The organism is Paenibacillus sp. OAS669 (assembly GCF_014873645.1).
GTDB classification, from domain to species: Bacteria; Bacillota; Bacilli; order Paenibacillales; family NBRC-103111; genus Paenibacillus_S; species Paenibacillus_S vulneris.
Genome location: NZ_JADBDR010000002.1, coordinates 57,672 through 288,357, shown reverse-complemented (window position 1 = coordinate 288,357; position 230,686 = coordinate 57,672). Strand labels below are relative to the sequence as shown.

The window sequence follows — 230,686 nt, the reverse complement described above, 5'->3', positions numbered from 1 at the left end:
AAGGAGTTGGAATCGGTGAACTTAATGTACCCCGCCGCTCCTTGTTCGTTTGTCCTCCATCTATCATCCAGCGCATGCGTCTTCAACTCTATCATCTGTTCGGCTGAAAGCGGCATTTCACCGATCGGATCGAATAGCTGTAATCCTGTATGCACCATTTTGCGGAAAGCCCTCCCGGGACGGTCGACCTCTCCCCAATCCAGCGCGTACTCTTTTTCCAGAATAAAGCCCGGCGCAAAATCCAGATACCCGCCGTCGTACGGCTTTGTTTTGTTTTTGCCTACATAGACGATATCCTTATCCCCATTGAACATGAGTACACCGGACATGGCTGCTATCACGAGCCGCAGATCCTCCTGAATCACTCCGAGAGAACCGTAGTGTACGGTGCCGTCGGACGCCTCCACATACGCCGGCATTGAATAGAGGGATAAGTATCTCTGCTTACCGTATTCGTTGCCCCATTCCACATTCACGCTAGGAATCGGCAGCCGATGCTCCTCGCAAATGAAGCCTTTGCCAGGCCCTACACCGAGCCTGGGAACTACGCGGTCCGGATCTGACAAAGGATTGTTATTATAAATCATGTGAGGAATCGTAACTATTTCCTTGCTTCTTCTTTCCATGGGAAGCAGCAGACCTACGGCAGCCTCCTGCAGCGCCTGTTCAGTAAGATTAGCCCACTGAACCTTCAAGGTCAGAACTTGATGCCCATTGAAAGCCAATACAAGCGTAACCCCAAGCGCTTCAAGCCTACCTTGAATACGGATCGATTCATTGTCTGCTGCAATGTACAGGTCCGCTAGCCGGGTACAATTCGTATGCCATGGTCTTCCGACCGAATAGCTCAGCATTTCATCCAGATCTCCGGTAAAATGAGGAGATTGCTCCCACGCGCTTTTTAACTTTAGTTTGATGACATTTTGATCCTCCACAATTTCCGCTTGCTTACTTTGATCCGAGCTGACTATGACATACCGTTTCATGCACCCGTTCCCCCTCCTTCAGTTCCTTCCAATATCGATAGCAGTAGCTGGTCCAAGGTCGGATTGAATCCCACTCGCCCCGCCAAAGGCAGGCAGACGAAGTAGATCTGACCCTTGCCTACTTTCTTCACCCCCACAAGGGGCAGCTTCCGCTTGCCGGTCGGGTCCCCATTGGCATGATAGGCAAACACGAGGGGCTCCAATTCATCTCCTAACAGATGACAATTGGCTATAAAGTCAATTTGGTCGTTTTTCAGATGATAGAAATAGGAGAAATCGTCCGGTTTGGCCGATCGCAAGCAAGGCGCTTCACTTTGAATAGCCAGAGTATACGTTTCCTTCAGCTTGGCGGTTTTCACTTCCATGCCGTCCATTTCCCATACAGGGCTATCCGTGCTGGATGCCGGTCTTCCCAGAATGAACATGGCCGTAGCCCCTTGCTTCACTTTATCCTGGATGGAGGACCGATTTCGTAAAAAGGCATCCCTGTTTGATACGATAATGGAATTCAAACTTGTATCAGCCGGGTTATAGGCAATTCCGTCAATCTCCAGCAGCGAGCATAAAAGCTCCGACTCCGCATCGGTGAACGCGGCTTTCACCAGCTTCTCCTGATGCTTTGGAAAACGCTTCCTCTTGGCAAAAGCCTCAAACGCGAACCGCTCCGAATTCAGCTCGCTGCCCTCCCTATCCAGCAGGCAAGCATCCAGGTAAAGGGTCTGTCTGTCTTCAACGGCAGGTACCGAGAATCGGATCGTACCCGCATACCGGGAGGATGTCTCCTGAAGAGAACCGTTCATTTCGAAGCTTCCGTAATCCCTTGTCTCGTCCCTCAGTGTCGCGATAATGCGTACGTTATCGTATGTTTTGGCCTTGTCGTTCAGCAGCCATGCCTCTACCTCCATTGTTTCTCCCTCGTACACCTTCCAACGGTCGGAGCGCAAGTGGACACGAACCGGTTCCAAACACTGTTTGTAGGTAAAATAGGCAGGCTTAGGTATCCTATCCACACCGACCAGCGCTTTCATCCACCCGGCGGGCCACGCGTCGATCAATAAATGAATGGCGGTTGAAACAACAAGATCGGTCCTTCTTCGCCAGGCATCCGTCATCAGCTTGGTTGCCAGGCATTGGTGCTGCTGGCTGGCTTGAATCCAACCCTCCAGGTTTTGCTGCTCCGCATACCAATCTCCATGCATGTTGAAGGTTTGGGCCCCTTTGATAGCGCTCGGCATCCATCGTTCATTAACGTCCTTTGGAACCCACTCCTTCGGATAATGGGACATCATCAGCTGGGCATTGTCCAGCCCTTCGGTTCCATACTCGCCGCAGCCCGCTTTCCAGCCCTCCCGGATCGGAGGCAGGAATCCTTTATGCAGCTTGCCTAAGGAAATGCCATTGTTTGTGTACCACATCGTGTAGCAATGAAAATCCGGAAGTCCCTCTCGAGTAGGAGGATTATAATCGCCGTCAGCGTTTTTAACGACCCGGTCCGGATTTTCGACATAGATTGCTTGCCTTGCGGCGACGAAAAAGGCTTCCAGCTCATTTCGATGCAAATGACGGTGCCCCTTGCGTCTTTTTTCCGTACGGGAAGGCTCATTGATCAAAGACACCATTACGGATGAAGGATGACTGCGGATCAACCGTTCCATTTCCGCGGCTTGCCGGACTCCCTCAACAAATTGATTGCGGCGGATAAAGCCGAATGTCGGCAGATCACATTGATGCATCATGCCCAGCATGTCGAAGTAATCGTAGATTTCTTCCTGAACCGGTCTTTGGGTGATGCGGTAAAAATTCATATTCGCGGCTTTGGCAATCAGAATATCGTCAATCAGCTGCTCAAAGTTATTCTGCATCACACATTGCTGCAAATGTCCCATTTCGTTAGCGCCACGCAGTACCACCGGCTGATTATTCAGATACAGTGTTCCTTTCGGAGTCTGCTGTTCATCCATATGGAACTTCCGCATGCCGAATGTGCGATCCTTGCTATCGACGCAGGCGGATTCTTTTTTTACTTCCACACGAGCTATGTATAAGAACGGAGTATCCGGCTCCCAAAGACGAAATGAAGGAAAGTCCACCTTGTAGCGGAAATAGTTCATTCCGGGTCCCGCATAAGCCACTTGGAATGGGATCGTACCAATCCCTTGAGCTGCGAAATTTTTCGGGATTATCTCCAGCTGCAATTCAAAGTTTTCCATAAGCTGATTCGTCGTATTATTAGCATCAATCCACACTTCAATGTACGCTTCATCGATGTTGGGACGGACAAATATATCTTGTATAAAAAGGTCGTTGCGCTGCTCAAAGTAAACTGCATTATAGATACCTGCGCCAGGCGGACAATGATTCCAGCCGGTATACGGATCGTCCCAGCCGGGACCCGTAGCCGCATACATTTTGTCGCCGTCAAGCCTCGTGCCGCCTACGCCCATCATGGGATAGTCGTTATGTACCTCCACTACGAGAACGTTGTTGTCCTGCAAAGCATCCGTCACATCAAACTCAAATGGAGCGAAAAAACCTTCATGACTGCCAAGGCATTTGCGGTTGAGATAAACCGTCGCTTTGTAATCGACTCCTTTAAACACGAGATAAACTCTTTTCCCGTCACGTGCCGGAGTATAGGTAAATTCATGGCGGTAAAAACCGGTCCACCTGCCGTTCTCTCCTGTAGGTCCGCGGAAATCGGGCACCGTTACCGTCTCCCATTCGCCAAGTCCTTCCAGCACGCGCGAAAAATCCGCATCCTCTGCCGTCTGATATCGGAATTGAAACCGGCTGCAGGACTGTATAGGACGGTTCAAGCTGGGGGCCGGGGCCAAATTTCGCATATAAGGCCGATATTTCATTCGAAGCAGCTGCAGCTCATGCTGAAATACGGAAACGAGCGTATCGTAGGACAGGACAGTGACTTCCTTGGCCGTATCCGTACTTTGGGCAAAATAAGTTTTCTCGTAGGCAACAGGAGGAATTTCTCGCAGCTCATCTTTATTACCGGGATGTTCGCGGAAGGCGATTTCCGCAAACGGATCCAGATGCTTGGTCTGATCCAAATGACTTTCCTCCTTAAAGTTTTGCGGTAGCAAAACTAACTTCGTAAGCCTTTGCTTTGAGTTTTGCGAAGCAAAACTAACTTCGTAAGCTGAATTCACAGAGAACCCTGGAAGGGTGAAAAATGCCTTGGTACCCGGTGGGGTACCTCCTTCCGGCCGCTGTTGTTATCAGGAAATTATTTTCCTACTCGTATGTCAAACTCAAGAGTCGTCCCTTGACTATTTCCAGGGTACATTCTCACCTCTGTCGAACCAAACCGCTGCATCCAGCAGCCGGCTTCTCCCAGGAAAGGCTCGACCGTCTCCCGGACGCTGTCCCCCAGAAAATCATTCGTTACAATCCACTGGCCGAAGCCTCTAGGACCGCTACTTCTCAAGTTGTTCGGACAGTTCTCAGGCAGCAGCCATTCGGCAATGACGACGACGCTTCCTTCCTCGGCCCGTTTGACAACCGCCTGTAACGTATCATTAGATAAGCTGGAGCCGCCGACCAAAACCAGCTTCGGTTGTCCTAACTGTTCTATCTTCACTTGATCGTCATAGACCAGAACGTTGGACACTGGATAAAAAAGAGGATGCACCGGCTGTCTGCCGCTGCCGGTATAGCCTTCCTCCAAAGGAAACCGGTCCAGAGACACGTTTCGCTTTAATTCATGCCGCGGAAAATCATACCCCGGAATGTGCATGCAGCTGCCATGTGCCGGTATCGCCCCTCTGCTAAGCAGATGCCAGATGTGAAACACACTTTCACTATGGGGAAAGCTTTGCTTGCCAAGAGCACGATTGCCGAACATCCTCTCGTTTTGCCCATAATTGCTGTCATCGGAATGAATGACTACGATATCTGCATCCGCTTGCAAATGATGCCAGGCTAACGGATTTTCCGGGACGTATTGGCGAACGAATTGCTTCCAAACCTCGCCGAAGGCCGTCGTTCGAAAACCGCTTGATGTATGCTGCATGAGAACATCTATATTTTCCGTAAACAGATGGGATGGCCCCATCCAATAGCTCATTTTTAAAGCAGAGTCGAATTCCTCCGGAGAATGACCCGGGAATCCGGGAAACCGGGTGAACCATGCTCCAGTATCAGGGCCCCACAGGTCGGCACAGATCCACATCGATCGGTTGTATTGCTTGGCTGCTCCCAATGCCGTTGAAAGCTGAAGTGACTGGAAGGATTCCTTCATGACCTTCGGGCAAAGATCCATCCCCGCCCTCGCGTAGGTATGAAAGCTGGTAGGGAATACATGCTCGGAAATCAGCGGCATGGAGGTTCGGGCGTACCCTGAACGCTCCATCAGGTTGCTGACGTGCTGAACTCTGTCGATAACTGCCTGCTCGACCTTGATTCGCGATTCGTGCAGCTCCAGGCCATCAGTATCCCCCCAATGCGGATACCAGCCATCCTTCCGATATTGAGCGGCATTGATCTGCAAATGCTCCGGTTCGTCATACAGCAAACCGATGCATCGGCCCGATCGGCCCGCCTCTAGTATGGCATCATCCGGGAGGTCATACCGATTTGTTCCTTCGACCCATGGCCCGTTAATGTTGCCGTATTCATTACCGATGCAGATATCCATCCCGGCTTCAACCATGTCTTGCAGCAGCTCGGTGTAACCTTCTCCTTGCGGAAACGTATGATGAACATAAAAATCCGCCTCGAGCTCCTGCAGCATGCTGATAAAGGTTTCGGGATCCGGCCTGTTATCCTGCGAAGGACAAATGCTGCCGGTTCCCGTCCGCATAATAAGGTCCGACGCTTCCCCGGCCCAGCTATCCTGCCATGCGACGACAGGACCTTGTATGCCTAATCTGGGTTTATGTACCATAGGATGGACCCGCTTCTCCGGCATCTTCCGCTTGCCCGAATGCTTCATGAATAAGCCTCAAGCATTCCCCGACCTCTTCCGGCTTGGCATGCTCCAGTATTAAAGGAACCTCCGGCAATTGAGCGTTAAGCAACTCCGCGTATATTCTCCAATCCGCTTGACCGGCTCCCACACGAGGGGTTGTAAAGCCCTCCTCATCATACAAGCTGTCCTTCGCATGAGCTATTGGGGAATAGCCGGCAATATTGCGGAATATTCCTGCCATCGCTTCCTGCTGCCGCGTCAAATCTTCCTCTGTCAAATAATTGAACGGGTCCATGATCATTCCCAGTCCATCGGTGCCGAGACGCCCTATCATTCGAGACGCTTGCTCTGCCGAAGCCAGCACATTGAGAGCAAAGCCTTCCAGCAGCAGGACAGCTCCGTTAGCTACCGCCCGATTTCTCAACCGGTCTACAATGCTCACAAGCTGTTCCCAGGCTTCCTCGGACCGGTTTCCCTCATAATCCCGCCAAGCGTTCGTCGGGTGAAGGCTTCCCGTTTCCGTTGCGATATACCGCGTGCCGTAGGCGGAGCACAGATCTATCATTCGCTCCAGCTGACTTAGTTTCTCTTCTCTTTTCTGCAGATTCGGATTCATCAAATTGGTATATCCGGACAACCCGACGACAGATATGCCATTGTCTTCAAAAATTTTGCGGATTTTTTCGACACGCACCAGCGAAAACGGCTCGTCATCCATCACCTGCAACTTCTGCTTGGGATCAAGCTGCACGTACTTTAATCCATGCTTGCGCGCATCTTCCGCCATCGCTTCCACCGACCAACCCATATAGACATAACTCATAAAACCGAGTTTATTCATTAAAGATCGCTCCCTTTAAGCAAGTCGGTTCTCTCAACTACGCAGCCCTCCTGGCTGGACATAACCATCCCCGTCGTCATGGCAATCGTCTGCAGGTTATCCTCCGCTGTAACCGGCGGGCGTTCTCCTTGCTCCAAAGCCGTGATGAACGCGAGCATGGAGCCTGCGAACGCATCCGGAAACCAGGTTCCTTTTAGCTTGATCTCGTGTATCACGTTCTTATGCTTATTAATGGCCATATACAGCGTATCCTGTGTGCACCAGAGACTTCCCTCAGTACCGTCTACCCACCACGTATTGCTGTGGGAACGGCTTGCTTTGGCGATATTGTTAAAATGCAGCGAAGCCATAAAGGGGTTTCTTCCGCCTTTTGATCCGAATTCCACGTTGGCCGAGTAGATTAGCGGGTCTATGGCATTTTGTTGATTGAGCTGCGCCGTCGTACAATGTACGCGAGACCATTCCTGTGGATAAGGGTTAAAATATCGGCATAAATCTACATAATGAACGCCATGGTCGACAATATTGAAGTTTTTCATCTTCGTCCACCACCAGCCGGCCTGATCCTGGAAGGAACGCATATAATGATGAATGCTGTAGATTTCTCCGATAAGATCTTGATCGATCACGTGCTTCAAAGCTTTATGCGCCGGTGCCCAACGCGCCTGCTGATTCACTCCGAGAGTGATCCCGAGCCGGTTCGCCTCGTTGCAGAGCAGCATGGCATGGTCCAGATCCAGCGCCAACGGCTTCTGACATAATACGGGTCTAGGTGCCTTGCTGATTTGCTTCAGGACCTCCAGACGGGGTGCCGGATGGATGGCCAAGTCAATAACGGCGACCTCATCCATTTCCAGCAGCTCATTCACGTCGGTCGTCCAACGCGGGATGCCGAATTTCTCCGCTGTCGTACGGGCAGCCTCCTCGCTGACATCGCAGCATGCTGCTACATGGAGCCCGAATTTGCTGTAGGCGGGCAGATGAGCCGTATTGGCAATACTGCCGCATCCGATAATGCCGATTCCATATTTCTTCAAATCTGATATATGCGATTTTTTTGGCGTGTAATCTTCTGGTCTAATAAATTCCATGGTTTTCACCTCTCGATTTTTACTTTACACCAGTTCAAAAAAACATATATAGGTTGTTTCTGCTTACTTTTGGGGCGGATTGAAGCAAAGAGGCCATCTGGATGGATAGCCACTAATTTGTTGGGAAAATAAAAAAATACGAATAACGCTCTGGTCCCCCGGTGGGGTATCCCCCTCCGGCCGCTGTTGTTCTTGGGAAATTATTGATTATATTCTTTTAGCGGATATTTCCCAATAACAAAGGCGGTCGCTAACGCTCCTACAGGAGATACCCCACCTATTACCTTTCGCGTTTTTTGGTACAGAAAGTTTCCCAACAAACAAAAAGACCACCGAAAAAGATGGCCTCTTTGCTATAGTTAAATGACTAAGCTTGCTTAGTTTGGGATAATTCCGGCAGCTTCTGGGCTTTAACCACATAGGTTGAACCTTCAAGCACATCGAACTCGGTCACGTATCCTGAGATACGGGTATCCACGATCTTGCCGTTCGTCTCTACCGAGAAGGAGGAATTGGCTTGCTGGCTGACGATCCGGCAGACGTTATTTCTCGTTGCTTTAATGACGCAATGAGTCAGCACGCCATCCTCCCATTCCATGCCGATCTCGAAGCCGCCCCGCGCGCGAAAACCGGAAACCTTGCCGCTGCTCCACGCTTCGGGTAATGCAGGCAGCAGCGTGATTTCTCCACGGTGCGATTGCAGCAGCATTTCGGCTATCCCCGCCGTTCCTCCAAAATTACCGTCGATCTGGAATGGCGGATGATTATCGAATAAATTAGGCAATGTCGATTGCGAGAGCAGCATTCTCAGATGCTCGTAAGCCTGCTCCGCATCCTCCAATCTGGCATAAAAATTCAGTATCCATGCGCGGCTCCATCCCGTATGGCCGCCTCCGTTCTCCAGCCTGCGCTCCAGCGTGCGCCTAGCTGCCTGCGCCCATTCCGGCGTATGGCGAACATGGATAAGCTCTCCCGGATGAAGCGCGAACAAATGCGAGATATGACGATGACCCGGATGAACCTCTTCCCAATCCTCTACCCACTCCTGCAGCTGCCCGTACTTGCCGATCTGCGGCTTTGGCAGCTTGCTCAGCGCGACTTCCCACTGCGTGCGGATCGCTTCGTCCATATGTAATATTTGCGATGCATCCACGCAGGCCTGGAACAGGGTATATACAATCTGAGTATCCATAGACGGGCCTATGCTTAGGCAGCCGACACTGCCATCGGACCCGATATATTTATTTTCAGGTGAAGTGGACGGCCCTGTAACCAATCTCCCTTGTTTATCCTCAAACATATAATCAAGGAAAAACTCCGCCGCCTCCCGCATGACTGGGTAAGCGCGTTCACGCAAAAACGTTTCATCCAGCCCATAGCGGAAATGCTCCCACAAATGCAGAGACAGCCAAGCCGCTCCCATCGGCCATATAGAGCCTGGCATAAAATTGCCCTCGATTTGGGTCGCGCCCCACATATCGGTATTATGGTGCGCCACAATGCCTTTGCAGCCATATACCTTTTGAGCAGTTATCCGCCCATTAGGCCGCATACGATCAATCAAATCGAACAGCGGCTCGTGACATTCGGCCAAATTGCACACCTCGGCAGGCCAGTAATTCATCTCGGTGTTAATGTTAATGGTGTATTTGCTTTCCCATGGCGGCGTAAAGCTCTCATTCCATATGCCCTGCAAATTGGCAGGGTTTGACCCCGGACGAGAGCTTGCCATCAACAGGTAACGGCCAAACTGAAAATATAGGGAAATGAGCGCCGGGTCATCCCCGCCGTCTTTAAAACGCTGAAGACGGGCATCCGTAGGAAGGGAAGCGGTTTCAACAGAAGTGCCCTGACGGCTCAATTCGAGGCTGACCCTCCTCATTTTGGAAATATGGTCCTCCAGATGATCCTGCTTTACCTTCTCATAGCCTTTCGCAGCGGCCTTCTCCAGCTGCTGAATGCATTCTCCAAGCGGATCTTCACAGCGGAATGTCGTCCCCGCCGCCAAGTATATCGTTACGGCATTGGCCTTGTTAACCGAGAGGAAATCGCCGATGATGCTGACGGTCCCGCCTTCGGCTACAGCTTTGACCGCTGCGCACAGCGTCACTCCGTCCCTGCCGCATTCCCCGCGCATAACGAGCGTATCCTTGCCGAAGCGGTGCGAGCCCTCGTCGAACGGTCTGCGGCTCAAATTCATCCTTAAATTCAGGGTAGACGGGCGATCGCAGGATACACGAATCACGATGACTTGGTCAACCGCACTGCTGAACAGCTCCCTCACGTGGCGGACATCATTCAAGCTGTAGCATACATGCGCAATTCCTTCTTCAATGTCCAGATCTCGGTAATAATTGGAGATCATCTTTTTCTCGCCGTCATGGTACAGATGAAGCTCTCCCAACGGCTGGTAAGGGTGAAGCGATTTGGGAATCGACATCATTCCCATTTGCGCCAATTCCTCCGCTTCCACATGCTTCCCCTGCATTAACAAGCGGCGGACCTCAGGCAAATATTTGCGTCCGTCCGGATTATTGCCGTTGACCGGTCCGCCATACCAGACAGAATCCTCGTTCAGCTGAAGCCGTTCCGTATTCACTTTGCCGAATATCATCGCCCCAAGCCTGCCATTGCCGATTGGAAGCGCATCGGTCCAGGCTCTGGCCGGCTTTTCATACCACAATTTCATATTCGAGTTCGATTTGTTCATGGATACCATGTCATCGCTCCTTCTGGGTTCGCCTGTTTCAGGCCTATCCCCATTAGCTATTAGTTCGATTTTTTTCTAATACGTAACGCGTAATAAAGCTTGGAGGGCAGATCGATCCGGAATCGGCCTTGGAACGTCTCTTGCAGCGTCGTTGTCGTCATGTTCCAGGTATCAATCACATCCACCTCATACTCACCCTCGGGCAGCTCGAATTCGCGGTAAGAGAACCGATGGGGCCCGAAGTACTGCAAATAATATTCCCCTCTTACCTCCAGCGTAGCGGCGTCCATTCTGTCACTGCTGTATGTGATATGTGCTGGCGCTTCCTCAAGAAGGCTCCGTAAGAAGGCGATCCTCGGGACACTTTCTCCACGAAGCCGTCCGCCATGAGACCACCAGAGGACTTCGTCCTCATTCCCATCATCGTTCACATAGGATTCCCCATGTGTCACGTAGCCGCCGCGAAAGTTTCCTTCCCATATTCGCAGTACCATTTCCTCGGCAGTCAAGCTGCCCCAGCGGGCATCGAGGTTCCCTTCATACTCACAATCATCGATGATAACGGGCTTGCCGTATTGCCTGGTGTAATCCGATGCTACTCTGATATCCGGGTTCTGTAAGCTAACATGAGTGACCCAGGGGGCCCCGAAATCATGCCAGTTACGACATGATCGCAGATGTCCGCCGGAATCGTATTCCTGAAGCATTGTAAAGTATCGGTTCCAAACCTCCGGCCGCTTCTGCTTCATCAGGTCATATTCGTTGGCAAGAGACCACCATACGTTGGGATAAGCACCAAGCCGGGCGATCACATAACGCAGATAACGCTCGTCCTGTTCAGAGTTCAAACGGTCAAAGCCCCAGCGCCCTTCGTCATACGGATGAAACAAGATCAGTTCGGCTTCGATGCCGAGCTTGCCCAAATCCACTATTCTGCGTTCCAGATGAGCAAAATAGCCGGGATTGAATCTGTCATAATCGAAGCCTTGTTCTACAGAGCCCTCGAAAGGATATTCGATCGGCTCTCCCCTAGTAAACTCGCAGTTTATCGGGAATACACACATTCGCACTTTGTTAAAGGGGGCATGCATCAACGTACGCAGCGTCTCTTCCTGCAGCTCTTCCGATTGCAAATGCCACACGTAGCAGGTTGTAGCCACCTGGATATAACGGGTACCATCGGCATATTGAAAATGTACGTTCCCTTTAATCCTGACAGGTCCATGATGACCCGGCTCCGGAGCTGTACAAATAAACTGTCCCGTCATGCCGTTGAAGCCCGGATCATTGCTGGAGACCGTAAAAGTCCATTCGCCTTGCTCCTGCGGCATAAATCGGATACAGTATGTTCCGCCTCCGTCATAGAAGCCTTCCGACACCGCTTCATATCGCCCGTTCCTGAAGCTCGCGCTTAAGGAGATATCAGTAAACGGGTTCCCCGTCGAAGTACCGTTCAGCTTCAGCTCAAACATTCCCCATTGAGCAACTGTATCCATGGCAGTGCCAATCCTCCCTTCTAGATCCTATGGTTACACTCTCGTTAGACGCAGAGCCATATAGGGCCTGCCGGGAAGCTTCACCTTGGTTATTCCGCGGTATATCCCTTCTACCGGAGTTATGGTCATATTCCAGCAATCGATAATCTCGATCTGGAACTCCGTATCCTTTCCGAGCTCTACCTTTGTATAAGCGTGCTGATGGCGGCCGAAATACATTAATTTATACTGGCCTTCCCCGGCAGAAGCAATCCAGTCTTCCGGTGCTTCCTCGATAATCCGGCGCAGAAAGGCAATTCGTTCCATGCACTCGCCGTAGATTTTGCCTCCGAACGAAATCCATGCACGGGTCTCACGGTCTATGAACGACTCTCCATGGGCAACAAATCCTCCTCTGGAGAAGCCCTCCCAGAACCGGTGAGTCATTTCTTCCCCGGAAATATTGCCCCATCTCCTCGAGCTATTCCCTTCATAAGAGATCTCATCAATCACGATGGGCTTTGGAGCCGTCTCCCGCCATACGCTTGTGAGCTCCGCATCCCAGTGCTGGATGCTTTGATGAGTTATCCAGGGTTTGGTGTAATCATACAGCGTCGATGTTTTGTACATCTTCGTGCCGTTATGAATCGACCGCAGGTGCTGGTACGGATCGTATCGCTGCACATATTGAATGAGCTGATCCCACTCAGCTACCGTTTTGAATTTATTGAAATCGTACTCGTTAGACAAAGACCACCATACATTTCTGTAGGCGGCAAGCCGGGCGATAACATAACGAAGATAAAAGTGGTCTGTTTCCTCGTCCATGTTATCAAAGCCCCAATGACCCTTATCATAAGGGTGGTACAATATCAAATCCGCTTCGATGCCAAGCTGCTGCAAATCCTCGATTCTACGCTCCAAATGCGCAAAGAAATCGGGATTAAATCTTGTTTTATCGGTATCCTCCGGACACGTACCTGCAAAAGCAAGTGCAGGCGGCTTCATATCTCTTGTCGGCAGCAGGCACATTCTAACTTTATTGAACGGGGAGTTCGCCAGCGTCTGCAGCGTATGCTCCTCCAATTCCTCGTTGCCCAGATGGGTCCAATGATAGCAGGTAGTGCCGAAGGGCAAATAGCGAGTGCCGTCTTCATATGCAAAATAGTATTGGTTTTTGACTCTAACCGGCCCGTGATTGCCGCTGGATGGCTCTACGCAATCGAACTCGCCGGTGATCCCGTCAAGCTCCGGGCGGTTGCTTCGGGTCTCGTACCGCCATCTTCCTATCTGATCAGGCATAAAGCGAATCCGGTATCGTCCCTCGCCATCGTAGAAGCCGTCAGGCTCTACCACCTTATTTTTATATTGAAATTTGGCGCTTAGCTGCACCTCTTGAAACGGGTTGCCCGTGGACGGTCCGTGTAGAACAAGCTCAAACCGCCCCCAACGCTCCACACTCTGCAGTTGATCGTTCATACTTGCATTGTCCGCTCCTTCCATGGAAATGGTGACAGGCTATTTGATGCCGGAATGAGCCATAGTCGCAATGACCTTGCTTTGGAACAATAGAAAAATAATCAGGTTCGGCAAAAACATAAGCAGCGCAGCGGCCGCCGCCGCCCCTTGCCTGGCTACATTGTTCGCCATCCCGCTCGTCAGCGTAGAGATGTAGAAAGGAAACGTCTTCATCTCTTCCTGCTGCATGAACAAGGTCGATGTTTCCGTATTGCCCCAAGCTGCGTTAAAAGCAATAATACCAATGGTCGCTACCGCCGGCATAATGACGGGCAGCACGATCTTCATGAAGATCGTATACTCCCTCGCTCCGTCCATTTTGGCTGAATCCAGAAGCTCGTTAGGGAGCTGATCGATAAACTGCTTCATCAGGAAGACGCCCGTCGGCACGGCTACCATCGGCATAATGTGGCCGAAGTACGTGTTCATGATGCCCAGCTTGCTGACCACCAGATAGCGGGGAATAGCTACGGTCTCAGGGGCAAAGAGCAGCGTCAGCAGGATCATGCCGAACACTATTTTGTGCCCCGGGAACTTATGCTTCGATATCGGGTAAGCGCACATCGCACTCACTATAGTTACAATAATAACGCACAATATGGCTACGACAACACTATTAAAAATATAACGGGTTATCGGAATCGCAGTCCCTTTGGTAATGGCCAGCAGCTCTACGAAATTTTGAAAGGAGGGATTCCGGACAAAGATGTTGGGCGGGTAAATAAACAGCTCCTGATACGGCTTCAGCGCATGGTTCAATATATAAACCAACGGCATCAGCATAAAAATACTTAGAGCAATCAGCAAAAACACGGCAAACTTCTCCGTCGGGCCCAACCGATGCAGCTTTGACCTATTCCGCCACGGAAAAAGCTTCCCGAGCGTTTCTGAGCCCATGACTTTCATCTATTCGTCCTCCTTCGTACCGAACAATCTCCAGCAGAGCTTATTGGCAACGTAAATAAGAATAAGAAGAAATACAGATAAGGCGCTTGCATACCCCAGCTCGAAACGGGTAAACCCGTAATCGTCGATTTGGCTGATGATCAAATGTCCGGAATATTGAGGCGTCGGATTCATACCGGCCAGCTGGGTACCTATGCCTCCGGCCTTGAACGCCCCGACAATGGCCATCACCGCACCGAACAGCATCTGCGGCTTGGTTGATGGGATCGTAATGTACCAGATCTCCTCCAGCTTGCTTTTGATCCCGTCGAGTCTGCCTGCTTCATAGAGCTCGTTATTGACATTCAATATCCCGGCCAGCATCGCCAGAAAGCCGATCCCCATACTGGACCACAGCGTAACAACGATCATGGAGGACATCAGATATTCCTTACTTGTTACCCATAGGATCGGTTGATTAATAAGACCCAGCTTAATAAGAAAGCTGTTCAAATAGCCGATGCGGTCGCCGGATAAGAGCGGCAGCCAAATGATGCTCATCGCTACTCCGCCCGCTAGGGACGGAGTATACAGCGCGAGTGTAAACCATTTGCGGTAAACTCCCGGCAGGATGGAGATGAGCCAAGCCAGCAGGAAGGAGGCGATATAGCCTCCCGGGCCTACAATGGTTGCGAACTTGAAGGTGTTCGGAATCGCATATTTGATCAGAATCAAATCCTGCGACAGCATATACCGGAAATTTTCCCACCCTACGAATCTGGGGGGCTCCAAGGAATTGTAATAAGTAAAGCTAAGCCCGAAGGCGGCGATAACAGGAATCATGATAAAGATAATGAAACATACCATAAACGGCGCAATAAATACATAAGAAGCACGGTACTCCCACATCATCTGAATCGGTGAAACCCATTTCGGCTTCAGACGGCTCGTGGAGGTATGCACGTTCGGCAGCGTCCTGGATTCACTTTTTAACATACTTATCCACTCCTTCCCACGGCTGGGTTATTTTCGGCAGATTCAGGGACCGTACAACTTCACCGTTTTCATTAATAAAATGGAACTCCTGCATCTTCCGCTGAATTTCCCTGTCAATATCAACAATCGCGGTTTCAAGTGAAGTGCGATAGTTCATTCCGTCTACGACAGTCCGGTTCCAAGCATTTTGCAGCTCACGCTCCATGAAATAGCTGCCCGGTACATTAGGAATTTCCCTAAACCATCTCCACTGCTCCATGATGGCTTTAAGATCGTCTTCTTTCCACGGTAGCTTTGCAAAAGCATCAATATTGGAGGTATTCCACCGGAAGCTAACCCCGTTCAATGTCTCCAGATCAGTGCCGTACTTCTCCTGCACCTCGGCGGAAGTCCACCATTTCAGGAACTCCCAGCTTTCATTCGGTTTCTTCGTTTGCTTAAAGATCGCGGAGGACTGCATCCCCCCGCCAATCCAGCGGGCAACCGTGCCGTTATCCTGCTTGACACCGGGAACCGGAGCAACGCCCCACCAACCATTCAGCTCAGGTGCTGCGACCGTCAATTCGATGTACATGCTTAGATCCGCGATCCCCATCGGGATCGTCCCGTCACGGAAGTGCTGATAGAAGCTGGATAAGGAGCGGTCGACGGCGTACTTGTTGTACAAATCCGTCCATTTCTTAAACGCGTCGAAGCCTTTCTCCGACCCGATTGCCGTCCTGCTGCCATCTTCAGCGAAGTAGTCTGCGCCGTTCTGCATAAAGAAAGGAATATGGCCCACCGGCGTAATATTCATTCCGTTCTGCTGGATGACAGGGAGCATCTTATACAGCTCATCCCAAGTGTCAGGAACCTTCAGGCCCAAATTTTGCAGGATGTCTTTGCGATAGTACATCATTTGGAAGGTTTGTGTTTCCGGGACCCCATAATACCCGTCATTATAATAGAAGGGCGTCCATGATCCGGGAGCAAACCGTTTATAGATCGTATCGAAATCAGGGAACTGCTTCAGATCATAGATCCCGTTACGCAATGCGTATTCGAACGGCAAATCCTGCCCCAACCCTAAAGCTACATCCGGGGCTATACCGGCGGCATTCATTAATACTAACAGCCCTGCGTCCGGCAGCAGATTCACCTTGACCTTGATCCCCGTCTTAGGGGTAAACGATTCATTCGCCATATCCTGGAGCAGATTCACATAGTCTCTGCCTCGCAGCACCCAGACATTGAGAACATCATCCTGAACCTTGTTCAAATTTTCTTTCGGCATAAAGGAGTAGAAGAAATTGATGAACGCCCCCTGAATTTTTTGGGTCAGCGTCGCTTCCATCCTCGGAAAGCTTTGCTGCACCGGCACCACCATGATCCGATCCAATTGAAGCGGCTGGGAGCTGAGCTGTTGAATCAGATCACCGATCTTCCCCTGCATCGTTACGAGTCGGCTTGCTTCATAAGGGATCTCGTTCGCATCTTTCAAGAGCGATCGGATATCCTGATTAATCGTTACAATCCCTTGTGAGACGGCGTCCGGGCGTCCGTTAACAGTTTCCAGACGGGATCTCACCCCATCGAGATTATCACTCAAGCCTTTCAGCTCGTCGATGAAGCCCGGCAGATCCTTTTCAATGTCCCAGGTCCGGTTCTTGTCATCCACTCCGCCTGTTAATGCCTTTAAATCGGCGGCCAGCTTTTTCAATCCCGCAATGCCCTTCTCCAATTCTACGATCGTTGGCTTGAGCGGTGCTTGCGTGACGCGCATGGACAGCGTGTTGGTTCCTTTTTTCAAATAAAACTCGTACGGATGCCCCTGATCGTCCTCCAGTGTTATCCCTTTCCAGCCCGTCGCATATAAAAACCGGTACGCCTTTAGCTCGGAAAATGGGGTTTTGCCGTTAATGGCAATAGAGCGAAACGAGGAGCGGTTGGACAAAAATGACTGCTGGGCGCGCATTCCTATTTTATAGTAGCCGTCTTCAGGAACCTCGAAGCTCCAGCTGACCTCCTGATTCCCCTTGGACCAGCGCTGCCCGTCGATCGTATTGTAAGTAATTTTTCCTCGAACATAAGGTACGGAAGCAATATCATTGTCATAGGTCAAAGGAATAGAGGAGTCATTCTTCCATTGCACCTGCTCCGCTTCGATGACGATAGGTGCTGCATTAGTTGAAGCCGCTCCGGAAGGCTGGGAGCTTCTGTAGGTCTTGTAATCCTCCACTTTGGCAGGAGCCCGAAAGGTGATGCTTTCGATCGCCACCGGATCGCTGCCGGACAAGCGAAGCTTATGCCTGCCTGGTGTCAAGTTCCACAGCAGAGGATCTTCATAAGCTCCGCCGGAATCCCGGAAGGCATCGTTCAGCCAGCCGGAAATGTCGGTCGCCATCGGACGAATTTCATCTCCGTTATCATCAATGCGGGCGGGAAGCTGATCCTTCCATTGCCGGAACAGCTGCACCGATTTGGATTCAAGAAACGGATTCTTATCATCCAGAGTAACATTCCATGAGATCGGCTTGCGGTGTGAAGCGTCAACAAAAGGATGATACGACAACGCTATATTGTATAATCCTCCTTGATCGACATTGAACTCGTACTCAATCCATTCATCACCCTGGGCGCTCCATACCATAACGTCACTTTTTCCATCATAAGGCGCGACCGTCACATTGGCTTTATCGGACTTGCCGCTCAGCCTGGAGCCGGGTAGGGTAAAGCTGGCGTTATGAGAGGTCCCCGCTCCGTTTTTGATCCAACCGTCCAACACTTCAAAATAGTAAGGGTCTTGGGGCTTGGCTTCCCCTGTTTCCCAATTGCTATTATGTAACTTTGCACCGTTATCGCCCGTTCCCGGCGTACCGGTCTGATCTGCCCCTGCTGCTGCAGGACTCAGTGTCAGGACGAGCGCCAGCATGGCCGCTATCCACGCTCGAGTTCGTAACAACGCTTTCAACTCCATTCCTCTGCTGTATCTTCAGCTTTAATACGCCAGATTGTCCATCGAATCCTTATCGAAAAATAAAGCCTTACGCATGTTTAGCGTCAATGTGACCTTCTCATTTTCCGCAAATGGATGGTCAGGCCGGGCACGTGCAATGAACAGATTTGGAGCTCCAATATCCAGATACAGATACATATCGGCACCCATCAGCTCGTTGATTTTTTGCGCCCCCACAATCTGGCAGCCCGGATTGGCCTCTCGGAAATCCGCTTCCAAATGAACATTTTCGCAGCGGATGCCCAGGATGACATTCCGGTTGATTTTGTTTTTACTTCTTAACACGTTCGATTGCTCTTCGGGTATCCGCAGATAATAGCGGTTCGTATGGAATTCCAGCTGTCCGTTAGAGCTTTCAAGAATCTGACCTTCGAGCAGATTGATCGGCGGTGTTCCAATGAAGCCGGCTACGAATAGATTGCGCGGATGATTATAGATTCTTTGCGGCGTATCCACCTGCTGGATAACGCCGTTATTCATCACTACGATCCGATGCCCCATCGTCATAGCCTCTACCTGATCATGCGTCACATATACCATCGTCACTCCAAGCTGCTTATGAAGACGGATAATCTCCGTCCTCATCTGCACTCTCAGCTTGGCATCGAGGTTAGATAAAGGCTCATCCATCAAAAACACTTGAGGGTTGCGGACGATAGCCCTTCCCAAGGCTACGCGCTGACGCTGACCGCCGGACAATTGCCTCGGCTTCCTGTTCAGGAACTGCTCGATTTCCAATATTCTCGAGGTCTTCTTGACCGCCAGATCAATCTCATGCTTAGGCATTTTTCTAAGCCGCAAGCCGAACGCGATGTTCTCATATACGCTCATATTCGGGTACAGCGCATAGTTCTGAAATACCATGGCAATATCCCGATCCTTGGGAGGCAAATGGTTAACCAGCTTTTCCCCTATGTACAGCTCGCCGGAAGAGATCTCCTCCAAGCCTGCGATCATACGAAGCGTCGTTGATTTGCCGCAGCCGGAAGGACCGACCATAACCAGAAATTCGCCGTCCGGTATTTCCAGATGAAAATCCTTTACCGCATAGCCTTTATCCTTGCCATATTGTTTTTCGATGTGGTTTAAAAGAATGCGCCCCATTGAAGCACCTCCGATACTCTTATTCATCTCCAAAGTGAGAACGGTTTCATTTATAGCCCGTTACGGGCTCGCCGGTACCTGCTAACTCCCCGTATCTGATCGACGCTTTGCGCCATGTATCAACAACCGCTATGGGCAGAGCCTTGTTCTCCTTCATTTTCCCTCATTATACCTCTGCTCATTTACGGGATTATAGGTGATGATAACTTACTCTATAGGGTAATCATGCTCTAAGCCTTTGAGCGAGCCAATCGTACGATTTTCTGCCCGAAATCTCATGTTTCCCCGGGAATATATCGGCAGTCAGCCGATCCATAGCCACCTCTTCCCGGTAGATCCGCTCAAGCTGCAGTAAGGCATCCTGCACGGAAACGGCGGGAAACAATGTGTCCTCTAAGCCCGATTCCACAAATAACGGCCGAGGGGCAATAAGCCCGATCAGCTCCGGCAGGTCCGCGCGCTCCAGAATGGAGGGCAAATAATTGTCGATGCAATGATTCATGGCGAGGAGGCTTCCTCTGAAGGTGCTGGTAAATGCGCATAGCACCACAGCCTTGACCCGATCATCCAATGCAGCTGACAATGAAGCGATCAAGCCGCCGCCGGAAAAGCCCATACAGCCGATCCGCTCCGGGTCCACTTCTTCTCTGCTAATAAGGTAATCTACTACACGGGCTGCCTCAAAGATTCGAAGCCCGGCCAAGGTTTGTCCGTATAGCAAGAGGCGGGAAGAAAGCGCAAAGCAGGAGCTTGCTTTCCTCGGATCCTTGGCCCGATCCGCTGCCAGCCTGCGGTCACCGAAGCCTATAATCTCCGGTGCTATGACGATCATTCCTCTCCGCACCAGCTCTAGGGCAAAATGCTTATGAATGCCCGGCTCCCCGACATCCTCCGTACCGTCCGGCTGCAAGCCGACGATTTCCTTGCTTCCGTACCCATGCCCGTGCCAGGCCACAACAGCCGGAGCTCTATCCTGCAGCTGTTTGGGAATCAGAACATAAGCCGGAAGCCTCAGATGTTCGGCGGTAGCAAATGCAATGCGCTCCACATAGCAATCCTCTCTTTCTGTTCTTTCGAGCAGCACCGGACTCAAGCTGGTACTCCCTTCAGGCAACCGACCTAAAGCGTCGAACAGGCTTCTCTTTACGTTCTCCTTGCGTTCTCTCCAGCACTGTCCCCCTGCTGTCTCTTCCCTTAATAGGTCGTTTGTTTCGTATAGCTGCGTTAAATATTCATCTGGTGACCACACGGGTCATTCCTCCCATCTTTTGTTTCCCTTAGTAAAAAGCACAATCCCCAAAATGAATAAAAAAAGAGCTGATCCATCATGATGGCCAGCCCCGGCAAGTTAAAATGATATGGCTTTGTCCTCAAATTCTTGAAAGTTCTGCCTGTATTGGCGCGGGGTCACCCCTGTTTTTTTACGGAATAAGGCGTGGAAAAACTTCATGTCCAAGTAACCGACCTGATTGGCGATCTGGTATATCGGAATATCGGTTGACTTTAAGAGCTCGCAGCATTTTTGTATACGTACATTTTGCAAATATTGCGTAAAGGTGAGTCCTGTCGTTTTTTTGAACAGCCGTTGAAAATGGCTTGCACTCAAATAGAAATAATCGGCTACATCCTGAACGGTAATGTTCTGGGTGTAATTATTTTTAATGAAATGCACCACTTCCTCCAGCTTGCTGAACGATGCAGGCTCCGTTTCATTCTTCAGCTCAAAGCGCTTCAGCATCACCAGCATCTGAATCAGCATAGCAGTCAGTACGGTCTCATAACCCGTGCTTCTTTTTAAATACTCCGAGTACATGGTCTGAACCATATTAAAAAACGTATCATGCTTATCCTGAAAATGCAGCCACCGTTCCGTGCATTCATGCGGATAATAAAAGATATTGTAGGTGTAGGAATCCTTCTGAATAAGATGCCTCCAGCCTTCCAGCAGCTCTGTCCTAAAAATGCAGTTGTAAATAACGAGCGTTTTGTCCTGCTTGGGCGAGGACGGGCGGAACACATGCGACGTTCCAATCGGTATGACGAACAAGTCTCCCTGCTTGATCGGTATGACTTGATCCTCAATGTAATGGTATCCGCTTCCTTCGCCCACATAGCTGATTTCCGTAAAATCGTGAGTATGCTGTACGGTTGTAAACGATTCCAATTCTCGATTTATGAAAATATCCATATTCTCATCGAAAAAGCGATCGCCGGTTAAATGATCGATTCTCCCGTTCATGACCATCACCCCAGGTACATGATTTTTACTTCCAAACCTTATTCAGAGGTTGTTCAAAAAGCCCCCTCTTACGACGAAGCTTTTTGAACAAACGCTTAAGCACGGATGCTGCCTGCCGTTCATTAACAGCTAACCTTTATGCACCCAGTCTTCATCGATACAGACATATTTGATTCCCTTGCGCAAATAGGAAAAAGCGATATGTATTTTACCATCTCGGGTCGACGTAATGCTCGGATAAGAATAGCCGATCTCCGACTCCTTGTATTCCAAATCGGCCATTTGTACATTGCGGTAACGCGGCCATGTTTGTCCATTATCCTCCGAAATCGCTAGAGTTAACGGAGTCCGTAGCGGCTTTCTACGGAACGTCCCCTTGCTGCTGACCCAGCGGAACTGATCCCGCTCCATCGTCGAATCGTTGAAGATCAGAGCCAGATGGCCGTTCTGCAGCTTGGTCAATTGAATTGATGAATTGTTATTGGCCAATGCGCTCCTTACCGGAGGCGTCCAGGTCTTCCCATAATCGTCCGACCGGCTTGTATAAATCCGGTCGGCCTGACGGCTGCGGAATACAGCATACAGACTGCCTTCCTTCAATTCGACTACACTCATTTGAACTCTGTGGATACTGTCGGCAACCGGATATTCGGTCCATGTTTTCCCCTGATCCGAGCTGATTTGGACAACGCTGTAATGTCCGTCCAGCCTGCAATAATAGGCCGGAAGCAGCCAGTCGCCGTTTGACAGCACGACCATTGCCTGTCTCAGGAAGATGCCCATGCCATCGAACAAGACCTCGCTTGGCCCCCACGTATAGCCCTGGTCTTCCGATATCCGGCAGAGGACTCTCGACGTTTTTTGGTTATGCGGCTCGTTCGAGGTATGGAACAGCCATATGTTGCCGTCCGGTGCCTGAAAGAGGACCGGGTTTTGCTCCGAACGCTCAGGATCGTTGGATAATTGCATCGGTTCGCTCCAAATGGCAGAGCCCTCAGCAAGCCTGGACATGACAATGTTCGTATCCGGATTGCCCTCCCCGCTGCCGTTAAACCAGACGCAGAGCAGGTCGCCATTGTCCAGCTCCAATAAATTGGCGGCATGACTGTCGTTAGGATGCAATATGGGGAGAAATGCCTCCAACACAGCAGGATCCGTCTCCGAGCGGGAGACCACACCATTAAATCGGGTCATTAGCAAACATCCCTCCTAGATTCTTGTTTTCGGTACGGTAGAGTTACTGATATTCCCGGATATCCAGCTCAGCCCTCGCTAACGTCGGACTGTTGAACAACAGCCTGCCGTTAACATACACACGATATCCTTCCTCGATATCCTCCAGCCCTTCTTGCGATAAATGCGGCTTTCTGTATGTGATTCGGATATCCATCCCTGCGGCCTTGATCCGGTCCAGACAAAAATAGTCCAGTCCGACGTCCAGCGGATCCAGTATGATCCGGTCTTGTTCTACCACCAATCCGGCCACATGCGAGATCAGCAGATCGATGTAATAAGAATGATTGTATTCCTGTTCATCGCTTAAAGGCTCGCCTGTCTCGCTATTGTAATGCTCTACAAGACCAGGCTGGTTCAAGTCTCTTTGCATAAAATGAAGAAACGAATATTCCCGGAAGTAATAAGCAAACTGGCTGTCAAACTGATGATTTCTTCTCTTACTCTCCTTTGCAAGCGCATCCAAAGCAATGGAGTTGGTATACGGCCACGTCGGCCCATCCCATACGCAGCCGTTGCGTCCCTTCACAAAATGCCCCATCCATCCGCCTTCTTTGGAGTATGCCGGGCAATCCATCGCTACGGAAGGAAACGGACAGCGGGTATGAAACTCCTGGTCATTCAACAGATGCTCGATCATGCCATTAAAGCTATCGTCGATCATTTCGGCCCAGCCGGGATAAATGCCGACAATATTTTTTACCAGCGCCTTCTCATCGGTTTGGTAATGTAGATCATAAAAGTACTGTGAAGCTTCATCCCACATTTTATCAATAATATCCCGTTTAATATCCTCTGCCAGCTTGTAGTACGAAGCAGCCTCATCATCACCTAATAGTTCGCATAATTTAGCTACTCCCAATGTATTCAAATAGTGATATACCGCACGATCCACTCTTTTCAAATGGGTATAGGTCGCTTTATCCTTCGGATTTTTCGGATATTGATGGAAATACCAGTAGCTTGGCTGATATTCCTTTCCCGTCCGGGTATGCTTATGCTCGATCATTAATTCATCGCTCTCACTGCCATGTATACGTTTCCATGAGTCGATTTGCATTTTGAGCGCCGGAAGCAGCTGCGTCATAAATGGCCGGTCCGGATGAATCAGATACAGCTTATAGGCAGCCCAGCAGGAGAAGTTGGCAAACGAATGCATGATCGTATCCACCGTCATGCAGCAGAACATACCATCCTCAATCATCCCCTCCTTCATATTCTGCAATACGCCCTCGCAATAAACCGGATCATGATACCATCTGGCATCCATTAGATGGAGCGGTACGGACAGGTTGATCAGCTTGCTGAACTCCCATCCCCCTTTGCCGAACGGCTTCTTGCTTTTTTTATGCGATCTGCCTTCATAAAATAAGGGGTGAGACAAATGTCCATACTGCGGATCAGCCAAATTATGCCGCAGCAAGAACCAGCGGTACTTCCATGTACGATTCAGCAGCGGATCACTGCTATAAAAGGTCGGAGCTTTATCGAACCAGGTCTGATAGTCTCTTCTTTGATCTTCTACCACTTGATCGACCGTATGGCCCGACTCCGCATAACCTGCTGCCCGCTCTCTCAGCAGCTCCGGTGGATCTTGTCCTTTTATCCCGAACGCCGCAGCGATGACGAACTGCCTAGACTCCCCTGGCTTCAAACGTACTTCCTCCAGCAGGGCCGGTTCGCTTACGGCGACCACTCCTGCAATATCGAAGCTGTAATGCTCCGTGAGGAACTCACCATACAACGTATTGTCTTCCTGTTTTGAGAAGCAATCATTGTACGTTTGCAGTCTCAAGACCAGATCTTCTCCGCTCCGATTGGTCCAGGTTTGGCAGGAAACCGCACAATCGTTCCAGGAAATGAATTTCCTATCCGTAAATGCGATCCGGTTTCCGTTATATTCCACGGACAAATAACTTGGAAACCACTCGGTGCGGCATGGTTCAAAGCTGACCCCTTGATTGTTGGTTACTGTGAATAGTAACGGAAGGTTCACCTTGTGAATAAAGTCGAATCTTCCCGAGAATCCGGGCATGGAATCCACATAATCGGCCCATAACCGTGCTCCGGTGGAACCTAACAAAAGTGCACCCGGGAGCGTACGGAGCGCTTTCTTCCCCGCCCGCAATTCCTCATCCCAGAGGCTTCCTGTTGGCATGGACTTTCCTCCGTTCCTTACGAATAATGGCAACACGTGAAAGCTCTATTCCATAATTTAGTATATTAAATTTCCATGATAGATGAGTGGTGTTTATCTGCTCAAACTATAGGGCGATTACACTTAATATTTCACCGTAAGATGATAAAACGCAATCCGTTCTCTCCTCCATGTGTAGGTAATCATTAGGTCATTCCCGCTGGCAATAATGGCAGGGTAGGAGTATTGACTGATTCCCTCATCCAGCAGCAGCTCATCCCCCCACGTCTTCCCATTGTCTTCCGATAATCGGAGCACCAGCGGTGTCCTCGGCCCTTTCTTCTTTCCTTCCTCCGTACGGACCGGATTATATACGAGGGCAAGAATGCCTCGATCCATCAGGACCAAATCGATACCGCTGTTATTGTTGGGCAATTCCGTAGGATAGGCCTCGCACCATGTTATACCGCCGTCCTGCGAGTCACTGCGGTAAATAGCTCCTTCCGTGCTGCGCGTGTACATATGGACATTCCCTGGAGACGATTCCCACAGTGCAGGCTGAATGATGCCTTTCCCCCGCAAAGCGGCGTGATCCAGGGGAACCGTTGCGCTGCGTTTCCAGGTTTCTCCTCCATCATAAGAGAGATCCACGAAGCAGTCCCAGTCAGGCTCCAGGGAGGCGGGGGCCGCAATCACCCCATCATACAGGACAATAGGCTTATTTTTGACGGGGCCTCTTCCGCCTTTATCTCCTTCAACAAGAGTTACCGGAGCGCTCCAGGTAAGACCGTTATCCAGAGATCGGATCACCCGGGTCTCCCATTCCGCAATACTGTATCCCGCTTTGTAGTAAAGGAACAATACCCCGTCGGCTCTCCGGAATAAGACCGGGTTCCAATGAGGAACGTCTTCCTCGTCCGCTACCTTCACCGGGGGCATCCACTGGCCATTCCGGCGGTGTGAGATCCATATCGCTACATCCCCGGCCTTCTCCTTCGTTCCTCCGAACCAGGCAGCTATGATGTCCCCTCCGGGCAGCAGCTCCAACGTCGATGCATGACAGCTGAGAAAAGGCCGATCGTCCTCAAAAATGAATTGTTTCGTTATGTTAACATACTTCATGCTCAATCCCCTCCTAATCTAGTACAATTCTATTTCCCCATCATGAAGGCAGGGTATGACTTCGTAACTGCCCCCGACAGAGGTATCAAAGATAACGTGGCAAGGATGCTCCCGATGAACCGGAACATTTCTCCCGTCCCTCATAACTTGAACCGGCTGTCGTGTTGCCAAACGACACGGTTTGCCTGCAGTGGACCGGATGACGGCGCTTTGCAGCTTGCCGTTCTCCCATTCCATGTCGATTTCAAATCCTCCGCGCGCCCGGATTCCCTTGACGCCGCCTTTCTTCCATGAGGACGGAAGCGCCGGAAGGAGTCGAACCAGCCCGCCCTGACTTTGAAGCAGCAGTTCCATAATACCGGTCATTCCAGCCATATTGCCGTCAATTTGAAATATGTTCAGCTTCACCTTCGGATGCCGGTGAGCGTTCATCAGGTTGGGATGCAATCCCGCCAGCAAATCATTCAGGAACCGGTTCGCTTGCTCTGCTTCTCCAAGTCTTGCCCAGAAGCTAACCGTCCAGGCACAGCTCCAGCCCGTATGTGCGCCTCCATGCTCCAGGCGTCGTTCCAGGGATACCCTGCACGCCTGGGCCAGCTCAGGCTGCCCTTCACGTGTAATCAGATCCAGCGGGTGCAAGGCGACCAAATGGGCTGTATGCCGATGCCCCGGCTCAAGTTCTTCATAATCCTCGTTCCACTCCTGCAGCTGTCCGTATTTTCCTATTCGGAACGGCGGCAGCCTTCGCATGGCTTGTTCCAATTGTTCGCGTAGTGCGGCATCAAGCCCCAACAAACGGCTTGCTTCAATAGTCCGCGAGAACAAATTACGAATCAAAGCTATATCCATCGTTGAAGCATGAGTGACGCTGCTTTTTTGTCCATCTTCTGTAACGAACATGTTTTCCGGTGAAGTGGACGGGCAGGTAACCAGGGAGCCATCCGGCGCTTCGGTCAGCCAATCCAGGCAAAAGAGTGCCGCTTCTTTCATTGCGGGATACGCCTGCTTCAAGAAGCTTTCATCCTGACTAAAGGCGTAATGCTCCCACAAATGCTCGCATAGCCATGCCCCTGCCATGGGCCAAAACGCCCAGCTGGGCGACCCGTCTACCGGCGTAGCCGTGCGCCATAAATCGATGTTATGATGCGCAGTCCATCCCCTGCATCCATAATGGATGCTGGCCACCTTACGCCCCGTAACCCTTAAGCCTTCGATCAGCTCAAATAATGGCTCGTGGCATTCGGCCAGGTTGCTTGCTTCCGCAGGCCAATAATTCATCTGGAGATTGATGTTCGCCGTCCAGCTGCTGCACCAGGGCGGCTGCGTCTTATCGTTCCAGATCCCCTGCAAATTGGCGGGCTGGGTACCGGGCCGTGAGCTGGATATCAGCAAATATTTGCCGTATTGAAACAACAGCGCCGCAAGGCCGGGGTCCTCCGCTCCGTTCTTGACCGCCTGAATCCGTTCGTCTGTGGGCAATGCGTCCTGCTCCCCACAGCCTTCAAGCACTAGCGAGGTTCTGCCGAAAAGCGACGAGTAATCAACCAGATGCCGTTCCTTCAGCCGGTCGTAACCCAGTTTTTCCGCCTCCGCAAGCCATGCCTCGCACCTTCGTATCGGATCTTTGCCCTGCAGGGCAGGGTCCCGGTCGAAGCCGTTGTAGCTCGTCGCTGCTGACAGCAGCAGGACGACGGTTCCTGTGGCGCTAATATGAATTCGGCCTCCGCTTACCTCCACCTTGCCCTTCTCTACAATAGCCTCCAGCTGGAGCTCGAAGCCGATGCACCTGCCTTCTTCATAGTGAACAGGGTCCGCCGTCTTTACAGTATTAGGCCTTACATGATAAGGGCATCGGCCGGATAGCCTGATCCTGTTGGGAGCTGCTTTGTGAACGGTATACTGCAAGGGGCTGTGCAGAACCGCGGTACATACGGTTTTGCTTTCACAATGCAAACGAATCGCCATGACTTGGTCGACCGCCGAGACGAAGACCTCACGAGTATGAAGCATTCCGTTCTTCCTGTACCGAACTTTCACCATCCCTTGGTCCAAGTCCAGCTCACGCCGATAATCGGTTACATGAGATGAATCCTCAAAAATCAGCTCCAAATCGGCCAAGGGCAAGTAGGAGGCAATCTCCTGCCCTTCCATGTACTGCTCTATCGTTTCCTCGGCCTCCTCGTACCGGTTGGAAAAAATCATCTCCCTCACCGGGTTCAAATGACGCAGCGCGTCGTAACGAACCGTATCCTTCGGCTCTCCCGACCAAAGCGTATCCTCGTTCAACGCGATGCGCTCCCGTTCGGCCCCGCCGAATACCATGCCTCCGAATCTTCCGTTTCCAACCGGAAGCGCCTCGAACCAATTGCGTGCTTCCTGCTTATACCATAATAGGGAGCCGGACCCGTTCATATGTTCCCTCCTTCAGGACTTTGTTCCAGCAAAAAAGAGAGCAGGGGAAGCCAGACCGGAACGACTCTCCCGGACGACGCCCGCTCCCTTCACTCGTTACTCGTATAACCAATCCAGAGTATCCACACCGTCATTCTTATGCTCGACATCCCGTTGACGGATTTCTTGTTCCCATGGCACAACACCCAGGATCAAATAGGCACCCTTTCCAAAATCAATCGTATGCCGGCCGGCCTCATATTGAAAGGCATGGACATTGACCGACGGATAGGCATACAGCCGAAGACCCTTTCGCAGCAGCGGAGTGTAGCCCCCTCTATCGTCGGCATGTGTATTTTCTTCGAGGCTAGGCACCTGCAGCCACTGCTGATCCTTGGAATTGAAGTATCCGATAAGCACCTTGGACGGTTGATGCAGCTCCATATCTACCGTTATACCGTGCAATCCAGCCTCCATTTGGCTGAAGCGGATTCCTGTTAATCCGTTCAATTCCTCCGCGCAGCCGACGATATGAATATCCCCGTCTGTGAATACCTGCGCTCCCTTCTCCACACGGAATGTTTCTGCATGGGCAGAGTGCAGTGTGAACGGTACTTCCTTGCAGGGAGCTATCGGCTGCTTGCTGTTCCTTACGGCTTCCGGTGTTATCCCGGACTTCAATTCATTCAAGTGGTATTGGAAGCGTTCCAGCTCCAGCTCATATATCGGTAAGCAATCCTTCCAGTGCTTGAATTCAAGCCCGTTGCGGATCGGAACCTTCCGTTGAGGCGTTTGCATACTGTTAGCGAACAAATAGGTTTGCTCCGTCAATGCCGTCAGCTTCCGGTAATGCTCCAGGCTTGCTTCGAGGAAGGCTGCCGCTTCTTCCAGCAAATCCAGGCGTTGAAAATAATCCTTAGCGACAAGCTGCTTATAGGTTAACACCTTCATGGCCGCGCGCACTTTATCGGCATAAACGCCCACCATCTCATGAATCGCATGGATATCGTTACGCAGCCTTTCGAACTCGCCTCTATTTTGCACCACCAGAGACTGCGCCCGCTCTATCGCCTGCAGCGCATCGTTCGAATGCCGCTCCGCATCGGCGATAATGTCAACCGGCGTCTCCCCGACATGCGGCTCACCTTGAAGCTCTCTGCCGATATATTCTTCTAACCGCTCGCCCTGAGGCGACTGGGATTCCCATAAATCCGGCCATGGCATATGGCGTTCGGGGTTTGTCAGCTGGCTCATCGTCATCCCGAGACTCATCGTCTGGCGATTGCCTTCCGTGATGCCGAAGCGCCGAAGCAGCTTAGGCGCACATTCACCCGATGACTCGTAGGCCTCCAGGATCGCAAGTCCCGCTTCCCGGCTGCCGTACCTCTCGCCAAGCAGCTCGGACCAGTACTGTTTTTCCGCGTCCGGGTCGCGATCCGGATTCCATGCATAGCGGAACCAGGCGGCGTACCAGATCCAATCGCGGTCGATTTGTCTGAGACGCGGCTGCCCTGCTTCCGGAGCATCCGGCGAATAGGGCCAATCCCAAAAAAATAACGGATACAAGTGAAGCCCATTGGATTTCAACCGATACTTCGCCGCCTGCATGCATTTTTGAATGAAGGAAGGGGCGCCGTAACGAAACGGCTCCAGATTCGCCAATATATGGACATTGACGATATGAACAGTTTGGAGAGAGCCCAACCTGTTATGAATCTCCTGCCATTTTCCTCTCGGCGTATAGGTCGTCAAGGATTCGCCGTTGTACTTCGCTTCCGTATACAAATTCGGATACAACGGAAGCGCCGCTTCAATCACCTTTTGCGGCTCGATCGCATGGGAACGCAGAATGATCGGCGGCTTTTCCTTGACTTTGGAATCCTTCAGCCCTTCCAAAAGCCCTGCAAGAATGGTCTCGTTAAACCACTCTACTCCGTAGATCTGCCCTTGCAGCGCCTCCCCAAGGCAAACCATCAACCCTACATTAGGGAAAGATCGAACGAAGGCGGCGATCGATTTTTTATAGTAATCGCTCGTTATAGGCAAAGGCTTTGGCTGGTGAAGCTTTAACCCATGCTTTTCCGCGAAAGGCAGAGGAATATGGATATTGTAAAACTTCAGAACAAGCCAGATCCCTCTCCGGTCTGCCTCTTCCGCTACCCAGCGGAATGTGTCTACGTTAAGGCGGAATTCGTCCTCCGTTACCTCAACTGCTTCCGGATAATCATTCAGCTTGACCAGTGACGAGAACGGGTGGCCGCTCCATAAATATATGATGTTACAGCGCTGCTCAAGCAGCATATCCAGAAAGTCGAGCCACAGCTCCCGATCATAAAACCATGGAAACCGAACCGGGGTTATCGGATATTCATAGGTTTGACGCGGCGGTTCTACGGTCGTCTTTTGAAGCCCGATGGCCGGTCCGCGGAGCGAAAAGCTTGGAGCGTCACCGAATGCGAGATCCTCCGGCAGCTTGCCGACGGACTGAACACGCCGCGCCAGCTCCAGGCAGCCGTACAATACGCCGGAATCGCTTCCGCCGGCGATCATCACAATGCTTCCCGGGCAGGAGGAGATATAGAAGCCTTCCCCCTCCGGTGCTTTCGTATGATACAGCAGCACGTCCCGCTCTTCCAACTGCTGAATAAATCCTGATTCGGAGCGGTTGCCTATGTAGATCTTATTCCCTTCCATCGTGCGGTACTGATCCCAGCTCCAGTGCGCCTTCTCGTGCCGTACTTCATATCCGTGACGCCTCAATGCCTCTTCCAGCTTACGGATTCCGTAAGCCACCCGCGGTGCGGGATTCGTTTCATAACCAAGAATGACAGTTTTCAAAGCTGTCTAACCTCCCATCCTACCCAGACACTATGCTCTTATTTCAAAAACAATTCAATTACCGGAACCGTAACGTTCGGCTGCTTAACCGGAAGCGACAAGGTAAGGGTACTGTCGTCTCTTCCTTCACGATAGGCTCCCTCTTCGATCCCGCTTTGGACGAAGCCTTCTTTAAACCGGATTTCCGAAGCATCATTCAGCAATTGGGCATATTCTACCCGGCCCGCGAAACCGCGGAGATGAATATTTTTAAACGGCCAGCTGTATACATGCAGGTACATCCGGTTCGTTTGAGGATTATAGGTCAAGCGGCAGTCCTGAGGACATTCGAACATGTCCGGCGCTTGAGTGCACCCGTAGATTGATTTGCTGTGACGCTTCATCCATTCCCCGATTCCTTTCAGCCGGTCTACAGCGCGTTCATCGAACTCGCCGCGTCCGGTCGGGCCTACGTTCAGGAGCAGGTTGCCTCCTTTGCTGACAACATCTATCAGCATCTTGATCAGCACCTCAACGCTCTTCCACGTCTCCTCCTCCCGATGGTATCCCCACGAACCGCTGAACGTATGGCAGGTCTCCCATACCACCCGCTTGCCCCCAACCTGAACCCATTTCGTAGGTATATACTGCTCCGGCGTCGTAATATCACCGCCGACCTGAAGGCGATCATTTAATAAGATTTGCGGCTGCAAACTGCGAATCATCTTGACCAGCTCTTCACTGCCCCAATCGGATTTGCCTTTGCCAGCCAATCCGTTTTCTTCCGGAAAGGAAAAATCATAGAACATCAAATCCACCTGGCCGAAGTCGGTCAGCAGCTCTCTTGTCTGCTCGAATAAATAGTTTCGGTATATAGAGAAATCACGTTTAGCGCTTTCCTCAATGAAATTCGGATCAAAGCGGAGAGGGTGCTTCGGATCGACCGTATAATGCGGATGATGCCAGTCGATCAAGGAATGATAGAAGCCGACCTTCATATTCCGCTGACGGAACGCATCCACCATCGGACGCAGCACGTCGCGTCCTGCCGGAGTGTTCGTTGCCTGATAATCGGTAAGCTTGCTGTCCCATAAGCAAAAGCCTTCATGATGCTTCGTCGTTACAACGAAATATTTCATCCCTGCATCGGACGCCAGCTTGGCCCACAGCTCCGGATCGTACAGATCCGGATCAAACCTTTTGAAATATTTGCTGTAGGCTTCCGGGCTCAATCTTTCTCTGGATTGCAGCCATTCGTGGCGGGCTCCTAAGGAATATAAGCCCCAGTGTATAAACAAACCGAAACGGTCCTGGGTAAACCATGTGCTGTCGCCGATTGTCTCTTCGATTTCCATTGTCATGCTGTTTCCCCCTTACTAGAATCGTTATGAACCTGCTTGGTACGATACGCTAAGACCTGAATCCGCATTCGTTTTTATCCTTCTCGAGATAAACGTATAGCTTCCCGAGCCAGCTTCATATATGGTCTCATGATTGTTGGTCTTCACAAGACGAAGCACCCCTTGACTTTCCCGTTGGCCATCGATCAGGATGGTGCCGGGAACATGAATCGTCGCCGTAGTGTTCACTGGAATGCGTACCTTTAATAGGAAATAAGACATTTCCTGCTTCCACTCAACCCGGATGGTACCGTATACGGACTTGAACTCCCCTTTGGCAGATTGCAGTCCCCCGCCCGGACGCGGATGAATCAAAATATGTTTGTACCCCGGCTGCTCTTCTACCGCGTTGATTCCAAGGATCGTCTGATACATCCATTCACCCACCGAGCCTAATGAATAATGATTGAAGGAGTTCATGCCGGGATTCTGAAAACCATCGGTTTCCGTCCAGGCATCCCACCGCTCCCAAATCGTCGTAGCTCCGTGCTTCACCGAATACAACCAGGAAGGAAACGTATCCTGGGTCAGCAGCGAGTAGGCAATATCCTCTCTTCCCATTTCCGTTAAGGCAGGAAGCAGATATCCGACGCCGAGAAAGCCTGTTGTCAAATGAAGATCATGCTCGCGAATATTAGACACCAAATGCTCGATGGCCAGCTTGCGCTGGGACTCGGTGAGCAGATTCATTTTCAAGGCCAGCACGTACACCGTCTGCGTATCTCCCTTAATGCGGCCGTCCTCCTTCACGAAGGCAGCTCCGAAGGCCCTTTTGATCGCTTCAAACAATTCGTTGTATTTCCGTTCATCCTCGTCATTTCCCAACGCCTTCGCCGCTTTAGCAAGCAAGGAGGTACTATAGGCAAAATATGCGGTATCAAGCACATCCTTAGGTGTATCTGCATTAACGGAGAGCCAGTCGCCATAGTTCGAATAGCCTTCCCGGATCAAGCCGCTGCTCTTTTCTTTCAGATACTCTACCCACTTGACCATCGCGGGATAGCATCGCTCCAATATTCTCAAGTCGCCATACACTTGGTAGACAGTCCATGGAATGATAACGCCAGCATCCCCCCAGCCGCCGTTATCCGGCGCATGCCAGTTGAGCTCCTTGTTGTTATGCTTAAATTCCTCCCAGCCGCCGTCCGGGGCTACATCCGGGAAAGCGCCCGAAGGATGCTGTGCATCGATGACGTCAATCATATACTTATTAAAAAACCGGCCCACATCCATGTTATAGCTGGCCGTCCGGGCGAATATTTGCGCATCCCCCGTCCAACCGAGCCTCTCATCGCGCTGTGGGCAATCCGTAGGCACACTGATAAAGTTGCCCCGCTGTCCCCATTCAATGTTGCTGAGAAGCTTGTTCAGCATCACGTTCGACGTTTGAAGCCAGCCTGTTTGCGGCGTTGCCGAGTGAACAACTCTTCCGATAACCGTATTCAGCGTTGCGTGGGTTAGACCCGATACTTCAACATAGCGGAAGCCGTGGAACGTAAAATGCGGCTCCAGAACCACCTCCTCCTGCCCATCCAGGATGTAGTTCTCCTGCTGCACCGCTTCGCGAAGATTGATGCTATAGAGCGTATTATCGCTATTGAGCATTTCCGCGCAAGCGACCGTAACTTGCTGCCCCTCCTGTCCGTCTTCGATCCGAAGCCGGACCCAGCCGACCATATTTTGACCCATGTCGAACAAGTAAGTGCCTCGATCCGTCTTTTTCATACTAACGGGCAGCAGCTCCTTCATGACTTGCACAGGCGGATCAACTTGAGCGTTCAAGACCCCGCTGTAGGCGGTAAGCACGACCGGGGCCTCCCAGCCGGAATCGTCGAATCCCGGGAGCTTCCATCCTTTGGGCTCCAGTCGGGCATCATACGTTTCGCCTTTGAGCAGATCGGAATAAACAATCGGACTGGCGAACGTTTTCCATGCTTCATCCGTAACAATCCGCTGCGAGGTGCCGTCCTCATACTCTACATGCAGCTCAATCAGCACGTGCGGGTTATCCCCGTAGCGATTAGGACCGAACATTCCTACATGGCCGCAATACCAGCCCGTACCTGCAATGGCCGCCAATACGGATTCGCCCTTCTGCAAGTAAGCAGTCACATCATAGGTCTGATACTGGACTCTTATGCGGTAATCCGTCCACCCTGGAGCAAAGTAATCGCCGCTCACTCTCTCCCCATTGACATACAGTTCATACAGTCCCAAGGCGCTGGCATATACGAGAGCCTGCCGCACCGGTTTGTCCAGCCGGAACGTCCTTCTGAAATACGGTGACGGGAGAAGCTCATAAGTCTGCGGCTTGGATCGGCCGATCCACTTGGCCTGCCATTCATCCCCCCGAAGAACTCCCATAGACCAACGAGCGATTTCGCTCCACGGGGAGACGTTACCGTCCCTGTCCCATACTCTGACCTTCCAATAATAAACCTGCTGCGAGGCTAGCGTTTTCCCTTGGTAAACCACGTTCACGGATTGGTCGGATACCACCTTACCGCTATCCCAAACATCGCTTTTATCTTCTTCCAGCTGGTCTATGCTGGTAGCAACCAGCACTTGGTACGCTGTTTGAAGCTGGCCATAGGCTTCGGACTCCATCACCCAGCTTAGCCTTGGCTCCATTGTATCGAGACCCAACGGATTTTCCGTATATTCCGTCTTTAGCCCGCAAATTCTCATCCTCTTCTCTCCTTTTTCGTCAGGTCATTTATAGTCCTTGCAGCTCCTGCAATAAAATAACTTGATATAAAAAAGTTTACAGGAATGCCGGTGACCCAATATAGGGCGAATGGCTCCTGTTTATAGGCGCCGACAGGCACCATCATGATTGTTCCCGATGCTTTTGAATCAAGTAACCCCACTCGGCAAGGCGAGTCTGATTCAGCTGCTTTGCGGGGAGCCCCGAATGTTGATAATAAAAAAGCCTGAAGGTGCATGACCTCCAGGCAAATATCGTGAAACATATGAGGATGGAAGTTTCAAAAGGATTCGTATCTACCTCTTATAGCTTCTAACGGCTTTCAGCCACGTTGTTGCCATCAGAGTATCTCCCAGGCTGTTCATATGGACTCCGTCCGTAGTAAGGTCCTGTCCTGTGTTGCACTGCAAAAAGTGTAAAAAGGCTTGATGCGTAGGAACGAGAATCGCCCTGTATTCTTCCGCCAGCCGGTTAACGATCTCCACATAAGGCTTTAGCAAACCATTTCCGGTAGATTCCGGGTATTCCTTAATAATCGTCGGCTCCATCAGAATAAGCCGGCAATCCGGCAGGGACCGGGTCTGGTCCAGCAGTCCCCTGTACACCGATTCATAGCGTTCCGGATGCACCTGCTCGATATCCGGCGAGTCCAGCTGTCTCCACACATCGTTAATCCCGATGGATATCGAAAGCCATTGCGGCCGATGATCCATCACATCCAGCGTCCAGCGCTTGGCCAAGTCGATGACCCTGTTGCCGGACACTCCTTCATTGATGACCTTCAGGGATAGCTCCGGGTAAAGTGACATAAGCGAATCGTGCAGCATTCGCACATAGCCCGAGCCCAGCTTCACAGGATCCTTCTTCCTGCCTTTATCCGTTATACTATCGCCGATAAATACAATTCTATCCTTCGCCTGAAAAGGCATATGACGACCTCCCTATATCTGTTCGTTACAAAGGCTCTATGCAATCTGGCAATGATACAGCGGGCTACCGTCCGAGTTCGGACACGGAACCCTCACTTCCCTTAGCCATTTGTTCCTTGAATAGCTTATACAAGCTATCCAGCTGTCGTACCTCCAAGCGATGATTTTCTCTGAATGCTGTGACGTCTTTGGAACGGCAGTGTATCTTGATGGGGAGTCCCCTTTGCTGCAAGTGGTATTTCGCGTTGGCAGGATACATTTGCAGCTCGATTAAAGAAGCCGGTCCAATAAAGGACTGAAGCTTCTCCGCCTGGTCCGGATCGTTCTTCCAAAGCTCGGTAAGCGTCACATATAAGTCGGGATGGAAGTTCGCCATCACACCGCTGAACCCCGCAGCCCCAAGCCTCAGAGATGCCAGTAATGTCGCCGAGTTGGCGTTAAAAATTTGCAATGAACTCCCTTTGACGGCATCCAGCTTGTTGGCAATCCCCGACAAATCGCAGCAGGTATCCTTCAGAAATAAAAATCTGCCTGTGCTTGCACACCATTCGAGCATCGCCGGGGACAGCAATCTTTTGTATGGATACGGGCATTCATAAATACCGAACGGCACATCCGGTATCCGGTCAAGCAGCTTCCGGGTACGTTGCACCCAGAGTTCATCCGACTCTTCCGGGGCCGCCAGCCTGTTGCTGACCAATACGATCGCATCGACGCCGGTATCCGCCATTCGTTTCAGCTCTTCCACCTGATCCTCGAATCGTTCCGATACATGACCGGAAGCAATGACCGGTACGCGCCCGGCGGCTCTTTGTTTCACGAACCGGGCAACCTGCACTCTTTCCTCCAGAGAGAGAAAGAACATTTCGCTGGACTGGCATACGGCGAACAATCCGTGAACACCCTGCCCGATATACCATTCGATCAGCTGCTCCAATGCGAAGTAATCCACCTCATCGGAATCCGTGAACGGAGTAATCATCGTAGGCCAGACTCCATTTGGAATGCTATGTTTCAAAGGCTTCAGCTCCTTGGCCTGATCGTTGTAGTATCACCTTGCTTCGACCGGCAATGGTTTCTTTTTCTCTACTATAAGGGCAAACAGACGTGCCGCAAATGGGGGATTCAAACCTTTCACACGGCGAAGAAGGGCCGGAAAGTCCAATCAACCTATAGTTCAGATACTATAACCCCCTCAGCGCCCGAAGCTCCTGTAGTAATCTTCAGATAGATATGCATAGCAAGAGGTTTGGCAGTAACGACAAAAGGAAAAGGTGTGTTAATCATGGATATTCAAGCCTATGTAACTCCTTACAAATACGGCAAACCCGTCCTGACGGGTTCCGGGCTTGCGGGTCATTTCGACTACAATGCCGTCGATTGCCCCTTCGTATTCCGGCATAACGAGCAATTTTATATGATGTACGTCGGGTTCGACGGCATCGGATACCAGACCGCCTTGGCGACAAGCCGGGATCTGCTGAATTGGGAGCATCTGGCTGTCATCTTGCGGCGCGATGAAGGCTCTGGATGGGATTCCGTCAATATCGCAGGCACTTGGATTCTGAAGGAGAACCGGATCGACGCCCCCCCTGTTCTCAAGAAATGGAACAACAAATATTGGCTGGTCTATCATGCCTATCCAAATACGGGCTACGAAGAAGGCTCCGCCAAAATCGGCATCGCCTGGACGGAGGATGAGGACTTGCTGACCTGGCATCGCTGCCCGGACCCTATTCTTACACCGGAGGAAGGCGCCGATTGGGAAAAAGGCGGCTTGTACAAAGAATGCCTTGTGGAGCACGACAACAAATTCTACTTGTTTTATAATGCCAAGAACAAGAACAAAGGCAGATGGATCGAGCAGACAGGAGTCGCCTTCTCCACCGATCTGGTTCATTGGGAACGATATGAGCACAATCCGGTGCTGCAGGTATCTCCGGAGCGCTGGGACTCCGGCTTTGTAAGCGATCCCTGCGTACTCCGTAACGGGGACCAGTGGGTGATGTATTACTTTGGCTTCAATTATAAGCAAGCCCAGGAAGGCCTTGCCCTGTCTCGGGACCTTCTTCACTGGGACAAATATCCGGAGCCGATTATTACCGTCGGAGAAGAAGGAAGCATCGACTCCATCTTTGCTCACAAGCCTTCGGTCATCACACATGACGGGGTACTGTATCATTTTTACTGCTCCTGCAGGCTGTTTAAGGAAGGGGATCCCACCTGCAATTATGGCAAAGAATTCCGTACGATTACGGTCGCTGCATCTCATCCTGTATTTAATGGTGAATGACCAAACAAAATGGTTTAAAGGAGAATGAAAACGACGATGCAGCTTGGAGATATGTTCGTTAATAGTAAAATAACACCGTTAGGAATCGATACCCCTGCCCCTGCTTTCAGCTGGAGCTATCGGAATGATTCAGCCTGGGCGAAGCGGCAAACCGCGTACCGCATCATCGTGTCCGATTCAGAATCAGAATTGCGGGATGCGAATGGAAATATATGGGACACAGGCGAGGTAGCAAGCAGACAAAACGTTCATCTGCCTTACCAAGGTTCTCCGCTCCAATCTCGTCAGCGTTATTATTGGAAGATACAGGTATGGGATCAGGACGGCAGCATGGTCGAGAGTCCTGCTTCGTGGTGGGAAATGGGACTTTTAAACGCCGAGGATTGGACCGCAAGCTGGATTGCCGAGCCGGAGCTCTCCTCCGGTCAAGGGGCCTCCCTGCCGCTGTTCCGGCATGAATTCGACCTGCATAAGCCGATAGCCAGAGCCAGAGCTTATTTATGCGGATTGGGGCACTTCGAGCTGCGGCTGAACGGGAATAAAGTCAGCGACAACGTGCTGGAGCCGGGCTGGACGAATTATCATAAGACTTGTCTTTATTGCGTATACGACGTAACAAATTATCTTCAAGCAGGAGCCAATGCGGCAGGCGTTATGCTTGGCAATGGATTTTACAACGTGACCGGCGGCCGTTACCGCAAGTATAAGGGCTCGTTCGGCAGGCCCAAATGCCTGGTTCAACTGGAGGTCACCTATGACGACGGCTCAGTGGATACAATCGCAAGTCATCCGGACTGGAGAACTTCTTCGGGGCCGATCACCTTTACGTGCATTTACGGCGGCGAGGACTTCGATGCCCGTCTGCTGCCAAAGGGTTGGGATCAAGCCGGTTTCCGGGAAGATCATTCTTGGAGGAATGCCATTGGTGCAGAGGTCCCCACGGGAAAGCTGAAATCGCAAGAAACGGCACCATTAAAGGTGATGAAGACGTTTCAGCCCGTAAGCTTCACGGAGCCCTCTCCTAACCTGTATGTCGCTGATCTTGGACAAAACTTCTCCGGGTGGGTTGAGCTTACGGTAAAAGGTCCTGCCGGTGCGCAAGTCACTCTGACTCCAGCAGAATTATTGAAGGAAGACGGAACCGTCAATCAAAAATGGACCGGTTCCCCCACCAAACTGCATTTTACTCTCGCCGGAAGCGGTGAGGAAGTTTGGAAACCGCGCTTCACCTATACCGGCTTCCGTTATGTGCAGATCGAAGGAGCCGCTCCGTCCGCCATCGCAGCCGGAGATCACGGGCTCCCTTCTACCCCACTGCTGCTTCGGCTGGAAGGCCAAATGATCTATCCCGACACGCCGGTTACAGGCAGCTTCGAATGCTCGGATACACTGCTGAACCGCACGCACGAATTGATTAACTGGGCTATAGCAAGCAATATGAAAAGTATTTTTACCGACTGCCCTCATCGTGAAAAGCTCGGCTGGCTCGAGCAGGTCCATCTGATGGGGCCTTCCGTTATCTATAATTATCAGATCGAATCCTTACTGATCAAAACGATGGAGGACATTCGCGACACCCAGCTTCCTAACGGAATGGTGCCGACCACGGCGCCGGAATATGTCGTCTTCCTGGAGCCATGGCATCGCTTCCGCGATTCCGTATCCTGGGGTGCCGCCTATGTGCTGACCGCATGGAACCTGTACCGCTTCTATGGGAACATGCGACCCATGGCGGAGCATTATTCTGGAATGAAAGCCTATATCGATTATGTCACGCAATGCTCGGATTCCTATATTGTTCAAGACGGCCTGGGTGATTGGTACGATGTCGGTGAAGGAGATCCCGGCTTTGCGAAGAATACGCCAGTCCCTCATACGGAAACCGCCATGTTTTACCACATGGTGGATATCTTTGCCCAAATGGCGGAGCTGCTGCAACATGCCGAGGATGCGGTTCAATATAAGACCCTGGGGGAAAATATTAAGACAGCGTTCAACCGCACGTTCTTTGACCCAAAGACATCCAACTACGCGACAGGCAGTCAAACATCCAACGCTATGCCGATAGTCCTGGGGCTTGTGGAAGAACATCATAGAGATGCGGTCCTCCACCATCTCATTGAGGACATTCGCCGGAGAGGATATCATACTAACGCCGGTGATATAGGCCACCGCTATGTGCTGCTCGCTCTTGCCATGAACGGCCGATCGGACGTCTTGTACCAAATGACGCGCTCAACCGAGCATCCAAGCTATGGGTATCAGATCGCCCATGGAGCCACCACATTGACGGAAGCCTGGGACGGCCCGACGGTAGGCAAATCCCAGAACCATTTTATGCTGGGGCACCTGGAAGAATGGCTCTATTGGGGTTTGGCAGGCATTCGTTACCATTATGATGCTTCGCATGGCTCCTATCACCTCACAATTAAGCCGTTTGTGCCTGATGACATGGAATACGTTAGAGCAGAGCATCAGCTGCCTGTGGGGCGGGTTCATGTTGAATGGCAGCAGAGTTTTCATGAGAATGAAGGGAAGTCTCTGACTCTAAAAGTGACCATCCCCGTAAATTGCACAGCAGAAGTGCACATCCCTTCGAGTTCCGGTTCCGCAGTGACAGAAAATGGTATACCCGTAGAGGAATCCTCCTCTATTTCTGTCGTAAGGAAGGAATCAGACTATAAAGTCGTCCGATTGTCATCCGGTCCCTATGAGTTTATCAGCGCTTTATAAGTTCTCCTTGATCTGCGCGGCTTGCAGCTTAGCCAGGTTCCGTCGGAGCCGCGCCTCTCCTCTTCCCTTTTTTCCCAACAGTAACATAGGTTCGGCTACCGGCAATGCGCAAAAAACCGCCGAAGCCATTATAGGCTGCAGCGGCTCTATCCCAAGCTATACAATTACTGCGGATTCGTTTCCTTAGGGATTTCATTTAAGCTTGGAGGTACATCGGCCGCATTTTTGGCCTGCATGACTGCTTCCTCCGTAAACTTGTTTTCCTTGAAGTTCGGATTATTCTTCGTATTTTCTTTGGCATTATCCATTCACAGCTCACCCCCTCTGTCCATAGCGTTTAGTATTTCCATTTTCTAGACGGAAATGTATTTTGTAATAAAAATTTAACAAAACCCTCGACAGCGTTTTACATATTTTACATTCCGTTCGTATTATAATAACTCGATGTGAGGAAAAAAATGTAACTGATTGGGGACTAAGGGAAAAATGGATGATGTATTGCTGAAAAGTAATATGGAGAAGATGCAAAACCGGCTGTATCAATTGGTTGAAAAATCCGGCAGCTTGGTGGATCCCCGGGTGGTTGAATTAAGCCAGCAAATCGACCATTTGGTTGTCACCTTGCAGCAAAGAAGACTTAAATATCACCGGACAAGCCTCCTTAAAAATAAAGCCTCTTTTTAGAAGTCGCCCTTGATAAACATTACATGATGTGTTATATTGAAATCAAGCAAAATCAAGGTTTTTTGCTGACATGGCACTCTCATTGCAGCTGGAATCCCCTATCTTGATACAGCATAACGATCATGTAAAGGAGCGATTTGATATGGCTTACCAAGCTCAAAACCAGCAGGACAAACAGACCATTTCCGTTGAGTTGACTTTAAATGAGGCATTGGCTTTAACAGGTGTACGTTTTCCTCAGAATCATCAATTGGAAGTGGACGCCATGAGTAAAATTAAACGTTCATTAGAGGATCAAATTTTGCTTGATCCCAAGAGGAAAACGGTTCAATAGCTTAATCGTGCATATGAATACAGATCTCCTCCCCCATTGGGCAGAGGGGATCTTTTTGTATATAATGAACTTATACAAAAAGCTTCACCAAAGGAGTTTGAGAAACCATGAAAACAACCATTGCAGCAACTATCGATCAACATGCGGATACATTTATTGAAATCTCGCGCTATATCGGAGAGCATCCCGAGCTTGGGCATGAAGAATGGTTAGCCTCACGCCGGCTGATGGATGAGCTGAAGCGCCATGGATTTGAAATTCAAAATCCGGTGCTGGATTTGCCTACCGCTTTTATCGGTACGTTTTCCAGCGGAAAGCCCGGCCCTGTCGTTGCTTTTCTATGCGAGTATGATGCGCTGGCCGATCTGGGGCATGCTTGCGGCCATCATATCATTGGAACGATGGGCATTGCGGCGGCGATCGGACTGCAATCGGTCATTCGTGAAACCGGCGGTACCATTCGTGTCTATGGCACACCGGCCGAAGAAACCAAAGGCGCCAAAGTCCCCATGTCGGCCGAAGGCTTGTTCGACGATGTTGATTTTGCCCTGATGGCTCACCCCTATCATACGTACGAGAAATCCGGAGAATCGTTGGCCATGGATGCCATTCAATTCGAATATTTCGGCAAAGCCGCACATGCCGCGGCAAGCCCTTATGAAGGCGTTAATGCATTGGATGCCGTATTGCTGCTCTTCCAGTCGATCAATGCGCTCAGGCAGCAGCTCCAAAGCCACGTTCGGATTCACGGGATCATTCCGGAGGGCGGGAAAGCGGCTAACATCATTCCGGATTATGCCTCCGCGCAATTTTATGTGCGGTCATCCAACCGGCCTTACACTGATGAGGTCGTGCAAAAGGTCATGCGTTGTGCCGAAGGGGCCGCTCTCCAAACCGGTTGTACGCTCAAGACCTCCAATTACGAGTTCTCCTATGATGAGCTCATTACCAACCAGACCCTATCCGACCTGTTTACCAAAAATTTGATCGCTATGGGCGTCAAGGAGGAAGAAATCCAGTACGGTAAGGATCACGGCTCCGTCGATCTCGGAAATGTATCGAGACATTGTCCGACCATCCATCCTTATATTAAGGTTATCGATGAAGTCCATCTTCTTCATACCAAGGAATTCCGTGATCTCGCGATGAAGGATCGCGCCTTCGAAGGAATGCTTCTTGGAGCCAAAGTGTTGGCGAACACCGCATATGATGCGATTGCCAATCCCGACATTTTGAAGGCCATCCGTGATGAATTCAAGAAAAGCTTGAATAGAGCCTAAGCAAGCAATCGCAGTAAAAAAAGGATTGAAATGCCAATTAGCTTCTGCTATGCTTCTCTTAATGGTGATCTTAGGAAGGAGACGATAGGATGAATTCAATTCTGAAGTCTTGCAAGCAGCACGGACCGCTCTTTCCTATTCAGCTTATAACGGCAATGAAGAACTAAGGCCTTGTGCTTTAGTTCTTTTTTTTGCCCCAAGACTTGTTCTTTGTTCTTAAAAGTCACTTTTATGGAGGTGCAGCAAATGTCCAGGTACAATCGCATTCTGATCAAGCTAAGCGGCGGCGCCGTTGCAGGAGCCAATGATTTCGGCTTTGATCCTGACCGTCTGGAGCATATCGCCCGGGAAATCGAAAGTGTGATAGCGATGGGAATCGAGGTTTCCATTGTTATTGGAGGCGGCAATATATTCCGGGGAAATATGGCCGAGTATTGGGGTATTGAACGTGTGGAGGCAGATAATATCGGCACATTGGCCACGGTGATTAACAGCTTGATGCTGAGGGGGGTACTGAAGCTAAAGACGGGCAAAGAGGTCCGGGTGATGTCTTCGTTCCCCGTAAATTCGGTTGCCGAGCCTTACATTCGGCTGCGCGCCATCCATCATCTTGAAAAAGGCTATATTGTGATTTTTGCCGGCGGCAATGGCCAGCCTTATGTAACAACGGACTATCCGTCGGTCCAGCGTGCACTTGAAGTAAACTGTGACGCAATTCTTGTTGCGAAGCAAGGGGTTGATGGCGTTCTGGACAGTGACCCTAGGTTGAACCCATCGGCCAGACCGTACGCTTCCTTGCCGTATGACGAAGTGCTGAACCAAAACCTGACAGTCATGGATCAATCGGCCTTTATTCTCGCTAGAGATTACAAGCTGCCGGTGTTCGTGTTTAACTTCGATAATGCCGGCTCCATGAAAGCAATTTGCGAAGGAGAGCCGGTCGGAACCGCAATCTATCACGGCGCCCCTATCGCATATAGAGAGTAGGCAGGGCTTAAGCTTACAGCACCTTGCTCAAAAACTCCTTCGTTCTTGCTTGCTGGGGATTCGCGAATACCTCCGCCGGATTCCCCTGCTCGATAATTTTGCCGCCGTCCATAAAGACGAGGCGGCTGCCCACTTCCCGGGCAAAGCCCATCTCATGGGTGACTACCACCATGGTCATGCCGTCCTTGGCCAGCTGCTTCATGACATCGAGCACTTCCCCAACCATTTCCGGATCCAGTGCACTCGTGGGCTCGTCGAATAACAGCATATCCGGCGACATGGCCAGCGCACGTGCGATGGCGATTCTTTGCTTTTGTCCGCCGGAGAGCTGACCCGGGTACCGGTCCGCTTTATCCAGGAGCCCGATTTTGCGAAGCAGCTCATGAGCGATTTTATTCGCCTCTTCCGTACTCATGCCTTTCAGCTTGCGGGGAGCTAACGTAATATTTTCCAGAACCGTCATATGCGGGAACAGGTTGAACTGCTGAAACACCATGCCCATTTTTTGACGCAGCTTATTAATATCCGTCTTCCCATTCAGCAGCGAGATCCCTTCGAATACGACATCGCCTCCCGTCGGCTGTTCCAGCAGGTTCAAGCAGCGCAGGAACGTACTTTTTCCGGAACCGCTGGGTCCAATAACTACGACGACTTCTCCCTTGGCGATATCGATATCAATCCCGGTCAATACATGGTGGTTACCAAAAGATTTGTGCAAATCCGTTACTTTAATCAGAGGTCCTCATCCTCCTTTCGGCAATACCGAGAATCTTGGATAACGTGAAGGTGATGACAAAGTAAATAAGCGCGGCGATAATGAGCGGTTCGAACGGACGGAAAGAATTACCGCGAACCGTATCCGCGTTGTACATCAACTCGCTGATTCCGATGACGGACACGATGGACGATTCTTTGATAATGACGATGAACTCGTTGCCTAGAGCAGGCAGCACGTTGCGAATCGCCTGCGGCAGAATAATGAAGCGCATAGCCATGCTGTGAGGCATACCAAGCGATCTCGCCGCCTCCATCTGTCCTTTATCGATGGCTTGAATCCCTGCACGGAATGTCTCGGCCACATAAGCCGCGCTGTTAACCGATAATGCAACGACCCCGGCCATAAATTCAGGGAATGCAGTCCCCAAGGCGGGAACCTCCGGGAATTGGATTCCAAGCTTCGGCAAGCCGTAGTAAAACAAAAACAGCTGTACAAGAAGCGGAGTTCCTCTAATAAACTCGATGTACGCAGTGGCGATCATCTTCAATGGAGCTATCCGGGATAGGCGCATCAGAGCCAGGATTACCCCGAGAATAACACCGATAATGACGGTAAACAAAGACAACAGCAAGGTTACCTTGGCGCCATTCAAGAAAAACATGTAGTACTTAGGCAAAAAAGAAAAATCCACCGGATCGGCTCCTTCTTCTAGTTGTAATAAACCAAACAAAAACCCGACGGATCTCCGCACAGGTTTTTGTTATCGTGCTTGGTCTTATTATTCCACCAAATCGTTCGCTTCCATTACAAATTTATCCACGGTTTTGTCCTTCATCAGCTTGTCCAGCGAAGCATTCATTGCATCCACCAGATCGGAGCTTCCTTTCTTCACTGCGATAGCAGAACCGCTGTCTTCCGTAGACAATTTGATATCCGAAATGATCAGATCCGGATTTTTGGACAAGTAAGCAGTTGCTACAGGCTGCTCAACTACTAAAGCTTCTGTCTTCTTGCTCTTCAAATCCAGCATCAGGTCGGAGATTTTGCCAAGAGCCTTCATCTCGGAGCCCGGCATTTGCTTAGTCACGATTTGTTCCTGCGTAGCACCTTTTTGTGCGCCGACTCTCTTGCCTTCCAAATCTTTGATAGATTTGTATTTATCCTTGTCCTCCGCACGAATAACCACCGTTTGCACCGCTGTATAGTAGATTTTGGTGAAATCTACGCTTTGCTGACGTTCCGGCGTCGGCGTCATTCCGGAGATGATGAAGTCGATATTGCCCGCTTCCAATGCTGGCAGCAAGCCTTCATATTTCAAATCTTTAATTTCAAGCGTGACACCCAGATCTTTGGCTAGAGTTTTGGCAATCTCAATATCAAAGCCTACGATCGTATCCTTGCCGTTGACTTCTTTATGAAACTCATAAGGAGGATAGTCGGCGCTAGTACCTACGACAATTTTGCCCGATTTTTTAATTTGCTCCAGCTTGGTCGCCTTAGCCTCTTCCGGTTTACCTGCGCCAGCCGAGGAAGAATCTGCTGCCGGTTTTTGTCCGCATGCCGATAGAAGCAGAACCAGGCTTAAAAGCATAAGAATGATAACTTTCGATTTAAACATTGGTCAATTCTCCTTTCTAAATAACTTCCACATTATATCCCACATGCCCCGCTTTGACAATAACGTAATCTTTACGACAGAGGGTTAGAAAATCTATGATTCGCTCTAGCATTACTCCCCCATAGTTTAGTATAATAAAAAGGTTTTGAAGCAGCTACCATCGGAGGAATAGCAATGATTACCAATAAAAGAAGCCCTTTCCCATTGTGGATAGTTTTTACCGCAGGGATCATAGCCATCTCGTTCTCATCTATCTTCGTCAAGCTGTCATCAGCACCGGTCTCGGTATCCGGGATGTACAGACTCTTCATTACAAACCTGCTGATGCTGCCTATGATGTGGAAATATATACCAGAAATTAAGAAGCTATCCAGAAAGGATTGGCTCTTGCTTATCGGCTCCGGTGCAGCTCTCGGCCTTCACTTCCTGCTATGGATGGCTTCCTTGAAATACACGTCGGTAGCAAGCTCCACCGTGCTTCTTACTTTAGAGCCAATCTTTGTTCTGGCCGGAGCCTTCATCGTTTATCGGGAACGGACAACCACAGCCGCTGTGGCCGGAATCTGCCTTGCGGTCTTAGCCGCTATGATGATTGGGTTTAAAGACTTTACCGTTTCGGGGAGCGCATTGCTAGGGGATCTGCTCTCACTTCTGGGGACTGCTGCCGTGGCGGTACATATGCTTCTGGGTCAAAAACTGAGCAAGCATATCCCCTCTCTGCTGTACAGCTTTGTCGTATTCTTAGTGGCCGGGATATGCTTTGCCATCTACAACGGCTTTAACGGATATTCGTTCATTGATTACTCGATTAACGAATATGTCTTATTTCTGCTCTTAGCTATTGTGCCTACAGTATTCGGCCATGTTCTGTTCAATTGGGCGCTCAAGTATGTTAACGCAGCCTCCGTGTCCAGCGCCGTCTTGGGGGAGCCGATAGGAGCCACCCTTTTAGCCTGGATAATCTTGGGGGAATCCATTAATGCGATTCAGGTTGCTGCAGGTCTTTTGCTTATATTCGGCGTATGGATATTCATTAGAAACAATCATGTCCGGTATGAGCCGCAAAAAGCTCAGTAGCAGATTCATGATAGGGTAGAGAAAAATGAAAAACGGCGCTCCGCGTACGGAGGCCGTTTTGGTGCGTTACAGCATATTAAAGGAGCGGAGTCTTCGCCCACCAGATTTCATAGTGGATGCCTGAAGGAAATCATTTATTCAGATCATTAATTCTGATTCAGAAACACCGGGACGGGGAGATGGATAAAATCATACAGCTGCTTGGTCACGCCGCCTTTGCCAAAACGAAGGATGCTGCCGTTAGTGCGCTCCGCTCCGTTCTTTTCCTTAACGAGGTTCAAAAAGGATACGGTAGCGCTCCGCCGCTGAAGCACATTCTTATATCCGAAATTGTATAACCATTGGTCTATCGTATTATAGATCCCACGATTCAAACCGAACGTTTGAAAGCAATACGTGACAAACTGGATATCCGGCAAATGCAATACTTCCGATTCACTCAATTCGGACCATGATTCCACATTGGCTATCATCGAACTTCACTCCCCCAGATTTAAGGTAATAGAGTCATCCTGCTATAGAAACCAAAAAGACCGCCCGATTATCCGCAATTCCTAAAGGGAATTCGCGAATTTTCGAACAGTCTCCGGTATACCGGTCGACAGCTATATAGTTCAGCCTTTGCGGCGGTTTCCTTGTTGTCTGGCATCTACAGCATGCTGATCCCGTAAAGCGGCTTCAGACTCGAATCTTTTACGTTCGGTCCTCTCAATTTGTACGATTCTGCCGTCATGCACCACAATCTGCACCGTGCCGTACTCCAATCCATTAACAGAGTTCACAATTCTGCTGCTCCACAGTTCATCTACTTGTAACGGTTTTGCCATTTGCCATCCCTCCATTAATATTATTCCTATGTTTTTTGTCGGAATATAGACTAAAAAAATAATGTCAGATTGTCCAGTCGTACCAGTCGTTTCTTCGTTTCTCTAAGGATAACAGCCAGTTTTTCGTAGCCGAAATCAGTTGAATATAGGCTTGACCGGAGGAATACGTATGATCCGCTTGGAAAATAACCTCTTTGTCGCATTGTCCCTGCGATCTTAACCAGAACAGCTTTTGATACAGGAAGCAGTAATCAACGGGAATCACATCATCATTCGTTCCATGCACGACGAACACATCTCCGGTAAACTTTCGGGTTTGCTCCAGAGGCTGATGACCTGCTAGCGATTCGAAATAGGCAGGCTTGAAGGAATAGCCCAAGTAATCGGAGGAACCCAATTGAACGGCTTCCTCATATGTTTTTTTGCCAATAATCTTTATGATATCGTTAAAAGGATGAGCCACGGCGGACCAAAGCACCAGCGACTTAATTCTTTTATCTCTAGCAGCGGTAAGTACAGCTACTGCACCCCCCAGGCTGTGGCCGAGAAGAATGACACGGGCAGGATCTACGCAATCGATCTTCAAGGCATAATCAATGACAGAACGGGTTTGGTCGATCATCGCATCCAGCCCGCCGGACCCGTAATCCCCGGAGCTCTCTCCGCATCCTGCAAAATCAAACCGCAGCACCATGTAGCCTTGTTCGCTAAACTCCCTTGCCGCTTTGACAAACAGCCGGTCGACGCCGATCCGGTTGCCGATAAATCCGTGGGCGATAATAATAATTGGATTTTTGGACCCGGTCGACGCAGGATAATGAAGAGTTGCCGCCAGCTCCGCATATTCGCTTTGTATTGTGATGTGATGTTCCATTGACAACTCTTCCTTTCGATTAAATGTGTACCGGCAGCGGATCGATTTTCAAACCGTTCTCCACCGTTAGATTTTCCCTATCATTGAACAAATAAACCCGATGAATAAGAACCTGTACCGGATCACCCGGTTTTAACGTCTCAAGCTCCAAGGATCTGTATGCGAATAAGATCTGGTCATGCACCTCTACCTCCACCTGCCAGTTGGTGCCGCGGAAATAAATGTTTTTGACCGTGCCCATCTCTGTAGCGGAAGGAAACGAGATTTCGCTGGAGAACCCGATTTCGACAAATTCAGGCCGGATAATGGCTTTGGCGTCCTGCAGCTCGGCTTTCTCAAAGCCTTTGAACGTATTGATGCGTTCCAGACTGTTCGATTCCCCGATAAATCCGGCGACGAACGGTGTTTCCGGATTTTGATAAATATCGATCGGCGTCCCCTTTTGCTCCAAGGCTCCTTGATTGATGATCATGATCTGATCGGCTACCTCGACCGCCTCCTCCTGATCGTGGGTGACGAAGATGGTCGTAATTCCGACCCGATTGATCATATCCTTAAGCCAAGTGCGCAGCTCCTTGCGGACCTTCGCATCAATGGCGGCAAAAGGCTCATCGAGCAGCAGCAGCTGAGGCTCAGGGGCAATGGCCCGGGCAAAAGCAACCCGCTGCCGTTGTCCCCCCGATAGCTGGTGAGGCAGCCTCTTTTCCAGACCCTTCAGTCCAGTAAGCTCCACCAGCTCGCTGACCCGGGCTTTGATCTCCGACTTCGGCCGCTTCTGAACCGACAAGCCGAAGGCGATATTTTCAAATACACTCATATGGCGAAACAGCGCGTAATTCTGAAATACAAATCCGATGCCCCGCTCCTGGGGAGGAAGATGATTCACCTTTTGTCCGTGAAACAAAATCTCCCCGGAGTCCGGCTCCTCCAGGCCTGCCAGCATACGCAGGATGGTCGTTTTACCGCCGCCGCTCGGTCCGAGCAGGCCGATCAGCTTTCCTTTTTCAATCTCAAAACTGACGTCTTTGGTGGCTTGAAAGCGGCCAAAGCTTTTCATCAAGTGTTTGGCTACGATATGCATGCTCTCTTACTCCCCTTCCTGCTGCTTCAAACCGTTAAACTTCCATTCAATGACCGACTTTACCACAAGCGTGATAATTGCAAGCAGCACCAGCAAGGATGCCATGGCAAAAGCGCCTGCGAAGTTGTACTCGTTATACAAGATTTGAATATGGAGCGGAACCGTGTTCGTTGAACCGCGGATGTGTCCCGAGACGACGGAAACAGCGCCGAACTCTCCCATCGCTCTTGCGTTACACAAGATGATCCCGTACAAGAGCCCCCATTTAATGTTGGGCAGCGTTATCTTCCAGAAGATGCGCCAGCCTTTGGCGCCTAGCGTTACGGCGGCTTCCTCTTCTTGAACGCCCTGCGCCTGCATCAGAGGGATTAGCTCGCGCGCTACAAAGGGGAATGTAACGAATACCGTTGCGAGCACAATGCCCGGCAGCGCGAATATGATTTTGATATCATGCTCTCCCAGCCAGGGCCCGAACCACCCTCTGGCTCCGAATAATAACACATAGATCAAACCGGAGATGACGGGCGATACGGCGAAAGGAAGATCTATTAGAGTAATGAGTATATTTTTCCCTTTAAATTTGAACTTGGTAATCGCCCATGCTGCCGCGACGCCGAACACTAGATTGAGCGGAACGGCAATGGCCGCCGTCATTAGAGTCAGTCTTATGGCTGCTGCGGCATCCGGATCGGAAAATGCCTTGAAGTACACTTCGCTGCCCTTTCGGAATGCCTCGACAAACACTGAAATGAGCGGAAGCACAAGCAGAAAGCCCAGGAATGCTATTGCAATGGCGATTAAAATCCATTTCACGACCGCCGGTTCGGTAATGTGCTTGGGCCTATCCTTAACTCCCGAACCTATTTTTACGGTTGCCACGTATCCGGCCATGGGGGTCCCTCCTCAGAGTTTTGCTGTGCAAAACTTACATCGTAAGCGTTGCTGAGTTTTGCTGTACAAAACTTACATCGTAAGCGTTAATTCGATACATTCAAGCGGTTCGCCCGCCATTGGATGAAGTTGATGACTAGCAGCATCAGGAATGAAATGACCAGCATGACAAGCGCGATAGCGGTTGCTCCTGCATAATCGTACTGCTCCAGTTTGGTCATGATAAGCAGCGGGGCAATTTCGGTCTTCATCGGCATGTTCCCCGAGATGAAAACGACGGAGCCGTACTCTCCCACCGCTCTGGCGAAAGCTAGCGTAAATCCGGTCAACAAGGCCGGCAGCAGCTCGGGAAAAATAATTTTCCTGAACGTTCTCCATCTGCGCGCACCAAGACTAACCGCTGCCTCCTCAATATCCTTCTCCAGCTCCTCGATAACCGGCTGCAGTGTGCGTACAACAAAGGGAATGCCGATAAACGTAAGGGCAAGCGCGATGCCGATAGGGGTAAAGGCAACCTTGATGCCAAGGGGCTCGAGAATACTGCCGATCCAGCCATTTTGCGAATAGATCGTGGTCAAGGCAATCCCCGCTACGGCTGTAGGCAGAGCGAACGGAAGATCAACCAGCGCGTCTATGAACCGTTTGCCCGGAAAAGAATATCGTACAAGGACCCAGGCAACGATAAATCCGAATACCGTGTTAACCAATGCAGCCCCGATAGCCGTCCCGAAGCTGATTTTGTAGGATGCGAGGACACGCGGATCCGTGACCACGTGCCAAAACTGCACCCATGACAACCCTGACGTTTTTATGAAGATGGCAGATAACGGAAAGAGGACGATTAAACTGAGATATAACACCGTGAAGCCCATCGACAATCCAAAACCAGGTAATATACTGCGCTCTTTCCAACCTTTTGCCATGGATTTCTCTCCTCTGACTTTCATACTCTTTCATTCCTACTCTATCTCTTAAAGTTATGGCTTATAGATTTGGTCAAACACACCGCCATCGTTAAAATGCGTCTTCTGCGTCTTCGTCCATCCGCCGAACGGTTCATCGTCTATGGTGAACAGGTTGATTTTACTGAATTGGGATTCATATTTCTTGGCTACCGCTTCCAGACGAGGACGGTAGTAATTTTTAGCTGCAATATTTTGGCCTTCCTCGGAGTACAAGTATTCCAGGTACGCTTGTGCTACTTCACGGGTTCCTTTTTTATCGGCGACTTTATCGACAACTGCAACCGGAGGCTCAGCCAGCACGCTGATAGAAGGCGTTACAATCTCGTATTTATCTTTGCCAAACTCGTTAATAGACAAGTAAGCTTCATTTTCCCAGGCAATCAAGACATCACCAATGCCGCGCTGTACGAAGGTCGTTGTAGAATCACGGGCCCCGGAATCCAGCACCGGCACGTTTTTGAACAGCTGTTGGACGAAATCCTTCGCTTTGGCCTCATCCTTTCCATACTTCTGATATGCATAGCCCCAAGCGGCTACGTAATTCCAGCGGGCGCCGCCCGATGTCTTCGGATTCGGGGTAATAACCTGAACACCCGGTTTGATCAAATCGTCCCAGTCCTTGATCCCTTTGGGATTCCCTTTTTTAACCAGGAAAACTATCGTTGAAGTGTAAGGAGAGCTGTTGTTGGCCAGCTTCTTCTGCCAATCCTTCTGAATCAAGCCCGCCTCCTGGATCGCATCAATATCATAAGCGAGTGCCAATGTTACGACATCCGCCTCCAGACCGTCAATCACCGATCGCCCTTGTTTGCCGGAGCCGCCGTGGGATTGCTTGAAGGTAACGGATTGGCCTGTTTTATTTTTCCAATAGGTTGCAAATGCTTTGTTATAATCCTGGTACAGTTCGCGTGTAGGGTCATAGGATACGTTGAGAAGCTCTACGGGCTTTGCCGCTGCCGTCTTATTGTCCGGCGAGCCTGTCGGAGCCGTTCCCGCCGCAGGGGCTCCTGCTCCTCCGCCGCATGCGGTAAGACCCAGCAAGGATAAACTGACTAAACTGACAACGGACCACTTTTTCCAATTCAACAGGCGTACATTCGACATATTTATTTTCTCCCCTCATTTATATAGGACCAAGTCGAACCATATGTAATCTGTTGTTCAATAAGAAGCTTTCGTCTCCTTATCTCGGCTTGAAATCTCCGGTGGTCCGGTTGATTAACTTTTATTCCGATCTGATTACTATGATTTATAGTCAGTATATTAGCACCGCTGGTGAAATGTGTCAATCGTTTTTTAGCATTTTATCAAAAGCAAAATAACCCCGTAAGGCAGCTCTTGGCGTCAAAGCCGATTCAAGTGCTTGCGGGGACTCTATATAGCAAAAAAACCTTCGGATCACCCAGGATCCAAAGGCTCTTTGGTTATACATTATTGGTTCGTTGCTTTAGCCGCACAGTCATCACAATAGCCAAAAATTTCAAATCGGTGGTTCATAATTTGAAAGCCTCCCGGCAAATTGGGAACATGCTTCATCGGACAAAATTCGAAGGTAACGGTTTTCTCGCATTGCAGACAGATCATATGGTGATGATGATGCGATTGGCAGCGCGCACGAAATTTCACGCCCTCATTCAAATAAAACTGCTCCAGCACGCCCATTTCACTTAACAGACGAAGGTTCCGATATACCGTATCAAAGCTGACGCCAGGATACTTTTGCCTCATGGACTCATAGACATCCTTGGGGGACAAATACCCTTCGGCCTCCGCAAATAAAGCAGCCAAGCTCTTGCGTTGATCCGTAATTCGCCATCCTTTATTGGCCATCGCCCGGACCATTTCCTGAATGGTTTCTTGCGTATGTTGTTCATGCTCATGATTTGACATAGTTATCCCTCAATTTATGCATACTTAGGTTAATAATGCCCGATTTTGCCAACGGAGTCAATCCTCTCGCTCCAGTGCCGCCAGTTCCGCCGCGAGCCTTTCCTTCGAAAAATGCTCCCCGATAAATACGGCTACATTAGGCAAATCTTCCTTGGGAGTTATTTTTACAAAATCCATTTCATGGTAAGCGTATTGGAATAAAAACAAGCTGGCCGTATCCGAAAAACGAAGAATGCCTTTGGCGCGATATACCTCTTGTGGCAGTCTGCCGACCAGCGCCTCAAATTCCTCACTATCAATAGGTTTGCTAAAATAATGGGTGTACACCATGACATGATCATGGGAGTGATGCATCTCGTGTCCATGTCCGGTATGGTGATCGTGATGATGAGACGGGTCTGTGCACACGCCATCTTCCACGTGACAATGAGCATGATCCGCTTCACTATGCGCGTGCTCCGATGCCGTAACCGTCCCTTCAGCTTCTGTTAACCGATCAAACAAGCTCATATCGACTTGACAGCGAACCGTCGCCGTCATGGGAGCAATCGGGTTCAGCTCGCGAAGGCCTTGTTCAATAGCTGCAATCGCATCGATTGGAACCAAATCGATCTTGTTTAAAATCAGCTGCGTCGCGCAGCGAATTTGATCCTGCATAAGACGGAAGGTTTTGCTCTTCCCTCCTTCATGCTGCTTTTGAAATTGAGCGGCGTCGATGACCGTAATAACGGATTTTAATTCAAGCTCCGTTAACAGCGAAGCATCGGTCACACCATCCAATATTTCAATCGGGTTCGCTGCACCCGTACATTCAACGAATATCACATCGGGGTCATTATCCCGGATCAAGTCCCTCAGCTCTAGCCCCAGATCCCCACGGATCGTGCAGCATATACAACCGCTCAGCATCTCGGTCATCGGAACATCGTCTTCCACCAGCATGCCGTCCAAATTGACATCGCCCAGCTCATTCATGAGCACTGCGGGCTTTTTGCCGCTTTGCTTATAATATTCAATGGCCTGCGATAGTAGCGTCGTCTTACCGCTCCCCAGAAATCCGGATAAAATGTGTACGGGTACGGCCTTTGTCATGATCGCTTTCTCTCCTCGCCTATCTGCAAATAAAATCATCGTATAAGAAAATTGTAGCTCTTACCGATGGCAATGTCAATTATGAGTAATTATTACTATTAACAAATCACCATTACCATCCTTTGTACGAATCCTTTTGATACATAAGCCGAGACCGGACATCAGAGATCAAATATAAAGTTCCTGAAACGACAGCCAGCTCTCTTTTCTCCGATTCATGCAGCAGCTTCCCTTTCACCTCATAATAACAAACGTTTTTATGCATCGTCTATCTAGTAATAGCCATAAAATGTATTCATCTATTATAAACCAAACGGACTAAGGGTTTTGAAACTGTCCTATCGGGCCGACTAATTTGGTATTCTTAAACATATGCAGCTGTAAGAGCTTATATCGTTTGTCAAAGAACGTCAGCTTCGCAGGAAAGGTGGTTCCATAATGAAAAACATGCTGGGTCCTTCCATCCAGGTTGATCCGACCTTCCCCTATTACCGGAATCGGTCGCCGCAAAGCGTTGCCGATGAGCTATGGATCGCAGGTTACAGGGTTGTCCGTTATTTCGTGACCGACGAGACCCAAGTGAATGATCAGCTGCTCAAGAAGCTGCGCGACCGAGGCTTTGCCGTATGGGCAACGGTTCTGGGCAACGGAACCTATACGACGGCGCATTTGCCCGACGATTGGCCGGAATGGCAGATGACCTTATTAAAGCCGGTCAACGACGGGTATTACCGTCTCTCTCCCTTCAGCTACCGCTATGTGGCCTGGAAAAAACAAGCGCTGGCCCGGCTGGTCCGTACCTATCCCTTTGACGGCTTGGAGATAGCGGAGCCTTATTTTCCCGAATGGAACGGGTTGTCCAGCAGCGTATACGGCGATGTCGGCCCTTATGCGCGCGCCGCTTTCAAGCAGCAGTACGGCTCGGATATTCCGGATTTTAAATACGCCTCCTCACCCCTTTACTATAAAAAAAATCCGATTCTGTACCGCCAATGGGTCGAGTTCCGAGTCCATGCGGTGAACCACTTTTTATTCGAGCTCATCAACGGAACGCATGGAGTTAGAGAGGCGAGACCCGATATCCGGATCGCCACCTGGTCACTCGGGATCGATGCGGGGCCAGATTCAGTGCAAAAGCTCAGGGAATATCAAGGGATCGATGCTAACTCGATGATTGCTTACGTAAGGCCTGATGTCCACTTCATTCAGACGCATTGGCCTGATTGGATGCGATGGATGCTGCCGGCGGACTACATTCAACGTTATGAGCCCTTCACCTCCCGAATACGAGCCCAATTTCCGAGTTTACCACTAGGTATTCAAACCGACATCGGTTCGTTGAAAAATATGAGGCGCAGCCGGGAATGGCTGTGGAAGTTTGCCGAAACGGCTGCCAAGCTCGGCTACGCTTCATGGACCGCCTATGAATACCATTTGGGCAAGTACATGTACGATGAGCCACCTAAGGCCGTCAGCGCCGGGAGGATCGGGCAGGAACAGGTTCTGGTCCGATTTACCAAACGAATCGACGAGAAGTCTGCAGCGTCAGCCGGTCCCTATGTAGTTTATGTCCACGGCCAGCCTGCGAACGATATTCAGGTATCTGTGAAGGAGGTCGACGGCAATCATTTATGGCTGCACAGCTCCAATTTCCCGAAAGGCCTGTTTCAGCTGTCCATCCCTGCTATTCAGGATACGCCCCAGCTGTGGCTGTTCCCGGCCAAAAAAGGAAACCTTTCCCCTGTTCCTTGTTTAGTTACGGTGGGAGGAGCGGCTCAGGAAAATGATTGATATTTGCATTCCGGCAGCTTAAAATTTAGCATTCCTGGGAACGATAGGATAGGCTGAATGCAGCCTATTTTTGAGAAGCAACGGGAGTGGTAACCGGAATGGAAGCAACGTCATGGAAAGAAGAAAAGGCAAACGCCATCAGCCACGGGTTGGCCGCTATTTTGAGTTCGGCGGCATTTGTCTTGCTGCTGGTGCAATCGCTAAAAAGCGGGAGCATGGTTCATTTACTTGGAAGCGCGGTGTTCGGGGCATCGCTTGTCATATTGTACGTTTGCTCCACTCTGCTGCACAGCGCCACTCAGGAGCAAGAAATCGCAAAATATGAAACGCTCGATCATGCCGCAATCTATTTGCTTATTGCAGGGACCTACACACCGTTCCTTCTTGTATTGCGCCATGGCCCTTTGGGACTGTGTATGCTTATCCTCATATGGGGCTTGACCTGTCTCGGGATCACCTTGAAGCTGGTGTATCCGGGCCGTTATATGACCTTCTCCATAGGCCAGTATCTGGTCATGGCTTGGCTCATCGTGTTCATCTTACGCCCTCTTCAGCAGGTGCTGTCTCAAGAAGGAATGCTATGGCTTATCGGGGGGATTCTGCTGTACAGCATAGGCAGCATCTTTTATTTTTGGCGGGGGATCCGGTACCATCACGCCATCTGGCATATCTTCGTATCCAGCGGAAGCCTATGTCACTTCGTAGCCGTTTATGCTTATGTCCTGCCTTTGCTGGCAGACTAATGCAAATAAAAAAAACGGCCCCTCCGACGGTTTGGTTGAGGGCCGTTCGATATGATTATGAATAAGTTCAAAGTGACAGATTGGATTATCCGGTGACGGGCTCTACGGAGAGCTTGCCTGTGCTTCTGTCCGTCAGCACCAACCGCCCTTCCACGGGATTCCCTGACTCGTCTGTCCAGGTCATTCGGGCGGTACGTCCTTTTTCCACCAGGAAACGGACGGCCGTCTCCGTTAATTCGGCGCCGAAGCTGTTCTTCCAGATCACAAATCCGCATCCAGATTTGTACTCGCTGCAGCCGTAGCCGCGCTTGCCCATGATGATGCGCCCGCGGCAGCCGGGTCTCGGGCATGCGGCTATGCCCGGCAAGGCCGTCGCAGCCGCTGCGGCAAGCATCGGCTCCGCCGCGGCAGACTCCGCGCTGCGGCGCGAGCGCGTGCCGCCGGCGGGCGCCTTGCCCGCGGCATCACCGCTGCGCTTGGCGCGGGTGCGCTTCGCCGCCGGCGCTGCAGCAGCGCTGCCGCCTGTGGCCTCGCCCGCGGCTGCGCGCTTACGCGTCCGCTTGGCTGCGCCTGCGGACGGGGCATCGCCCTCGAAGGCCTGCTTCGCTGCCTTCGACTGGACGCGAACCTTATCGACGATCAGGTTCGTGAATTTCTTGACATTGGCCATGAACGCTTCGTCCGAGGCCAATCCGCGGGCGATCTCATTGAGGCGGCGCTCCCAATGGCCTGTCATTTCGGGCGAGGTCAGAAGATCGACGCCCGCTCCGCGGACGAGCTCGATCGCTGTGCGCCCTTTCTGCGTAATGACGATGCGCTTGCCCTGCATGACGATATATCCTACTTGCTTGAGCCGCTCGATGACGGATGCCCGGGTGGCAGGAGTCCCCAGTCCCGAGTCCTTCATGGCATCGCGGAGCTCCTCGTCCTCAATCTGCTTGCCCGCTCCCTCCATCGCTTTGAGCAGCGTTCCTTCCGTGTAGGCCTTCGGAGGCTGGGTTTCTTTTTCCTTAGCCGCTATTTTCGCGCATTTGACCGGAAGCTCCGGCTGAAGCGAGAAAGGCGTACTGATCTCCTCCTCCGGCTCCTCCTCTTCGGATTTATCGGCTTTTCCTCGCGATTTGGGCTTGTCCTTCTTCTGATCCGCATAGATCACCTTCCAGCCTTCGGCAAGAAGCTGCTTGATGGTGCTCTTGAACATCTCCTGCTCGACTTCCGTCATGACCGTATGCATCTTGTACTCGGCAGGCGGGTAAAAATGCGATAAAAACCGGCGGACAACCAAATCATACACATTCTGCTCATCGCTGGATAATCCGCTGGCTTTTTTATGCGTAGGCAGAATCGCATGGTGATCCTCCACCTTCGCCGGATTGCACACCGCCTTATTGTTTTTATGCACTCTGCTTTTATCCGCATTCGCAACCAAGTGGCCATATCCGGTTCCCCTCAGCTGCTCCAGCGACCGGTGCATCTCGCCGATATTTTGCTCCGTCACATAGTTGGAATTTGTCCTGGGGTAGCTGATGACCTTATGCTTCTCATACAGCGCTTGAGCCAAATCCAGCGTCTTCTTCGCGGAATAGCCGTATTTCGCATTCGCTTCACGCTGCAGCAGAGTCAAATCATACAGCTTGAAAGGATACTCCTTCGTATCCTTTACCTCGTAGCTTGCGATCCTTCCCGGCTTGCCTTTAAGCTTCGCAACCAGGGCATTGGCTTTCTCTGGGTCGGTTATACGATCCCCTTGCCACAAGCCTTTATACTCGGTATCCTCTTGCTTGAACTGCGCCTCCACCTCATAAAACTTGCTGGACTGGAACGCCTCGATTTCTTTTTGCCGGTCATACAAAATAGCGAGCACCGGTGTCTGCACCCGCCCGACGGACAGCAGCTCGTTATGCTTGGTCGTAAAAGCGCGCGAGCCGTTCATTCCGATCAGCCAGTCCGCCTCGCTTCTTGCTCTTGCCGCCTTCGTCAAGTTCTCATATTCCGAGCCGTCCCTCAGCTCCACAAAGCCTTTGCGAATCGTTTCCGGAGTCAAATCCGAAATCCACAGCCGCTTGACCGGGTGCTTCAGCTTCAAATGCCGTTGAATTAAGGAGAAGATATGCTGCCCCTCTCGCCCGGCATCACAGGCGTTTACCAGATGGCTGCATCGCTTCGCGAGCTCTGCAATCACCTTCAGCTGGTCCTTCGTCTTATAATTGGGAACGAGCTTGAACTGATCCGGTATGATCGGCAAGTCATTGAAGTTCCATTTCTTGTACCTGTCGTCATAGGCGTCAGGCTCCGCCAGCCCGATCAGATGGCCTATCGCCCATGTAATAATATATTGCTCACCTTCAATGTAAGTACGGTGATTTTTTGCTTTGGAATCTATTGCGGCGGCAATATTCCGGCCCATGTCCGGCTTCTCCGCAATGACAAGAGTCTTCAAACCTGGAATCGCTCCTTGAGAATAATAGAAGTTATTCACTCATCGTAACGAAAAATGAGTCTGTTGTAAACCTTGAAACAACAAACGCTCATGACGGGGTGGTCCTCATTCCCAGCCCGCCTGAGCGCTTTTTGGCCTACTTCACATTCGAAATAGGCATTCGCATAATGATTTTGGTTCCTTCTTTGATTTTGCTTTCTATACGAAGACCATATTCCTCACCGAACACCATCTGAATCCGCCGATGCACATTCATCATGCCGATTCCGTTCGTGATCTTCTCGCTTTTGCCTACCGTGTCCGTCAACCGGTACGTCTCGAGCTTATTGTTAAGCTCCGCCAGCTTATCCTCCGGGATTCCCGCGCCATTGTCTTCTACGCTGACCCAGAAGATGTCTGACTCAATACCTGCATCAATTCGTATATAATGATGAGGCTCTACCCCATCCGGGAACGCGTGCTGAAATACATTCTCTACAAGCGGCTGGAGCGTCAGGCGCACCATTTTGTGAAGCAGTAAATTCGGCGGGACCGCCGCTTCGATTTCAAATTCGTCATCTACCCTATGCTTCAAGATCGTCATATAGGTCAATACATGCTTCAGCTCATTAGCAACCGTAATTTCCTCCAGATTGGTTTGTACGGAATACCTTAGCATGTAAGCCATGGCCTTGACGATCTCGGATATTTCGTCCGAATCCTTTAACGCTGCATAACAAGCTATCGTCTCCAAAGTATTGTACAGGAAATGAGGATTAATCTGCATCTGCAGCGATTGGAACTCCGCCTTCTGGCGTTCCAGCTGCGTTTCGCGATTTTGCAGCTCAGCCTCGTAGACCTGCTTGACCAGCTCGGAGAGCCGCTTGACCATCATATTATAGCTGAAGGTCAGCTCCTCGATTTCATCCTTAGGTTCATTCGATCGAACCGGAATCGTCATCCAGTTCCCTTTCTCTGTCTGTCTCATCCCATTTTTCAAAATGCGTATCGGACGTGTAATGGAACGGCCGAACCGGTTCGACAGCCAGATAGACACAACAAGTGTAATCAGACCCACCAGAATCGTTGTCGTTCGGATGCCGGCGATCGGCTTCTTCAGCTCGTCAAGCGGCATAGTGGCGACCAAGGTCCAACCTGAATATTCGGAGTTGCGGCTTACATACATCCTCTTCTTGCTTCCATCCGAGCTTTCGAACATTTGAGCATCCGATTGGTCAAGCTGCTGCTTCAGCATGGGTGATACCTGCGTCCCGATCATCTCACGCTGCGGGTGATAGACGATCTCGCCCGATTCATCCAGAATGAAGAAATATCCGTCCTCACCGAGATCAATTCCTCCCCAAAGGGCCGCCAAATCCCTTATTTGAACCTCAAAGGCAAGGATACCGTTATAGGCCGGAGAGCTTAACCCTCTAATTTTCCGCGCCAGCGTAATGACGCTATTTTTTCTTTCCGGCTGTATCGTCGTATTCAATGCGCTTAATTGGCCGTTATCCTTCGTCCTTTCCTTCAACATGGCCAAGCGTTTGGCGGCATCCGCCGAGCTGAGCGGCTGATCCGACCCTCCGCCGTTAAAGCTGAAGATGGAATTGCCGTTGTAGCTCATAATATACATATTCACGATCTCCGGGCTTCTAATAAAGATCGGTTTTATTCCATATTCTTTAATCGATGAATAAAAGCTGTAGTAATCGTAACCGTTCAGCGGCGGCTTGTCCAGAAACTGCTTCACATCCTGGTTGGAAAGCAGCGATGACATAGAACGGTCATAACTTTGCAAATAGAGATCCGTCTGATACATCGCATTGTTGACGATCTGAGACATATGCCGGCTGCTGAGCTGATCTAGCTCGTTCGACGAACGAGTATAAGTAAACACCCCTACCGAGGTCAACGAAACCACAATGACGACAAGAAAGTAAGTGAACAGCTTGCGAGATAAATTCCCTTTCATTATTTAATCCCCAGAATACTTCGGTATTCAGATGGCGAATAGCCTGTCATTTTTTTGAACATTTTTGTAAAATGAGGATAATCCTCGTAGCCTACTTCCGCCGCTATGTCGCTCATCTTCATATGAGGAACCGCCATCAGCTTCTGAGCAAGCTCGATCCGCTTTTTAATACGGTATTGCACGAAGGTTTCATTCGTCATTTTCTTAAATAGGGAACTGAAATACGTCGGCGTAAGCCCAACCATCTCCGCCACTTCCTCCAATGTAATCTCCTGAGACAAGTGGTTGTCGATATAAGCCTTCGCTTCCTTCATCGGATCTTTAAAATTGCCGCTTCGTTTGACCATCAGATCGCTTGTCAATTGCTTGAGCTGACTCTCGAAGGCTATCAGGGCATCCTCTCTCGTAAGGGGGCGTGAATCGCTCTTCTCAACGGTCAGTACCATAGACTTGCGGGCCATCCGTTTGACAATCATATTGATGCACTCCTCCAGCAGTTCCTTCAGCTGGATAACGTTCAGCTCCGATTCCAGACAGTACTGCTTCCACTGCTCGGTCAATTGCTTAACCTCGGTCAGGTTCAGCATCCAGATGGCTTGTTCAACCTCTTCGATCCACTCTTCATATTTGGTCAAGGATACGAAGCTTTTGGCCTTCGACTTGATCAGCGCATCCAGCACTTCGATGACATCCGATTTGGTTACGGGCTTCAGCAAATAATGCTTCACCCCGTAGGACATGCATTTTTGCGCATATTCAAAATCCGAGTAGCCCGAGATGACCACTACGGGGATATGGCTGTACTGCTCGTGAAGATGTTTGCATAGCTCCAGCCCATCCATCTTCGGCATGCGGATGTCTGTAAAAATGATGTCGGGTACCTGAGTCTTGATGATTTCAAGCGCTTGCTGGCCGTTCGCCGCCGTATGAATATGGGAAGCGGGCAGCGGGTACTGCTCTGCCATACGGGCTAATCCTTTACGATTGATGGGTTCGTCATCTACAATGAGTAACTGCATGCTGTTAACCCCCTCCTTGTAAAACGGGAAAAGCATCCACCCTATCGCTAGGGCAGATGCTTGATAACTATTTTTTATTGGTGAAGATGGAAACGCCGTCTTTCTTATTGTATCTCTCTGTCGCTTCTTTAATAATATCGTTTCCGCCTTTTTGCTTATACTCTTCGATGACCTTAGGCCAATCGGAGATAGGCTCTTTACCGTAAACCATTTTCACCATATGATCAATGATCAATTTAGGACCTGTATCGCCAAGCGGAGTCAAGTCAGGATATTTGGAGAAGGCTTTCAAGTCCGGATAGAAGCCGATACCGCCAAGACCTTCCTTGGACAAGATGGTTTCAAACGCTTTCAAAGTATCTTGACCGTCCTTGTTCTGCTCCAATTGCAGCTTGTTGTAAGTGGAATCTTGTCCAACCCACAACGTTGTACGCCAGCCCTCTTCGTCCTTCTCATCCTTGTTTGCCGGAGCTTTGTACGAGATTTTGCCGTCTTTAACCGTGTAATTCTCTCCTTCAACACCAAGGCTGAAGAATTTGGCTGCTTCTTCGGTTTGCATCCACTCGAAGTATTTCATGATGCCGATAGCTTTCTCTTTATCTACATTCTTATTGATGTAGAACGTACGAACCATCGGGGAGTACAAGAAGTATCCGCCTTTGCCCTCCGGACCTGTCGGAGAAGGAATGACGTCGATTTTCGCATTAGGATCCACAGCGGTAATATTCGTTCTGAAGCCGGACAATCCGCCGCTTAAGTTAGCAGACCACATCCCCGCTTTACCCGCGTTGATGTTTTTGCTGTAGTCCGTAGAGGAAATCGTTGCAAAGTCTTTCGGAATCAAGCCTTCATCATACATGGTTTTCAAGGTTTGAAGAGCTTTTTGCATATTTTCTACATCAAAGAACTTCGGAACGACTTGATCACCTTGCTGTTCAAACTGATCCTTGTATGGAAGCACGTCGAACGCTCCGAAGACGACATCCGCGTACTTGAAGTTTTCACGCATTTGGTAAGGGTTTTCAACTCCGAGTTTCTTAAAGGCACGCATGACGTTCAAGAAATCATCGATTGTCTTAGGAGCCGGCAATCCTGTCTTCTCCAGCAAGTCTGTCCGAATATAAGTCGCGCGGCGGGATGGATTCGTCAAGTAATCCGGAATCCCGTAGATCTTGCCATTGTAAGTAACGGAATCCCAGGCTGCTTTGGGAACGTTTTTATAAAGGGTCGGTGCGTATTGCTTGATCAAGTCATCCAAGGGCTGGAATACGCCTGCTTCAACGGAGCCCGCCATGTCTTTACCTGTAGGCAAATCCAAGCTTCCGAGCACATCCGGAATATCGTTGCCCGCGAACAAGACGCTCATCTTTTCCCTTTGAATTAACCTAACATCCAATTCGGTATTCGTCAACTTGTTTAAACGCTGAACCCATTTCTCTTTACTTAAATCGGGCTGCTTTTGGCCGTAACCGTCCCCTACAGTCGTAGGAAATGAGATCGAAAATTTCAAAGGACCTTTAGAAGCTGCCGGAGCGCCTCCTTTGTCTCCATCCTTCGTCCCTGCCCCGCTGGAGCAGCCGGCTATGGAGCCGACTGCCAATACGGAAGCCATGACAAGACCAACTGTTTTTTTCATTGTACCCCTTCTCCCTTTAATGTACTTACTAACAGATTGATTTTTGATTGCGTTTACATCGTTATTATAACTTGCTAAAGCAATTATCAATATTGTTAAAATTACGGGAGGTTGTGTTTTTTTATGATTTGATAGAGCCTACCAGCATCCCTTTAATAAAGTGCTTTTGCAGGAACGGATATACCAGCATAATAGGCACCGTTGCGATAACGATAACAGCCATTTTCAAGCCTTCTGGCGACAAGTTAATTGCCTGATCCAATGCAGACGAATCGGATGCTCCGAACTGGTCCGTAATGATCATCTCACGAAGTCTCACTTGAAGCGGGATTAACGACCGGCTGTTGATGTAGTAAATAGCCGCTGAATAGGTGTTCCAGTTGGATACGGCGTACATGATTCCCATAGTAGCCATGGCAGGCTTGGACAATGGAAGGACGATTCTCCACAGCATCCCCATCTCGCCGCAGCCGTCGATCCGCGCGGAATCGAAAAGCTCATTCGGCAAGTTCATGAAGAACGATCTCATAACGAACAAGTTATATGCGCTGATGGCGGTAGGAATCATAAGAACCCACAACGTGTTCAACAGCTTGATGTTTTTGAGCAGCAGGTAGTTCGGAATTAGTGGAGCATGGAAGATCAATGTGATAAGCACCATGATCAGTATGACTTTGCGACCCAAATATTCCTGTCTGGACAACGGGTACGCCAGAGATGCTGTCGCCGCCAGGTTAATCAATGTACCTCCGACGGTTATGATGACACTGTTTCTAAATGCAATCCAGATCGTCTTGTCCTGCAAAATGCTGGTATAGTTGGCGCCTGTGAAATTCACCGGCCAGAAATAAACGAGACCTTTGTTGATGGCTACGCTGTTACTGAAAGATTGTGCGATAACGTGCAGTAATGGCAGCACCATCGTTAAACCGAGTACTGTCAAAAAGATAATATTGATGACATTAAACGTACGTACACCCTTGCTTATGACCATTCTGTTTTCACCTCCGTAGTACTTTCCTGGTATTAATACAGACCGTCGCCGGTAGCTTTTTTACTAAACGTGTTACCCACCATAATAAGCAGCAGACCTACCAGGGATTTGAACAATCCGATAGCCGTTGTATAGCTGTATTGTCGGTCGACCAAACCGGCTCTGTACACATACGTATCTAGAATTTCCCCGTTCTCGCTATTGAGCGGATTCAAGAAGATGTATACGCGCTCGAACCCGAAGTCCAGGAAGTTTCCCATGTGAAGAAGGAGCAGGATCGTGATCGTCGGCAGGATGGTTGGAATCGTAATGGAAAAGGTTTGACGCCATCTGCTGGCACCGTCGATTTGAGCTGCTTCGTATAAATCCGGGTTAATTCCCGCGATAGCCGCCAAATAAATGATCGTTCCCCAGCCGCTGTCTTTCCAGATCCCCGATCCGATGAGAATCGTACGAATATAAGAGTTATCACCCAGGAAGTAGATAGAATCAATACCGAAGTTGGCCAGTATTTGATTAACGAAGCCAGTCGTCGGAGAAAGCAGCCCCACCACGATACCGCCTACGATAACCCAGGACAAGAAGTGCGGCATATAGATAACTGTTTGTACAATTCGTTTATACGTTTGAATGCGCAATTCGTTTAGAAGCAATGCAAGAATGATAGGAACCGGAAAAGCAAACACAAGATCGTATAAACCAATTAACAAAGTGTTCTTAAGAATAACCAGAAACTCGGTGTATTCGAACATTCTCTTGAAGTGAGCCAACCCTACCCATTCACTGCCGCTAATCCCCTTAAAAATGTTGTAGTCTTGAAAGGCAATGATCGAGCCGAGCAAAGGCACATATTTAAATACTAAAAAGAAAATAATACCCGGAATTGAAAGAAGATACAGCGAGAAATATTTTTTAAAAAACATCATTTTGTGGCTTTTAGATTTGAACTGGACCTGAACGCGGTCAGACGCTTGAATTTTACTTGCCATTCGACACCCCTCCTCTAGTCAATGTTTGATTTTGTACTTTGATTGTACTTGGGGCCCGCTTGTCCCACAATGGACTCGTTTGTAGTCAGTTGTGTTTTTTTACGTTTTCAAATGGTTGCATTTCCCAAACTTACTGTGATATAGTATATACCCTGTCTTTAAAATCATGGTTTGAACCGAATGGAGGTTTATCGTTTTGGAATCCAGTGTGCATAGTGCGTATCAAGAGGAATTACAGCAATTGGAAGAGACTCTGGGGGAAATCGACCGGCAGCTGGAGGAGCTGCGCAAGATTCCTCCCTATACCGGAGAGGACCACACGGAGCAAGTGCTGGAATCGATTCGTGAATCCAGACGCCGCAATCTGGCAGTTGCCCGGAATGAGCCTTACTTTGGCAGGCTGGATTTTCAAGAGCAAGGCCAGAACGAGCCCTCTCCATTATATATAGGTAAGGTCGGCGTCGAGAAGGAATCCTCCTTGGATCTGATGGTTATTGACTGGCGTGCGCCTGTCGCTAGTTTATTTTATTCCTTCACAGGCGGTACGGACGCGGTTGCTTACGACTCTCCGGAGGGCACGGTAGAAGGTCTTGTTTATTTAAAAAGGAATCTTGTCATTCGCAAGCAAATCCTTCAGCGGGTCGTCGACACGTACGATCGAAGCGGCGATCAAATGGCGGTAACCGACGAATTCCTGCTCTATCGGCTGGGAGAGAACAAGGACAACAAGCTGCGTGACATTGTATCGACTATCCAGGCGGAGCAAGACGCCATTATCCGCGCAGTTAAGAACAGCGCATTAATTATTCAAGGGGTTGCCGGGAGCGGGAAAACCACCGTTGCCCTGCATCGGCTCGCCTTTCTTTTATATCAATACCGGGATCAGGTGCGCGCGGAACGAATGATCATCCTGGCGCCTAACCGGATGTTTCTCGATTATATTTCCGGCGTACTTCCTGAGCTGGGTGTCGGGCACATTCAGCAGACCACCTTCACCGACTGGGCGCTTGAGCTTCTGGAGCATGAAGTGAAGCTTGCGGATCAAGCCGAACGGTTGACCTACTGGTTCCAGGTCGGAGACCACCGCCCTCCAATGGACGATACGGCTCCCGGACGAATCAAAGGCTCCCTTTCATTCATGAAGTGGCTGGACCGAGTCCTGCAGCAGTATGAAGCTCATGCGGTTCCCCGAACCGATTTTGTGCCTTGGGACGGAGCGCGGCTGCCTCATTCCGCCATTCTCAAATGGTATGATGTGGAAAATAAGCATGAGCCGCTGATGAAGCGTCGTGAGCGTGTATTGGCAAGAATGAAGCGCTGGCTTGAGATGGAGCTCGAAAAGGTGTGGGAGGTTCATCTGAAAAAGGATTATAAAAAGAAAGGCTCGCAAAGGCTTCGCGAGTATTCGAAGCATTGGACCGCTTATACTCCTTTCTCCTTCTATAAGGAACTGTTTCAGACGGACGGCAAATCCGGCTTTATGACGAAGGAGCTGCAGTCGGAGCTTACAGAGGAATTAAGAGCGGATACGGAAGCTTATCTTAAGAAAAAACGCGTTCAACCGGAGGATCTTGCCCCCCTCTTATATATTCGCGCCAAGTTTGCCGGCATCCATGGTGACCTTACATTTGACCACACGGTTATTGATGAAGCGCAAGACTTCTCTCCCTTTCAGGTCGCCCTGCTTCAGCTGCATACGCGTAACCAGTCCTTCACTATCCTCGGGGATTTGTCCCAAGGAATTCACGCCTATCAAGGCATAACCGATTGGAACGAATTCAGCTCCTTGTTCGAGGAAAGCAAAACCTCCTACTTCCAATTAAACAGAAGCTACCGCTCCACCATGGAAATCATCTACTTTGCCAACGAAGTGCTGACTCGCGGCTGGAAGCAGACGCCAGCTCTTGCGGTTCCTGTGTTCCGCAGCGGCGACACCGTCCGTATAGTGCATAGAGACGGGCCGAGGCTCGTTCCCGAGCTGATCCGCGAGATTCAGCGGCTGCAAACCGGAGACGTGTCCACCGTAGCGGTCTTGGGACGAACCGAAGCACGCTGCAAGGAGCTGCATAAGCAGCTGAGCGCTGCAGGAATGGAAGCGAATTTCATCTCCGCAGGCCAGCAGCGTTATGCAGGGGGGATCTCGGTTGTACCTTCCTTTATGGCAAAAGGACTTGAATTCGATGCCGTTATTATTGTAGACGCGGATTCAGAGAATTACCAAGCCACACCTCAGGACGCTAAGCTGCTGTATGTCGGTTGCACACGTGCCCTTCACTCCCTTCAGCTATGGTACAGCGGCGAGCCTTCCCCGCTTATCGCCGATATTCAGGGCGAGTTCGTCGTTCAGGGTTAATTCATGCAGAAGTAAGCGGCTATCTTTGCATAAAAAATACAGGATACCTGAATTCCGGTATCCTGTATTTTTTACGTTATATTATAAATGAGCTCATCGTAAAGCATCTGAATCAATTCGAATCCGAGGCCCTGCTTTGCAGGATTCATTTGTTATGCTTTCAGCAAGCTTTGAAGCTCCGGAACCACGTGGGCTTTACCACCGGTAAGAGCTCCCACCAGATTCCGGGAAGCGACCATGGCCATATCGTTCCGCGTTTTAGCGGTTGCCGATCCGATATGCGGTACCGTGACGACATTATCCAGCTGCAGCAGCGGATTGTCCGGCGAGGTCGGCTCTTGGGCAAACACATCGAGTCCCGCGCCGCGAATGATTCCGTTCCGAAGAGCGTCGATCAGTGCCTCTTCATCTACCGTCTGGCCACGGGATGCGTTGATAAAGAATGCGCTAGGCTTCATCAGCTCAAAATGCTCTTTACGGATAAAGTGAACGGTCTCCGGTGTTAACGGAGTCATCAGAACAACAAAATCAGACTCCTTGAGCAGCTGCTCAAGCGAGCAATATTGCGCGCCGAACCGTTCCTCCACCTCCGGCTTGCGGCTGCGGTTATAGTACAGCAGATTCATATCAAAGCCGTGTACGGCTCTCTTGGCTATAGCTTCCCCGATTCTGCCCATGCCGATGATCCCGAGCGTGGCATGATGAACATCCATCCCGAAAAGGTCCTCCTCGCGAACCTGGCCCCTTCTCCACTTGCCCTGCTTGACGAAGGCATCGAGCTCCGCGATTCTTCTTGCCGAAGCCAGCATCAAAGCGAGCACCAAATCGGCTACCGTATCGTCCAGCACATAAGGGGTATGAGTTCCGATGACCCCTCTGGCCTTCATTTCCTCAATGTTGAAATGGTTATAGCCTACGCTGATGGAGCTTACCGCCTTCAACCGCGGCGCGCGTTCCAGCAGCTCGGCATTGACGGGTGTACCGCTTAAAAGAAGCCCGTCGTAGTCTTTAATCTTGTCAAGAAGCTGTTCTCTTGGCATCGATCCTTGACCGTCCCACTGAGTACAGTCACAATGCTCTTGTAAATAGGCTAAGCATTCAACAGGAATTTTACGGGTAATGAGTATTTTCGGTCTAGCTGCCATGATCTTGCCTCCTCTTGCTGATATTAGGATGCTGATCCCGCCTGCACGGCTTGCTGGTCCGGACTCAGCACCTCATTCAAGCTTCCGGAACGGTATCCTTTTAAGTCCAGTGTCACGTATGCATAGCCGATTTCCTTCAGCTTGGCATGGACTGTGTCTGACACGGCGAGCACTTCAGCCAGATCGGAAGCGGGCACTTCGATCCTGGCCAAATTGTCATGCTGACGGACCCGTACTTGACGGAAGCCAAGCTGGATCAAGAAATCCTCCGCTTGATCAATCATCGACAGCTTCAATGCGGTTATAGCTTCCCCATACGGAATACGGGAAGACAGACAAGCAAAGGACGGCTTATCCCATGTGCGCAATCCGAATTGGCGGGACATATGGCGAATCTCAGCTTTTTTAATTCCTGCCTCGAGGAGCGGAGCAAGAACTCCCTTCTCATGCGCAGCCTGCAAGCCTGGGCGGTGCTCGCCCAAATCATCGGCAATAGCGCCGAAGATCACATGCTCGAAGCCGCGTTCCTTGGCAATAGGAATCAAGTGGTCAAACAGCGAATTTTTGCAGAAATAACAGCGGTTCGTCGGATTCTCCGCATAGCCCGGAATATCCAGCTCGCTCGTATGAATCACCTCATGCACTGCTCCTAGCTCCTTCGCCAGTGCTACAGCTTCTTCCTTCTCCCTTACCGGATAGGTCTCGGAATCAGCGGTAATCGCCAAGACGTTGTCTCGTCCCAGAAACTCCATTGCCGCCTTCAACAAGAATGCGCTGTCTACGCCGCCGGAAAATGCGACCACTACTTTCTCCATGGATCGCAGTATTTGGCCAAGCTTCTCGTATTTTTGTTCCATGGTCTCCATATTTATTCCTCCTGAAGGCTTCCGAGGGAAGCCGTATCTTTTAATCGTCCCGGTATCGCCTCTAATCATTTTGCAATCGTGTGCATAGAAATCATAATTAGTACCTGGATTTATTCATTATAGTCTTTTTTCACTTTTTGAAAAAGAGGGGAGCTCACAGGAGCGCATTATTTTATCTATAAGAAGAAGACACCTGGCACAAAAGACCTTCAAACTCCACAGACGACAGCGGTTTGCTGAAATAATAGCCCTGCGCCTGACCGCAATTTTGCTCCAGCAAAAACTGCAGGTCCTCCAACGTTTCCACGCCTTCCGCTACAACATCCAGCTTCAAGTGATTCGCCATGGCTATAATGGTCGTGACGATAGCCGCATTATCAGGGTCCATCGTAATATCGCGAATGAACGATTGATCAATTTTCAATTTATGAATAGGAATCTTTTTCAAGTAATGGAGCGAGCTATAACCCGTACCGAAATCATCCATGGAAATCCGGATTCCTTCCTGCTTGAGCATGTTCAGCTTCTGGATCACTTGTTCGACATTATCCATGGCCATGCTTTCTGTTATTTCCAGCTCAAGCCACTGCGCTTCGAGCCCGCTCTCTTCCATCGCGCTCAATATATCATCGACAAGATCGGTTTTCTGAAACTGACGCGTCGACAGATTGACGGATACCGTAATCTTCGGCAAGCCGGCATCCTGCCAGCGTTTGTTTTGCATGCAAGCCGTACGGATAACCCAGTCTCCTACCGGAATAATAAGTCCGGTTTCCTCAGCTAACGGGATGAACAATGCAGGCGAGATCAATCCATGCTTGGGATGCCTCCAACGAATGAGCGCTTCCATGCCGATCAGCTTATTGCCTCGAATGTCGTACTGCGGCTGGTAATACAGCTCGAATTCGTCCCGCTCAAGCGCCTTGCGCAGATCATATTCAAGCTCAAGCCGGCGAAGAGGGTTGGATGCAAGCTCTTCATCGTGAATTCGATACCCTGCATAACCTTGTTCCCTTTGCTCCTTCGATATTAAAGAAGCATGCCGCAGCAGGCCGTTCATGTCAGTTCCATCCTGCGGGTACCGGGCGATACCCACCGTTCCGGGAATGACGAACTCGTGGTCAAATACAGCGAAAGGGGCCATCAGCTGGTGCTGAATGATTCTGGCCTGCTCCGCTAAATCAATCGATCCGTCCAGATTCTTGTATAAAATCACGAATTCATAATTGCCCAGCCGGCTGATCAAATCCGCACGGGTCATGCAGCGCTGCAGCCGCTCGCTAACCTGCTTTAGCAGCATGTCCCCCCAATTGATGCCTAACGATTCGTTAATAATCTGAAACCGTTCCAGATTGATCAGCATGATGGCAAAAGGAGCGTGAGGCAGCTCGCTTCCGGCCGAAGCGATCATCTGGGTCAGCTGAATTTGAAATAAGGTTCTGTTGGGAAGACCGGTCAGAGTGTCATGGTACGCCATATGCTCTATCAATTGAACGGTAAGCCTCTGTTCCGTAATATCCTTCATGACAAGAAACAAATAGCTATACCGGCCGCTGCGGGCGGGAATAAACCGGAAATGCAGGGTCAGCACATGCCCGGATCGGTGGCGGAAATCACATTCAATCGAGCGGATCTCTCCTGCAAGCGCCCGTTTATACTGCTCCATGAAAGACGCAGAGCCCCCGGGTTCAAGAAAAATATAAAATAACTGCTTCATAATCGTCAGGGAATCGTAGCCGGTCAGCTTAATAAACTCGGGATTGGCTTGCCGGATACAGCCGCAATGATCCAGCAGGATAATAGCATCTCCACTTAATTCAAATAAAGGATGCGATGTGATGGCACTTATCGATTCCGAGACACTCATGATGTATCACTCCCACCCTGCCGTTCATGATTTTGGTTTATTATACCATAAGGACGTCGACAGGATTGCAAATTTTGCAGAATGATGTAGAATTTTATTTCATTTAAAGTTAAAAAAGGACCGCGAGGCAGCCCCCGTGATCCTTTGCCATACAGCACATGTTATAATAATTTCTCGATAGCTTCTTGCAGCTCTTGGTCCTCCGGGGCAACACGGCTGGAAAACCGCCCTTGAATATGGCCCTCCCGGTCGATAAGGAATTTCTCAAAATTCCATTTGACCTCGCCGCTCGGATCTGCCTGTTCCGTCAGCAGCTGATATAAAGGATGCTTGTCTTCGCCCAAAATTTGGATTTTGTCCAATACTTCAAAGCTGACACCATAATTGGTGCTGCAAAATTGCTGGATTTCTTCCATCGTTCCCGGTTCTTGTCCGCCAAAATCGTTGCAGGGAAAACCGAGAATAACCAGTCCCCGCTCCTTCCACTGCTGATTCAGCTTCTCCAGGCCGGCATATTGTGGTGTAAAGCCGCATTTAGAGGCAACATTGACGATTAACAGCACTTTGCCTTTATACTCGCTCATGGATTTGATGCTTCCGTCTGCCGCTTGAACCGATACCGAATAGATCGATGCCATGATCCATACCTCCTTCTTCTACTTACTCTTCATCATATCATGAATAAGAATGGAATAAAAATCCTCCTCCCATTCGTATATCGGGGACGATTTTGATACAATAAATAGGTTATAACTGCCATGCCGCCCGAAGGAGGAAATTCCCCAATGAATGAGATTGAGAACATACAGAATAAGCTGGAGCAGGCTATCCGGTTGCTGGAGAGCAGATTCCTCGAGCGGGAGGAATTGATCCGTTTGCTCCTGCTTGGATTAATGAGCAATGAGAATGTTCTGCTGATCGGGCCGCCGGGAACGGCGAAATCCCAGCTAGCGAGAGCGGTCTCCCAGCTGTTCGGCAGCGGCCGTTGGTTCGACTATCTGCTGACCCGGTTTACGACGCCGGACGAAATGTTCGGTCCCGTTTCCCTTCAGCAATTAAAGCAGGACGTATACATCCGTCAAACGGAAGGCTATTTACCGTCCGCCCATTTTGCTTTTCTTGATGAGATTTTTAAAGCGAACAGCGCCATCTTGAACGCGCTATTGTCTATCTTGAACGAACGCATATTTTTCAACGGACGGGAAAAGGAGCAGTCGCCTCTCGTTTTCTTGATGGCCGCCTCGAACGAGCTGCCGGAGGATAATGATCAGCTGACTGCGCTGTACGACCGTTTTCTGATACGTTATGAGGTTGGATTTATTAAGCAAATGTCCAGCTATGAACGTATGTTTCAGCTGCCGACGGAGCCTCTCCCTTCGCTGCTTTCGCTTCAGGACGTTGAGACTGTTCGCTTCAAAGCGGGCCAGGTAACGATTCCGGAGTCGCTCGTCTATATGCTGTTCCGGTTAAAGACGGAAATGGAGGCCAAGGAATACTCTCTCTCCGACCGCAGATGGAGAAAGATCGGACAAGTGTGGAAGACCTCGGCGGCATTGAATGGACGCGATACCGTCAACGTCTGGGATACCGTCTATACCCCACATATGCTGTGGGATTATCCGGAGGACTTGACCGTTCTGCAAGAGCTGTTTCAAAAGGAGTTCCAAGAAGCGTTAAAGCAGGAATCGGAAAGAGAACTGCCGCTGCGCACCTATGATCAAACCGCCAAGCACTGGTTGGGCCTTGAAGATGAGCTCCACGCCTTTCAATTCAAGAAGGAAGTCGGCGGCAGCATGAATAAGGACGCCCAGGAGCAGATGAAGCAGAAGCTGGAAAATTGCCGGGTCGAACTGGAGGATACGGCGAGAGCGCTGAGAGGCAAGCTGGTTCAGTGGCAGCAGCGGGAGAAGGATTTGCCCGGCTATATCCGCAACCAAAACTTTCTGCTTACGCAAACAGACCGTTTTGCGGTGAAGTATACCCATCTGCGAATTCAAGGCGAACGTATTCTGCAGACCATTCAAGGACTGTACCGGACCTTGTTTGACCGTGAGATTCCCGGCGTCCAGTACGATTATACTTTGTAGCAAGACCATCACAGTGACCGGCGGTGAACCTCAATGATCATCCAATGCGCGCGTATCGATCGCTTCGTCTTTGACGGTTACGTGCATTCCTCACGAACGGCGCAGGAATGGATACGTGAAGCCAAGGCAACAACGGAATGGTTTTCCGTAGAGCTGTTTGCCGATTTTTTCATGTGCTTTTATTTGCCTCAGCCGCAGTATGATTCAACGCTGGAGGAACCCCCATTTCACCGGTGGCTCGTTCAACAGCTTCGGGGACAATTTTTCTACAGGACGATTCACCCCAGGACGATTGGCGAGGTCAACGCCTCCTTCAAGACCGCTTTAAAAAGCTTAATGTGGTTAACCAGCAGTTATGCCGAGGAGGTCAAACGGAGGAAAAAGGACGAGCAGCAGCTCTCCATCGGGTTCAATGAACGCATGCAGCAGCAAGGGCAGGACGACTCGCTCCTTCAAGAGCGGCTATCCGAGAAGCAGATTGAGCAGCTTAAGCTGGTTGGTTATACGCTGCAGCAGGGCAAAAAAAATGTAGAGGACAAGCAGACCGCTCTGGATACCCGTCCGCTGGTTGAAGCAGAAATTGTTCAGCTAAAACAGCGCATTGAGGAGCTTCAGGAGCAGATGCGGACCGACTTTACCAAGCGGGACAAAGCTAGGCAGAAGCTGAAGAAGACCGAGGCTGAGCTGGAGCAGCGCGAGAAGCAGCTGGAGCGATTCACGAAACGAGACAAGGAAATGTTTCAACAGCTGGAGGAACAGCTAGGCCAATGGCTGAACCGGTCGTTGAAGGAATCTCTCTCCACGGAGGATCAGGAGAGCTTGAACGTGCATGAGCTGCTGCAAGCCAGTCAACGCATTGCCAACCGACGGTGGGGAAGCGATCTCGGACGGCTTCACCGTCAGGAGTTCGCCAATTACATGGCATGGGTCGACAAGCTGAAAAGACATCCTGAGCTTATCGCCTTTCTCCAGGAGGTCGGGCACAACCTTCAGCATCTTAAAGTGCTGCGCAAACAGATGAAATCGCCCCATATTCCGGAAGCATACGATGATCTGCGGCAATCCGGCCAAATCGCGCACATGCTGCCCAGTGAAGCCAGTCTGTTGGCCGATGAAGATTATGAGCTGTATTTTACCGTAAAATGGCTGGATCGGAAGCTGCTCACCTATAACATCACCGGATGGACAGACGAGCCGCAAAGAGGCCCCGTGATCTGTATGCTGGATACATCCCATTCCATGCGGGGCAGCAAGCTTCGTCTTGCCCAAATCTTCACCGCCACCTTCGCCGCCTTCAGTCTTCTGGAGCGCCGCGACTTCATTCTGCTTCTATTCGGAACAAGAGGCGAGCTGGTCGAGCAGCCGCTCTATTGGCGCAAGCCGGATTGGCCCTCCTTCTATTCCATATCCCAGCTCGCATTTGGGGGCGGAACGCATTTTGACGCTCCGATCAAACGCGGAATCGAGCTGGTCGAGCATCATCCCCGCTTTCCGGATGCGGATTTCGTTATGGTGACAGACGGTATCGGAACCATAGGAGCCGAGGTGCGGCAGCAGCTCTTCGAGCTCGGCAGGAAAAAGCAGGTACGCCTCCACACGCTCATCATTGGCAATGCCAGACAGCACTTGGTGAACGCCTACGATATTCTCGGCGTTTCCCATCAGGTTCGTTTCGCCGCTACATGGGAAACCCAGGATCCCGTAAAGGACGAGCTGCTTCTCGATGTGTTCCGCAAGCGGTAGATAGCACTAAGTATCCCATAAATCCATCCATTGCCGCCAACGCGGTATTCGCAGGGAAATGGACCCAAGTGTCTATTTAATAAGATCAAAGAAAAACCCGCTAATCGCATCAAGCATTAGCGGGTTTTGGTTATGAAATCAATATAAGCGCAGTCTGTAGCTTTCATCGAGGGAACGGGTAATCTGCTCCTCCGTCGACCCCGTATGCTTCGCAAGAATCCGTGCCGGTACCGGAAGCTCGTCTTTATCGAGCCAGGATTCGGGATTCCACAGCATCGAGCGCTTGAAGGCTTTGGCGCAGTGCATATAGCATTCCTCTACTTCGACGCCGATTCCGAGCAAGGGAGCCTTGCCGTGGGCCTGCATCTGATTCAACAACGCCTCATCCTTGATAACATAGGCTTTGCCGTTGACCCGCAGCGTCTCTTCCAGACCGGGAATGAGGAATATCAAGCCGATATTCGGATTCGAAACGATGTTCCGCAAGGAATCCATCCTGCGGTTGCCCGGCCTTTCTGGGATCACCAGACGTTGCTCGTCAAGAACCAGGACAAAGCCTGGGGCATCCCCTCTCGGCGATACGTCGCATTTTCCTTCTCCGTCTGCCGTAGCTATAAGAACAAACGGCGATCTGGCAATATAATCCTTGCAATGAGAATCTATCGCCGAAACGACTTTACGATTCACAACCTCGCTCGGATAACCTAGAATATCTCTTAGCTCCTGCTCCGAGGAGATAACCTGCTGAAACCCGGAAGCTCCTTGAGTCATACTCTTACTATCCCACCTCTCTAATGCATGCTATTTACGCCCAGCGTCCTGCTCTGCAGGTGATTTCAAATGCTCTTCGATCCGTTGTAAGGACTTTTCGATATTGCCCAGGCTCTTGGTGCTTCTATTGGAATTACGGATAAGAGTATAGATGACATAAAGTACGAGTAATATCAAGATGAGATTAATCAACTGAACTATTGCAGTTCCCCAATGAAACATCCATCATTCCCTCCTTAATACTCCGCCTCTTCCTCCGCTTGCTAAACATAAGCATCCTACGAGTCGGCCGGTCGCAAGCGGGCAAACTGATTATAATTCGGATTGCTGTGCAAGTCATAGCCGGGCTCCACTGTAAACCGGCCGATCTTGGTCGGTACCTGCTCCGCTTTCGGATTGCACTCCGCGATTCGCTTGGCAATCTTGGTGAAGAAATCTATTCTACTTCAAACTTCATCCTATATAAATCTACCCCGTAGCAAGTAAAAAACCCACCCCATTGACTGATTGCTCAGCCATTAAGGCGGGTGCTTAAATATCGTATCACAGGTTCACTCAAGCGGCAATGCTTACCGCCCAAAAAATGTCATTACTTGATAACGCCGCATGCTACGCGGTTACCGGAATTGCCCGAAGGATCCGTCTTATAGTCGTCTTCCTTCTCATGAATAACAAGCGCGGTGCCCCCGGTCTTGAACAGCGAATTCGCTTTATCCTTGGCGAGGGTCAATTTCGGAGCTACAACCTCCGCTCTTCCTCTGCCGTCAGAGCCAACCTCCAGGTTCGGTAGATCTCCTGCGTGGTAGCCTTGCGGATTATCAAAGCCATGGTGCTTATGCTCAGGATTGAAGTGCTCCCCTGCCGATTTGAAATCCGGAGGAGTGCATACTCCTGTCTCATGAATGTGCATACCGTGTTTGCCAGGCGTCATGCCGGCTACGTCGACTTGGAATTTTACTCCTTCAGGCACCTGAGTGAGTGTGGCTGTTCCAATTTTGGACCCTTTGCTGTTGATGATGTCGATCGTCTTCGGAGCAGGCACCGGCTCATTAGCCTGGGTCGCCATAGAATTGGATCCAGCACTTTCTTCCACAGCAGATCCGTCATGATGTCCAGGATGCTCAAGGTCCGTCGATGCCGAAGTAGACACTGATTTCCATTCACAACCTGAAGTAAGCACCAGCGCGAAGCTAAGCATCAGAGCTCCGCGGTTAACCCATTTTCTCATGCTCTTATCCTCCATTGGTTCAAAAATGTTCCTCTATCATTGTTTACCTAATGGAGAATAAATAAACATAAATTTCAGACAGTTAAGAACCCTGGAAGCTTGAACAACAGCTAATATACTCCGATGGGATAACCGCTCCAGCCACTATGGAAACCCGCAAAATATGGATTTACTTTCATCACGATCGGAGAAACGGATTCTTCCATTCCATCAGCATGGCACAATTGTGAGAATCCTCATCCTCCAAGTAACCGTGGATCAGTTTCACCGGAGTTCTTCCGCAGCGCATAAGAAAAGTAAGCACCGGGTCCTTCAGCCTACCTGCAAGAACCGAGTCGACATATTGTTCGGGCGTCATGGAAGCGGCATGAAGATGGTAGCCGGGGATACGGCCGCCCCCAAGCAGTCTCCGGAGCTTCATTTCAATAACGACTTCATACATCGATTGCATCAGCAGCTTGCCTAGACCAAGCTTCCGGTAGGCAGGGAGCGCACAGATGTCGACGATGTACAGCGTGTTCCCGTTCGGATTGTGATTGCGAATGTAGCCGCCATCCGTTATCTCTTCCCATGTATGTTCCGCATGATTAGGGTCAAAGTCGATCATCAATCCGGTGATAGACGCTGCTATCTTGCCTTCCAGCTCTACACAGAGTGCGCCTTGCGGAAACAGGGTCACATGTTGGTTCAGCTGTTCTTCATTCCACCACAGCTCCGATGGAAATGGAGGCGGAAAGCTCTGCTCTTGAATATGGATGAGATCGGCAAAATCTGCCTTGGTATAAGAACGGACAAGCGCCGGTATAGGGCGGTCCTGATCAAAAACAAACAGTTCTTTATGATACAAGAGTCCCTACTCCTCTCTAGCTCCAATCCGTGTACAGATCCGTTCTGCGGTCGCGCCAGGTCGTTACGGACCCCTTCTCCCGCACTTGATGCAGCAGGCTCAAATCCAAATCCGCTGTGATCACCATATCATGGTTAATTTCGCCTACAGCGAGCAAGCCGCCGGGAGGAAAAGGCACGTCATTAGGCGTAATAACGGCCGCTTGTCCGTAGTTCCCTCTCATAAAGTCTACGGTAGGGAGAGAACCAATGGTTCCTGTGGTCACGACATAAATTTGATTCTCAATGGTTCTGGCGTGGCAGGTATAGCGGACCCGATGGAAGCCATGCCGGTCATCCGTGCAAGAAGGACAGAAGATGACGTCAGCCCCGCGTGCTCGGGCCATTCTTACGATTTCAGGAAATTCGATATCATAGCAGATCAGGATAGCGATCTTCCCTTTGTCCGTATCAAATATATGCAGCGCATCGCCGGCTTGCATGTTCCACTCTTTCACTTCTGTCGGCGTAATATGAAGCTTGCGCTGTTCGCCGATGCGTCCGTCTGGATAAAATAGATAGGCGGTGTTATACAAGCGGCCTTTTTCTTCAATAATATGGGTTCCGCCAATAATATGCATTCCGGTTTGCCGGGCTAACGAAACGAACAGCTCCTTATACGAATCCGTAAAGGCAGGCAGCTCCTCAATCGTCAACGCTTCCGGATGCTTCTTGCCTCCGCCGATGGACATTAGCTGGGTCGTAAACAATTCGGGGAAAAGGACGAAGTCCGCTTCGAATTCCTCCGCGGTTTTTACGTAGTGCGTAACTTGCGCGGCAAATTCTTCAAAGCTGCCAATCGTATGTAAATGGTATTGCACCGCTGATACTCTCAATTTCATTGTTTTAACTCCTTTACTTCGGCTAAGCCGGGGATTCTTTCTCTATACCGCTTTCTTCAATAGGATCAAAAAATAAAATATGAGGCTTTTTCAGGCACCATGTTGTCATACATCGCTGATTTGCCACATTGACGGTTTTTATTGGCTCCAGTAGGATACCTTGAAGCTTCTCCGTCATTTTGACCAACCGCTGCTCGTCTACAAGATAACGGATCGTCCCATCCGGAAGCTTATACTGTTCATTCTCCATACGGATCACGCGGTCCTCGATGCCAATACTTGAAGCCAGCCTCGCGAACAGGAGTCCTCCCGGTCGAAGCACTCTCCAGAGCTCCTGAAGCATTTGTTGGAAGTGCAGGTCATTCAGGGCAAAATGAAGAACGGCGCAGCTGATCACGACGTCAAAGCTATCATTGGCAAAGCTCATTTTTTCAATAGCCTCTACCCGTGCCTGCTCATCCTCCCATTCAGGGGCAAGCGTCCGACCCAGCTTCCTGACCTGCTGTATTGCATCCTCCGACCTGTCCACGGCGAAAATAGAGTATCCGCTGCGCAAGAAATAAGTAAGGTTTCGTCCTGTGCCGCACCCGGCATCCAGAATTTTCATTTCTTCCGTTATTCGGCCTTTTAATAACTGATCCAATAAGTATATATCCATTTCGCCGAAAAGCTCGCGAGGGTCCATTCGCTGTATCAGCTCGCTTCCAGATCATAACTTTTGTTCAGACATTATATCATCAATAATACAAGAAAACCACGGTTCAAGGGCATACTACGAAACGATGAAAGGAGGGGAACTTATCCATGAAGAATAACTTGACCGGAGATACAGAGAGCTGGATCGAGAAGGTTCACGATACGCAAGCCAAGGACGAAAAAAACCGCAAGCACCAAGGGGACGGACATCCGGATAAGTCTTTGCCTAACAAGCAGCATCGTAATGGGAATTAGATGAAAAAAGCACCCGCATTCGGGTGCTTTTTTAAGTGTTTAATATAAGGTAACCTTAAGCCTCAACGGTATCCACATGCTCCAGCCAGTTCATTTCCTCCGCGGTCAGCCGGATTCTTGCCCCGTCACGGCAGGAGGTCAATTCCGCCATATCCCTAGCCCCGATAAGAGCGGCTGTAGGAAAAGCCTGATTCAGGACATACGCGAGAGCGATCTGAATCATTGTGACTCCCTTTTGGGCAGCCAGCTCCTGTGCCCTGCGCAAGCGCTCCCAATTCGCATCGCTGTAGTAAATGCGGACGATTTCTTTATCATCCAGCTTATCGGGAGCATACCGCCCGGTAAAGAAGCCTCTTGCCTGCGATGACCAGGACAGCAGCGGCAGCTGCGTCTTCTCATGCCATTGGCAGGTCTCTGCATCCGCCGACACACAGCCCTTCCAATGAGGCTCGTTCGGCTTGGCCAGGCTCAAGTTCGGGCTGCTGAAGGTAAATCCCTTAAGCCCGTTGGCACGCGCATAATCATTGGCTTCCTGCAGCCTCTGATAAGTCCAATTGGAAGCCCCTATCGCATGAATGCGACCAGCTTGAATATGCTCGTTCAAGGCATCTATAATGACGCTGACCGGAACCGTCTCGTCATCCCGATGCAAGCCGTACAGGTCGATATAATCCGTTTCCAGACGCTCGAGGCTTTTCTCCAGATCACTGCGGATAGCCTCTGGATTCACTCTCGGACCATCGGCATTGTGGTGCGCTCCTTTGGTCAGAATGACCACATCCTGACGGTTGCCGCGCTCCTTCATCCATTTGCCGATCGTTTCTTCGCTCTGACCCCCGCAGTAAATGTGAGCCGTATCGATCGTATTGCCGCCAATAGCGAAGTAATTGTCTAGTACGTCACATACTTTATCGTAAACAGCATGAGTGAAAAAGTCCGAGCCCTGAATCAAATTGGATACCGGCTTTTGCAAGCCTTCAATACGGATGGTTTCCATATCCTTCAGCTCCTTATCCCAAAGTAACGCGAACGCGTTCTTGTGCAGATTTCAAACAAGCATCAATGACACGCATATTGAGTAAAGCATCGGAAGGGTCAAACTTCTGAGGCTTGCCTTCGAGAACGCTTCGTCCCAGGTCGTCGGCTTGAAGCGCATATTGGTTCACGTAGGGAACCGATACTTCCCTGCGCTCTCCTTTGACCGTGACGAAGAAATGATCATCCGCGTTCTGCCGAACGACATATGCGCTTGGCACCTCGATGCGGCCTTCTGTTCCCAGAATCTCCAGCACATTGCGTCCGGCGGCCCACATGCCGCAGTCGAAGGTCAAGGCAACGCCGTCCGCGAATTCAAGCAAGCCCGATGCCATCATATCGACGTTATCGTGCTCCGGCGAGAAGAATGCGTGCACCGTGGCAGCCTGCGGTTCTTGCTCGAGAATGAACCGCGCCGCGCTGATAGGATATACACCCACATCATATAAGGAGCCGCCGCCCATGAATTGCTTATAGCGCACATTGTTGGCATCCTTGGCGTTGTTGAAGGTAAACGCTCCGTGTATGCCTCGGATCGTGCCGATTTCACCCGACTGTATGACATCCTTGATCATTGCATAACGGGGATGATGACGGTACATAAAGGCTTCGGCGAATTTGACTCCGGCTTTCGCGCAAGCCGCTATCATCTCTTCCGCTTCCGCGGCATTCAGGGCAAAAGGCTTTTCACACAGCACATGTTTACCGGCTTCAGCAGCCCGAATGGTCCATTCCTTATGAAGGTGATTGGGAAGCGGTATGTAAACGGCATCAATTTGGTCATCCTCCAACAAGGCTTCGTAGCTTCCGTAATGCACAGGGATATTTAATTGGGCCGCTGTTTCCTTGGCCTTCTCTTCTCCGCGGCTTGCAATTGCGGAAACTACTCCCGTCTGTGACTGCTGAATGCCCGGTATGACCGCACGCTTGGCAATCCCCGCGCAGCCCAGAATTCCCCAGCGCAGCTTTGTTTGACTCATTGCATTCCCAGCTCCTTTGCTTTGGCTAAGTTATAATGTAGTACTATATTGCCATTATATTGAACAATATTTAAAATGAAAATAACAACTTATTGCACTTCTATACAATAATATTGTCCTCAAGGAGAAGATGTCCATGCGTCGCCAGCGCTCACTTCCCACTTTATTGGAGCACGGTTATTTTTGTTTGCCGGAGTCAGTCGGATGGTACCAGAACGATGCGGGGCATACGGTCGAGCGGCAGGAAGGTGCTTTGAATAATTTCAGTATTCACCTGGTCACCAGCGGCAAAGGCTATGTATATGCCGACAATGAGCTTCACACGCTGCAGGCGGGCGACTCCTTCCTGTACTTCCCGCTTCAACAGCAGCGGTATTATTCCAGCCCCGACGACCCGTGGGATGTGCGATGGCTTCATTTCTACGGCTCTAAAGTCAAGGACTATTTGATAGAAACAGGACTTCACCGGTCGCATATTTGGTCCATACGCCAGCCTAAGCCGCTGGAGCAAGCTATGCATGACCTGCTGGTCGAAGCCGAAGAAAATGCATTCTTCCACCTCACGAAGCTGTCCACCTTGACCTATGCCGTCATCGCTGAATTTGTCAATCAAGCCGTGCCTCTCAGCACCAGCAAAAATGAGGAGACGACCAACCGGATCGTCCAGTTGCTGCCCAGACTGCAGCAGGAGGCTTGCAAACCGTTTGATTTGGATTACTGGGCACGCGAAGCCGGTGTGAGCACCTATTATTTCTGTAAGCTGTTTAAAAAGACAACCCAGATGACTCCCATGACGTTCGTAACGCTGAGCCGTCTGCAAATGAGCAAGCAATGGCTGCTTGAGAAGAGCGAGCTAACCGTCCGGCAAATTGCATTGGAGGCAGGGTACCCAAGCACCAGCTATTTCAATAAAAAGTTTCTCGAGCAGGAAGGCATGACACCGACAGAGTATAGAGAGCTTTACTGGAATAAGTAGCCTCCTCCCTCCAGCTGCGTAAATGGACAACCGGCGTATTTTACAGTAATGTAGTTTACAGGAGCTTTACTAAAGGAAAGAAACCATTTTTTTACCGCATAAGGAGAAGGTATGAAATCACTTGTATTAGCCGAAAAGCCGAGTGTAGCCAAAGAATTGGCGCGCGTGCTAGGCTGTAATCAGAAGCACAAGCATTACATGGAAGGACCCCAACACGTCGTTACCTGGGCGCTGGGCCACTTGGTCACATTGGCGGAGCCTGAAGATTACGACGCCAAGTATAAAGCCTGGAACCTTGAGGATCTGCCGCTGCTTCCCGAACGGATGAAGCTGAAGCTGATCAAAGAAACGACGCCTCAATTCCGCGCTATTTCACAGCTGGCGCAGCGAGGCGATTTGGACCAGCTTATTATCGCAACTGACGCAGGAAGAGAAGGCGAGCTCGTAGCCCGCTGGATTATGGAGCTCGTTAAGTGGCGCAAGCCGTTCCGCCGTCTCTGGATATCGTCGCAGACCGACAAGGCTATCAAAGAAGGCTTTGCCAAGCTCAGACCCGGACGCGATTACGACCCGCTCTACCAATCGGCAGTATGCCGTGCAGAGGCGGACTGGCTTATAGGGCTTAACGTAACGCGTGCCCTCACCTGCAAATACAATGCACAGCTGGCAGCCGGTCGGGTGCAGACCCCTACGCTTGCCATATTGATGGACCGGGAGCGTGAAATCCGCAGCTTTCAATCCAAAGATTATTGGATGCTGAAGGCTTATTTCGGGGGTTTTCATGGATTATGGCGCGGTAAAAACCAGCCGGACGGACGGCTATTTGATAAAGCCGCCGCTGATGCTTTGCTGGCGCGGCTGCAAAACGGCCAAGCCAAGGTAACACAACTTAAGGTGGTTGAAAAGAATGAACCCCAGCCGCTCGCATATGACCTGACCGAGCTGCAGCGGGATGCCAACCGGAAATTCGGATTTTCGGCCAAGCAAACCTCCAATGTTCTGCAAAAACTGTACGAACAGCACAAGCTGGTTACTTATCCAAGAACCGATTCACGGCATCTGACAAGCGATATGGTCTCGACTCTGCAAGGCCGTCTCGAAAGCTTAAGCGTTCAGCCTTACGCTCCGCTGGTAAAGCCGCTGCTTCGCAAGCCGCTGCCTATAACCAAACGAATCGTAGATGATAGCAAGGTTTCCGATCACCATGCCATCATTCCTACGGAGCAAGCGCCATTGCTCCATACCCTGTCAGCAGATGAGCGCAGGCTGTACGATTTGATCGTCCGGCGGTTTATTTCCTTGTTCTATCCGGTATTCCGATACGATGAAACCGCGGTCACTGTGGAGCTTGCCGGGGAAAGCTTTTTTGCCAAGGGCCGGGTTACCAAAGACGCAGGCTGGAAGGCCGTATATGGGCAAGACACAGCCTCTACATCGGGTGACAATGATGAAAATGAGGACGACGAGCAAGGCACGCAGCAGCAATCGTTACCACAACTGCAAATCGGAGATGTACTAAAGGAGGCTCGCTGCAGTCTGGAGAAGCATGCAACCAAGCCTCCCGGCCGTTATACGGAGGCCTCCTTGCTATCGATAATGGAAAAGCATAACCTGGGAACGCCTGCCACCAGAGCGGATATCATCGAGAAGCTGCTTCAGACCGATACGATCGAGCGTAAAATGAATATTTTACAGCCTACAGGCAAGGGAGCCCAGCTAATCGAGCTTGTATCCCCTGCCCTGCGGTCGCCGGATTTAACGGCACGCTGGGAGCAAGAGCTGGAGCAGATTGCCAAAGGGAAAGGCAATATGAAAGCCTTTCTTCAAGGGATCCGCGAACAAACCATGTCCATGGTCCGTGAGGTCAAGAACAGCACTACGGAGTATAAGCCCCATAATCTGACGACGTCGAAATGCCCGGATTGCGGCAAGTCACTGCAGGAAATCAAAGGCAAACGCGGCAAAATGCTCGTCTGCGTCGACCGTGAATGCAGCTATAAAAGAGCGGCGGAGCCTATGCTTTCGAATAAGCGCTGTCCTCAGTGCCATAAGAAAATGGAGATTCATACGGGTAAGGCGGGGAAATATGCCCAATGCCGCCAATGTAACGTGATTGAAATGCTCAATAACGACAATCGCGTAAGCGGCAAGGCGGCCAAACGCAACACTGCCAAGCTGATCAATCAATACAGCGATAATGCCAGCCTGGGCTCTAGCTTAGGCGACGCATTGAAGGCTGCACTGCAACAACAAAAAGAAGATTGAGGCGAATTCGCCCAATCTTCTTTTTGTTTCTATGGCCTACTGAACGCCGGTCTTGCTGAGAAGCAACGGCTTCACTTCATACTCATAATACAACCGCAGCTGTTCCTTTTCCGATTCCGTAAACTGAAACTCGCAGTCACGTCCCTCATCCTGCGGAACGACTTGAGCGATTCCTCCTGAATAGGTGCAAATCAGCAGCGCGCTTAAGTCCGATAGCTCCTCCGGCAATTCGCTGCCCGCATCCAGGTCAAAGCACACCTCGACATCGACCCACTGCTCATCCCGCAGCTCGATCGTCGACCTCATATTCATAAATTTCAATTCCCTAACATCGACTGAACCGTATTGTATCATAGATTAACCTCGTCCATTCATCCGGTCTTTTATTTCAATTGAGCCTTTGCTCCGACCAAGTCCTGCAGTGCCATATCCAAAGTAGGATATTTAAACTCGAATTCATACTCGGTAGCAAGATACGGGAATACCCTTTGACCCTTGAGCAGGAGCTCCGATAACTCTCCGAACATGATTTTCATTACGAAAGCAGGCACAGGGAAACGGTGCGAGGTTCTCATAACCCGTGCGAGCGTACGGCCGAACTCGTCATTGGTCACAGGCTGAGGAGCCGTAGCATTCAGCTGCTCGATAATGTCTTCATTTTCGATACTAAATTCGATCAAGCGGCACAAATCCTCAATATGAATCCACGAGATCACTTGCTTTCCGCTGCCGATTCTGCCCCCAACCCCCAGCTTATATGGAAGCATCATCTTGGGGAAGGCGCCCCCGTCTTTTCCTAGAACGATACCGAGACGCAGCTTAACAAGGCGTGTGTCCTGGATTTGATCCATCGCCTTCTCCCATTTCTCCACTACTCCGGAGAGGAAGTCCTTCACATTAGGTTCGCTATGCTCAACGAACGATTCCGTCTCCGACGTTCCGTATATAGATATCCCCGAAGCGTTGACGACAACGGCCGGCTTGTTCTCCAATCGGGAGACGATATCGGCAATTCGGTTCACCGTATCCAATCGGGAATGTAATATTCTTTCTTTAGCTGCATTTGTCCAGCGCTGGTTGATGGATTCACCTGCCAAGTTGACGATGGCATCAACCCCCTCCAGCACCTTGACATCTTTCTCCAGATCCGACCAGGTTACGTTCCTTATGAGTACGTGATTAGGAGTTTGGCGCTGCCGCGAGATAAGGATGATCGAACATTTTTGCTTGAGGAAATACTCCGTCAAATGCCGGCCGATAAAGCCTGAACCACCTGCAATGGCAATTTTCATTGATGACTTCTCACTTTCAATAAAAAAATAATGAATACATAAAAACATTATATAACATAAATTCCGATAAATAAAAAGCACAAACCGCAAAAATTCGGCTTGTGCTTAACATTTGGCAATAGATGCAGCTTTATCTAATTAAGGCTTGTCGTTAGGATCCGTAGGCGAGCTTTTCATTTGTTTAAACATTTTTACCGTTTTGCCTACCAAATCACTTCCAGCTGGTACCATATCGGCTGTGATGACTACATCCTCCGGCTGACCCATTTCCTCACCGTCTGTGAAGCCATCTCCATCCGTATCCTTCCCGTTTACCGGATCGATGCTTGTTTTTATCAGCATGCCGTTTTCGAGCAGCATACCGGTTACCTCATAGTAATCGTCCAGCCCGTCTTGGTCCGCGTCAACGAATTCATTATGACGGGTCGTCTCCACTACCGTTCGGAAGGATGCCTCCAGTTCCTCGGCGGTAAGCACCTGGAAGTATTGGCCGCCTCCCAGCAGAGCCATCTTTTCAAGATACAATCGGTCCACTTCTCTGCTCAATCCCATGGTTACGAGCGTTACACCCTTACCGTAAGCGGATTGAATCATGTTCCAATCCTTCGTTCCCTTTGGATCCTGGTCTTGCCCATCCGTCAAAAGCACTGCGACAAAACGATGATTCGGATCGCCGTGCTGTTCAAATTGTTCATAAGCTAATTTCAATCCGGCAAAAATATTCGTTCCGCCGGAGCTATCGATTTGGTAAACCGCACCGGCTACTGTAGCCCCGTCTGCAGAGAACGTGGAGTATACCTGCGCCCAGCTGTCAAAATCGATAATCGCCGCGCGGTCCGACTCGGAATGAACCGTATTCGTGTACACGCTGCCGAGCACTGTTACCGTTTCCGTTACGAAAGACGAATTCGGATTGTAGTTCAGCGAATATACAAGATCCGTGACCGCTTTTTTGCGGAGATCGTTAGGATCGGTCCAGCTCATGCTGCCGGAGCTGTCGATAATAAACGCATAGTCCACATAAGGCTTGTATACGCCCGATGTTACGGACAAGTTGTTCTTCCAGGCCTGCTCCCAAGCCAGCTTGTCAATCAGAACGTACTTACTGTTATGGTTGGTTACAAAGCTGAGGGTTCCGTCGCCGGCATTCGTCGTATTCAGAAACTCAAATTTGTTAGCCGTTTCATTGTAATACGCAGCGACCAGATTTTGACTGCTTCCGGTGGATTGAATCTGGAAGCTTAAGGTAGCGCTGTTGAACGGAATTCCGTTCGTGCTGAATTCGATGACAGGCCCTACAATACCAGGAACAACTGTGTTCGCATTCTTGAACACATTGGCTTGCGGCAATGCCTCCACACTAATGCTGCCGGCGCTTCCTCTAAAGCCGGACAGACTAAGTCCTGTCAGCTCAACGGAATTGCCCTGGCCGTCCGTCCCGGCAATGGGGTTGCCTTTGCCGATTGTCGCTACCAAATCCGCTCCGCTAAAAGAAAGATTCACTCCGCTGCCGCTGCTTGGACGCGAGCCTCCCCCGCCCGATCCGGAACCGGAGCTTGAGCCTGTAGAACCGGAGGTTCCTGGTGTCGTCGTATCCGGAGTCGTAACCGGATCCTTCTTCTCATCCGTTTCTTTGGCTGCAGAAGCCTCCAGCTGCTTCATGTACCTTGCAATGACCGTCATCGATTCTGCGCGGGTTGCCGCCGCAGCAGGCTTAAACCACGTTTTGCCGTTTTCTACCGTGCCTTCAAACAGCTTGTTCGATGCTACGGCTAGAATAACGCTGTATGCCCAATTGCTTGTGCTTACATCCTCAAACACGACGGTTTGATCCGGCTTTTCCTTCAACTGATATGCCCGGACTAGCAGTGCAGCCAGCTCGGCTCGGGTTATTTCGGCATCCGGCTTAAACGCTCCATCCTCATAACCGTCTACAAGTCCTTCCTTCTTGGCCGTCTCCACATACTTGAACGCCCAGTGATCAGCGCTCACATCACGGAAGGAGGCCGTTTGGGGGTCAGCACTCTTCTTGTTCAGAGCCCCCACCAAGATTTTGACGTACTCGGCGCGGGTAATCGTTTTGTCTGGAAGGATCCAGAGCTTTCCGTCCTTCTCCACCCCGTCAATAATCCCTTTGCCGGACAAGTACTCAATTTCCGCCTTGGACCAGTGACCATCCACATCGGCGAAGGTGCGCCCCGTCCCTTCTGCGCCCGCTGCTGTCCATCCGGAACCTACAGTAAGACAGCAAATTAGTGCAGAAGCCAACATTTTCTTTAACTGCATGTTCACCCATCCCTTAATCCTATGTATTTCGCTCGCGCATCGACATTATATTACAGGGTTTTCACATGCTACAATCGCTTTCTATCATTTTGTGGTAAAGTTAACATTTTTGATAGAAACCATCCCTCGAACCTACGCGAAAAAAGTCGATTTACAAAGTGCGTTTTCCTCCTTATAATCTGTACTTGTAGCTTACTAACTCAGGAGATTGGGTCCCATGAAATTGCTATCGGTTAAAGTTTTATTTCTATTACTTATCGGTGTTTCTATTCTACCATTCATCAGCTCCAGCTCGCCTAATGATATGTATGAGGATCAGGTTGCCGTCATCATGTACCATCATTTAAGCGACACCGCCAAAAGCAGCGTCACCATAACGCCCAAGCTATTCAGGGAGCAGCTCGAATATTTGGCGGATAAACATTATAATTTCATCACGCTCGAGCAGTTTAAGCATTACATGGCCGGCGGCGAGGTCCCTGATAATGCTGTGCTCGTCACGTTCGATGATGGCTATCGCAGCTTTTACGACATTGCCTATCCGATCTTGAAGGAAATGCATATCCCGGCCGTTAACTTCATCATTACGCGCTATTTGGACAATCCCGATGGAAGCAACATCCCTTTCATGACCGGGCAGCAGCTCAGCGAAATCCTGAGTCATCCTGAAGATAATATCGAGTTTGAATGCCACTCCGATAGCCTTCATGAGCAAATCAACGGGCAACCGATGCTGACAAGCAGGCAAAATGCTAATGGTACGCTGGAAAACAGTACGGATTACGCCAGTAAAGTCATTTCCGATACGAATACCTGCAAAAACAAGCTCTCGCAGGTCAATGGCGGACCTGTTAGTACATACGCTTACCCCTTCGGAGGCGTGGACCCTAACGCGGCAGCTCTCGTGCATCAAGCGGGTATAGAGTACGGCTTTACAACCGTTAGCGAAATGGCGACACGAAACGATGATCCTATGCAGATCCCCCGGATTACAGGCGGGAACCCAAGCATTACCCCGGAAGAGCTGCACAGAACGATTATGCGTAAGGTCGTCAGTCTGGATCCAGCCTTCGGCTATATCCCGTTTCGCGAAAGCGTAGGACAAATCGGCGGTACGATGATTCAGGATCATGACGGAACCATTAACTTCTACTATAACGGCAACCACTGGACAACTCGCAAAGGCAGCAGCGTCGTTATGCTTGGGGATCAGCCAATTGATCTGGATTCACCTATTACCTTGAAACGCCGCCATGCGCAAATTCAGTTTAATGATCTGCAGAAAGCCATGGGCATCCCAATCGCTTTCAATCCTATCAGCAAGACTTTTTCCGAACGGCTTACGCCTGTCAAACAACAATAATCGGCATATCTTACAGGAGGCAATCTTTCATTGCCTCCTTTTTGCTGTTGTCAGCATATTTAGTAAAACTATATAATACTACTAAATGGAGGCTGTTCTATGAATAATAATGAAGCACTAGAGCAATTTATCACGCATATGCAAACCATTAACCGGCATCTCCGCTCCAAGGTTTTTGACCAGCAGCCGGATTCGTTGACACGGGTACAGTGGCTGCTGCTGCGGCATCTGCATCGTAACGGAACTCGCACCATCGGACAGCTGGCTGTACATCTGGATGTCAGGCCCAGCACCATGTCACAAATGATCGATCGTCTGGAGAAGTCCAGGCTCGTTTTTCGTGAGAGCAGCCAGCCGGACGCACGGGTGAAGAATGTAGCTCTAACCGAGCAAGGCAAAGACCTGATCCGCCGGACGGAAGCTCTGTGGATAGAAGCGCTCAATGATTCCTTCAATCAGTTTACGAAGCAAGAGCAGTCCGAATTGATCGGCTACATGGAACGGCTTACGGAGCGGTTGAATAAAAATATGCGGAATTCATGAAGGGTAAGCTTAAGTTTGAAGATATTTGCCTCTTTTTCGCGAAGCAAGTCGGTTTTTGAGTGCAATTGTCTGTTTTAGCATTTTCCTGTTGCTTCCTATTAGGGGAAAAAGTAAAATAATAATAATTGGAAGTAATCGGAGGTTACCCGCTTGTCATTGACCATAAACGAATTTCAAATGGAAAAATGGTACGATCACGAGCCGTTCACCTTATACCGCGGCTTCAATCCTTCCACCCAGGAAAAATATTGGATGAAGATGCTTCAATCGGAATTCCCGACCAAGCAGGAGCTCCAATGGATTACAAACGAATATGAAAACGGACAGCATATCCAGCTGGACGTGCTAATGAAGCCGATCCGGTTGGAATCTTATAACAATACGACCATCCTATTAATGGAGCATTCAGATGGTCATCCGCTTTTTCAGCTAGCAGCTTCGGGTCCTATGGAATTGAAGCTCTTTTTGCGTTTGGCCGCAGATATTACCGACACTGTTCGCAGGCTGCATCAGGCCAAGTATGCTCACCTGAGTCTATCCAAGCATGCGATTATTATAGAAGCGGATCGAACGATCCGGTTAACGGACCTATATTCAGCTGCACCTTACTCCGCCTCTGTTAGCATGTATGAGCCCGACGAAGGGTATATGGCCTGCAGGCTTCCCTATATGGCTCCCGAACAGTTCGGGCGCATGGAACGTAACGCAGAGTACAGGAGCGATATTTACGCATTAGGCGTTATTTTTTATGAGCTTTTAACCGGTATGCTTCCTTTTGCCGGCAGCGATACGAGCGAGCTGATTCATCAGCATATGGCGGTACAGCCCCTCCCGCCTGCCGATATACTGCCTGCCGTTCCGAAGCCGGTGTCCGATATCATTATGAAATGTCTGGCCAAGCATCCGGAACAAAGATACCAGAGCGCATATGCTTTACGACGGGATTTGGAAATATGTCTGGAACAGCTACTACATGACGGAACCATCGGTCCCATCGAGATTGGATATGGAACGCCTACGGATATTTTTAAAATACCCGACTATATCTACGGCAGGGATAACGAGCTGCAGGACATCCGCAATGCCTACCATAGGGTCATTCTGGGAAGTAAAGAAATCGTGTTCGTTTCCGGCTTGTCCGGTGTCGGCAAGTCGTTCCTGATTCAGGAATTTCAGAAATCGATCCAGAAGGAAGACGGTCTCTTTGTTCTAGGCAAGTTCGAGCAGTTTAAAAGGGACCTGCCTTTTCAAGCGATCCATCAGGCAGGACTCCAGATCATTCAATTCCTGCTGACCCTAAGTGATGCGTCATTCCAGCTATGGAAAAAGAAAATTCTTGATGCGGTCGGCCCGAACGGACAAGTATTAATAGACATGATACCGGAGATGGAAAAAATCCTGGGCAGTCAGCCTCCTTTATCCAAGCTGCCTCCTGCCGAGACGAACAATCGGTTTTTGATGACCATCAACCAGTTCCTGGCCGTGTTTGCTACCAGGGAGCACCCGCTCGTCATCTTTATTGATGATATGCAGTGGGCCGATCCGGCTTCCTTGCAATTGGTTCAAGAATTGGCTGCGCAGCCTGCTTTCAATCATTGTCTCTTTATCGGCACTTATCGAAGCAATGAGGTAAATGATGACCATCCCCTCCAAGGGATGCTCGATAAGCTGGAGCGAATGCAGCATATTCGAGTGACCTGCATGGAGCTGGAGGCTCTCAGCCATAAAGCGGTCCAAAGTCTTATTCAGGATACGCTGCAGGTCGTGTCCGAGGATGAGCTGGATGGGCTGGCCCGGATGGTTATGAACAAAACGAAGGGCAATCCGTTTTTTACCAAGCAATTTATAAGGTCACTTTATGACCTGCAGCTTCTCCGCTTCAATTATGAGCTTAGCCGCTGGCAATGGGATCTGGAGCAAATAAATGAGCTTCACATAACAGATAATGTCGTGGATTTCATGATCGGCAAAATTCGCCGGCTGCCGGAATCCGTACAGCAGTTATTAATGAAGGCCGCTTGTATAGGCCATGTATTCCGGCCGGAGCTGCTCTCGCTGGCTGCATCTCAGGATGTGGCCCTTATTAATCAGGAGCTTCGGCGCGCTATAGACGAGGGGCTAATCGTAGCATTAAGGCGCGACGCGTATCCCCATACGTCGATAAAATATTCCTTCCTGCATGACCGGGTGCATCAAGCCGTCTACTCGCTCGTGCCGAAGGAACAGAAAAAGGAGCTTCATTACCAAATTGGCCAGATGATGTTTCAGGGGTTATCATCTGAGGATTTGGAGGAGCAGCTGTTTGAAGTCGCCAACCATTTGAATTTGGGCAAGCCTTTATTATCTTCTATTGAAGAAAAAGAACAATTGGCCCGCTTCAACATGCAGGCCAGCGGCAAAGCCAAATCCAACACGGCATATGAAACCGCATTAAAATATGTAACACAAGCCGTTCAGCTTCTGGAGCCCAACCACTGGACGAATCAGTATGAACTGTCGTTTGCGATTTATCTGGAGCTTGCGGAGCTCGAATATTTATGCGGACATTTCGAGTCCGCGAAGCGTTCCTTCAAGATCATTCTGAATCATGCGCGTACAAGACTGGAAAAAGCGGATGCATACAACCTGATGATGGTGCTCTATACCAATCTTGGGCTCCATGAAGAAGCGATGGCCATGGGGCTTGAAGGACTGCGGCTGTTCCATATTCCATTGCAGTCCAACGTGAAGCGAAGCTCGATTCTCATCGAACTGGTTAGAACCAAATGGCATATGATGGCCAAGCATCCTTCAGATTTATTCGATCTGCCGCAGATGGTCGATGAGGACCATAAGGCCGTCATGAAGCTGATGGTGAACCTGATTGCACCGACGTATTACCTGAATTCCGAGCTGTATATTTATCTCATGCTGAAGATGTTTAACTACTCACTAAGGAACGGGAATTCGGAAGGTTCAGCTTTGGCCTACTCTACTTACGGGGTGATTATCAGCTCTATCTTCGGCGATTTGAAGAATGGCAGCAAGTTCGGCAAGGCTGGACTGATGCTGTGTGACGCTTTGGATCATCTGCCCATCAAATGTAAAGTGTACTTCGGCTTCGGGGCGTTTACGAACAATATGACTCAGCATATAGAAAACAACATTTATTATTTAAAGAAAGCCTACCAATTCGGCGTCGAATCAGGCGACCTGGTATATGCGGGCTACTCTATCACCTTCAGCTTTTTCCTTCGTCTGTTTAAGGGGGATCCCTTGAATGACGTATTCAATGAAACCGAGCTGTATCACCCATTTATTCAACGGGCTCAGGATCAGGATACGATCTATATCTTTATGGTGCTGCAGCGCTTCATGCTGTTCATGAGCGACGAACCCAAGCTCCAGCCGAGTACCAGCATTCCTGATATCATGGAACCATTCATGACCCCAGAGGAATGCGCGCAGCTGCAGAGCTTCACGAACAAGGCAACGGTTCATACGTTCTACGCTTTGCAGCTTCAAGCCTACTACATTCTGGACCGATTGGATGAAGCCAAGCAAACGATGAAGATGATGGAGGAAAGCCTCCAATCCGTCTTTGGCCTCATTCATGTACAAATGTACTACTTTATGAGCTCGCTCGTGATTTGCGCGCTGTATCCCAAAGCTGCGGCCGCCGATCAGAAGCGTTACTGGCACAAGCTGAAAAAGCATCTGGCTGCCATAAAAAAATGGAGCGTGCACTCACCGGATAATTTCGTCCCTCAGAAGCTCCTTCTCGAGGCGGAGATGAATCGAATCTCCGGGAACTCCGTCATTGCGGCAGAGCTGTATGAGCAGGCAATCTTTCATGCCAACAAGCATAGATTTCTTCAGCTCGAGGCTATCGCCAACGAGTGCGCCGCCAAATTCTACACCCAGAGCGGGAAGCTTAAAATTGCCCGCGCCTATTGGACGGAAGCGAAAGCGCTGTACAGTAAATGGGGTGCCGTTCGCAAGGTGGCTCAGCTGGAGGACCAGCATCCGTACCTGGTTAACCGGACGCCTGTCTCTCAATCGGCAATTGATGTATCCACAGTAGCAAAGGCTTCCCATGTGTTGTCCAACGAAGCGGTCTTTCATAAGCTGCTGGAAAGCTTCATGCATATAGTTATAGAAAACGCGGGCGCCGAAAAAGGGCTGCTCATTCTCGAACGGGACCATCAGCTGTATGTCGAAGTGGAAAAAATGCCGGATCGTCCGTTCATTGCGCTACATTCCGTACCGATCGAAGAGTACGAGCATGCGGCGATTTCCGCCATTCAATTTGCGGTTCGCAAGGAAGAGCCGCTGCTGCTTCATAATGCAGCATCTTCCGATATGTTCCCGAAGGACGCTTATATTCGGGCTCATCAGCCTATGTCAATCCTCATTATGCCTATTATCAAACTGGGTAAAATGATCGGCGTGCTGTATTTGGAAAACAATTTGGCAAGCCATGTGTTTCAAGAGCAGCGGTTGGATACATTGAAGCTCCTCGCATCCGAGATAGCCGGTACTATTGAAAATGCCAAGCTGTATACCAATCTGGAGCACAAGGATTATAAGCTGCAGCTGCTCGAGGAACGGGAAAAGAACGTTCGCCTGCAGTTGGATGAAAAGGAACGCTGGGTCCAATCCTCCGAGGCTACGATGCTGAACATTCGCAAAGCTCAGCACGAGTTAATTAATAACGTACAGACGGTTCATGCGTTACTTATGATGAACAAGTATGATATGGCCAAGGACTATATTTCCGTATGGTGCAAGGAAATCGTTCAGCAATCGGTGGTCAACTCCGTTAAATTCCCTGTATTGGGAGTCGTACTAAACAATATCAGCATTCCCTGCATCTCGCAGAAAATCGAGTTGCAGGTCAGCGGCCAGCTGGATTGTACGTTTGACGGATTGACTCTGCCTATCAGCTACTTCTCCAGCATAGTTCACAATCTATTAAAAAATGCTATTGAAGCCATCCCGGAGGATGATCCGCTGCGAACCCTCCGCCTCACGATTGAGGAGCAGGAAGAACGGTATAAATTGATGATCTTTAACAGCGGCTCCTTCATACCTGAACGGAACCGTACCAAAATATTCGAAAAGGGCTTCTCTACGAAATCCGAATCGACGAATTCCGGTCTCGGGCTTCATATCGTTCACAATTACCTGCAGCACTACGAAGGCTCTATCGAGTGCTTTTCTGAGGAAGGCGTCGGTACCACCTTCACTGTCTATTTGAAGAAGAAGTCGCCTGTCACCACAGCCAAAACCCCTTAGGACCATATGTCCTAAGGGGTTTTGGCATAGATAGAATGTCTCCATTTACTTATCAGTCATTTGCTGAAACGATGCTTCCAGGAATCGCAAAGCATCCGGCAGATGCTTCGACCAGTAATCCCAGTTATGTTCACCGGGAAATTCTTGATAGATATGCTGGTATCCGATCCGTTCCAGCTGCTCGTGATAAGCCGCGTTCATCGAATACAAATAATCCTCAGTCCCGCAGTTAAAGTACAATGCCGGTCGTTGACTATTTGTCAATTGAGCATCAGCCAGCTTTTGCAAATCATAGCTCTGAGCATAAGGTCCGTGAAGAGGCCCGATCATCCGCGAAATGTCGCTGCGTGAATATTGGTTTGTGATCATCGCCGTGGAAGTAACGGCACCGGACAAGCTTGCCGCGGCACCGAAGAGCTCAGGATGGCGAAGAGCTAAAGAAAATGCGCCGAAGCCCCCCATGGATAAGCCGCAGAGAACACGATGTGCCCTGTCCGGAATGGTTCTGAAGCTCTTGTCGATCTCCGTCACCAAATCGTAAATAAAATAATCCTCGAAGTTTCCGGTACCGTCGTACCAGTTCATATAAAAGGTACCTAACCCGTAGCCTCCGTCATTAGGGAAAACAACAATACTTTTGCGGAGTGACCCCTCCTGCATCATCCGGTTCAGCGTCGTCTCCGCATTCCCCTTAAGAAGCCAATGGGACTCACTCCCATACATACCATGGAGCAAATAGATGACGGGATACGGATCTTCGCTCGTCTCATAGTCATCCGGCAAATAGACAAAGCACGATTTACGCGCAAAAAGCGCTCCGGAGAAAAAAGGATGCGGTCTTATGCTCATACTCGTTCTTCCTAATCAAGAACAGCAGTCATATGTTCTTCGGTAATGGCCCAATGCGAGGTGTTCCAAATGGTTTCTTTATTTTTGATGTACAGGATTTGCGGTGAAGCATGCTTTACACCGGTATCCTCGGCAATTTGATTGGAGACTGGACGGGATTCAATGACCTTGACAAGCACATAGTCCACATCAGAATTCGGTTTATTTTGCAAGTAAGCTTCGTATTCCTTCAGCGCATTAAAGCTTACCGGACAAGCTGTGCTATGCTTCAAGACAACGATCGGCTTATTGGCAGATCCTTCGAAATGTTCATTCCATTCCTCTTGGGTTGTGATTTCTTTCCATTGTGTCATATTGATTCCCTCCACTTATTGTTAAATAGCTGCTTACAAATTAATCATAATAATATAAGGTAGCTTGTATCGTTGAGCCTAGCTCCATGATGCCGTAAGAGTATTGCGGCTGGCGTCTTTTATCGGTGGGAGAACCGGGATTGAGCAGCAGCGTCCCGTCATGCATACCCTGGTAAGGAATGTGAGAATGGCCGAATAGGATAACATCTACTCTCATATCACGGAAAGCGTCAATAGCCTGCTCCAGCGTTGATTTGCGCCCGCCGTCTCCATGAACAAGCCCGATCCTCCATCCGGATAGGTTCAACACCTTTTGGCGTCCAAAGCGCTCAATGATATCCGCTCCATCGTTATTACCCGCAACGCCGTCCGTCGGGGCTATCGCCTCGAAAAGCCGGACTACCCCCGGATCCACCCAATCGCCGGCGTGAAGGATCAAATCAACCCCGTGCAAACCTTCCAGCAAGGCCTGTGGCAGCTGCTTGGCACGACGGAACATATGCATATCGGATATGACGCCAATGCGCATCCCGATCCCCTCCTCTCCTATGTCGCTCATTCCTTCATTCTACCATAACTTGCATACAAGAAAAAAGCACCGCATAGGGTGCTTAAGGTTGATGGCAAGCCCGCTCTAATCCGTAATAGCGAACCAATCCATCGTCTGAGATGCCAACAGCTTGCGCATCCCCTGGAACTCATGAATGATCGATAGCTTATACTGCTTGAGCGATCCAATCTTGCCTAATAGATCGCTGTCCTTAATAATCATTTTGTAATTATGCTCACCCAGCTCGAGTCGAACATCGTCCTTATCCGGGGCCGATTCCAAGTAATACTTCTGCTCATAAGTCATGTTGCCGTTCATATCGGCAAATTGAATAATAAGCTTGCTGCCGTCGTTGTTCGTCTCAAAGAAGCTGTCTTTTTTCAAATCATACTGGAAATTGACCCGCAACTGCGTGCTATCCAGCCAGGTGCTCATCTTGCTTAAAGAAATGCTATACTGGTCGAATGCAACATCCTTCAAGCCAGTATTGACAATCGGCTTTTCAACCGGGAGTTCCATCTCCACGGCATTGATATAAGCATCTGCCTTGTCCTCCGTAAGACTTAGCCTCTGCTCCGTAACGGATTCACCTACAACCAGCCGCAGCCCCTTCGTATCGAATCCCTTCGGCAGCTTCGACGAGAAGGAAACTAGCGCCTTCCCCTGCGGATTTAATTTCTGCTTTACCTCGCGGACTTTGGTCGGATATAACGCGTCATCCGGCGTTTTCAAGAAGGCGGTCAGCTTCGGTACGGCATTGGAACGCTTCTCCATATTGGATACTTCCAGCTGAACCTCCAGCATATCGCTCTTTCCGTCTGTGTAGGTATTGATTTCGCGGGGAGCGTACAACGTATTTCTTCCCGTTCCTGTAATGGACTGCTCTTGGCCGAAGGCGACAACCGGAAGCTTGATCTCGGATGGAGGCAGCATAAATTGAGCCATATCCTCCACTTCATTCTCGCTTAGTTTATTCTGCAGAACCAGCTTCGTTGCCGCGAAAGGATAGGTATAAGGAATTTTGCCAACAATCTGGAAATGTACAGGTTGACCCGGAGGAACGCCGACGGCTCTATCGGTTTTTACCGCTTTGGCCTCCACCTTCACCCCTCCGTCCAGCTCATAGTACGCCTTGATGTCCGGAAAGGGAAGCGCGTCCGATTGATGATGAGTCATCGACAAATCCGCACTTAGTACATCCTGATCATCCCACGGCATACGATCGAGCTTCTCCACCTGCAGCAGATATACCCCGTCTTTATTAGCAAACTCGACACTGGAGCCGATACTCGGCGGCGCTTGCTGTTCAGTGGAAACCTTAAGCGTCGTTACGGGCAGGTTCAGCTTCAAATCGCTGGTTACTGTCACCGATTGCGTAATGACCAGGTCCCAATGATCCCCGATCGCCGAAGCCGGAAGCTGCGAAGCCTTGAGCTGAAGGTCCAGCGGCACATCGGGCTGAAGCTGCTGCTTATCCCCATTCATCGTAATTTCCAGCGGGTACATCGCCCCATTGGACGCTCTAAGTGAATATTGGTAGCCGGTAAGCTTGGCGGCGGCCTGGCCTTTATTCGTCGCTCTTAATGTCAGCTTAGGCGTAAGGTAAGCATCGTTTTGCAGTGCGCTCCATTTGGTTACCTCCAATGCAACCGGCACATTGCCCAGCATGACGGTTTTGCTGACGGCTTCGGGAGCAAGCACAGCTGCCGACTGATCGGGAAAGCGGATATCGCCGATCGCTTTCTCCAATTCCGTGCTGTTATAATCCCACCGGGTAAGCCGGAACCATAGATCCTGCAGTGCCGTGGCATCATTCACCGGCGCATAGAAGGTGAAGTCGACCTGCTGCCCCGCGGGAATATCCTTCTTCAGCTTGTCCTGGGGGATCAGGTCCGGAGTAAACTCCGCACCCGATGTATTGTATACCTTGACCCAATAGTCAAGAAAGGAAATGGAGCTGTTCTCTCCGTTCGTTACGCTCAATGTAAAAAATAACATATTGCCGTTGTCGGATGGCATGACCGCGGCGTTTTTCAATTCAACTTTGCTGTGAGGCGCTATGGAGACGGAGGACAGGCGCATCGTTTCATCGATCTCATCCCTCTGGTAGCTCTCCCCCTGCGCCATGGTGACGGGAATCGGGATGACCCCTGCCGATGCCGTCATGGCTGCTATAAGAAGCAGCAGGATTTTATTTTTTGCCGATAATTTCATGTTCCTTTTCCCCTTTCTCCTCCTCCGGAGGGAGTAAAACGATGCGGCCCTCCTCCACCTGAACCCTTACCTTATTCGATGATTGAACGCCTATGGACTGCAGCATATCGCCCGGTATTTGAAGCCGTCCGGCTTTATCGAGAACCGCGTATTCCACGTGCGAATCTTCCTCATCCGACTGCAAGCCTTGCTCGAGCTCTGCCAGCTCATCGGCATACGATTTGCGCCGGATAATTTCGGATGAGGTTTTGCCGTCACGAATCGCAACGACACGGTCGACCTTCTTGGCTAACAGCGGATCATGGGTGACAATAACGACCGTTAACCCCATTCTCCGGTTCAAGTCCCGGAACAAATCCAGGATTTGATTCGCCATCTTCGTGTCTACGGAGCCTGTAGGCTCGTCAGCCAGCAGCATCTTAGGATTGTTGGCAAGGGCTATGGCAATCGCCACCCGCTGCTGCTCCCCGCCGGAGAGCTGATTCAGCTTATTTTTGATACGATGGCTTAAGCCTACGGCCTCAAGCAGCTCCAGAGCTCTCTCCCGCTTGCGCTTTCCCTGGAGCAGAATGGGCAGCTCTACATTTTCCAACGCGGTTAAATAGGGAATCAAGTTTCTGGCATTGTTCTGCCATACGAAGCCTACCGTCTCCCTCTTGTATTTCACAAGGTCCTTCTCTGTAAATTTCAGCAAATCTTTCCCGTCGACCAACAGCTGTCCGGCAGAGGGACGGTCCAATCCCCCCAGCATGTTCAGCAGTGTCGATTTGCCGCTGCCGCTGTTGCCTATGATGGCCATCAGCTCTCCAGGCTCCACATGAAGATCCAGGCCTTGCAAAGCAACGACTTCCAGATCGGCTACTTTATATATTTTGACGAGGTTATCGCAGTGAATCATGGTTAGTCCTCCCCTAGCTTCACAGCTTGATGAATTTTGATTCTTGACAGCATCGTACCAAGAATAATCAGACCAACGACCAGCATAGTGCTCACGATAATGTACAACTGAAACTGATCTCGCGGATCAAATGTCACCTGGAACGGGGGCACTTGACTCGTTGATTGCAAGGAAAGCTGAAACATGGGAACGAAGAGTCTGCTTGTCAGGCCGCCTGTAATAAGCCCGATTCCTATAGCTGCTCCGGAGGTAAGAAGCTGCTCACCAATTAGCATAAAGATGAGCTGGCGGAACGATATCCCCATCGCTCTTAATATCCCGAGCTGCAGCACACGGCTGGAAAGAGACAATATCCAGTACAACAAAAATCCGCAGAAGCTGATCACTATGGAAATGATAAAGCCCAAGGTCATCACGCCGTTTATCGCAAGCTGGAACGGATCGTTCTTGGATCGGATAAGCTCCTGCTTGGCGTCGCTAAGCTTCGTGACGGGAATGTTCCTCTGCTCCACCGCATCGTACAGCTCCTGACTGGAAGCGTTAGGCTTTAGCTTCAGCCATACGTCATAGGGCTCCAGAGCCATATTGTTCTGAATGTAAGACAGGTGGCCTACGATCAGCATGGGAGCCAATACTTTTTTGGCTTTGGCATTTGCGCCTGTGCCGGTGCTTGTTGAAGTATTTTTATCGGCATATTTGGGATTCGGATTCCAGGACGGCCAGTAGTCCACAATGCCAAACACGTTAAACATCGTATTTTCGACTCCGTTCCACCCTACATAAATATGGTCTCCGACCTTCAAATTAAACTGGTCCGCAAGCGTTTTCGAGATTAGGACAGCAGAAGGGCTTGAGGCCAGCAGGTTCAGGTACTCATAGAAGGAATGGTCGAGAAGCCCCCCGCGAAACCATGCCGTTCGCCCGAAATCATCGGTATCAATCCCCATCAAGGTCGCATTCGCTTTTTCCTTGCCTACGGTAAGGCTCGCATCCTTCTTCGTAAACACTTTGGCGGCCTGCTCCACACCCGGAAGCTGCGTCATAGGCATGAACGGCGGTTCGGAATACTGTATCTTCTTCTTTACCGCCGGAACCACAGGTGCCGTTACCGCAGGGGTCTCCGAGTCATCCGAGCTAGCCGATTCATCTTCCATCTCCATCCCGGGCGGCGGTGCATCGTCTTCCCACTTGATCTGCATGGAGATATCCGCGCCATTGCTGTACATGATCTTCTCACCCGTATTCTTGTTGATGGTTCGGGCAGCGCTTGCGCTGAACAGCCCCGTTGCCAATGTAACGCTCAAGAATACCATGATGGCTTGATACTGCGTAATGGATCTGCCGACCTGCAGCAGGGTCGAATATAAGGATGGTGACCACCAGCGCCGGCCTGCCTGATAAATAAACCGGATAATCCATGGATAAATCCGAAGTAGCACAAAGCTCATGCCTAGTATGAACAACGCAGGAACCAGGAACAGCAGCGGATCCATCTGCAAATCGCTTGCTTCCAATCCAAGGGACTGCATATCCGCCATGCGTCTCTTGAAATTTTGCAATCCATAGAGCGAAACGCCCAATAGGACTACATCTACGAAATATTTATGCCAAAAGGAAAGCTTGGTTTGACGCGCCATTTGCTGTTTGTGACCGACAATGCTGGTGCGGGTTGCAAAGAGCACAGGAAGCAGAGTCATGACCAGGGAGCATAGGACCGCTATCATTCCGTACTGATACGCTTCGTTATTCAACCGCACGTCCAGCGCCGCACGCTGAACGAATTCCAAAAATCCGTTCGAGGCGCCGAGCATCCGGGTCAGCGTCAAGCCGCAGAATGGACCCGCCAGGATCGCAATTCCGCCCAAAAGCAAGCCTTCCACGACATAGCTCATAATGATCTGAAGCCTGCTGGCTCCCCTGCTTCGCAATACGGCGATTTCCGTCTTCTGCCGGTCTGTGATGAGATTGGAAACCATAAACAAATAATAGGCGAGCATGATCATGACAGGCACGTTCAAGGACCAGAGCATGGTGCGCAGCTTCTCTTCCTTGACGAAATACGTGCTCATCGTCTGCAAGGCCGGTGCCTTCATCGAGTAATTCGGGAACTTTCCGCTAAGAAAATCTTCCGTATTCGAGTAGGTCGCGATGAACCGGTTAATGGAATCCAGTTTCATCTGGCTGTAGTCCACCGCAGTGTACCAAATACTGGAGCGCAGCATGAGCTTTCGTTCCTGGGTCACATTCTTTTCGAACCATGGATAAGCGGCCAGCAAGCTTGAGTTATAGCTCGATAAAGCATTGTACCAATACACGTCGTCATACGATTTGCGGTCGATCACACCGACTATTTTAAAAGTGAACTTGTCGTTTATCGACTCATCCTCTATCGTGTACTCCTGACCGACCACCATCTTCAGATTCGTCAGCGTCTGATCCACGACGGCTACCTCGATAATACCGTTCACCGGTTCCGCAGAAGGGAACTTCCCGTCAATCATCCTTACATGGTCTTCCAGTCCGCTTAGCGTTGTGATGTCGGCCATCCGTTTGACGGAAGCATCGATCTTGTCCGCATTAACCGGTACCATGTTATATTTGTCCGTGGCCCTCTCGGTCACATAGGATTTGATCGGCAGCTTAAACCGCGGCTGTGCGGTCTTCACCATATACTCATCCGTTTCCTGAATCGCCTGCCTGGATTGCTCCGGCGTCATCTCGCTGTTCAAAAACACCGACGTCCAAAAGATTCCCGGGTACTGCTGGCTGCTATCCTGCAGAAGCTCCAGATCCTTAATCAACAGACGCTGTAAAATTGCGTTCGTATAAATAGGCATACTGCTCACAAGCCCGACCGAGATGATCAAGCCCAGCAGCAGGCTGAGTTCGAGCCATTTGTTTTTGATCATCTTTCGCATGATCATCACAAGGATTGCCACCAAGCGTCACCTCAATTGTTTAAAATCACCTTTTGTCCTTCTTTGAGCCCTTTGCGGATTTCAACCTCCGTTGCCGATACGATTCCCTTTTCCACATCGACTTCCTTGCGGCTTTCGCCTTCAAGCACCTGCACATAATCGCGCCCCATGTAAGAACGCAGTCCCACTTTTGGAATAATCAGCACATTTTCCCTGCTCTCCGTCACGATGGTGATATCCGCATTCGTCCCGATCGTAACATCTGCAGGAAGCTCATCGGGCACAATGATGATCGACTTGGCGTTTTTATCTGCAATCGCTTTCACATCGGACTGCGGTGCGGTCGCTGGAATTTGGACGACCTTGCCCTTGTATGGCTTGTTTTTAATTTTCAAATCGGCGGTCATTCCGACTTGGATTCCAGTCAGATCGGCTGAGTTCGACGATTCGTAAGCCAGCTTCATCGATTTGGGATCCGATACGGTCATGATCGTCTTATAAGCCGTCACCGCATCGCCCTGCTTGATGGTATCGATGAACGTCACAATTCCGTCCACATCGGATACCAGCTTCGTCCGGCCCAGCTGCTGCCTGAGCATGTCCAGCTGAATCTGCTCCTTCTGTACATCAAGAACCTTGGAACGGATGGTCAACGCGTCACCGCGCTTCTCCTCCTTCGCTTGCTCCAGAGCAATTTGCGCCTTCTCTACCACCAGCTCCTGCTGCTTGATCTTTCCTTCTATTTCCCCTTTCTCCAGCTGCGCTACGACATCGCCTTTTGCAACCTTGGACCCTAATGAGACATTAATGGCATTAAGACGCCCGCCGGATTCCGGATAATACAGATACTGCAATTTATCTGAAGCGAAGGTTCCGACACCGCTGACCTGCTTCGTTATATTGCCTCTCTTGACCTCATACAGCTCGAAATTCTCTTTGACCGGCTTCACCAGCGGGGGTTGAAGCGCCTGCTCTTCCTTAGGCAGCAGGCTGCACCCCGGCAATGCGGCCAGCACGGATGCCGCCAATAGGGCGGTGAAAAGGGAGCTGCGGCTGCGGCGGTTAGCTTTCTTCGACAATATGTCCATCCTCCAATGCGTACACTTGATCGACAATTTCCATAATCGCCGGATCATGCGTAGTTAAAATAATCGTCATGCCTTCCATCTGAACCAAATCCTTGAAGACCTTCATCACCTGCAGTCCCATCCGGCTATCCAGTTCCGCCGTCGGCTCATCGGCCAGCAGCAGCTTCGGTCGATGGGCGATCGCTCTTGCAATGGCGACGCGCTGCTGCTCTCCGCCTGACATCTCATAGGGACGATGCTTCATTCTTGCCTTCAAGCCGACGAAATCCAACGCCTGCTCAGAGTATTCCCGGTGCTTGGAGGAAGGAACACCGGCTATACGTAAGCCGAATTCCACATTCTCATAGGCAGACATGTAAGGTACAAGCGCAAAGGATTGAAAAATCAGCCCGAGCTGGGTGCGTCTCAGCTCATTGCGTTTTTTGTCCGACATGACGGTGACATCCTGCCCCATAAAATAAATCGCGCCTTCCGTCGGACGATCCAAAGCGCCCAGCATATTCAAGAGCGTTGTCTTCCCCGAGCCGGAGCGTCCTCTTAGCGCGACAAGCCGGCCTGGCGGGATGCTCAGATTGGCTCCGCGAAGCGCATGAACGGCTGCCGAGCCCTTGCCGAACGATCGGGTCACGCTAACGGCCTGTATGATCGGCTCGCCCGGGTCATGCTTGATTAACGGATAATTCATGGCAATTACGTCACTCCTTTAATGAAAGCGTTCTCTATATTAAATGTAAACTTTTCCAGACCATAAAAATAGACACCAATTTGTTAGGAATTGGTGTCTATTTGTTCTGTTCCTCATACTCCTTCGGCGAACATCCGACAATCTTCTTGAACGTTTTGGCGAATGTCTTGGGATCGATGAAACCGACAGCCTCCGCCACCTCATATACTTTTCGCTCCTTATTGCGCAGCAGGCGCTTAGCCTCCTGAAGACGAATATTCGTTAACGTCTCGATCAACGACTCACCCGTTTCCTTGCTGTACAAATCGCTTAAGTAGCTCCTGCTTAACTTGACATGGTCCGCAATATCCGAGGTGCTGATCTGCAAATGATAGTGCTCTCGCATAAAGCTCATTGCCTTGCGGACAAAAGGGTTCCGCGAAGCCAATTGAACGTTGGATTGCAGTATTGCAGTCAGATTGGACACTGCCTCCAAAAACCATGCAGCCAGCGATTCCATCGTCAAATGGGACTGCACCGCCGCAGAGGAAACATATTGGCGTTCAAACGGCTCCATATCTGTGTCCGTCTCTTGTCGGGCGAATGCGACCGCCAGTCCCAGCAGCTCAAATACAAAGCTGTAGACCGTATCTGCAGGCGGGTGATTTTGTTCCAGGTGGGCCATCATTTGCTGAGCCCAATAATGCATAGCCTCTTCATTATGACCTGCAATCGCCCGTAACAGGTTTTGTTTTTCCTCCACAGGGAGGGAGCCGTTCCATTCCACAGGGGCTGCTGCAGCAAAGCGCGCATCGTCGAAATCGGCATGCTTCCCTCCATAAAACATCCGGTTTCTGTCCGCTTCATGCAGAGCGACCAGATTCTGAAGCTGCTCCCAGCCGCTAATTCCTTGAACCTCCGTCAGGCAATAACGATCCTGACTTAACCCGAACTGTTCCGTTAACGTTACCTCCACGTCCTTTAGTCTGCGGCTCCCGTTATCCTCATATAGCAACAGGGTCCTATGCTCCGTCAAACTGATAAAAGCAAGTGCATCAGGCCAGTGCCAGCCAAGAACGGACAGCTGCGAATCCGGCGTAAATTGAATCATACAGCTGCATAACGCTACGCCAGTAGAAAACCACTCCTCCTCCAGCCCGGCATCCCTCTGCCCGCTAAGCCAGCATTTCTGAAGTCTCATTCCCCATTGCGCCTGCCGGGACAGCTGAAGCTGGCGCTGCACCTGCTCCCGTGCTTCATTCTCCTTCCGCTGCCTGATCAGCGCTTCCTTTGCTTCGACCAGGATATCTGCCAGCTGCTCCGGCTCCATCGTAGGCTTCAGAATATAATCGTGAGCCCCCTGCTTCATGGCTTCCTTCACGTAGGTGAAATCGTCCAGACAGCTCAGCACGACTACCGCAGCATCCGTATTAGCCTGACGGAGATGCTTGACCAATTCCAAACCGTCCATTCTTGGCATCAGAATATCAGTCACTACCAGGTCGGCCGGCTCACTCTGCAACCGCTCCCAAGCATCCAAACCGTCGAACGCCTCTCCGCCCCATTGCAGTCCGTAATCCTCCCAGCGAATCATCGTTTTAAGAACTTTGCGGACAATCGGTTCATCGTCCACGATAAGCACTTTCATCACTTTATCCTACCTCGCTTTGATGTACAGGCATGGTCAGACGTATGGTCGTCCCCTGTCTTGGCTTGCTGTTAATATGCATACTATAGCCATCGCCATAGTAGAGCTTGATCTTCTCCCGGATATGACGAAGGCCGATCCCACTCATCCGTTCTCTCATTGCCGCAGACGCGTGATCAACGGTTCCCCCCGCTTGCGTCATGCCGACTCCGTTATCCTCGACTTGACAGTAGAGGAGATCCCGAGGCACGTCGAGCCATACTCGAATTGTAATAAGCCCCTCCCGTTTCGCGGGCTCAATACCGTGTATGATCGCGTTCTCAATAAGCGGCTGAAGAATCATTCTCGGAACGAGACAGCCATGGGCTAGCGGATCCACTTCACATTGAAGTTTTACCTGCTCCCCGTAACGAAAGGATTGAATCTCCATATAATCATGAATCAATCCGACTTCTTCACGGATGGTGATGAAATCCCCTTTTTTCCCAAGGCTGGCTTGTAATAGACGCACCAAGGAGGTCACCACTTCCGCAATTTGAGGAGTCCTGTGCATTTTGGCAACCCATTTAATCGTATTAAGTGTATTATACAGGAAATGAGGATTTAATTGGTATTGCAGCGCTTCCATTTCCGCTTCTTTTTTTAGCGCTTCCTCCTTCTTGACCTGCTTGATCAGCTCTTCGAGCCTGTTGAGCATCTGGTTATAGCTTTCTCCAAGCTCGCCCCATTCGCGGCTGCTCTTTCGAACCCAATAGGCTTTGAAATCCCCGAGTTCCGCACGATTCATCAAAGCGCGCAAATGCTGCATCGGGCGCGTGAAATAATAGCGGAACAGGAACGCGCTCAGCACCACGGCTGCCAATAGCATCAGGACAACGAAGAACAGCGTTTGCCGCATGGCTTGTCCCTCTGCTTTATCGACGCTCTGCTGCACTTCGATCCTTGAGACCCATATCGTTCCCGGCAAATCCACACTAAGCTGCGACCATATGGAATCGTCCTTCCACTGCATTTGGGCGGGCTCGGTTAGCTTCCAATCCGGTTCCTTGGTTTGGGTGGAGGCTTTCCGGCTGTACATCAACGTGCCTTCCGAGTCGATGAGCTCATTATGCAGAAGCGGCCATTTCACATAAATGTCCTTCATGATCGAATCCAGCGCCACTACCATTTGGATAGAGCCCTTAACGACATTGGACCTGCGGTCCACCAAAGGGGCCATGAAAATAATTTGATCGGAAGCATCTATCACATCATCGTCGATTTCCCTCTTGACAATCATCCGGTCCTGCTTTTGAAGCGGCAGCTTCTGGGCATCCAGCATCGGTGACGCAGCTTCCGAATTGGTACACAGAATAAACCGGTTATCGTTGACCGTTATACACATATCCGTAATATAAGGAAGCTGGGAGGTTTGCTGTTTAATGAGCTGATCCGCGTACTCCCTAAGGGCTCTTTCTTCCGTCGAGTCTCTGACTACCGTTCCTTCGGTCATCCGCTGCAGCACATTATCATTGGCTACATTCCGTGCCATTGCATCCACTTGGCTGAAGGTTTGCTTCAGCCTTTGCAGCGTTTGCTCGTGCAGCTGTCCTACCTGACTCGACATTTCCATTCTTTGATTGGACGAGAAAAAGTGCGAATACAGCATAACCGTACCTGCCACGAACAAGCAGCAGGTGATCGTTATATAGATTAAAATCCGAAGCATACTCCATCCTCACCCGATAGCGCTCAAATTTTGAAAAAAACCCATGAGCGTATAGCCCACGGGTTTATTCGGCATTAAGGAGTTCCAACTAGCTGCAGCGCTTGTGAAGAGATCTCATCCTTATAGCTGGTCATGCAATTGCACAAATAGTCTTTGCGGCAAATAGGGCAAGGCTCTTTTTGCAATCGGTTGACATGCGTCACAATAGCTTCGCCTGTAGCAGGATCCTTTTCAAAAATAAGTCGGCAGGATGTACGATCCTTCAAATTGACCACAATTTCAAACAATCCGTTTTTCGGGTTGTTGCTGACAATTTTGGCATCGACGACTTGTGGTTGATATGCCATTCTTTTCAGCACCTCTCTTATGTAATGTATATTGAATAATAGCCTGTTTTACTTATCCCCGTCAAGTAGATTACCCAGACCGCCGAGAATACTGCCTTCTTCTTTACGTCCGCCTGCTCGGGATGCCGATACGATTCGGTCTGCCAATCGGCTGAACGGAAGGGATTGAATCCATACCCGGCCAGGTCCCTTGAGCGTAGCGAAGAATAACCCTTCCCCGCCGAAGACCGCAGTTTTGATCCCTTTAACGAATTCGATATCGTAATCCACGTCCTGGGTCATCGCGACCAAGCAGCCTGTATCGACCCGTATCATCTCGCCGGGCGACAGCACCTTCTCACAAATCGCCCCGCCGGCATGAACGAAGGCCATTCCGTCCCCTTCGATCTTCTGCATAATAAAGCCTTCCCCGCCGAAAAAGCCGGCTCCCAGCTTTCTCTGCAGCTCGATTCCGATAGAGACTCCCTTAGCCGCGCATAGAAACGAATCCTTCTGGCAAATCAGCTTGCCGCCAAGCTGCGACAAATCCATCGGCAAGATATGGCCCGGGTATGGCGAGGCAAAGGACACCCTTTCCTTCTGGTATCCGTGATTGGTGAAGACGGTCATAAAGAGGCTCTCCCCTGTTAACAACCGTTTACCGGCCCCGAACAGCTTGCCTACAAAGCCTTTGTTCTCCTCACTGCCATCGCCGAAGATGGTTTGCATTCGAATGCCGGCGTCCATCATCATCAAGCTGCCTGCTTCAGCTACGACACTCTCGTTCGGATCGAGCTCAATCTCGACGTACTGCATCTCCGATCCCATAATCCGGTAATCTATTTCATGAGCATTCATTGTGGTAATCCCTCCCATTTTACTATACCATACCTCAACGAACGGCGCATCGGGATCGTTTAATGGGAGTTATTATCCCTCTCCGCCTTGCGTTTTTTTCTTGCCTGATAGCGCTCTTCCGCACTATCGAACAAACGCCGCTCTTCATCGGTTTCCGGGATAACCGCGGGCACCGGCGTCGGTTTCCCTTGGTCATCAAGGGCGACAAACGTTAGGAAGGACGTCGCCGTCGTCTTGCGTTCCCCTGTAAACAAGTTTTCGGATTCCACCTTCACGAAGACCTCCATAGAGCTTCGATGGGTCCAGGATACGTAAGCTTCCAGCATAATAGCCTCTCCGACCTTGACAGGCGCCAGAAAATCCAGACTATCGCTTGAAGCCGTCACGACTCCCCTTCTTGAATGGCGCATACTGGCAATGGTGGCTATCTTGTCGATATAGCGCATGACAATACCGCCGAACATGGTGCCATGGTAATTCGTATCGGATGGGAAAATAATGTCCGTCATCGTCGTACGTGACATCCTTGCCGGTTTTGCTTCACTCATTGCTGTTCCTCCAGACGGTGGCAAGTGGTGTTCTGTTCTGTATCTTAGTTGTAAATCAGCTTCAGCTTGCCCGCGGCTTCGGCGGCCACACGGCGGGCCTCTTCTGTATCTTCGGCCGAACTCAACGCCACAGCCATTCTTCTGCCAACCTTCGTCTCCGGCTTGCCGAATACGCGCACCTGGGTATTCGGAAGCTTCAACGCTTCTTCTATCCCTTCAATTTTAAAGGTCTGATGCTCCACAGCCGCTTTTAACGTATGCGATGCGCCAGGCGTCAGCAAGCGGATTGTAGGGATCGGAAAACCGAGGATTGCCCGGACATGCAGGGCAAATTCGGACAAATCCTGAGTAACCATAGTAACCATGCCCGTATCATGAGGTCTTGGGGAAACCTCGCTGAAATAGACCTGATCCTTAGCCAAAAACAGCTCGACACCATAGATCCCTGCGCCTCCGAGAGCATCTGTAATCGTCTTGGCTATGTGCTGTGCCTCAGCAATTTGCTCTTCGCTCATTGGATGCGGCTGCCAGGATTCGATATAGTCGCCGTCCTTTTGGACGTGACCGATCGGCGCGCAATAAGCGGTTCCTGAGACGGAACGAACCGTCAGCAGTGTGATTTCGGATTCAAAATGGATAAACTGCTCTACGATCACCCTTGTTTTCTTGGCGCGCCCGCCCTCCATGGCGTAATTCCAGGAAGACTCCACCTCATCGAGCGAACGGCAGATGCTCTGTCCTTTACCCGACGAGCTCATAATCGGTTTGATGACGCAAGGCGTTCCGATTTTGGCTACAGCTGCCTTCAGCTCCTCCAGACTATCAGCGAACTCGAATTGCGCCGTAGGAAGCTTTAACGTTTCCGCCGCCAGTCTGCGGATACCTTCACGATCCATGGTCAACCGGGCTGCCGTAGCTGTAGGAACGACCCGGAAGCCTTCCTTCTCCAGCTCTACCAGCACATCCGTCGCAATAGCTTCGATCTCAGGGACAATAAGATCGGGTCTTTCCTTCAAAATCAAATCGCGCAGCTGTTCCCCGTCCAACATGTTGATAACATAAGAACGGTGGGCTGCCTGCATGGCCGGCGCATTGGCATAGCGGTCGACGGCTATGGTCTCGACACCCAGTCTCTGCGCCTCAATGACAACTTCTTTGCCCAGCTCGCCAGAGCCTAGGAGCATCATTTTGCGAGCTTGTCCTGATAATGGTGATCCGTACATTGTTATCCTTCCTCTCAACCCTCGAATACTTGCATCCGACTTCAATTTTTTTTCTAAATTAGAGCTGGTTCATGAGCAGCTTGCGGAGCAGCGGTCCCAGCTGGTCGGTAATCCCCGATACATCCGGCACTAGAACGCTGAATCTGCCATAGATGTTTCGCATCGTTTCCCGTTCGGTATCCTTCACAGCACCGCTGCCCAAAAAGACGCTGACCACCTCGACCCCCGTTCTTCTCGCTTGCAGAACGGCTTCACACGTATCGATGATCCCGTCCTCGTGATAATCCGAAGCTGAAGGTTCTCCATCTGAGAACACAAGCAGCACCTTCTGCTTCTCGGAACGCTTCATCAGCCGTTCGACGGCAATCCGAATCGAATACCCGTCTCTATTATCCTGCTCCGCTTGCAGCTGAAGCAGCTTGGGACCTGCCGACGAGTCATGCAGACTGCGGGCAAAGTCCGTTATGATATGAAAGACATTCGGACTCTCCTTGTCCGTGACCTTATCTGCGTCTTCCCAGAAGCCGATGATTTCATGGGGAACGCGCAAGGAACGAAGCGACTCATGAAACAATGCGATGCCCCGATGCGTCTGTTCCATTTTATCATACATGGAGGCCGAGCAGTCGATAAGAAGGCAAAAAACGGCATCGACCTCCATCGAAGGACTGTTTTTTTTATAAAATAATCTGGGAAGAGGCTCCCACGCGGCGCGGACCAGCTTTTTGCCCAATCTGCCTGTCAGAAGCTCGTTGCGCGGCGCTATTCTTTTCTGCTCCATGGTCATTCGGATCGTCTTCTTCAGCTTGTTCACCATCGGCGTTACTTCCCGAAGCACTTCATCGTATTGGAGACGCGATTTCGTATCTGGACTCTCAGCGTCCCTGTACACAGGGACTGCCTTGCGATTCAATCTCCCGTAGGAGTCACCCTTGCCGGCAAATCCGGTATCCAGACGATCCAGTGCCTGAGGCTTGGGCGGCTCAGGCTCATTGCGGCTCGACGCCTGAGAGGAGCCCTGTACAATCCCCAAGGCCTGATCCCCGCTATCCGCTTCGCGTACGTGATCGCTGATTAGGCCGGATTTGGAGCCCTGCTCGATATCGAAACGAAGCAGACTCTCATCCTGTTTCTCGGTTTCGCGGTGCCAGTTTGGCAGTCTTTCCCCTTGCTCCGGCTTATCCTCTCTCGAATCCTTGGGAAGCTCGGTATGACTTTTCAGCTTTTTCTTACGCTTCAATTCTCCTATGTATTCCCAGGATAACGGCTGATCGGTGCCGCTGTGCAGCTGCAATGAGAAGTATTGAGCCCTTGAGTCGCCTTCTAAGGCATTGTCCCTCTCCGGATGGTCCATGAGTCTACGGCAGCTTTGTGCGGCTTGCTTGGTGCTTTCCATCGTGCTGACGGCGTACAGCAGCTCCTCCATGAACACCCGGTCCTCTGTTCTGAACCCGTCCGGGATATAGAGCTCTTTCGAATCGTTATTATTGAGAGCGGAGGCAAAGCCGCAAAGCAATGCATCCGCCTCCTCCCGGCGATCCCGGTGCATATCCCGCTTCGCAGAGTAATGCTTGCCCAGAATCCGGGTACGCAGGTCAAACACCGCCGCAGTCCCCGGCCTATGCTTCCTGCATAAGGTCATCAGCCTGGCCTCCTCACACATGGCAAGCCACTGCTTGGCCAATTGCGGGAGCTTCGCAGTCCGGGTCCAATCTATATAACCTGCAATAACATTAGCATCCGTAAACCACGCGCTTCCTATGGCCCGCAAATATACATCCGTCTTCATCCCCGTCAGCTTCGTCTGCTCGGGATAATAGCTCCAGAACTGGCTGACCGCAATAAGCTTGTCCTTATCGTTGTACGAAGAAAGATAAGATAATTCCAGCTGCAGCTCTTCCCACCCGGACAAGGCTCTAGCCAAGTCCAACAGCTGCATGCGAAGGAAAGCGTCCACTTCATTTTCCAAAAAACGCATTCAGGCTCTCCTCTTCCGGCTTGATGTCTGATGATGGATGTCTATCCGCTTCAACCAAAATAGGTCTCCGCCAAATTCATGACCAGTACCTGTTCCCTCTCATCGTCGAGCTTGTCCGCTATGGCCCGTTGTACAGCCCTAAGAGGAGGAATATAGGCTGCCAAATCGCAGGTATCGATAAGAGCACGGACCGAAGCCGCTTCATCCGACAGCTGACCCGAGCGAATTTGCTCCTGCAAGTCCGCTGATAATCGTACGAAGCGCTGCAGAAGATCTGTATCTGCTAAACGGGAACGCTCCCTTAGAAGCTCCAGCAGTTTGTCTCCTTGCAGATAAGGAACATCGATTACTACAAATCGGTTTTTGAGCGCTTCATTCATAGGTACTGTGCCCACATACCCGATATTGACGGCGGCAATGACGCCGAAGCCCTCCTTGGCTCGAACTACTTCGCCGGTGAACGGATTGGTGATCGTCCTTCTATGATCGAGAACGCCGTTTATTAGAGGCAGTGTTTCCGGCTTTGCCATATTCACTTCATCAATATAAAGCCAATGTCCCTGAGTCATCGCTTTAATAATAGGACCCGGAACGAATTTGACCACAGATTGCCCCTGCTCGGCTTCCAGCGTCTTGAATCCGATCAAGCCCTCCGCATCCAGATCTACGGAGCAGTTTACTGCATGGACAGGCTGTCCGAACAAATACGATAAGGTTTCGGCCAGTCTTGTCTTTCCCGAACCGGTTGGCCCTTTTAACAATACATTTTTTCCTAGTGCCATGGAAACAAGAGCATCCTGGAGAATCTGCTCATTCGGCGGCTTGTACCCGTCTTCGCCCACGAGGCTCAAAGACTCCGCATCCAGAGAATGCCGGAGAAACTCGCGGCGCTCCAAAATTTGCTTCAACAATGGAGCGGGCAGCTTGGACGTTGCCCACGGATCTGCTACGATCATGATATCTATCCTCTCATGAATTCATTAATTACCTACGGTTGTTATACTTCACCCTGTGAAAATTTTCAACACCCTGAGCGAAAAAACATTCATAACAATAAGGTTTTTTCCCGAATTATCGCCCTGACTCCCTTCCGAGCTATGCTAATTTCGGCTTAAAAATGTATAATAACAGTAAGATAGCTGCATGGACTGCTTATAGACAGGTCCAAACTATGTTTTTATTGTGGCATTTTGGAGAAAAGGGCTTACTTTTATCAAGTAACTTATGTTAAACTATAGATATGAAGGAGATGATAGTTATGGCCGACCATAATCATCAGCTTTGTCCCAAATTTGAAGCCGCTTTTGAATTGTTAGGAAAGCGCTGGACAGGCTTAATTATTCAGTCGCTCTTGAGCGGCCCCCGACGCTTCAAGGACATCTCGGAAATGATTCCCGGAATGAGCGACAGGATGCTTGCGGAACGGTTCAAGGAGCTGGAAGCCGCCGGTATTATTTATCGCCATGTATATCCTGAGACTCCCGTTCGCATCGAATACGAGTTGACGGAGAAAGGCAAAGCATTGGAACCAGTAATGGCCGCTGTACACCTGTGGGGTGAAAGCTGGTTAAACATATAATATGCTCTTGACAGCCGCTGCAGGGCATATGTCGATAATGAATGGTATCCTACCTTACTATGGATAAACAGCTGCTAGTCAGGACTTTGGCCGCATGCCGGAAGACGCGTCTTCTGCTGCAATGCGCTCTTGATTGGCAGCTGATTTATTTATGTTCATAAATTTGACACGTTTGGCAGGAGAAATGAAGCTTGTTCCTGCAAGCAGTTTCCGTTAAAGTAAGTAACGACCTACCATTGAAGTAAACCGTTTTCATCTGCATTATTAAGGGAATCCGATTCATTATTTATCATTCACATATATAGGAGGAATTCATGGCAACCGTATTGCTGATTGAAGATGATCATAGTATTGCGGATATGATTTCCATTTATTTATCAGAGGAAGATTATGTAGTGCATATTGCAAGAGACGGTCAGCAAGGAGCTGAGCTGTTTCGCACGGTCCAACCTGATGTGATCATTCTGGATGTGATGCTGCCCGATTTGAACGGGATGGAGCTCTGCAGGGAATTTCGCGCCCAATCCCCTGTCCCCATCATGATGGTATCTGCCAAGAGCGAGGTTTCCGAGCGGGTGAAGGCTCTGGTCATCGGGGCGGATGACTATCTGTGCAAGCCCTTCAGCATGAGGGAGCTGGCCGCAAGAACCGGCGCTTTGCTGCGAAGATCGACCATGAATAAAGCAGCCGCTGATGCCAAACCAAGTGCAGATACACAAGCTATTCGTGTAGATATGGAAAAGCGCTGCGTATATTTGCATAACACTGTAGTGGAAACAACGTACTCCGAATTTGAGATGATGAAGCATTTCTGGCTGCACCCGGGCAAAGTATTTTCCAGGGAAGAGCTTCTGAATAAAATCCGCGGCATGGATGCTTTCGTTACCGAGCGGTCGGTTGACGTACATATTACGAATCTTCGCAAAAAAATAGAAAAAGACCCCAAGGACCCTAAGCACATCAAAACGGTCTGGGGTGTCGGCTATAAATTTGAGCCCTAATAAAAAACTCCTGAAAACCCGTGCCGTTACCTTGTAACAGCGAGCATGGTTCAGGAGTTTATTTTGTTATCTTCTCGTGTTGGTATCATTCGGGAATACACGCTGAATCATTGTGTTAAATTCATTCATATAGACCGATAAATCCACGCCTTTTTGATATTCCTTCACATAAAAACGTATTCTCTGCACAAAATTGGGATTTGCGGACACAAACACCCGCTGCAGCCTAGGCTCCATTGCCAGCACCTGTCCTTTAATGCGCGAAGCCATGGAATGAGTTAAGCCTGCCGGATCCCCCCAGTTCATCATTCCATTCCCTTTATTCGTGCCGAATAACCCGACCCCGCCTTTGGGGGAAATAGGATTTGCCATCATCTCCGGATGAGCTTCCGTATCAATGTTATGTCCATCCAGAATGATTGCAACGTAAGCGTTTGTCTCTGTCAGCAAAATGGTTGCCTGGTGAACGCCCGGCATTTTTTCAATTTGATTCGAGAGCTCCGGCGCAAACCGGAAGGTTTTGGATAAATGATAATTCGTCATATCCAGCTGCTGGAACGCTCCGGGATTATCCGCTTGAGGCCTTGAAGGCTGGGCATTCTCCCACTTCGGCTTAACCCCCAAGGTACTGTTCTCATTATTAAAAGTGCCCCTGTCATAAAGAGCATGATGATCTTTAGACTCAAGACCTGCCCCCAGCTCCTTGTTGCGATTCTGATCATGACCGCAGCCGGCTGCAAGAAGCAGCATACTCCCTATCAATCCGGCCCGCCATACGGTTGAACGCCATTTCAAATGCTTTCCCTCCTCATCTCTTGGATGTTCTACATCGTTAGGATGAGTTATGAGCAGGAAAATATGCGGGCACGGAATAAGAAAACCTCTATCGAGGCGTAAAAAAAGAGACGCCTCTTTGGAAGCGTCTCCCCACTGAATGCATTATCCGTTCTCGTCCTTGCCGAGCGTCCGGTCCAATTCCTCCAAAAGCTTGCGGACCGCTTCCTCCGATCTCTCGGGAGACTGCTTGAATCTCATAAGCTGCTCCTGCAGACTGGCGCCGATTTCTTCGCTCTCCGCTTCCTGGTCCGTGTAGGAAGGATCAAACCATACATAATCTCCATCCGGGCCGTTGCGTAAAAACATTTTTGTCCAGTTATCCGGATAAGTGTAGGACTGTTCTCCAAATACCAGTCCCAGTACATCATCGCTGTCAATTGGCATCAGATGATGAAATATTTCATCCCCGCTGCTTTCGGGGCCGATTGCTGCAACTTGTTTATGAAGATAAGCATAATGCAGATAATGCTCGCCGGTCAGCTTATCCTTGGCCACCTCGTACATTTCAAGGTTATCGTCCTTCAAGGCTTTGACCGTCTCAAGACGTTCCTGAAGCCATTCCGAAGGGACTCGTCTCAAATCGGTGAATGACATGACCATCGTATTCTCACTCCCTATCGAATTGCCGATGACTAAAAGTTCCAATCCAAATTGACGACTTGACCTGTACGCGACGATTCGTAGATAGCTTCCAATATCAGATTGTTCGTGAGCCCGGATAATCCGGAGGTTAAAGGTTCTTTGCCCTCGCGGATGCACTCCAGGAAGTGCCGGCTTAACCGTATTCGCGAGCCCTCATCCTGATTCGGTGCGATTAATTCTACATCCGCCGTGCGGTCATAAATTTCGGCAAACAGCTTGCCTTTGCCGCCCCGAAGCGATGCTCCGCCCTCTGTGCCCATAACATAAATATACGGTTGGTTGTCCAGCATATCCGTATGGGCCGCCCAGCTAACATCGAGCGACAAGGTGCTGCCGTTATCCATCTTGATCAATGCCGTCGCCAGGTCTTCAACATCATAATGCCCGTTCCAATCAGGCGTTCCCCAAGTACCTATCCCGCGGCGTTTAGGACCGAATTCGGAATACGTCGTTCCAAATACCGATACAGGCTTTGCATTGCCCATGAAATGGAGAGACAAATCCAGCATATGAACCCCGATATCAATCAAAGGGCCGCCTCCGGATTTGGACATTTGGGTAAACCAGGTTCCCCATCCCGGAATGCCTTTTCGTCTCATCCAGCCTGTCTTGATATTATATATATGCCCAAGCGCTCCTTTTTCGATCTGTTCTTTTAACTGCATGTTAATAGATTCCCATCTCATCTGGTGGGCAATCATTAAGGTCTTGTTGGATGCGCGGTGAGCCTTGACAATTTCTTTGGCCGAAGCGGCATTAATCGCCATTGGCTTCTCCAGAAGCACATGCTTCCCAGCCTGCAATGCGGCAATCGCTATCGCGGCGTGCATTTCGTTAGGAACGGCAATGATCACAGCATCGACATTCGGATCTTCAAGAAGCTGCTCATAGCTGCTGTAGACGTGAGGAATTCCGTGCTCTTTTGCACGCGCTTCCGCCAAAGGCAAGTAAACATCCGTAACGGCCGTAATCGCCGCTTCAGGCATTTGTTTGATCCCGTTCATATGGACGTTGCCGATATTTCCGGCCCCGATAATACCGATTTGAATTTTGCTGTTCAAACTCATTGCAGTGGTTCCTCCCATCATCTATATCAAACTGAATTTAACTATAACACATGCCGGACGATTTACGCTATTGAAAATCGCACCCCTTCGAAGCACCTTTTTCCTGTTAAAAAACGGCTTATAACCGCCTTTAAGAGCAGTAATAAGCCGCTTTATAATATTCCCATATCCTTGGCCTTCTGTGCTGCCTCCTTGCTGCTCTTGCCGCCCAGCTTGCGCAAAATGTTGCCTACATGCACTTTGATCGTACGTATCGAAACGACGAACTTGTCAGCGATTTGAGTCTGCGTATGCCCTTTTTCTATCAAGTCCAGCACTTGAATTTCAGTAGGCGTCAACAGATTCCGCAGCTCTTTAACTCTCACCTCGTGCTCCAGCTTTTTCAGACGCCGGAACTCCTCGCGCATTTGAGCTGCCGCACTTGGATGAATCGCGCTCCGGTTGGCGTAAGCGTTCCGGATGGCTTGAGGTATTTCCGTAAAATTGGATTTCACCATGTAGTCGACGGCTCCTGCTTTGAACGCTTCGAATATGAATTCCTTTTCCTCCATCGAAGTAAGCATGATGACTCTGGAGCTGGTGCATTGAACGATCTCCGCAGCGGCCCAAATACCGTCGGGGTTATCCGACATCATAATATCCATAAGCACGACATCCGCTTCTATTTGCTCCAGCAGCTCTACAGCCTCCTGGCCGGAGGATGCCGTTCCTATGACCTCTATATCCGATTCCTTCTTCAAGTAACTGGTCAAGCCGCGCAGCCAGTCCTGGTCGTCTTCCACAATAACCAATCGTATCCGACTCATGTAGGTCTGACTCCTTTCTTTTTAGGAAAATGAATAAATACCGAAGTCCCTACTCCCTGCTTGCTGTGCATATCCATTGTCCCTTTATGCTTCTGAATCACATGGTAGCAATAGGAAAGGCCAAGTCCAAAATTCAGCTTCTTCCCGGCTTTCGTTGTGAAAAACGGGTCAAACACCTGTTTTAACAGCTTTTTGTCCATGCCTATCCCGGTATCTTTGACTTCTACGGTAATATTGCGTTTGGTTTCAGTCAGCCTAAGGACCAGCTTACCGCCTTGAGGCATAGCATCAATGGCATTGGAGATGACATTCGTGAACACCTCGTTCAGCTGCGCTTTATCTCCCCATAGCTTGCCTGTGCAGCGAAAATCCTTTTCGACCTCTATACGACTCATTGCAGGGTCCAGCATGCCGGCACATGCCTCGAGCATTTGATCCAATCGAAGCTCCTCCGGCTTTATGACTACGTCCTGCGTTTGGCCCTGGATACGATATATCATATCATAAATGTGCTGCGAAGCGTTCATAATGACTTCGATATCGTTAACGAGCTGTTCCGGGTCGGACTCATAGGCTTCCGATTTGATTTTCTCGCTGAACAAGCGAATTTTCCCTACATCGTTCTTAATGGCATGGTTCAAGATTGCGGTCCCTGATGTAATGGCTCTTAATGTGTAATCGAGCTTCTGGTTTTGAATCGAAATTTGCAGTCCCATGAACCCGTAACGAAAGCTTGAAATGAGGATAACCGCAAGCGTGAAGCCGATCACCCAGGCATTATAGCGCCACCATTCATATAACCCGAAAAACGTCGGTAAAATGTATAAAGTGAATAAGGCAAAGAACAAGGCGGGCGCAGCAGCCAATGTAGTTAGCATACGATGCTTCCGTAAAAAGGTATTCCGTTCCTTTACTGTCGCATGAATCAAGATAGCAATCCCTGCCAAAATATAAGGTGTGGTCCACCAGGTTACATAATGGTAGGGTATCGGATCGATTGCGCTTGCAGGCTCAAAAGCAAAGGACAAAAGAACAGGCACAATCAAAATCCAGGAAAAACGCTTATTGCGGACTGGCCATACGGAATAATTGGGATGGTAGACGATCGTAAACATAAGGAACGTATAAGGCAGTCCGTAATAGCATACCAGGGAGCTGATACTCTCGGCGCGAAGCATCAGATCGGCAACGGGCTCGGTCAGCCAGCCCCTGTCGTAAAAGCTAGGAATCCAATAATCATGGATGACAGCCGATAAGCCGCCTGAACCGCCGGTAAAAGCAATACTTGCGATCCACCGGGTCGTTAACCGCCTCGGATCTGTTACGATCAATAACAGGCCGATCGTCCATAAGCCTATAAGCACAAACAGCATTCCGTCCGACACTCCAGTATTTCAATTTGTAAGGCTACAGTGAGTATTCCTTTTTCAATTGCTCAAGCTCTTCCACACAGCGCTGTGCCCATTTGACGGTTTGCTGCAGCGTTTGAAGCTCGGATTGCAGAGCTCTTCTTAGAGAATCCGCATAATCCGGAACGGTACCGCGGTAAGGCTTTATAGTATACAGCGGCATCAAAGCGATCTCCTGATACGCCAGCGCCCTCCGTTGATGAAAGAAAGCCACATCGGGTTTCATTGGATTGTGCAAGTTCCCTTGCGTCGGATGCTTTACTACAGCCAATATTTTTACAGCCGCTTTGGAGGCAGACGATATCTCAACAATTTCTCCGATGTACTCACCGGTTTTGTATTCGGCAGAAACGATACTTCCCATTTCGAGCGGTTCATTCATAGTATATTCCTCCTTTAGTTCAATTGCGTTATGTACCTTCAAACATAGGCCGAAGGGTTATGCAGATTCCTGGAACCACTGCAAAAGATCCGCTACACCCTGCATGCGGTATCGCTTTCGGGTTAGGCTTCTGCGTTCGATGCTTGCAATACAAGGTACGCTTTCCACCTTCCAGCTTTGGGTCAAGCCGGGACAATAGTTAGCGTTGCATTTGACCAAAGGTAAATTCGGTTCCATGGCCAATACGACTTGAAGCATTCTTTCCGTTACTTTGCATGTACCGCACATCGGAGTATAAAAGTAAATAAAAAGACGTTCGTCTGATGCCTCTAACCGCTGCTTAATCTGCTGCTCAGACCATTCCTCCACCCTCGGGACCTCCCCTTCATTGATGTCAAAGATGCCTTACAGAATCCTATCAGGATTTATGAAAATGCTGCTGGTCCAGCCGTTCCATGCTTAATACGAGATGATCCATCAGGCTCGGAATGTCATCAATTTGTCTCTCATCCAGTTTACGGATAAATTGAAGAGTGAGTTCATTCCGCATCAAGCTCTGATCTTCCCCGTAGACCCAATAAACCTTCTGTTGGATAGATGGGCCCTCTCCCCAAATGGATCTCATCAGATTCTCCGCGACAGCGCAATCCTGCTGCATCTCTCGTACGGGGAATGAGAACCTGAGCTCCAGGCTGCAGCCGGGCTGTTTTCCTTGCTCTGACAAGAGCTCCGCTGACAAGTCCGCCAGCGATGCCTTCAATACGAAGCTGCCTTTAACGAAGCCGTGGGGACGTCGAATCGCTTCCATCCCGAAGCTTCTAGACATTGTCGACAGCTCCACGCGATCGGTACGATTCAAAATTTGAACATCTCCTGTCAAATCCATATCGTACATAGCACCTTCGAATACAACCTTCAGATTATCAAATATGGTAGGGTCGAACATATTGCTCTCTAACCTCTTTGTCATGTTTTATATATTTTTCACTTGCTTCCTTCAGGACAAATCAGTACAATGATATCATCCAATTCAAGGAAGGTGTGCACCATGTCGGACGTGAATCAAAATAACGAATCCGGACAAGAACCGAAAAAAGTCAGTCTGGCGGACGCTATTAAAAACAAGCTTGCCCAGAAAAAGCAAGCCCAAAACGATGGAAAAGCAGGCGCGCCTCTTCGCGGCGGCAACAGCGCTGTTATGAGAAGCCAAAACAACAAGAAGCCTAACAATCAACGCCGTCGTACCGGCGGAAGCTAATCCTCTTCAACAACCCGAGGAATCTGCCGTATTTGGGCGTCACGTTTTCACTTGTAAACCAGCAATATGGCTAAAAAAGGATGAGCATGGGTATTCCGGCTCATCCTTTTTTTACGTTCTTAAGCGTAAAGCTGTTCGCGCTGCTTCTTGATTTCGTCGCTCTCGAGGTATTCATCATAGGTGATCATTTTATCAATCAAGCCATTCGGTGTAATTTCAATGATCCGGTTAGCTACGGTTTGGATGAACTGATGGTCATGCGATACGAAGAGCATCGTACCATCGAATTCTACCATGGCGTTGTTCAATGCAGTGATGGATTCCAGGTCCAAGTGGTTCGTAGGTTCGTCCAGAAGCAGGACATTGGCGCCGCTCATCATCATCTTGGACAGCATGCAGCGAACCTTTTCTCCCCCGGAGAGTACGCTGGCTTTCTTCAAAGCTTCCTCGCCGGAGAACAGCATTCTTCCCAAGAAGCCGCGGATATACGATTCGTCCTGATCCTTGGAATATTGACGCAGCCAGTCTACCAAATTCAAATCGGCGTTAAAGTACTCGGAGTTGTCTTTTGGAAAATAGGCTTGTGTTGTCGTAACGCCCCAAGTGTATTCGCCCGAATCGGCCTCCAGCTCACCCATCAAAATTTGGAACAGGGTGGTTTTGGCGTGGCCATTAGGACCAACCAGCGCTACCTTATCGCCTTTATTCAAGGTGAAGCTGATGTTGTTCAAAATCTTCTCGCCGTCTATCGTCTTCGATAGCTTTTCGACCGACAACAGCTGCTTGCCCGCTTCCCGCTCCGGTTGGAATTTAATGAAAGGATATTTCCGCGTCGAAGGCCTGATATCCTCCAACGTCAGCTTTTCGAGCTGCTTTTTACGGGAGGTCGCTTGCTTGGATTTGGATGCATTCGCACTAAAGCGCTGAATAAACGCTTCCAGCTCTTTTCGCTTCTCTTCTACCTTCTTGTTCGATTCGCGGGTCAGCTTCAGAGCCAATTGACTGGATTCATACCAGAAGTCATAGTTACCGACGTAAAGCTGAATTTTGCCGAAATCGATATCCGCAATATGCGTACATACCTGATTCAAGAAGTGACGATCGTGAGATACAACGATAACTGTACCTTCATATTTAGCAAGGAAATTTTCCAGCCAGTTGATCGACTCGATATCCAAGTGGTTCGTAGGCTCGTCAAGCAGCAAAATATTCGGGGTGCCGAACAAGGCTTGCGCCAAAAGGACGCGGACCTTCTCGTTACCGCCCAAATCTTTCATTTTCATGTCGTGCAATTCCTTGGAAATACCAAGCCCGATCAGAAGCTCAGCGGCATCCGATTCCGCCTGCCAGCCGTCCAGCTCCTGAAATTCGCCTTCCAGCTCGGCGGCACGCATTCCGTCCTCTTCCGAGAAATCGGCCTTAGAGTAAAGCGCATTTTTCTCTTCCATAATCTCGAACAAGCGTGCATGCCCCATAATAACGGTCTTCAAGACTTCCATTTCGTCGTATTCGAAGTGGTTCTGCTTCAGCACAGCCATACGCTCGCCCGGAGTAATGCTTACTTCCCCTTTGTTCGGCTCCAGCTCTCCGGACAAAATTTTGAGAAATGTCGATTTGCCCGCGCCGTTGGCACCGATCAAACCGTAACAGTTACCCGGGGTAAATTTGATGTTAACATCCTCAAACAAGGCTCTTTTACCGTATCGTAAGGTGACATTATTAACTGTAATCATACTTAATACCTACTCTCTTTGATTATTGCCCTTAGCCCTTAAGCTTCCAATCACAGATTATACCACAAAATGGCCGTTCTTTCCCAATATTATTGCGAAAATACAGAAATTATCGAACATAAGCTATTGCCTGCCGTCCCATCTGCTCCCATGCAGATATAAAATCGGCTTTGTCAACTTCTCCCGTCTCTCCAAGCGGGTCGTTAATATAAACCGTATCTTCATCATAGCCCGTAATCAGAACGGAATGTTCTTTATACGTAATATCGATGCCGCCGTCCTCTGTTTCCCAGGTTTCGAAGGCGTCCTCATCTAACGTGGTATACTCCATGTTGGTAACTACCCATACCGGTGATCCTGCCTCCAGCAGCCTTAATACATCATCGAAGCTGCTGCCTGTAGCATCTACCGCCCGGCCGGGCAAATATTGCTTTGCAAGCTCCATAATAGGACCATGGTACACTCCGTATCCCGGGTGATCGAACGAAGCGATATCGCCTACGAAGCCTTCGTTCGGATTGCCGAAATGAATTTCGTGACCGATGATTTCAAACGGATTCGGGTCTTTTCGGATTTCATCAGCCAGGGTCATTTTATCGACATTAACGCCCGCTGATTGTAACAGCATAGCCAAGCTCGTGACTTCGCATCCTCGGTCCAGTTCGGGCATCTGATAGATTAACGGAGCTTCGGTCTGAGCAGAGGAAGCAAGAGGTTTATCGGATGACCAGAGGAGCTTGTCCTTTGATTTAAAGTATACGCCGGTATTGGATAGTCCTTTAGCCGCGTTAACGGCATCCGGATAACTGGTATATGCCTGGAGAAACCGGTCCTGTTGATACAGCCGGAAAGGGTACTGTTCCACATCCGGCTCAGTAATGCGTGTCCCTTCTGCAATACTCCCAGGCAAGCCCCTGCTTTGAAATTGAAGCTGCATCGTATGAAGAACGGCCGGCGGATCGGCAGATCCTGTCGGCTGTTGAATGGTTGGCTCATCCCTCGGTACCAAGTAACCAAAGGATATCGCCACGACCGCACATGCTGAGGCCGCCAATGTCCATACGATCCGATTCCTGCCTTTCTTCATCGCTCTGCACTCCCTTCTTTATTTGTTCGAAGCGATTTGTTCCACCAGCTCCGATAGCTCGGCCCAACGATCCATAGCCTGCTCCAGCTGTTCATTCAGCTGCTGCTCCTCGGAGTAGAGCTCCTGAACCTTGCCATAATCGCTTCCCGCCAGATGAATCTCTTTTTTAACGGCTTCCAACCTATCCTCCAGCGCTGCAATTTTCCCTTCAATTTCATCCCATTCCTTTTGCTCCTTGAAGGACAGCTTGCGTGGCCTTTGTGATTCTCTTTTATCTCCTGCGCCTGCAGCAGCTGTGACCGTATTAGCCGGCTTCTGGTTTTTGCGGTCGTTCGCTTCCGCCTGCTCCTCTTGCCGCACTGCTTCCATGTATTCGGTATAATTGCCGTAAAAATGGCGAATTTGTCCGCCGCCTTCAAACGCAAACAAATGATCCGCGGTCCGATCAAGAAAATATCTATCGTGAGAAACCGTGATAACGGCGCCAGGGAAGTCTTCCAAATACTCTTCCAATATCGTCAGCGTTTGAATATCCAAATCGTTGGTCGGCTCATCGAGCAGTAGCACGTTCGGCTCTCCCATCAGGGTGCGGAGTAAATACAGCCTGCGTTTCTCGCCGCCAGACAGCTTGCCGATAGGCGTCCATTGTAATGAGGATGAAAACAGGAATCTCTCAAGCATTTGAGATGCTGTTATGGATTCTCCGTTAGCCAGCCGGATCACCTCAGCCGCTTCCTTGATATATTCAATGACACGCTGCTTGGGATCCATTTCAACATTTTCTTGCGTATAATAGGCCAATTTTACAGTCGTTCCTACCTCTATCGATCCCTCGTCCGGCTGCAAACGCCCCGCCAGCATGTTAAGCAAAGTCGACTTTCCGCTTCCGTTAGGCCCTATAATACCGATTCGATCGTCCGGGAGAACAATATAGCTGAAGTTATCGATCATTTTCCGGCCATCGAATGACTTAGCGATTCCATCAAGCTCGATGACTTTTTTCCCCAGCCGACTGGCGCCAAGCGCCATATCCAGCTTCTCCGCCGGTCCGTCCACCTTCCGGTCCCGCAATTCTATTACGCGCTCGATTCTCGCCTTTTGCTTCGTCGTCCTTGCCTTAGCCCCTCTGTGCAGCCAAGCCAGCTCGCGCCGCAGCATATTTTGGCGCTTATCCTCTTCCGACGCCTCGCGCTCGAGACGCTCCGCCTTTTTCTCAAGAAACGCGGCATAATTGCCCTCATAACTGTGCAGCTTGCCCCGGTCCAATTCGATAATCCGATTCGTTACACGGTCAAGGAAGTACCGGTCATGCGTGACTAGAAGCAAAGCGCCCTTCCATTTGGCAAGAAATTCTTCCAGCCACTCCACCGTATCATGATCTATATGGTTCGTAGGCTCATCCAGTATTAGCAGATCTGCAGGCTGAATCAGCACCCGCGCCATCGCAACCCGCTTTCGCTGTCCTCCTGACAGAACGCCGACCTTCTGTGAGAAATCGGTAATCCCAAGCTTGGTTAATACCGTTTTGGCTGTCGTGCTGGCTTCCCATGCATTCAAGGTATCCATTCGCTGCTGCACGGCGAACAGGCGCGATTGTCTCTTTTCATCATCAGGAGCCTCCTGCAAGGAGGAAAGGGCCTCTTCATAGTCCCTTAGCGTCTGCATTAACGGGCTGTCACCGTAAAACACCTGCTCCAGCACGGTGGATTCAGGGTCGAATTCCGGATTTTGCGGCAAATATTCTACCCGAAAGTGATTCGAATGGATCAGCTTGCCGGAATCCACCGGCTCCAAGCCCGCCATCGCCTTAAGCAGCGACGATTTGCCGGTTCCATTCACGCCGACAAGGCCGATTCTTTGCTTTTCATTAATTTGAAAGGAAATATCATCGAACAGTACTTTTTCGCCATAGCTTTTATTCCAATGCTCTACAGTCAATATATTCATGACAAACAGCCCCTTTTATCTTCCGTTGGTTGCGCAACACCTATGACTTCTTCATTCCCGGGAATGCTTCTTCTAAGCTTCCGTCACGTACGCCGTCAACAGAGCAATCGTATTCCATATCGCCTCGCTATGAGTCCTCTCCATGCTGTGGGAGGCGTGAACCCCGGGGCCAATCAAGGCAGCCCGGATGTTGCTGCCGCCGCGAAGCGCCGCTGAAGCGTCAGAACCATACTGCGGGTAAATGTCTACGGCATACTGCAGACCTTCCCGTTTCGCCAGGGCAATCAGTTTGGAAGTCATATTGTAGTCGTATGGACCGGAAGAATCCTTGGCGCAGATCGAGACATCATGCTCGGTACAGGATAAATCGTCGCCCATAGCTCCCATATCGACGGCAAGCAGCTCATCGATCTCCGGCGGCAAGTACGCTGCGCCATGGCCCACTTCTTCATAAGTGCTGATAAAAAGCTGAAGCGGATATGCCGGAGCAAGCTGCTCTCTCTTCATTAGCTCCAGCATGCCGAATAACGCGGCAACACCGGCCTTATCGTCCAGATGCCGTGATTTGATATATCCGTTATCAAGAAAACGGGGCCGCGGGTCAAACGACACGAAATCTCCAACGCTGATGCCCAGCTTCTTGACGTCCTCTTCGGATCGCACGTTTTCATCCAGACGAATCTCCATGGAAGCTTCTTCGCGCTTGAACTCTCTTGCGTCCGGGTATACATGGACCGATGGCTTTGTGGTCAGGATCGTCCCTTCGTAAGTCGCGCCACTGCGAGTATGGACTTGGCAGTATTCATTTTCCACCGAGCCCATCATATAGCCTCCGACCGACGTAAAACGCAGGGAGCCGTCTTTTTTAATAGAGCGGACCATGGCTCCCAATGTATCCACGTGAGCGGACAAGCCGATGACCTTTCCCTCCCGACGGCCGGGTACTGTAATTATGCCTCCACCTTTGTTCGTATAGGATATCGAAAAACCGAGCTTTCCCGCTTCTTCCGCGACAAGCTTCATGACATCTTGGCAGAATCCGCTTGGGCTAGGCGTAAGAAGCAAACGCTTTAGCAGATCAAGAACATAAGTTTGATTGATTTTGGATTTCATACAGCCCATCTCCTTGGTTGGTATCAAATTTCGACCTTTATTTGCTATCGGTAAAATTTTCATGTAAGCTAACAAATGAATAAAATCAGGGAGGAATTACCGTATGTCTGAAACATTGCCACCAAAAACCTGTTCCATCGAACGTCTAGTTACAGTTGAAGACGATGTGGAGAAAGTGATCCGCGGCGAAAAAACATCGACGCGCCGTAATGGACGCTACGCCGATCCAGGCGAAATTATGGAGCTTAAAGGCCATAAATTCGAAGTACATAAAGTATATCAGCAATCCCTCGGTGAGCTTACAGATGAAGCGGTACAAACCGAAGGCTTCAAAAATGTGGAAGAATACAAAAATTATATTTTATCCATGCATACCGGAATGCCTTGGCTTCCTCAAATGAAAGTCTGGGTTCACGAGTTCCGCCGGGTTCAATAAACCGCTGCGGCAGCAGGAATGCAAAAAACAGTGTAGACATCAATAAAATGAATGCTACACTGTTTTATTCACCTTTTCAAGTTTGGAGGCTCATTCTTTGTATCCTTGGCTAGTCTTTATTCATGCAGTAAGCGCAATGATTTCCATTGGTCCTTTTTTCGTCCTCATCCCGATGCTCGGCAAACTTCGCAAAGCGGAAGAACCCGTTCTCTCCTCGTATCTGGACTCGTTTCAATTTGTCGTCCGATTATCGAAGCACTCCGGTCATGTTCTGGTAGTCTCCGGACTTTTACTGCTGTGGCTTGGCGGATGGCCTTGGACCACACCGTTTATCTTAGGCACATGGATCGTATTAATTGCTTCGCTTATATTTATGGCCCGCGCCTTTTCCCCGACCATACGCCGCTTGCGTCAGCCGGATCATGATAGAGTCAGACTGGTCAACAAGCTGGCCCGTTCCTTGTATATTTATATGTTTGTCTTGTTCGTCATGCTGTGGTTAATGATAATGAAACCGGCTCTGTGGTGATGGTCATTCACCTGAACCGGTTTTTTTGTTTTAACTGTGCCATTAAGATTGGAAATCGACACAAATGCTTGTCCCATCCAGCACTTGCTTCATATGGGCTTTTACTTCCACATGGACAGGATGATTGTCGTATACGCTTAAATCTTCCAGCGAATTAAATTTAGTGATCAGCGCAATATCATAGGATCTTTCGGAATGCAGCACATCCGTCCCTACTTCTATGTATTTTAGTACAGGGATTTTACCCTCCATGTTCTTCAACACATTTACGGTCGTTTGAACAGATTCCGGACTGCGGTCCTTCAGCTTAAAAAAGACAACATGAGTAAGCATAATCATCTTCTTCCTTTCTCAATTAAGAAATGGTATTCGACATCAAGGGTCAGCTTTCGGCTTTTCCTCATCATGATCGTTTATTATACCACTTCCTCCAATCCGCAGGGAATAGATAATCACAGTGTTTCAGTCTGTCACGTATTCGCTGAAGAAGAGTCAGCGGCCTGTTTAATGGCGAAAGCAGAAGCACGCTGATATTGTCATTTGCACGCTGATCCAGCGCCTTATCGACCAGCAGGTCGCTGACCTGTTGGAGATTCAGCTCCGATGATTCATTGTCCTTCAAAAAATACTCGATTTTGGAGTGGGACATCCGATCGTACAGCCCATCTGTACACAGAAGAAAAAGACTGTTCGGGCTATAAAAACCGCTCCGATACTGTATGTTGAGCTCCTTTTGAACGCCAAGGCACTGCAGTAGCACATGACGATGAGGATGTTTGCGGGCCTGCTTAGGAGTCATTTTCCTCTTGCGTACCTGCTCGGCAACCCAGGAATGGTCCTTGGTAAGCTGCTTCAACCGCTGCCGATGAAAATAATAGACTCTGCAATCACCTATATGGCATAGTATATAAGTTTCATTCAGCAGAAAAAGCAGGGTCAGTGTCGTGCTCATCTGACTTCCTGCATGGTTTCCCATCTCAAGCAACGATACATTGATTTCGTGAAGCAGCTTTTTGGTGGATTGAATGAACGCTCCTCTCAGCCTCGCTGTCTTCAGCAGCTTGGGCAGCTGATTGTCCAGCCAATGTCTTACGTGATCCATCGCCGCATCGCTTGCCCGGCTTCCGTCACCAATTCCCCCGACACCATCGGCAATCACCGCAACGGCATACGGATCCCCTTGCTCCGTAGTGCCGATTCGAAGCAGAGACCGATCGTCATTCATCATCCGAAACCAGCCGGAATGTGTGGCTATCCCATAGTGCCAATGGACGGCAAAAGTTGTTCTCAACCGCTACAACCCCATTTTAAAAATAAATTCGGTATTAATAATCCGGACTATATCCCCATCGTTCAAGGAATATACCCGGTAAGGTGCAAGCAATTCATTGTTGACATAAGTGCCATTACGTGAGCCGAGATCTTTCACTCCATATTGGCCGTTTTCCCTAACAAACTCGGCATGAAGTCTGGATACGCCGGTTTCTTTATGCTCATAGTCGACTCCATCCCCTGCCCTTCCTATGACAAAGCATGGCTTCATAAGACTTATTCTGGACGCATGACCCGATTGATTCGTTTCCAGATACGGATAAGCAGAGGCTGCTGGACTTATCGGGCTATTCAGCAAAACGGTGGCATCCGATCTGGGAAGCAGGGTCGTGCGATGCTCCAACCCTTGGTAGTAATGGTCCGATTCCTTACCCGGACTTTTCATGGAGCTGGTTTCATTTGGTGTAAAGCTTTTTTGAACATCTGAAAGCTTCTTCCAGGCCGATTCTTTGGCGTCCGGTTCCTTGGGCAGCCCCTTCAAAAATGCGGCTAATTCCGAGCCTTGGTCTTTATTGGTCTTGGAACCAAGCTTGGATAAGATCGCTTCAGGAATCGCTTGTTCCGCCATCAGTGCCGGTTCTTGCGCTGCAGCATTCCCATTGACTTCAGAGCTTCGTACAGCAGGCTTCCATATCCATAAGGCGACGAATACCAGATCTGCAATGAACATCGTCGACCCTATGCAGATATAAAGCCAAGGCTCTCCAGGATGCTCCAAATACAGCTTCCATACCAAGCAGCATAGTAAGATCCCGATCAGCATCACCGGAAGCTTCAGCTTGTCAGGAGATGGTACCAGGGACGATTCTCCCTTGCTCAATGATAAGGCATCCGAGAGTGGCATCCGGATCTCCCCTTGGTCAGTTCCTTTATCAGGAGCGGCGCCCTGTGCAGATGCAAAAGGGATCAGAGGAGTCCATTTAGGCAGATCTTCATCCTGATGCTTCGGCATCGTTCCTGAGGCTTGCCGAACTCTTGCATCTTCAAGCTCCGGAGCTTGCATTGCTAACGGCCGATGCAAGGCAGCCTGTTGCATAATCATCTCATCTTGTCTCTCTTGACCGGCCTGATTCATATGTTTAAGGAGAAGCTGTCTTAATGCAGGCAGATGAAACGATTCATCCATAAGATAATTCATCAGCTCCTGGTACCCGCTGCCGCTCAATTCAGTGACCTTATGCACCAGCCTGGAGGCTAAATGCTGCAAATCGACGGAGACCGTTTGTTTATCTACCAGGGTTTCCATAGGCAGGTACGTAATATATATATCGGTTAAATCATTCCCACAATAAATATAATCTTCTTTAAGAATATATTTGCCTTCTTCAAGCATATAAACGCCGCTTTCCGTTAGCGTATCGACGATCGTATATAGCAAGGTAAAAAACTGCTTAATGGAAAGACTCCCCAGGCGAAGCCAATGGGACAGCATTTTTTTGTCAGTAATCTTATAATAAAGCTTGGTATTATGATTTACTTCTTCCACATGAAGCTCCAGCAGCCGGGGAATGCGGTTCATCAGAAGCATGTTCATTTGAAAAGCGGAAAGCTCGTCTTTACGGAGGCCGTTTTCTTTATAGAGCACCATATAATGGCCATTCTGATTCTGGTAATCGACCTGTAGGCCGTAAATCGACTGATTCACACTCGGACCTCCTTTCATCGAAAAGTTTAAAATAATTGAAAATACACACTGATCACAGCAGGGAGTACGGCCCACATGAACGGAAACCGTAGATGATGGGAGGAATAAAGGTAAGGCTTCCATTGTGATGTATCCTTCAAAGCAATCAAATGGAACAGCATAGCTGCAAGGCGCTGCCACGTCTGCTTCCAAAGCCGCCGCCATATCAAAATAATGCATCCCACCAACGCGGCATAAAATATCGAATATATCATGCTCTGGAGAACCATCTCTCCTCCGGCCAGTGCGCCGATAGCCCCAAACAGCTTTACGTCCCCCGCTCCTACCGCCTTAATAAGATAAAGGATCAGCATCGGTATGAACCCGAGAGCCGTGCCCAAAAGGGCATATAGAACGCCTGATCCTCCGGAAATCGCCGTATGAAGCCCCATCCCTGTAATCCAACCCGATAGGGTAAGCCAATTAGGAATCTTACGCCGCCATATATCCGTCGTAAAAGCGGTGATAATCATACCAAAAGTTAGCACTGTAAAGATCATCCGGTTCCTCCAACCCATGCGCGCTCGAACGCCTGCTTGCGAACAATGACTGTCTTCTTGAAAAATGGAATCGATAACGGTACTTCGTATTGAGCCTCAATGCCGACAAATGCATTTTCTTTATGCTCGAGATCCGGTAGGATCACCTTCGTCACCTTCAGCCTGTCTTTTTTTATCCGTGCCGGATTCGCATAATGAGCGACCAGCGGTGTTACGGCTTTGCTCAACAAGGGTTTGTATGCCTCCTCCAGCTGCTTCTTGGCCTCCTCGGTCTTCGCATTTCCCAGGTTTTCCAAATGCTCCCGATAGGTTTTCTCCCATTCCACCAGCTGAACGACAGGGTCCGGAATCCAACGTTCATAATCCTCGATGAACTGTTCCGTATCCACTGCCTTTTGCTTAGCGGATTCGATTTGGCCAACGACTTTATCAATCCACCCGCTCGCTGCGCTCTGGTTCCATTTGCTTCTGGCTTGCTGATACAACAGATCCACCGGGTACATATTGGCTGCCACGACTTTCGTCGTGTCGGTCACGGCGGATTGCAGCGCCATTTCTGCAAGCGATATTTGAATAAAAGCAATCAGAACTAAAATAAAGGACAGGAATAATGGAAGGACGAGCGCAGCCTCCAGCACGATGCCGCCCTCCTGGTCATCCCTCCAGGTCGCCTTGTTTGGTACCCGTTCAATCCAAGGCTTGCCGCCGGCTTTCAATACGCCATCACCCCCGTCTTGGTAATCTGGCATCTGCCGAGCTTAACCTGACAGGAAGTAAGTCCGGCTTTTCCCAGCTGCCGCATCAGTCCAGGTAAAAACCACAAGCGGATGGAGGTCGATGCAGTGCCGGAAATATACGTGGTGCTCTGAAGCAAGTCGATATCAGTATTTAATTGAATTAAGGATTGCATCCGAGATAACAGAACTTTATCCCGGCTGTGCAGTAAAAAGAACACTCTTAAATAATCCTTGTAGCCCATGGTGAAAAAGCTGCCCAGCTTCTTCGATAAAGGAACCATCTCCCCTTGGGTCAGCTTCGCCATATCCTGTTGAGCGTGAATAGCTCCTTCAGCTACGGCTGCCAGAAATACGAGCAACGGCGAGCCGAGATTCAAGACTTCGTTTTTAGGCTCCAGTAATGCCTCTGCCGTATCAACTGCAAGCCGGAAGGCGAACATCTCGGCATATGCCATCGAGTAGTTGCTTGCGCAGGAATTGCCGCCGTACAATAAATATTCGAGCTCCTGATTCGCCAGCTTGTGCTTCCCTGGTTCCGATGGCTCCAAAGCCCCCTTCACATTGCCATTGCTGTCCTTCTCCAGACCGAAGGTCCGGTAATTGAATTTACTAACAGCAAACTCATCCACATAAAACTCATCCCTAACATCCGTAAGCAGATTGGTGAAATCCGAAATCAATTTCATCGCGCTAAAACCGGCTTTGTCCGCGTTATCCAATTCTATGGATGGAACAGGCTGAGATAAGTTGGCTTCCTGATTGGTCTCCATATATGCTTGATAGTATCCGTTTGTTCCTTTGCCAGGGTCCCCCTGAAGCGTTATGTAATGCTGTTTGAATGCATCGGTTGACCCAAGAATGCTGCAGCCTCCAAGAGCTGCCTTTACCTGATCGAGATAAGCCTGCGCTTTCTTCCTCTGCTCCTGCTTGCTTGTATTTACCGCTTGCTTCTTGCTATTTCTCTGCGACTCCTTTGCACTTTGGGCCGAGTGCAGCTCCTGAGCTTGCTTCCAGAACGATTGGATCGCCTGGTCTGCATTGCGGTAATTTTGCGCATCAAACAGAATGACGCTGGATAACTGAGATTCCAATCCCGAGAAAAGAGCAACGGTAGAAGCCGCTTTGCTGCCGTAATCATCAAGCTCGGAGCGGGAAATCATATGGATGGCTTGAAATACTTGGTTGGCATCATAAGAGCCTGAAGCCGTATTTTGGGATTGGACAAGACCTAGCTCTGCATTCAACTGATCATTCGCTTTTTTGGCTTTATTCAAAGAAGCTTCAAATGCTTTAAGCAAATCCTTTAATTCATTCAAATCGCCGGTTGATTTCACCTTCAAAAAGGCCAGCAGCTTCGCATATTCCAGTAAGTCATCCAGCAGCTGCTCCAAATCCTTAATTCGATCATTCACAGCTTTGATTTCATCCTGAAGACGGTCCTTAAGATCATAAAGAGAATCTATCGCGGATGCGGCTGATGAGCCCGCTTGCATTAGAGAGCGAATATCTCCATCAATACGCTTCACATCGTCCCGCAAATCAACCAGCTGCTTTTTGGAATCTTGAATGGATTGCCTGACCTCTTCAATAGTATGCAGCCCGATTTTGTCGCTTAATTTATTCAAGGCTTCAAGCTGGGTCTTATAGAAGGGATGCATCGCCACCGCTTTTTGGTATATCGCCGACCATTCCTTCCACGCCCTGTCCAGCTCATCGTCCCGTTCCTCCATCAGCTTCTCGATTTTCGCGGCATTTTGGGAAAACTGGGAGGCTTGACCCATCGTAGATGCAAGTCCCGTTTTCTTGAATTTATCCGCCATTTCCAAGGAGTAAATCATCGGCGCCCGGTATTTCATTTCTTCTACTATTTGTTTTTTGAATACCATATGATTGCCGAGAGAATACATCGATGTCAGATTTGAGCTGTCGGCTTCTACCTTCTGATCAATAAACTGAAAGGAGTTCGATGCAACCGCTTGAGATACATTTCCTTCAACTACTTTCAAAAAAAGCGCCTTGGATTCCTCCGGCTTTTGATTCAAGGCATACAGCCCATAGGACTGCAGCTTCGGCGAAAAGGAGGACAGCGTAGAGCGAACCCCTGTTTTCACTGCATTTTCTGCTTCCTTATCAGCAACCTGAATACGGGCAAAATCAATTAACAGCGCACAAAATAAAAATACCGGAACAAGAATCAATAGTAGATATAAGGACACCGCTCCCCCCTGTTCTTTCCATAACCGCCGCAACCGAAACAGCATTCATCCCTCCTTCCTGCTTGCATGTTTGGCAAGATTGCCTGGTATCGTTCTGTCATTCGTGAATGACCACAACGATACCCTGACGCTCCAGCTCCTGCCGAAGACCGTTAGACAGCTTGACCTTGTCCTGTTTGGACAGCTTGAAGAAATGCCAGACAACTCCGGTTACTTGACCCCCATCTCTCAGCAGCGCCGCATCCTTGGGCATTTGTTCCTTCCTGAGCTGGTTCTCGTTAAAGGTGTAGTAGGCTTGATGGGCGACTTTATTCGCATCCAATGCATCGACTACCCTTTTGGTCGAGCCATTGACAACCATGGTCTGCTCCTTTCCGTTCACCAACGTGCGCAAATAGCTGGCCGCACTCTCGTGATTGTTTATGACAGCGGCAGGATCGGGTACTGATTTGGGCTCAACCATGGCCTTTAATGCGGCGTCAGGCTTGATTTTGCCCTGGACTTCTTGAATAAAGGTCCGTGTTAAGTCAATGAGCCGGATCCCCTCAACCGGATCGACCACTTGAGCCGACGCAGTCGAGCTTACCTGCTGCTGCAGCTTCCGAATCATAAATTGCGGCGAACGAAACGGCTTTTCCAGATTCACGGTCACTTCCCTAGAGATACCGCTATTCAAGTAACTCATCGTGCCGCTCCAGTCTGGTGATAAACTGCGGCCCACTTTCGTCAATTTTCCTTCAGGTCCGGTATCGCTGCCCTTGGTCGCAGCAGGAAGCGTTATTTGCGCCGCTGGATTCGGGATAAGAAACCGGAAAAGATCCGACATGCTGTCGCTGTGAAGTCTCCAATATAATCCATCATTCTGATCTACGGGGTAGTCCCCTGTAATGACATCCTTCTTACTGTTATCCCAGATGAAAGCGGCGCGATCGGCAGCCACGCCTGCATTCTGAAATGCAGACGAGGTTTGATAAACATAGAGAGCGAGAAACAGCAGAGACAGCGTGCTTAGTAATATCACTGGAAGCACAAAGCTCGCCTCTATCGTAAAGCTTCCTTTCGTATCATTGACAAACCTGTACGCGTTTGCCTGTCCTGGTTTAGGAAGAATTCGTGCACCATCCTGCCTTGACTGTAATTTAAGGGCTGATTTTATCCGCATCATTCTTGATCGTGCCGGATTGGTCGGTAATTTCCGCATTAGCCGAGTCAAACAGTCCCTTCACCCATTGCATGATCCATTTACGGAAAGCTATTGCTATGATGACTAGTACTGCCAATATGAGCAATATTTCGAGTGTACCCAGCCCCTCCTCCTCGTTCCAAAATTTTCGAATTCCTTGACCTAACCCATTCATTCGCTTTACTCCTCTCCAGTTGTACGAACTCAATCTAATTCATAAGCAATATAGCCGGTGCGGCAACAACAACCATGACGACCAGAAAAATCAATACCATGGGAAATACCATCTTCGAGGATGCCTCTTCACCCAAGGTTTTGGCTAACGATTTCCTTTTCTCCCACAGTGTTGAAGACAGCTCCTTCAATGACATGACGAGCTCGTCGCCGCCTCGTTTATAATTCAATAACAATGTCGTAGTGAACAATGAAACCTCTTGAACGCCGCATCTTTTATTAAAATCCTCCATCGCTTTGCTGAAGGAGACATTCATACGGATTTCATATGCAGCAATAGCAAGCTCTGCCAGAAGAGGATTTTTGTCGATGTCCGGTTTGTTCTCTATGCAGCGCTGAAGCGCCTTCTGCACGGTTTCTCCCGCATTCACCAATAGAACGAGCTGATTCAACACCTCAGGCAGCTCCAGCAGCATCTGGCGTCTTTTTTTACGAAGCTGATTCGCTAACTCTTTGTACAGAACAAAAGGAAGAAACAGTATCAAGATAGCTCCATAACCAAGCATCTCGTTATTTTCGGCTACTATCCCAACGAGCGTACAACCGATCAACAGGAACATACTGACCGACAGGACATCGGCCGCAAAGCATTTGGTCCGGATCAGAGCCTGCTTGCTACCATATAGTCCGATCATCTGCTGATGTACGCGTGAGATTGCATCTCCGAATCGGTCTGTCAGCCGGAGGCGATCCATCAAAGCTAAAGCAAGGGGTGCTAGCCAATAAAGCTTCAATACTTTACGATGCTCCTTCACAAAGCCGCTATATCGGGGATACGCCGTCCAGAAAATCAGCAAACCTACAACTAGCTCGATACTCAAAGCTATAAGCATCGCCATCCGGCATCACACCTTAACATCCATAATCCATTTCGTAATGGCATAGCAGCCGATCAGGATCAGTAACGCTGTAGTCATTATCAGTAGTCCTGTTCCTTGATATAACGGCTCCATATAATCCGGTGAACTAAAATTCAATAAAGCTATAACGACTAAAGGGGCGAATGTCAGCACTTTGGATTCAAATCGCTTTTGCGCCATCATGACTTGAATATCTTGTTGAATATCCAGCTTCTCTTGAATGATGGCAGCGGTTCGTCGGATCACCTGCACCAGGTTGCCGCCGGTTCTCTTACAGGTTACGAATACGTCGGCAAACTGCTGAATATCCTCCACCTTCGCCCGATCGCTCCAATCCTTTAATGCTGCTTCAACCGTTTCTCCGTTTTCAATCCGCCGGTTTACCGTCTCCAGCTCTTTAACAATAAACGCGTTGGAATCGGGGTAGAGAAGACGCAGATCCGTCAATGCCTCCTTGAAGGCCGATTCTACCGATTTTCCCGCGCCAAGAGCAGAAGATAGAGAGGAGAGCGCCTGCTTGAACTGCAGCTGAAGCTGAGCTTGACGCTTGCGGATCATTTGCTTACGCCATATAATCGGGGAATACAATCCCCCGCAGCCCAGCACCATTGCGGCGATTGCATTTTTATAAAAAATATATCCTATGATACCCAGCACCAAGCTGCCGATAACTATGCAAATGCACCTTTCCGTAAGGCTTAATGAATACTCATCGTACCGGATTAACGACGAAGCAGCTGTATCGTCTCCTTTAGTCTTTCTATAGGCCAATGATGGCTTCCATTTCAGCTTGTGGCCATCCTTGTCCGGTAACGGATCTGTTTTCTTCTTGGCCAAGTTTTGAAAGAGTGTCAAAGCCACCCAACATAATGCCCCCGCAGCAGCGGTAAGAATGATATAACTCAAGCTCTGTCTCCTTTAATCAATTAACGTTTTCATTTATACGGCGATACCTGCCATAGCCAGTTTATCCGTATGCATTAAAGCGCTGCCTGTAGGTCTAAGCTCTCCAATGACCTTCCCGCTGGCATCCTCTCCCTGTTCTACAAATTCAAACAACCGGTTCAGCTTGACTTCCCCTCCCTCCATACCGACGATCTCGCTAATCTCCGTCACACGGCGTGAACGGTCCCGCAGTCTTTGAAGGTGAATCATGACATCGATCGCAGAACAAATCTGTTTGCGAATCACCTCAACAGGAAGAGCTGCGCCGCTAAGCACCATCGTTTCGAGTCTGCTTAGCATGTCTTCCGTTGAGTTGGCATGTCCTGTGGACAAGCTGCCGTCGTGCCCCGTGTTCATTGCCTGCAGCATATCTAACGCCTCTGCCCCCCTGACCTCACCGACAATGATGCGATTAGGCCTCATCCGTAAGGAAGAGCGAATCAAGTCACGGATCGTGATTTCTCCCTTGCCTTCGGTATTGGCGTTTCGAGTCTCCAGACGAACCAGATTAGGTACCGTTCGGATCTGCAGCTCGGCGGAGTCCTCGATCGTAATCAGCCGCTCGTCATCAGGAATGTATTGTGATAATGCATTGAGAAAGGTGGTCTTTCCCGACCCGGTTCCGCCGCCAATGAAGAGGTTATATTTTGCCCGGACGAGTCGGATCAAGAAAGAAGCTGCAGTATCAGTCAAGGATCCTTTGGCTACTAGCATGTCCAAGGTCAGCGGCGATTCCGGAAACTTTCGTATGGTCATCGCCGCTCCTTCCAACGCAATAGGTGACAATACAACATTCACCCTAGACCCATCCAGCAATCGGGCATCTACTATGGGATTGGCCTCGTTGACAGCCCGGTTCACGCGCGCCACGATAGCCTGAATAACGTCCTCCAGCTTCTCCTTGCTTTCGAATTTCATTTCCGTTAAGCTGATTCGGCCATCCTGTTCGATAAAAATTTGATCATACCGGTTAATCATGATCTCCGATACGGTCGGGTCATCGACCAGCGGCTGCAAAATATCCAATCCGCGAAAGGAATGAAATAACCGCATAATAAGCTGATGCTTCTGGCCTGCCGTAAAATATTGATCAAAGGAATAGGAAAACACTTCCTGTTCAATCAGGTCCATCAGCTGTTCATCAGATAGCGAGACCGATAAATCCAGCTTTTCTTTAACTCTATGCTTCATTTCTATAACGATCTCGTCAGCCCACATCTGCCTTCCCTCCCAATGCCGATGATCGGAACCAATCCAGTGAGGTCAGGCTTTCGCTGAACGTCCCCCGTTTATGAACGATGTCTAATCGGGCGTAGGACTTCCATTCGGGTATGTACGGCAAATAACCGGAAATCGGAAGAGGCAGCTTCCTCTCGCTGCTGCTCAATGCCCCGTTGAATTTATTAACAATCAGACTGCATTTATGCGACCACGCCGGCTCTTCCTGCCTATCCATCCACTGCCGCATTCTTACTGAGCATTTATCCCATTGAATGCAGTCATCCTGAATCAGCCACAAGATATGATCGCTGATCTTCAACGCAGCCTCGACACGCGGGAACAAGGTTGAGTCCAAATCAAGCAGCACACAATCGTATGCGCCAGAGGCAAGGACTGCCCTGACCATCATCTCCGTATCTTTTGCGGACATTTCCGCCAGCTCGAGCGGCTCGCAGTTGCCGGGAAAATAGTCGAAGCCCCAGATGCTATGCCTTTTCTTATATCGCTCCACTTTGGCAATTTGCAGCTTGCTGTCCGACTTGCCGTAGTAAAGCATCCGGGAAAAGGAAGAATCCTCCTCTCCCCCTGTATCGGACTCAACCCAAATGGACGATGGCAGCTGTTCCAAGCTGAGATAAAACACCCTTCTTCCCGCCAACGATAATTCTCTTGCAAGATGCAGGGCGGTTAATGTTTTCCCGCTCCCGCCTACAGCGGAATAGATGGAGACCACTTGCGTCTCCTTGTCCCCCTTCAGCATTTGACTCGAGGTGAACTCATTATAATGAGAAATCACATGAGCCAACAGCTGATTTAAGGGTTGAAACTTGCACAGAACCGGGTACTCCACGATATCCCCGGAAGCAGGAAAGTCACTCAGGATGAGCATGCAGCCGCTCTGTCTTTGAAAAACCCTCTCAGGCAGAGGCATGAAGCTCTCATGGACAAGCAGAATATACTGCTCGCTTGCCTGTTCGATATAGGCAAAGCCTTGTTCTTTATTCGTGAAAGCAGAGACAGTAAACGTCGAAGCAAAATCCGAGGTACGGATGTATGCTGTGATGCGTTCTATAAAATAGGAATCTGTATCCAATACGACCAGCTTCATTTTGGACATTTCTGTTGTGCCCCTCCCCCTTTGTTGATCAAGTCCCTTGTCCGCTGAGAATTACATCGCCCCCTTGAGCTGTAATATTCCGCTTACCACCAAAACTGCCGAAATGATGGCAACGACAATGGCTGCTTTGACTTTATTCGTTATTTCCATATCGCCTCCTAAAAACGAACGCACAAAAAAAGCACCAACTGAACAAGAAAAAGTTCTTGAACAGCGGTGCTTCCGCTTGCGGTAATGTATTTGTATATATAATAACATAAAATATGGTTTTTTCAACTATTTTAGTCATTTTTATTTCATGAATGGACTTATGGTCTTATTTGGTTAAATTAACGGCTCATGGATATACTAACCTCATAATACGATGAAGGAGCTTAAGTGATGATCAGCAATCGTGAACTGAAGGGGCAAATCGAGCAAATTACGGAACAGCAGCAATCCTTAACCGACGAACTTCAGCAAATTAAAGAATTGCTCCAGAGTCAATCGGACGATTCCAGCGGCCAAGGGGGCCAACAATCAAGCGGAGGCCAATCGCAGCAGCAGCAAAACAGCGGCAGTTCCAATTCGGGCTCCAATTCCATAAGCGACATCGCCAAAGACTTCGCCAAACTGAAGGATTTGACCAGTCAATTAGAAACCAAGATGCAAGAGTACATCTCGAATAATACCAAAAGCCAGCCCCTTAGCGATGAAGATGCTATTAACCTCGTTCTCAGCATGATGAACGGGATGATAGATTGGAGTATGGATCTGATGTCCCGGCAAGCCGGTTCTAACAGTCAATCTGGACAATTGCAATGAGGCACCGTAGACCATCGTTATTATAACGGCAGCAGATCTTGTTTTTCAGCCTTGGATCTGCACTCTTTACAAACCCCAACAGCGGATCCGTGAACACCGGCATAAAAGGTTAATCGGTCCGTTTTCTTTTTGCAATAGGAGCATTTCTGCAGATGGGCAGATGAGCGTTTATCCTGTCTTTTGAACTCCGTCATTCGAATAACATTCGTTTTCGGCTTTGCTTTTGCAGCGGTTTGCTTACGTGAGACAATGAACAAGACTCCGAGTACAATCATGAGACCAATGACGATGACAGCAATCCAACCGCCGCTCATATAAGGTCACCTCTTTCCTCTTTCTACCGTCTCTAGTCTACTCTCTTAGTGCATCCCTCAGCCTGCTGGACATACTGCCTTCCTTCAGGACCGATGCGGTCCTCCATCTTTTTACCTGCTCCTTCAATCGAAGGTTCTCTTGGGTCAGCAGCTGCAGCTTTTGTTGGTATTCCTGCTCCCGTTCCAGCGCATCGATACAGCGTAATAAATCTATATTTTCATATCCCGCATCCTTGAACAAGCGATACATGGCTGCACGCAGCTCATCATATTGATGTTGATGCTCTTCACTCATAATGGTCCTCCTTACACAATCTCGAAATTCAAGCCGCACTTGGCTAAGAAAATTTCTCCGTCATACTGCTGCGATACTTCATCTACAAGCTGCTCTCTATTTCCAAAATGCGGAAGATGAGTCAGTATGACTTTACCCGGCCGGGCCATTTTGGCTAAGTAGCCTACTTCCGTTGTATTCATATGACCATACTGCCTGGCATTTTGAAATTCCGCATAGAATGAAGTTTCGGCTATAAGCAAATCGGCCCCCTGACAGAAGCTGATCAAGGATTCGTCAAAGCAGCTATCCGCAGTGTAGACAATCGTTTTGCCGCCGGCTTTTATTTTAATACCTAAACAATAAACCTCGTGAAATGTTTTGAAAAAGGAGCACTCCATCCCATGAAGATGCAGCACGTCATGCTCCGATACTGACCGGATTTCGGAACCTTTCATAGATCGGTAGGGCTCATTCGTGCTCAAACCATCACTTGCAATGTAAATGGGTAAGGGTACCTCCCTGCGACGTAGATCCGAATCAATCAGACAAGCATACTGCAAACATCCTAAATCTGCAATATGATCATGATGCCGATGGCTGATGATGGCAGCGGATAAATCCTGCAGACGCGTATGCTTTTGGACAACAGACAGGACTCCGCTGCCGCAATCGAGCAGAAGCTGATGTCCCTGATGCTCCACTAAATACCCTGCACTTGCCTCTCCGGCAGCAGGATACGCTCCCCATGGCCCCAATACAGTCAAACGCATAGCCAATCCCCCCACAATTTCACTTTTGATAGCAAGCTATGGAAAAAGCACTCACTGACAAGACCAAGTCTTGGGAAGTGGTGCTTCATGCGGTAAGTCATAAAGTAAGAATCAATAATGGCTTAAATAGATATTGCCGTGTAACGGCGGGCTCCGGCAAATTCTTGAGCATAGGACGGTGTATGAATAGAAATGATTTCAATGCTTCGTTCCGTTCTCGGGGAATGAATCATCTTGCCGTCACCGATATACATAGCCACATGGTGAACCTTGCCTTTTCCTTTATCATAAGCATAGAACAACAAATCACCAGGCTCTACATCAGCCAAAGCCACGGCCGTTCCTTGTCTAGCTTGATCCTTGGCATCCCTCGGGATGTCAATCCCGTGAAACCGATGTATGGCATAAGTAAACCCGGAACAATCGAAGCCGAAGCCTGACGTTCCAGACCAAAGATACGGGAGATCCAGGAAGCCTTTAGCGGTGTTCACCAGTTCTCCCCCTGTGACTTGCAGGGTTAATTGATCAGCCGGCATAGATGGCTCCATGATCTTGACATCCGCCTTTTCGACCCACCGAATTTCTCCTTCTCTAACTACTGCACCAACCCTGGAGCCCTCTGCCGTAAGAACCGGCAGCTTCGTGTTAAAGCTGATTTCCTCTGTAGGCCGGTCACTTACAGCATCTTCATAGAGCCATGCGGTCGGCTTGGATACAACAGCCACGGGGCAAGCATCATAGGCAATAGTCCGTTCTGCAATTTGTACCTTGGGAACCCACCCGGGATATCCATTCTCATTTTTAGGTGTAGCTTGATCCGGTACCGTCACCTGCACCCAATCCCCCTGCTCCCCAAGCACTGCCACCTCCGTACCTAAAAGCACTTGGGTTTCAAGCTTCCCCACGAGCCACAGCTTATCGGGAATGCTCATCGTTCGGAGCCAGGACTTTATTGGGGCCGGGTTTTGTAGCGCAGGGTGATCCATGGCTCTAGCCTGGTTCGGTTGACTCCACAGGGTGGCAACAGGCACGTCAACGACCTGCCGGGGCGTACTTAATGAACTACCTTCACATAAGGGCGGCGCCTTTGAATCTGTCTCAAGCTCCGGATCGTCCGGTATGGCGTAGGCATTCCCTTCCCAGTGAGTCGTTATCAACGCAGCAGCCTGCGCATTGACTTGATTCTCCATCTGCATCATGGATGAACCGCGTTGGGTCACACGCTGCGGATTGTACGTGTCCCGCGGCAGAAAAAGCAATCCCAAAGCAGCAATGACGAGAAACAAGCCGACTGGAACAAGGAGCCTTCTCACTGCTAATTCCCCCCCATACATCCAGCTATTCTATTTTGGCTTAGCGGCAGCAAATTCCCATAACTTCTTAGGTTTATGGTAACGATTCATAGTAGCTTCCTGTATAAATTCCAGCTGCCAATTGCTCAGCAAACGAATCAGATCATCCCGGTTAAAAAAACGCTTGAATTGGCCATTCTGCTCGTAAAAGCGAGGTTCTATTTCGTTGCCTTCGCCTGCGCCGAAATGTACATCCTGAATAGAATTGACTCTGCAGAGCAAGTGACCGCCCGGGACAAGTACTCGCTGAAGCTCGTTAAAAATGGCTTCTGTCTTTTCCCAAGAAAAATAGTGAAGACTCAAATCAGCAACTATAACTTGAGCGCTATTCTTCTCGAAGGGCAGAGGCTCCGCCAAATTCACTTTACAGACCTCTGCAGAAGGAATATGCATTTTGACGCGGCTCAATGCCACTTCGGAGAAATCGCAGGCAATAACCCGATAGCCAAGCTCGGTTAAACATAATGTATCGCCGCCGGCTCCACAGCCTAAGTCGAGTATTGGGATCTCGTGGGAAGCCTCTAACAATCCTTTATGCTTTAGGAGCCAATCATCATAGTCCGGCTTGCTGTCTTGCGGTTCTGCAAAAATATGATCCCAATACGGTTGCCCCGCCTGCATTAGAGCTACCCTCCCCTTTCTCCGAAAAACTAAGCTTTAATAAAGAATACCGTCAATTCTTCCCTATTATGGAATAGCTGCTTCCCTTTTTGAAGAGCCAGCTCGGGAGAAAGATCCTCCACCATCTCGCGAACGGTTTGGAACGGCTTCTTATGCATCAACTTAACCGTAATGATAGCCGTGCCGCCTGTTTGAAGAGCATACAGCAACCCCTTGACCAATTTGGCCATTTGACGCGGACTCCAGCTCATGTCGCATACGAGAAGATCAAACGATTGCGGCTGGAAGGTCACGTCGGCTGCATTTTTCTGAAGAAAAGTAAGCTTGGGATTGCGCAGTAAGCTCGGGTCGAGCTTCGCAGGGTCGACAGCCGTCACCTTCATCCCTCGTTCCAGCAGCAATGAGGTCCATCCTCCGGGTGCCGCTCCGATATCCAGCGCTGACCGGTACTGCCCAAATTCAAGGCCGAATGCTCTTTCTGCCTCCAGCAGCTTGAACTTGGCTCTGGACACTTGACCTTCTTCCTTTCGGAAGCGGATTGCTCCTCCGGACCAATCGCTCAGGTTATGCTCGGGCTTGGACACACCCAAGTAGGCTTTGTCCGCAGTCAAAAAGACCGATACGATCACATCCGCGTCTTTAACAACCGGAATAATGGAATATTCCTTCTCCAAAACCTCGTCTATAGCCCGCTTATAATCCCCGAGGGATATCTCCGAGCTCACCTGCTCTGTTTTCCGCACTTGTACGGCCGTTTTTAAGTCTTCCTCCAGCTTAAGAGATCCAGCTATAGGTTGAAGCAGCGCCTCCATCGAGCCGTCCCATTCCAGCTCGGCATCAACCGGCTGCATATGTCTCAAAAACATAGGCTCATGATGGATCAGTTTCTCGATGACGGACGCTTTGTCTTCCTGAATCGTAAATGTAAAGACCTCAGCAGGTATAATATGACGAAACTGGACTTGCGTTTCAAATAATCGTCTGATTTCTTCTTGCGCGTGCTGGCCGAAGCCATGATTTGACGTTCCTATAAACATACTTCTTGAATGGGTTTGTTCTGTCATTATAGCACCTTAATCCAAGGACGTCCTTGAAACCATTCCATCGCTACGGGAACCTGGAAGGTCTTTAGAAGATTCTCCTCGTTAAGAACCTCCTCCTTCGGACCCGACGCGATTATTTTCCCTTGATCAATCAAAGCTACATGAGAAAACATAGGCATAATTTCTTCGATATGATGCGTCACGTATACTACTGTAATTTGCTGCTTGCCGAGACGGTTAATGGTCTCCAGCAGCCGCTCCCGTTCGTACAAGTCGAGTCCGGAGCAAGGCTCGTCCATAATAAGAATCTTAGGACTGGTCATTAAGGCGCGGGCCAGCATTATCTTCTTCCGCTCGCCTTGGGATAGAGTGCCCAGGGGCTGATCCGCAAGATGCCTCAAGCCTACCTCCTCCAGCATTTCCAACGCTTTCCCGCGTACTTCCGCAGGAATCTCTTCATAAAAACGCAAAAACCCGTATTCACCGGTAGCGATAACTTCCCAGACCGGATCGCCGGGATTCAGCTTTTCGTACAATGATTGGCTGATATAGCCGATTTGCTTGCGCACCTCACGAACGTCGCATTGGCCGTAAATATGATCCAACACGCGAACCTGCCCGCTGCTCGGGAACTGATATCCGTTGATCAGCTCCAGGATGGTCGTCTTGCCTGATCCGTTTTTCCCAAGAATGACCCAGTGCTGTCCTTGTTCAATCTGAATACCGACTTCAGATAATATCGCCCGTTCTTCACGGATAAAATGAATGTTTTCCAAAGAAATGATTTGCATAACAATCACAACCTATTCTTGTCTAGTTTTAGCGATGTGGAGCAGCATTTCGTACGGTACGGGACCGCTAGCCAATTTTACGTTTTCCGGCTTGTTCTGGTATAACAGCTCGTACATCTGTTTTCTGCCCACGATGCTGGAGCTGTGAAGATAGATCTCCCGGGGATAACGATTCGCCGAGATCATATACAGAACCACATCCATTCCTGTCGGCTGATCCCACCCCAAATCAAAATCCAGCGAAAGCACGTTAATGTCACACTCATCCAGAAGAAGTCTGCACTCCTCTGAGTTACGAGCCAGTACAAATCCTTCGGGACAAGCCCTCAGATCATCCATAAATACATTAATAATAATTGATCATCTCCTTAGAAAGGAAAGCACAGATCCCTTGACGAGAACAACAACTATGTATTGACAAATAGAATATGTAGTAAGGGAAGCCACTCTCTTGCGAAACCGTGCTAGTTTGAGGCCAGCTGGCGTACCAGACGAATCTCCCCGGCATGGGTATGCCCTCGAAGAACAGGCGTTTCCAATATAGCCGGAAGGTCAAACCCGTCTATCGTTTGCAGAAACTCACGAAACCGCTGTTCTCCAATGTACCCTTTGCCGATCATAGCGTGCCTGTCCCTGAACTGCCCGCCTTCATACACGGAATCATTTAGATGAACAGCCAGCAAATGATCAAAATATCCCAAACGGACGGCCTGGTCCTTCAGCTGACTCCATCCCTCATGGCCTATAGGCCATAATCCGCTTGCAAATGCGTGGCACGTATCAAAACAAAAGCCGATATGCTCCTTAAAGGCGCTCAATGAGCGAACTTGCACAAGCTCCTCCAGTGTCGTTCCCATCAAGGATCCGTCGCCTGCCTGATTCTCGATTAGCAGCTTGGCTCGTCCTTCCCAGTCGAAAAGCACATCATGTAGACATTGTATAATATTTTTGTAGCCTTGTAACGGGTCCGTTCCCTTATATTTGCCAAAATGGACAACGACTCCAACGGATCCGCACGCTTCGGCTATTTGCAAATCGTTGCGCAGCGACTGCACCGTAGCCGTATGCAGACCCGGATCATCTACAGCAAGATTCGTCGGATAAGGGGAATGCGCGATGGAATAAATCCCGTTCTCCCGGCAAAAACGCGCACAGGCTTCCGCATCCTTAGCGTTCCATTGCTTCACCGTCAGGCTTCGCGGATTTTTCGGAAAATATTGATAAGCTGTCGCCTCCAGCTTTAAGGCCGTTTTGGCTGCTTCCAAAAAACCGTTTCTTATGCTGATATGGCATCCTATGTTCATTCCGTACCCCCTAATGCTGACAATGCAGGCAGCAAAACGATTTTTTCGAGGAAACATCCTGACGCACCAAAGGACTGCCGCATCGAGCACAAGGCTCTCCTTCCCGGTCATACACTTTACACTGCTTATCATGCCCGCCGGTCAACCGGTCCTCCGCAAACAACGGCATTTCCATATAACCGCCGTTGCGCGTCGCTTCAGCAAGGACTCCCCTCATGGAGTGGTATAATCGGTCCATCTCGTTATCCAAGAGCTGCTGGCTCCGTCTGGAGGGGAGAAGTCCCGCTTCAAAACAAATTTCGTCCGAATAACAATTGCCGATACCCGCTATAACTCCTTGGTCTACCAGTACGGATTTTAAAGTCCCTCTCTGCTTCCGCATCAGCTGAGCGAATCGTTCCTGCGTAAATTCGGCGTTTAGAGGCTCCGGTCCGAGCTTCTGGAGAAGCCGGTCCGCCTCCTCCAATGAATGGTAATGTAAATACCCTAATCGCAGGCCAATGAAGTACAGATGCATAGCACCGAAGCTTAACGTCACTTGCACGGTCCGGTCCGGCTTCTCCTCTTCCGTACCGTAAAACATCATTCCTCCAAGCATTAGATGAAGAACAAGCACATTAGAAGTGCTTAGGTGGAACAGCAAATGCTTCGCTCTGCGCTCGATCTCTCTGATCGAAGCTCCGATCAGTGCGCGTTGAAATACGGGAACGGGAACATTGATAGATTTCTCTCGTTCCACTTGAACATCCGTAATGATCCTGCCAATTAATCTTTGATTTAACAGCAGCCTGTAATTTTCCATTTCCGGCAGCTCGGGCATCGTATAACCTCCATGTTCTTAATGGAACCGTCAGTGCAGTTGCTTTCAAATATTTCCATTAAGAGGACGATTTATGCTCTTACTGCCGCTCTTTCTTAGGTTTATTGCCGATTTCCAGCTTTGTTTTTTAGATCAAGCTGTCCATAGTCCATTCCTGATTCCCGACGGCGGCCTTTCCGCGCCTTTTGGCGGAGGCAGCGTTGGATATAGCTCCAGTTCCGTCCGAGCCCTTCATCCTTACCGCTTTGCTGCGAAGTCTTGCAATTCGTTTTTCCAGTTCGGCTATTTCGGACTGCTGCTTGCGTTCTTCAGTGGATAGCCCCCTGCTTCCCCGCCGCGGGCTACTGACTGTACGCTGTGGCCTTCTTAACGAATCACGCTGCCAAGCTTTATCCAGGGCTTGTTCCGCATACATAAGAGCCCGCGGCAGGTGCTTTTCCCTATGCTCATAGTGCATAGATAACTCAATGTACGGCTCCAGGGATGCCAGGCTGCGATGCCCTTTACGATCAATATACGCCGCCCACAGCCGGCAAGCGGCTTCGTAGCGGTGCTGCTGCTTAAATACCTGGGCGAGCGGCAGCAAATAATCATCCTGTGTCCCTTCCGTATCCGCCTGGAACAGCCGTTCACTTAAGTGGTCGAAGATCTGCTCCGCACGCCATTCCAGACCCAGCTTATGAAGCCATAAACCTAACCTGTATTGTTCCTCAAGACCCATAAGGGTCCAATCGATCTTGCCCTGTATAACCCGGGAAAAATGTACCGAGAGCCCGGCTAACGATAAAATATCGAGCTCATTGTGAACGAAAACCCCTTTTACAATAGAAACATCGTTCTCTGATAAATACTGAAAATATAACGCTGGAGCCAGTGAACCGGGAACATCCTCATGGCGTATTACCTGCAGCCGCTCCTCCTCTACCTTCCCTAGCCGGCAGGACGGAAGCGTGTGCTTCCAGAGACTTCGCGACGGGTAGAGAAAATCCAAATGGCCCGCAATATCCGGCTCTGAAGGCATCCTGTTCATAATATATCTGTTCTTAATAAGCGGCCAATCGAAGGATTTGCCGTTGTATGAAACCAGATACGGGTAGGCCACGAGCTTCTCCTGCAGATGATGAAGCATGGCCAATTCTTCCGCGGGATTCCGAATGAACATTTGCTCCACGACAAATTGATCGCCTTCATAGAATCCGATACCGATCATGAAGGGAATGTTCCCCGCCCCAATTCCAAGTCCCGTGGTCTCCGTATCCAAATACAACAGCTTGTTATACGGCAGGCTGCTCTCCTGAGCATCGAGGTCGCCCTTTAACAGGATGGTCATTAGCGAATCCGATTGCCCGACCAAATCCCCCAAGGCGTAACACCCGTGCTTGAAGGAGCTCTCATACACGCGGCGGCGCAGTACGAACGATCCCCATTCATTATGAGCCATCCGTGCCTCCACGATACCCCACTCACTACTCGCGGTCGAATCCGCAGCCTCATCTGGAACGGCTGCCTGCTTCACTGTACCCGCTTCCTGCTTCTTGTGCCTTAGAAGACGTTCGCGCAAGCTGCTCATTGCTGCACCTCCCGTTGTTCAAGCAGTTTCAACAACAGCTGTTTTCCTGTTAATCCCGCCGTCATATGTACAAGGCCGTTAGATATCATACACCCTCGATGCTTCATATTTGCTCCAATAGCCGAATGCTCATATGTTTTGCGTTCATCCCTTCTACTTCCGTACCGATGCAGGAAGGGCAGCCGTCAGTACAAGGGCATTTTCGAATCAAGTTTCTTGCGGCGCCTTTGATCTCGTCTATCCGCTTATAAACGTCCTCGGCCAATCCGATTCCGCCCGGATAATGGTCATAAATGAAAATCGTAGGCAGCTGCGTATGCGCGGCCCGAATCTGTGAAATGACGTGTATGTCGCTTCGGTCGCACATGACATGGATGGGAACGATATGTCTCAACACATTCGATATTCCCAAAAGCAGCTGCTCCAGCGTTTTCGTTCCTATGCTCTCATCTACTTTGTTCAATTCTATCCAAGTAGCACTGGTATGCAGCTCTTCTTCGGGCAAGTTAATGGGGCCGTACCCGATATTTTCGAACGTGGTTAATTTGATTTTCTTAAAAATCGTCGGCATGGCGTTCACGACAACATCACCGAAGTTAACCGCCGCAGCTCCCCTGTTCTCCGTTCTGTCGATCTCCAATACTTTGAGCTGCACTGCCAGGTTTGCATCCGTGTAATACTCCACATCAACTTCCCTTACGTAAGCCTTTTTATGGTCCCAGTCCAGCTTTTCGACCTGATACTGTACACCTTCATGCAAATAAATAGCCTCATCATGCAAAAGAGTCATGGCGCTAAAGCGATCCATTTCCCCGATGATTTTCACGTTCGCCGTGTCAGATTGGTCCACTATTACGACGTTCTCCTGTGCAGCCGAACGCAGACTTACCTCACTTGCGGGAAACGACTGATTCGCCCAGTAAAACGTATCTCCCGAATAATGCAGCACTCTTTCATCAACCAGATATTCCAAAAGCTCTTCGATTTCTAAAGGCCCGAATTCTTCGCCTTTCTTAAATGGAAGCTCATACGCCGCACATCTCAGATGATCTACCAAAATAATGAGATTTTCCGGGTTAATCCTCGCAGATTCCGGGGACCGGTCGAAGAAATATTCCGGATTTTTCACAATGTACTGATCAATTGGCGTATTACTCGCTACCATGATGACTAGCGACTCCCCATGCCGTCTTCCGGCACGGCCTGCTTGCTGCCATGTACTTGCGACGCTTCCGGGATAGCCCGTCATAATGCAAACCTGCAGCTGCCCAATGTCTACACCCAGCTCTAACGCGTTGGTGCTTACCACGCCGAGGATTTCCCCGTTCCTTAATCCCTTCTCGATTTCCCTCCGCTGCTTAGGCAAATAACCGCCCCGGTATCCTCTTATGGATTTTGCGCTGATCTCGTTTTTTACCAGCTCCTGCAAATGGCTTAATATAATCTCCACCCGCACCCGGCTTCGGGCGAAAACAATCGTCTGTATTTTATTCGCTAAAAACTCCCTGGCCAAATGGTTGACCTCTACCGTTGCACTTTTTCGAAGGTTAAGTGCTTTATTGGTGACTGGCGGGTTATAAAATACAAAATGTCTTTTTCCCTTGGGAGCACCGTTATCGTCAATAAGCCGCATAGGGTTCCCCGTCAGCTGCTCTGCTAATTCCTTCGGGTTCGCGATGGTCGCGGACGTGCAAATAAATAAGGGATTGCTGCCGTAAAATTTGCAGATTCGTTTTAGCCTGCGAATCACATTCGCTACATGGCTGCCGAAGACGCCCCGGTATGTATGCAGTTCATCTATGACAATGTATTTCAGGTTGCTGAACAAGCTTACCCATTTGGTATGGTGCGGAAGAATTGCTGCATGCAGCATGTCCGGGTTCGTAATGACGATATGACCGACTTGCTTCACAATTTGCCGGACAGCCGGGGAAGTGTCGCCGTCGTAGGTAAAGCTTTTTATGTCGGTTCCCATTTCATCAATAATCTCGTTCAATTCGCTTTTCTGATCTTGCGCCAGAGCCTTCGTCGGGAACAAATACAGGGCACGGCTGCCATCGTCTTCGGCAATTGCCTGTAATACCGGAAGGTTGTAGCATAAGGTCTTTCCCGAAGCGGTCGGGGTTACAGCTACGATATTTTCGCCCCTACGAATCGTTTCATAGGCTGTGTATTGGTGAGTATATAATTGGCCAATGCCTCTCTTACTCAGCGCCGCTTTTAATCTCGGATCTACGCTTTCGGGAATAGGTCTCGTCTTTGCTTCTTGCGGTTCAAATGTATGCCAGTTCACTATATTTTCACTAGCTTTGAATACTTGAATTAAGTCTGACAGCGACTTCTTTCGAATCATGCTTTCATCACACCTCATCAGAACGACTGTTCCCCTTATTATAACGCCCGTAGGCAAAATAAAAAAGCCCCTAGTTCGGGGCCTTATAAACGTCAGGGTCAATGTTTCGGATAGGCTCTTATTTTTGCTGCTTCATCAGGTCAGCGATTTTTTTGTCGGCCGCTTCCTGCGTTTCTCTAAGCACTGTGTTGATATCCTTTTTCTCAAGAGCAATGGGTTGACGCATATCACGAATTAACGTTTGAACTTCTTTGTCGTATTTATTCGGTGTCGGCGTAAGAGCCGGCGGATATTTAAATATGGCCGCCGTATTTTTCGTTTTGAGCGACGGGTTCTCCGTGCCAAAGGCTTTGATGATTTCCGGGTCATTCAGAACGGTTATCCGCGAATACTTGCTAACCAGCATCTGTATCTCCGAAGAAGTAAGCAGGTCGATGACCTGCATCGCTTGCTCCTTATGCTTGCTGCCTTTCGTAATAACGAGCATATCCGTCAGCGCATGACGTCCCTTGCCTACTTGATCCTCGAAGGTGGGATTCGTCACCATATCCCAATTCGGAGCCTGACTCTCTTCCTCGGCTTGAAGAAGGTCACTGATGATTTTCGAAGCCCACTCCGGCATCATGGCCAACCTTTTCTCTTTGATAAACGTACCGGTCGCATAGGCATACGATTTCCCGTCGACAACGCCGGGCAGCTCATAATTCGCGCGGAACACTTCAAGAATCTTATGGTACAGAGGGATATCAATCAGCGCCTTATTCGTTTTGGGGTCAACAAACGGCTGCGAGTACGGGCTGATCATATGATCGGGAAAACGCGGATCGAAGCCGATATATTGAACCCCTTCATCCTTTCTCGTTAACTTGCGGGACAGCTCCAGCACATCACTCCAGAGCATGCCGTCCTTCGGATAAGGAACACCGAACTTATCAAAAATATCTTTGTTGTAAAATAATACTCCCGTATTCCGGCTGAAAGGAATTCCCTGCAGCTCCTTCCCGTTGGGGTCCAGGTTCCGGATAGCCTGAACCGTTTCCGGGACAAACTTGCCGAGGTCCAGCTTGGATTTTTTGACCAAATCCGTTAAATCTGCCGGCAGATCCAAGGCAACGAGCGGCATATGCCAGTCATTATCGGACAAAATAAGGTCCGGTGTCTCACCGGCAAGAATTAGCTTTTCCAGATCCCCTTCCAGCTTCTCCAGCGTAATGTGCGGATACTTCTTTTGGAGCGGCTCTACAAAGAACTTGTTGTACTCAGGCGGCGATAACCGGGTTACATTGACATAGAACTTTAGTGTAACGGGCTCTGTCGACACTTTAAATTCGGCTTCCTCCGGCTTCGATTCCGCCGCAGGCTTGCTGTCCGATGTACAGCCGGTTAATGCCGTCATAGCGATAAGACTTAACAAAGTGACTTTTTTCAGCGATTTGATCATACAATTCTCCCCCTTGAGCATAGATGTTTACGCTTACATTCTTTATCAAAGCCTTATACCAAAGATGATACTAGTTGCTAAACTTACGGTTCGACAGTCGCTTTCCAGTCCTCCCGGCAGTATCAAAAGATAAAAAAACCTTATCATAGTAAACAACGCCACCAACCATGATGGGCATGTTTACGGATAAGGTTTTCTCCGAGACTCAATCCTTCGCCGTACTTATTCAACTTATTTTTAATAACTATAGTTCCTCGCTAATTAATTGTCAAGGCTTTTCTCCCGTTGATTTCTTGGACGATTCTTTTTCCCGCAAATGCTTCAAGGACTGAATCCTGGTTCTGTGTTCCAATAAAATAACCCTCACAGTAAGTACCGTCAGGGTTCATGATTTCGACAGATCATCGTTATACCGTACCAATTTGATGTTATTTGAAGCCGTAACTCCCGGAAAGCAGTCGAAGTATGGTGTAAGTAAAGTTTAAATTTTCTGAATATTATGTCGTTTCCTGCGCTTTCCCGGGAAAAGTTTTAGAGTAGATCCGACGAATCGTCGTAGTCATACCTCAAACCGTCATGCTCCATCGTTTGCTTGCCTGGCATGCTCATGGCGGCTTCCGCCTTGTTTTGCAGCTTGCTTAACACTTCCCGGTAGTGATTGACCTTCGAGCCTTTTGGTTCCGAGCTAATCGCCCGTTGCAACGCTTGTTCGATAATGGCTATATCGTGACTTGTAAAATCCATAGCGTCCACCCTCTCGACTATCATTTTTCACTTCCTCTATTGTTCCCCAATAAGAGGATCTTCATTCCATTTTTAGCAGAAGAATTCGAATCCATGCTCTTCAAGCTCTATACCATTTTGCCGCGAGCCGCCTCTCTATCATGACCCGGGAAATGCAGATCTCACACTATCAATTACCAACATGCTTAGCCGCGAAAAAAGGCCTTCTCAGGCCTTCTCACACGTATGGCGGATCCCATACCCTTTTCCTCCAGCCCAGGGTGTGGTTCACCACATTAAGGTTGCGGTCCAGCTGCACGTCGACTCCAAACGGAAGCTTGTGATTGTACCAGAACCGGACATCCCGCCATTCGACGAGATAGCCGTCGTTTTCCTCTTTGCAGCGGACAAGAACCCTTTGAGCAAAATATAGAAACGCTTGAACCCCGTCAGCCGCAAGTGTTGCTTGCACGATAGTGTCCGAGGGTCTTTTCTCATAAATGTCATGAATGTCAAGAACCCCTCGCTCCAATACTCCCGTGAAAAAATGCTTCTCCGTTTCCGTAACGATTTGCCACCGGCTCCATCTCCAGGTAGGAAGAACCTGACAAGCCCCTCTTTCCCCCAGAATCTGTTCGGCTTGCCGGACGGCCCTGCCATGCTGATAAGCCCGCATCAAGATATACATGAAAGTGATGATATATATCCCGAGAAATAGCCATCCCGTTTCGCCTGTCGTTCCAGTGATGGACCACATGATCACCCCCGCACTATGGATCACAAAGAGAAAGGGCTCAAACAAGGATAGGACATCCAAATGTTTCCATTTATTCGACAACGGCCGGAAGCACTGGACCCCATATACATTGAACCAATCTAAAAGAACGTGAAATACTACGGCTGCCATCGCCCAACTAAATAGTAAAGGAACATAAGTCCAGACATGAAAATAGCTTGCTATAGGTACAGACAAAAGCAGAGGCCAAATAAAAAGAGCGGGCAGGGAATGCGTAATGCCGCGATGCGTTCGAATGTAGGCCGTATAGCTTTTAAGCCTTGCAATCGAATCGAAATCCGGGGCATGCGACCCTATTAGCGTGACCGTCATAATAGCATGAGCAAGAACAGGCTGCTGTACAACGACAGGATCCAGGAGCGCCAGCCCTCCTAACGTTGCCCCGAACAATAGATGACTCGCTGTGTCCATGCGCACCTCCTGCAGGAATGCCTGAAGCTCAACCTTCTTTCTTTGATTATTGCCTATCGGCGAAGCATGATGGCTCTTGGCTCATGGTACTTGCCGGCCTCAAGCAGAATAGGATGTGTGGCTATTCTTCTCATCAGAAGTATCCATAGATAGGGAGTTGTGCTCCGCTGCATGATGACTTCCCTCTTCCCACCGTTCCTCGGCGTTGAACCAGTAAAACCAATGCTCCGGAGCCTCGCGGATGACCCGTTCCATATAGCGATTCAGCACCTTCGTTGCCTCCGCTCTTTGCGTTCGCTGATAACTGGCATACAGATGGAGCGGCTGTTCAAAGGTCAGCTTATGAACAAATCGGCGGATTCGTCTACCATGAAACGGAATGATAGGCACCTGATAATCGATCCCGAGCGACGCGGCCCCTTCGGGGGTTCTTGTGCTTTTGCCAAAAAAGCGCGATAGCGGGAAGGTCGGCCGGTAAAAATCGCCCAATAGGAACACGACCCCATTAGCAGCCAAATGATGGCGAAGCTTGCGAATCAGCTCTAACGGCGGGGTAGCGTCATAATCGAGTCCGGCACACCCCATATCGCGGAAACGATGGTACATCGGCTGAAGCTCCTCGCTGCCGCTCGTGACGATAGTAAGACAAGGGTACTTTTGGCATAGATACCAATAGTAATAAAAGAAGTTGCCTACATGAGGCGTATACACAATAGCTCCACGGCCTAATAATAAGGCTTCTTCCAGATGCTCTTCCCCTTCCGCCTGAAATCGTTGACCCGCCATTTTTTCCAATCGGTACGACTCTATCCAAAGCTCAAACATCGTGATGACAAGATTATGAAAATAAGACCTGCAGTACCCCCGCAATCTCTTTCCGGAACGTTCGTTCAGCAAATCTTGCATATTGCTTTGCACCCGGACTGCAAGACCCTTACGGGATAGCGCATACCATACGTCTCCAAGACATTTGCACAAAAGCAGCAGTATAGTGTTCGGGAACAAAGAGCATCCCCAAGCTACTTTTGCCCACAATCGGCGATGTTTCGTTATGATTCCGATCCACTCGTACAATGATCTCCCTCCAAATCGTTCCCTGAATGAAGGTGTTGTGGGCGCTTACTCCCCCGATGTATTTCCGTCCAGCGAGAAATGCTTCCGGTACTTGCGAGTCACGCGGTCTTTTTCCAGCACTATGAAAAAATCGACTGTGTCAAACAGCTCATCATACGCCGGATCCCCGCCGATTTCCGCACCCAGCCACTGATATCCCTTCATCAAAGGCGGCAGCCTGCGAAACAATTCCTTGTCGGTCAGTTCATATTCCGAGCATTCCAGGCCCTGAATCCGGTGTGTTGGCAAGGGCCGGATGCCGAATCGGTCTGTGATCACTTGTTTATTTCTTAGCATGCTGTAGATCAAGTTAAGCTCCTCCAAGGAATGCAGGTGAACGCTGGCGCACCCGATTAAATATTGAATATCACGGTCTGCAATATATCGTGCGATGCCCTCCCACAGCATTTGGATCGCTTTGCCGCCGCGGTAAGCCGGATCAATGCAGCTGCGCCCAAGCTCCAATGAGCGGGCCTTATGCTCCTGAAATAAGGACAAATCGAATTCTGTTTCCGAGTAAAAGCCATTGGCGGTCAGTGCGCGTTCTCCCGGAAGCAGCCGGTACGTTCCGACAACCTGATCCAAATCCATATCTTTAACAATCAAATGATCGCAATACGTGTCGTATTCATCCTGTTCCAAGCCGGTGTCGTTCAACAACCGCATGTTCTTTTCCTCTTCAACAAAAACTTGATACCTTAAACGCAGAGCCTGCTCCAATTCATCAGAATGGGTAGCCAGCTTGACGGACAAGTTTGAAGACTGAGGGCTGATTTGAGCAGCCGTTTGTACCATGGACAACACGCCTTTCTCAGGAAAGTGGAATGGACTACGTAGTAAGCGTAACAAACGATTATTAAACGGGCGTTTGCGTGTTGTTAATGTTTTGTAAGAATGGCGCCTTTCTCCAAACAAAAAAACAGAGCGCTGGAAAGCACTCTGTTTACCTTTAACGAAGCCAGGAATATAGCGGAATAAAAAGGATGGACGTAATAATAGCGGCAATCCCCATAGCAAAACCGCTGATGCTGCCCTGAAGCTCCGAGTCTCTGATAATCCTCGCCGTACCAATCCCGTGAGCAGCCGTGCCCATAGCGGTTCCTAGAGAAATATCATCACGGACCCCACATTTCCTTAACAGGTATGGACCGAACATACTTCCTATTAATCCGGTCAAGACAGTCAGAACCGCCGTAAGCTCCGGGATTCCCCCGGCTTGCCTTGATATTTCCAATGCAATCGGGGAGGTTACCGATTTGGGCATCATGGTCACCATAAGCTCCTTTGAGCCGCCAAGGCTCCAAACGAATCCGGCTGCCAGAACAAGTGCACTGATCGCTCCTGCGGTGATGCCTCCCATAATCGCCCGAAGATGCTCGCGGATGCGCAGCGCATTTTTGTACAGCGGGATGCCGAGTGCTACTGTCGCCGGACCCAGGAAAAAGACCAGCATGTCGCCCCCCTTCTGATAGGCTTCATAAGGAATTTGCGTTACCAATAAAAAAGCAATAATCAAGCCCGAGCTCAAAAATAGAGGATGAAGCCATGCATACCTGCGGTTCAAGCATAACGAAACGGTATAACAGATCAAAGACAGCGCTATCCCGAACAAAGGCTGCCAGGCAAATTCATCGAGACTCATGCTGCTTCTCCCCCTTACGGTTCATCCATTTAACGGTCCATCCCGTTACGAGAAGTACTCCCGCTGTGCTCGCGAATAAACTGACCAACAGTTGAACCGCATAAATCCCTATGTATTGAAAAAAGACCATCGTCCCCACCACAAAAGGAACGAAGAACAGCAGCATATGCTTGATTAAAAATTGACCGGCATCCTCTACCCACTCCAATTTAACGACCTTAAGAAACAGGCACAGTGTGAATAGAATAAGTCCAATCACATTAGCTGGCAGAGGAATATGCGCGGCCCCATGCAAAACATACCCCAGGAAATAAAATCCGACCAGAATGGTAATCCCTAGCATAGCTGTCTCCTTTCGTATCCGAAGCATGATGAATAATTTTTGCCCTAACGTGGAATCGTATTTTTGGTATGCAATCCCGTATACCCATATGAATATGATAAGGGAGCTGAATGTACTCATGGCAAAACCTGATAATCGTGCTGACAATGCGGCACATTTGCAAAAAAGCATCAACAACACTATTGAAAATATGGAGCAAACCGAAGAATATTTAGCGGAACATGCCGAGGAAATCAGTCCTCAAGAGAAAGAAACCCTGCAAGCTAAAAATGAGCGCAGAGAACAAAGTCTCGACGCATTCCGCGAAGAAATGAGAGACGAAACCGCTCATCAAGAGTCGCAATAACTCAATATGCCGGATTCACAAATAGCCCCATCTTCGATGGGGCCATTCTGTTGAAAAACCTATAGGGCTTGAACCTACTGCCAATATACTCCGATGGGATATACCCCTCCAGCCGATATTGAAACCCGTGAAAAGGGATTATAGTTAGCGGTATTTTCACGGGTTTCAAAGGCGGACGTAAACTCCTCCGTGGCATACCCCATCTACATATCTAACATAGTTCCACGCAGAATGGTTTTTTCAACATCCTGTGCCCCATCCTTGATGGGGCATTTCCATCTTTAGGGTTCATTCTCGGGCTCTCTTTTGTTTTTGCGCAACACTTCATAGGATGCGTGGTCTCTCGCCAAATGCGTATTGGGATGGATCTGGCGCGCTTCCTCTGTAAGCACCTCAGCCTCATCCTTTTGATACCGTGAGCTGATGTGGGTTAATATGAGCATGCCCGCCCCTGCTTCTTTTGCCGTTCTTGCCGCGTCCATGGCAGTGGAATGATCATAAGCAACGGCCAGGTCCTTCTTCTGCTCCGCAAAGGTTGCCTCATGCACCAGGACATCCGCTCCTCTGGCCAGCTTCAAGGAGTACTCGCAGGGCTGTGTATCTCCCAGAATAGTTACGACCCGTCCGGGATAAGAAGGGCCGATGAAATCCGCTGCCTTCAACTGCTTACCGTCTTCAAGCACGACATCCATGCCTTTCTTGATTTGCCCAAACAATGGACCGGACGTAAGGCCCAGCTCCTTTAATTTCTCAACCAGCAGCCGGCCTTTCTGTAATTTCTCAACGATACGGTAGCCATAGCTGTCAATTCTATGTACGAGGGGCCCAGCACTGACGATGAACTGCTCGTCTTCAAACAGCACGGTCTCCTCAGATACGGTGAATTCCTTAATCTCCAGCTCATAGCCCAAATGCGCTTGGCTAACGTCCAGGGCCGTTCGTACAAATGCTTCCGTTCCCTTCGGACCGTAAATAGTGAATGGGGTGCCCGAATCTCCCCCTTGGTATGATCGGCTCGTCAATAACCCCGGCAATCCGTATAAATGGTCTCCGTGCAAATGAGTGATAAACAGCTTCTCTACCTTTCCGATCCGGACCGGGGAATGAAGCACCTGATGCTGTGTACCTTCACCGCAATCAAACATCCAGTAAGCATTGCGTTCCGCAAGCAAATTCAGGATGATGGAAGTCACATTTCTTTCTTTGGAAGGCATTCCGGCCCCTGTGCCCAAAAAATAAATTTCCACGTAAGCTGCCCCGTTTCATTATGTTGGATTATAGGGAAAGAGCGGAGTCCACTTTAGCGAACCCCACTCCATTTATCATGCCTAAACTTTCTCTACATTAAAATAACGGGCCTGAGGATGTGCAAAAACAATCGCCGAAACCGAAGCTTCCGGCTCCATCATACTGCCCTCGGTTAAATGGACTCCAATGTCCTCCGGCTTCAAAAGCGCAAACAACTGCTGCTGGTCGTCCAGGTTCGGACACGCCGGATAGCCAAAGGAGAAGCGTTGTCCGCGGTACTTGGCGCCGAATCGCTCCTGCATCGTCATCTCAGCCGGATCCGGGAAGCCCCAGGTGTCTCTTATCATTTCATGTACCCGTTCCGCCAAGGCTTCCGCTATTTCCAGCGCGGTCGATTGCAGAGCGTGGGAGCGCAAATAATCTCCCTTCTCACGCCATTCAGCGGCTTTTTCGTTAATGCCATGACCCGCTGTAACCACGAGGAAACCGATGTAATCCATTTCTCCGCTGTCCGTAGATTTCAAATAATCCGCCAGGCAGAGATACGGCTCCGTCTCCTGCCGCGGGAAGCTGAACTTCTGCAGCACCTTCGTGAAATCGTTAGGGTCGTAAACCAAAATATCGTTCCCGGACGATTGAGCAGGGAAGAATTGATACATCCCATGCGCACGGATAATATTTTCTTTCTGTGCCTCGGCTAAAATCCCATCTACCGTTTCCTTCAGCTGCATAGCTTTCGGATCTTTTTCTGCCAGCAGCTTATCAACTTTGCCTTTCAGACCCAGATGATGCCCCAACAGCATCTGCATATTGATGTAAGGCATGATATGGCTGATCGGGTAATCCCGCAAGACGCGGCGCTCCAGATCCGGCGGTACTTGAACGGGCAAGGTACGGTCTACGCTCGATGTTCTGACCCGGGTTAGTTCCGGCATGGCATCCGGCTTTTTACCCGCTTCCTTCACATCGGATTCCATGCTTTCTCTAAGTTCTCGGACCAATTCTTCTCTCTGCTTAGGATCGCTTAGTTTATTGGCGATATCCAGTCCATCCATCGCGTCCTTCGCATACAGGACCATGCCTTCATATTCTGGAGCAATTCGGGTTTTGGTAAACTTCCTGGTTAATGCAGCGCCGCCGACCAGAATCGGTACGTCAATCCCTGCATTCTTCAAATCCTGCGCGGTAATGACCATTTGCTGCGCTGATTTTACCAACAGACCAGACAGACCGATCGCATCCGGCCTTTCCTTACGGTAAGCTTCGATCAGCTGCTCCGGCGGTACTTTGATTCCCAAGTTAATAATCTGGTATCCATTATTGGACAAAATAATCTCTACAAGGTTTTTCCCGATGTCATGGACATCGCCTTTTACCGTAGCCAGCAAAATTTTACCTTTCACGGCACTTTCCGTTTTCTCCATGAACGGTTCCAAGTGGGCAACCGAAGCTTTCATAACTTCTGCGCTTTGAAGCACTTCCGCAACAATCAGCTCGTTGTTATTGAACAGGCGGCCAACCTCTTCCATCCCTTTCATCAAAGGTCCGTTAATGATTTCAAGAGGTGTATATTTCGTCATTGCCTCATTCAAATCTTGAATTAAGCCTTCCTTGGTTCCTTCCACAACGTAAGAACCAAGACGTTCTTCCAGCGTCAGATTCGAGATCTTTTCCTTCTTCTCGACTTTCTTCTCACGGAAATGCGCAACGAATTCAGCCAATGTTTCGTCATTCGTATCAAAAATCAACCGCTCCGCCAGTTCTCTCTCATGCTCCGGAATCGAAGCATAGCGTTCCAGGTTCTGCGTATTTACAATGGCGTAGTCCAATCCGACCTTTGTACAATGGTACAAATAGACGGAGTTCAACACCTCGCGGCCAGCTGGCGGCAGCCCAAAGGAAATATTACTCAACCCGAGAATCGTTTTGCATTCAGGATACTTTTCCTTGATCATCCGAATACCTTCGATAGTCTCCACGGCGGAGCCGATATATTGAGGATCTCCGGAACCGATAGGGAACATGTTCGGGTCAAAGATGATATCGGACGGGTTCAAGCCGTATTTTTTGGTCAGAAGCTCGTAAGCCCGATCCGCAACTTCCATCTTAGCTTGACGGGATACGGCTTGACCGCGTTCATCAATAAGAATCATAACAACCGCAGCGCCATATTTATGAATGAGCGGAACGATATTTTGGAACTTGGTTTCGCCATCCTCAAGGTTAATGGAGTTAATAATCGCTTTCCCCTGCGAATATTTCAAGCCCAATTCAATGATATGGTCATATGTCGAGTCAATCATCAAAGGAACCTTTACCTTTTTGACGACTTCCTTCAAGAAGTTTTCCATGGTATAAGCTTCGTCGATATCGGTATCCTGTACGTTAATGTCGATGACCTGCGCACCATTCTTCACCTGTGCACGCGCGATTTCCGCGCCTTCCTCGAATTTGCCTTCTTTCATGAGGCGTTTAAACATACGGGATCCGGAAATGTTCGTGCGCTCTCCAACCATGTAAGGGCGGTTTGCATCCTCAAGATAAACGGTCTCAATCCCGGACACAGCGGGGAGATGCCCTTTGGCACTCTCTCTTGGTTTATATTGGGACAGAAGCTCAGCCATGGCACGGATGTGATCCGGCGTAGTACCGCAGCATCCGCCTGCAATATTAAGCCATCCCTGCTCGGCAAAGCCGGCCAGCTTCTTCGCAAGCGATTCCGGAGATTCGTGATACTTCCCGTTCTCATCCGGCAAGCCGGCATTCGGATAACAGCTGACAGCGGTCGTTGCCAAATCGGACAGAGTCCGAATATGGTCTCTCATGAATTCAGGTCCTGTAGCACAGTTAAGTCCGATAGAGACCGGCTTCAGATGCTCCAGGGAAATATAGAAGGATTCGATATTCTGACCGGCCAACGTAGTCCCCATCGGCTCGATCGTCCCGGAAATCATAATCGGCAATTCAATCCCCGTCGTCTCCATGGCTTTGCGAACGCCGATACTTCCTGCTTTTACATTCAATGTATCTTGGGATGTCTCAAGCAAAAGGGCGTCGACGCCTGATTCGATTAATGCCAAGGCTTGCTCATAGTAGCTGTCTACCAGCTCATCAAAAGTAACGCCGCCCGTTACCGACAGGGTCTTGGTCGTTGGTCCAAGCGCTCCGGCAACATAGCGCGGCCATTCCGGCGTGCTGAACTTCCGTGCTGCCTCCACTGCCAACTCAGCGGCCCGCAGGTTAAGCTCACGTGCACGGTCCTGCAAATTATATTCAGCCAGTACTACGCTGGTAGCACCGAAAGTATTGGTTTCAATAATATCCGCACCAGCGGCCAAATAAGCTTCATGAATTTTGGAAATGACGTCCGGACGGGTAACGACCAAGTACTCATTACAGCCATCTAAGTCCTCCCCGCCAAAATCAGCCTCGGTCAGATTTTCCTGCTGAATCATCGTGCCCATCGCGCCGTCCAGAATCATAATTTTCTTTTGGAGCTGCTCTTTCAAGGATGTTTTATTCATTGCTCTCTTCCTTTCACCTGCGTCCTTCCGACAACTTCTACCTTGCATGTCTATTCTATATCCATCATGTATATCACAAAAAGGCGAATAATGTAACCCTAAGTTTAACAGAAACGTTCGTCAATGAAAAGGTATTCCGAACAGGTGTCCATCTATATTTCTTATAATCCCTATTGGAATTATCGCAAATATCCAATCGACATATATCAAAAATTGCACTATAATAAGTAAAGAACTAATTTATGATTTGAAAGAGGGATGAGCATGGCAGAAATTCGCATTCGCAGCACTAATGAACGCATCTCCGGCGAAGAAAATGTTAAAGCATTTTTGGATAAGCAAGAAGTATTGTATGAGCATTGGAATCCAGGCAAGCTTCCGGCCCACCTGCAGGAAAAATTTATTCTTAGCGATGAAGAAAAGGCAGAGATCTTATCTACTTTTGAGCCTGAGATCAAAGACCTTGCAAGCCGCCGCGGCTACTTGACTTGGGACATCATCGCACTCTCCGATGCGACTCCGAATCTGGACGAATTGCTGAAAAAGTTCGAGCAGGTTCACACGCACACAGAAGATGAAGTTCGCGCCATTACGGCAGGTAAAGGGATCTTCATTATCAAAGGCACTGATGATGTAGGCTACTTCGACGTAGAGCTGGAAGCCGGTGATGTAATCTCCGTTCCTGAGCACAAGCCTCATTTCTTCACCTTGATGGACAATCGCCAAATCGTAGCCGTTCGTTTATTTATTGAAACTGAGGGCTGGATTGCTCATCCGTTCGACGATCCTACCTTCCAAAAGGCCTAACCAAATAACCCCACTCAGTGGGGTATTGGTTCGAAGCCGATTCAGATACTTTGCGGGGAACCCCGATATTATAAAATGGCTGTAATGATTAGAAAAGACCCTCGAGCTGAGGGTCTTTATTGTTTATAACAATTAACCAATAGATTGAATAATGCCCTGAATTTCACGCAAGCTTTTGATTTCGTAAGCAGGAATGATTTCATCCGTACGGCTAATTCCATGGCGGTTAATCCACATGTTACGCATGCCTACACGTCCGGAGCCCAAAATATCTGTCGTCAATTTATCCCCAATCATAACTCCTTGATCTGCTGTAATCCCAAGAAGCTCCATTGCATGGTTAAATATAGAGACAGCAGGCTTTCCTTCACCAAAATTCCCGGAAATAATGATATGGTCAAAATATGGGGCCAGATCCGGTACTCCTGCCAGCTTTTCATTTTGCAAATCCGGCGAGCCGTTAGTGAGCAGCAGCAGCTTGTACTTCTCTTTTAACTGCTTCAGCACTTCAAAGGTTTCTTCATAGACAATCGGCCGGTTACGACGCTCAGCTGGAAACAGCTCGCCCAAGCGGTAGCCCAGCTCAGGGTCATCGATGCCCAATGCTTTAAGTCCGCGTGTCCAGGATTCCGTCCGGTAGGTCGGAGCGAGCTTCTGCAGCTTGCGGAAGTTCTCGTTCTCGCCTTCGGTGAAATTAGCCCAGAGTCCCTCAAACGGATTAATTCCGATCATTTTCGTAAATGGGAATGTTTCGTAAGATTCATATAAAGCACGCGCTTCCTTACGAACCGCTTCCTCCAAAGCCGCAGGGTCCAGAGAATAATGCTTGGCCGCTTCCTCACAAGTCGCCTGGAAAGCTTCCTTTACGCTCCGGTCATCCCACAACAGCGTATCGTCCAAATCAAATAAAACCGCTTGAATGCTCATCCTAGTCTTCCATCCTTTTCCCCATAAAATCTGTAGTGGTTCCCTTCGGAGCCATTGATTATTCGTTCTTCAGCTCTACATGATTCCGAGCCGCAAATTGCTTAAGCTGCTCCGACAACTCTTCCATATTAAATTGGTGGAACAATTTCGTAAATACCCATTTGTTTTTGCCCGTAGTCAAAGCTATCGCTACAGCGTCTTTTTGAATAACGATTTCCTGGATCTGCGCAGGCTCTACCCGCCGATCGCCTCCAAAACGCCGCGAAACGAGGTAGTCCTTACCGATCTTGAGGAAGGGCCGGCGTACCAGGAAAATAAATAAACCTAAGACCATATAGCTCCCGCCGGTCACCCAATACAAACTATCGTTCTGGTAGTTATTGCGAAAAGCGATAAAGCAGAAAATGCCGACGCAAACCAGCAGTAAAGGCATGAACCAGCTTCTCCCGCGTAACGTAACCGCTCCGTCCGAGGAGGATTCGCTCAATAATGGCTTGCCCTGCTTGGCCCGGGCCTTATTGACCTTCTTAGAGTTCTTAAGAACCATCCGTTCCCATTTACGAGACATATCTCAATCTCCTTATAAAAGTACTGTATGAATACGCCAAAAAGTTGGAGTACCCGGAGCATCTAGAAGGCAGATACTACCAAATCATCCAACATAGGAATCATCTATTCAGTTAGCGAAACATGAGCAAGTGCGATATATCCCGGTGTATAAACCGGATCTTGTATTATCGTCATACCCAAGACTTGCTTGGAAAATGCCATATTGCTCTGCTCCACTGCCCCAAACTGCATGAAATGAAGTCCCCCTAATTATTGCTTGTTGTCATCATCAACGAATTTGATGTTCTCCAGCTGGTTGCGCAAATTGCTCTTAAATGCGTTAATATAACGCTTTCTAAGTTCGTTGCGTTCTTCGAGCTCTTCGTCTGTCAGCCCCACTGATTTCGCTTTGCGTGCCAACTCATTAATCCGTTTAATGTACTGATCGTGTTCCATTTCGTTCATTGTAATCCTCCTGGTCATGTCAGGCTTGATTCAGGCGCATTCCGGCTCTTTCTCAAGCACAGCTAAAAATGCATCAAATTATACTTTGACATTACAGGATTCGATTGTCAAGTGCAGTCGAAACAGAAGTGAGAACAACAAGGCTTAAGGCAGAACCAGGACTTGACCTACTTGAAGTACATTAGACTTCAAATCATTCACTTTCTTCACTTCGTACATATAGTCACGGACATTGCGTCCCTTTCCTGCGTACTTGCTCGCAATTCCCCATAGCGTATCTCCTTTGACGACTTCGACGGTTTGCTCCAGATGGCTTCCGGTGTCAGCCGCAAATGCGTCCGAATTCCCGCCAATAAAGGAAAGGCAAATGCTGGCTATCAGGATCACTATCGCAACGACAAACAGCCCTCTCATTCTCCTCTTGGTACCGTTGGGATTTTCCCCTCTCCGTCTGTTTCCTTGCACCGAGACTACCGAGTTTGTAAGTAATTGTTCATTCATATACATGATCACGACCCCCAAACATTTGTTCTGTTTTTCATAATAACGCGAACATTTGTTTGTGTCAATGCTTTTTTTCGAACTTATGTTTGTACGAACTCCGGTTCTGTGATATAATTTGGTTAATTATTACCAATACTGGAGTGATACTTGATGAGCAAACTATCCAATCGGCAGCTGGCGATATTGGAATTTATTAAGAACGAAGTGAAAGATAAAGGCTATCCTCCATCCGTACGTGAAATTGGAGAAGCCGTTGGACTAGCCTCCAGTTCGACTGTTCACGGACATTTGGAGCGTTTGGAGAAGAAGGGTCTGATCCGCAGAGACCCTACCAAGCCTCGTGCTATTGAAATTACGGACGGCTCATCGACGGAAGGAAGCCAATTCGCTCTTTCCGTTTCCAGGGTACCTTTGATCGGACGCGTAACAGCTGGTGTACCTATTACGGCTACGGAGAACATTGAAGACTACTTCCCTCTGCCTTCGCATTATGTCGGAGATCATAACGTGTTTATGCTCAGTGTAATTGGCGACAGTATGATCGAGGCAGGGATTCATAACGGGGACTACGTCATTGTTCGCCAGCAGCAATCGGCTAATAATGGAGATATCGTCGTTGCCATGACGGAGGATGACGAAGCCACGGTCAAGCGCTTCTTCAAGGAGAAGGATCATATCCGCCTTCAGCCGGAGAATTCCACCATGGAGCCCCTTCGACTCAAGCATGTGACCATTCTTGGCCGTGTTGTAGGCGTATTTCGCGACATTCACTAAGACGATTCCCAAGTATAACGGAAGGAAGCCAAGATGCAGGCGGCACCTGTACCTTGGCTTCTTTTATATTCCTTCTATTTATGCAAACGGCCTGTAACGAACCCGCCGATATGCCGTATAGCCTCCTCTCCTTCCGGCAAGATGCCTGCCAATTGCTGAAAAACGCACCACATCTGATCCCAAACCTCCAACGTGACATCAACCCCGGAAGCCCTTGCTTTGTCTGCCAATCGGGTACATTCGTCGAGCAGCACCTCTTGATCCCCTACTTGAATAAGTAAGGGAGGCAGCCCTTGAAGATTCTGGTTTAGTGGCGACATTAACAGTGGCTTTGGCGATAAGGAGCCCAAGTAATATTCCGCACATAACCTGGAGCTTTCCAGGCTACCTAGCGGGTCCGAGCTCGCATGGCTGATATAGGATTCACTATCAAAGTATAAGAAGTCCGTATGGGGCGATAGCAGGAAAGCTCCAGCCGGCAGCGGGTCCCCTGCATCACGTAAAGTCAATAATGTCATCAATGCCAGGCAGCCGCCGACAGAGTCTCCCCCAAGCATGATTTGCTCGCTGGGTATTCCCTGCTGCATCAGCCAACGGTAGGCTGCTAAACAATCTTCATTAGCCGCAGGATAACGATGCTCAGGAGCAAGACGGTACTCAATGACAAGCACTCGGGTACGGCTCTGTTCGGAAATTCGGGCCGCCAGATCCCTATGGGTATCGCATGAGCCCGAGATAAACGCGCCTCCATGAAAGTACAAAATGGCGTCATTACCATCTTCGGCCGCCTCTCCGGCCAAAACCCATTCCCCTTGGATATGGCCGACCATAACTCGTTCCGTCTTCACACCAGATAGCTTGGGCAGCGCTTGAACTGCCTCCCTTTCCTCCGAGCGAATTTGTTCTACGGTTTTTCGGGTAAAGGTAAACGATTGCCTGAGATGCTGCTTAATGGCCGCCAGAGTTTCCTTGCTGGATGATTTCATGTCATTTCCTCCCACATTTTAGTACTGAATATTCAGTATTAATAAATTAAAAAAATTACTGATGATCCTTATGGTAAGCTCCATGTGAAGACATGAAAATGGAAAGGAATAATTCATCAAACCGCTTCTTCTCAATATCAAAATAACGAATCCACGATTCCGAATAGCATAAATACGCGAACAGAGGGATAATCCCCGTAAAAAATTCCGCGATCCGTCTTTCGTCAGGATCATACGCTTGATCTGTCTCGGCAAGACCCATCCGGGATTGCTCAGCCTGGATCATCGTTTCCACTACTTTATAGATGACCGGCTGTTCGTTGGATTTCTTGAGCGAATCGATAAACATGATACGGATCACATCGGAATTTTGTACCGCAAACTCCCTATAAATCGTCTGCAGCCTGCTTTGCATAGTGTTTGCTTTAGAATCATGAGTATCGGTCTTCGCTATCTGAAGCAGCTCACGATATTCCCGGATGAAATCCTCGTACAACACTTCCAGTATTTGGTCTTTGCTATTAAAATGGTAGTAAATCAAGGATTTGGGAACATGCGCTTCCTCCGCTATTTGATCGATCCTGGCTCCTTCAAAGCTTTTCTCTGCAAATACCCGGGTGGCGGCTTGTAAAATCCGTTTCCTCGCATCGGGTGTATTCGTTCGTGTCATTTGCTCACCCTCATTTAGTACTGATTGTTCAGTACTAGTATATAACTTTATTTTCCATTTGTAAATATATGGTTTGAAATCATGTTGCTGCGAATCGCCTCTGCCCGCCAGCACACCATAAAAGCCCGGAACCAGAAGGTCCCGGGCCATAGCGAATACTCAGCGAGATTTATCTTAGCTTAGTATAGCGTCAAATACTGCTCCCGCTCCCAAGCATGCACTTGAGTACGATAAATATCCCATTCAATCTCTTTCAATTCTACAAAATGGGCCAGTGCGTGATCGCCTAGGGCATCACAGATGACATCATCCCGAAGCAGCTCATCCAGAGCCTGCTTCAAATCAACCGGAAGGCTAGGAATGCCCTGCTCCTCGCGTTCCTCTTCGGACATGACATAAATGTTGCGATCTGTCGGAGGAGGAAGCTGCATTTTGTTCTTAATGCCGTCCAAGCCGGCTCTAAGCATGACAGCTAGCGCCAAATACGGGTTGGCAGCAGGGTCCGGGTTACGAACCTCCACGCGAGTGCTTAAGCCGCGGGAAGCCGGAATACGGATCATCGGGCTGCGGTTGCTTGCGGACCATGCTACATAGCAAGGAGCTTCATAGCCGGGCACAAGACGCTTATAAGAGTTCACCGTAGGATTCGTGATGGCCGCAAAGGCGCGAGCGTGATGCAAAATGCCTGCCATGTAATGTCGGGCTTCAGCACTTAAACCCAGTCTATCGCTCTCATCGTAGAACACATTTCTTTTGCCGTTAAACAGCGATTGATGGCAGTGCATACCCGAGCCATTGACGCCGAACAGCGGCTTCGGCATAAAGCTGGCGTGCAAACCATGCTGTCTTGCTACCGTCTTAACAACCAGCTTGAAGGTTTGAATCTGATCCGCCGCTTTAATAGCATCAGCATATTTAAAGTCGATTTCGTGCTGTCCTGGAGCCACTTCATGGTGAGAGGCTTCAATTTCAAAGCCCATTTCCTCCAAGGTCAATACGATCTCGCGGCGGCAGTTTTCACCCAGGTCCATTGGAGCCAAGTCAAAATATCCGCCTTGATCGTTCAATTCCATGGTCGGATTGCCGTTATCGTCGGTTTTGAACAGGAAAAATTCCGGCTCAGGTCCTACATTCATAGCAGTGTAGCCCATTTCCTCGGCTTCCTTCAGCGCAGCCTTTAGAATACCGCGAGGGTCTCCAGGGAATGGCCGGCCATCCGGCAAATAAATATCGCAAATCAAGCGAGCGACCCGATCTTCCGTTACCCATGGGAAAATGACCCATGTGCTTAGATCCGGATACAAGTACATGTCGGATTCCTCGATACGAACATAGCCTTCGATAGAGGAGCCGTCGAACATCATTTTATTGTCCAATGCCTTCTCAAGCTGGCTTACCGGAATCTCCACGTTCTTGATCGTCCCCAGCAAATCGGTAAATTGCAAGCGGATAAACCGAACGTTTTCTTCCTTTGCTATGCGCAAAATATCCTCTTTTGTGTATGTTTTCTCAGTCACGGTCCATTTCTCCTCCTTGAGATTATGTAAACTAACAGAGCATGTTCGTAAGACGAACTCTTACACAATCAGAACATGCTCTAGAGAAGCTTTTATTTCTTGAAGAAGCGCGATAGCTCGCCTTGGATCAAGGATACTTGACCCGGCCGCTTGCCGCCGCCTAACAGCTGCTGCTTCAGCATACGGTGCAGCTGAGTATCCGTTAATTCTCTTCGCTTCACTTCGGACTGTTCGTTCAGTACAGTTGCTTCCTCCGAATCCTTGGAGACAGGCAGGAGCACTTGCTTAATGCCAGCAATGTTGACCCCTTTTTCGATCAAGTCCTTGATTTCCAATAAACGCTCTACATCATTAAAGGAATATAGCCGCTGGTTGCCTCCGGTTCTTGCCGGAATGACAAGCTCATGCTGTTCATAATACCGGATCTGCCTAGCGGTCAGATCGGTCAATTTCATTACGATTCCAATCGGAAAAAGCGCCATATTACGGCGAATATCATCACTCATGACCTGTTCACCCCTGTAATCTAAAAACCTAGCTTCATTGTAACCTCACTACATAAATGTGTCAAGTTATGTTAGGTTTATGAAATGTGTCAGCATTAATTACAGTAGGCCGCGGTCTATCATATTTTGCAATGCGGTAAGCACACCCAGCTTGCAGTGGGAATAGGTTAGCCCGCCCTGCATATAGGCAATATAAGGTTCGCGGATAGGCGCATCGGCGGATAACTCCAGACTGCCACCTTGAATAAAGGTGCCTGCAGCCATGATGACCGGGTGCTCATAGCCTGGCATATCCCAAGGCTCCGGAACGACATGCGCATCCACGGCTGCGGCCTGCTGAATCCCTTGTACGAAGGCAATCAGGTGCCGGTCGCTTGTAAATTGAATCGCTTGAATCAAATCGGTTCTAGGATCATTCCAGTGAGGATGCGTGGTGAAACCAAGCTGTTCAAACACAGCTGCCGCAAAGATCGACCCCTTCACGGCCTGTCCGACCAAATGGGGCGCCAGAAAAAAGCCCTGATACATGCTGCGAATCGTGCCCAGCATAGCTCCAACCTCGCCGCCAATACCCGGAGCCGTCAATCGGTAGGAAGCCAGCTCTACGTATTCGCTTTTACCGGCGATATATCCTCCCGTAGCGGCAAGACCTCCGCCGGGATTTTTGATCAACGAGCCCGCCATCAGATCTACACCCACTTGAGTTGGCTCCATCAGCTCGGTAAACTCGCCATAGCAATTATCTACGAATACGATTACGTCCGGTTTCAGCTGCTTGACAAAACGCACCATCTCACCGATTTGCTGCACCGTAAAAGACGGTCTCCACGAATAGCCGCGGGACCGTTGAATGCCGATCACTTTCGTTTGTTCTGTAACCCGTGTACGGATTTCATCATAATTAGGCGAGCCGTCCTCTAGAAGCGCCACTTCACCATATGCAATGCCCCAATCCTGCAAGGAGCCTTTCCCGTCGCCAGGATTCCCAATCACTTTATGCAGAGTATCGTAAGGACGGCCCGTAATCATCAGAAGCTCGTCCCCCGGTCTTAGAACTCCGAACAGCGCCGTTCCTATCGTATGAGTCCCGGACACAAAATGCGGCCGCACCAAGGCGGCCTCCGCTCCAAACACCTCCGCATAGACCAAATCCAGCACTTCGCGCCCGCGATCATTATAACCATACCCCGTAGAACCGGAGAAATGGTAATCACTGACCTTTTGGTTTTGGAAGGCGCGAATTACTTTCCACTGATTTTGATCCACAATACGGTCGATTTCTTTGACCTTCTCTTCAATAACCTGCTCGGCACGCTCCATCCATGCCGTAATGCGTTCGTTAAACATGCTCCGAATTCTCTCCCTCATTCTGTGCCTGATCCATGGCGTATGCAGCCAATAAATACCCCAGCTTATCATATTCTTTATTGTTTACTCTTACCTGCAGCAGCATGTCGCCGCCGTCTACCTCGTTCTCCAGCACTTCGCCTACGCGATAGACCAGAGAGATCACGTCGCCTTTTTCCGCAGGGATACGGAACGTCTTGCATTCTCCCATAAGCCGCGCTTCAATCAGCTCGCCGATCCGCTGCAAATCTTCCTCACGGTAAGCGGAAATCCGCAAAAATTCCCCTTCCGTCGTCAGCATCTCCACCTGTTCCGGTGTACATAAATCCACTTTGTTGAACAGGGTGATCCGTTCCTTGCCGTGAGCGCCAAGCTCTCTTAGAACCTGATCCACGACCTTCATTTGAGTATCCATCATTTCCGAGGAAGCATCCACGACATGAAGAATCAGATCGGCTTCGCAGGCCTCTTCCAGAGTTGCGCGGAATGCGGCTACAAGATCATGCGGCAAATTTTGAATAAACCCTACCGTATCCGTCAGCACGATTTCTTTGCCGCCTGGCAGCTCGAAAGTGCGTGAGGTCGGGTCCAAGGTAGCAAAAAGCTGATTCTCCACATATACATCAGCTTGAGTCAGCTGCTTTAACAGAGTGGATTTCCCCGCGTTGGTGTAGCCTACCAGAGCTACCTGAAAAACTCCCGTCTTCTTGCGGCGCTCTCTGTGCAAGGTCCGGTGCCGTACAACCTCCTGCAGCTGCTGCTTCAGCTCACTGATCCGGTTGCGGATATGACGGCGGTCCGTCTCCAGCTTCGTTTCCCCCGGTCCTCTCGTACCGATACCGCCGCCAAGCCGGGACAGGTTGGCGCCCTGTCCGGAAAGCCGCGGCAGCAAATAGCTGAGCTGTGCAAGCTCCACCTGAATAATGCCTTCCCGCGTTTTGGCCCGGCCGGCGAAAATATCAAGAATCAGCTGGGTGCGGTCGATGATCTTAACGTCGAGAAACTGCTCCAGATTGCGGACCTGCGCGCCGGAGAGCTCCTGATCGAAGATCGCCGTGTTCGCATTATGTTCATCCAATAGCTGCTTCAGCTCCTCGGCCTTTCCTTTCCCGATGAACCATTTGGTATCCACCGTCTCGCGGTTCTGCGATAATGTATCAAGGACAATCACTCCGGCCGTCTCCGCAAGACTCACCAGTTCATTCAAGGAATATTCGGGTGAATAGGCCTCCTGCCTTTTCAAATCCGGAGTAACAAGGCTGACTAATACAGCTCTCTCTTGCTCGTGTTCAATCGTATGTGTTGTTGGTTTCATATAAATTTATAGTTCTCCTTTGCAGGTTTTCGCTCCAGCTTAACATCTTCAGGCCGTATCGTCATCAGATCCTGCTTGCTTGGCTGCTGTGTATGCTGATTCAGCAATCGAACCGCATGATTTCGCATGGCTTTTTCAATCAGATTGCGAACATACCGTGCGTTACTGAAAGCCACTTCGCTATCGCTCTGCTGCTTCTCGTTGACGATTTGCTGGCGTATTTTCATTTCAGTCTGAGGGGTCAGCGCATACTCTCTTTCCTTCACCATCATCTCTGCAATCTGCATCAGCTGATCCACCGTATAATCGGGAAAATCCAGCTGGATGGGGAATCGGGACGGGAGTCCAGGGTTGGTCTGCAGAAATTGCTCCATCTCCGCCGAGTACCCCGCCAGTATAAGAATAAACTGGTTTTTATGATCCTCCATTGCTTTGACCAGCGTATCTATCGCTTCCTTGCCAAAATCCTTTTCTCCACCGCGTGCCAAGCTGTAGGCTTCGTCAATAAATAGAACGCCTCCCAGCGCTTTCTTGACCAATTCTCTAGTTTTCAAGGCTGTATGCCCTATGTATTCGCCTACCAAATCGGCGCGTTCCACCTCAATCAGATGCCCTTTGTTCAGCACACCCATAGTTTGCAGCAGCTTGGCGATAATACGCGCAACCGTCGTCTTGCCGGTTCCCGGGTTCCCCTTGAATATCATATGATACACCTGGCTATTGGCCATGAGCCCGACTTCAGCCCGAAAACCCGCAATGCGCAGCAGCGCATAAATCTCGAAGACGAGCTCCTTTACGTTGTCCAAACCGACCATCCGATCGAGCTCCTTCATGATCTCCCCGAACTGCCCTTGCTGGGACAACGGTTTGCCATGAAAGTGAGGCTCTGACTCGGCGCTCATACTTACCGGTTCAGGATTACGCAATACCACATTGATTTGATGGGCATTCTTCGTAATCTGGATCTGATCCGTCGGTACGACACGTCCACTCATGCGTATCACCTCTTTACTTGGTGTTAGCAGTATACGCAGAAGCCCAGGTGAATGTGCCCATTTTCTTTTCTTATTGTAAGGCCAATTTGCAAAAATTCAAAATCCGGCCGGAAAGCGGACCGTTTCCTTCATGGGGTCCCTCCCCTCTCTTAAGCATGGGAGCGTTTCTGATTCTGATTATAAAACAAACCGCCTGATCTTTAGTGGTAGAAAATCATTACTACCCAAATAATCTCAGGACTATCGTCGGGACGATTCTAGTCCCATACCCGCTGCAGCTCTTCAAACTGACGATGCCGGAAGGTTAACTGAAACACATCGGGATTCGATAGCTGCTTCCATTGCTCAAACCCTATCCGGCTATCATAGTAGTTTAATAAGATCGCAATAAGATTGCCATGCGAGGCAACCGTATAGGTGCTGTACCCCAGCTCAAGCATCTCGGTTATAGCCTCAACCGCACGTCCCGCAGCCTCTCTATTGGATTCCCCTCCGGGAAAGCATAAATCCGGTTCCTCAAAGGTGCGTGCCAGGCACTGCAGCCAATCCTCCCTGTTCTCTTCGCTTAGCTTCCTTTCGGAGAATCTCACATCCGTCATCAGAGGTTTATTCATTTTTTCTGCATAAGGCTTCACACTTTGAACAGCTCTGGTAAAGGGACTTGACGCTACATATTGGATAGGATACGCTGCAAGCCAAGCGGATAACCGTTCAGCTTGAAGAACGCCCTCTGCTGTCAATGGAGCATCGTACGCCTGCCCTTCCGCTTTGCAGTGCCGAATCAAAAAAATGGTTTGCTTGTCACTGTGATGTCCCATTTGCTGTACGTCCTCCGAATCGTAAGACATCATCCTGCTCCCTCCTTTGGGATAAAAATGCAGTTTGCGCGGTAACGGTAGCGATAACCTCATCTAATGGCATATCCACCATGGAATCGTAATCTACGATAAGCGTACGGTTCAAAGGCGGAGCCATCCGTCCCACGCTTCGTCCCCAAAGCTCAAGGGACAGCTCTGCTCCATGCTCTTCAAACATCTTCCGAAAGGACTCGAAATCCGGTGTTTCCGTATCCAGAATCAAACCGTCAAAATCAAAAATAAGGGATTTTATCACATGCGATTCCCCATCCAAGACTTAATGGTATTAATAATTAACACCATTCACAATCTGAAAAGAAACTGGTTGCTCTTGAAATCCATGATCCATATTATACCATACCCCGCGTAACAGGGATTCTTATTTTGAAGCTTCGACTCTCCAATATCTAGTTGACTAACATGTTGATGGATGTGTATATTTATACATAAATTTGTGTTTTTATACTGTTCATACTAACCAAGGAGGGATATCTTGAACAAGACGGAACGTCGAAGCCTCATAGCTTCCTTAGAACGTTTGGCTGTTCACACCTGGCCTGCTCTAACCGCTCATCCTTATGCAGACTGGCTAGTCCGTGTCTCCGAGGGTACGACCAAAAGAGCCAATAGCGTATGGACATCAACCTACGGGACCATCCCCAACAATCCAGCATGGCTCGAAGAGGTTCGAAATTCTTATCGTCGGCAGGACTTACCGCTTATTATCCAGATTAGTGAAGCTTCTCCGGACGGGCTGGATCCAATGCTGGAAGGCCTTTCCTTTGTCAAAGAGGGCGAGAGCACCGTCATGATTGCCGATATAGAACAAATGATGGAACTTACCTCTCCTGCAAAAGAGCTCCCCCTCCAATATACCGTTCAAGATGAACATGACCGGATATGGCTGACCGATTTTTTGGAAGCAGAGGATTACGGTGCTCATACATACGATTTCTATAATCGGGTTTTAGCCGGAATCCAGTCCCCCAAAGGATTCGTCAGCATGCACCGTGACCAGCGTACTGCTGCCTTAGGCACATCCGTAATTCAAGGCGATTGGGCGGCTCTCCTCAACGTAGTCGTTCACCCTTCCATGCGCAGACAAGGCCTAGGCCGTTCCCTGCTCCATCAGTTAGCACGCTGGAGCCTGGACCAAGGGGCTGTCCGCATGTATTTGCAAGTGGTCGAGAGCAACACGGCTGCAGTCCGGCTGTACCAAAGCGCTGGCTTCCGTCCACTGTACAAGTATCATTACCGGCGAGAAATCCTTGCCTAGCATGCGAGACCTCGTCGAGAGAATCCTTTAAAAGAAAGTTTATACAACGTCGGAGTAACCCCCGAATAATATGTCTGGAAATAAGAAGAGCCGATGAACCCCGCTTTGATAGCGGAAGAATCCATCGGCTTTGACTCCAATCCTATCCGGATAAGCAGCTTATCCAATTCCCACTTGGTCCAGGCTAGCGTCTCTCGGCTTTTGTGCCAATACATCATCAGAACCTTGCTATCCACTGGGGAGGCTTCGAACTGTTCATACCCAAGAAATGCAGCGATATCCATGGCCCGAACGGCATGGTACCTGTGGGTTATAATCACGGCGGAAGTCCAGCCCTGCTGCTTGAGCAGCTGCTGACAAAACAATAAATTTTCATAAGTGCTGGTGGATTGAGTCTCCATGGTGATCACGCCAGCTGGAATGCCTTGTGTGAGTAAATAATTCCTCATTCCTTCGGCTTCCGTAAGCTTGGAGTAGACAGAATCCAGACCGCCCGAGACGATGATTCGGGGAATTTGGCCGGCACGATACAGCTCCACCGCTCTGTCGAGTCTTTCCTTCAAAGCCGGGCTGGGCGTGTCCTTCCATAATGCCGCACCAAGCACGATGCCTACATCGCCGCGCGCCTGCGGGTTATCGGGGAACGACTCCATTTTCCAAAGTAAAAACACAGCCCATGCCAGCCCGAGAATACACAAGGCAAGCAGCAAACGAAGCAGCCGGTTTAGGATGATAATCCATCTTGAGAATATACTGGTCTTCTTCTTTCCCTTTAACCGCACTATGTCCACACCTTCATCCGCTCCGCCAATGTGCCTGTAAACAGCTCCAGCTCTATGCCATCGGGATCGAGGAAATTGATGCTCCAGCCTCCGCCCCGGCAGATCGGTCCTCTGACGATAGGGACACCTTCTTCTTGCAATCTCACGACTGCAGCAGGAAAATCAGCCTCCGCAATCGAAAAGGCCAGGTGATCCATTCCGCTTGTACATGACTTTGCTCCCAATGGATCATTCGGACGCTGCAGCAAGCATATCCAGGCAGTCCCCCATTCCAAATAAACGTCGCTTAGTCCCCGGTGGACCAGCTTCATTCCCAGGACATCCAGGTAGAACGGCAGAGACTGCGCAAGATCGTTCACTTTCAGCGTAACATGATTGAACCCCGTTACGGGAATCATAGAACACGCTCCCGTCGGGCAGAATCCTCGGAGGCTTGCATCAATGCGACAGCCGTTTCTTCCAGGTAGGGCCTCATCGTCAGCTTGTTCAGCCAATCGGGAGGAATGGCACGGACTCCATAATAGGCGCCTGCCAGCTGCCCGTAGATGGCTCCTGTGGTATCCGCATCGTCCCCGAGATTTACAGCCATGAGACAGCCCTCCTCAAAGCTGCTGCTGCGATAAAATGCCCACAATGCCGCCTCCAGTGAATCGACAACATAACCCGTTCCTTTAATTTCCGGAGGCTGCTTGGATTTAAAGGAGCCGTTGGCGACCTGATCGACTTCCGGCACCAGTCTACGCTGCTCCCAGTAACCCTCTACCGGTGAAAAACCGGCCGATAGCAGTTCTTCCTTATTCCTGCCCTGCAGAGCCCCAACAATGAGCCCGCCGAAGTAGCGGCATGCATCTACGGACAGAACCGTCCCGTGCGTAGTCAGGGAGCTGTCTCCGGAACGGATTAGCGCTTCCTCCGGATGACTGGCAAAAAACATTGGAACCGAAGCCAAGCGCATCAATGCCCCGTTCCCTGCCGCCATCCGCTTGATCGAGCCGCTGAAGGGCTCCAGCGTCTCCTCATACCGCTCCAATGCTGCTCTCACCGTATTCCCGATATCAAAGCAGGTCCCGGTGGAGCTTAAGTACCCTTCCCTGTACCAGCGAACGTAGCGCTCCATTTGATCCGCCGGATGAAACATCCGGCAGTGGAGCAGGCTTTCCGCCAAGCATAAAGCCATGGAAGTATCATCCGTCCACTGTCCCGCTTCCAATTGAAACGGGCCTCCTCCGATCATGTCGGTTATGGCTTCGAAGCTGCCGGGCGGACGAAACTCAAGTGTCGTACCTAAGGCATCCCCGGCGGCCAGTCCAAGCAAGCAGCCTTGATATCTCTCCGATCTGGTTATGAATGATGTCACAGACTTCCTCTCCTTTCGTCCATTGAGTCTTCGCTAATGGTGTGCAGGCATTGCTCACCGTCAGAAGGAAAACAGCGCGGAACCTCTTCCACGCTGCTCATGTTCATTCCTATGTGTATGCAAGCCTAGGGCCGGGTATCATTAAATCCATTGTACAAATCGATCCCGCTCGTTCTCTTGATGGCTTGGCCGTTTATTTTTCGGTTATGGTTACGGACTGAATGGTTACTTTCTCGGTCGGCTTGCTCTTTTCCCTTCCGTTCGATTCCACCGGTGTCGCCGCAATTTGTTGTACGACATCCATTCCTTCGGACACTTTTCCGAAGATCGTATAGTTCGGCGTTTTGTTCAGGTTCTTGCTGTCCTCGCCGGTACAAATGAAAAATTGGCTGCCATTCGTATTCGATCCAGAATTCGCCATCGCTACAATTCCGGGCTCATATTGATGGCTCGTTTTCAGCTCATCTTCAAATTTATATCCGGGACCTCCGCGTCCAGTGCCTTCAGGATCACCCGTTTGAACCATAAACGATTGGATAATGCGGTGAAATACGACATTGTTATAGAAGCCCTCTTTGGATAAGAAGACAAAGTTATTCACGGTTTTAGGCGCTTCTTTGGCGAACAAGTCGATCTTGAATGTCCCTTTGGACGTCGTCACCGTAGCTTGATAGGTCTTGTTTTGGTCGATTTTCATTTCTGGCGGAGAAGACCAGCTTTTCTGAGTCTGAGGCTGCGGAGATGCCTGGGTTGCAGGCGGTTGGCTCGCCGTTGGTTGTCCTGCACTCGTCTTTCCTTGGTCCGGGGCAGGCTTGGTCCCGCAAGCGGACAGTAATAGTGCGCATACCACGGCAAGGGAAGCCCATTTAGAAATCTTGGCTGCTAGTGATGCTTTCATGTTCCATCCTTCAACTCCATACATGTGATTTTTATGGACAAGTCCACATCCCCTATTATACTACGACTGGCCAAAAATTAACAAAACCTCCAAGATGGACTCTTGGAGGTTTTGCTCTTGCAGAGCCGTATGAACCGGCTCTGTGGTTACGGCACGCACGGTCAGCGCGTGCCTGTTGCAGCACCGCTCGGCGGCGGCGAAGCCACTGCCGCTTCGGTGCTGCCCTGCGGCGGGGTAGCGCCTTGCGCGCCCGCCCCCGGCGGAGGCGTTACAGGGGCTGTGCCCCCTGCTGCGCCTCCGCTGCCGCTGCCCGTGCCCGGGGCAGCGGTGCTTCCGGCACCGGAGCCTTGCGACCCGGTGCCAGGGGTTGCGCCGGCGCCGGTTCCCCCGGTGCCGCCGGTATTGCCGCCGGGCTTGGGCGTACCGCCCGGCTGCGGAGTGCCTTGGGATCCGCCAGTGGTTCCTTGGCCGGAGCCCTGGTTCGTGTTCCCGGTATTGCTTCCAGTACCGTGATTGCTCCCTTGCCCTTGGCCTTGGCTTTGACCGTTATTGCCTGTTTGGCCAGGCAGTCCGCTGCCGCCGGCAGCTCCGCCGTTCTGCCCTTTGCCATCCGTAGAAGTGCCGGATTGTCCGGGCTTGCCGTTTTGGCCTTGATTTCCATTCTGACCTTGGTTGCCGTTCGGTCCCTGATTCCCATTTTGGCCCTGGTTGCCGTTCGGGCCGTGACCCTGTCCTTGGCCATTCGGCTGCCCTTGACCCAAGCCATCCGCATTAGTATCGCCTGGGACGACTACGGTAGCCACGTTAGATTGCGCGCCAGCGGATCCGCTATCCGGATTGAGCGGCACCACTACATATTGAAACGTGGTTCCCGGAATGGCAATGTCCTTCACTTGAGTTCCCGGGGTCATCAGCACAGGTTCGGCAGGGAAATCCTTATCCTTATCTTCCTTGCGGAAGATTTGATAGGATACGTTGTCCCCTACGCCGGTCCAGCTCAGCATGACCGACCTGGTATCTTTGTCATACTCCGCCTTCAAATCACCTATAGCTTTAGGCGGCGCACCCAGTTCCGGAACATTATCCGGCTTTTTAAACTGTGTCATCGGCTTATTCGCCAGTGCCTTTTGCATGACTTCCTTGAAGATAACGGCCGGCGCACCGCTGCTCATCGTAACGTAATGCTTCGCGTCTGCTTTATCGAAGCCGATCCATACTGCTGCGCTCCATTCCGGAGTATACCCCGTGAACCACAGGTCACGATTGTATTTCTCGAGCCCTTTGATGACGTTTTGCGTAGATCCGGTTTTCCCGGCCAACGGACGGTTGAATTTAGCTGCCGCCCCTGTACCTCCGGGACCTACTACGCCCTCCATAAGCTGCGTCATATAGTAAGCCGTTTTCGGACTCATGACGGATTTCCGTTCTTGCTTGAATGTATACAGATCTTCGCCCTTATCGTTTTGAATTTTGATAATCGAATGGGTCTTGTTCAAATAGCCATTGTTACCAAATGCGGCATACGCCGTTGCCATCTGAACCGGGGTTGCTCCCTTAGTCAATCCACCCAAAGCGATAGCCAGGTTTCGATCCTTCACCGGATCGAGCGGAATGCCCATATTAACGGCAAAATCCATCCCTTTCTTCACGGTGATCTCATTCAGAAGCCATATCGCCGGAGCATTAATGGAAAGCTTGACGGCGTCAAACATCGAGACCTGCCCGCGGTAGACTCCATCGTAATTTCGAGGAGAATAACCGCTATACGACACTTCCTTATCCTGCAGCATGCTGTAAGGCGTATATTTGCCGCTTTCGATAGCCGGAGCGTACGCAATAATCGGCTTGATCGAGGATCCCGGCTGTTGAGGTATTGTAGCCCTGTTCAAGCCGCGGGCCACATAATCTCTTCCCCCAATGATACCAACGAGTCCGCCGTCCTCATTATTGACGATGGCCATGGCTCCCTGCATCTTTTGTTCCGGACCGTCCTTCTGGAAAAACTTATCGTTCGCAAAGGTTTGTTCCATAATTTTTTGCGCCGTAGAATCCATGGTCGTATAAATATTGTAACCATTGGTCAGCACATCGTCCTCGGTGAGCCCATACACATCGTTCGCTTCATTCAGCACGTAATCGGTAAAGGCCAAATAGTCATTGCTGTTGTTTGCAGCCGTTTTGGGAGGTACATATTCGACCGCCTCCGCCTGGGCCCGTTCAGCCTCTGTAATATAACCTTGATCCTGCATCAGCTTCAATACGACCGACCGGCGTTCCTTCGACTTTTCCGGATTGGATATAGGATTATAAGTGCTAGGCGCTTTCGGAATAGCCGCCAGAGTCGCCATCTGCCATAATTGCAGCTGATTTAGATCTGAAACGTTAAAATACTTTTTGGCCGCCACTTTCACGCCGAATGCGCGGTTCCCAAAGAAAATACGGTTCAAATACTTGGTCAAAATTTCATCCTTGGTAAAATTATTCTCAAGCGCAACCGCGATCGACATTTCCGTAGCTTTACGGAAAAACGTTTTGTTACTGGATAAAAACACGTTCTTGGCCAGCTGCTGTGTGATCGTACTGCCGCCCTCGACCGCGCTCCTTGCCACAATGTCCTTCACCAAGGCACGGCCGATCCCCAGGAAGTCGATCCCGGAATGCTGACCGAAGCGTCTGTCCTCCGTCGCTATAAAGGCTTCCTTCAGCTTCAGAGGAATATCTTCGGGCTGTACAACCTCACGATTCTCCCTCGACAATGTCGCTATTTCATTTCCGCTAACATCATAGATGTGAGAAGCTTCGTCCATATCCAGCTTGTCGATATTTTCCTTCAGCAGTTTGTCTCCATTAATGATGATAAAAATATAGACGCCTAAAGCGCATATCAGAGCTAATACGGCGGCGATAAACGTAAACATCAAAGCTTTTCCTGCACTAAACTTGCTCTTTTTCTTCTTTTTCTTCGGTTTCCCCGATGGTGGTTTCTTGGCAGTAGTCATCTCTCTCCGTCACCTCTTTTGTCTCTATCAAGCTGGTCTTTGGATGTGGTGAAATAAACATCTATCGAGGTCATTTGAAGATGAGCAACCACGTTTAGATGTACGTTTATTCGCCAATCCAAATGCCGTTACTTCGCGCTTAGCGCTGTATAGAACTTAGACATTTGGATGTGGTAATAAAAGAACAACCCTTACTGCATGGGTTGCTCTTATGGACGTTATGAAATTAGACGGTTCAAAGAGCCGAAATGTTGCGTTAACGTCCTGGCTTCCAATGCAGCAGGGTCTTAGCCTTCGGCGTTGTTATCCTGCATCAATGAAACGGAACGCTGTGGAGTAAAGGTTGATATGGCATGCTTATAAACCATCTGCTGGCGGCCTTCGCTATCAATGATGATGGTGAAATTATCGAACGCACGGATGATACCGCGAATTTGAAACCCATTAGTCAAATAGACGGTAACCGGGATATTTTCCTTGCGCAGCTGGTTCAAAAATGTGTCTTGAATATTGATCGATTTGTTCATCATGGGCCCCCTCAAATAAATTGACGTTCGATTTTTAGCTTATCTGCTATTATAGCATGAATCTGATCCAAGTGGGCAGAAAAATTTTCCAGATTACTCACATCAACCCACTCGATATCCTTCATGTGGCGAAACCACGAGAGCTGGCGCTTGGCGAATCTTCGGGTATCCTGCTTCAGCTGAACAACTGCCTCTTCCAGGGTCGCTGCCCCTTCCAAATAGCCCAAAATCTCCTTGTAGCCAAGTCCCTGCATCGAGATGTGTTGTATTCCGTAACCTTGGTCTCGAAGACGCCGCACCTCTTCCACCAGACCTTGCTCCAGCATGAGATCGATACGCTCTTCAATACGTTTATATAGTAAAGCTCTGTCCATTGTCAACCCGATGATACATAGTTCGTAGGGAGACTGTTTTTTTTGTACCTTTAGCTGCTCCGAAAGCCGTTCTCCTGTTAAGTGAAATACTTCCAGAGCTCTTATTATTCGACGCTGATCGTTGGGATGCAGCCTTTCGGCCGTCTCCGGATCCACCTCGCGCAGCCTTTCCCACAACGCTTCATTCCCATGCTTCTCGGCATACAGGCGCTGCTCTTCCCGGTATTCTTCATCCGAGCCGCTTTCGCTGAATTGATAGTCGTAGCAGACCGATTCAACATATAAACCGGTGCCTCCTACCATAAAAGGAAGTCTACCCCGATCGTGAATCTCCGTAATCAGCTTACGGGACCTTTCTTGAAACTCCGCAACGGAAAAAGGATAATCCGGGTCATGAATGTCGATCAGGTGATGAGGCACTCCCATTTGCTCCTCCGGCGTTACTTTCGCCGTACCGATATCCATTCCGCGATACACTTGCATGGAATCGCCCGAAATAATCTCGGCTCCGTACTCGGATGCCAGCCTGATACTCAGCTTCGTCTTGCCAACCGCTGTGGGTCCGACAAGGACAAGAAGCCCAGGCTTTCTCAAAGCCTCAGTCACAATCTTATCACTCCGTAAGCAATTTTCGTTGTTGAGCGGTGCATTTCTGTGAAGCCCAGTCTGGCGAATTCACCGCTATCCCGATGTTCTTTCATGACAACCGTCCTCCGGGCAACCCGCAGCGCTTCGGCAACTGCTTCCTCCGACAGCGCTCTTGAATCGGCAATCCCCCGAATGGAGCGAATGGAGCTTGATTCATGAATCGGCTTGCGGAACATCGGATCGAAGTATACGACATCGAACGACCTGTCCTTCTGCTGGCGCAAAAAGTCCAGGTGATCCGTCTGAACCGTTCGGATTCGCCGCATAGCTTCTACCATTCCGGGAATGTCGGAATCATAAGAGCCCAGCCCGTGCTCCAGCAGCAAGAATTGTAACGGACTGCTTTCCAATGCCGTTACCGCTCCGGCTTCACCGGCTCCAAATGAAAACATGATGGAGTCTGACCCTAATCCAGCGGTGCAATCCAATACGGTGTCCCCCATCTGGACTTGAGCCAAGTGCAGCAAAGTATCCTGTTCCCCGTTCAGCAGCCGTTTGATACGAATCGCTGCCGTGCTGGGATGAAAAAACATTGCAGGCTGCTGTTCATGATAATACTCTATTCGCTCTCTGGATACAAGCACGATGTCCATTTCTTTATAACGCTCCCTCATTTGAGGCAGAGAGAGCCGGGCTCTTGGTACGATCCGCAGCGGTCCTGTAACTCCTTCCATCTGCTTCAGCTGCTCCAAAAGCCGTTGTGCGAGCGCAAGCTGCTCTTGACGTGGATCATACGAGGTTGTAATCAGCAACTACATCACCCGCTTAAACATTTTTTCCAGCTCGTATGTGGAGAAGCTGATGACGATAGGCCGTCCGTGCGGACAAGTATAGGGATTTCTGCAGGCTGCCAGCCGATCGAGCAAGCCTTCGATTTCGAGCGTGCTCAAGCTTTGATTCGCTTTGATCGACGCTTTGCAGGAGCACATAATCGCCGCCTTCTCCCTCAGCTTTCCTAGATCAATTGTTTTACGTTCGGATAACAGCCATTCGGTCATTTCCTCAACCAGAGCGCGTTCCTCGCCTGAAGGGAACCAATGCGGATAGGCTCTTACCAAATAATCATTTCCACCAAACGGCTCCAAATAAACCCCAGCTTGCTCCAGCATAGGCAGTTTTTCCTTCAGCCTCTCGGCCTCGGAGGGCGTAAATTCCAATGTAATAGGTACCAGAAGCTCTTGACTGGCTTCTGCAGGCTTTCCAAACTTTTCATAGTAATACTCATAATTGATCCGTTCATGCGCGGCATGCTGGTCGATTAAAAATAAACCTTCCTCATTTTGCGCAACAATATAGGTCCCATGCATCTGCCCGATGGGGTACAGCTTCGGAAAGGCCGGAAGCGAGGGGGCTTCCTGCTCCTGATCCACTGTAATGGATCGAAGCAGAGCACTGCTCGCCGCCGCTTGCTCAGCCTGGGTACGTTCAGGGGTACGATCCCCATAAGCACCTGTTCCCGACCGAAGGCTTGACTGGCTCTGGGCATATCCACTGCTTTGAGTCTTCGATGGATCGAAGCTGTAGGATCCAGCCGCCGATGATCCGCTGTAACCGTCATAACGGCCGCCATAGCTTTCCTTCGGTTCATTGCTTCTTACTGATCTTGCTTGTGCAATGGACGGATCCGCTGGACCCGAAGGGTTCATTTCGCGAATACTGCCGGCCGTGCCGGCTCCCCATGCTCCTGGTGCTCCAGACCGAACTGCTTCGCTGGTTTCAACAGAAGCTGCCTGCCCGCTTACCGGTTCAGGCGGAACCGGAGGCAGGCCGGAAGCCCGGTACAGCTCCATCTGCTCCTGCACGAATGCTTCTTTCTTCGTCTTGCCTGCCGTGGCCGCGGAAGGAATAAGCACCTGCTTATTCAGGATCTGCCGAACCTGCTCCTCAACGAACTGAATCAGCTCCTGCTCTTTGCTGAACCGCACCTCCAGCTTCGCCGGATGGACGTTAACATCGACAAGCGTCGGGTCCGTCTCGATATGAAAAGCGGCTATCGGATAGCGGTTAATGGGCAGCAAGGTATGATAGCCCTGCATTAGAGCGTGAATCAGGGTGTAATTGCGGATATATCTTCCATTGATCACCGTCGAGATGCCGTTTCGGTTGGCCCGGGTCGTCTCGGGCTTGCCGATATATCCCCGAATAGAATAATCGAGATGCTCCCCTTCGATCAGCAGCATATTCTTGGCCACTGCCGTTCCATAGATGGCCGCAATCACCTGCAGCATGTCTCCGTTACCCAGCGTTTGAATCAGCTGGCCCCCGTTATGCTTCAAAGTGAAAGCAATCTCCGGATGGGCCAGACTTAACCGGTAGATAAAGTCCGAAACATGGCCAAGCTCAGTCTGTATCGTCTTCATATATTTGAGCCGGGCCGGAGTGTTATAAAACAGCTCGCGTACCTGTATATCCGTGCCCCTCGGGGAAGCGGCGTCCGTAAATTCCTTGACCGTGCCTCCCTCGATGACCATCCTGTAGCCCAGGCCGTTCGTTTCCGTGGAAGTCACGCAGGTTACTTTCGACACCGCCGCGATACTTGGCAGCGCCTCCCCCCTGAAGCCCAGCGTCCGTATCGAGAACAGATCCTGGGAGCTCGCGATCTTGCTAGTCGCATGCCGGAAGAAGGCAACCTCACAGTCGTCCCTCTCCATGCCGGTGCCGTTATCCGTAACGCGAATGAGCTCAAGTCCGCCTTCTTCGATCGCGACATCAATCCGGGTGCTTCCCGCATCAATGGCATTTTCCACCAGCTCTTTAACTACGGAGGAGGGCCGCTCCACAACCTCGCCGGCTGCTATCTGATTGGCAATATGCTCATCCAAAATTTTTATTTTACCCATAGCTATTACCCCTTAGTAACGCTTAACTCCACTTGACCGTCCGTATCGGACCAATTCAGCTCCGGAAAGTCCTGCTTAAAGCGGTTCACATTCAAATAGCTGGATCCGTTATGAAGCAGAAGCGAACCGTCTGCGGTGCTGTAAGTATGCTTCGAATCATTCACGGACACCTCAACCGCCTGCTGCTCGGCATTCCATTGGATCGATGCGTTCAACAGTGAGCTAAGCAATCTGGAAGGAACATACAGTTCTCCGTTGTCACGAACAACGTTAAAGCTGTCCTCTACGTCAATCTTGTTGATGGATACGCCTTTTTTGCTCAGCTCCACATTCACGCTGTTAACGCCTGCCTCATGCAGCGCCGTAATGAGCTGCGGCACTTCTCCATCGACTTCTACATCGGGATTCAGTCCGACTTTGTTCACTTTGCGCAGCTTCGGCGTCAAGTATTCTTCTATCGTCACCTTCAACGCGCCCCCGCTAGAGAGCGGATAGACGGACTGAACGCTTCCCTTGCCGAACGTCTTTTTGCCGATGACTTTGGCCACCACATTGTAATCCTGCAAGGCTCCCGTCAGAACCTCCGAAGCGCTGGCGCTGTATTCGTTGACCAGGATATACAGAGGGAACGGCTGGGTTGTCCCATTGGAGAACTTGACCGGAGTATCCACATTGTTTTTATCTTTGGTATGAATCAGCACGCCTTCCTTTACAAACAGTCTGGCCATATTTTGAGCGGACTCGACCAGGCCGCCCGGATTATCTCGCAAATCCAGGATCAGACTCTGGATTCCCTGCTGCTTTAGCTCGGCCAACTGGGCAGCGGTCTGCTCGTCGGCTTCGCTTGAAAATCCGGTGACGCGAATATATCCGACCCCCGGATCGAACCGTTTATGGGTGACGACAGGCACCTGAATCGTTTGTCTGGTCATCTGAAGGACCAGAGACTGCTTATTGCGCTCCACCGTAACAGATACAGCTGTACCTTCCGGTCCCAAAATTTTCTTGGTGACATCATCCAGCTTTAACCCTTCGGCCGACTCGCCGTTTACAGCGGTTATTCTGTCCCCGGGAAGCATCCCTGCCTTCTGCGCAGGACCGTCGAACACCTCGGTTACATAGGCATTATTGTCCTCCGCCCGAACGCGGATTCCGACGCCTACGTAATTATTTTCCAACGAATTTTGAAACTGCTTCAGTTCCTCTGGTGTGAAATAGATAGTATAAGGGTCATTCAAGGACTCCACCATCGATTGAATCGCAATATCGGTCAGCTTTTGCTTGCTCGGGGCACTGACATGATTTTGCTCGATCAGATCCAGCACTTCGGTCAGGCGTGTCGTATCGGCATCCGATTTGTCGGCGGCAAATACCGTAGGAACGGTTGGAAATAATAAGGAAAGAGAGATTAGGGCAGCAGCGGTGCGCCGTACCATGGATCGGTTGCCGATCCTGTTCATAGACATTCATCCTTTCAAGATACAAAACTGGAATTTAGAGCTTTATGATAATTGTTTTTTCAATTCATATAAAAAGTTCATGGCCATCATCGGTGTCATATTCATTAAATCCACCGTTTTCAGCTGCTCTGCAACCTGCTCCATTCGCGGGTCCGTCTTTTTCTTCGACTTGTCCGACACCGGCTGCGCTTCTTGAAACAGGCTTAATTGAACGTAGGAGGTCTCTTTAACCTGCTCGGCCGGAGTCAGTGCAGGTATCACAGATGAATCCGCCTTCTCGCCAACGCCTTGCGATTCCTGCGCAGCTGCCGGTTCATGTGAAGAGTGATCGCTATCCCCCTGCGTTACCGGTGCCTTATCCCTTGCATCCTCCATGGCTGCAGCCGCCTGTGCATGGCCTTGTACCAGGTCAGCACGCGCTTCAAAAGCGTGAAGCAGCTCGTAGGAACGGTCAATGATGCCGTTAGGCAGCCCGGCAATTTGGGCGCAGTAGATACCGTAGCTAGTGCTCGCGGCCCCCGGAATCAGCTTGCGCAGGAAGGTGACCTGCCGTCCGCTTTCCTTAACGGCCATGCAGCAGTTCCGCAGGCCCTTCAGTGTGTCTTCGAGATGAGCGAGCTCGTGAAAGTGGGTGGACACCAGCGTTTTGCAGCCTATGCGATCATGCAGGTATTCGATGACTGCCTGAGCAATGGACATTCCTTCCCCTGTCGAGGTGCCTCTGCCTAACTCGTCGATGATGACCAGGCTTTTGTCCGTCGCTTTCTCCGTCATCACCTGAATGTCCATCATCTCGACCATAAAGGTGCTCTGACCGCCTATCAAATCGTCAGCCGCACCGATTCTTGTAAAGATTCGGTCCAGGATCGGGACTTTAGCGGACTCGGCGGGTACGAAGCAGCCGATTTGGGCCATAAGGCAGATGATGGCAACTTGACGCATATAGGTGCTTTTTCCTGCCATATTCGGTCCGGTAATCAGCAGCATATGCCCTTCATCCGTGCTAAGCTTCGTATCGTTGGAAATGAACACGCCGTCCTGCATGACGGCTTCTACGACCGGGTGCCGTCCTTCTTGGATTTGAAGTTCGTAAAATTCTCCAATCTGAGGACGCGTATAACGGTTCGCCGCGCTTACCGCTGCCAGCGACTGGTATACGTCTACCGTCGCAATCAGCTCGGCAAGCTGCTGGAGCCCTGAAATGTGAGCGGATAGCTTGTCCCGCAGCTGCATGAAAAGCTCGTATTCGAGATCCACCATTTTTTCCTGAGCTTCGAGAATAAGTCCTTCTTTTTCCTTCAGCTCCGGGGTGACGAACCTCTCCGCATTAGCGAGGGTCTGCTTGCGTTCATAGCGCCCCTCCTCCAGGGAGGACAAGTTCGCTTTCGTAACCTCAATGTAGTATCCGAACACTTTGTTATAGCCGATCTTAAGCGACTTGACGCCGGTGCGCTCCCTCTCCTGCTTCTCCAGCTCTGCAATCCAGCGTTTCCCGTTCGTGCTGGCTTCGCGAAGCTGATCCAGGTAGGCATGGTAGCCCGGCTTAATCATACCGCCGTCTCTAACGGATACCGGCGGCTCCTCCGCTATGGCCTCTTCAATCCAGGACATGACATCCTGGCAGGGGTCCATTCTTGAGGTGAGCTTCGTCAGCGTCTCGGAGCCCGACATTTCACACACCTGCTTAAGCCTCGGAACCTGCTGCAGCGATGACTTCAACGCGAGCAGATCTCTTGCGTTCGCGCTGCCGTAGGAAATGCGGGCCACCAGGCGCTCCAGATCATATACTTCCTTCAAGGACTGCTTCAGCTCATCGCGGACAATCAGCTGATGATAGAGTCTGTCCACCGCCTCAAGCCTTTCCTGAATCGCCGATTCGCTCATGAGCGGCTTCTCGATCCACCTGCGCAGCAGACGGCCGCCCATAGCCGTGATCGTTTTATCCAGGAGCCACAGCAGCGTCCCCTTCTTGGTCCGGTCTCTAACCGTCTCCACAAGCTCCAGATTCCGTCTTGTGAACGGGTCCATAATCATATATTGATTCGGCTCATAGACCCGGATGTGCTTGATATGCACAAGGGATCTCTTTTGCGTTTCTGTAAGATACAGCATGAGCTGCTCCACGCAGGCTTGGCCCTCTTTATGAAGGGCAGATAGCTCTTCAGCCGCAAAAAAATCACTAAGCTGAATGCCGTTATGTACCTTGCCGCCAGGTCTAGGAGTGATGACCAGCGATTGTCCCGCTGAGGCGGACATGTGCTCCTTGAGCCGCTCCAGCAGCTCCGGCGTTCCGAGGAGCTCCGAGGGATGATATACATTCATCTCATCGGCAACAAGAGAGAGCGTCCCTTCCAAGCGGGTCACAAACAGCTCGCCCGTTGAAATGTCACAGGCCGCGAAGCCGTACATGCCGTGTCCGGTTTCCGTCACCGACACCATGTAATTGTTGCTTGACTCTCCCAGAAGCCTTGAATCCATCACTGTTCCCGGAGTCACAATGCGAACGATCTCCCGCTTCACAACGCCTTTCGCCTGGGAAGGATCCTCCACCTGCTCGCAAATCGCTACCTTGTACCCCTTTTCTATCAACCGGGCTATATAGTTATCTGCCGAATGATAGGGAATGCCGCACATGGGAATGCGTTCCTCGGCTCCCCCTTCCCTTCCGGTCAGTGTAATTTCTAGTTCCCTGGAGGCATTCACCGCATCTTCAAAAAACATTTCATAAAAATCGCCTAGGCGAAAAAACAAAAAAGCATCCTGCACCTCGGCCTTGACGCTGAGGTATTGCTCGATCATCGGCGTATATTTGGCCATGCTCGTTCCTCCATGCTACTTCATCTCTGACTTGCTTTATGTAAGCTGCTTCTACTAGCTTGCTCCCTATTATATCACGAATTAATAGACGATTCTTCTTTTCTCTGAAAAGGCCCGATTTTCCATTTGGGGCGGATATCCTCCTGCTCATTCCATGCTTTCATTTTCAATAAATGCGATTTGAGAGGAGCAATATACGACTCGTGCCTGCGATAACCCGGCAGTCTCATAAGATCGCTCCACAATGCCGGGATTAAAGGGCGAATCCGCGTTTTATCGCCTTTGTAATAGGCCTCCTGCACATCCGTCTCGGAAAGCGGTCTTGCCTGAAGCATCTGGTAATGATCCGCAATGAGCTTGGCAAGCGCCAATACCCCCTTGGTCACCGTCGGAGATATGACCCAGCTTGGCAGAACCCTGTATTCGAAACCGCCGTGGCGCTGCCTGCGAAAATCCCCTAAAAATCCGTACTTCGGCCTTCTTCCTCCCGTCGTTTCTCCTTCTAACAGGACAATCGGCAGAGCCAAATAATTATCCAGCACCCTCAACAGCTCGCTGCTCAATCTAACACCGCTGAAATGGATATGCCCTCCAAGAGGGAAGCCCTTCACCGGCATCCCTCCCGCGACCCAATGCAAATTGCCGTCGTTGATGCTTCTTGCCGCCAGCTGCATCGTACGGCGCAAATTCATGACGACCTGCCTAATATCCTTGCTCGGCTCAGGACGAAGCTCTGCCAAAGGATAGATTTTACGAAAGTTCGGAAGAACGATCGCATCGCAGCCGATGGGACCTTCTTTGTCCATGAATTTGTCAGCAAAAATGACCTTACCTTGAGCATTGAGAAGCAAAAACTCCGGGTCTGCCCCCACCATAACCTCATCGGCATGCTTATCGGAGCTGGTCTCCAATTCCTTAGCATACCGGTTAATGGCATCGGCAAACAGCTCGGCAAGCCTCTCCGTAAGCTCGGGGACAGCCGAAACTTCCAATATGATTAGTTCGCCTCCAGGACGAACTCCTACTTTTACAACGCCATAATCCAGACCCAATGCATAGATGCTCTTGATGGCCTCCCGCTTCGCTCTCATCCCGTGGTAGGAGGAGGTCTCGCTCCCCACCTCTTCAAATTCCGTCGCGCGCTGCTGATTCAGCGGATGGGGCATGCCGATGAACACGCCCTTCGACTTTTGAAACAGCGCAAGCGCCTGAAGATGGAAGACAGGGATAAGAAATTCATAGGTAAACCGCAGCTGCCCGGCTTCCTCCCCGTCGGCCATACGAATTCCGTGAAGCTGCAGAATGTCTGCCGCCCTCCTCGGATTGGAAGCACGTAATATATACTTGACCGATTGCAGAACGCTTCGGCCTGATTTTTCCGCGTGAAAACAGCCCCAGTGGATGACACAGGCGGATTCCGAAGAAGCTGCCAATCTCGTTCCGTGCGGAACCTCGACTCGTTCCAGAAGCAAATGCAAGGTCGGTTCATTAGAATGCAGGATATATACACCCATGATTAGCAGCCTCCTTTGGGGGATTCCTATGCCATCCCGCTGTACTCATGCCTATTTTTTAGGCGAACAACCTTTGAAACAAAAAAGAGGGCTGACGCCCTCTCCCGAAATGAACTTCAGCTACATATAATGAAATCAGGAATCAGTTCAAATCGTCATCTAAGAAATCAGGATCCAGATCCTCGAAATCCCCATCCTCCGCATCGTCGAAGTCTACGGCTTTGTCCTCGTAATCATCGCTGCCATGAGGGTTCACCACAACCCAAATCTTGGTCTCCGCGATCATTTCGACCTTGAATTCGCGCTCCACGCGAATGATGACACTGTCGCCGCTTGAGGAAATGCTCGCCTCCACGCAATTCGGCTCTTGAGTGGCCATTGCCGTGACTTCGGCCGTTGACGGTCTGTGCTTTTTGTCGAGATAAGAAAGACCCACTGCTTCCACATAAGAAATCGTTTCTTTCGCAACATCGGTTTTGGTATTTTTATCATACGAATACCAAATGTTGATGTCGTAAGTACCCACTACTTCCACGTGATCTCCGGACTTCACCGCATCATACTGGTTGTTGATGATCCAAGCACCCAAAATACTCGTCGGAGCATGAGGTGGTGTGACCGTGTTCGTTACTTGCGAAAATTTACGACCTTTGCCGCAGACAGCCTTCGTATAGATCTCTCTGTAATGCAAATCTTTATCTATTGACATCTTTTCAACCTCCTCCATACAATCATTCATTACAATTGTATGCAGGACATAGGCAAATGTTGATAAAACAAATTCACGTGAATTAATATTATTCGTAAATTCATTATGAAATGCCTTTCAAAGCTTGAAATCTCTTCAACAAAATCCCCCGTCTTGCCCTCCTTCTTTCATCATGAAGATATTCCCCTATGCTTCTGTCTCAAGGGACATTCTTTTTGCTAACTGTCGCTCCCCTAAAACAAAGAAACCCTTTTATAGAAAAGGGAAGTGGATTACTCTCTTCAATTGGACCTATGTTTGGACAAATATTTTGCATATTCCATAGGCCGTTTATACACTCGATACCGCTTATGAATCCCATCGTACAAATCTTTGGATGGCTTGCCGTTCACTTCAATGATCCAGCCATGTCCCTCGTTGTCCAACACGAAATCCACACTAAGCTCCGCTAGATGATGCCTGCCGTCTATCTCCAGAATTTCCGCTGCTCTCAGGCTGGTATCGTAGATAGAACATAGAATAGCATTCATCTCTTCAGGAGAGTATAGCTGTGTAAGTACGTCTTGCGATAAACATACGTTCTCACAAATACTTGTATTAAAATAGCCCTTATGCGCGATTCTGCTGACCACATTCGTAACAGCCCATTGACCCGATTTATTTTTCTGGACAAGCACGCGGATATCAAAGGTCTGCTCTCCCAGCGGTTTTACATGAATTCCTTTTTGCATAACATACGGCGTTGAACCAAGAAGCTGCTGGATTTTTTCTTGAAACTGCGCCATATCACCTACTATAATATGCGGTGTATAATGATGGTATCCGATCTCGATTTCCCCTGAATTCTTCAGCTCTACGCGATAAACCCCCTTCCCTTTGTTTCCGAAGCAAGGTTTAAAATACAGATGTCTGTGGGTCCCCAAAAAATGCACGGCCATTTCCTTATCATATAGAACCGTTTCCGGCAAATGGGGAGCAAGCCACCGGCTTAGCTTCTTAGAAACGATATGCTTGTTGAACCGATTGATATGATTAAAGCATTTGTTGCGTCCTATGACGGCTTCCAGACGTTCGATGAGCTTGGAATCCCTGTTGTAGCAACGATTGTAAACAACTTGAGGAAAGGGAAAGTGGGCATCAACCCATTTGCCGTTCAATCGGTGAAGCCCGACGATTCTCTTCTGTCCCCAGTTAATGGAAGAGGGTGTGAAACAATAAAGCTTCATATTAGAAGCATTGTTGTCAAGATATTGCTTCAGCATATACTTTCTTTGCTTACGGCCTGCAACCAGAATTCCGACATAACCGGTTGTCTTATTCATCACTTTCCTCCTCATTGTCCCAAGAGAGTCGTAAATTAATGTATGTCGCCGGAGAGGAAAGGTATGGACAACAATACAATGGGTGAGAAAATATGCGTTTACATAGATTTCGCACCAAATCCATTCCTGTTGAATACGTTGTTCTTAGACTAGATAGATGCTAGGGAATCTTCGCCCTGCCTTGACAGTCGCCGCTTGGAAATAATTGAGGAGTGTGATTAATATGGGTAGATTACCGGGACCTCCCGGACCTCCAGGACCCCAAGGACCTCAGGGGCCAGCAGGACCTCCAGGGCCTCCAGGACCCATAGGGCCGACGGGACTAACTGGCGAGACCGGACCAACGGGGCCAACGGGACCGACTGGTGAGACTGGACCAGCAGGACCTCCAGGGCCTGCCGGAGGAATAGCATCGTTTGCTTTCCTGTGCAGCACCGTGGATCAGATTGTTGCCGCAGCACCAACCCCGGGTGGTCAAGGAGGAGCCGTAACGTTTAATAATCCCATCGTAACCGGCACAGCAATTAGCTTCACGTCGCCTTCAACCATCAACATCCTGGAAACCGGGACTTATAACATTAGCTGGGAAGTATTCCCTACGCCGGGAGACAATGCATTCGGATTATTTTTTGACCCGGACGGAGCAGGTCCTGCACCGGCAACCTTGGTACCATGCAGCAATTACGGTACTAGCGCAGGCAATCAGCCTTATCAAGGTCAAGTTGTTGCAACCTTAACTGCCGGCGGAACCTTAACGTTGAATCGGATTGATAACATGGGCGCCTTGACATTGCAAAGCACAATTGGTGGCGGCACGCCTGTTGTAAGTGCGTCTATTGTTATTGAAAAACTAGCTTAATCAGACAATTGTTGAATAGGGGGAGAGTAGAATGGTTTACCTTCCTCCCCCTCATTCAATCTCCCGCTTTATGTAATCTACGCCTTCTTCATAGTTTCGGCGGTTCATTGCTTCTTCTCCCGTTTGGCCACGCCGAGGAATGCTTTCAGCTCCATCATGAGCTGCAGCAGCGCTGATCGCACCTCGAATTCCTCGCGGCTGAGCGGGAGAGGCATTTGTCTATAGCTTCCGATTAATGACTCCATGGCCTTTTCGGATCGCCCGGTGTAATAGTCTACCTTGACATCTTCGCTTAACCGTTCAAACACGGCGGCCAATAGCTCTCCATGCGGCAAGGTTTGGTACACTTGAGCTACCAGCTGGATCATGCGGTCTATGGAATCCATTTGTTCATTTCTCATAATAAAATAAGACGTCCACAACGACTCCTCTTGAAACAAAGAATTTTCCGTGGAACGACGAGCGGCTTCAAGCCCCTGCTCCAGCAATTCCTGCGCTTCCAATAGCTCGCTTCCGCTCCAGATATAATCAGTATCTTTTAAATGCATAGAGATTTGCATAAGAATGCCGGACAAGCATTCATCCAGCCTTTTCCTGATTGCGTGCAGCTGCTTATCCTCCCGTGGCATATACACAATATTGATCAGGGTTGCCGTACCCAGCCCGACCAGCAGCAAGGCGACTTCATTTAATATGAGATCAATCGTGATCGGCTTTGCCAAAAAGATGTGAAACATGACGACAGAGCTTGTTACGGCCCCTTCCTTTAACCTTAATCGGACAAGTATCGGATATAAAATTAGGATACATAAGCTGATGACCCATACCTCAAATCCTAACACGCCAAAAAGGATAGACGATAAGGTTACACTGACAAGAGAGGCGGCAATGCGTTGAAAGGATGTTCGCAAGCCCTTCTTCTTGGTCACATCGACACCCAGAATAGCCAGCAAGCCGGCGGATAACGGAGATCGAACCCCGAACCACTGGGCAATATAGATCGAGGCAAGAACGGCTACGGCCGTTTTGATGACGCGGATACCCATAGAACAACCTCTCTTCAATCGTTTGCCATTCTGATCGAATATGGCTCTTCTTATCGTTTTCCCCATCTCAGGCAAAAATACCCGCCAATGATTCGTGAGCAGCGCTTGTCCAAGGAACTGGAGGAAAAAAAGCTTCTTTCGAAGCTTGATTCCGTTGAAAAACCTGATGTTCTGAAAAAATCGCGTCGGTACCTCGGTGGGGTATCCCCTTACGGTCGCTGTTGTTCTCGGAAAACTTTGATTATATTCGCTTTATAGCGGTGATTTTCCGAGAACAAAGGCGATCGTTATCGCTCCTACAGGGAATACCCCACCTTTCACCTTTCACCATTTTTCCGATAGTTTTTTCAACAACCAAGCTCCTTTCGAAGCTTTAAAGAAGACTAGCGCCGCTTATTCCCTATCAGCTTGCCTTCCAGGTAGGCAACGCCCTGGTACATCACGGTTGCCGCAAGCGCAATAATAATGACGCTGCCGATAACCAAGGTGAAATTGAACACCTGAAAGCCATATATGATCAAGTAACCGAGGCCTTCCTTCGATACCAAAAATTCACCAACGATCACCCCGACCCATGAGAGACCGACGTTCACCTTCAGCGTGGAAACGATGGTCGGATAGGAAGCCGGCAGGATGACATGCTGAAACACTTTCCGCTTATTGCCTCCGAAGATTCGGATCACCTTCGTATAGTTGGGATCAACCTCCTTGAAGCTTCCATACACCGTCAAAATCGTAATAATAACGGTTATAGACAAGGTGGTCGCTATAATGGATAGCACTCCGGGTCCCAATGCTACGATGAATAAGGGACCTAGAGCCACCTTCGGCAAGCTGTTTAAAACAACGATATAGGGATCCAAAACCCGCGAAAGAAAAGGAGACCACCAGATCAAGGTAGCGATGGCTGTACCGAACAAGGTTCCTAACAGAAAGCCGGCAATCGTCTCCCACAGGGTTACTCCCACATGCAGCAGCAAGGAACCATCCAACAGCTTGGTGTAAAGAAGCGCACCGATCCGGCTCGGATAACTGAACAGCAGCGTATCGATCCACTGCAATCGTCCGGCGGCTTCCCACCATCCCATAAATAGCAGCAATAAGGTCCATTGGGTAAGCCGAACCTGCCTAGTTGTTTTGCGTGCCCGTGCCTGATAACGTTTATATTCCCGCCGGGTCAGCTGCTCATCGTTGACACCGCCGGAAGACGGGTTAAATGGAGTTATCTCACTCATTCGAATCCCTCCTGTCCGCATCCATTTCTTCGAATTGCCCCCACAGCTGATGGAACAGATCGTGGAATCCGGCTTCCTCTCTTGCCTTCAGCGGCAAAGCCGTCCGTATCGGCCCTGGAACCTCCACTGCGGCGCGAATTCTCCCTGGACGAGGCTGCATCACGATGATCCGGTCGCTCATCGCTATCGCTTCGGAAATATCATGAGTGACAAGCACAGCCGTCTTATTGCGCGATCTCAGCGTAACGGCAACAAGATCCTCCAGCTGCAGCTTGGTCTGATAATCCAGCGCGGAGAACGGCTCGTCGAGCAGCAGGATGTCCGGTTCCGTCGCCAATGTCCGTACCAAAGCCACTCGCTGCCGCATGCCCCCGGATAACTGCTGAGGGTAGCTGTCCGCATAGTCCGATAACCCCATGTCATCCAGCAGCTCCATGACGATTGCTTTGGAGTCGGCTCCACGCTTTCCCATTAGTTCGAGCCCAATGGATGCATTCTCATATATGGTGCGCCATGGAAACAAGTAGTCCTGCTGCAGCATGTAGCCTACTTTGGGGGACGGCTGCTTGATCCACTCCCCGGATATGCGCACACTCCCCTGCGTCGGCCTCAACAGCCCGCTGATCAAAGAGAGCAGCGTTGTCTTCCCGCAGCCGCTGGGGCCTATTATACTGACGAATTCCCCCTGATTCACATGCAGACTGATTTCCTTAAGAGCCATTGTCGCTCCGCGGCCGTTTACATATACATGAGATAGCCCATCCAGCTCCACAACGGCTTGCATATGATACCCCTCCTCCCGAATCACAAGTTGGTCTAACCAGCATCATTACTTCACCGACTGCTTCGCCTTCTCAGCGAATTGATTGTTGACCAGTGTTTTATAATCCGCACGCTGCTTCAATTCTCCGGCAGCCTCCATCACATCCTGCAAATTGTTCCATTCCTGCTCGTCGATAATGCCATCGGCAGCGAATGAGCCCTGATCTTTATAGCGCTTGACGACCCAGCTTATAATTTGCTTATCGGTATCCTGGAAAAACGGAGTTATCGTGTCGGTAATCTCATCGACGCTGGCCGATTGCACCCAATTTTGCGCTTTTTGAATCGCATTGGTGAACTTTTGAATCGTATTGCTGTTTTTATCGATAAAGCTTTTCTTCGCCATGAAGACGGTATACGGCAATTTGCCGCTTTCTACACCGAAGGAAGCAATAACATACCCTTTTCCTTCCTTTTCTATCACTGTAGCCTGGGGCTCAAACAGCTGCACATACTCTCCCGTACCCGAAGCAAAAGCGGAAGGAATATTGGCAAAATCCACGTTCTGGATGAGATTCAGATCCTTCTGCGGGTTAATGCCATGCTTCTTCAAAGTAAATTCACCCGCCATTTGCGGCATACCGCCTTTACGCTGACCCAGAAACGTCTTGCCTTTCAATGTGTTCCAGTCAAAGGTACCGCTTTGCGGTTTGCGCGCCACAAGGAACGTACCGTCCGTCTGAGTCAATTGGGCAAAGTTGATAACCGGGTCGCCACTGCCCTGCTGCTGTACGTAAATCGACGTTTCTGAACCGACCAACGCCACATCAATCCCCCCGGAAAGAAGCGTCGTCATAGTCTTATCCCCGCCGGACGTTGTGGTCAGGTCTACTTCCAGCCCCTGCTCCTTGAAAAATCCTTTTGCGATCGCTACATACTCCGGTGCGTAGAATATGGACCTTGTAACTTCTCCGATCCGCACCTTCGTCACCTCTTCGGTCTTCTTGGGCCCGCAGGCGGTCAATGTCATAGCGGCCGCAAGAAGGATGGCTATGGCCGCACTCCATCTTTTCCTGTTCATAGGCAAGTCCCTCCATCTGTTTTCTTTGATGTGATAGTCTATGCACTAGCCCATAGAAAGGTTAAAGCAATAACTCTACAAAGCTGGGCTTGCCTTCGAAGCCGATTCAAGTGCTTTGATCAGAGAAACCCTAGAATCATAAGCTTTTTAATGTACAAAAAAAACCGCCTGTACTCTCACAAGAAGAGAGTAAGACGGTTTCGCTAATTTGCTTTAGAGACCCTAAGCAGTCGTAGGTACACGAGCTTCTGTACGTTGATTCGCTGTTGGCTGCTTGGCGGACGCCTCTGGTGCTTCCGGTTCCAGACCGACAGTTCTGCCCTTCCCGTAGGGAATGCACAGCGGTGTGCCATAGAACGGGTCCTTCAATACTTGACATTCCAGTTCGAATACTCCTTTGATCATGGCCTCCGTGACGATATCCTCCGGCTTCCCTTGAGCCCAGATAGCCCCATTCTTTACGGCAATCATATGATGTGCATACCGGCAAGCCAAATTAATATCATGAAGCACCATGACGACGGAACGGCGTTCCTTCTCATTCAGCTCATACAGCAGATCCAGCACCTCGACCTGGTGCGTCAAATCCAAATAGGTGGTAGGCTCATCCAGCAGAACCGTATCGGTTCCTTGGGCCAGAGTCATGGCAATCCACGCTCTTTGACGCTGACCGCCTGACAATGAGTCTACCGTACGCTCGCTGTATTCCGTCATGCCGGTCTTCTCCAGCGCCATGCGCACCATCCGCTCGTCTTCATGCGACCATTGTTGAAGCCAGCTTTGGTAGGGGTATCTCCCCTGTTTTACCAGCTGCAATACGGTAAGTCCTTCCGGAGCCGTTGGGCCTTGCGGCAATATCGCTAACCGTTTGGCAATCTCCTTGGTAGGAAGCTTAGCCAGCTCATGCCCGTCAAGAACAATCGTCCCTTTCTGCGGGTTTAGCAAGCGGGCCAAAGAACGGAGCAGCGTAGACTTCCCGCATCCGTTGCTGCCGATGAGCACGGTGATTTCTCCTTTTGGAATGTTCACACTCAAATCTTGAAATATAGGTACGGTTCCATAGGATAAGCTCAAGCCATTGGCTTCCAAAGCGTGCATCCGAAGTCATCTCCTTTAATCTTCATGAATGGCGGTTTTTATACAACAAATAGACGAAGAAAGGTGCGCCGATTACCGCCGTAAATACTCCTGCAGGGATATCAAGGGGCGAGAACAGCGTTCTTGCCGCCAAATCCGCTATTAGTAATATGAATGCGCCGACCAACGCCGACACAGGCAGTACTCCGCCGAAGGCCGGGCCAACGAGCTTGCGCGCTATATGCGGCGCCATCAAGCCGATAAAGCCGATCGTGCCTCCAATGGCTACTGCCGCTCCAGCTAACGCAACGCTGAGCAGAATAAGCAAAGCCCGTTTGGCCTGTACGGCGCTGCCCACTCCTGCGGCAATATCCTGCCCCAGCTCCTGCACGTTCACTTCCCTAGCCAAGAGCAGCACGATAGGCAGAAGCACGACGACCCAGGGAAGCATGACCCAGACATCCTTCTCCCAGGAAACCCCGTAAATGCTGCCCGTCATGAAGGTCATTGACTTATTGGCCAGAATGACAGGGCCGGAAATCATAAGCATGTAGGAAATGGAGCTGTAGGCCGAGGACATCCCGATCCCGATCATGACCATACGAAGCGGTGATACGCCCTTCTTCCAGGCCAGTATATAAATAAGGAACGTAGAGACAAAAGCACCTATAATGGCACTAAGCGGAAGCCACTGAATGCTCATCGTGCTGCCTAGGAAAAAGAAGAAGCATACCGCGCCAAGCGAAGCGCCCCCCGTAATACCGACAATATCGGGAGATGCCAGCGGGTTCCGGATCAATCCCTGAAGGATCGCACCGGATACCGCCAATGAAGCGCCGACTAATACGGCAATAATCATCCGCGGCAGTCGGAGTGAGTTCACAATCAATGTCTCGGTACCCGAGCCGACTCCGAATAACACTTTGATAACTTCGAGCGGCGCAATTTTTACGGAGCCAACACCGGTTCCTATAACAAACACAATCGCGTTAACGATGATCAAGCCTAATATGACCCATAACATTCTCTTACTAATAAGAAAAGAGAAGGCAGCTTTTTTACTGCGTACTGTCAAATACTTGCTCATACTACGATCTCCCTCCTTTACGTGCAATATACACGAAGAAAGGAACGCCGAGCAATGCGGTGACAACCCCTACAGGAACTTCCTTCGGCATCGCAATAAATCTGGAGCCCACATCGGCGGCAAGAATCAAGATGGCTCCGAGCACCGCACTATAAGGCACAAGCCAGCGGTAGTCGTTGCCTACCAAATAACGGGCAATATGCGGGATGATGATGCCTACGAAGACGACAGGCCCTGCTACGGCCACCGAGCCCCCTGCCAATATGACGATAATGACGGCTGCGGCAAGCTTTATGTAAGCCGTTCTTTGGCCAAGGCCTTTGGCGACATCGTCACCCATGGCCAAAATATTAATATGCCGGGCAAGAATCAAGGCTCCCACCAGAGCGATAACAAGGTATGGCGCTACAGCCCCTAGCATCCTCAGCTCTCTCCCTGCAACCGAGCCGACGAGCCAAATGAGCACCTGATCGAATGCTTTTCCGTTCGTCAGCAGGACGCCCTGCGTTAAAGAAGAGAAGAAGGCCGTGACGGCCGAACCAGCCAATGTAACCTTCACAGGGGTCAGCCCATCTCTTCCTAATGAACCGAGCATATACACGATACCCGCGCTTATAGCGGCACCCAGGAAAGCGACCCAAGTCAGCGTCATCATCGAAGCCGAAGGTCCGAAACCGACCAGCAGCACAATAAAAAAGGCGGCTCCCGAGTTGACGCCGAACAGGCTTGGCGAAGCCAGCGGATTTCTGGTTAGAGCCTGCATATACGCTCCGGCAACCGCCAGACTGGCACCAACCGCTATGGCGATAAGAGCCCTCGGTACTCTTGCGGTTTGAATAATCAGATGATCGTTAGAATTGTTAAAAGCCGTATAGGCCTCCACTACTGTATTCCAGGAATAATTATTTACCCCGAACATAACGCTGCATGCGCTGGAAACGGCACACAGTATCATAAAAAAGATAAGACCGGCTACTTTGGCCCGGGTACTTCGAAATAAAGCTTTCATGCAGATCCTCTTTTGTCTCTCTAGTAATATGATGAAGGAATAAATGGTTCTTTTTCATTCTATGAGAATCGTTATCAATTGTCAATGAATTTGAAAATCATTATCATGAATTTATGCAAAAAAGAAACCCGGCAGAGCTCTAATCTAAGCTCTTGCGCCAGGCTTCTTCCTATAAATATAACGTATCCCTTTATATGGGAGCGGATGCTTTACAGCTTATAGATGTCCGAGTATTTCTCTGTCAAATAATCCACCAGATAATCTGGGTTCAATTCTTCCCCGGTTACTTGCAGAATGATTTCGTTCGGTGACAGCTCTTTGCCATATTGATAAATCTTGTCGGTGAGCCATTCCTTGATCGGAAGCAGCTTTCCCCCTTCTATGAGCTGGTCAAAATCAGGCAGCTCCTTACGAAGCGTCCTCCCGATTTGCGCCGCGTACATGTTCCCGAGAGCATAAGACGGGAAGTAGCCGAACGAGCCTCCCGCCCAATGAACATCCTGCAGAACACCTTCTCCATCGTTGTTAGGAACGACGCCGAGGTATTCCTTATACTTCTCATTCCAAACATCCGGCAGATCCGCAACGCTTACGCTTTCGCTGAACAGCGCCTTCTCAATCTCATAGCGAACCATAATATGTAAGTTATACGTGAGCTCATCCGCTTCAATACGAATCAACGAAGGCTTCACTTCGTTCGTCGCTCGGTAATAATCTTCCACGGAGACCAAATCGAATTGACCCGGGTAATTTTGCTGCAAATCGCCGAAATAACGTCTCCAGAACGGACGGCTGCGGCCGATCATATTTTCCCAGAAGCGGGACTGCGACTCATGAATGCCCATCGACGTGCCCGTACAGAGCGGTGTTCCAATGAGCTCCGGCGAAATATTCTGCTCATACAACGCATGGCCACCTTCATGAATGGTTCCGAAAAGTGCGCTGTTCACGTCATCGAGCAAATACCGCGTGGTGATTCTTACATCCCCCGGGTTCAGCCCCGTAGCAAACGGATGCACCGTTTCATCCAGCCGTCCCGCTTCAAAATCATATCCCATCTGCTTCAGAATGAACAAGCTGAACTGCTTTTGCTTCTCCTTCTCAAACGTTTGCTGAAGAAATCCGGTCGACGGCTTGTGATTCGACTGCTGGATAGCAGCCAGAAGCGGAACCACCTTCTCCCGCAAAGCGCCGAATACCTGATCCAGCTTGGATACAGTCATTCCGGGCTCGTACATATCCAGCAGCGTATTGTATTTATGTCCCTCATAGCCCCATAGCTTAATGAATTCCAGATTGGTCGCCACGATCTTCTCCAAGTACGGCTGGAACATCTTATAATCGGATGCTTCCTTCGCTTCCTCCCACACGGATTCGGCCTGCGAGGTCAATACGACGTATTCCTGATGCAGCTTTTGCGGAATTTTTTTGCTTCGGTCATATTCCTTTTTGCATTCATCGACGATCGTGCGATCCGTTCGGCTGAGCCGCGCATAGGTATCCCGTTCTTTGAAATATTCCAGCATCTCTCCCATTTGCTCAGACACAGACAAGGCGAAATATTCCCCTGATAGCATACCGACAACTTCCGAACGGGTCGCAATGCCTTTCTTGGGCGCTCCTGTCCTCATGTCCCAATATAAGAGGCCAATGGCTTCCTCGTAGCTCTTCATTTTTTTCAAATATTCCTTGAAATCTGTAAGCTTCTGTTCAAATCCTGGCTTACTCATTGGACAGCACCCCTTTCAAAGCGATATCTAAATGATACTTCGTCTGGAAAAGAGAAGCAACTCGACTCCTGCTATAAGCTCGAAGACATCCAAGGGCCATATATGCTACAATAATGGGTACAAAAAAGGAGAGGACTACTTATGCATATTACTTTTACAGAGCAAGCTGTCGAACAACTGCAAAAACATCAAATCAATGGGCAAGAGAAGCTGAAGCTGGTGTACGATTCGGAAGGATGCGGATGCGCGGTGAGCGGCGTTCCTACTTTATGGATTGTCGATAAGGCGGATGATCGTGACCTGACTGCGGAGGGTACCCCTTACGAGGTATTGTATGAGAAAAAGCATGAGGTCTATTTTGAAGAGCGAATGACTCTGGGTTACAACGACAATGGAGGCTATATTCTAAAAAGCAGCGGCCAAATCTACAATGCCTACATGCGCCTGATTGATAAAAGAACCCACTAACTGCCGGGGCAAGAGAGGCGCGACCAGCACTTCGACATGTATCGAAGCTGGCCGTGCACTGCCCTCAGCAGTTAGTCAGCCGATACGACGTCCAGCTTGCCTGTAGCCGGATCAATGATCAGGCCGTGAACCGGAATATCTGGTACGAGCGGATGATGCTTAATGAGATTCACGCTGTTTTTAACACTTTCAGCTACATCGTCAAATCCTCTCAACCATCTCTCGATGTTCAGACCCGAATACTCAAGAGTTTGGAGCGTTTCTTCCTTGATGCCGCGCTCAACAAATTTCTTCTTGGTTGCTTCCGGATTCAAGTGGCTCATACCGCAATCGTAGTGTCCGATGACAAACACTTCGTCAGCGCCCAATTCATAAATGGCTACGATCAAGCTGCGCATGATGCCTCCGAATGGAGTGGATACAACGCCGCCGGCCGCCTTGATCATTTTCACGTCACCGTTCTTAATATTCATGCTAGCCGGCAGAAGCTCGATTAACCGGGTATCCATGCAGGTTAGAATAACGAACTTCTTGTCCGGGAACTTGGACGTCAAGTAAGGCTCGTATTTCTTCTCCTCGACAAAGAACCGATTGTACTCAAGAATTTCCTGTAGTAATTTACTCATAGAACTTCACACCTCTTCTGATAGCCGTTTACAGAAACTGTCTCAACAGATTGTCCTGTGAGAATTACTTTATCGCTTTTCAGCGTTATTTTCAAGAAAAAATACTCCTTTATTTGCAAACTTTAGTCACTTTTTCTCTACCTCCAATTTATTTTCTAACAGGCGAATCAGCCTTTGCTCTACGTTGTTTGATGACTTTCTTGCAGGATCCGATGGGGGCAATGGAGCATCAGAGTCCGCATTGCTGCTTTCCTGAGCGTTGTGCTCCTGATGACCCTGCTCTTGACGGCGAAGCTGGAACTCCCGAACCATACGTTCCCTTTCCTCCTTATTCAGCTCATCCATATCCTTCCTGTCCTTCATCGCCTGAATATGATCATGAACACTGTTTTGATAATCCGTAACAAACCGCCTCTGCTCGACAGTCAGAATGCCTACGATGATCTGCTGTTCGGCCATGGACAGCTCGCCCACAATGCTATTGCGTCTGACCGCAGGAAGCAGCTCCTCGGCTTGTTTTCTATTAATCGCAAGATGATCCTGTTTATCCATTTGAACCAGACCTTGAAACAGAATCACCATTTCCCTTTCCTTGTCGCTCTGGACATCTTCCTGTTTCATCGTTGAGGCGGACTGCTGCGACGGTTTGACCGGTTCTTTCCTGACACATCCGGCCAACAGGGCTGCGGCGATACATATCCATATTCCCAACCGGGTGAAACAAGTGAACATAAGCCACCCCCTGTATCAAGGACGCTGCCGTCCATTTCGAACAAGCGGTTCTCCATGGATTATCGTCTGCCGACGTCTCTACCATGGAAACGTGACCGCGTAGCGGCGGAATAATGATCGTAAAGGAAGCAATCGTTTGCAAGGCCTTCTCATGTATGGCCACACTTCCCCATGCGAAAAAAAATCCCGCTCTATTCGTATAGAGACAGGATACTTGCTAACTTTGATGAAATTATGAGTGATTTGTGAAAATTATGTAAAAATCACATCTCCTCACTCAACGGAAACGTCAGCTTGAAATCGGTCCCGGCGCCGGGTTTGCTGGTCACGCTGATGCTCCCTTTCATCCCGCTGACCAGATGCTTGACGATGGTAAGGCCAAGACCAGTTCCGCCCGATACCGAGGTACGGGAATGCTCCACCTTATAGAAACGGTCCCAGATTCGATGAAGCTCCTCCTGCTCCATCCCGATACCTGTATCCCTGACCCAGATGACGGCCTGATCGCCTTCCTTGTACATTTCTACCGTGATGATCCCGCCTGTCGGCGTAAATTGAATCGCATTATAGATTAAATTTTGCATGACTTGAATAAACCTGTCTGTGTCCAGCTCGACCATAACGGGTTCTTCCTTATATGGAATCAACTCGTGAAGCACCAGCTGCTTCTCGTGAATCGGGGATTTCATGAGCGTAAGAACATGGCCCAGCACTTCGTTTAACGAGATCGGCCTCGTCTGAAATACATCGCTGCCGTTTTGAATTCTTGCCAGATCCAGGAGGTCGTTCACAAGACGCTGCAGCCGCTGTACCTCATTGTCGCATATTTTCAAATAATGATCATATTTCTCTACGGGAATGACCTTGTCATTCATTGCAATAATGAAGCCGCGCAATGTCGTTAGCGGGGATCTCAGCTCATGGGATACATTAGCGAGGAACTCCTGCCGCGCATCCTCCCATTGAACCAGTTGGTCCACCATGAAGTTAAAGCTCTTCGCCAACTCGCCGACCTCGTCCTCCGATGTGACAGGCACACGCGTGGAGAAATCCCCTCCGGCCACCTCAAGCGCCGCACGGTTCATCTGCTGGAGCGGTCCGGCCAGCTTGCGGGATAAAATAAACAGAATGATAGCAACGGCAATCAACGAGAAAACCAGCGGGACAATGATATTCCAGCGCACGGTAGCCAGCGCCTCGCTAACCTCCAGTATCGGAACATTCAAAAACACAACGATCGGCTGTCCGTTCATTTGCGCAGGGGCATAATACGTCAATATCCCTTCCCGCGGCCGGTGCTCAAACTTGTATTGTCCCGCAACAAAGCCGGTCTGGCCCTTCAGTCCTTCGATAAACAAGCTGTCCATCGCACTCGGTATGACCGTGCCCTCCCGCTCCGACGATCCGTTCAGCACATTTCCTTTGGCATCGATCAGCCACACCTGGCCGTTAATGCTTCTAGCGATAATTCTAATGCCGAAGCGAAGCTCCCGAGTCGAGATCGTCCCGTCCGCAACGGAAGGCAGCAGCTTGGTCACTTCGGCCATCCGCGAAGAAAGCAAATCCTTCTTGTCCTTATATAAAAGATCTGTGAAATAACTGTTCCAAAAAAGCGCCAATCCGATAAAAAACAGGATACATGTCGCCAGAAACGATAAAAAGATCTTGATATAAAAGCTTCGGTACCAGCGTTTAAGCATGACGGGAGACCTCGAAGGAGTATCCTATGCCCCATAAAGTTTGAATGGCCCAGTCGGGATTCGTGCCGAGCTTCTTGCGCAAATTTTTGACATGGGCATCGACTGTTCGCGTGCCGCCGCTAAAGTCAAAATTCCACACGTACCCGAGCAAATCTTCCCTCGAGTAGACTCGGCCCGGGTTGGAAGCCAAGAAATGGAGCAGTTCAATTTCTTTGGGCGTCAGATCTATCCGCTCCCCTCCGATCGTCACTTTATACTGTTCCGGGTCCACCATGAGTGTCCCTATCCGAAGAATGGTTTTGAGAGGTTTCGCCGAGGATGACATCACAGAAGCGGTCTGCGCCTGCGTTCTGCGAAGCACAGCCTTGATTCGGGCGATGAGCTCGTTAGGATCGAACGGTTTGACAATATAGTCATCTACACCGAGGTTAAACGCCCTCAGCTTATCGATCGATTCCCCCTTGGCCGTCAGGAAAATAATAGGCGTAGCTGACAGCGGCCCCGGTTCATTGCGGATATCACTGCATAGCTCGAAGCCCGACTTGTCTGGCAGCATGACGTCCAGCAGTACGATATCCGGCGTCTGCTCCCGAATCATCTGCATCACATCATTGCCTCTATACACGATAAAAGGCTCGTAGCCTGCATGCTCCAGATATAATCGGATCACTTCTACAATATTCGGTTCATCGTCTACGACGACGACTTTGCCAAGCTTCGTCAGACTGGTCATGAGGATCTACCCCGCTGCTGCGCTTTATTCAAACGGCTTTGCTCCCTTTCTGCAATAACAGAGCTCCGGTCACGAAGCTTATGCTTATGAATCAGCCTTCCATTGGAGAAGTCGCTGGCACACTGCCAATGCAGACTGCTTTCCTCGCAGCGCTTTCTGCAAGCCTCTACAAGCTGTACATCCGTTAAAGGCAGATTGATATCTTCGAAAACGGGAGCTTCGGCAGCTAGCTGGGTCAGCCGTTCCTGAAGCATTGACCTTAGCGATTTCGGATCAATGCCAAGCGCTTGCATTCCTTCGTCAGTCAGATTCGTCATAGCGCTGGCCATCATTTTTCGCGCTCCGTTCAGGTTATTTCTCCGTTGATGGTAGAGTGCAACGGCAATTTGAATAAGCCCGACATAGCAAGAAGCCAGCGGGTCTCCCGGATGCTCCTTCCAGTAAGCTTCCATAACCTCATGGCATTCGAAATAATCGCGTTCCGCGTGGAAATAAATTAAATAATCGATATAAGCTTGAGGATATTGTGACATAAAGCAACCGCCTCTTATGGTTGAATAATAGTTTTTATATATATTACTAGTACCATTGTACCAAGAAGGGATAAAAACTGAAACCTTTGACCAGATTATTCGTAGTAACTTTTAGAAACGCTCTATTTTTACAAAATTACTTGGAGGGTCAAGACTATGTGGAAACGATTATCAATCATCATGATGGCTTGTGCCGTAGCTTTCTCGTTCAGTGCGGTTGGCGTTGCGGATGCGGCTAAGTACAAGTCGCCGAAGAAGAGCTACAGCCCGAGCAACACGACGCAAACACCGAATAGTGGTGTGAACAAGAACGATCCTGCTGCTTCGAAGCAGACGACCAACGGAACGACGAATCCTACGACAGCTACCAAGCCTGGATTTTTTAGCGGCGGCGGCTTCTTCAAGGGGATGCTCATCGGCGGTCTGGCCGGCATGCTGTTCGGCGGATTGTTCGGCAACATGGGAATGCTAGGCAATATTCTCGGATTGCTGGTCAACATCTTGGCGATCTTCGCTCTGATTGCCATCGTGGTCAAGCTGGTACAATATTTCCGGGATAAGCGCAAATTCAACAACCAGCCTAAACGCTATTAATTCTGAAAGAAACGGCGAGGTCCTAGTATTATGAGATTATCGGAACAGGATATTATTAATGCGATTTGCGTTCATTTTGCGGAGCGCAAGCAAATTCAGCCTAATCAGGTTGAAGTGGAGCTAATGTTTGACGATGATTACGGCTTTTCCGCCGAAGTGTTCTCGGAAGGCAGAAGTCAAATTATTATCGCCGCCAACATCCTGGAGGCGATCGAGCGGTATTTGCTGACTCAGATGAACATCCGGGTATTCCGCGATCAAATCCAGCTGAAACTTGAAGATGAGATCGTCGCGGATATAGCCTAACTGTCACGCCCCCAAGCAAGAGCCATTCAGCTCCTGCCTGGGGGTTTTTTGTATTGCAAAAGCTGCGAATCTTACTTTCTACTAATTACCATCGCAACTTCTTAGGGTGGTAGAGCGTTTAATAGGATAGATTTAGTAGAAAGAGGCTGATGCATGTTGAATCGCAAGACCGTACTGATCGTATCTGTCATGGCTTTGTTCCTTTCTTCCGCTGGACATGCTATGGCTGCGGACAAGACGTCCAAGTACCGGGTCTATCAGGACGACCGGATTTTGCTCGAAACCTCCGATTATAAGACTGCGGAGAACTATGCTAAGCAATTTGCCAGCAGTCACGTGGAAGATATTGCTTCCCGCAAATGGCTATGGAACAACTACCCCCGCTATAAAGTATATCAAAACGGCTACAGCCGCTCCTCCTGGGAATTCGCAACGTTGGACCAGGCCAAACGGGAAGCGGCTAACTGGACGCATGCCAGCATAAGAGACCTGCAATCGGATGGCTGGGTATGGAATAATTACCCTAAATATCAGGTATACCAAGGGGATAACACCATGTCCTCCTGGCAGTTCGCGACGTTAGACGAAGCTAAGGCGGAAGCGGCCAAATGGAGCAATTCCCACATTATTGATTTGACCAATCACCAGTGGGTATGGGATAACCTATCCGCCGATACCAAGGCTGCGCTCCGTTCCGGAGATCGAATCTATCGCGTCTACCAAGGAGCGAATACAAGCGACGCATGGTCGTTCGCTTACCTGGAAGACGCTATCCAGGAATCTTTGAAATGGTCCAACTCGACCGTTGTGAACAGCTCGAAGGGGAATCAAATCGTATTTTCCAACGTCAAGACGTATAAGGTGTATCAATACAACCAGTATTTGGACTCCTTCCTGAACGTAGAGGATGCTATCCGTTACGCTCAGCAGTATGCCCATACGAATATTGTGAATGAGGATCCGGGACAGCCAGGCTCCAAGCCGGTCATATGGTCTAATTATCCGTATTATCAGGTATATCAGAGTGATAACTGGATCTCGGACTCCTCCAGCATTACGAATGCGGTCAGCTATGCGATGGGCTACAGCAACGCGTCCATCCGCCTTCTGGATGACGGCACCAAGATCTGGGACAATTTCAGCAAGCTGCAATTTTGGGGCTGGAACGGAAGCTCCAGCAATGATACGATCCGGAGTCAGGTCAGCAACACTGCCGGGCTGGATGTCGTTTCACCGACCTACTTTACATTAGCGGATGCTTCAGGCGCTTTAACGGATACGTCGAACAAGGATACGGTTGCGTGGCTTAAAGCCCAGGGCTACTCGGTTCAGCCGCTAGTGAGCAATCAGTTCGATTCCGCGCTGACTACTCAATTCCTGTCCAGTGCAGACGCACAGACTAAATTCATTAATGCTATAGTTAACAAAGCGTCCGCTCTTGGCGTCAACGGCTTGAATATCGATTTTGAGAGCTTATCGGGCAAAGATCGGGCCGCATACACCGGCTTCATTCAAAAATTGACCGACACCGCCCACCAGAAAGGGCTCCTGATTTCCATCGACCTGCCTCGCGGCAGCGCCAAATGGAATGCCCAAACCGCATTCGACCATGAAAAGCTCGGCAGCATTGTCGACTATATTATCACCATGACGTATGACCAGCATTGGAAAGGAAGTACGGAAGCCGGCTCCGTTGCAGGCTTGCAGTGGGTAGAGGAAGGAATTCAGGAATTTCTCGCTTACGGCATCCCGCGGGACAAGCTGATCATCGGCATTCCGTTCTATGTTCGTGAATGGCAGATTGACAGCTCCGGTAATCTTGTTAATAACCGCGCGCTATTAATGAAAGATTTGCCTGCCCTGATGGCAAGCAAAAATGCGACGAAAACATGGGATGACAAGTTCCAGCAGTATCGGGTGCAATATACTCAGGATGGGGATACCTACGTATTCTGGCTGGAAAATGAGGATACGGTCAAAGCCCGTCTGGAATTGGCCAAGAAATACAATTTGGCTGGCGTTGCCGCTTGGCGTCTAGGCTATGATACAGCCGATCTGTGGAAAACAATGATTCAGGAAAAATAATGATGGCATAAGAAAACCTCACAAAATTAGCCTTGGCTTTGACGCAGCTTCAGGTACTTTGCGGGAGTCCCGAACTTATATTATTTTCTATGTAAAAAAGCTCCAAACGATGCGACGAATTGTTGTCGCTATCCGTTTGGAGCTTTGTTCTTTCCAGTAGGTCCGGATGCCAAGCAAACGGCCTGGGTCTACGCTCTCATGGTCCCTGCTGCATTTTGAAATAGGTCTGCACCGTTTATTTGCATGAACCGTTTAAATGATTTCACGTCACGAGGAGCTTGCTTCCCTTGTCTCAAGGATTCAGGCAGCGCGCTCCATAATTCCAGAAGTATGGGCTGCTCTAAGCCGAGTATCCTCAGCTCCTCTTCTTGGCGAAATATTTCATACGGTGTCCCTTCCCTCACGCACCGGCCTTTATCCATGACTAATACCCAATCAGCCCAGGCATAGGCCAAATTCATATCATGTGTAGCCATGACGACCGTAATGCCTTGCAGGTGTATGCGGTCGAGCTCTTCTATCAGCTGCTGCTCGGAACGCCGGTCCAAATAGGCAGTCGGCTCGTCCAGCAGCAGCAGCTCAGGTTCCAGCGCCAATACACCGGCCAGCGCAACCCTTTTCTTTTGCCCCAGGCTCAAGTGATGCATCGGTTGATCCGCGAGCTGCTCCAGCTCCATAGCGACGAGCAGCTGATTCGTTCGGCGGGCAATCTCCTCTTCCCTCATACCGGCATTACGCAATCCGTAAGAGATATCCTCTGCGGGAGTATTCAATATCAGCTGCTGCTCGGGGTCCTGGAATACGAGGCCGATCTGCTGCCTGAGCTGCCTGAGTGTACCTCGATCATAGGAAAGCGGCTTCCCCTTCCAGACCAGCTCTCCTTCCACCGGACGATGAATGCCAATGGCCTGTAAAAAAAAGGTAGACTTCCCCGAGCCATTATGGCCGCAGATCGCCGTTTTTTTCCCCTCAGGTATATTCACGTTCAGATTCTGAAGCGCCTGAGAGGCTGTGCCCGGGTAGCTGTAGCTTAGACCACGTGCTTCCAATATCGATTTCATCCGATTTCCCTCCATCTAAGCCAGCATTCCAACCCTGCCAGCAAAATCCAACCGATGCTGCCTTCCCACTTATACCTTGCCGGTACCTCCCCGCCTTGGTAAGGGGCCATTCGAATCTCTTCGGTGAAGCCCCGGGATACCATTCCGTTCGCCAGCCCTTGATAGCGCTGCATGGTTTTGGCAAACATCCGGGCGATTAGCAGTGCTGTGTCCCTCAGCCTTCCTGTGAAGCCCTGCTGCCCTCCTCTGGCCCGTTGAGCGGTATACATGTCATGAGCCGTATCCAGAAGAAGAAACAAGAAGCGATAAGTGATCAGCATCAATTCGAGCACCAGAGAAGGCACCCGCAGCTTTTTCATGACCTGGAACAGCTCCGGCATGGGAGTAGTCAGAATCAACAGCATGGATGCGGCTACGCAAGCCATAATTCGGCACAGCAGCTTCACCGTCAGCTCTACGCCCGACGGATTCAAACTCAGAGACCAATGAGAATAAGCGAGCAGCGTCAGGCCTTCTGCCCGGAACTGCCCTTGTTCAAACGAATGAATTTCCAACAATAAAGCGGGCAAGCTTGCTGCAAACAATAGAAGCGAACTGAACAGAAGTGAACTATATAACCTGAGCGGAACCTTGGCATAACCCGCAATCCAAGCCGAGATCCAGATGAACATCAACAGCTGAACAACAGGATGAGACAGATAGGACAGCAGGAGCAAAAGAGCAGCGAAACCGCTTTTCCACATGGGAGAAACGGCTCGCAGCTTATTGCTATAAGAAATGACGTCGATTTGTTTAATCATGGTTACGCTTGGTCGCTCTTCCTTTGAATAAACCGATCGTGTATCCGATAAATCCGGCTCCCAGGGCGGCCTGCAGGGCAAACAGCATGCTTTCCGTTTCCGGAGGAGGCTCTATGAAGGAAGAGAACCAAGGTTCGTAGGACGGATGGAGCGATTTGATCACTTCCTCGGCCGCATCATCCGCGCCTCCGAAATCCCCTTTGACAAGCAGCAATGGTAAAGCGGCCAATAAGACTACGGCAGCCAGTATCTGCATATTTTTCGAGCTGGTTTTCATGATTCGCGGGCTCCTTTCATTTTGCGTTGAAGCAGGGACAATTCATTCGGGCTGTAAGCTTGAAGCCAGTTCCAGATCAATACCGTCAGAAGGCCTTCACTGATAGCCAGAGGGATTTGGGTAATGGCAAAAATACCACCGAATTTCACGAAGGAAGCCGCGATACCCCCCTGCTCCGCCGGGAATGCCAGCGCCAGCTGCAAGGAAGTGACTACATAGGTAGATAAATCTGCCAAAGCCGCTGCTATGAAAATGGACCATTTTTGTTTCCCTGTCGCCTGCATCATCCATCTATAGACAAAATACCCTACGACCGGTCCGGCCACAGCCATCGAAAAAGCGTTGGCTCCCAGCGTCGTTAAACCGCCATGCGCCAAAAGCAAGGCTTGAAACAGCAATACAATGGAGCCTAATACGCTCATCGGCAGAGGGCCGAACATCACGGCTCCTAGACCGGTTCCGGTCGGATGCGAGCTGCTGCCTGTGACCGAAGGGATCTTCAGTGCAGATAATACGAAGGTAAATGCTCCGGCCAAGCCCAGCATAATTTTGAGCTCAGGGGTTTCTTTCGTAATACGGATTAAAGCTCTCAGGCCAAGAATAAAGAAAGGAATGAAGACGACCCACCAAAATACAGCCCAGCCGAGCGGCAAAAAGCCCTCCATAATATGCATGGCATACGCCGATTGCGGCTCATTGACCATCAGGTACAAGACGAACCCTAACACCAGCAGCAGGCTGCTGCCCCATTTTCTTCTACTCATCCGATACATCCTCCATCATTAATGTGATGAAACAAAAAGACCTATCCAGCAGGATAGGTCACGGGTACGTGTGAAAATACGACAACACCTCTAATGTTTGCCGATTCATTCTCGTACACCTCTCCTTTCCGCGAAGGGATCTGGGTGCATACCATCAGGTAGGTCTCCTGGCTTACGGATCTTCGCTTCCTTCGCCTTCCCCGGTCGTTACACCGAGTGACATGATGAAAGATACTCCCCGTTTACAGTGGCGGGACCGCTCGGGATTTGCACCCGATTCCCTGTTACCCTTTGTCTTCACAAAGGCACCTAATGGATATTCATGCTCCAATAATATTAGTACAGCTATTCCATATTCGTGGCATGTCGTCAAATTCCTTCTTGGAATACAAAAAACCTCCTTGATAAAAAAAGGAGGCTTTCCGTTAAGGAGATAGTTCTTATGAAGAATGCAGCACTTCTTCCAGCTCTTCCAAATCTGTAATCGGGGAATGACATGCAAAATTCTCGCAAGCATACGCCGTCGGCCTGCCGCCGATTGCCTGTTTGTCCTGAACTACAGGAAGGAATTGACGAACCTTCTCGCCCTCTTCCCCCGGCGGTACCAAGAATACGGAGGAATGGGGTCTGAAGCCTTGGCGCACCGCGGCAAGCATCTCCTTGGTTGTCCCGGATTCGGGATCCCCGGCAATGACAATCTCGCTGGAAGGACTGTACGCATAATCCAGAGCGATCAGAAGCATCGAATGTCCTGTCGGATACCGTTCAACCGAGCCTGCGAAGGCTTGCAATTGCCTCTCGGCAATCTGCGACAGCCTGGCGTCATAGGTCAGCTTGGACAGCTTCAAGAAATTCATGGCAGCTACCGCATTGCCGGAAGGCAGCGCACCGTCGTAAATCTCCTTGTTCCGGGAAAACAGCTGCTCGCTGTCGCTTCCGTAGAAGAATAAACCGCCCTGTTCCTCATCCCAGAATAATTCGATCATCTGTCCATTAAGCTCGACAGCCAGCTGCAAATATTCGAGCTCAAAAGACGCTTCATACAGCTCGATTAGTCCCCATACCAGGAACGCATAGTCATCCAGGTATGCGGCGAACGCCGCTTCTCCGTCCCTGTATCTGGCAAGCAGCCTTCCATCCGGACGCCTTAATCGGGAGACAATAAAGCGAGCCGCACTGGAGGCCGCCTCCAGATATTCCGACCGTTCCAGCACTTTATAGCCTCTGGACAAGGCCATGATCATAAGTCCGTTCCAGGAGGTCAGTACTTTATCGTCCTTACCCGGATGTACGCGCTGCTCACGGTATGCAAACAAGGTTTGTCGGCATCTCCCGATGGTTTCAGATAATAGATCGGGATCCAATCCTTTGAGCCGGGCATAATTATCCACATCATGCTGGATCAAGTTAGGAATGCTCCGGCCTTCAAAATTGCCTTCCTTGGTAATATCATAAAGGTCGCTATAAAGCTTGCCGTCCTCGGGGCCTAATACTTTCAGAATCTCATCCTGTTCCCATATGTAGAACTTCCCCTCGTGCCCTTCCGAGTCGGCATCCTCCGCAGAGTAGAAGCCGCCTGCCTGGTCGGTCATATCCCTAAGCACATAAGCGAATATCTCTTCGGACGTACGGGAATATTTCGCCTTACCAGTCAGTTGATAGGCTTCCAGGTAGGTCCAGGCCAGCAGCGCGTTATCATAGAGCATTTTCTCAAAATGCGGCACCAGCCACTTCTCGTCTACAGAGTATCTCGCAAATCCGAAGCCGACATGATCGTACATACCGCCCCGATGCATTGCATCTAACGTCTTCTCTACCATCTGCAGTGCAAGCTCTTTGCCGGTGCGATGGTAATACCGCATAAGAAACGAGAGATTATGCGAGGTAGGGAACTTGGGTTTATCGCCAAAACCGCCATACGTGGAGTCAAATAGCTCCTCATACTGGGCATACGCCTGATCCAGCGTGCGCTCCGAGATCTCGCCCTTCAGGTTCGATAGCATCCGCTGCTCCACTTCCGTCACAATCTGATCGCTGGTCTCGATCACCCGCTCCCGGTCTTCCTTCCACTTCCCCGCGAGCCGCGGCAAAATATCCATCATTCCGTGACGCCCGTAGCGACGGTTTTTGGGATAATACGTCCCGGCAAAAAACGGCTTTTTCTCCGGCGTCATCACAATCGTCAGCGGCCATCCGCCCTGCCCGGTCATCGCTTGACAGACAGTCATGTAGAGATGATCCACATCGGGTCTTTCTTCACGATCCACCTTGACCGATATGTAATGCTCATTAAGAATAGCCGCGACTTCCTCGTCCTCGAACGATTCGTGCGCCATGACGTGGCACCAATGGCAGGTTGAATACCCGATGGATAAGAAGATGGGCTTGTTCTCACGCTTGGCGATTTCGAAAGCTTCCTCTGACCAAGGGAACCAGTCTACCGGGTTGTTCGCATGCTGAAGCAGGTATGGCGACTTTTCCTTGGCTAATCTATTGGGTTTGCTGTTCGTTGTCATGGAACATCACCTCCTTGTTGCTGGAATATTTTTGTTATTGATTCCAGTTTAGCATACCACCTTGAAAAGAAAAAACCTCCACAGGGGAAGGGGAACAGGGGTTTGACTGCAGCAAGTACAGTAATTTTTCTTTGTCTGCCTGATGAATTTCAATCCCAAGCCCTGCAAGGGCAGCAGCTTATTCAAGACCCTCCCAAGATGTAATAGCCTCCTTCCGCATTCATCGTTATGGGTATATTTTGGACTTGCTGTCCGTTAGGTGCATTGCAACATCAAGTGGTTCCCCCTATGTTTCTCCCCCCCTTTATTAGGCAAAAAGCGCATGAAACAAAGATGCAAGAAATAACCCATAGTTTAAAAAATACCCCTAATGATTTGTAATTTGTTCCATATTAAAGTTAGAAAAAGTTACAGTAAGTGGTTGTATGTCCAACTAATTTTCGGGAGGTGAACTGGCAGGAGTCCTGTGATCCCATAAATCGAAAATGAAAGGAGTTTTGTCATGTATAGCAGGAGGCTTTCCCTACCTTTGTTGATCGGTCTTACCATCGCTGTCCTGGCGGGCTGCAAGGATGTTCCGGCGGTTTCCGAACTAAGCCCACAAACGAACAAAATATCCGAATCCGCGGATAATGAACTGTTTATTTTTACAGGTGATCAATTGTTTAACAAACGCTACACCAAGGAAGAAAACTTTGACAAGCTTATTGGACAGTTTATTCGAAAGCGCTTTCCCGAGATCAAGATTAAGCATGTTCAATGGGATAATCCGGGCAGGCGGTACGAGGATTTGATTGCGGCGGGAACAATCCCTGACATTATCCTGGAGGATGCCCGGCGGAACACGTACCGGTCGATCCGCAAGAACAATCTAGAATGGGATATGACCGAGCTGGTCAAGAAATACAATTTCGACACCGGCAAATTGGATCCGGCCTGGCTCCGTCAATCGGTCAATTCGTCGGACGGAAAGCTGTATTCTCTACCCTTTGAAGGTAGCGATTATTTGCTTTATTACAACAAGGATATCTTTGATAAATTCGGGGTGGATTATCCCAAACCGGGGATGACGTATGACGAGATCTATGAATTGGCGAAGAAGCTGACTCGTCAGGAAGGTGAAATAACTTATAAAGGCTTTCAGCAGCACCCTGCCTACTACATGACCTATAACCAGCTTTCCGAGCCCGCGCTGGATCCAGAGGAAGATAAGGCTTCCATGGTCTCGGACAAATGGGTAAAGATGGTAGACAATCTCAGGCGGTTTTACGATATTCCCGGCAACCAGTTCACTACGGTGAAGGACTTTCCTCAGGGCCATATGGCTATGGCGGTGGATGTCGAAGAGAGCCTCGTAGGCTGGATGCAGACTAAGGATTTGAATTTCGACGTCACTTCCGTTCCTGTGTTCGCGGAGGCGCCTGAAGCTAAATACCAGCCCTATTCGGTAGGTGCTTTTATTACAAATCAATCCAAAAAGAAGGATCTTGCCTTCCAGGTTATTGCTTATCTTCTTTCGGAAGAAGTTCAAATCGAACGCGCCAAGCAAGGCATCAGCTCTCCCTTGCTCAGCCCGGCCGTTCAACAGGCGTACGGGCAAGGATTGCCCGAGCTAAAAGGTAAAAATCTGCAGTCGTTGTTTGCCTTAAAGAGCGCCATGCCTGCTCCGCGCAAACCGGGTCTGACTTTTATCGATCCCAAGACTTCCTCGGTATTCGAGCCTCTGATCTTTAAGGAGTCGAAGGACAGCCAGACGGCGCTGCGGATGGTTCAGGATCAGATGAACAAAGCGATTCAAGAAGCTAAGGATATGGAAAAGCAGGGCATGGGGAATCCTCACTTATAGAAACCGCAGCGCGGCTGCCGACTCATGTCTGCAGCCGCGTCCTAGTCCTGGGCGGGTTGCCCGAAGCTCAGACTTCAAATTCCCACGCCGGGTTCCAAACGATTTCCCATAAATGATGGTCCGGGTCCATGAAGTGACCGGAATATCCTCCCCAGAACGTATCATGTGCAGGATCTGTTATAACAGCTCCGGCCTTATGGGCCAGCTCCATAATTCGGTCCACTTCTTCCTTACTGCCAACATTATGCCCGATCGTCATTTCGGTAGAGCTCGGCGCTGACAATGGAACCTCGGCTTCGTGGGAAAGGTCGCGGCGATTCCAGATGGCTAATTTTACACCCGCCTGCAAATCAAAAAAGGCAACCGCCCCGTGCTCAAATTCCCTGCCTACGATCCCCTGTGTGGGCAATCCCAGACCATCCCGGTAAAAGATCAACGACCTCTCTAGATCATCTACTCCTAGTGTAAGCACTGAAATACTCGGCTTCATTTCGTTATCCTCCATTCCATAGTTATGTTTCTATTATTTCATAAGCAAACCTGGTTTGCTTGTAAAAAACGGACAACTACACAAGTACTTCTCCGGGAGTCATTCCATAGTAACGTTTGAATTGGCGGGTAAAATGCGGTTGATCATAGTAGCCGTAGGATAATGCCATTTCACTGAATGGGGTGCGGTTGCCGTCATACCATTCCCGTAATAGATATTGAAACCGAATGATATCTAGCATTTCTTTCGGGCTGATACCTAGCCCTTCCTTAAAGATTCTTCTGACCGTCCGTTCGCTGTAACAAAATTGATCCGACAAAGCTTGAACAGTCGTGTTGCCCCGATTAGCATAGATGTACTGCATGAAGGTTGGCAGCAGCGAATGGGAAAAGTCGTCTAGGTTCAGCAGCCATGTCTGTAAAATGGACTCAACCTGTTCGATTATCTCGGAAATCCCCTCTGATGAATGTACTTCATCTACCAAGATCTCTCCTTTTCTTCCCCATAGATCTGTCAGAGGAACGGGATTTCCAGCCAGCTCAGAAACCGGATATCTCAGCAACCGAGATACTTTATCGGAATAAAATCGGATCCCGAACGTGGATATCGGTGCAGATAAGGTCATCGTTTCATAGTTGGTCATGAGTCCTACCACGAAGGCACCTTTTGCCGTAGAGGCCGGTTGGAGATCCATAATAATGTCTACGCATCCGTCCGGTATGATACGGTGCAAGGCATTACCATTCGCTGCGCAAGTGTGCAAAGCCCAATAACAAGCCACATAGGATTCCAAAACTTTGCTCGGCATATATTCGCGATATTGATAATGGGATTCTGATAATCTGCGTTGAAGGACAGGTGGCTGGATAGGGTAAAAACGTCGCATAGCATTCTCCACCTTGTTTTTGATTGGTAAGGTTTGATTCATTCCCCACTTAATATACTCTGTGGCATTAATGTCATTGGAAAGGATTCGGCCGCTTGTCGGGAGAAACGCGTTTTCCCCACAGAGTGGAAACTATGACCTTATTTTCTTCGAAAAGCGAAGAAAGGACAAGCTCATGTCCGTTTAATTCATGCTCCATGCTTTCCAGCAGATCATCAAAAACACGGACTACGTCTTCATAATCATGCTTGAAATACAATTTGCCCGACCGCCCGATGGCGGCAACGGCAGAATAATAATAGCCCGATTCGCCTAAACAGAAGCAGTCTTCTTGAGCAAATTTCACTATGTCATAATAATCTTCAGTTGAAGTTAGTTCCTCAAGCGCATCCGGCTTGAAATCAAAGGTATAATCGTACCAGGAATCGGAGAATCGCGAATCGTGACTATGATGATATTTGAAATAGACGGTGTCATCAATGCCGGCAAACTCTTGCAGAAAAGCCTTGGCGCTATCGAATAAATCAATGCCTTGTTCGTTGCAGCGGCGTTCAAAGCCCGAAATATCTACGTGCCTGCCTTCATGCCAACCCGCTTTTTTCAGCAGCAATTTCATTTGTTCCCTCTTGTTCGGTTTCTTCATCCCTTGTTCCATCTGTCCTCCTCCCCGACTCTATGAAAAGCATTGCTAGACTTTTCAAAGCCGACTTTCACCGGGTTACCTTCATGAAGGATTTGCCCTTTTAAATTCAATCCTGACGAGAATTGGCCTTGGGCCCTGATGCTGAGCCTTCCGCAGGCAATCGCACCTCAAATAACGTACGGATCAGGCTGCTTTGGGCTGAAATGGTTCCATGATGCTTAACGACGATGTTTTTTGCAATGAATAAGCCAAGCCCTGTACTTCCTTCTTGATGGGTTCTTGCTTTGTCTCCGGTATAAAACATATCAAAGATATGTGGCAGCTCATCTGACGGGACAGGATCACCGTAATTTACGACTTGAACAACCACTTCCTTCTCTTCCTTATGGCCTATAATATCGATGAACTTGCCGTCTTTCCCGTATCGTACGGCATTCGTCAGCAGATTCTCGAACACTCGCGCCAGCATGTCACCATCCCCCCTAATGTTAAGACCCGGAGCCACTTCCAAACGGGTGATCAGGTTGTTTTTCTCAAAGAGAGGGTACAGCTCCTCGTTCAATTGGCTGAGCAGCTCGCTTAGATCAAGCGGATTCATCTCGATCGTCAGCTTGCCGTAGTTCATTCTGGTAACCTCGAACAGCTCATCAATCAGCTTCTCCAGCCGCTGCGACTTGGTGAAAGCAATGCTCGTATAGTGCTGCACTTGTTCCGGGCTCAGCTGATCATCCTTCAGAATAAAATCCAGATACCCCAGCACGGAGGTGAGAGGCGTACGCAAATCGTGGGCCAGATTCAGGATTAACTGCTCCTTGCTCGTTTCCGCGAAATCTCCTCTCTCCACCGCCTGCCTTAGCTTTTCGCTCGCCAGATTGATGTCTCTGGCAATATCCCCGAACTCATCATTGGTCGGAATATAAATACGACTGTTAAAGTCACCATTAGCCAGCTGGTAAATACCGTTCGAAATTTCGTGAAAATACATGGCATACCGTTTAGTCAGAAGAAAGAAAAATAAGACCGAAAGGGGGATAAAAATAAGCAAGAAGCAGTTAATATCGCCTACCTCTCTCATGAAAAAACGAACCTTCGTCAAAGGATCTTCATACTTGGTCGTGTGATAATACATTTGTAGAATTTTATAGAGCGAATAAGTTATACTTCCGGAAAATAACATGCTAAGGCCAAACAGCAGGATCATTTTCGAGCGGAAGCTGCGAATCATCTCAGCCATGAAATCAAAGGTTCACTCCCCAAGCGGAATCGAAACGGATGATGCCTTTTCCTTCCGCATTTCTTAAAAAATCGTAGTTATGCTTATTGTACCGAATTGACAGCATAAAAGACAATTCAATCAAGAACCGCAACAGAAAAGAGGATATGGAGAAACGTTTCCGTACAGGAAACTCCATATCCTTCATGATTGGGTGAAACTACTTACGTTTAGGCTCTTTTGACGACCGGAATCCAGATTTCACTTTTATAATTCGGGGAAGAGGTATCTTTATGCTCGTTCCACAGAATTTCCGGACCCTCGGTCAGCTCGTAGCTGGAGGATGGAAACCATTCAGAATAGATGCGGCCCCAGATTTGCTGGAGCGTTTGCGGAAACGGGCCGACAGCTTCAAAAACCGCCCAGGTCGTTGCAGACACCTCGAGCGCCTCCCAATGAGCCGGACATTGCTGTGTCGTTGCCACGCCGATATAATGATCCAGCTCCCCCTTCTCTTCCATCCGGCCTTCGGCAAAGTTCACGGACGCGCTAATCAAGCCCGATGGCGTCACATTCGAAAGCCGTTTCAGCTCGGCAATGGACTCCGGGGTCAAGCTCTTCCACATAGATGCAATCTCCGGGTTAACCCCATGAAATTGGATGGGAACTCTCTTCTTCAGCCCAACAATACGAAAAGCCTCTTTCTCTTCCAGACGGTAGTTCATTTCGCTTCCTCCTTGAACAGTAAGTTGAAAGGACATGCGGGGAAACGCCTTTAACGACTGGCCTTTATTTCTTGCTTCCGACGGCGTAATGCCATGCAGACTTTGAAAGGCTCTTGCAAATGAATCCGCTGAATCGTATCCATATTGAATGGCGATATCGATGACTCTGGCCTGGCTGTTCGTGAGCTCCAATGCGGCAAGAGTAAGCCGTCTGCGCCGGATATACTCAGACAGCGACACACCGGCAAGGAATGAGAACATTCTTCGAAAATGATATTCCGAGCAATACGCGAGCCTGCATACTTCCTGAAAGTCAATCTCATCTGCAAGATGCTCCTCAATATAGCTCAACGCTTTGTTCATATGGTCTAGCACGTTCATCGGCTTCCCCTCCTTCACATCTAGATTAGCAGATGCTTTCTTCAACCATCCGACATTTCATGCACAACATCATCGGCGGGCTTTTTATGATCTCCATTCCAATCGAACCATGCCCCTTCAACAGATAAATAAGAGACCCCACCTTGCAAAAGATGGGGTTATCTTGATGGCTTTGCTTTAGATCACATGCGCTGCAGAAGGGTCCTCTCCAATGTTTGAAGCATTTGCGGGTAGAGCTTGGTTAACTGATGAAACTCTTCACGTCGTACGGATAGTAAGACGGCAGGACTTATGGAGCGAACGGTCGCATTACGGGGACTGTTAGTAAGCAATGCAATTTCGCCGAAATGATCGCCATCCTGGAGAACCGCGACCCGCTTGTTCCCTTCGCCGTCCACATGCTTCAAGATCTCCACCGAGCCTCGAACGATGATGTAACACTTAGCTCCCTCTTCGCCTTGACGAATGATCGTCTCCCCTTCCGGGATTCTTTCGGTAATAAATAATGGCGCTATGCTTTGGAGCAGCTCCACTCCAATTCCTTCGAAGAACGGAAGCTTGGACAGTCTTTCCGCATCCACCGTAACGCTAAGTCCATCCTGCGACAAATGGAAGCCATGCTGCTTCTCCCACAACGTCAGATAGGTCCCGTGAAGCTGGAGAAGCTCCTGATGAGTTCCGGATTCAACAATCTGCCCCTTCTCGAATACATAGATCCGATCGGCATGGATGACGGATGCGAGCCGATGGGTAACCGAGACGATGGTCATCTCTCCGCGCAGCTGCTGAATCAGCTGATTGATGTCTGCTTCCGTGGCCGGGTCCAGCGCGGACGTGACCTCATCAAGCAGAAGCAGCTTCGGCCGCCTAAGTAGTGCCCTTGCAACAGCCATACGCTGCCGCTCACCGCCGGACAAGGTCCCGCCTTCTTGATAAATCCATGTATCGTATCCCTCAGGCCATGCGGAAATGACGTCGTGAATTTTGGCCATTCGAGCGGCTTCCATCATTTCTTCATCAGAAACATTCTCGCCGTCCAGCACCAGATTATCACGAACCGTTGTATGAAATAAAAACGTATCCTGGGAAACAAGCGTAGACAGCTTGCGTAAAGAACTCTCGCTCACCAACCTTATATCATGACCATCAATAGAGATGATTCCATGCTTTGGATCGAAGTAACGTGCTAGGAGCTGTAAGGCCGTACTCTTACCGGACCCGCTCGACCCGACAAAAGCGACGTAGGCCCCCGCCTCGATATGCAGGCTTATCTCTTTTAATTGAAGGCTGTGATCATCGTAGCCAAAGGTAACCCGATCCATACGAACGGATGGTACCGATATCGGAAGGTCTATTGCCTGCGCCACCTCGATAACCTCGGCACGTTCGTTGAACAGGTCACCGATACGCCGGAAGCTGATCTGCGATTCAATCCAGTTGGGGAACAGGTATGTCAAATTGGATACGGATTGCCCCACACTCATAAATAAGGTAAAAAACGCCATAAAGCCCCCAACTGTCATCTCGTCATGGAAGATCAAATAACCGCCGAAGCCAATCATCGTTCCGTTCAAAATAAGCAGCGTCGTTAGCGGCAGCCGTTCCATGATGGAATTGGTTAGGTGCAGCTTGAACCCGAAGGTAAGCAGCTCTTGAATCTGCTTGGCCGCAAGTGCCTTGAACCTATTGTGCAAGTGCAATCCTTTTATCGTTTTATGGCCTTTAACCATCTCATCAATGGTGTTAGAGAAACGCTCCTGTGCTTCCTTAAAGCGGATATTCGCATGCCCCGCCCTGTGCTGCAGCCATCTGGGACCAACAATCATGAGCATAGAGCCAACAAGCACTGCAAGCGTCAGTTTCCATTCAAGCAATAACAGCAAGGCAATTCCGAGCGTTACGCTCATAGCTTCCCTTAATAACAGCGGCAGCACCCCGCGGATGACCCGTTCTATAGAACCCATATCCGAAGCAAAGCGGGTTACCAGGTCACCGACACGGTACCTCTGAAAAAAGGGCAGCGATTGCAGCTGTACATGGTGGAACAGCTTCATTCTCAAGCCGCGAATCATTTCTCCGCTCAGCTTGCCCAAGGATAGATCCCCGCTTAACCCTGCTGCAATGTTCAACAAGCCCCCGCCAACCAAAATACCCAAAATGATAAGAAACACGCGAGGATTTTTGGGAATAAACGCATCATCTACCATATATTTGAGACTCAGAGGCGCCG

201 protein-coding genes, 2 pseudogenes and 1 riboswitch (2 of these 204 only partly in view) are annotated in these 230,686 nt (G+C 49.7%); of the genes and pseudogenes, 34 read left to right on the top strand and 169 right to left on the bottom strand.

Translation table 11 applies throughout. The features are described from left to right. From GGC63_RS06685 to GGC63_RS06575, 23 genes are all read right to left on the bottom strand, one after another. Positions 1–986, bottom strand: the 5' end (the start) of a protein-coding gene (locus GGC63_RS06685) for a hypothetical protein (RefSeq protein WP_192701624.1). The gene continues 1,105 nt to the left of window position 1, outside the view; the window shows 986 of its 2,091 coding nt (coding positions 1–986); it begins with the start codon at positions 984–986; the stop codon falls past the left edge of the window. Continuing rightward, complete coding sequence (locus GGC63_RS06680) at positions 983–4,051, bottom strand: glycoside hydrolase family 2 protein (RefSeq protein ID WP_192701623.1); 3,069 nt, start codon at positions 4,049–4,051, stop codon at positions 983–985. The genes GGC63_RS06685 and GGC63_RS06680 overlap by 4 nt, the downstream gene beginning before the upstream one ends. A 176-nt stretch (positions 4,052–4,227) precedes the next feature. After that, on the bottom strand, positions 4,228–5,934 hold the full coding sequence (locus tag GGC63_RS06675; protein WP_225948002.1) for a hypothetical protein: 1,707 nt from the start codon (positions 5,932–5,934) through the stop codon (positions 4,228–4,230). Further along, the gene (locus tag GGC63_RS06670) at positions 5,876–6,751 is read right to left on the bottom strand and encodes a sugar phosphate isomerase/epimerase family protein (RefSeq protein ID WP_192701622.1); all 876 of its coding nucleotides are present in this window, start codon (positions 6,749–6,751) and stop codon (positions 5,876–5,878) included. Before GGC63_RS06670 ends, GGC63_RS06675 begins: the two co-directional genes overlap by 59 nt. Then, a complete protein-coding gene (locus GGC63_RS06665) occupies positions 6,751–7,842 on the bottom strand; it encodes a Gfo/Idh/MocA family protein (RefSeq protein WP_192701621.1) in 1,092 nt (363 codons plus the stop codon). Before GGC63_RS06665 ends, GGC63_RS06670 begins: the two co-directional genes overlap by 1 nt. Positions 7,843–8,209: 367 nt before the next feature. Beyond that, positions 8,210–10,561 (bottom strand): glycosyl hydrolase family 95 catalytic domain-containing protein, encoded by a 2,352-nt coding sequence (locus GGC63_RS06660; RefSeq protein WP_225948001.1) that lies wholly within the window; start codon positions 10,559–10,561, stop codon positions 8,210–8,212. Positions 10,562–10,611: 50 nt separating this feature from the next. Then, positions 10,612–12,048 (bottom strand): DUF5605 domain-containing protein, encoded by a 1,437-nt coding sequence (locus GGC63_RS06655; RefSeq protein WP_192701620.1) that lies wholly within the window; start codon positions 12,046–12,048, stop codon positions 10,612–10,614. A 33-nt stretch (positions 12,049–12,081) separates the two neighbouring features. Beyond that, complete coding sequence (locus GGC63_RS06650) at positions 12,082–13,506, bottom strand: DUF5060 domain-containing protein (RefSeq protein ID WP_192701619.1); 1,425 nt, start codon at positions 13,504–13,506, stop codon at positions 12,082–12,084. Positions 13,507–13,545: 39 nt separating this feature from the next. Further along, positions 13,546–14,451: a carbohydrate ABC transporter permease gene (locus GGC63_RS06645; RefSeq protein WP_079909222.1), complete on the bottom strand. Its 906-nt coding sequence runs from the start codon at positions 14,449–14,451 to the stop codon at positions 13,546–13,548. Then, positions 14,452–15,426, bottom strand: coding sequence for a carbohydrate ABC transporter permease (locus tag GGC63_RS06640; RefSeq protein ID WP_225948000.1), 975 nt, complete (start codon positions 15,424–15,426; stop codon positions 14,452–14,454). Further along, positions 15,413–18,367, bottom strand: a complete 2,955-nt coding sequence (locus GGC63_RS06635; protein WP_225947999.1) for an extracellular solute-binding protein — start codon at positions 18,365–18,367, stop codon at positions 15,413–15,415. The genes GGC63_RS06640 and GGC63_RS06635 overlap by 14 nt, the downstream gene beginning before the upstream one ends. A gap of 36 nt (positions 18,368–18,403) precedes the next feature. Next, positions 18,404–19,525: an ABC transporter ATP-binding protein gene (locus GGC63_RS06630; RefSeq protein WP_192701617.1), complete on the bottom strand. Its 1,122-nt coding sequence runs from the start codon at positions 19,523–19,525 to the stop codon at positions 18,404–18,406. A gap of 223 nt (positions 19,526–19,748) precedes the next feature. After that, on the bottom strand, positions 19,749–20,774 hold the full coding sequence (locus GGC63_RS06625; RefSeq protein ID WP_192701616.1) for an alpha/beta hydrolase family protein: 1,026 nt from the start codon (positions 20,772–20,774) through the stop codon (positions 19,749–19,751). Positions 20,775–20,873: 99 nt separating this feature from the next. After that, on the bottom strand, positions 20,874–21,764 hold the full coding sequence (locus GGC63_RS06620) for an AraC family transcriptional regulator (RefSeq protein ID WP_192701615.1): 891 nt from the start codon (positions 21,762–21,764) through the stop codon (positions 20,874–20,876). Positions 21,765–21,893: 129 nt separating this feature from the next. Further along, entirely contained in the window at positions 21,894–22,958 is a 1,065-nt protein-coding gene (locus GGC63_RS06615; protein ID WP_192701614.1) for a sialidase family protein, read from the bottom strand. A 43-nt stretch (positions 22,959–23,001) separates the two neighbouring features. Next, positions 23,002–25,155: an MGH1-like glycoside hydrolase domain-containing protein gene (locus GGC63_RS06610; protein WP_192701613.1), complete on the bottom strand. Its 2,154-nt coding sequence runs from the start codon at positions 25,153–25,155 to the stop codon at positions 23,002–23,004. A gap of 123 nt (positions 25,156–25,278) precedes the next feature. Next, positions 25,279–26,256, bottom strand: coding sequence for a sialidase family protein (locus GGC63_RS06605; protein WP_192701612.1), 978 nt, complete (start codon positions 26,254–26,256; stop codon positions 25,279–25,281). A gap of 18 nt (positions 26,257–26,274) precedes the next feature. Continuing rightward, complete coding sequence (locus GGC63_RS06600) at positions 26,275–28,668, bottom strand: glycosyl hydrolase family 95 catalytic domain-containing protein (protein ID WP_192701611.1); 2,394 nt, start codon at positions 28,666–28,668, stop codon at positions 26,275–26,277. Between the two features lie 96 nt (positions 28,669–28,764). Next, entirely contained in the window at positions 28,765–31,485 is a 2,721-nt protein-coding gene (locus GGC63_RS06595; RefSeq protein WP_192701610.1) for a hypothetical protein, read from the bottom strand. Positions 31,486–31,523: 38 nt separating this feature from the next. Beyond that, positions 31,524–32,825: an alpha-L-fucosidase gene (locus GGC63_RS06590; protein ID WP_192701609.1), complete on the bottom strand. Its 1,302-nt coding sequence runs from the start codon at positions 32,823–32,825 to the stop codon at positions 31,524–31,526. 24 nt (positions 32,826–32,849) lie between these two features. Beyond that, positions 32,850–35,552 (bottom strand): glycoside hydrolase family 78 protein, encoded by a 2,703-nt coding sequence (locus GGC63_RS06585; protein ID WP_192701608.1) that lies wholly within the window; start codon positions 35,550–35,552, stop codon positions 32,850–32,852. Positions 35,553–35,867: 315 nt separating this feature from the next. Next, positions 35,868–36,500 carry an SGNH/GDSL hydrolase family protein gene (locus tag GGC63_RS06580; RefSeq protein WP_192701607.1) on the bottom strand — a complete coding sequence of 211 codons (633 nt, stop codon included), beginning with the start codon at positions 36,498–36,500 and terminating at the stop codon, positions 35,868–35,870. Between the two features lie 64 nt (positions 36,501–36,564). Continuing rightward, complete coding sequence (locus tag GGC63_RS06575; RefSeq protein ID WP_192701606.1) at positions 36,565–37,518, bottom strand: dihydrodipicolinate synthase family protein; 954 nt, start codon at positions 37,516–37,518, stop codon at positions 36,565–36,567. A 267-nt stretch (positions 37,519–37,785) separates the two neighbouring features. Here GGC63_RS06575 and GGC63_RS06570 point away from each other — a divergent pair, with 267 nt between their 5' ends. Both GGC63_RS06570 and GGC63_RS06565 read left to right on the top strand, forming a co-directional pair. Next, positions 37,786–38,793 (top strand): hypothetical protein, encoded by a 1,008-nt coding sequence (locus GGC63_RS06570; RefSeq protein ID WP_192701605.1) that lies wholly within the window; start codon positions 37,786–37,788, stop codon positions 38,791–38,793. Positions 38,794–38,817: 24 nt separating this feature from the next. Continuing rightward, a complete protein-coding gene (locus GGC63_RS06565; RefSeq protein ID WP_225947998.1) occupies positions 38,818–41,526 on the top strand; it encodes an alpha-L-rhamnosidase in 2,709 nt (902 codons plus the stop codon). A gap of 164 nt (positions 41,527–41,690) precedes the next feature. On the opposite strand, the gene GGC63_RS06560 is transcribed toward GGC63_RS06565, so the two are convergent. Continuing rightward, positions 41,691–41,834 (bottom strand): hypothetical protein, encoded by a 144-nt coding sequence (locus GGC63_RS06560; protein ID WP_192701604.1) that lies wholly within the window; start codon positions 41,832–41,834, stop codon positions 41,691–41,693. Between the two features lie 178 nt (positions 41,835–42,012). On the opposite strand from GGC63_RS06560, the gene GGC63_RS06555 reads away from it, so the two are divergent. The 4 genes from GGC63_RS06555 (at position 42,013) to pyrH (ending at position 44,811) form a co-directional block, all read left to right on the top strand. Beyond that, positions 42,013–42,210 carry an aspartyl-phosphate phosphatase Spo0E family protein gene (locus GGC63_RS06555; RefSeq protein ID WP_079909205.1) on the top strand — a complete coding sequence of 66 codons (198 nt, stop codon included), beginning with the start codon at positions 42,013–42,015 and terminating at the stop codon, positions 42,208–42,210. Positions 42,211–42,352: 142 nt separating this feature from the next. Continuing rightward, a complete protein-coding gene (locus GGC63_RS06550) occupies positions 42,353–42,544 on the top strand; it encodes a hypothetical protein (RefSeq protein ID WP_079909204.1) in 192 nt (63 codons plus the stop codon). A 107-nt stretch (positions 42,545–42,651) separates the two neighbouring features. Then, positions 42,652–43,824 carry a M20 family metallopeptidase gene (locus tag GGC63_RS06545; protein ID WP_192701603.1) on the top strand — a complete coding sequence of 391 codons (1,173 nt, stop codon included), beginning with the start codon at positions 42,652–42,654 and terminating at the stop codon, positions 43,822–43,824. A gap of 246 nt (positions 43,825–44,070) precedes the next feature. After that, the gene (pyrH, locus tag GGC63_RS06540) at positions 44,071–44,811 is read left to right on the top strand and encodes a UMP kinase (protein WP_192701602.1); all 741 of its coding nucleotides are present in this window, start codon (positions 44,071–44,073) and stop codon (positions 44,809–44,811) included. 13 nt (positions 44,812–44,824) lie between these two features. On the opposite strand, the gene GGC63_RS06535 is transcribed toward pyrH, so the two are convergent. From GGC63_RS06535 to GGC63_RS06525, 3 genes are all read right to left on the bottom strand, one after another. Further along, positions 44,825–45,547, bottom strand: coding sequence for an amino acid ABC transporter ATP-binding protein (locus GGC63_RS06535; RefSeq protein WP_192701831.1), 723 nt, complete (start codon positions 45,545–45,547; stop codon positions 44,825–44,827). Continuing rightward, positions 45,540–46,220, bottom strand: a complete 681-nt coding sequence (locus GGC63_RS06530) for an amino acid ABC transporter permease (RefSeq protein WP_079909200.1) — start codon at positions 46,218–46,220, stop codon at positions 45,540–45,542. The genes GGC63_RS06535 and GGC63_RS06530 overlap by 8 nt, the downstream gene beginning before the upstream one ends. A gap of 87 nt (positions 46,221–46,307) precedes the next feature. Further along, positions 46,308–47,147: a transporter substrate-binding domain-containing protein gene (locus GGC63_RS06525; RefSeq protein ID WP_192701601.1), complete on the bottom strand. Its 840-nt coding sequence runs from the start codon at positions 47,145–47,147 to the stop codon at positions 46,308–46,310. A gap of 174 nt (positions 47,148–47,321) precedes the next feature. On the opposite strand from GGC63_RS06525, the gene GGC63_RS06520 reads away from it, so the two are divergent. Beyond that, positions 47,322–48,224 carry a DMT family transporter gene (locus GGC63_RS06520; RefSeq protein WP_192701600.1) on the top strand — a complete coding sequence of 301 codons (903 nt, stop codon included), beginning with the start codon at positions 47,322–47,324 and terminating at the stop codon, positions 48,222–48,224. 146 nt (positions 48,225–48,370) lie between these two features. Here the strand turns inward: GGC63_RS06520 and GGC63_RS06515 are convergent, their stop codons facing one another. The 9 genes from GGC63_RS06515 to GGC63_RS06475 all read right to left on the bottom strand — a co-directional run bounded on the left by GGC63_RS06515 (position 48,371) and on the right by GGC63_RS06475 (position 55,844). Further along, positions 48,371–48,697 (bottom strand): hypothetical protein, encoded by a 327-nt coding sequence (locus tag GGC63_RS06515; protein ID WP_079909196.1) that lies wholly within the window; start codon positions 48,695–48,697, stop codon positions 48,371–48,373. 141 nt (positions 48,698–48,838) lie between these two features. Then, positions 48,839–49,051 carry a YezD family protein gene (locus GGC63_RS06510; RefSeq protein ID WP_079909195.1) on the bottom strand — a complete coding sequence of 71 codons (213 nt, stop codon included), beginning with the start codon at positions 49,049–49,051 and terminating at the stop codon, positions 48,839–48,841. Between the two features lie 64 nt (positions 49,052–49,115). After that, positions 49,116–49,925 (bottom strand): alpha/beta hydrolase, encoded by an 810-nt coding sequence (locus GGC63_RS06505; RefSeq protein ID WP_079909194.1) that lies wholly within the window; start codon positions 49,923–49,925, stop codon positions 49,116–49,118. A gap of 19 nt (positions 49,926–49,944) precedes the next feature. Then, positions 49,945–51,006 carry a sulfate/molybdate ABC transporter ATP-binding protein gene (locus tag GGC63_RS06500; protein WP_192701599.1) on the bottom strand — a complete coding sequence of 354 codons (1,062 nt, stop codon included), beginning with the start codon at positions 51,004–51,006 and terminating at the stop codon, positions 49,945–49,947. A gap of 6 nt (positions 51,007–51,012) precedes the next feature. After that, a complete protein-coding gene (cysW, locus tag GGC63_RS06495; protein WP_192701598.1) occupies positions 51,013–51,897 on the bottom strand; it encodes a sulfate ABC transporter permease subunit CysW in 885 nt (294 codons plus the stop codon). 86 nt (positions 51,898–51,983) lie between these two features. Continuing rightward, positions 51,984–52,820 (bottom strand): sulfate ABC transporter permease subunit CysT, encoded by an 837-nt coding sequence (gene cysT, locus GGC63_RS06490; RefSeq protein ID WP_079909191.1) that lies wholly within the window; start codon positions 52,818–52,820, stop codon positions 51,984–51,986. A gap of 54 nt (positions 52,821–52,874) precedes the next feature. Further along, positions 52,875–53,966, bottom strand: coding sequence for a sulfate ABC transporter substrate-binding protein (locus GGC63_RS06485; RefSeq protein WP_192701597.1), 1,092 nt, complete (start codon positions 53,964–53,966; stop codon positions 52,875–52,877). Between the two features lie 327 nt (positions 53,967–54,293). Continuing rightward, positions 54,294–54,752 carry a Fur family transcriptional regulator gene (locus tag GGC63_RS06480; protein ID WP_079909189.1) on the bottom strand — a complete coding sequence of 153 codons (459 nt, stop codon included), beginning with the start codon at positions 54,750–54,752 and terminating at the stop codon, positions 54,294–54,296. Between the two features lie 57 nt (positions 54,753–54,809). Continuing rightward, positions 54,810–55,844, bottom strand: a complete 1,035-nt coding sequence (locus GGC63_RS06475) for a CobW family GTP-binding protein (protein ID WP_192701596.1) — start codon at positions 55,842–55,844, stop codon at positions 54,810–54,812. A gap of 438 nt (positions 55,845–56,282) precedes the next feature. On the opposite strand from GGC63_RS06475, the gene GGC63_RS06470 reads away from it, so the two are divergent. Next, entirely contained in the window at positions 56,283–57,635 is a 1,353-nt protein-coding gene (locus GGC63_RS06470; RefSeq protein WP_192701595.1) for an N-acyl-D-glucosamine 2-epimerase, read from the top strand. A gap of 98 nt (positions 57,636–57,733) precedes the next feature. After that, positions 57,734–58,378, top strand: coding sequence for a PAQR family membrane homeostasis protein TrhA (gene trhA / locus GGC63_RS06465; protein WP_192701594.1), 645 nt, complete (start codon positions 57,734–57,736; stop codon positions 58,376–58,378). Between the two features lie 85 nt (positions 58,379–58,463). Here the strand turns inward: trhA and GGC63_RS06460 are convergent, their stop codons facing one another. From GGC63_RS06460 to GGC63_RS06435, 6 genes are all read right to left on the bottom strand, one after another. Then, positions 58,464–60,818: a type IA DNA topoisomerase gene (locus GGC63_RS06460; protein ID WP_192701593.1), complete on the bottom strand. Its 2,355-nt coding sequence runs from the start codon at positions 60,816–60,818 to the stop codon at positions 58,464–58,466. Between the two features lie 136 nt (positions 60,819–60,954). Further along, complete coding sequence (locus GGC63_RS06455) at positions 60,955–62,772, bottom strand: sensor histidine kinase (RefSeq protein WP_192701592.1); 1,818 nt, start codon at positions 62,770–62,772, stop codon at positions 60,955–60,957. Then, on the bottom strand, positions 62,772–63,791 hold the full coding sequence (locus GGC63_RS06450; protein ID WP_079909183.1) for a response regulator: 1,020 nt from the start codon (positions 63,789–63,791) through the stop codon (positions 62,772–62,774). Before GGC63_RS06450 ends, GGC63_RS06455 begins: the two co-directional genes overlap by 1 nt. Before the next feature lie 67 nt (positions 63,792–63,858). After that, the gene (locus tag GGC63_RS06445) at positions 63,859–65,427 is read right to left on the bottom strand and encodes an extracellular solute-binding protein (protein WP_079909182.1); all 1,569 of its coding nucleotides are present in this window, start codon (positions 65,425–65,427) and stop codon (positions 63,859–63,861) included. Between the two features lie 121 nt (positions 65,428–65,548). Next, complete coding sequence (locus GGC63_RS06440) at positions 65,549–66,421, bottom strand: carbohydrate ABC transporter permease (protein ID WP_079909181.1); 873 nt, start codon at positions 66,419–66,421, stop codon at positions 65,549–65,551. 32 nt (positions 66,422–66,453) lie between these two features. Beyond that, positions 66,454–67,410: an ABC transporter permease gene (locus tag GGC63_RS06435; protein WP_079909180.1), complete on the bottom strand. Its 957-nt coding sequence runs from the start codon at positions 67,408–67,410 to the stop codon at positions 66,454–66,456. A 196-nt stretch (positions 67,411–67,606) separates the two neighbouring features. Here GGC63_RS06435 and GGC63_RS06430 point away from each other — a divergent pair, with 196 nt between their 5' ends. Beyond that, entirely contained in the window at positions 67,607–69,763 is a 2,157-nt protein-coding gene (locus GGC63_RS06430; protein ID WP_192701591.1) for a HelD family protein, read from the top strand. A 152-nt stretch (positions 69,764–69,915) separates the two neighbouring features. Here the strand turns inward: GGC63_RS06430 and GGC63_RS06425 are convergent, their stop codons facing one another. The 4 genes from GGC63_RS06425 to GGC63_RS06410 form a co-directional block, all read right to left on the bottom strand. Next, positions 69,916–70,908 (bottom strand): 2-hydroxyacid dehydrogenase, encoded by a 993-nt coding sequence (locus tag GGC63_RS06425; RefSeq protein ID WP_192701590.1) that lies wholly within the window; start codon positions 70,906–70,908, stop codon positions 69,916–69,918. A 23-nt stretch (positions 70,909–70,931) separates the two neighbouring features. Continuing rightward, the gene (gene larE / locus GGC63_RS06420; RefSeq protein WP_192701589.1) at positions 70,932–71,774 is read right to left on the bottom strand and encodes an ATP-dependent sacrificial sulfur transferase LarE; all 843 of its coding nucleotides are present in this window, start codon (positions 71,772–71,774) and stop codon (positions 70,932–70,934) included. 172 nt (positions 71,775–71,946) lie between these two features. After that, a complete protein-coding gene (locus tag GGC63_RS06415) occupies positions 71,947–73,641 on the bottom strand; it encodes a GGDEF domain-containing phosphodiesterase (protein ID WP_192701588.1) in 1,695 nt (564 codons plus the stop codon). A 161-nt stretch (positions 73,642–73,802) separates the two neighbouring features. Beyond that, complete coding sequence (locus tag GGC63_RS06410) at positions 73,803–74,279, bottom strand: glutathione peroxidase (protein WP_192701587.1); 477 nt, start codon at positions 74,277–74,279, stop codon at positions 73,803–73,805. 147 nt (positions 74,280–74,426) lie between these two features. On the opposite strand from GGC63_RS06410, the gene GGC63_RS06405 reads away from it, so the two are divergent. Together GGC63_RS06405 and GGC63_RS06400 are read left to right on the top strand one after the other, a co-directional pair. Continuing rightward, positions 74,427–75,728 (top strand): AAA family ATPase, encoded by a 1,302-nt coding sequence (locus tag GGC63_RS06405; protein WP_192701586.1) that lies wholly within the window; start codon positions 74,427–74,429, stop codon positions 75,726–75,728. A 33-nt stretch (positions 75,729–75,761) separates the two neighbouring features. After that, the gene (locus GGC63_RS06400; protein ID WP_192701585.1) at positions 75,762–77,471 is read left to right on the top strand and encodes a hypothetical protein; all 1,710 of its coding nucleotides are present in this window, start codon (positions 75,762–75,764) and stop codon (positions 77,469–77,471) included. Between the two features lie 138 nt (positions 77,472–77,609). Here the strand turns inward: GGC63_RS06400 and GGC63_RS06395 are convergent, their stop codons facing one another. From GGC63_RS06395 to GGC63_RS06370, 6 genes and pseudogenes are all read right to left on the bottom strand, one after another. Next, entirely contained in the window at positions 77,610–78,242 is a 633-nt protein-coding gene (locus tag GGC63_RS06395) for a pyridoxamine 5'-phosphate oxidase family protein (RefSeq protein ID WP_192701584.1), read from the bottom strand. A 281-nt stretch (positions 78,243–78,523) separates the two neighbouring features. Further along, positions 78,524–78,673 (bottom strand): annotated as a pseudogene (locus GGC63_RS06390) (DUF3900 domain-containing protein); the annotation flags it as partial. A gap of 158 nt (positions 78,674–78,831) precedes the next feature. Beyond that, the gene (locus GGC63_RS06385) at positions 78,832–79,470 is read right to left on the bottom strand and encodes a superoxide dismutase family protein (protein ID WP_079909170.1); all 639 of its coding nucleotides are present in this window, start codon (positions 79,468–79,470) and stop codon (positions 78,832–78,834) included. A 178-nt stretch (positions 79,471–79,648) separates the two neighbouring features. After that, positions 79,649–80,317 (bottom strand): GNAT family N-acetyltransferase, encoded by a 669-nt coding sequence (locus GGC63_RS06380; protein WP_192701583.1) that lies wholly within the window; start codon positions 80,315–80,317, stop codon positions 79,649–79,651. Positions 80,318–80,333: 16 nt separating this feature from the next. After that, a complete protein-coding gene (locus GGC63_RS06375) occupies positions 80,334–81,197 on the bottom strand; it encodes a carbon-nitrogen hydrolase family protein (protein ID WP_192701582.1) in 864 nt (287 codons plus the stop codon). Between the two features lie 22 nt (positions 81,198–81,219). Further along, positions 81,220–81,840, bottom strand: a complete 621-nt coding sequence (locus GGC63_RS06370) for a class I SAM-dependent methyltransferase (RefSeq protein WP_225947997.1) — start codon at positions 81,838–81,840, stop codon at positions 81,220–81,222. Between the two features lie 161 nt (positions 81,841–82,001). Here GGC63_RS06370 and GGC63_RS06365 point away from each other — a divergent pair, with 161 nt between their 5' ends. Next, complete coding sequence (locus tag GGC63_RS06365; RefSeq protein ID WP_079909166.1) at positions 82,002–82,148, top strand: DUF4023 domain-containing protein; 147 nt, start codon at positions 82,002–82,004, stop codon at positions 82,146–82,148. Between the two features lie 55 nt (positions 82,149–82,203). Here GGC63_RS06365 and GGC63_RS06360 read toward each other — a convergent pair whose 3' ends face one another. Further along, on the bottom strand, positions 82,204–83,145 hold the full coding sequence (locus GGC63_RS06360; RefSeq protein WP_192701580.1) for an aldo/keto reductase: 942 nt from the start codon (positions 83,143–83,145) through the stop codon (positions 82,204–82,206). Positions 83,146–83,158: 13 nt separating this feature from the next. Next, positions 83,159–84,163, bottom strand: a complete 1,005-nt coding sequence (locus tag GGC63_RS06355) for a Gfo/Idh/MocA family protein (RefSeq protein ID WP_192701579.1) — start codon at positions 84,161–84,163, stop codon at positions 83,159–83,161. A 136-nt stretch (positions 84,164–84,299) separates the two neighbouring features. On the opposite strand from GGC63_RS06355, the gene GGC63_RS06350 reads away from it, so the two are divergent. Next, positions 84,300–85,139 (top strand): AraC family transcriptional regulator, encoded by an 840-nt coding sequence (locus tag GGC63_RS06350; protein WP_079909163.1) that lies wholly within the window; start codon positions 84,300–84,302, stop codon positions 85,137–85,139. 111 nt (positions 85,140–85,250) lie between these two features. Next, the gene (locus GGC63_RS06345) at positions 85,251–87,404 is read left to right on the top strand and encodes a DNA topoisomerase III (RefSeq protein ID WP_192701578.1); all 2,154 of its coding nucleotides are present in this window, start codon (positions 85,251–85,253) and stop codon (positions 87,402–87,404) included. 36 nt (positions 87,405–87,440) lie between these two features. On the opposite strand, the gene GGC63_RS06340 is transcribed toward GGC63_RS06345, so the two are convergent. From GGC63_RS06340 to GGC63_RS06330, 3 genes are all read right to left on the bottom strand, one after another. Next, positions 87,441–87,758 carry a hypothetical protein gene (locus tag GGC63_RS06340; protein ID WP_192701577.1) on the bottom strand — a complete coding sequence of 106 codons (318 nt, stop codon included), beginning with the start codon at positions 87,756–87,758 and terminating at the stop codon, positions 87,441–87,443. Between the two features lie 29 nt (positions 87,759–87,787). Continuing rightward, positions 87,788–88,696 (bottom strand): TIGR01777 family oxidoreductase, encoded by a 909-nt coding sequence (locus GGC63_RS06335; protein WP_192701576.1) that lies wholly within the window; start codon positions 88,694–88,696, stop codon positions 87,788–87,790. Positions 88,697–88,834: 138 nt separating this feature from the next. After that, positions 88,835–90,982, bottom strand: a complete 2,148-nt coding sequence (locus tag GGC63_RS06330) for an S-layer homology domain-containing protein (protein ID WP_192701575.1) — start codon at positions 90,980–90,982, stop codon at positions 88,835–88,837. A gap of 217 nt (positions 90,983–91,199) precedes the next feature. Here GGC63_RS06330 and GGC63_RS06325 point away from each other — a divergent pair, with 217 nt between their 5' ends. From GGC63_RS06325 to GGC63_RS06315, 3 genes are all read left to right on the top strand, one after another. After that, positions 91,200–92,345, top strand: coding sequence for a polysaccharide deacetylase family protein (locus tag GGC63_RS06325; RefSeq protein ID WP_192701574.1), 1,146 nt, complete (start codon positions 91,200–91,202; stop codon positions 92,343–92,345). Between the two features lie 99 nt (positions 92,346–92,444). After that, entirely contained in the window at positions 92,445–92,888 is a 444-nt protein-coding gene (locus GGC63_RS06320; protein ID WP_192701573.1) for a MarR family winged helix-turn-helix transcriptional regulator, read from the top strand. Between the two features lie 150 nt (positions 92,889–93,038). Continuing rightward, a complete protein-coding gene (locus GGC63_RS06315; protein ID WP_192701572.1) occupies positions 93,039–98,165 on the top strand; it encodes an AAA family ATPase in 5,127 nt (1,708 codons plus the stop codon). Between the two features lie 45 nt (positions 98,166–98,210). Here GGC63_RS06315 and GGC63_RS06310 read toward each other — a convergent pair whose 3' ends face one another. From GGC63_RS06310 to GGC63_RS06235, 16 genes are all read right to left on the bottom strand, one after another. Next, on the bottom strand, positions 98,211–99,014 hold the full coding sequence (locus GGC63_RS06310) for an alpha/beta hydrolase (protein WP_192701571.1): 804 nt from the start codon (positions 99,012–99,014) through the stop codon (positions 98,211–98,213). A gap of 11 nt (positions 99,015–99,025) precedes the next feature. After that, on the bottom strand, positions 99,026–99,367 hold the full coding sequence (ytxJ, locus tag GGC63_RS06305) for a bacillithiol system redox-active protein YtxJ (protein WP_079909153.1): 342 nt from the start codon (positions 99,365–99,367) through the stop codon (positions 99,026–99,028). Positions 99,368–99,407: 40 nt separating this feature from the next. Further along, positions 99,408–99,896 (bottom strand): metallophosphoesterase family protein, encoded by a 489-nt coding sequence (locus GGC63_RS06300; RefSeq protein WP_192701830.1) that lies wholly within the window; start codon positions 99,894–99,896, stop codon positions 99,408–99,410. 105 nt (positions 99,897–100,001) lie between these two features. After that, positions 100,002–102,131 carry a hypothetical protein gene (locus GGC63_RS06295; protein ID WP_192701570.1) on the bottom strand — a complete coding sequence of 710 codons (2,130 nt, stop codon included), beginning with the start codon at positions 102,129–102,131 and terminating at the stop codon, positions 100,002–100,004. After that, on the bottom strand, positions 102,109–103,029 hold the full coding sequence (locus GGC63_RS06290) for an ABC transporter ATP-binding protein (RefSeq protein ID WP_192701569.1): 921 nt from the start codon (positions 103,027–103,029) through the stop codon (positions 102,109–102,111). Before GGC63_RS06290 ends, GGC63_RS06295 begins: the two co-directional genes overlap by 23 nt. A 2-nt stretch (positions 103,030–103,031) precedes the next feature. Beyond that, entirely contained in the window at positions 103,032–105,953 is a 2,922-nt protein-coding gene (locus GGC63_RS06285) for an ABC transporter permease (RefSeq protein ID WP_225948032.1), read from the bottom strand. Positions 105,954–105,979: 26 nt separating this feature from the next. Next, positions 105,980–107,026, bottom strand: a complete 1,047-nt coding sequence (locus GGC63_RS06280) for an efflux RND transporter periplasmic adaptor subunit (RefSeq protein WP_225947996.1) — start codon at positions 107,024–107,026, stop codon at positions 105,980–105,982. Then, complete coding sequence (locus GGC63_RS06275; protein WP_192701566.1) at positions 107,010–107,720, bottom strand: ABC transporter ATP-binding protein; 711 nt, start codon at positions 107,718–107,720, stop codon at positions 107,010–107,012. Before GGC63_RS06275 ends, GGC63_RS06280 begins: the two co-directional genes overlap by 17 nt. A gap of 97 nt (positions 107,721–107,817) precedes the next feature. Further along, a complete protein-coding gene (locus GGC63_RS06270) occupies positions 107,818–109,347 on the bottom strand; it encodes a response regulator transcription factor (protein WP_192701565.1) in 1,530 nt (509 codons plus the stop codon). A gap of 4 nt (positions 109,348–109,351) precedes the next feature. After that, on the bottom strand, positions 109,352–111,055 hold the full coding sequence (locus GGC63_RS06265; RefSeq protein WP_192701564.1) for a sensor histidine kinase: 1,704 nt from the start codon (positions 111,053–111,055) through the stop codon (positions 109,352–109,354). A 74-nt stretch (positions 111,056–111,129) separates the two neighbouring features. Then, positions 111,130–111,402, bottom strand: coding sequence for a hypothetical protein (locus GGC63_RS06260; protein WP_079909144.1), 273 nt, complete (start codon positions 111,400–111,402; stop codon positions 111,130–111,132). A gap of 48 nt (positions 111,403–111,450) precedes the next feature. Further along, entirely contained in the window at positions 111,451–112,239 is a 789-nt protein-coding gene (locus tag GGC63_RS06255; protein ID WP_079909143.1) for a TIGR00266 family protein, read from the bottom strand. Positions 112,240–112,298: 59 nt separating this feature from the next. Beyond that, positions 112,299–112,787, bottom strand: coding sequence for an acyl-CoA thioesterase (locus tag GGC63_RS06250; protein WP_079909142.1), 489 nt, complete (start codon positions 112,785–112,787; stop codon positions 112,299–112,301). Positions 112,788–112,831: 44 nt separating this feature from the next. Further along, entirely contained in the window at positions 112,832–114,010 is a 1,179-nt protein-coding gene (purT, locus tag GGC63_RS06245; protein WP_192701563.1) for a formate-dependent phosphoribosylglycinamide formyltransferase, read from the bottom strand. Positions 114,011–114,068: 58 nt separating this feature from the next. Then, positions 114,069–115,988, bottom strand: a complete 1,920-nt coding sequence (locus tag GGC63_RS06240) for a vWA domain-containing protein (RefSeq protein WP_192701562.1) — start codon at positions 115,986–115,988, stop codon at positions 114,069–114,071. Positions 115,989–116,038: 50 nt separating this feature from the next. Continuing rightward, positions 116,039–116,944: an ATP-binding protein gene (locus GGC63_RS06235; RefSeq protein ID WP_192701561.1), complete on the bottom strand. Its 906-nt coding sequence runs from the start codon at positions 116,942–116,944 to the stop codon at positions 116,039–116,041. A gap of 302 nt (positions 116,945–117,246) precedes the next feature. Here GGC63_RS06235 and GGC63_RS06230 point away from each other — a divergent pair, with 302 nt between their 5' ends. Together GGC63_RS06230 and GGC63_RS06225 are read left to right on the top strand one after the other, a co-directional pair. Further along, positions 117,247–117,567 (top strand): winged helix-turn-helix transcriptional regulator, encoded by a 321-nt coding sequence (locus GGC63_RS06230; RefSeq protein ID WP_079909138.1) that lies wholly within the window; start codon positions 117,247–117,249, stop codon positions 117,565–117,567. A gap of 314 nt (positions 117,568–117,881) precedes the next feature. Further along, positions 117,882–118,568: a response regulator transcription factor gene (locus tag GGC63_RS06225; RefSeq protein ID WP_192701560.1), complete on the top strand. Its 687-nt coding sequence runs from the start codon at positions 117,882–117,884 to the stop codon at positions 118,566–118,568. A gap of 66 nt (positions 118,569–118,634) precedes the next feature. Here the strand turns inward: GGC63_RS06225 and GGC63_RS06220 are convergent, their stop codons facing one another. The 8 genes from GGC63_RS06220 to GGC63_RS06185 form a co-directional block, all read right to left on the bottom strand. After that, positions 118,635–119,363 (bottom strand): YhcN/YlaJ family sporulation lipoprotein, encoded by a 729-nt coding sequence (locus GGC63_RS06220; protein WP_192701559.1) that lies wholly within the window; start codon positions 119,361–119,363, stop codon positions 118,635–118,637. Between the two features lie 144 nt (positions 119,364–119,507). Continuing rightward, the gene (locus GGC63_RS06215; RefSeq protein ID WP_192701558.1) at positions 119,508–120,005 is read right to left on the bottom strand and encodes a hypothetical protein; all 498 of its coding nucleotides are present in this window, start codon (positions 120,003–120,005) and stop codon (positions 119,508–119,510) included. A gap of 32 nt (positions 120,006–120,037) precedes the next feature. Continuing rightward, on the bottom strand, positions 120,038–121,114 hold the full coding sequence (locus GGC63_RS06210; protein WP_079909134.1) for a Gfo/Idh/MocA family protein: 1,077 nt from the start codon (positions 121,112–121,114) through the stop codon (positions 120,038–120,040). Between the two features lie 152 nt (positions 121,115–121,266). After that, positions 121,267–121,920 (bottom strand): response regulator transcription factor, encoded by a 654-nt coding sequence (locus GGC63_RS06205; protein WP_192701557.1) that lies wholly within the window; start codon positions 121,918–121,920, stop codon positions 121,267–121,269. Further along, positions 121,917–123,293 (bottom strand): sensor histidine kinase, encoded by a 1,377-nt coding sequence (locus tag GGC63_RS06200; RefSeq protein ID WP_192701556.1) that lies wholly within the window; start codon positions 123,291–123,293, stop codon positions 121,917–121,919. Before GGC63_RS06200 ends, GGC63_RS06205 begins: the two co-directional genes overlap by 4 nt. A gap of 34 nt (positions 123,294–123,327) precedes the next feature. Continuing rightward, positions 123,328–123,711: a kinase-associated lipoprotein B gene (locus tag GGC63_RS06195; RefSeq protein WP_192701555.1), complete on the bottom strand. Its 384-nt coding sequence runs from the start codon at positions 123,709–123,711 to the stop codon at positions 123,328–123,330. 57 nt (positions 123,712–123,768) lie between these two features. Beyond that, the gene (locus GGC63_RS06190; protein ID WP_179135900.1) at positions 123,769–124,080 is read right to left on the bottom strand and encodes a thioredoxin family protein; all 312 of its coding nucleotides are present in this window, start codon (positions 124,078–124,080) and stop codon (positions 123,769–123,771) included. Between the two features lie 49 nt (positions 124,081–124,129). Further along, positions 124,130–124,681, bottom strand: coding sequence for a hypothetical protein (locus tag GGC63_RS06185; protein WP_144027767.1), 552 nt, complete (start codon positions 124,679–124,681; stop codon positions 124,130–124,132). Between the two features lie 78 nt (positions 124,682–124,759). On the opposite strand from GGC63_RS06185, the gene GGC63_RS06180 reads away from it, so the two are divergent. Then, a complete protein-coding gene (locus GGC63_RS06180; protein ID WP_192701554.1) occupies positions 124,760–124,969 on the top strand; it encodes a hypothetical protein in 210 nt (69 codons plus the stop codon). A gap of 119 nt (positions 124,970–125,088) precedes the next feature. Here GGC63_RS06180 and GGC63_RS06175 read toward each other — a convergent pair whose 3' ends face one another. The 4 genes from GGC63_RS06175 to GGC63_RS06160 all read right to left on the bottom strand — a co-directional run bounded on the left by GGC63_RS06175 (position 125,089) and on the right by GGC63_RS06160 (position 130,849). Continuing rightward, a complete protein-coding gene (locus tag GGC63_RS06175) occupies positions 125,089–126,702 on the bottom strand; it encodes an ABC-F family ATP-binding cassette domain-containing protein (RefSeq protein ID WP_192701553.1) in 1,614 nt (537 codons plus the stop codon). A gap of 109 nt (positions 126,703–126,811) precedes the next feature. Further along, positions 126,812–127,789: a C39 family peptidase gene (locus GGC63_RS06170; protein WP_192701552.1), complete on the bottom strand. Its 978-nt coding sequence runs from the start codon at positions 127,787–127,789 to the stop codon at positions 126,812–126,814. 18 nt (positions 127,790–127,807) lie between these two features. After that, the gene (locus GGC63_RS06165) at positions 127,808–129,736 is read right to left on the bottom strand and encodes an ABC-F family ATP-binding cassette domain-containing protein (RefSeq protein WP_192701551.1); all 1,929 of its coding nucleotides are present in this window, start codon (positions 129,734–129,736) and stop codon (positions 127,808–127,810) included. A 72-nt stretch (positions 129,737–129,808) separates the two neighbouring features. Continuing rightward, positions 129,809–130,849 carry a M42 family metallopeptidase gene (locus GGC63_RS06160; protein ID WP_192701550.1) on the bottom strand — a complete coding sequence of 347 codons (1,041 nt, stop codon included), beginning with the start codon at positions 130,847–130,849 and terminating at the stop codon, positions 129,809–129,811. 103 nt (positions 130,850–130,952) lie between these two features. Here GGC63_RS06160 and GGC63_RS06155 point away from each other — a divergent pair, with 103 nt between their 5' ends. Together GGC63_RS06155 and GGC63_RS06150 are read left to right on the top strand one after the other, a co-directional pair. Next, positions 130,953–131,285: an ASCH domain-containing protein gene (locus GGC63_RS06155; RefSeq protein ID WP_192701549.1), complete on the top strand. Its 333-nt coding sequence runs from the start codon at positions 130,953–130,955 to the stop codon at positions 131,283–131,285. Positions 131,286–131,421: 136 nt separating this feature from the next. Next, positions 131,422–131,814, top strand: coding sequence for a hypothetical protein (locus GGC63_RS06150; RefSeq protein ID WP_079909601.1), 393 nt, complete (start codon positions 131,422–131,424; stop codon positions 131,812–131,814). A gap of 42 nt (positions 131,815–131,856) precedes the next feature. On the opposite strand, the gene GGC63_RS06145 is transcribed toward GGC63_RS06150, so the two are convergent. The 12 genes from GGC63_RS06145 to GGC63_RS06090 form a co-directional block, all read right to left on the bottom strand. Continuing rightward, on the bottom strand, positions 131,857–132,147 hold the full coding sequence (locus GGC63_RS06145; RefSeq protein ID WP_192701548.1) for a Dabb family protein: 291 nt from the start codon (positions 132,145–132,147) through the stop codon (positions 131,857–131,859). A gap of 70 nt (positions 132,148–132,217) precedes the next feature. After that, positions 132,218–133,105, bottom strand: coding sequence for a PP2C family protein-serine/threonine phosphatase (locus tag GGC63_RS06140; protein ID WP_192701547.1), 888 nt, complete (start codon positions 133,103–133,105; stop codon positions 132,218–132,220). A 3-nt stretch (positions 133,106–133,108) separates the two neighbouring features. Further along, entirely contained in the window at positions 133,109–134,791 is a 1,683-nt protein-coding gene (locus tag GGC63_RS35080) for a DUF6382 domain-containing protein (protein WP_318780994.1), read from the bottom strand. Between the two features lie 26 nt (positions 134,792–134,817). Continuing rightward, positions 134,818–135,330, bottom strand: a complete 513-nt coding sequence (locus GGC63_RS06130; protein ID WP_192701546.1) for a prepilin peptidase — start codon at positions 135,328–135,330, stop codon at positions 134,818–134,820. After that, positions 135,327–136,079: a TadE/TadG family type IV pilus assembly protein gene (locus GGC63_RS06125; RefSeq protein ID WP_225947995.1), complete on the bottom strand. Its 753-nt coding sequence runs from the start codon at positions 136,077–136,079 to the stop codon at positions 135,327–135,329. The genes GGC63_RS06130 and GGC63_RS06125 overlap by 4 nt, the downstream gene beginning before the upstream one ends. Then, positions 136,043–138,328, bottom strand: a complete 2,286-nt coding sequence (locus tag GGC63_RS06120) for a hypothetical protein (protein ID WP_192701545.1) — start codon at positions 138,326–138,328, stop codon at positions 136,043–136,045. Before GGC63_RS06120 ends, GGC63_RS06125 begins: the two co-directional genes overlap by 37 nt. A gap of 52 nt (positions 138,329–138,380) precedes the next feature. After that, positions 138,381–139,313 (bottom strand): hypothetical protein, encoded by a 933-nt coding sequence (locus GGC63_RS06115; RefSeq protein ID WP_318780993.1) that lies wholly within the window; start codon positions 139,311–139,313, stop codon positions 138,381–138,383. A gap of 109 nt (positions 139,314–139,422) precedes the next feature. Continuing rightward, the gene (locus GGC63_RS06110; RefSeq protein ID WP_079909118.1) at positions 139,423–139,641 is read right to left on the bottom strand and encodes a Flp1 family type IVb pilin; all 219 of its coding nucleotides are present in this window, start codon (positions 139,639–139,641) and stop codon (positions 139,423–139,425) included. Positions 139,642–139,675: 34 nt separating this feature from the next. Beyond that, on the bottom strand, positions 139,676–140,539 hold the full coding sequence (locus tag GGC63_RS06105; protein WP_192701544.1) for a type II secretion system F family protein: 864 nt from the start codon (positions 140,537–140,539) through the stop codon (positions 139,676–139,678). A gap of 6 nt (positions 140,540–140,545) precedes the next feature. Continuing rightward, a complete protein-coding gene (locus GGC63_RS06100; protein WP_225947994.1) occupies positions 140,546–141,466 on the bottom strand; it encodes a type II secretion system F family protein in 921 nt (306 codons plus the stop codon). 33 nt (positions 141,467–141,499) lie between these two features. After that, positions 141,500–142,723 carry a CpaF family protein gene (locus GGC63_RS06095; protein ID WP_192701543.1) on the bottom strand — a complete coding sequence of 408 codons (1,224 nt, stop codon included), beginning with the start codon at positions 142,721–142,723 and terminating at the stop codon, positions 141,500–141,502. Next, positions 142,713–143,843: a hypothetical protein gene (locus GGC63_RS06090; RefSeq protein ID WP_192701542.1), complete on the bottom strand. Its 1,131-nt coding sequence runs from the start codon at positions 143,841–143,843 to the stop codon at positions 142,713–142,715. Before GGC63_RS06090 ends, GGC63_RS06095 begins: the two co-directional genes overlap by 11 nt. Positions 143,844–144,224: 381 nt before the next feature. On the opposite strand from GGC63_RS06090, the gene GGC63_RS06085 reads away from it, so the two are divergent. Next, on the top strand, positions 144,225–144,647 hold the full coding sequence (locus GGC63_RS06085) for a hypothetical protein (RefSeq protein WP_079909113.1): 423 nt from the start codon (positions 144,225–144,227) through the stop codon (positions 144,645–144,647). Between the two features lie 20 nt (positions 144,648–144,667). On the opposite strand, the gene GGC63_RS06080 is transcribed toward GGC63_RS06085, so the two are convergent. The 19 genes from GGC63_RS06080 to GGC63_RS05990 all read right to left on the bottom strand — a co-directional run bounded on the left by GGC63_RS06080 (position 144,668) and on the right by GGC63_RS05990 (position 162,331). Continuing rightward, positions 144,668–144,961: a hypothetical protein gene (locus GGC63_RS06080; RefSeq protein WP_192701541.1), complete on the bottom strand. Its 294-nt coding sequence runs from the start codon at positions 144,959–144,961 to the stop codon at positions 144,668–144,670. 37 nt (positions 144,962–144,998) lie between these two features. Then, positions 144,999–145,256 carry a hypothetical protein gene (locus tag GGC63_RS06075; protein WP_079909111.1) on the bottom strand — a complete coding sequence of 86 codons (258 nt, stop codon included), beginning with the start codon at positions 145,254–145,256 and terminating at the stop codon, positions 144,999–145,001. Between the two features lie 11 nt (positions 145,257–145,267). After that, positions 145,268–146,008, bottom strand: coding sequence for an MBL fold metallo-hydrolase (locus tag GGC63_RS06070; protein ID WP_192701540.1), 741 nt, complete (start codon positions 146,006–146,008; stop codon positions 145,268–145,270). A 122-nt stretch (positions 146,009–146,130) separates the two neighbouring features. Beyond that, the gene (locus GGC63_RS35075) at positions 146,131–147,321 is read right to left on the bottom strand and encodes an NlpC/P60 family protein (protein ID WP_192701539.1); all 1,191 of its coding nucleotides are present in this window, start codon (positions 147,319–147,321) and stop codon (positions 146,131–146,133) included. Positions 147,322–147,351: 30 nt separating this feature from the next. Continuing rightward, positions 147,352–147,981, bottom strand: a complete 630-nt coding sequence (locus tag GGC63_RS06060) for a class I SAM-dependent methyltransferase (RefSeq protein WP_192701538.1) — start codon at positions 147,979–147,981, stop codon at positions 147,352–147,354. A gap of 29 nt (positions 147,982–148,010) precedes the next feature. After that, complete coding sequence (locus tag GGC63_RS06055) at positions 148,011–149,045, bottom strand: SAM-dependent methyltransferase (RefSeq protein WP_192701537.1); 1,035 nt, start codon at positions 149,043–149,045, stop codon at positions 148,011–148,013. After that, positions 149,045–149,815, bottom strand: a complete 771-nt coding sequence (locus tag GGC63_RS06050) for an ABC transporter ATP-binding protein (RefSeq protein ID WP_179135897.1) — start codon at positions 149,813–149,815, stop codon at positions 149,045–149,047. Before GGC63_RS06050 ends, GGC63_RS06055 begins: the two co-directional genes overlap by 1 nt. Before the next feature lie 12 nt (positions 149,816–149,827). After that, positions 149,828–150,154 (bottom strand): cyclic-phosphate processing receiver domain-containing protein, encoded by a 327-nt coding sequence (locus GGC63_RS06045; RefSeq protein ID WP_225947993.1) that lies wholly within the window; start codon positions 150,152–150,154, stop codon positions 149,828–149,830. A gap of 125 nt (positions 150,155–150,279) precedes the next feature. Beyond that, positions 150,280–151,119: a deoxyribonuclease IV gene (locus GGC63_RS06040; RefSeq protein ID WP_192701536.1), complete on the bottom strand. Its 840-nt coding sequence runs from the start codon at positions 151,117–151,119 to the stop codon at positions 150,280–150,282. A gap of 10 nt (positions 151,120–151,129) precedes the next feature. Beyond that, positions 151,130–151,939 (bottom strand): Fpg/Nei family DNA glycosylase, encoded by an 810-nt coding sequence (locus GGC63_RS06035; protein ID WP_192701535.1) that lies wholly within the window; start codon positions 151,937–151,939, stop codon positions 151,130–151,132. Positions 151,940–152,066: 127 nt separating this feature from the next. Continuing rightward, on the bottom strand, positions 152,067–153,509 hold the full coding sequence (locus GGC63_RS06030; protein WP_192701534.1) for a ribonuclease H-like domain-containing protein: 1,443 nt from the start codon (positions 153,507–153,509) through the stop codon (positions 152,067–152,069). Positions 153,510–153,612: 103 nt separating this feature from the next. Then, a complete protein-coding gene (locus GGC63_RS06025) occupies positions 153,613–155,859 on the bottom strand; it encodes a DEAD/DEAH box helicase (RefSeq protein ID WP_192701824.1) in 2,247 nt (748 codons plus the stop codon). Between the two features lie 121 nt (positions 155,860–155,980). Further along, positions 155,981–157,303 (bottom strand): ABC transporter substrate-binding protein, encoded by a 1,323-nt coding sequence (locus tag GGC63_RS06020; protein ID WP_192701533.1) that lies wholly within the window; start codon positions 157,301–157,303, stop codon positions 155,981–155,983. Between the two features lie 531 nt (positions 157,304–157,834). Beyond that, positions 157,835–158,071: a hypothetical protein gene (locus tag GGC63_RS06015; protein ID WP_225947991.1), complete on the bottom strand. Its 237-nt coding sequence runs from the start codon at positions 158,069–158,071 to the stop codon at positions 157,835–157,837. Between the two features lie 193 nt (positions 158,072–158,264). Next, on the bottom strand, positions 158,265–159,233 hold the full coding sequence (locus GGC63_RS06010) for a metal-dependent hydrolase (RefSeq protein ID WP_192701532.1): 969 nt from the start codon (positions 159,231–159,233) through the stop codon (positions 158,265–158,267). A 99-nt stretch (positions 159,234–159,332) separates the two neighbouring features. Beyond that, positions 159,333–160,307: a lysophospholipid acyltransferase family protein gene (locus GGC63_RS06005; RefSeq protein WP_192701531.1), complete on the bottom strand. Its 975-nt coding sequence runs from the start codon at positions 160,305–160,307 to the stop codon at positions 159,333–159,335. 45 nt (positions 160,308–160,352) lie between these two features. Next, positions 160,353–161,141: a GNAT family N-acetyltransferase gene (locus GGC63_RS06000; protein ID WP_079909099.1), complete on the bottom strand. Its 789-nt coding sequence runs from the start codon at positions 161,139–161,141 to the stop codon at positions 160,353–160,355. A gap of 154 nt (positions 161,142–161,295) precedes the next feature. Next, on the bottom strand, positions 161,296–161,988 hold the full coding sequence (locus GGC63_RS05995; protein WP_079909098.1) for an LrgB family protein: 693 nt from the start codon (positions 161,986–161,988) through the stop codon (positions 161,296–161,298). Next, complete coding sequence (locus GGC63_RS05990; protein WP_079909097.1) at positions 161,975–162,331, bottom strand: CidA/LrgA family protein; 357 nt, start codon at positions 162,329–162,331, stop codon at positions 161,975–161,977. The genes GGC63_RS05995 and GGC63_RS05990 overlap by 14 nt, the downstream gene beginning before the upstream one ends. A 118-nt stretch (positions 162,332–162,449) precedes the next feature. On the opposite strand from GGC63_RS05990, the gene tlp reads away from it, so the two are divergent. Beyond that, positions 162,450–162,677, top strand: a complete 228-nt coding sequence (gene tlp, locus GGC63_RS05985) for a small acid-soluble spore protein Tlp (protein ID WP_192701530.1) — start codon at positions 162,450–162,452, stop codon at positions 162,675–162,677. Positions 162,678–162,958: 281 nt separating this feature from the next. Here tlp and rnz read toward each other — a convergent pair whose 3' ends face one another. Beyond that, positions 162,959–163,924 (bottom strand): ribonuclease Z, encoded by a 966-nt coding sequence (gene rnz / locus GGC63_RS05980; protein WP_192701529.1) that lies wholly within the window; start codon positions 163,922–163,924, stop codon positions 162,959–162,961. A gap of 81 nt (positions 163,925–164,005) precedes the next feature. Further along, positions 164,006–167,449: a methionine synthase gene (metH, locus tag GGC63_RS05975; RefSeq protein ID WP_192701528.1), complete on the bottom strand. Its 3,444-nt coding sequence runs from the start codon at positions 167,447–167,449 to the stop codon at positions 164,006–164,008. 264 nt (positions 167,450–167,713) lie between these two features. On the opposite strand from metH, the gene GGC63_RS05970 reads away from it, so the two are divergent. Continuing rightward, the gene (locus GGC63_RS05970) at positions 167,714–168,256 is read left to right on the top strand and encodes a 1,2-dihydroxy-3-keto-5-methylthiopentene dioxygenase (RefSeq protein ID WP_192701527.1); all 543 of its coding nucleotides are present in this window, start codon (positions 167,714–167,716) and stop codon (positions 168,254–168,256) included. A gap of 132 nt (positions 168,257–168,388) precedes the next feature. On the opposite strand, the gene GGC63_RS05965 is transcribed toward GGC63_RS05970, so the two are convergent. From GGC63_RS05965 to GGC63_RS05950, 4 genes are all read right to left on the bottom strand, one after another. After that, positions 168,389–169,183 (bottom strand): HAD family hydrolase, encoded by a 795-nt coding sequence (locus GGC63_RS05965; protein ID WP_079909092.1) that lies wholly within the window; start codon positions 169,181–169,183, stop codon positions 168,389–168,391. A 58-nt stretch (positions 169,184–169,241) separates the two neighbouring features. Next, the gene (locus GGC63_RS05960) at positions 169,242–169,751 is read right to left on the bottom strand and encodes a hypothetical protein (protein ID WP_192701526.1); all 510 of its coding nucleotides are present in this window, start codon (positions 169,749–169,751) and stop codon (positions 169,242–169,244) included. Between the two features lie 251 nt (positions 169,752–170,002). Further along, complete coding sequence (locus GGC63_RS05955) at positions 170,003–170,188, bottom strand: DUF896 domain-containing protein (RefSeq protein WP_179135935.1); 186 nt, start codon at positions 170,186–170,188, stop codon at positions 170,003–170,005. Positions 170,189–170,341: 153 nt separating this feature from the next. Then, on the bottom strand, positions 170,342–170,704 hold the full coding sequence (locus GGC63_RS05950; protein ID WP_225947990.1) for a LysM peptidoglycan-binding domain-containing protein: 363 nt from the start codon (positions 170,702–170,704) through the stop codon (positions 170,342–170,344). Positions 170,705–170,851: 147 nt separating this feature from the next. On the opposite strand from GGC63_RS05950, the gene lexA reads away from it, so the two are divergent. Next, positions 170,852–171,475, top strand: coding sequence for a transcriptional repressor LexA (gene lexA, locus GGC63_RS05945; protein WP_079909089.1), 624 nt, complete (start codon positions 170,852–170,854; stop codon positions 171,473–171,475). Between the two features lie 74 nt (positions 171,476–171,549). Here lexA and GGC63_RS05940 read toward each other — a convergent pair whose 3' ends face one another. The 9 genes and pseudogenes from GGC63_RS05940 to GGC63_RS34370 form a co-directional block, all read right to left on the bottom strand. Then, positions 171,550–172,461 carry an alpha/beta hydrolase gene (locus GGC63_RS05940; RefSeq protein ID WP_192701525.1) on the bottom strand — a complete coding sequence of 304 codons (912 nt, stop codon included), beginning with the start codon at positions 172,459–172,461 and terminating at the stop codon, positions 171,550–171,552. Between the two features lie 55 nt (positions 172,462–172,516). After that, positions 172,517–173,131, bottom strand: coding sequence for a TetR/AcrR family transcriptional regulator (locus GGC63_RS05935; RefSeq protein ID WP_179135895.1), 615 nt, complete (start codon positions 173,129–173,131; stop codon positions 172,517–172,519). A 179-nt stretch (positions 173,132–173,310) separates the two neighbouring features. Beyond that, entirely contained in the window at positions 173,311–174,648 is a 1,338-nt protein-coding gene (glnA, locus tag GGC63_RS05930) for a type I glutamate--ammonia ligase (protein ID WP_079909086.1), read from the bottom strand. Positions 174,649–174,740: 92 nt separating this feature from the next. Further along, positions 174,741–175,154 (bottom strand): MerR family transcriptional regulator, encoded by a 414-nt coding sequence (locus GGC63_RS05925; RefSeq protein ID WP_079909085.1) that lies wholly within the window; start codon positions 175,152–175,154, stop codon positions 174,741–174,743. 99 nt (positions 175,155–175,253) lie between these two features. Further along, positions 175,254–176,501, bottom strand: a complete 1,248-nt coding sequence (locus tag GGC63_RS05920; protein ID WP_192701524.1) for an aminotransferase class I/II-fold pyridoxal phosphate-dependent enzyme — start codon at positions 176,499–176,501, stop codon at positions 175,254–175,256. Then, entirely contained in the window at positions 176,494–177,816 is a 1,323-nt protein-coding gene (hflX, locus tag GGC63_RS05915) for a GTPase HflX (protein ID WP_192701523.1), read from the bottom strand. The genes GGC63_RS05920 and hflX overlap by 8 nt, the downstream gene beginning before the upstream one ends. After that, positions 177,813–178,811 (bottom strand): stage V sporulation protein K, encoded by a 999-nt coding sequence (spoVK, locus tag GGC63_RS05910; RefSeq protein ID WP_192701522.1) that lies wholly within the window; start codon positions 178,809–178,811, stop codon positions 177,813–177,815. Before spoVK ends, hflX begins: the two co-directional genes overlap by 4 nt. A gap of 257 nt (positions 178,812–179,068) precedes the next feature. Then, on the bottom strand, positions 179,069–179,662 hold the full coding sequence (locus GGC63_RS05905; RefSeq protein ID WP_225947989.1) for a histidine phosphatase family protein: 594 nt from the start codon (positions 179,660–179,662) through the stop codon (positions 179,069–179,071). Positions 179,663–179,780: 118 nt separating this feature from the next. Continuing rightward, positions 179,781–179,924 (bottom strand): annotated as a pseudogene (locus GGC63_RS34370) (HAD hydrolase-like protein); the annotation flags it as partial. Positions 179,925–180,161: 237 nt separating this feature from the next. On the opposite strand from GGC63_RS34370, the gene GGC63_RS05895 reads away from it, so the two are divergent. Beyond that, positions 180,162–180,944, top strand: coding sequence for a GNAT family N-acetyltransferase (locus GGC63_RS05895; protein ID WP_192701520.1), 783 nt, complete (start codon positions 180,162–180,164; stop codon positions 180,942–180,944). On the opposite strand, the gene GGC63_RS05890 is transcribed toward GGC63_RS05895, so the two are convergent. The 14 genes from GGC63_RS05890 to GGC63_RS05825 all read right to left on the bottom strand — a co-directional run bounded on the left by GGC63_RS05890 (position 180,941) and on the right by GGC63_RS05825 (position 199,191). Further along, a complete protein-coding gene (locus GGC63_RS05890) occupies positions 180,941–181,726 on the bottom strand; it encodes a YdcF family protein (RefSeq protein ID WP_318780991.1) in 786 nt (261 codons plus the stop codon). The two genes, GGC63_RS05895 and GGC63_RS05890, sit on opposite strands and share 4 nt — an antisense overlap. Further along, positions 181,726–182,121, bottom strand: a complete 396-nt coding sequence (locus GGC63_RS05885; protein WP_192701820.1) for a VOC family protein — start codon at positions 182,119–182,121, stop codon at positions 181,726–181,728. The genes GGC63_RS05890 and GGC63_RS05885 overlap by 1 nt, the downstream gene beginning before the upstream one ends. Then, positions 182,121–183,083, bottom strand: a complete 963-nt coding sequence (locus GGC63_RS05880; RefSeq protein WP_318780990.1) for an ADP-ribosylglycohydrolase family protein — start codon at positions 183,081–183,083, stop codon at positions 182,121–182,123. The genes GGC63_RS05885 and GGC63_RS05880 overlap by 1 nt, the downstream gene beginning before the upstream one ends. 193 nt (positions 183,084–183,276) lie before the next feature. Next, entirely contained in the window at positions 183,277–183,981 is a 705-nt protein-coding gene (locus GGC63_RS05875; RefSeq protein ID WP_192701519.1) for a peptidylprolyl isomerase, read from the bottom strand. A gap of 161 nt (positions 183,982–184,142) precedes the next feature. Continuing rightward, on the bottom strand, positions 184,143–186,980 hold the full coding sequence (locus GGC63_RS05870) for a transglycosylase domain-containing protein (protein WP_192701518.1): 2,838 nt from the start codon (positions 186,978–186,980) through the stop codon (positions 184,143–184,145). Between the two features lie 287 nt (positions 186,981–187,267). Next, a complete protein-coding gene (gene hfq, locus GGC63_RS05865; RefSeq protein ID WP_028548519.1) occupies positions 187,268–187,507 on the bottom strand; it encodes an RNA chaperone Hfq in 240 nt (79 codons plus the stop codon). A gap of 11 nt (positions 187,508–187,518) precedes the next feature. Further along, a complete protein-coding gene (gene miaA / locus GGC63_RS05860) occupies positions 187,519–188,490 on the bottom strand; it encodes a tRNA (adenosine(37)-N6)-dimethylallyltransferase MiaA (RefSeq protein ID WP_412973855.1) in 972 nt (323 codons plus the stop codon). Beyond that, the gene (locus tag GGC63_RS05855; protein ID WP_225947987.1) at positions 188,484–189,281 is read right to left on the bottom strand and encodes a class I SAM-dependent methyltransferase; all 798 of its coding nucleotides are present in this window, start codon (positions 189,279–189,281) and stop codon (positions 188,484–188,486) included. The genes miaA and GGC63_RS05855 overlap by 7 nt, the downstream gene beginning before the upstream one ends. Further along, on the bottom strand, positions 189,282–191,369 hold the full coding sequence (mutL, locus tag GGC63_RS05850) for a DNA mismatch repair endonuclease MutL (protein WP_192701516.1): 2,088 nt from the start codon (positions 191,367–191,369) through the stop codon (positions 189,282–189,284). 5 nt (positions 191,370–191,374) lie between these two features. Next, positions 191,375–192,829, bottom strand: coding sequence for a S41 family peptidase (locus GGC63_RS05845; protein ID WP_192701515.1), 1,455 nt, complete (start codon positions 192,827–192,829; stop codon positions 191,375–191,377). A 42-nt stretch (positions 192,830–192,871) separates the two neighbouring features. After that, on the bottom strand, positions 192,872–195,646 hold the full coding sequence (mutS, locus tag GGC63_RS05840) for a DNA mismatch repair protein MutS (protein ID WP_192701514.1): 2,775 nt from the start codon (positions 195,644–195,646) through the stop codon (positions 192,872–192,874). 74 nt (positions 195,647–195,720) lie between these two features. Further along, complete coding sequence (locus tag GGC63_RS05835; RefSeq protein WP_192701513.1) at positions 195,721–197,160, bottom strand: putative amidoligase domain-containing protein; 1,440 nt, start codon at positions 197,158–197,160, stop codon at positions 195,721–195,723. 142 nt (positions 197,161–197,302) lie between these two features. Further along, positions 197,303–197,869 carry an outer spore coat protein CotE gene (locus GGC63_RS05830; RefSeq protein WP_079909073.1) on the bottom strand — a complete coding sequence of 189 codons (567 nt, stop codon included), beginning with the start codon at positions 197,867–197,869 and terminating at the stop codon, positions 197,303–197,305. A gap of 281 nt (positions 197,870–198,150) precedes the next feature. Further along, positions 198,151–199,191 (bottom strand): YheC/YheD family protein, encoded by a 1,041-nt coding sequence (locus tag GGC63_RS05825; RefSeq protein WP_192701512.1) that lies wholly within the window; start codon positions 199,189–199,191, stop codon positions 198,151–198,153. Between the two features lie 223 nt (positions 199,192–199,414). Here GGC63_RS05825 and GGC63_RS05820 point away from each other — a divergent pair, with 223 nt between their 5' ends. Continuing rightward, on the top strand, positions 199,415–200,050 hold the full coding sequence (locus GGC63_RS05820) for a collagen-like protein (RefSeq protein WP_192701511.1): 636 nt from the start codon (positions 199,415–199,417) through the stop codon (positions 200,048–200,050). Positions 200,051–200,154: 104 nt separating this feature from the next. Here the strand turns inward: GGC63_RS05820 and GGC63_RS05815 are convergent, their stop codons facing one another. The 8 genes from GGC63_RS05815 to GGC63_RS05780 form a co-directional block, all read right to left on the bottom strand. Then, positions 200,155–201,096 (bottom strand): aromatic acid exporter family protein, encoded by a 942-nt coding sequence (locus GGC63_RS05815; RefSeq protein ID WP_192701510.1) that lies wholly within the window; start codon positions 201,094–201,096, stop codon positions 200,155–200,157. 383 nt (positions 201,097–201,479) lie between these two features. Further along, positions 201,480–202,331 (bottom strand): ABC transporter permease, encoded by an 852-nt coding sequence (locus GGC63_RS05810; protein ID WP_192701509.1) that lies wholly within the window; start codon positions 202,329–202,331, stop codon positions 201,480–201,482. Further along, on the bottom strand, positions 202,324–203,115 hold the full coding sequence (locus tag GGC63_RS05805; RefSeq protein WP_192701508.1) for an ABC transporter ATP-binding protein: 792 nt from the start codon (positions 203,113–203,115) through the stop codon (positions 202,324–202,326). Before GGC63_RS05805 ends, GGC63_RS05810 begins: the two co-directional genes overlap by 8 nt. A gap of 45 nt (positions 203,116–203,160) precedes the next feature. Beyond that, positions 203,161–204,174 (bottom strand): ABC transporter substrate-binding protein, encoded by a 1,014-nt coding sequence (locus tag GGC63_RS05800; RefSeq protein WP_192701507.1) that lies wholly within the window; start codon positions 204,172–204,174, stop codon positions 203,161–203,163. Positions 204,175–204,396: 222 nt separating this feature from the next. Beyond that, positions 204,397–205,272 (bottom strand): ABC transporter ATP-binding protein, encoded by an 876-nt coding sequence (locus tag GGC63_RS05795; protein WP_079909066.1) that lies wholly within the window; start codon positions 205,270–205,272, stop codon positions 204,397–204,399. Between the two features lie 22 nt (positions 205,273–205,294). Next, positions 205,295–206,338: a FecCD family ABC transporter permease gene (locus tag GGC63_RS05790; protein ID WP_079909065.1), complete on the bottom strand. Its 1,044-nt coding sequence runs from the start codon at positions 206,336–206,338 to the stop codon at positions 205,295–205,297. A gap of 1 nt (position 206,339) precedes the next feature. After that, positions 206,340–207,347, bottom strand: a complete 1,008-nt coding sequence (locus GGC63_RS05785; RefSeq protein WP_192701506.1) for a FecCD family ABC transporter permease — start codon at positions 207,345–207,347, stop codon at positions 206,340–206,342. 209 nt (positions 207,348–207,556) lie between these two features. Then, complete coding sequence (locus GGC63_RS05780) at positions 207,557–209,077, bottom strand: carboxypeptidase M32 (protein WP_192701505.1); 1,521 nt, start codon at positions 209,075–209,077, stop codon at positions 207,557–207,559. Positions 209,078–209,218: 141 nt separating this feature from the next. On the opposite strand from GGC63_RS05780, the gene GGC63_RS05775 reads away from it, so the two are divergent. Next, positions 209,219–209,545 (top strand): iron-sulfur cluster biosynthesis family protein, encoded by a 327-nt coding sequence (locus tag GGC63_RS05775; protein ID WP_192701504.1) that lies wholly within the window; start codon positions 209,219–209,221, stop codon positions 209,543–209,545. Positions 209,546–209,616: 71 nt separating this feature from the next. Here GGC63_RS05775 and GGC63_RS05770 read toward each other — a convergent pair whose 3' ends face one another. The 5 genes from GGC63_RS05770 to GGC63_RS05750 all read right to left on the bottom strand — a co-directional run bounded on the left by GGC63_RS05770 (position 209,617) and on the right by GGC63_RS05750 (position 213,869). Continuing rightward, positions 209,617–210,171: a beta-class carbonic anhydrase gene (locus GGC63_RS05770; protein ID WP_079909061.1), complete on the bottom strand. Its 555-nt coding sequence runs from the start codon at positions 210,169–210,171 to the stop codon at positions 209,617–209,619. Positions 210,172–210,297: 126 nt separating this feature from the next. Continuing rightward, positions 210,298–210,903: a hypothetical protein gene (locus tag GGC63_RS05765; protein WP_192701503.1), complete on the bottom strand. Its 606-nt coding sequence runs from the start codon at positions 210,901–210,903 to the stop codon at positions 210,298–210,300. Positions 210,904–211,166: 263 nt separating this feature from the next. Continuing rightward, the gene (locus GGC63_RS05760; RefSeq protein WP_192701502.1) at positions 211,167–212,603 is read right to left on the bottom strand and encodes a sensor histidine kinase; all 1,437 of its coding nucleotides are present in this window, start codon (positions 212,601–212,603) and stop codon (positions 211,167–211,169) included. Beyond that, a complete protein-coding gene (locus tag GGC63_RS05755; protein ID WP_079909058.1) occupies positions 212,596–213,336 on the bottom strand; it encodes a response regulator transcription factor in 741 nt (246 codons plus the stop codon). The genes GGC63_RS05760 and GGC63_RS05755 overlap by 8 nt, the downstream gene beginning before the upstream one ends. After that, a complete protein-coding gene (locus GGC63_RS05750; RefSeq protein ID WP_192701501.1) occupies positions 213,333–213,869 on the bottom strand; it encodes a DUF309 domain-containing protein in 537 nt (178 codons plus the stop codon). The genes GGC63_RS05755 and GGC63_RS05750 overlap by 4 nt, the downstream gene beginning before the upstream one ends. A 156-nt stretch (positions 213,870–214,025) precedes the next feature. Here GGC63_RS05750 and GGC63_RS05745 point away from each other — a divergent pair, with 156 nt between their 5' ends. The 3 genes from GGC63_RS05745 (at position 214,026) to GGC63_RS05735 (ending at position 216,854) form a co-directional block, all read left to right on the top strand. After that, positions 214,026–214,463 carry a hypothetical protein gene (locus GGC63_RS05745; protein ID WP_079909056.1) on the top strand — a complete coding sequence of 146 codons (438 nt, stop codon included), beginning with the start codon at positions 214,026–214,028 and terminating at the stop codon, positions 214,461–214,463. Positions 214,464–214,493: 30 nt separating this feature from the next. After that, positions 214,494–214,769, top strand: a complete 276-nt coding sequence (locus GGC63_RS05740) for a YxcD family protein (RefSeq protein ID WP_079909055.1) — start codon at positions 214,494–214,496, stop codon at positions 214,767–214,769. 153 nt (positions 214,770–214,922) lie between these two features. Beyond that, positions 214,923–216,854: a glycosyl hydrolase family 18 protein gene (locus GGC63_RS05735; protein WP_225947986.1), complete on the top strand. Its 1,932-nt coding sequence runs from the start codon at positions 214,923–214,925 to the stop codon at positions 216,852–216,854. A 188-nt stretch (positions 216,855–217,042) separates the two neighbouring features. On the opposite strand, the gene GGC63_RS05730 is transcribed toward GGC63_RS05735, so the two are convergent. The 5 genes from GGC63_RS05730 to GGC63_RS05710 all read right to left on the bottom strand — a co-directional run bounded on the left by GGC63_RS05730 (position 217,043) and on the right by GGC63_RS05710 (position 222,272). Beyond that, positions 217,043–217,915 carry an energy-coupling factor ABC transporter ATP-binding protein gene (locus tag GGC63_RS05730; protein WP_192701500.1) on the bottom strand — a complete coding sequence of 291 codons (873 nt, stop codon included), beginning with the start codon at positions 217,913–217,915 and terminating at the stop codon, positions 217,043–217,045. Next, a complete protein-coding gene (gene cbiQ, locus GGC63_RS05725) occupies positions 217,912–218,715 on the bottom strand; it encodes a cobalt ECF transporter T component CbiQ (protein ID WP_192701499.1) in 804 nt (267 codons plus the stop codon). The genes GGC63_RS05730 and cbiQ overlap by 4 nt, the downstream gene beginning before the upstream one ends. Further along, positions 218,708–218,992 carry an energy-coupling factor ABC transporter substrate-binding protein gene (locus GGC63_RS05720; RefSeq protein ID WP_192701498.1) on the bottom strand — a complete coding sequence of 95 codons (285 nt, stop codon included), beginning with the start codon at positions 218,990–218,992 and terminating at the stop codon, positions 218,708–218,710. Before GGC63_RS05720 ends, cbiQ begins: the two co-directional genes overlap by 8 nt. Further along, positions 218,989–219,756, bottom strand: coding sequence for an energy-coupling factor ABC transporter permease (locus tag GGC63_RS05715; RefSeq protein WP_192701497.1), 768 nt, complete (start codon positions 219,754–219,756; stop codon positions 218,989–218,991). Before GGC63_RS05715 ends, GGC63_RS05720 begins: the two co-directional genes overlap by 4 nt. 139 nt (positions 219,757–219,895) lie before the next feature. Further along, positions 219,896–220,084, bottom strand: a riboswitch (cobalamin riboswitch). Between the two features lie 112 nt (positions 220,085–220,196). After that, the gene (locus GGC63_RS05710; RefSeq protein ID WP_192701496.1) at positions 220,197–222,272 is read right to left on the bottom strand and encodes a thioredoxin domain-containing protein; all 2,076 of its coding nucleotides are present in this window, start codon (positions 222,270–222,272) and stop codon (positions 220,197–220,199) included. A gap of 529 nt (positions 222,273–222,801) precedes the next feature. Here GGC63_RS05710 and GGC63_RS05705 point away from each other — a divergent pair. Then, entirely contained in the window at positions 222,802–224,118 is a 1,317-nt protein-coding gene (locus GGC63_RS05705) for an ABC transporter substrate-binding protein (RefSeq protein WP_225947985.1), read from the top strand. Positions 224,119–224,185: 67 nt separating this feature from the next. Here the strand turns inward: GGC63_RS05705 and GGC63_RS05700 are convergent, their stop codons facing one another. From GGC63_RS05700 to GGC63_RS05675, 6 genes are all read right to left on the bottom strand, one after another. After that, entirely contained in the window at positions 224,186–224,608 is a 423-nt protein-coding gene (locus tag GGC63_RS05700) for a VOC family protein (RefSeq protein WP_192701494.1), read from the bottom strand. 76 nt (positions 224,609–224,684) lie between these two features. After that, the gene (locus GGC63_RS05695; protein WP_192701493.1) at positions 224,685–225,494 is read right to left on the bottom strand and encodes a helix-turn-helix transcriptional regulator; all 810 of its coding nucleotides are present in this window, start codon (positions 225,492–225,494) and stop codon (positions 224,685–224,687) included. 73 nt (positions 225,495–225,567) lie between these two features. Next, the gene (locus tag GGC63_RS05690) at positions 225,568–226,149 is read right to left on the bottom strand and encodes an SUKH-3 domain-containing protein (RefSeq protein WP_192701492.1); all 582 of its coding nucleotides are present in this window, start codon (positions 226,147–226,149) and stop codon (positions 225,568–225,570) included. Positions 226,150–226,243: 94 nt separating this feature from the next. Next, complete coding sequence (locus tag GGC63_RS05685; RefSeq protein ID WP_192701491.1) at positions 226,244–227,371, bottom strand: sensor histidine kinase; 1,128 nt, start codon at positions 227,369–227,371, stop codon at positions 226,244–226,246. A gap of 209 nt (positions 227,372–227,580) precedes the next feature. Further along, positions 227,581–228,456: an AraC family transcriptional regulator gene (locus tag GGC63_RS05680; RefSeq protein WP_079909043.1), complete on the bottom strand. Its 876-nt coding sequence runs from the start codon at positions 228,454–228,456 to the stop codon at positions 227,581–227,583. 182 nt (positions 228,457–228,638) lie between these two features. Next, positions 228,639–230,686: the 3' portion of an ABC transporter transmembrane domain-containing protein gene (locus GGC63_RS05675; RefSeq protein ID WP_225948025.1), read on the bottom strand. It continues 91 nt past the right edge of the window; 2,048 of the gene's 2,139 nt are visible here — the last part of the coding sequence; its start codon lies off the right edge, out of view; its stop codon occupies positions 228,639–228,641.

Excerpts from the sequence above, each read along its gene's own strand:
- GGC63_RS06675 (WP_225948002.1), bottom strand. The coding sequence starts at position 5,934 with ATGAAGCATTCGGGCAAGCGGAAGATGCCGGAGAAGCGGGTCCATCCT.
- GGC63_RS06670 (WP_192701622.1), bottom strand. The coding sequence starts at position 6,751 with ATGAATAAACTCGGTTTTATGAGTTATGTCTATATGGGTTGGTCGGTG.
- GGC63_RS06665 (WP_192701621.1), bottom strand. The coding sequence starts at position 7,842 with ATGGAATTTATTAGACCAGAAGATTACACGCCAAAAAAATCGCATATA.
- GGC63_RS06660 (WP_225948001.1), bottom strand. The coding sequence starts at position 10,561 with ATGGTATCCATGAACAAATCGAACTCGAATATGAAATTGTGGTATGAA.
- GGC63_RS06655 (WP_192701620.1), bottom strand. The coding sequence starts at position 12,048 with ATGGATACAGTTGCTCAATGGGGAATGTTTGAGCTGAAGCTGAACGGT.
- GGC63_RS06650 (WP_192701619.1), bottom strand. The coding sequence starts at position 13,506 with ATGAACGATCAACTGCAGAGTGTGGAGCGTTGGGGGCGGTTTGAGCTT.
- GGC63_RS06645 (WP_079909222.1), bottom strand. The coding sequence starts at position 14,451 with ATGAAAGTCATGGGCTCAGAAACGCTCGGGAAGCTTTTTCCGTGGCGG.
- GGC63_RS06640 (WP_225948000.1), bottom strand. The coding sequence starts at position 15,426 with ATGTTAAAAAGTGAATCCAGGACGCTGCCGAACGTGCATACCTCCACG.
- GGC63_RS06630 (WP_192701617.1), bottom strand. The coding sequence starts at position 19,525 with ATGGGGCGCATTCTTTTAAACCACATCGAAAAACAATATGGCAAGGAT.
- GGC63_RS06620 (WP_192701615.1), bottom strand. The coding sequence starts at position 21,764 with ATGAACGGGAGAATCGATCATTTAACCGGCGATCGCTTTTTCGATGAG.
- GGC63_RS06615 (WP_192701614.1), bottom strand. The coding sequence starts at position 22,958 with ATGACCCGATTTAATGGTGTGGTCTCCCGCTCGGAGACGGATCCTGCT.
- GGC63_RS06610 (WP_192701613.1), bottom strand. The coding sequence starts at position 25,155 with ATGCCAACAGGAAGCCTCTGGGATGAGGAATTGCGGGCGGGGAAGAAA.
- GGC63_RS06605 (WP_192701612.1), bottom strand. The coding sequence starts at position 26,256 with ATGAAGTATGTTAACATAACGAAACAATTCATTTTTGAGGACGATCGG.
- GGC63_RS06600 (WP_192701611.1), bottom strand. The coding sequence starts at position 28,668 with ATGAACGGGTCCGGCTCCCTATTATGGTATAAGCAGGAAGCACGCAAT.
- GGC63_RS06590 (WP_192701609.1), bottom strand. The coding sequence starts at position 32,825 with ATGACAATGGAAATCGAAGAGACAATCGGCGACAGCACATGGTTTACC.
- GGC63_RS06585 (WP_192701608.1), bottom strand. The coding sequence starts at position 35,552 with ATGAGAATTTGCGGGCTAAAGACGGAATATACGGAAAATCCGTTGGGT.
- GGC63_RS06580 (WP_192701607.1), bottom strand. The coding sequence starts at position 36,500 with ATGCCTTTTCAGGCGAAGGATAGAATTGTATTTATCGGCGATAGTATA.
- GGC63_RS06570 (WP_192701605.1), top strand. The coding sequence starts at position 37,786 with ATGGATATTCAAGCCTATGTAACTCCTTACAAATACGGCAAACCCGTC.
- GGC63_RS06565 (WP_225947998.1), top strand. The coding sequence starts at position 38,818 with ATGAAAACGACGATGCAGCTTGGAGATATGTTCGTTAATAGTAAAATA.
- GGC63_RS06560 (WP_192701604.1), bottom strand. The coding sequence starts at position 41,834 with ATGGATAATGCCAAAGAAAATACGAAGAATAATCCGAACTTCAAGGAA.
- GGC63_RS06555 (WP_079909205.1), top strand. The coding sequence starts at position 42,013 with ATGGATGATGTATTGCTGAAAAGTAATATGGAGAAGATGCAAAACCGG.
- GGC63_RS06550 (WP_079909204.1), top strand. The coding sequence starts at position 42,353 with ATGGCTTACCAAGCTCAAAACCAGCAGGACAAACAGACCATTTCCGTT.
- GGC63_RS06545 (WP_192701603.1), top strand. The coding sequence starts at position 42,652 with ATGAAAACAACCATTGCAGCAACTATCGATCAACATGCGGATACATTT.
- pyrH (WP_192701602.1), top strand. The coding sequence starts at position 44,071 with ATGTCCAGGTACAATCGCATTCTGATCAAGCTAAGCGGCGGCGCCGTT.
- GGC63_RS06525 (WP_192701601.1), bottom strand. The coding sequence starts at position 47,147 with ATGTTTAAATCGAAAGTTATCATTCTTATGCTTTTAAGCCTGGTTCTG.
- GGC63_RS06520 (WP_192701600.1), top strand. The coding sequence starts at position 47,322 with ATGATTACCAATAAAAGAAGCCCTTTCCCATTGTGGATAGTTTTTACC.
- GGC63_RS06515 (WP_079909196.1), bottom strand. The coding sequence starts at position 48,697 with ATGATAGCCAATGTGGAATCATGGTCCGAATTGAGTGAATCGGAAGTA.
- GGC63_RS06510 (WP_079909195.1), bottom strand. The coding sequence starts at position 49,051 with ATGGCAAAACCGTTACAAGTAGATGAACTGTGGAGCAGCAGAATTGTG.
- GGC63_RS06505 (WP_079909194.1), bottom strand. The coding sequence starts at position 49,925 with ATGGAACATCACATCACAATACAAAGCGAATATGCGGAGCTGGCGGCA.
- GGC63_RS06500 (WP_192701599.1), bottom strand. The coding sequence starts at position 51,006 with ATGCATATCGTAGCCAAACACTTGATGAAAAGCTTTGGCCGCTTTCAA.
- cysW (WP_192701598.1), bottom strand. The coding sequence starts at position 51,897 with ATGGCCGGATACGTGGCAACCGTAAAAATAGGTTCGGGAGTTAAGGAT.
- cysT (WP_079909191.1), bottom strand. The coding sequence starts at position 52,820 with ATGGCAAAAGGTTGGAAAGAGCGCAGTATATTACCTGGTTTTGGATTG.
- GGC63_RS06485 (WP_192701597.1), bottom strand. The coding sequence starts at position 53,966 with ATGTCGAATGTACGCCTGTTGAATTGGAAAAAGTGGTCCGTTGTCAGT.
- GGC63_RS06480 (WP_079909189.1), bottom strand. The coding sequence starts at position 54,752 with ATGTCAAATCATGAGCATGAACAACATACGCAAGAAACCATTCAGGAA.
- GGC63_RS06475 (WP_192701596.1), bottom strand. The coding sequence starts at position 55,844 with ATGACAAAGGCCGTACCCGTACACATTTTATCCGGATTTCTGGGGAGC.
- GGC63_RS06470 (WP_192701595.1), top strand. The coding sequence starts at position 56,283 with ATGAAAAACATGCTGGGTCCTTCCATCCAGGTTGATCCGACCTTCCCC.
- trhA (WP_192701594.1), top strand. The coding sequence starts at position 57,734 with ATGGAAGCAACGTCATGGAAAGAAGAAAAGGCAAACGCCATCAGCCAC.
- GGC63_RS06455 (WP_192701592.1), bottom strand. The coding sequence starts at position 62,772 with ATGAAAGGGAATTTATCTCGCAAGCTGTTCACTTACTTTCTTGTCGTC.
- GGC63_RS06450 (WP_079909183.1), bottom strand. The coding sequence starts at position 63,791 with ATGCAGTTACTCATTGTAGATGACGAACCCATCAATCGTAAAGGATTA.
- GGC63_RS06445 (WP_079909182.1), bottom strand. The coding sequence starts at position 65,427 with ATGAAAAAAACAGTTGGTCTTGTCATGGCTTCCGTATTGGCAGTCGGC.
- GGC63_RS06440 (WP_079909181.1), bottom strand. The coding sequence starts at position 66,421 with ATGGTCATAAGCAAGGGTGTACGTACGTTTAATGTCATCAATATTATC.
- GGC63_RS06435 (WP_079909180.1), bottom strand. The coding sequence starts at position 67,410 with ATGGCAAGTAAAATTCAAGCGTCTGACCGCGTTCAGGTCCAGTTCAAA.
- GGC63_RS06425 (WP_192701590.1), bottom strand. The coding sequence starts at position 70,908 with ATGGCAGCTAGACCGAAAATACTCATTACCCGTAAAATTCCTGTTGAA.
- larE (WP_192701589.1), bottom strand. The coding sequence starts at position 71,774 with ATGGAGACCATGGAACAAAAATACGAGAAGCTTGGCCAAATACTGCGA.
- GGC63_RS06415 (WP_192701588.1), bottom strand. The coding sequence starts at position 73,641 with ATGAGTGTCTCGGAATCGATAAGTGCCATCACATCGCATCCTTTATTT.
- GGC63_RS06410 (WP_192701587.1), bottom strand. The coding sequence starts at position 74,279 with ATGGCATCGATCTATTCGGTATCGGTTCAAGCGGCAGACGGAAGCATC.
- GGC63_RS06405 (WP_192701586.1), top strand. The coding sequence starts at position 74,427 with ATGAATGAGATTGAGAACATACAGAATAAGCTGGAGCAGGCTATCCGG.
- GGC63_RS06400 (WP_192701585.1), top strand. The coding sequence starts at position 75,762 with ATGATCATCCAATGCGCGCGTATCGATCGCTTCGTCTTTGACGGTTAC.
- GGC63_RS06395 (WP_192701584.1), bottom strand. The coding sequence starts at position 78,242 with ATGACTCAAGGAGCTTCCGGGTTTCAGCAGGTTATCTCCTCGGAGCAG.
- GGC63_RS06385 (WP_079909170.1), bottom strand. The coding sequence starts at position 79,470 with ATGAGAAAATGGGTTAACCGCGGAGCTCTGATGCTTAGCTTCGCGCTG.
- GGC63_RS06375 (WP_192701582.1), bottom strand. The coding sequence starts at position 81,197 with ATGAAATTGAGAGTATCAGCGGTGCAATACCATTTACATACGATTGGC.
- GGC63_RS06365 (WP_079909166.1), top strand. The coding sequence starts at position 82,002 with ATGAAGAATAACTTGACCGGAGATACAGAGAGCTGGATCGAGAAGGTT.
- GGC63_RS06360 (WP_192701580.1), bottom strand. The coding sequence starts at position 83,145 with ATGGAAACCATCCGTATTGAAGGCTTGCAAAAGCCGGTATCCAATTTG.
- GGC63_RS06355 (WP_192701579.1), bottom strand. The coding sequence starts at position 84,163 with ATGAGTCAAACAAAGCTGCGCTGGGGAATTCTGGGCTGCGCGGGGATT.
- GGC63_RS06350 (WP_079909163.1), top strand. The coding sequence starts at position 84,300 with ATGCGTCGCCAGCGCTCACTTCCCACTTTATTGGAGCACGGTTATTTT.
- GGC63_RS06345 (WP_192701578.1), top strand. The coding sequence starts at position 85,251 with ATGAAATCACTTGTATTAGCCGAAAAGCCGAGTGTAGCCAAAGAATTG.
- GGC63_RS06340 (WP_192701577.1), bottom strand. The coding sequence starts at position 87,758 with ATGATACAATACGGTTCAGTCGATGTTAGGGAATTGAAATTTATGAAT.
- GGC63_RS06335 (WP_192701576.1), bottom strand. The coding sequence starts at position 88,696 with ATGAAAATTGCCATTGCAGGTGGTTCAGGCTTTATCGGCCGGCATTTG.
- GGC63_RS06330 (WP_192701575.1), bottom strand. The coding sequence starts at position 90,982 with ATGCAGTTAAAGAAAATGTTGGCTTCTGCACTAATTTGCTGTCTTACT.
- GGC63_RS06325 (WP_192701574.1), top strand. The coding sequence starts at position 91,200 with ATGAAATTGCTATCGGTTAAAGTTTTATTTCTATTACTTATCGGTGTT.
- GGC63_RS06320 (WP_192701573.1), top strand. The coding sequence starts at position 92,445 with ATGAATAATAATGAAGCACTAGAGCAATTTATCACGCATATGCAAACC.
- GGC63_RS06310 (WP_192701571.1), bottom strand. The coding sequence starts at position 99,014 with ATGAGCATAAGACCGCATCCTTTTTTCTCCGGAGCGCTTTTTGCGCGT.
- ytxJ (WP_079909153.1), bottom strand. The coding sequence starts at position 99,367 with ATGACACAATGGAAAGAAATCACAACCCAAGAGGAATGGAATGAACAT.
- GGC63_RS06300 (WP_192701830.1), bottom strand. The coding sequence starts at position 99,896 with ATGCGCATTGGCGTCATATCCGATATGCATATGTTCCGTCGTGCCAAG.
- GGC63_RS06295 (WP_192701570.1), bottom strand. The coding sequence starts at position 102,131 with ATGAAATTATCGGCAAAAAATAAAATCCTGCTGCTTCTTATAGCAGCC.
- GGC63_RS06290 (WP_192701569.1), bottom strand. The coding sequence starts at position 103,029 with ATGATTCACTGCGATAACCTCGTCAAAATATATAAAGTAGCCGATCTG.
- GGC63_RS06285 (WP_225948032.1), bottom strand. The coding sequence starts at position 105,953 with ATGATCATGCGAAAGATGATCAAAAACAAATGGCTCGAACTCAGCCTG.
- GGC63_RS06275 (WP_192701566.1), bottom strand. The coding sequence starts at position 107,720 with ATGAATTATCCGTTAATCAAGCATGACCCGGGCGAGCCGATCATACAG.
- GGC63_RS06270 (WP_192701565.1), bottom strand. The coding sequence starts at position 109,347 with ATGAAAGTGCTTATCGTGGACGATGAACCGATTGTCCGCAAAGTTCTT.
- GGC63_RS06265 (WP_192701564.1), bottom strand. The coding sequence starts at position 111,055 with ATGCTTCGGATTTTAATCTATATAACGATCACCTGCTGCTTGTTCGTG.
- GGC63_RS06260 (WP_079909144.1), bottom strand. The coding sequence starts at position 111,402 with ATGGCATATCAACCACAAGTCGTCGATGCCAAAATTGTCAGCAACAAC.
- GGC63_RS06255 (WP_079909143.1), bottom strand. The coding sequence starts at position 112,239 with ATGAATGCTCATGAAATAGATTACCGGATTATGGGATCGGAGATGCAG.
- GGC63_RS06250 (WP_079909142.1), bottom strand. The coding sequence starts at position 112,787 with ATGAGTGAAGCAAAACCGGCAAGGATGTCACGTACGACGATGACGGAC.
- purT (WP_192701563.1), bottom strand. The coding sequence starts at position 114,010 with ATGTACGGATCACCATTATCAGGACAAGCTCGCAAAATGATGCTCCTA.
- GGC63_RS06240 (WP_192701562.1), bottom strand. The coding sequence starts at position 115,988 with ATGCGTTTTTTGGAAAATGAAGTGGACGCTTTCCTTCGCATGCAGCTG.
- GGC63_RS06235 (WP_192701561.1), bottom strand. The coding sequence starts at position 116,944 with ATGATCGTAGCAGATCCGTGGGCAACGTCCAAGCTGCCCGCTCCATTG.
- GGC63_RS06230 (WP_079909138.1), top strand. The coding sequence starts at position 117,247 with ATGGCCGACCATAATCATCAGCTTTGTCCCAAATTTGAAGCCGCTTTT.
- GGC63_RS06225 (WP_192701560.1), top strand. The coding sequence starts at position 117,882 with ATGGCAACCGTATTGCTGATTGAAGATGATCATAGTATTGCGGATATG.
- GGC63_RS06215 (WP_192701558.1), bottom strand. The coding sequence starts at position 120,005 with ATGGTCATGTCATTCACCGATTTGAGACGAGTCCCTTCGGAATGGCTT.
- GGC63_RS06210 (WP_079909134.1), bottom strand. The coding sequence starts at position 121,114 with ATGAGTTTGAACAGCAAAATTCAAATCGGTATTATCGGGGCCGGAAAT.
- GGC63_RS06205 (WP_192701557.1), bottom strand. The coding sequence starts at position 121,920 with ATGAGTCGGATACGATTGGTTATTGTGGAAGACGACCAGGACTGGCTG.
- GGC63_RS06200 (WP_192701556.1), bottom strand. The coding sequence starts at position 123,293 with ATGCTGTTTGTGCTTATAGGCTTATGGACGATCGGCCTGTTATTGATC.
- GGC63_RS06195 (WP_192701555.1), bottom strand. The coding sequence starts at position 123,711 with ATGAATGAACCGCTCGAAATGGGAAGTATCGTTTCTGCCGAATACAAA.
- GGC63_RS06185 (WP_144027767.1), bottom strand. The coding sequence starts at position 124,681 with ATGACAAAGAGGTTAGAGAGCAATATGTTCGACCCTACCATATTTGAT.
- GGC63_RS06180 (WP_192701554.1), top strand. The coding sequence starts at position 124,760 with ATGTCGGACGTGAATCAAAATAACGAATCCGGACAAGAACCGAAAAAA.
- GGC63_RS06175 (WP_192701553.1), bottom strand. The coding sequence starts at position 126,702 with ATGATTACAGTTAATAATGTCACCTTACGATACGGTAAAAGAGCCTTG.
- GGC63_RS06170 (WP_192701552.1), bottom strand. The coding sequence starts at position 127,789 with ATGAAGAAAGGCAGGAATCGGATCGTATGGACATTGGCGGCCTCAGCA.
- GGC63_RS06165 (WP_192701551.1), bottom strand. The coding sequence starts at position 129,736 with ATGAATATATTGACTGTAGAGCATTGGAATAAAAGCTATGGCGAAAAA.
- GGC63_RS06160 (WP_192701550.1), bottom strand. The coding sequence starts at position 130,849 with ATGAAATCCAAAATCAATCAAACTTATGTTCTTGATCTGCTAAAGCGT.
- GGC63_RS06155 (WP_192701549.1), top strand. The coding sequence starts at position 130,953 with ATGTCTGAAACATTGCCACCAAAAACCTGTTCCATCGAACGTCTAGTT.
- GGC63_RS06150 (WP_079909601.1), top strand. The coding sequence starts at position 131,422 with ATGATTTCCATTGGTCCTTTTTTCGTCCTCATCCCGATGCTCGGCAAA.
- GGC63_RS06145 (WP_192701548.1), bottom strand. The coding sequence starts at position 132,147 with ATGCTTACTCATGTTGTCTTTTTTAAGCTGAAGGACCGCAGTCCGGAA.
- GGC63_RS06130 (WP_192701546.1), bottom strand. The coding sequence starts at position 135,330 with ATGATCTTTACAGTGCTAACTTTTGGTATGATTATCACCGCTTTTACG.
- GGC63_RS06125 (WP_225947995.1), bottom strand. The coding sequence starts at position 136,079 with ATGCCAGATTACCAAGACGGGGGTGATGGCGTATTGAAAGCCGGCGGC.
- GGC63_RS06120 (WP_192701545.1), bottom strand. The coding sequence starts at position 138,328 with ATGCTGTTTCGGTTGCGGCGGTTATGGAAAGAACAGGGGGGAGCGGTG.
- GGC63_RS06110 (WP_079909118.1), bottom strand. The coding sequence starts at position 139,641 with ATGAATGGGTTAGGTCAAGGAATTCGAAAATTTTGGAACGAGGAGGAG.
- GGC63_RS06105 (WP_192701544.1), bottom strand. The coding sequence starts at position 140,539 with ATGGCGATGCTTATAGCTTTGAGTATCGAGCTAGTTGTAGGTTTGCTG.
- GGC63_RS06095 (WP_192701543.1), bottom strand. The coding sequence starts at position 142,723 with ATGTGGGCTGACGAGATCGTTATAGAAATGAAGCATAGAGTTAAAGAA.
- GGC63_RS06090 (WP_192701542.1), bottom strand. The coding sequence starts at position 143,843 with ATGTCCAAAATGAAGCTGGTCGTATTGGATACAGATTCCTATTTTATA.
- GGC63_RS06085 (WP_079909113.1), top strand. The coding sequence starts at position 144,225 with ATGATCAGCAATCGTGAACTGAAGGGGCAAATCGAGCAAATTACGGAA.
- GGC63_RS06080 (WP_192701541.1), bottom strand. The coding sequence starts at position 144,961 with ATGAGCGGCGGTTGGATTGCTGTCATCGTCATTGGTCTCATGATTGTA.
- GGC63_RS06075 (WP_079909111.1), bottom strand. The coding sequence starts at position 145,256 with ATGAGTGAAGAGCATCAACATCAATATGATGAGCTGCGTGCAGCCATG.
- GGC63_RS06070 (WP_192701540.1), bottom strand. The coding sequence starts at position 146,008 with ATGCGTTTGACTGTATTGGGGCCATGGGGAGCGTATCCTGCTGCCGGA.
- GGC63_RS06060 (WP_192701538.1), bottom strand. The coding sequence starts at position 147,981 with ATGCAGGCGGGGCAACCGTATTGGGATCATATTTTTGCAGAACCGCAA.
- GGC63_RS06055 (WP_192701537.1), bottom strand. The coding sequence starts at position 149,045 with ATGACAGAACAAACCCATTCAAGAAGTATGTTTATAGGAACGTCAAAT.
- GGC63_RS06050 (WP_179135897.1), bottom strand. The coding sequence starts at position 149,815 with ATGCAAATCATTTCTTTGGAAAACATTCATTTTATCCGTGAAGAACGG.
- GGC63_RS06045 (WP_225947993.1), bottom strand. The coding sequence starts at position 150,154 with ATGGATGATCTGAGGGCTTGTCCCGAAGGATTTGTACTGGCTCGTAAC.
- GGC63_RS06040 (WP_192701536.1), bottom strand. The coding sequence starts at position 151,119 with ATGAACATAGGATGCCATATCAGCATAAGAAACGGTTTTTTGGAAGCA.
- GGC63_RS06035 (WP_192701535.1), bottom strand. The coding sequence starts at position 151,939 with ATGCCCGAGCTGCCGGAAATGGAAAATTACAGGCTGCTGTTAAATCAA.
- GGC63_RS06030 (WP_192701534.1), bottom strand. The coding sequence starts at position 153,509 with ATGAGCAGCTTGCGCGAACGTCTTCTAAGGCACAAGAAGCAGGAAGCG.
- GGC63_RS06020 (WP_192701533.1), bottom strand. The coding sequence starts at position 157,303 with ATGATCAAATCGCTGAAAAAAGTCACTTTGTTAAGTCTTATCGCTATG.
- GGC63_RS06015 (WP_225947991.1), bottom strand. The coding sequence starts at position 158,071 with ATGATAGTCGAGAGGGTGGACGCTATGGATTTTACAAGTCACGATATA.
- GGC63_RS06010 (WP_192701532.1), bottom strand. The coding sequence starts at position 159,233 with ATGGACACAGCGAGTCATCTATTGTTCGGGGCAACGTTAGGAGGGCTG.
- GGC63_RS06000 (WP_079909099.1), bottom strand. The coding sequence starts at position 161,141 with ATGGTACAAACGGCTGCTCAAATCAGCCCTCAGTCTTCAAACTTGTCC.
- GGC63_RS05995 (WP_079909098.1), bottom strand. The coding sequence starts at position 161,988 with ATGAGTCTCGATGAATTTGCCTGGCAGCCTTTGTTCGGGATAGCGCTG.
- GGC63_RS05990 (WP_079909097.1), bottom strand. The coding sequence starts at position 162,331 with ATGCTAGGGATTACCATTCTGGTCGGATTTTATTTCCTGGGGTATGTT.
- tlp (WP_192701530.1), top strand. The coding sequence starts at position 162,450 with ATGGCAAAACCTGATAATCGTGCTGACAATGCGGCACATTTGCAAAAA.
- metH (WP_192701528.1), bottom strand. The coding sequence starts at position 167,449 with ATGAATAAAACATCCTTGAAAGAGCAGCTCCAAAAGAAAATTATGATT.
- GGC63_RS05970 (WP_192701527.1), top strand. The coding sequence starts at position 167,714 with ATGGCAGAAATTCGCATTCGCAGCACTAATGAACGCATCTCCGGCGAA.
- GGC63_RS05965 (WP_079909092.1), bottom strand. The coding sequence starts at position 169,183 with ATGAGCATTCAAGCGGTTTTATTTGATTTGGACGATACGCTGTTGTGG.
- GGC63_RS05960 (WP_192701526.1), bottom strand. The coding sequence starts at position 169,751 with ATGTCTCGTAAATGGGAACGGATGGTTCTTAAGAACTCTAAGAAGGTC.
- GGC63_RS05955 (WP_179135935.1), bottom strand. The coding sequence starts at position 170,188 with ATGGAACACGATCAGTACATTAAACGGATTAATGAGTTGGCACGCAAA.
- GGC63_RS05950 (WP_225947990.1), bottom strand. The coding sequence starts at position 170,704 with ATGTATATGAATGAACAATTACTTACAAACTCGGTAGTCTCGGTGCAA.
- lexA (WP_079909089.1), top strand. The coding sequence starts at position 170,852 with ATGAGCAAACTATCCAATCGGCAGCTGGCGATATTGGAATTTATTAAG.
- GGC63_RS05940 (WP_192701525.1), bottom strand. The coding sequence starts at position 172,461 with ATGAAATCATCCAGCAAGGAAACTCTGGCGGCCATTAAGCAGCATCTC.
- GGC63_RS05935 (WP_179135895.1), bottom strand. The coding sequence starts at position 173,131 with ATGACACGAACGAATACACCCGATGCGAGGAAACGGATTTTACAAGCC.
- GGC63_RS05925 (WP_079909085.1), bottom strand. The coding sequence starts at position 175,154 with ATGAGTGATGATATTCGCCGTAATATGGCGCTTTTTCCGATTGGAATC.
- GGC63_RS05920 (WP_192701524.1), bottom strand. The coding sequence starts at position 176,501 with ATGTTTAACGAACGCATTACGGCATGGATGGAGCGTGCCGAGCAGGTT.
- hflX (WP_192701523.1), bottom strand. The coding sequence starts at position 177,816 with ATGAAACCAACAACACATACGATTGAACACGAGCAAGAGAGAGCTGTA.
- spoVK (WP_192701522.1), bottom strand. The coding sequence starts at position 178,811 with ATGAGTGGACGTGTCGTACCGACGGATCAGATCCAGATTACGAAGAAT.
- GGC63_RS05905 (WP_225947989.1), bottom strand. The coding sequence starts at position 179,662 with ATGATGTCTTACGATTCGGAGGACGTACAGCAAATGGGACATCACAGT.
- GGC63_RS05875 (WP_192701519.1), bottom strand. The coding sequence starts at position 183,981 with ATGAAAGCATCACTAGCAGCCAAGATTTCTAAATGGGCTTCCCTTGCC.
- GGC63_RS05870 (WP_192701518.1), bottom strand. The coding sequence starts at position 186,980 with ATGACTACTGCCAAGAAACCACCATCGGGGAAACCGAAGAAAAAGAAG.
- hfq (WP_028548519.1), bottom strand. The coding sequence starts at position 187,507 with ATGAACAAATCGATCAATATTCAAGACACATTTTTGAACCAGCTGCGC.
- mutL (WP_192701516.1), bottom strand. The coding sequence starts at position 191,369 with ATGGGTAAAATAAAAATTTTGGATGAGCATATTGCCAATCAGATAGCA.
- GGC63_RS05845 (WP_192701515.1), bottom strand. The coding sequence starts at position 192,829 with ATGAACAGGATCGGCAACCGATCCATGGTACGGCGCACCGCTGCTGCC.
- mutS (WP_192701514.1), bottom strand. The coding sequence starts at position 195,646 with ATGGCCAAATATACGCCGATGATCGAGCAATACCTCAGCGTCAAGGCC.
- GGC63_RS05835 (WP_192701513.1), bottom strand. The coding sequence starts at position 197,160 with ATGGGTGTATATATCCTGCATTCTAATGAACCGACCTTGCATTTGCTT.
- GGC63_RS05830 (WP_079909073.1), bottom strand. The coding sequence starts at position 197,869 with ATGTCAATAGATAAAGATTTGCATTACAGAGAGATCTATACGAAGGCT.
- GGC63_RS05825 (WP_192701512.1), bottom strand. The coding sequence starts at position 199,191 with ATGAATAAGACAACCGGTTATGTCGGAATTCTGGTTGCAGGCCGTAAG.
- GGC63_RS05820 (WP_192701511.1), top strand. The coding sequence starts at position 199,415 with ATGGGTAGATTACCGGGACCTCCCGGACCTCCAGGACCCCAAGGACCT.
- GGC63_RS05815 (WP_192701510.1), bottom strand. The coding sequence starts at position 201,096 with ATGGGTATCCGCGTCATCAAAACGGCCGTAGCCGTTCTTGCCTCGATC.
- GGC63_RS05810 (WP_192701509.1), bottom strand. The coding sequence starts at position 202,331 with ATGAGTGAGATAACTCCATTTAACCCGTCTTCCGGCGGTGTCAACGAT.
- GGC63_RS05805 (WP_192701508.1), bottom strand. The coding sequence starts at position 203,115 with ATGCAAGCCGTTGTGGAGCTGGATGGGCTATCTCATGTATATGTAAAC.
- GGC63_RS05800 (WP_192701507.1), bottom strand. The coding sequence starts at position 204,174 with ATGAACAGGAAAAGATGGAGTGCGGCCATAGCCATCCTTCTTGCGGCC.
- GGC63_RS05795 (WP_079909066.1), bottom strand. The coding sequence starts at position 205,272 with ATGCACGCTTTGGAAGCCAATGGCTTGAGCTTATCCTATGGAACCGTA.
- GGC63_RS05790 (WP_079909065.1), bottom strand. The coding sequence starts at position 206,338 with ATGAGCAAGTATTTGACAGTACGCAGTAAAAAAGCTGCCTTCTCTTTT.
- GGC63_RS05785 (WP_192701506.1), bottom strand. The coding sequence starts at position 207,347 with ATGAAAGCTTTATTTCGAAGTACCCGGGCCAAAGTAGCCGGTCTTATC.
- GGC63_RS05780 (WP_192701505.1), bottom strand. The coding sequence starts at position 209,077 with ATGAGTAAGCCAGGATTTGAACAGAAGCTTACAGATTTCAAGGAATAT.
- GGC63_RS05775 (WP_192701504.1), top strand. The coding sequence starts at position 209,219 with ATGCATATTACTTTTACAGAGCAAGCTGTCGAACAACTGCAAAAACAT.
- GGC63_RS05770 (WP_079909061.1), bottom strand. The coding sequence starts at position 210,171 with ATGAGTAAATTACTACAGGAAATTCTTGAGTACAATCGGTTCTTTGTC.
- GGC63_RS05765 (WP_192701503.1), bottom strand. The coding sequence starts at position 210,903 with ATGTTCACTTGTTTCACCCGGTTGGGAATATGGATATGTATCGCCGCA.
- GGC63_RS05760 (WP_192701502.1), bottom strand. The coding sequence starts at position 212,603 with ATGCTTAAACGCTGGTACCGAAGCTTTTATATCAAGATCTTTTTATCG.
- GGC63_RS05755 (WP_079909058.1), bottom strand. The coding sequence starts at position 213,336 with ATGACCAGTCTGACGAAGCTTGGCAAAGTCGTCGTCGTAGACGATGAA.
- GGC63_RS05750 (WP_192701501.1), bottom strand. The coding sequence starts at position 213,869 with ATGTCACAATATCCTCAAGCTTATATCGATTATTTAATTTATTTCCAC.
- GGC63_RS05745 (WP_079909056.1), top strand. The coding sequence starts at position 214,026 with ATGTGGAAACGATTATCAATCATCATGATGGCTTGTGCCGTAGCTTTC.
- GGC63_RS05740 (WP_079909055.1), top strand. The coding sequence starts at position 214,494 with ATGAGATTATCGGAACAGGATATTATTAATGCGATTTGCGTTCATTTT.
- GGC63_RS05735 (WP_225947986.1), top strand. The coding sequence starts at position 214,923 with ATGTTGAATCGCAAGACCGTACTGATCGTATCTGTCATGGCTTTGTTC.
- GGC63_RS05730 (WP_192701500.1), bottom strand. The coding sequence starts at position 217,915 with ATGAAATCGATATTGGAAGCACGTGGTCTAAGCTACAGCTACCCGGGC.
- cbiQ (WP_192701499.1), bottom strand. The coding sequence starts at position 218,715 with ATGATTAAACAAATCGACGTCATTTCTTATAGCAATAAGCTGCGAGCC.
- GGC63_RS05720 (WP_192701498.1), bottom strand. The coding sequence starts at position 218,992 with ATGAAAACCAGCTCGAAAAATATGCAGATACTGGCTGCCGTAGTCTTA.
- GGC63_RS05715 (WP_192701497.1), bottom strand. The coding sequence starts at position 219,756 with ATGAGTAGAAGAAAATGGGGCAGCAGCCTGCTGCTGGTGTTAGGGTTC.
- GGC63_RS05710 (WP_192701496.1), bottom strand. The coding sequence starts at position 222,272 with ATGACAACGAACAGCAAACCCAATAGATTAGCCAAGGAAAAGTCGCCA.
- GGC63_RS05700 (WP_192701494.1), bottom strand. The coding sequence starts at position 224,608 with ATGAAGCCGAGTATTTCAGTGCTTACACTAGGAGTAGATGATCTAGAG.
- GGC63_RS05695 (WP_192701493.1), bottom strand. The coding sequence starts at position 225,494 with ATGCGACGTTTTTACCCTATCCAGCCACCTGTCCTTCAACGCAGATTA.
- GGC63_RS05690 (WP_192701492.1), bottom strand. The coding sequence starts at position 226,149 with ATGGAACAAGGGATGAAGAAACCGAACAAGAGGGAACAAATGAAATTG.
- GGC63_RS05685 (WP_192701491.1), bottom strand. The coding sequence starts at position 227,371 with ATGGCTGAGATGATTCGCAGCTTCCGCTCGAAAATGATCCTGCTGTTT.
- GGC63_RS05680 (WP_079909043.1), bottom strand. The coding sequence starts at position 228,456 with ATGAACGTGCTAGACCATATGAACAAAGCGTTGAGCTATATTGAGGAG.